The organism is Lactobacillus sp. ESL0259 (assembly GCF_003693045.1).
Lineage (GTDB): Bacteria > Bacillota > Bacilli > Lactobacillales > Lactobacillaceae > Lactobacillus > Lactobacillus melliventris.
This window is the reverse complement of sequence record NZ_REHP01000009.1, coordinates 57,672-288,357: the sequence shown is the minus strand read 5'-3', so window position 1 is coordinate 288,357 and position 230,686 is coordinate 57,672. Positions and strand designations below refer to the sequence as shown.

The window sequence follows — 230,686 nt, the reverse complement described above, 5'->3', positions numbered from 1 at the left end:
AATGGAAAATCTTTTCTTTTTCATAAAGCTATTTAAACATAGATTGTTTATTAAAAGCAAAAAATCGTTCAAATAAATGAACGATTTTTGGAAAATTAACTAATTCTTTAGTGAAAGTAGAAATTAGTGGTGAGTTGCGCCTGACAAAGCGTCAAGACTGTGATCTTCACCTTTAACTGCCATACCTTCAACGTCCATGCCTGGGCAGAAGACTTCATCTTCTGGAACGCCTCTTTCTTCGGCAAAAGCCTTAGTCAGAGTTTCCATATCCATCAAATGATATTTCTTGTCTGGATGTTTTGGATCAACAATTTGAATTTGCGCCATCATACCGGCATCTTCGTGTTCGATAATGTGGCAGTGATACATGAAGACACCAGTGTTTTGGAAGTAAACCTTTATGCGAACTGTTTCTTGAGGTGCTACTTCGATAGTGTCCTTGTAAACTCCTCTTTCGTTTGGATATGGTTCTTTACCGTTACGTGATACAACCAGGAAGTGAGCACCGTGAGTGTGGAATGGGTGCAACATGCCGTTAACTTTATCGTTAGTGTTAGTTACGTCCCAGTATTCAGCATTCATCAATTCCTGCTTCATATCAATTCTTTCCATTGAGAACAGCTTACCATTGATCATGTTGTGGTTATCCATAGTAACATGAGGCACTGGTGAGTTCGGGTTAACAACTGGATCATATGGTTTGAATAAAGTATCAGGAATTACGCTGTCATCTTTTTCATAACTGTGAATTCTGAATTCAACCAGCTTGAAGTCGTCAGTGTAAAGGTTGACAACATCGCCTTCTTTATAATTGCTGAAATCAACAACTACTTGTTGACGTTCACCTGGTCCAATTAAGACTTTAGTCAATTTAACTGGGTGCTCCAAGAATGAGTCGTCACCGGCGATTTGGGTCATTACCAAGTCATCACTAAAGTGCAGGCGCCATTCACGACGGTTAGAACCACCTAAGAAGAGCAAACGTACTTTTTGAGTAGTGACATCAACATATGGTCGAACAACACCATTGATGATTGGAGTGTCGCCAAAGATGCCCATTGCGTTGTAGTCTGCCTTGTAGTCAAATTGGTTGTCTTCGTGGAAAATACGGTCTTGCAAAATAATTGGGAACTCGTCCTTGCCGTAAGTCTTAGGAATTGGCAACTTAGCTTCGTTAGCATCAGTAATAACAACGCCCATAGCTAGTCCCATCCAAACTTGCATGGCAGTTGATGGACATGGATGAGCATGAAGCCAAGTCAAAGCTGCTGGTTGTTTAACTATGAAGTCAATGTGCTTTTCTTCACCTGGGTAAACTGGTGAGTGACAAGCACCATCGTTACCAGGACCTGAAAGTTCCATACCGTGCCAGTGGTAAGTAGTCAATTCTGGCAAGCTGTTCTTCAAAGTTACGTGAACATGTTGACCTCTGGTTAAAACCATGGTCTTACCCAGAACTGGGAAGTTGTAGCCCCATGTATGAGTCTTTTTCCCTGGCAAAAATTGGAAGTCGCCTTCTTGAGAATCGATTGTGTACCAAACATCGTTATTTTCTTGTTTATCAGGCTCTAATACTGGAGGAACAATCAAAGGCTGAGCTTCAACGCCTTCAGGAATATGAAGATCTTTATATCCCATTTGGTGGTTTTTATCAAAATCTTCAGAATTATAGAAATAATCTGTGTAAACTTTATCTGACATATTCGTCTACCTTTCAGTTAAAAAATTTAGTGAAAAATTTTTAGTTACATGTTAAATTTACTCTATGTGAAAACGCTTGTAAAGTAGATAAGTCTATGTTTTTTTGATAAATTTTTATAAAAGCGCTTTTGCAAAATTTCAAGGGCTAAAGCGTTATTTAATATTTACAAAAATAGTGCGTAGCTTTCGTTTTCTTTAAACTAAATAATTGCAAAAATATTATAAAATAACCCTGAGCAGAAAAAAATGTTTTTTAAAAATTATTTTTAAAAGAAATAAAATAAATTGTTTTTGAACCAAAATTTGAGTATCGTATAAAAGATGATAAAAATTGATAAATTAGATAAGGATTTTTAACTTGAAAATAAGCTTAACAGATTTCACTATTAAAATAGAAAAGCAAGATTATATTGAAGACTTAGAAACTACTAAATATGCTGATGTCAGTAAATCCAAAACCAAATTGCGTGAACAGGCAGCTAAATTGGTTAAGGAAACTAAAGCTGCCCTCAAGCATAACTCACTGAGTCATATTGCTCTTGAAATTACCGGTCAAAGACCCATAACTTTTGCATTAGAGACCAATATGATCAACTTGCCATATAGTAATTACAAGAAGAATGCCAATTTTTTCGAAGAGGGTAAAGAATATCCGGTTGCAGTATACTTTGAAACGCAGTCGGAATATTTGAATGCATCGGGATTTCGAATTGATCAAATCGCGACGGAAGCAGAAATTGAACAAAATGAAGCCGAAGTTGTTGCCAAATTAACAGATGCTATGCAGGAAAAAATAAAACAAGTACGTGAGTTCCAAAAGCCTGCTGCTTCTGCTAAAAAGAAGACCACTGTTAAAAAGCCTAAAACAAAAAAGTCACAAAAAGAAACAAAGTCTAAGAAATAAAATATCTGAGACTTAGTAGGTGAAAATTAATGCAAATTTGAACGTAACTATTCAAAAGGTGTTTTTTACCATATAATGGAAGAAGATGCAGGAGGTCCATTATGATTAGCTGGAATCTACTTGGAGTATTGTTATGGGTAGTAGTTATTCTTTATTTCGTTTTTGTTGTGCAAAACATTCGTAAGCGCCGCATCACAATGATTATTAAGAAGCACCGACAATTTAGCTGGCCCAATTTTTTGATAGATATCATTGAAGTAGCCGCTCTTTTAGTTGGGATTGTCTGGTTATTCGGCAAGACTATGCTAGATAACCCGGATCTTGATGATACGACTAAGATTAAGTCTCATATTACCTATGAACCGATTGTCATGAACCCGGGAGAAGGCAATTCAAGTTACGTTACAATTGATTCGAAAAAGAAAAGAATTAGTACCCAGACTTTCACTTATTACAGGCCGGGTAAAAAGATTAAAGTAGCCAGTGATTTCGCTACGGTGGCTTATGGTAAAAGTCCTCTGGATCTTAATGCGGCCAAAATTCCATACGACAAAAAGCAACTGCAGACAATGGACCGCAAATATCAGCGAGCTTACGTTGCTATTTACACCGCTAACTATAAAAAAGTCTGGCAAAATGGCATTGGCATGCATGCAGGACACAATGCTACTCGTTATTATCTAATCAGGATTCCGGATTCATCGTTTATCAGGGAGAAAGAAAAATAAAATAAATAAAGCGTTTGCATAATTGTAAAAGTGTGGTATGCTTTATCTGTATTGAAAATTTAAGTAGATTGTTACTATCAAATTAGGCGAGACTACTAGTATAACTGATGAATTTTTATTGTTCATCGGCTATTGCTAGTAGTCTCTTTTTTTCTGCAAAAAAGGAAGATGTTATGCGCCTTAAAAAAATTTTTAATAATAACAGCATTTTAGTTGATGTTGGGAAAGGACAGGAAGCTATTGTTTTCGGTAAGGGAGTGGGGTTTGAACAGGGCAAAAATAGACTAGTTGATACTAAAAAAATTCAGAAAATATTTTATTTAGACAATAAGAAGGATAAAGATTCGTTTAATTATCTTTTCCATAATATTCCTGCAGATATTATTGCAGCAGTTTTTGCAGTTATTGAAAATGCGCGAATTAATTATCATTTTCAGGTTTATGATTCGATTTATCTCACCTTAAGCGAACATGTCAATGGCGCCTACAAATTACTGTTAGCAGGAAAATATCGGGAAAATGAGATTCCGGATTTAAGTCAAAGATATCCAAAAGAATATCAAATTGCAAACGAAGCTCTGGGAATTATTAACCATAAATTAGGCGTTGAGTTCCCACCTTCAGAGGTCAAAAGTATAGCGCTTCATTTTATCAACAGCAAGATTCCTACAGGTATTGCCAAGCACGAGGGTAAATCAAAATATATTTTTAACACGTCTAAACTAATTAATGTCGTTCTTAATGTCCTGGATAACAATAACATTTATCAAAATGGCAAAAATCGGGACAGCTTTAGACGATTTCTAATTCACTTACAATATCTGGCCAAAAGGATCTGGCGGCCGCCAGAAAAAAATGAATCTATCGATAAAAAGATTGAACGTGACATGATCAAGGCCTATCCACGATCTTACAAAATAACTCAAGAAATTTTTCAGGCTCTTAATGCTGAATTTAATTTTTATCCGTCAGACGCAGAGAGGGTTTACTTTATCATTCACATTCATCAAATTTTAGGGCCAAAAGAAAAGGAGTAAAAAGATGGCAACTAAAGAAGAAATTTCAATGGCCGGCTTTGAAATAGTCGCTTATGCTGGCGATGCGAAGACTGCATTAATCACAGCGCTTGATGAAGCTAAAAAAGGCAATTATGACAAGGCCAGAAAGCTGGTTAAAAGTGCAGACAGCTCTTTAAACGATGCTCATAATGCACAAACAAAACTAATGAGTAAAGAGGCCAGTGGTGAAGAAATGGAAACCACGTTCATTATGTCTCACGGGCAGGATACTTTAATGACTACGATGCTGTTAAGGGATGAAGCTAAATATTTTATAGATTTGTATGAGAAGTATAATTCCGCTTTGAAGGAATTGAATGAACTAAAAAATAAGTAAATGAACAAGGAGTTTAAAAATGAATGCTGTAATTAAGCAAATTGAAAAAGCACAGCCATTCTTTCAAAAAGTCGCCGCTAATAAATATTTGCGGGCGGTCAGAGATGGCTTTATTGCTTTAATGCCGATAATTATCTTTTCCAGTATATTTTTACTGATAGCCAACGTGCCTTTGATTTGGCACTTTGCCTGGCCAACCAAAGTAGCTAATGCATTAAACATGTTTTACAACATGTCCATGGGAGTTTTAGCACTGATGGCTTCTTCATCAGTCGCTAAGGCATTAACCGATTCGTTTAATCTGGATTTACCAAAAACGGATCAGATTCCAACTGTAGGTGTGCAGTTTACCGCACAGGTTTCTTTTGTCTTGGTAGCTGTTGATACTTTGACTGATAAAATGAACAACCTGTATTTTGCAGTTGCAATGATTGGTACCAAAGGACTAATTTGTGCCTTTCTGGTAGCATTTATAGTTCCAAATGTATACTATCAATGTTTTAAACATAATATTACGATTAAATTGCCAGATGCTGTACCCCAAAATATTGCGGGAGCCTTTAAAAACATTATTCCTTTTGCAATTAGTACGTTTTTCTTCTGGATCTTTTCATTAGCTTTTAGAGCTGCGACTGGGACTAACCTAGCTGCCTGGATTATTCAAGTTTTATCACCTTTATTTACCGCAGCAGACGGTTATTTTGGTCTGGCAATAGTTTATGGTGCGATGGCTTTCTTCTGGTTTATCGGAATCCAGGGGCCATCAATCGTTGAGCCGGCGGTTACTGCTATCTATTTAAGCAATGTTGAATTAAACTTAGCAGCCTGGAAAGCTGGTAACATTGCAGGCGCCAACAGAATTCTGGCTCAAGGTACACAATACTTTGTTGCTACTTTAGGTGGTACTGGTGCTACTTTAGTAATTACATTAATGTTTGCTTTCATGTCTAAATCAAAAGAATTAAAAGCAGTAGGTCGTGCTGCATCAATTCCAGTTTTGTTCGGGGTTAATGAGCCAATTTTATTTGGTGCACCATTAATTTTGAACCCAGTCTTCTTTATTCCTTTCATTTTGACACCAATTGCCAATGTCTGGCTTTTTAAAATATTTGTTGATGTCTTCCACATGCCTGGCTTTATTTACAATTTGCCTTGGACTACACCAGGAACACTCGGCTTGATAATGGGTACCGGCTTTTCGATTGGGTCAATTATCTTAGCAATATTGCTTCTAGTAGTTGATGTTGTGATGTACTACCCGTTCTTTAAAGCATATGACATGCAAAAATGTGCTGAAGAAGCAGCAAAAGTAACTAATGGCACAAGCGAATCTACTAGTGCAACTGCTGCTAATACCAGTACCGAAACAGTAGCTTCTGTTTCTGAAAATAATACTGATGAAACTGCAAGTGAAAGCAAAATTCCACTGTCTAAAACAAAAGATGGTAAAAGTCTGAATGTTCTCGTACTTTGTGCAGGGGGCGGTACCAGTGGTATTTTAGCCAAAGCCTTAAACAAGTTAGCTGCTGAAAACAATTTACCTTTAGCAGTGGCTGCTACTTCATTTGGTGCTCACCACGACTTGCTTTCAGGAATGGACATCGTTATTTTGGCACCGCAAATGAATGCGATGAAAGATGAACTGAAAAAGGAATGTGATAAGAATAACGCTAAGATGATTACGACTACCGGGAAGCAATATATAGATATGACCCAGCATGCCGACAAGTGTCTGGACCTGATAATTGCTAACATTTCAGAATAAAGGAGAATAAAATGACTTTACTAAATAGAGTACAAAAATTACCTCGCGATTTCGTGTGGGGTGGTGCCACTGCCGCTTATCAAGTTGAAGGTAGCACTCAAGTTGATGGCAAGGGCAAAACAATGTGGGATGATTACCTTGAAAAACAGGGCAGATTTTCACCAAATCCTGCTAGTGACTTTTACAACCGGTATCCAGAAGACATTGGGCTTGCCAAGAAATATGGTTTAAATGCTGTGCGCGTTTCAATTGCTTGGACCAGAATTTTTCCTGAGGGTTACGGTCAAGTAAATCAAAAAGGCGTAGAATATTATCATAAATTATTCAAAGAATGTCTTGATAATGGCATTGAACCTTACGTTAGCCTGCATCATTTTGATAGTCCTAAAACTTTATTTGATAATGGTGACTGGTTAAATCGCAAGAATATTGATTATTTTGTTGACTATGCCAAGTTTTGCTTTAATGAATTTAAAGAGGTAAAAAACTGGTTTACAATTAATGAACTAATTTCTTTAGCATATTCACAATACATTGCCGGTACTTTTCCACCAAATCATCATTTTGATGTCACCAGTGCAATTCAGGCCGAACATAACGAGTTAGTGGCACATGCCAGAGTAGTTAATTTATATAAAGAGCTGGGTTTACCAGGTAGAATTGGCCTAATTCATGTTATTCAACCAGTATATCCAATATCAACCAGTACTGAAGATAAACATGCAGCTAAATTGCAAGATGCGTTTTTGAACAAGTTTTTGCTTGATGGGACGTTCTTAGGCTATTACTCAGACGATACCATGGCATCAATTAATGAAATACTGCGTTTAAATAACGCACATTTGGATATTCAAGACGGTGACCTCGATATTCTCGCTAAAGCTGCATCACAAAATGATATTTTTGGTTTAAACTATTATCAAAATCAGTTTATTAAAGCGTATCATGGCGAAAGCGAAAATCACTTTAACGGTACTGGTGACAAGGGTACTTCTTCCTTTAAGTTTAAAGGAGTAGGAGAAACTGTCAAAAAGCCAGGGGTACCGACAACTGACTGGGACTGGAATATTTTCCCACAGGGTCTCTATGACACATTAAAGCGTATCAGTCATGATTATCCTAACTGCAAGACAATTTATGTGACTGAAAATGGTTTAGGTTATAAGGATAAATTTGTCAGCCCAGATAAGATTATTGATGATACTCCCAGAATTGATTTCATTGATCAACATGTCGCTGCCCTTTTAAAAGCTCGCAGTGAAGGAGTAAATGTCCAAGGCTACTTTGTATGGTCTTTGCAAGATCAATTTTCTTGGGCAAATGGCTACAACAAACGTTATGGTCTGTTTTATGTAGATTTCAAAACGCAGAAGCGTTATGTTAAAAGGAGTGCCTTATGGTTTAAAGAATTAGCAGATACAATGAATAAAGAATAAAATTTAAGCAACTAACTTAGTTTAAACCCCGAAATTGGATAAATTGCGGGGTTTTCTAATGGGCAGAAAATTTTTAAAAAATAAAAGAACTAAGTATGATTGTGACAGTTAGTCCTTTATCTAAAATTAAAACTATGATAAATCTACATTTTACATTAATTGGAAATCTCTATTGTTTCCTTTTTACGAACCTGAACTAATAGATTTCCTTCAATGAAGGCGAGAATAAAGCTGGCTGTCAAAAAGTCAACCACATTACCGGAAGAAAAGGCAGCGAGCAGGATGAAACCACTGGCAACGATTAAGGAACTGACTAAATAAGTCCGTGCTGCTTTATATCTGAGCCACCTGTATGCACCGTAAATTAACACTGCCAAATATGTTCCGACATACAAAAGCATTCCCAGCCAGCCTAAGGAATATATTTGAGCGGTAAAGTCTCGTTCTAAATTAAAAATATTGTTTTCTCGGATGTAAGAAATACCAAAAAGCTTGTCTAGTTTGTTGTTATTGGTTTTGACTACTTGATTAAGCATAGCCTTTTCAATTTGGCGGTTTTCCATGCGCGACTGGCCCGGTTCGTTCATAATTTTGAGCCAAAATTCCGGGTCATATTGGTAAGGATAGCTTTTAAAGACAAATTTGGGATTAAGCGCATATTCTTGATAATTTTTCTTAATGAAGTAACGCAAAAACTCTTTTCTTTTTTTGCCATTAGGGTATTTTTGTAAACCAGCAGCTAATTCCTTTTTTTCGTCCGCTAAATCATGGTCAGACTGTTTAGCTAGATAAATTTCATAATTATAACGCTGAATTGCAGGGCCAAAGGGCAAAATCACTAGGGATCCTGCTTCTATTAAGACAGCAACTAAAAACGCTTTGCCGCCCTTTTTTACATCTTTAATCAGATATTTATGCAGGCCAAACAGGATGAGACCGATTATTATTCCGCCAATCAGACCGATAGCAGCAACTTTGGTGCCGATCTCAATCATTGCCAGAGCCTGCACCACATTTAATAAAATGGTATGCCAGTTAAATGAAGTGAAAAGATAGTAGAGCATAAGCGGCAACAACATAAAGAGGACGGCTGAAATCATGTTGGTAAAATTGAAGAAGCCTTTAGATGCCATGTGGGAATAACCGATATTGGGATTAAAGAACCATTCAAAAATGTTGGCACTGATAGTTCCTGTTTCGTATGATTTCAGAGAAATGACGAAAAGGTTAGAAAGTACAATAGTACCGGAAAAAAGTCCTGAAATACCTTCAATCACCATTTGTAATTGCCGGGATCCAAAATCTAATTCATCAGTCAAATAAAGTACTGTTAAGGGTAATATCATTCTAATTAAATAGAAGATTTCTCCACTAGGGGAATAACCATAATTGTTGGGACTCACGCTGGTAAAATGCTGCACGTGCATTAAATGTAGTGCTGAATAGATGACTAACAGCATAATATAAATTAGTAGCCATTTTTCCTGTGATAGTTTCCGCCAAGAATTTTGCGAGCTAAAGTAAAGGCCAACCAGGCTCGCCACTGCCAAAATACGGATAATTGTAGGCAGTGTAAATGGTAAAATATTAGCCAAAGTGCCATGATAGAACCAATATAAATCTAAAAACGGTTGTATTAGAATGAACCAAAATAAAATGGTTCTTGCTTTTTCTTTCACTTTTTTCTCCATATCATAAATATTTTCATGGTTTAATTTTAGGCAAAAATTAGGCAAAAAAAAAGAGCAGTGAACATTAATCACTGTTTCTTAATTAAAAAATAGTTATTATTCTTTGTTTGTGGCAGTAGTTGTTTTTTCTGTGGCAGATTTTTTGATCTTTTCTACTTTAACGTCACTTTTTGCTAAAGCCTGAATTTCCTTCATTTTCGTTTTAGAAACACTTTCTAAATTCTTAAAGTTGACCACTATTTTTTGATTGAGGTCACTAACAGCAGTTTTATCAGCTTTATCATAATCGATTATTTTTAACAGAACAGAGTTTTCATAAATTTTTTCTACTTTGCCCACAAATGGTTTGGTCAGTTCTTCTTCAGACTTGGCACTGAGAATGTCATCTGCTTTGACGTCAGTTTTTTTCATAATAAGTTTTACTTCCTCTCTTAGCCATGTTTCATTATAATAGAAAGATATTATTATAAAAGCGAATAGTTTTCAAGTAAAGGAAGCTCGGATTTTGCAAAAATTAATTTTAATTGCCGGCCCCAGTGGTGCTGGTAAAACTACTATTTCAGAATACTTGGCAAATACATTCGCCATTCCCAGGGTATTGACCCACACAACCCGGCCAATGAGACCGGAAGAAAGGTCAAAAGAATCGTATCATTTTGAAAGTGATGCCAGTTTTAAGAAACTGCATTTTTTTGAACATGTCAAATACGGTTCCTACCAGTATGGTTCAAGTAAAGAAGCTCTAGACCAGGCTTGGCAGGGCCATGATCTAGTGTCTTTGATTGTTGACATTAAGGGAGTGCAATCTTACCTAGCAAAGTTAAGAAAACAGGTCTATTTTTTATACGTTACTGCCAGTTCTAAAAAAATGCTGGCTGAACGTTTAATAAAGCGCGGAGACGATCCAAATAAGATTAAAGAACGGTTAACTGGCAATGAACTAAATGTTCTGCCGCCAACTCTACAAAAATACGCGCACATCTTGGTTAATGATGATTGGAATCAGACTAAACGTGAACTGAACGATATCGTTAAAGAACTGAGTAAGTAACTTGTCTGGGCAATTACTTTTGTAAAAATGGTTTCAAATTAAAATTCTTAACATTTTGTAGTTCGTTTGACACGAATGTGTAACATTAAATGAGTAAGATAGAAAATGTCGGAAGAAATAGATAAGTAGTTTTAACTCTGCTTGCTAAAATTAATAAATATATTTAGAAAAGAGTTTAATTTTGAAACACGGACACTCGAAAGGATTAATTAAGTTAATAATTGTTATTGCCCTCTTTTTCACTGGTGCAGCTAGCGTAACGGTAGTTAGTGCTGCTACTGCTGATGATGTTAGTGCTAGTAGTGTAACCAAGAAGCGCAAAGCTATAGCTAATTTAGCTAAAAAGCAAGTTGGCAAAGGCTATGTATATGGCGCTGCGGGTCCTTATTCTTTTGATTGTTCCGGTTTAGTACAATATGTTTACAAAACGGCTGGAAATAAAATTTTACCAAGAACTACTTATTCACAAGTTTTACAAGGTAAAAAGGTTTCACTAAAAAAATTAAAGAAAGGCGATTTACTTTTCTGGGGATCTTCAGCTGCTCCAAATCATGTCGGTATCTATGTGGGTGATAACCAGTTTGTACATGCTGCTACGCCAAGCCAGGGTGTTTTAAAGCAGTCAATTAGTGCTTGTTTTTATCCTTCCGCTGCTAAACGTATTTTAGATTAAGAACTCTTTTCTAATTTTCCTCAATTTTGCTAAATAATAAAATAAATTTGATTGTCCTTTTACTGCTAAACTTGTGAAAGGGCTTTTTTACGTACCGGTATTATTTCTGTAACCTTTTTGTAATACTATGCGTGTAAAATTGATTTTGTAATATAGAAGTAGAGCTTATTAATATAAATAGTTTGATGCGAATACGGGGGGATTTTGATTTTGAAGATTAAAAGTGATTTAGTTAAATTTACTACTGCTGCGGCGCTAACTGTCACTGGCTTAGGTGTTGCCAGTTTAACCAATAACAATTTGACAACTGCTAATGTTAAAGCTGCCACTGAAAAAGTAAAAATCAATTATGTTCCCGGTTATGGCATCAATATTTGGGATAATTACGAAAATCCTACTTTTACCGGTCAAAGGATAAAACACGGTAAAACGGTTAATGTTTTAAGCAGTGCCATCGATAAAAAAGGTAGAACCTGGTATCAAATTGGTGATGGCCAATGGATTCAAGCACGTTACACCGTCAAGCCAGGTGTAAAAGTAAAGTCAGTAAGACCGAAAAAAACTGTTAAACAAGCTGAAAAAGTTGTTAATTTGGCTAATGCAGAAGTGGGCAAAGCATATGCCTGGGGTGGTAATGGGCCTCAAGGTTTCGATTGCTCAGGCTTAGCCCAGTATGTATTCAGCGAAGCAACTGGCGTGAACTTGAGTCGTAGTACTTATTCACAAGTTAAACAAGGCAAACAAGTTTCGATACAAGACTTAAAGCCTGGTGATCTTCTGTTTTGGGGATCAGCTAATGCGCCATATCACGTTGGTATTTATGTTGGCAATAACCAGTATGTTCATGCTGCTTCTCCTTCACAAGGTGTTGTTAAGGATAGTTTGAGCTCATACTTCTATCCCTCAGTTGCAAAACGTGTTCTCGAATAGGAATATATTAAAAATTAAAACACTTAGAAAATTTTCTAAGTGTTTTTTAGTGCTATTTGATTAGTGTAACTTGATTAAAAATTTGAAGCGTTTAAAATGAAGTTAAATACTAGTTTTTGATCACATTATGCTACTGAAGGAGAAATGATTTGATGAAGCGTAATTTTTGGAAAATGGGTCTTGCTGCAGCATTGACGTTAACCGGTATTGGTGTTGCTTCACCACAAAAAACTGTAGATGCTGCTACATTTAAAACTCCAATTAAAAGAATACAAATTGATTGTCTGCCAAATAAGAATGTGAAAATATGGACTAATTATGAAGGCGGACAATTGATTAATTTCCGTGCAAAAAATAAAAGTAAATGGAATGTTGCCAAAACGGCTGTTGATCGCAAGGGCAAATTGTGGTACATGATTGGTGATAGCGAGTGGATTGAAGCACGTTACACGCAAGATTTAACGCAGGATTCTAATGCCCAAACTGTGCATGAGCAAGTTAACAGTGCAGTAACCAAAAGGAAGAACAAAAAGGCTAAAAGCAAAACTAAAAAAATAACAGTTGAACCGGATAAGCAGAAGACAGCTAAGCCAAAGGCGCAGGAGCAAAAGACAGTTGTACCTAAACTTAATAATGCGATCCAAACAAAGAGTGCCGCTAATGTAACCCCAATAACACGTTTGAGTAATAAAGTTTCTGCTGATAATGTTTCTAAACGTGCACAAGACGTGGTGAACTTAGCAGAGAGTCAAATTGGTAAAGGTTATGCCTGGGGTGGAAATGGTCCAGATAATTATGACTGCTCGGGACTGGTTCAGTATGTTTATAATCAAGTCGGTGGCGTGCAATTGCCTCGCGTAACGACTGACCAAGTAAAAGTTGGAGTAACTGTAACGATGGACCAGCTGCAGCCAGGCGATCTCTTATTTTGGGGTTCAGAAAATGCGCCTTATCATGTCGGAATTTACGTTGGCAATAATCAGTATGTTTGTGCTGCAACACCAGAACAAGGAGTAGTATTGCAGACAATCAGTTCATATTTTTATCCTTGTGTAGCCAAGCGCGTTATTCAATAATAAAATGGTAGTTTTGAGGCTAAGATGCTTTTAGTAAATAAAAAAGATTCTCACAATAATAAAATATGCGAGGATCTTTTTTTTAGTTAATATAATTAGCTAAGCGTGCTTGTTCTTGGGGTGAAAGACGCGCAACAACATGAATACCATCATTTTGATAGTTTTCTTTTAATACTTGAGCATTTTCATGCAAGTAAGCTAAAATCTTTCCCGCAGATAAGGGTAAAAGCAGATTAATTTGCTTATAACTGCTAAAAATATGCTTGGTTATTAAATCAGCAAGGGTTGCGATAGACTTGGTATCAATTGCAGAATATAGAATACCGCTACCTTCAATTTGCGGATAATTGCGCTCTGACTTGTCAGCTTTATTATAGGCAGTAATCATCGGCGTGTTTTTGACACCAATTTCAGCAAGCACGTTTTGTGTGGTGCGGATCATCTGTATCATATTGGGATCAGAAGCATCAACGACGTTAATTAATAAATCGGCATCTTTTACTTCCTGCAGCGTAGCTTTAAAAGATTCAATCAGGTTATGGGGCAATTTAGAAATAAAACCAACTGTATCTGACAGGATAAAGCTAAAATTATTATCTAAGTCGATACGACGAACATTTGTATCCAACGTCGCAAACAGCATGTTTTTAACAAAAACTTGTTTAGCACTATGCTTGGAAAATTCCGTTAACAGCCCATTCATAGTGGTTGATTTGCCAGCATTAGTGTAGCCGACTAGTGCTACTTTAGGGATATGATTTTGATTGCGCCTTTTGGCTTTAATTTCTTCTTGTTTACTAATAGTTTGTAATTCCTTTTTTATAATAGAAATTTGTTTACCAATTGTGCGCCGATTCAATTCCAGTTTCGTTTCACCAGCTCCACGGTTGGCAAAACCACCACCGGTAGAACCGCCATTACCGCGTTGTTGATCCAACGAGTTTTCTGAGGGATGCAGGCGGGGTAATTCATATTGTAATTGCGCCAGCTGCACTTGTAATTTTGCTTGCTTAGTCCGGGCACGGCTTGAAAATATTTCTAAGATTAATTCTGTGCGATCAACTACCCGCAGCTTAGTCAGTTTTTCTAAATTACGAATTTGTACAGGTGTTAGCTCATCATTAAGCACTAATACTTTTGCTTTTAGGCCCCGTGCCATATCTTTAATTTCATTTATTTTTCCCAGACCAAAATAAGTTCCAGCTATTATGTGTTCCTCATTTTGTCGCGCCTGTCCCACAACCTGCATGTTTGCGGCTTCTGTAAGATTGGCAAGTTCATTCATGTAATAATCAAAATTGGGGTCATTTAAATTAACTCCTGCAATAAATGCCTTTGTTTTATGGGGAGTATTTTCAATCATTTAATTCTCTTTCTGTATGTGAAGTTATTAATAGTGATCTTATAAATTAATATTTTTTAATCCTCATGATTCATACCTCTTTTGCTTTGCTATTAGTTTAATTTTAATACATCTATGTCTCTTTACCAAAAAGAAGATTAATTGTCCGCCAATTTTAGTGGCAAAAATAAAGCTTTTTAGGATAACTGCCCCAATTGATTTATGTCAGAGCCGGCTCTTTTACCTGCTAGGTTTTGCAAAAATTACTGCCAATAGTTTTTATTACTTGGCAGAGAGAAAAAAAGGAGTATAATTCAATCTGTTAAGGTACCTAACTAATTTTGTAAAAACGGAGATATTTGTAAAATGGCACAAAGAATAAGCTATCAAACTAATCAAAAGGTACAACAGAATCGCTGGTGGATTCTGGTTGCCGTGGGACTTTTCACGTTCATGTCAACTTTAGATGGCACAATTGTTAATATTGCTTTGCCAGTAATCAGTAAAGATTTGCGGATTCCAATGAGCCAGTCCGAATGGGTAGTTTCGCTGTACTTAATTGTAGTCTGCAGCTTTATTTTGTTTTTTGGCAAGTTAAGTGATATCTTGGGCAAGATTAAAATTTTTCGCTTAGGCGCAATCTTTTTTATTGCGGGGTCACTTTTATCAGGTTTTAGAATCAATCTATTGTTTTTGCTGGGCGCAAGGGCCTTGCAAGCAGTTGGTGCCGCTATGACTATGGCTACTAATAATGGTATTATCACAGAAATTTTTCCCACTACAGAAAGGGGAAAAGCGTTAGGAACTATTGGCTCCTTTGTTGCTCTGGGCTCAATCGCTGGACCCGGTTTAGGTGGATTAATATTAAGTCACCTGTCCTGGTCTTACATTTTTTGGCTTAATGTGCCGGTGGGAATCATTGCTGCATTAATTGGCGCCAAGTTTTTACCACAAGACATTACTTTTACCAACGCTCCTCTGGATAAAATGGGTTCGTTCAGCTTTGCTTTCGGCATGATTACTCTATTTGGTGGTGTTTTCTTAGGCCAGCAATTAGGTTTCAGTTCTTTACCGGTTTTATTAATGTTAATAATTGGTCTTGTAAGTTTTATTTGGTTTGTTTATGTGGAAAATCATGCTGCTAATCCATTGTTACAATTCAAATTGTTTAAAAATCCGGATTTTTCAGTTAGTCTGCTCTGTGCGTTATTAATTTTTATTACGAACTTTTTCTTCAATGTGGTCACACCTTTTTACTTGGAAAATGCGCGTCATTTACCTCCGAGTCTAACTGGCTACATCTTAATGATTTTGCCTGTAGTTCAGCTGGTTGCCGCACCGGTTGCAGGCTCTCTTTCTGACAAGATAGGTCCTAAATTAATCACATTTATAGGTTTGGTTTTACTGTTAATCAGCCAGGTGGGTTACACATTGTGCAACTTAAATTCACCAATTTGGCTGTTCATTATCAGCATCGCTTTAATGGGATTGGGAAGCGGCATTTTTAGTTCTCCTAATAATTCACTTGTCATGGGTTCTGTTGAACAAAAGGATTTAGGTGTTGCTGGCAGTATTAACTCTTTATCCCGTAATCTAGGTATGGTTATTGGTATTTCCAGTGCAACTACCGTATTATTTGCGGCAATGAGCAAAGCAAAAGGAGCTAGAGTCACCGCATATTTACCCAAGCAACCTGAAATTTTTATTTATGGTATGCATGTAGTTTTCATTATTTCAATGATAATTTGTCTAATTACTGTTATCTTAAGTGGCTGGAGACTATTCAAAAATAATAAATAATAACTTGTAAATAAGTGTCGAAAATAAAAATTTTCAACACTTTTTTGCTTTAAAAAATAATTTTTTAATAATTTTTTCTTCTTTTTACTTATTTGGGTATATTATTGTAGAGGGAAAGTGCAAAACGAGGAGGTTTAGGATGAACCATAAAGTTGTGACGTATCCAGCCATTTTTAAGCCACTGGAAAATGATATATATGTAATTAGTTTCCCTGATGTTAAAGGGGGAATAACCGAAGGGCAAGGTCTGCGTGAAGCAATGAAAATGGCTGCTGATACACTTGCGAGTCGTTTATACAATAAAGCGGTATTGCCGAAGGCTAGCAAAGCTAGTGATATTAAGTTGCCAGATGATGGTTCCTTTGTTGCACCGGTTTCTGCAGATTTAACTGAGGCGTCGCGCGATCGGATTAATTATGAAATTTGATTTACAAAAAAAGCACCCCAATTTCTTGGGATGCTCTTTTTATTAACTTGTTCCAAAAACTTTCTTTTAATTCTCGGGAACAAGTCTATTATAATATATCTAACAAAATTTTGCTAATACTTTTAGCTTGTTTTACTAAAAAGTGTTTGCAATAAGCTCTAATTAAATGTACAAAAGCATTTTAGATATTCGATACAAATTGACAATAACATTATTTGAGTGCTATTTTTGAGAAAGAAAAAAGTGTGGGAGTAAATTATGCAAACGATTGAAAGTTCTGTTTTGCGAATTTCTATTTCTGAAAAGGGTGCCAAGTTAGTTAACTTTATTGCCCAAAATAAGCAGACTGATTATTTTAAAGATGAGAATGAGCAAAAACAATTAGAGATTATTTTTAAGGGAGCAGGTCAAGGGGAAAACCTGGCTGACATCCTGCCATGGACAGTTGTAGATAAGGGAGATTCCAGAGTAAGCTTAGCGTTAATTGACGACAACTCAAGCTATAAAAACTTTCCTTACCATTTTGAGGCAATTCTGACATATGCTTTGGAGGGAAATAGAATTGATATTAAGTTTTATTTAAAAAACAATTCGCATAAAGATTTGCCATTTTCGTTACAATTCTTAATGCCTGTTTTCACAGGCTGGTCAATCACTACCAACGCAAATGAACTCGAGCTGAGTAGAGACGATACTACTTTGACTTTGGATTCTGCTCATTTCGCGTTAACAGCTGCTCATGAGCAAGTTAAAGCCAGTATCGACCAGGCCAGTCTTGCCAGTGATAGTGATGAAGAATTGACATTGACCTTAACATTGAGTTAAACAAATTAATGTTTTTAATAAGATAAAATTGACAAACCGTCGTCGGTTTTTTTTTTTGCTATAATATACTCATTGTAACTAGATTTTAGGTAAGTAAAAAGTTATGGATCACAACGAGAATCACCCGCATAAGAGTCGGGTCGAATTACACGCCAAGGACTACCACAGAAGAAAGCGAATTTTAGCTTGGGTGTTAAGCCTTGCAGTCCTGTTGACTGTGGCGGTTGGTGCATATTCCGCATATATTTATTTGCGCACGAAAGATGCAGTTGATAATGCCTACGATGACCAAAATAGTGTGCAGATCAAAAATGGCGAGTTTGATGGTAAGAAAAAATTTGCTGTATTGCTAATGGGCACTGATACCGGGGCACTTGATCGTAAAGAAAAAATAGGTAATACTGATACTATTATTATTGCCGTCGTTAATCCGCAGAAAAAGCGCTATTCATTGATGTCGGTACCAAGAGACACAATGGCTCAAATGATAGGAGCAGAAAAATTTCAAGTTAAAAAAATTAATGCTGCTTATCCTGTTGGTGGGGCTGCCATGTCCATGGCCAGTGTTTCTAAACTAGTTAATGTGCCTCTCAAATACTATGTTTTGGTAAATATGAAAGGTATTATGCGATTAATCCGCTATATCGGTGGCATTAATATCAAACCTACTTTGAGTTTTGAGTATGGTGGTTACATTTTTAAGAAAAATCAATTGACTCACATGGGTGGCGGTGGAGCTCTGGCATACTCACGTATGCGCTATGATGATCCGGAAGGTGATTATGGTCGTCAAAAACGCCAGCGGCAAGTGATAACTACTATCATCAAGAAGTCAGTATCAATCAATACTTTAGCCAGGCTAGATTCAGTATTGTCCGCAATTTCTAACAACATTAAAACTAATTTGCCCTTTGATGCTCTGCGTCAAATTGCGTTTAACTACCGTGATTCTACCAAGAATGTCAAAAATGATTATCTTCACGGACACAATGCGACAATTGACGGTGCATCTTATCAAGTACAATCAACTAAGGAACTGCAAAGAGTTTCAGATTACTTACGAACGGAATTAGGCTTGTCTATTGTACCAGTAGACAATAACGAAACCTACCAAAACAAACGTAACAAAATTCAAGGGTTTGATTTTAAAAATCCTGAAAATCAAGATTATCATATTTACGAGGATTATCAAGATCAAAGTTACCAGGAAGAAGGCGACAATTGGTAATGCGTTTGTGGTCAATCGCTATCGGATATGGATTCGGCTGTTTGCTGTCTGCGGTTTTTATTTGCCGCTTTGCTTTACACGAGGATCCCACAAAGGTGGGTTCGGGTAACCCAGGAACGGCTAATGTCGGAGCAGTGTTTGGGAAAAAATGGGGTATATTAACTTGTATTGGTGACTTGTTAAAAACGCTCAACTGTCTTCTTATCGTACACTATCTTTTCTCAGACAATATTGCTCTTTTGTATGCTGGCTTAGGCTTGGAGCTGGGGCACTGCTTTCCCTTTTGGAACCATTTTGACGGGGGAAAGGGCGTCACGGTAGCCGTGATAGTAGCGGCGCTGTATGATACTCCTGCTGCTGCGGTGACACTTCTAGTTTGTTTAATACTACTGATACTATTACAAAATTTGACGATTCCGCCGATAATTTTTATAATATTGTTCAGTTTGTATGAACTTTTTAAAGTTAAAGAAGCGGGAATCGTATTATTAATAATGACTCTGGTCATGACTTTCAAATTTAGATATGACCTACGTGACTTTTTTACTGGCAACGGGAAAAAGGTTGATGTTTTATACTCAATTAAGAAAAAATTGGGTCTATTGCATGATAGTCAGCAGCATCATTTTTAGTGAGGAATATAACTTAGGAATATGAATAAAAATAAGAAATCTTTAAAAGCTATTCAGATAATTTTCCTACTGGTGGCAACTCTGTTTATGCTAGTGCAAATGTTTAATTTGAAAGGATTTGCTGCCAGAGCGCACTTTTCATTTATTCACTTTATGCCTAACATGTTGCACAACGCAACTTTAATGATAGTGCCTATGGTATTTGGTGCTGTTTACAGCAAGAAAAAGCAAAGTGTTAGTGAAAGCTTTAAATATTGGCTGCTAGCCAGTGTTACTTTAATCGTTTACTACATTTTCTTTTTCTTTATAGTTCCAACCCGTTTTAATATGTGGCGCGTTTGGGGAATGCTGTTTCCCATCATTACCAGTACTTCAGTTTTGTTCTCCGGCCTGGTTTTTTGCTTACTAATCCAGCCACACCTGTATGACTTTTTGCACAAATTAACTGTTAAGCAAAATCTCTTAGTACTAAGTTTGCTGACATTATTAGGTTTTGCCCTCAGTGCCGGTAATTTATCTTTTCAATACTCGTTTTATGGCTTGTACTTAGTGCTTTTCTTTGCCTGGGGCATGTTTTTAGCCAATGTTCCCATCAATAATAAGTTGCTGACATTATCTTTAATCAGTGGTTTTTTGTCCTTCTTCATTGTAGTGATTGGCGTTTCCGGCTTTGACGCTGTTTACTGGTCTCAGATAATTTCCGGTAATGGTGGTGGCGACTGGAACAGGGAATTTTTAAATAATCCTACGTCACCATTTATGTTTTTACTGGTGGTTGCCGTCTTTTTATTGTTTAAGAAGTTAATCTTAACTTTTAACAAAAAGCAGATGCGCTACTTTATACCAGTAATCATGATCATGGATGCACCTATTTCACCCAGATTTATGAGAGCTTTTAGCTTTACAGGATCATCCATTATTGACAAGCTGATTTTGCTGCTAGTGATGACAATCATTGTGGTTGTCTGGTATCAATTGCTTGAGCGCTATTTGTTCCAAATAAATCCATTTGCTAAGATTATCAATTACTTAGATCATGAACCTAATCTGGCCAAAATTTGTGAAAAGGGTTGGGCAATATTTACCAACTTTGTTATTAAAAACAGGGTTAATCTGCTAACTTGGGCCTGGTTCTACATTTTAAGTTTTGGCTCTTTCCTAATTGAATCCGATAACTTACGAATTCAGATAAGCACGGCGGCAACGATTAATGCGATAGTTTATCTTCTTGGCACTAAGTTCTTTGCCATGATTCTAACCACCATTTTTCTAGATGCATTGTTCTCAGTATTTTATTTCGTAACAACGCGTTACTGGACTTCGAATATTCTGGTAAGTCTGATAGCTATCGGCTGGGCTATCGCAAATAAAATTAAGCTTTTACTCCGTGGTGAACCAATCTACCCCACTGAATTAAGTGAGATAGTCAACTGGAGAACCTTGATTCCAATGATTGGTAAAACAACTGTCATTGTAATTTTAATTGCATTGGTTGTAATAATCGCGCTGGATATTTTCTTAGAATTAAAGTGTCCAATCAAAAAGCGCGGATCATGGAAACGGCGTGGAATTTGGGCACTGTTAAGTCTGTTACTATTTGTTACGCCGCTGCGTTTTAACCATGATGGTGGTGTAATCTATCATATTAATCGCGGTTTTGACAACAGACAGAGATTCCGTAACCCAGAGCGTGATATTCAGGTTAATGGGCCTGTCCTTAATTTCTTGAATTACATTGACCTGCAAATTATGGATCAGCCTGAAGGTTATTCAGAAACAAGCATTAAGCAACTAAATACCAAGTATGAAAAAGTTGCTGTCAAAATTAATAAGAAACGTAAAAATGACCTGAAGAATCAAACCATTGTCTTTAATCTGAGTGAAAGCTTTGTTGATCCAAGCACCTTCCCTACGATTAGATTCGATCGTGATGTTCCAAATCCAGTTAAATTTATCCAGTCGATGAAGTCACGCTCAACCTACGGTAATATGTTGAGTGCTGGTTATGGTGGTGGTACTGCCAACATGGAATGGGAAACTTTAACTGGTTTGAATATGGGTATGTTCAAGTCTACTTTGACGCCTTACGTTCAGATTGTGCCAAATTATGACTTCTACCCAACAATAGGGATGAACTTTGATTATAAATCTGCAGTCCACCCATTTATCGGTACATACTACTCACGTCAGGAAGACTACCATAGATTTAAGTTTGATAAGTTTATCTATGTTGGTTCAAAATATAAAATTATTGACCAAAAGAAGCTAGGTAAGAGCGGTTATAACTCTGACTTCACTACCTACGCTAATGGACTAAAAGAAATCAATTCACGTAATGGCGGCCAGTTTATCAACCTGATATCAATTCAAAACCACATGCCATACAATAACTGGTACCCCAACAACGAATACATGGGTAAGATTTCGGGAGAGTTGTTCAAGTCTCCAGCAGTACGTGATCAAATGGCTACCTATGTCAAGGGTACGCAATATACTGACAAGGCAGTTGAGCAATTTATCAAGCAGATTGATAAAATTCAAAAGCCTATTACACTAGTCTTTTATGGCGATCACTATCCAAGCATTATTTCTCAAAACTATACTGCTAAGTATCCGGTACAAATGCATTCAACGCGCTACTTTATTTACTCAAACAAGTATGCTCGTCAACATGGTGCTAAGACTAGGTTGCCGCGTAGGGCTAATAACTTCGTCAGCTCGAGTGACTTTATTGCTATGATGCTGGAACAGACTGATTCGAAAGTTACCCCTTACCAAGCGCTGTTAACTGAAGTGCATAAGAAATTGCCGGCAATTACGATTAACTTTAAAGGCGATAAGGGCTTCGAATTAATTGGCCGGCAAGGACAAGTAATTGATCCAAAATATCTCACTAAAAAGCAACAAGAAATTTTAGCTGACTATGAAGCTATCCAATATGATATGACAGCAGGTAAAGCATATGGCTTAAAGATTAAAGGCTTCTATAAGTAATAAAATTGTGTTGACTTATTAAGAAAAAATGAGTATTATTCATTATAATAAATTTTAAGTAGCACCTTGATTCAGCGTTCAGAGAACTAGCGGTTAGTGTGAGCTAGACAGGTCAAGAGTAGCGAAATACTAGTTGGGTGGTTCCCGTAAAGACCATGGTTAAGGCACTTGTAATTTGAGTGTAAACGTGGGTGGTACCACGGCTGAAAAGGTAATTAGTCGTCCCTAGATTCCTAAACGAATCTGGGGACTTTTTTATTGGAGGAAAAAGATGGCAAACTTTGATATTTTAGAAGATTTAAAGTGGCGCGGAGCGATTAACCAGCAAACTGATGAAGCTGGACTGACTAAATATTTGCAAGAACACGATGATTTAGCTCTTTATTGTGGTACTGATCCCACGGGTGATTCATTACATATCGGGCATCTTATTCCTTTCATGATATTAAAAAGATTTCAATTGGCTGGTTATCATCCTGTGATTGTTATAGGTGGTGGTACGGGAACAATTGGTGATCCTTCTGGGCGTAAATCAGAGAGGGTTCTTCTTAGTGCAGAAAAATTGCATGAAAACGAGGTAGCTCTGACTAAACAAATGGAAAAGCTGTTTGGCACTGACAATTTTCAAATTGTTAATAACGCTGAATGGCTTGATAAATTAAGTTTAATTGAATTCTTGCGTGAATATGGCAAGCACTTCCAAGTTAATAACATGATTAATAAAGATGTAGTTGCCAGTCGTTTGGAAAATGGTATTTCCTTTACTGAATTCTCCTACCAAATTTTACAAGCCATTGATTTTTACCAGTTAAATAAAAATTATGGTGTCCAAATGCAAATTGGTGGCAGTGATCAGTGGGGCAATATCACCGCTGGCATTGATTTAATTCACAAGTTAATGGGACCAGACAGACAGGCATTTGGTTTAACAATTCCGTTAATGCTAAAAGCCGATGGCACCAAGTTTGGTAAATCAGCTGGTGGAGCTGTTTGGCTTGATCCTGAAAAAACCAGCCCTTACGAATTTTACCAGTTCTGGATTAATCAGGATGATCGTGATGTGGTTAAGTATTTGAAGTACTTTACATTCCTAAGTCATGAAGAAATTGATGATCTGGCTGAACAAGTAAAGACTGAACCATGGAAGAGGACAGCACAAAAGACACTTGCAAGGGAAGTAACCAAGTTTGTTCACGGCGAAGCAGGATTAAAAGAGGCAGAGATGATCACAGACGCTCTGTTTTCCGGCGATATTAAAAATCTGTCGGTTAAACAGATTGAGCAGGGACTTAAGAGTGCTCCTGCAGCCGTAGCACCTTCTCAGAGCCAAAATATCGTAGACTTCTTAGTTAATACTAAGATTGAATCTTCTAAACGTCAGGCACGAGAAGATGTTGTTAACGGAGCAATTTATGTTAATGGTGAGCGCGAGCAATCAGTTGACTTTGAGGTCGATCCTGCTAAAGCCTTTGACGGTAAATACGTTATTATTAGAAAAGGCAAAAGAAAATATACTTTAGTTACAATTAAAGATTAATCTAAAAGAGGCAGTTGCTATTTTCGCAACTGCCCTTTTTTAACTCTAATTAAAAGAGTATAATAAGAAAACATTATTTTTTCGGAAGGAGTGGTTGATATGCGTGCACGTGTAATTCTTTATAATTCTGAAAATGATGCGATTTTATTAATTCATAGATTAAAAAATGGTCGAGACTACTGGGTAATTCCGGGAGGTGGAGCTAAAGGGAATGAAACCCCAGTTGAAACCGCAATCAGAGAAATTAATGAAGAACTAAGTATTCAACTAAAACCAGCTGCCTTAAACCAGCTATTTGAATACAAAAGTCAAGAAGATGAACATTTCTTTTATGCTGAAATTTCCTTTATAGCTGCACCAGAAATTAGTGGAGAAGAAAAAGAACGCTCAAATAATGCAAATGTTTATCAGCCTGATTGGGTAGCTGTCAAAGACCTAACTCAGATTAATTTAATGCCTCCTAAAATTGCTTGTAAAATAATAAATCTGATTTGACTAATTTGACAAAAAAGTTATAGGATTTCATACTATTAATTTAGTAACGTATAACCATACTGCTAGGAGGGCAAAATGGCACAAAGAGAAATTTTAATAACAACTACAGAAAATATACCTAGTAAAAAATACGAAATTATCGGAGAAGTATTTGGTCTGACTACTCAGTCCAAAAATTTTGTTAAAAATTTTGGTGCAGGATTAAAATCAGTTGTTGGTGGTGAAATTCGCAGTTACACCAAAATGCTGGAAGATTCTCGCAATCAAGCTTTAGAAAGGCTGCGTCAAGCTGCAGAGGATAAGGGCGCAGATGCAATTGTGATGATGCGTTTTGACTCTCGTTCAATCAGTGGCGACATGCAGTCAGTGGTTGCCTACGGTACTGCTGTAAGATTTATTGCAGACAACGAATAGATATAGTATTATTTGAAGTATTCGCTTTATGGAAAGTGAATGCTTTTTTACTGAATTTAATTCGCCACTTTAGCTCAGAAGGTAGAGCACCGCCGTGGTAAGGAGGAGGTCCCCAGTTCAAATCTGGGAAGTGGCTTATGGATAAGGAAGGATGATTAATTTGGATTTAGCTAAAGTAACAGAATTTGTTAAAGAACAGCTGCAAGATGAAAAAACTGGTCATGATTTTTATCATGGCCAACGGGTAGCGCATTTGGCCAGCAAAATGTATTTGCAGGATAATCCTGCTGCACATAAAGACAGCCGTATGGTTGCTATTATCGAGGCGGCTGGATATTTGCATGATACTATTGATGAAAAGATTTGCGCAGATCCTGATCAGGTTCTTGCCAGTATTAAAAAATTGTTGCCACAAGCAGGGTTTACTGCTTTAGAAGTAAAAGATATTTTATTTACAATACAGCATATGTCCTTTTCAGCCAATATAGAGCATCATTATCAGCTGCCAGTTTCTGGAGAATATGTCCAAGATGCTGATCGCATTGAAAGCCTAGGTGCAATCGGTATTGCGCGGGCTTTTACTTATGGTGGTGCCCATGGCAATGTTATATATGACCCCAGAATCAAACCGCAAAAGCTGGTTAGTCATGATCAATATCGAAAACACACGGAAACAACAATTAACCATTTCTATGAAAAATTATTTCACTTAGTTGATTTAATGAATACAGCCGGAGGTAAAAAGGAAGCTCAAAAAAGAACCGAATTTATGCGTGACTATGTCAAAGAATTTATGTCTGAATGGAATGTTTAAGCTGCATGAGCTCCATGCAGCTTTTTATTTTGGTTTAAAACCGAATATTAAATGCTTTATAGCAAGTCTAATTGACTAGAAAATTTGATTTGGGGATTTTCCATTTTTAATAATGTCTTTTTGCGGTCGAGACCTCCGGCATAACCCGTTAAAGAGCCGTCACTGCCAATTACTCGGTGGCAGGGAATGATTAAGCTAATAGGATTGTGTCCAACAGCATTGCCAATTGCACGAGCCTTATTTACTTTATTCTTTTGCCCCTTTTGCATGCGGTTGGCCAATTCTTTATAAGTGACAAGCTCGCCGTAAGGCACCTTTTGCAGTTCCTTAAGTACTTTTTGCCTAAAGGCTGACACGTCAGGTTTCACGGGGACAGTATACGGGTCGGGGTTTTGCCCAGCAAAATAGTCAGTCAGCCATTTTTGGGCCAATTTAATCGGGTTACTGGGAAAGACTTTGACAAGACTCAAATCATAGCCGGCACCAAAATATTTTTGTCCGTTAAACCATAATCCTAAGAGGTGGTTATCATCGCTTAAAAGCGTTAATGTTCCTAATTTTGATTTAAAAAAAGCTTTATATAATTTCATTAGATTACCTTTATCATTGACGAACATTTTACCGTTTATTTTATTATACGTTAGTTTATGAACAAAGGTTGCTTAATGGCGCCAGATTAACTTAATTAACACCTATACGAAAATTTTAACTTTTTTATTTGTGGTATACAAAACATTATGAGTAAGGCTCAGTTTCGCTTTCATGAAAAAATAGGAATGCTATCAGATCAACACTTTATCTTGTAGCTTACTTTTGACAATACTACCAGATATGGTATGTTAGGTATTGTGATATTTACAGGAGGTACAATATGAGGTCAAAAATCAAAAAAATCTTTTCCATCAGTGCGATAGCGGTTGCTGCAGGGTTAGCGCTTACTGCTTGTTCAGGTAAAAAGCAGGGTGGCGCCAGCAATTCAAGTAGTAGTGCCAAGCACTCAATTGCGCTAATCACTGATACTGCGGGCGTTAATGATAATTCTTTTAACCAGTCTGCTTGGCAAGGCTTTAAGGAATATGGCAAAGATCATAATCTTAATCGCGGGCGCAATGGCTACCAGTATTTTCAATCAGGCAGTGCGGCGGATTTTGAGCCTAATTTTGATCAGGCAAGCAAAGCCGGCTATCAGACAATTTTTGGTATTGGCTATAGCTTAAAGGATGCGGTCAAGGCTGCTGCTAAAAAGAATCCTAAAAAGAACTACGTTATTGTCGATGAAGTAATAAAGGGGCAGAAGAATGTAGCTTCTGCCAACTTCAAGAGTGAGCAGGCTTCCTATTTGGCAGGTGTTGTTGCGGCAACAGAAACAAAGACGAATGTCATCGGCTTTATTGGCGGTGCCCATGGCAATATTATTGATTTATTTGATGCCGGTTTTACCAAGGGCGTTCATGACCAGGCGCAAAAATTGCATAAAAAAATTACACTCTTAAACCAATATGTAGGCGACTTTAAGAGTGCTGATAAAGAAAAGGCAATTGCACAGTCAATGTATGCTAAAAAAGCTGATATCATTTTCCACGCTTCTGGTTTAGCTGGCAACGGCTTGTTCCAAGAGGCTAAATCAATTAACCAGACAAGAACAGCTGCTAACAAAGTTTGGGCTATTGGCGTCGATTCCGACCAGTCTCATTTAGGTAACTACAAGTCTAAAGATGGTAAAAAGGATAATTTTGTTTTGACTTCAGTTATTACCGGTGTAAATGTAGCTACACGGGACATTTCTAATCGCGCTTATCACGGGAAATTCCCTGGCGGTCAACAACTGGTTTATGGTTTAAAAACTAACGGGGTTTCGATCAAACGCGGACAAATTAGTGCAAAAGCTTGGCAATATTCACGTCAAGCTCGTACAGAAATTATTAAGGGTAATATCAAAGTGCCAATTCATCCAAGTAAATAGTTCGCAATACGCCAACATTTTTACCTATAATCAACCACAAAAAAATATTTCTTGAATTAATGCGTATTTTATTATAATATTAACTATGAAAAGTTCGTATTTTGTGGAGGGTAAAATCAATGGGTAAGAAATTTACGAAATTTTTGTCATTAGGATTTTTAATGGCATCATTTACTTTAGTTTTGAATGCTTGCTCGGGAAAAAAGCAGGGAACAAGCAGTCAGAACAAAAAAGACAGTATTGCTTTAATTACTGATAGCAATGGTATTAATGACCAATCCTTCAACCAGGCTGCATGGGCCGGTTTTAAAGATTATGGTAAAGAACATCATTTCAAGCAAGGTAAAGGCTATCAGTATTTCCAATCTAGCAGTGCTACTGACTATACGCCTAACTTTAACCAAGCTGCTAAATCTGGTTACCAAACAATATTTGGTATTGGTTATATGTTAAAAGATTCGGTTAAAGCAGCTGCTAAAAAGAATCCTAAGAAAAATTTTGTAATCGTTGACGATGTGATTACTGGTCAAAAAAATGTGGCTTCAGTAACTTTTAAGAGTAATGAATCATCATATTTAGGTGGTGTGGCTGCTGCTTATTCTACTAAAACCAACAAAGTTGGTTTTATCGGAGGAGCAAAGTCAGCTATCATTGATACTTTTGAAGCTGGTTTCAAGCAAGGCGTAAAAGACGCTGCTAAAGCTCAGCATAAAAAGATCAATGTCAGCGTACAATATATCGGTAACTTTACTTCAAACGATAAAGCTAAATCAATTGCTCAGTCAATGTATGCTAATAAATGTGATGTAGTATTCCAGGCTGCAGGTTCAGCCGGTAGCGGAGTCTTCCAAGAAGCTAAAGCCCTAAATCAAACTAAACCTGAAAGTAACAAGGTTTGGGTGATTGGTGTAGATGTTGACCAGAAAAATCTTGGTAACTATAAAACGAAAGATGGTAAAAAGGCTAACTTTACTTTAACTTCAGTATTGAAGGGACTAAACGTTGCAACTAAATCCTTGGCTGACGATGCGGCTAAAGGAAAATTCCCAGGAGGAAAGCATCTTGTCTACTCCTTAAAAGGCAATGGTGTTTCAATTACTAAAGGCAACCTTACACCAAAGGCATGGCTGGCAGTTGAAAAGGCCAAACAACAAATAGTTGCCGGAAAAATTACTGTAGCGCAAAATTAAAGTAAATTATTGATTAAAACTCTTTGTGTATACTTATGCAAAGAGTTTTTTACGAAAAAGGAAATTTACATAAAATGGAAGATATGACGAACGTAATAGAAATGCGCCATATTGTTAAGGATTTTAATGGCTTTAAAGCCAATAACGATATTAATCTGACTTTGAAAAAAGGTGAGATTCTAGCGTTATTAGGGGAAAACGGTGCTGGTAAATCAACTCTCATGAGCATTCTATCAGGATTGATTCAGCCCACTTCAGGTTCAATCGAAGTTCGCGGAAAAAAGGTTAATATTAAAAATCCGACTATCGCCAAAGATCTAGGTATCGGTATGGTACACCAGCACTTTATGTTGATGGAATCCTTTACAGTTTTGGAAAATATTATTTTGGGCCATGAAACAACCAAGGGACCTAAACTAGATTTCAAAAAAGCTGAAAAGCAGATTATGGCCTTATCTGAGCGCTATAACTTAAATATTGACCCTCAGAAAAAAATCAGTGAGATTACAGTGGCGCAACAACAAAGAGTGGAAATTCTGAAAGTTTTGTATCGCGGGGCTGATATTATGATTTTTGATGAGCCTACTGCTGTTTTAACGCCACAAGAAATTACGGAATTTATTCAAATTTTGCGTGGACTGGCTAAAGAGGGTAAATCGATTATTTTAATCACGCACAAGCTGGAAGAAATTGAGAGAGCTGCTGATCGTGTCACCGTTATTCGTGCTGGCCAAAGTGTAGGAACTTTTGCCGTTGCTAACGTCGATAATAATCGTTTGGCGGAATTGATGGTTGGTCGTCATGTTAACATGACGCTTAATAAACCAGTGGCAAAAATTGGTAAAACGATGTTGCAGGTTGAAAATTTGCAAGTGAAAAATAAGCAAAACGTGGCTGTAATTAAAGGAATGTCTTTTAATTTGCATGCTGGCGAAATTTTGGGTGTTGCCGGTATTGATGGTAATGGTCAAGATGAACTTGTCAGGGCTTTAACCGGCTTGCAACATGTTCATGCCGGCAAAATTATAATTGACGGCGAAGACATGACTAATCGCAAGGTGCGGCAAATAACTGAAAAGGGTGTTTCATATATACCTGCTGACCGGCAAAAATATGGCTTAATTTTACCTTTTTCAGTTTCAGATAATTTAGCCCTGCAAACTTATTATCAAGAGCCATTTTCACGTCACAACGTCATGCACTACGATGTCATTCACGAACATGCTAGAAACTTGATTAAGCAATTTGATATCAGGACGACCAGTGAAAAAATGCCTGTGAGTGATTTATCTGGTGGTAATCAACAAAAAGTAATAATTGCCCGTGAACTAAGTCGCAACAGCAATTTGGTTATTGCTTTTCAGCCGACACGCGGACTTGATGTTGGTGCTATTGAATACATTCATAATCAGCTTTTAAACGAAAGAGCTCAAGGTAAAGCAATTTTGTTAATCTCGTATGAACTTGATGAAATTATGCAGTTGTCTGATCGGATTATTGTCCTTCATAATGGCAGTATTTCAGGTGAAGTCAGACCGGAAAACACGAGTGATGAGGAATTAGGATTGTTAATGACTGGCGTTAAGAAAGAAGGCAGCGCTCTTGCTTAAAGTAACACTAAAAACTAAGAAAATTTTAGTACCAATTATTTCAATTTTGGCAGGCTTTTTAGTTGGGGCAATCATCATGCTGGTCTGGAGTTACAACCCGTTTCAAGCATATGCTTCAATGTTTTCCAGCGCCTTAGGCAACATGAATGGTATAGGTGAAACTATTCGTGAAGCAACTCCCCTGATTTTCACTGCTATTGGATTTGCCATTGCTTCTACTGCTGGTTTTTTCAATATTGGTTTACCCGGTCAGGCGCAAGCAGGCTGGTTGTCATCCATCTGGGTGGTGCTTGCTAATCCCAATATGCCTAAAGTGTTTTTACTGCCACTGGCTGTAATTACCGGTATTATTGCCGGTGCACTTGTGGCCGGTGTTGCCGGCTGGCTGCGTGCTCAATTTGGCACTAACGAAGTAATTACAACTATTATGATTAACTACATTGTGCTTTATTCCTGTCAATATTTGATGCAGCAGGTAATGTCAGCGAAATTACGTATTGATACTGATACTACTAAAACAATTACTGCCAACGGCAGTTTAAAGATTAACTGGCTTAGTTCAATGTTTGGTGATTCACGGATTAATGCGGGAATTTTTATTGCTTTAGTCGCCGTCTTTTTGTATTGGTATTTAATGAGAAAGACTACCACCGGCTTTGAAATTCGTTCGGTTGGTACTAATGCTGCAGCTAGTCGCTATGCCGGAATGTCTGCTAAAAAGAATATTATGCTATCGATGCTCCTGTCTGGCGGTTTTGCCGGTTTAGGTGGAGTTGTGCAAGGCCTTGGTACTTATCAAAACTACTTTACCCAGACGACTAGTTTGGATATTGGCTGGGATGGCTTGTCTGTTGCCCTTCTTGGTGGCGGCACAGCTGTTGGTATTTTGCTAGCTTCATTATTGTTTTCGATATTAAAAATTGGTGGTCTAGGGATGCAGACCATTGCCGGTATTCCTTATGAGATCGTTTCGATAGTTATTGCTGCTATTATTTTCTTTGTTGCTATTCAATATGTTATTGGACTGCTATTTAAAACTAAAAAAGCCCAGGCAATTCAAAGAGACACCAAAACTGCTGATACGGATTCAGACAGTGCGGTGGCGGATTCTACTAAAACTCAAGGAGGACAAAATTAATGAATTTAGTTACGATTTTAGCGTTAATTGTATCATCAACTTTTGTCTATTCGGCTCCGTTGATTTTCACCGCTTTAGGTGGCGTTTATAGTGAAAACTCAGGTATTACCAATATTGGCTTGGAAGGAATAATGACTATCGGTGCCTTTTCTGCCATTGTGTTTAACCTGACTTTTGCTTCTACTTTTGGTAAAGCAACGCCATGGCTTGGCTTATTGATTGGTGGAATTGTGGGTCTGCTCTTTTCATTACTACATGCTGTTGCCACTATTAATTTTCATGCTGACCATATTATCAGTGGGACTGTACTTAACCTCATGGCACCGCCTTTAGGAGTATTTTTAGTTAAAGCTATTTATGATAAAGGGCAAACTGAAAACATTACTCAAAGCTTTGGTTATTTTAGTTTTCCCGGCTTAGCTGATATTCCTGTAATAGGGCCTATTTTCTTTCAAAATACATCAGCACCAGCATGGCTGGCAATAGTGGTGTCCGTAGTATTGTGGTGGATTTTGTATAAAACCCGCTTTGGCTTGCGCTTGCGCTCATGTGGTGAAAATCCGCAAGCAGCTGATACTCTGGGGATTAATGTTTATGGTATGCGCTATGCCGGCGTATTAATATCAGGCTTTTTAGGTGGAGTTGGCGGTGCAGTTTTTGCAGAGGCAATTTCTGGTAACTTTTCAGTTTCTACTATTGTGGGCCAAGGTTTTATGGCTTTGGCGGCCTTGATCTTTGGTAAATGGAATCCGTTAGGTGCAATGATGGCTTCGCTTTTCTTTGGTTTTGCTCAAAGTATTAGTATCATCGGCAATCAATTGCCGTTCTTCAGCCACATACCTGCTGTTTACATGCAGATTGCTCCTTATGTAATTACAATCATAGTTTTAGTTCTGTTCTTCGGAAAATCGGTTGCTCCAGCAGCTGATGGTCAAAATTATATTAAGTCAAAATAGGGAGTATTAATGAAAACAATTTATTTTAACCATGATGGTAATATTGATGATTTAGTAGCTTGCTTGCTGTTTTTGCAAGCCCCAGATATTAAATTAATTGGCGTTAGTGCAATTGATGCGGATGGCTATGTTGATCCGGCTGTTGAAGTATGTCGTAAACTGACAGACCGCTTTAACTTGCGCGGTGATCAATTGGAAATTGCCAAATCAAATTCTCGCGCTGTTAATCAGTTTCCGGAAGATTGGCGTAAAGCGGCATATTCTTTCAATTATCTGCCGTTATTGAATCGTTCTGGCAAAGTGATTACCAAGATGGCGGACAAGCCGGCTCATTTAGATATGGTTGAGAAAATTATGACATCAGAGCAGCCTGTAACTTTAGTTATGACAGGTCCTTTAACGGATTTAGCGCGCGCACTAGAAACTAATCCTCAAATTGCGGATAACATTGAAAAGCTGTATTGGATGGGTGGTTCCCTTGATGGTCATGGTAATGTTGTTCAGGTTAATGCTGACGGTACTCAAGAATGGAATGCTTTCTGGGATCCTTTTGCGCTTGAAACTGTTTTGAAATCAAGCATTCCCATGCAGGTTATTGGTCTTGAAAGCAGTGAAGAACTGCCTTTAACTGATGAGTTAAGAATGCACTGGGCCAGTTTAAGTGAACATCCAGCTATGGATTTAGTTGCACAAGGATATTGTCTTCTGGTTAATCCGCCAATACCAACTGCGCAATTATACTTCTGGGACGTTTTAACGGTCATTAGTGCCCTGTATCCCGCAGTTGTTTTGACGACTGAAAAACACAAGGTAAGAGTAATTACCCAAGGCTTGGCAGCAGGCCGTCTGGAAGATGATCCCGCTGGTCGTGAAATAACTTTAGTGACTAAAGCAGATAAAAATTTATTCTTTAAAAAGTTTGATGAATTATTATTGCGTAGTTAAGTAATACTTATATAGATAAAACCCTCGATTTTCGAGGGTTTTCTTATAATTAAAATTTATAGTGAACAATTATGAACAGCAAGAATTTAATTGCAAATTTAGGTGGAAAAGACAATATCGAATTAATTTCACATTGTATGACTAGGATTCGTATTAAAGTCAAAAATCCACAATCTGTCAATAGAAGGCAAATTGCAAGTGAAAAAAATGTGATTAAGGAACAGTTTGTTGGTCATGAATACCAGATTATAGTGAGCAATAACGTGAAAAAAGAATTTGCCAGTCTGCAAAAGCAGATGCATTCAGGTGGGAATGATTTTACAGCTATTGAGTGGAAAACCATACCAAGTCAAATTTTAGTTCCTATACTACCTTTATATACAACCGCAGCTATTTTTCAAGGTGTTTTAGTATTAATTAAATTGTGCAATTTAGTTTCCGCTGATAATTATCAATTTCTATTAAATTTAATACGACTTCCCGTATTTTGTTTACCAATAATTATTGGTTATAGCACCGCCAAAAGTATCAAATTGAACCCACTTGCTGGAATAGGCTTTGGTATAGAATTAATGGCAGTACATCATTATTTCAAAGCTTTTCCCAATTATGTCGGTTCTTTTATTCCTGTGATTTTGGTATGCCTGGCAAGCAAAATTATTTTTGTGTTTTTGGATAAAAAAATCAGGGGTAGCATAGGTACTACTTATAATTTTACATTGGGCTTTATCATTACCAGTGTAATAGGAATTTTATTTTTAGCACCAATTGGCCTATTTTTAGGCAAATTATTTTCAGATACTATCAAGTTAATTATGCTAAAAATGCCTGTCATTGCAGCGTTAGTAAGTTCTATACTTTATTTGTTTTTAGTTGTCAAGGGTCAGCATTGGTGGTTAACGTTACTTGCTCTGAACAACTTAGGAGCCTTAGGCTATTCTTGGCTTTTTGCTTTTACTTCAACTGCACAGTTTGGCCAATTGGGAGCAGTTTTGGGAATTGCAACAAAGCATAAAGAATTAAAAAGTAAAAAAGTGGAGAATACTGTGAAAAATTGCCTTTTTTGTATTATTGAACCCGCATTATATGGTTATACGACATTAAAGAAAAGCAGATATATTTCAAGTCTTGTTGGACTAGCTCTCAGCGCAATTTATTTAGCTATATCTAACGCTAAAATGTATGCTTTTCCAAGCAGCATCCTTTCCTTGGTTAATCCGGAACAGCCGACCTGGGATCCACTAATAACAGGTTTAATTTCGATTTTAATTGCTATCTTCGCCAGCTTCATTGCTGCTTTAGTTAGCGAACAGAATAACAGTTTACCTAAAATTAAAGTGACGGCCCCAATTGCGGGAACATACTTTGATATTGCACAATCTAAGGACCAGACATTTGCCAGTAAGGTACTGGGAGATGGAATAGCAATTACTCCCTTATCCTCGACTAATGCTGACATTTATGCTCCCGTAAATGGGAAAATCATTATGATCGCGCCCGACCAACATGCATTTGGTATGAAAACTACTGCAGGTGTTGAACTTTTGGTACATGTCGGAATTGACACGGTAAAATTAAAAAAAGCAGCTGTTAAACTAAATTTAAAAGTAGGACAATTAGTTGCAAGAGGAGACAAAGTCGGAAATGTAAACATCAATAATATTATCCAAGCTGGCTATAATCCAGAAACATTGCTGATTGCATTGAAAAATCCAGAATATTATTTTGATAAGAATAATTTATGCTTAGTTAAGAGGAAAAATGAAACCAGATAAGAAAAGAGTTTTAGGAATATTGCAGGGAGTATCACTAGGTGATGCTATGGGAATGCCAACAGAAGTATTGTCACAAGAACATATTCGCGAAAAATTTCCTAACGGTATTCATGAGTTGCTAAGCCCTGTAAGCGGCGGACCGTACAAGAGAGATTTACCGGCTGGTTCTATCACTGATGATACCGTTAATACATTATTGGTCTGTAAAATGTTAATTAAAAATAATGGCAAAATAGACAGCAGGCAATTTATTGAATCCTTAATAAGATGGACACAGGATTCCAATATGGCGCAGTATGTTGCGGGTCCATCAACTAAAAGTGCTATTAAAGCTATACAAAGCGGGTTACCGCTAGAAAAAGCGGGAATTACTGGTACTACTAACGGAGCAGCAATGAAAATTTCTCCGGTTGGTATTGTGTTTGATTATAAAAATGCTAGTGCACTGCTAAAGGCTGTTTCGGCTATTTGTATGCCTACCCATAACACGAGTATTGCCATTGCGGGAGCTAGTGCGATAGCAGCTATAGATAGTTATGTTGCAAGGGGTGGCACGAAGATCAGTACAATATGGCAAATTGCAACGGATTTTGCTCAAAAGGGCTCACTTTATGGCTTTAAATTTCCATCCGCTGATTTAGTTTTTCGCATTAATCAGGCAAAAGCAATTGTTCAGACTTCCAGAACAAGAACAGTATTGCTTTCACGGCTTTACCAAGAAGTTGGCAGTGGAATGGAAACGATAGAAACTATTCCCTGCGTTTTGGCCATAGTTGACTTTGCCAAGGCAGATGCTTGGAAAGCGGCACAATTAGCTGCAGAAATTGGCTGGGATACAGATACAATTGGCTCAATTGCCACTGGTATATGTGGTGGTATACGTCCTGACAGTATACCAATTTCCAAAATTGCTCAGATTGAGAAAGTAAATAAGATCGAGCTTAATTCTATATCCGAACAATTATTTAAGGCGGCAAAATAAAATAAAGTTTGTAGTATTTACTTGCTAACGCAAAACTTTTCCTATATTTAAATAAAAGTAGCCTTGAAAATCACAATAATTTCATGTATTCTTAAATTGAATCATACGTATAAATTTATGCGTATATCATTATATTATTCGTCTTTTAAGGAGGAAAAATTGAAACGAGGACTTAGGTATGATTTCGATTTACTGGCACTATTATTAATACCAGTTGGCGTAGCGTTAAATTTTGTCGGTTATCAGTTATCTGCGGCATTAAAACTGCCCGTTTGGATTGATCAGGTAGGAACATGTTTTGTGTCTATGATTGCAGGTCCGTGGGTGGGAATGGTAATGGCTTTATTAGGCAATATCATTAACGGTATGTTAATACCAACTGCGATTCCATTCGCCTTCGTAGCCATGACTAACGCATTATTTGTTGGTTATTTTTCACGGTTTAAGTTTTTTAGCAACATTTTTACGGCAGTTATTGCATGTGCAATTGTTAATGTTGCAACTGCAGTACCTTCAGCTATAGTAACAACTTTTGTGTTCGGTGGAGCAACAGGAGCTGGTAGTGATTTGCTTACAGCTGTATTTTTAGCAGCAGGCAAAGCTTTGCTTTGGTCAACAATTCAAGCAAACTTAGTTGGGGGTACTTTTAGTGTGGCCTTTAACTTCACTATTGCATGGCTTTTAGTAAGACGTTTACCCGATAGATTTTTAATAAAATTAAATTATGGTCGTCCGTACATTAAAAACAGAAAGGCTCTAATCTATGCTTAAATGGTTTAAATCACTATATCCTTCAACTAAGGCATTAATTGTTTTGCTTCTTATTTTACTTAGTATGATGAGCTCAAAGTGGCAGGTTCAATTGTGTTTAATAGCTGTAACAATGATTCTGGCATTATTTTCTGGTACATTAATCAGACTAATTAAATTGTTCTTTGAATCTTTAGCATTAATTGTGGTCTTTTTATTTGTACTGCAAGTGTTTTTCATCAGCTATCCTGACTCTCATCAAATTTGGTGGGTCATTAAGTTTTCACAAACAGGTCTTAATACTGCAATTATGTTGGCAAGCAGGATAATTGCTATTTCGTTACCAATTATCTGGTATTTTTTGGTTACTTCCAGCGATGTTATCATCCAAGCTCTGGATCAAACTAAGTTGCCTAAAAAAGCTATCTTTGTTTTAGCTTCAACTATTCAGGTTGTTCCCCAATTAATGTGGCAGTCAAATATCATTAGTGAGGCACAGCAAGCAAGAGGAGTAGAAACTACGGGTTCATTATGGCAAAGAATAAAGACATTTATACCAATGATGGGGCCTTTAGTTTTATCTTCTGTTGAGCAAAATGAAGAAAAAGTTTTAACGTTACAGGCACGTGGCTTTTCTAATCCAACTCCCCGGACAACTTTGCATCATATCTCTAAAAAGAAAATCGATTATTTATTAGACATAATACTCTGTTTAATCTTGGTTGTTTTTGTTATTTGGGGAGGTAAATTTCTATGAGCTTAATAGAACTGCAACATATCAATTATCGCTATCCGTTAACTTCAGACCTAACGATTAAAGATCTGTCATTAAAGGTTGAGCCAGGTGAAGTATTGGGTGTTATTGGTAGCAATGGTTCTGGTAAAACGACTGTGTGCAATATAATGCGTGGCTTTATTCCTGCTTTTTATAAAGGCGAACTTGAAGGAAAGGTTATCTTTGAAGACAAACCGCTGGATACTTCTAACCTGGGCAGACTGGCACAAAAAATTGGTTATGCTTTTCAAAATCCGTTTACACAAATAACTGGCGTTAAATATACAGTTTATGATGAAATAGGTTATGGACTGGAGAACTTGTCTGTTCCCAGAGAAGAAGCTAATGAAAAAGTTGAGCAGGTCATAAAATTATTAAACTTAGAAAAAATACGTAATCAGAATCCTTATGATTTATCTGGTGGTCAAAAACAAATGGTAGCTCTGGCTTCAGTTATTGTATTAGATCCAGAATTAATTATTTTAGATGAGCCTACTTCACAGCTGGATCCCAGCTCGACATTAGCTGTGTATAATATTGTCAAAAACTTGAAAAAGCAAGGTAAGACCATAATTATTGTTGATCATAAAGTTGATTTACTAGCACAAGTTTGTGATGAAATTGCAGTGATCCAAGACGGACAACTTGTGGTTAAAGGAGAAACACATCATGTTTTTAGTGATGAAAAAGTAGTAGCTGCAGGTGGACAGATTCCAGAAGTATCAGCTTTCTATTTAAAAAAATATCCCAAATCAAAACAAGTTCCTGTTACGGTTGATGAAGCATATGAAATGTTAAAGGAAGCTAGAGCATGAGTTACTTAAGTCTGCAAGATGTCAGTTATTCGTATGATAATAAAAATAATGCAGTTGAAAGTGTCAATTTAGAATTTGAACTAGGTGAGGCAGTAGCTATTATCGGACAAAATGGTGCTGGTAAAACTACTACTGTAAAAATGATGAACGGATTGATTAGACCTGATAAGGGTCGAGTTTTACTCGATGGCAAAGATACTAAAGGAATCAGTGTAGCTCAATTATCTCACCATGTTGGGTATGTGTTTCAAAATCCTGATGAGCAGATTTTTCAAGATTCAGTTGAAAAAGAAATTGCATTTTCGCTAAAAAAGCAAAAGCTGCCACAAACGGAAATAACTACCAGGGTAAAAGACGCTGCTAGACTGTGTCACTTGGATAATAAATTAAATGAACATCCATATAATTTACCTTATTCTCAAAGAAAATTTGTTACAATTGCGGCAATTATAGCTATGAACCCAGAAGTTATGGTCTTTGATGAACCAACCGCAGGGCAGGATCATAACTCAATTATACGTTTAAATAAAATTATCAAAAAACTAACAAGCATGCATAAGCTAGTGATTACAATTACACACGACATGAGCTTTGTAGTTAATAATTTTAAACGCGTGATAGTTTTTGCTCAGGCTCATAAGCAAAAAGAAGGTTCTCCTGCAGAAATTTTTAGTGATGAGTCTCTTTTACGTAAGAGTAAATTAGAACCGCCAGTAATTGGTCAACTGGCAAAAAAACTAGGGTTTAGCAACGTCTTAACAGTTACAGATCTACTAAGAGTGGTAAATTAATGGATATTTTATATGACTGCGATCCTGGTCAAGATGACGCGATGGCTTTATTAACTGCTTTAGGTAATCCTGATAAGGTAAAGGTTTTATGTGTTTCCACAGTTGGCGGCAATCAGAATATTAATTTGGTAACGCAAAATGCGGGCTACTTACTAGCCTTTTGTAAGCAACACATTCCGTTAGTTCAAGGACAAGCAGGGCCACTGCTTAATCAATTACACGTGCAGGCAAAAGCTCATGGCAGCACTGGTATGGATGGCTCAGATAGTTTAAATAAATATGCTTATCCGGTTGAAGATGACAATGCAATTTGTTTTATGGCAAATATGTTGAAAAAGCAGTCTCAAAAGGTGACTATTGTTGCTACGGGACCGCTCACAAACATCGCGTTATTAATTAAAACTTTTCCCGAAATTATACCTAAAATAGCTAAAATAGTTATTATGGGCGGAGGTATAGATCACGGCAACGTTACTGACTTAGCTGAATTCAATATTTGGACTGACCCTGAAGCGGCGCAAATTGTCTTTAGTTCATCTTTGGAAGTGATCATGGCGGGTTTAGATGTAACTGAAAAAATTACTATTACTAAAAAGGAAATAGCAAGTCTTCAATTTGGTGGTCCAGCATCTAAATTGGCAGGGAACCTGTTACATTTTTATCAAAAATCAGGTGAACAATTTGGTTTTACGGCTGCACCTGTACACGACCTAGTTGCAATGGAGTATGCAATTTGGCCAGAATTTTTTGAGGCCGTTCCAGCCAACATTAAAGTTAATACTAATCACGGAGATGCATATGGGCAAACGTATATTGCTAAGGGAAAAGACGAGAATAAAGCAGCCCATAATGTACTAATTAAAAAAATGACTAAAAAGCTATTTTTTGCTCTTTTGCAAAAAGGTTTGCAGTTTTTGGACCAAAAATTAGTCAATTGAAATTAAAAGCAGTCAATTTTATTACATAATTGTTTTTAAATAGACAAAAAGACGAAATTCTATTGTGAATTTCGTCTTTTTTATTAGGTATAAATTAATTTAAGCGAGTGAATCCCAAGCTGGCAAATCAGTAATTGGACCTTCTGCTATAGCTACTTGCTCTGGTGTCAGGTACTTCTTGTGGACAACAACTTCGTAAACATAATCTTTAAACCAGTCGTTGTTCATAACAAAGAATCCTTTGTCGCCATTCTTTTCGCCCCAGGAGTTTTCAACCTTCCATTGGCGAACATGTCCACCGTCTTCATCTACACCAACTAAAGTCATTGCGTGAGTAGAAGCGCCTGCACCAGTGCGCAAACGATCAGCCTTGGACATCTTAAGGTCTACGCCAAAGAGTTCGCTTAGTTGATACAAATCACTGTCAAGATAGCCCTTCTTACGGTCGCTTTGTTCACCAACATCATTCCCAAACCAAACTGCTTCGCCGTCTTTTAACTGGTTAACAGCTGCAGTTTCCAAGTATTCCATTGGCACGTTTAAGAATTTGATGCGGTATGACCCCTCAACGTTATCTTCAAAAGGTAGACCGTATAATTTATCATATTCATGGTCTGGAGCGTTAGACAGTACGACATAGTCATTAAAATCAACGTCATCCATGTATTTATGCAAAAATTCCAGTGGAGTTAAATCTTTATCCAGGTGATATTTCTTATCGTCATCACGATATTCCAAATCAAATTTCTTAGGTGGTTCACCGACTGCAATTGCGGTCATCTGGTAAACTTCACTTAAGAATTGCTTACGGGCTTTTTCGATCTCATCATCTTTACCGGCCTGTTTTAACTTACGCAAGACCAGAGCATCCTTCTTCAACTTATCACCCAAAGCTTTGGCAAAGCCGTTAGTATTATTGGTATTAAAACTTTCAGGCATTGCATAAGAAGGAACGACACCATATTTTTCAATTAAAGCGGCACCCATGTGGAATTGGCCACCATCTTCGCCTGCACCATCTAGGTGGGCTTTAACAGTACGTGAATCGAGTGGTTCGTCTGCTGTGTCTAAGATATTGTCATAAAAAATATTTGCCCGTTCAATTTTATCCCAGAAGAAGTTGTAGCTTTGTGAGAAAGTGAAATTCTTGCAGTGATATTTTTTACCAAAATTGTGGCGTAAGATGTTTAAAGTAGCAAATTCCCAGCAGCGACCTGATTGACGTTGATTAGTAACATTTTCTGTGTCAAGTTCAGTTGAAAATACACGGGTCAATTCACCTTGAACGCGTTCATTGTAAGCAGCTGTTAAAACACCACTTTTTTGAGCTGCTCGAGCAACAACTTGATTTTGTGGTTTTTCATTAAAGTTTGCGGCAAATTCTTCCAACTCTTGGACAGTTAATTTATGAGCCATAAAATAAATTCTCCTTTTTTAATCTATTTTTAAATTACTATATATTTTAAGCTAAAATAAAAGCGAGTTCAATAGCTGAACTCGCTTTAGAGAATTGTATTAGTAATTTATTTAAAACTTATGCAATGTGGTAATAAGTTAATCAATTTGGATTGAGTTATCATTTGCACCGGCTTGCTGCTTTGGCAAGGTAATAGTCAATACACCGTTATCGTATTTGGCGTGAATGTCACTTGCAACTACATTTGGTAATCTGAAGCTGCGTGAAATGTGACCTTCGCTTCTTTCACGGTGGATAATACTGTTATCCTTAGAAGACATATCCTTAAATGATTTTCTTGAGCCGGATACGCTCAAAATACCATTATTATAATTTAGGTGAATTTTGTCCTTGTCCATTCCAGGCATATCAACTTTGATCACATATTCTTTGTCGTTTTCAACAACATCTGATTGCATTAATTTTGCTACTTCGTTATCGTCAAAAAATTTTCTCGGAAGATCAAACCAATCGTTCATCGCATCAAATAGGTCATTGTGCCGATTCATCATATCATTTGCCATAGTAAAAAACTTCCTTTCGAAATTTATATATTTGTATCAGAAGACTTTCATTTCTTCCTTACAATTATTATTATAGTATGCAGATTAATAAAAAGGAAATAATTAGCACTATTATTTTTAGAGTGCTAAATAATTATAATTTATAGCTTTAAATTGGTATTTATAGCTTGTGGATAATATTTTTAAGAACATAATTAGGAGAGAATATTTTGGTTTATTATCAAAAAATGACGCCCAAGGGTTACCAAAAAATTAAAGATGAAATAGCCAGTTTAAAAAAGGATAGGCCCAGAAGAATTAAAATTTTACAGGAAGCCCGCTCTTTAGGCGACTTATCGGAAAATACCGAATATACGGAGGCCAAACGTGATTTAGGTCATCTTCAAAGTCGTCTGCGTTATCTGGAAAAGCAGTTGAAATATGCCGAAATTATTGAGAAGAAGGATGACGGCAAAGTAGATTTAGGCAAGACGGTCACATTAAAATTTGCTGACGACCCAGAAACTGAAACATACCAGGTTGTCGGCCGTATGGAAGCTGATATTGGAGCAGGAAAAGTTGCGTTTGACTCACCTCTGGGTCAAGCAATTATGAAAAAAGAAGCTGGTCAAACTGTAAGTGTTGCAGCACCTGCCGGTGAGTATCAAGTTACTATTGCAAAAATCGAATAAATTTTTGCTTGATTATTCGAACTTGTGTTTGTATAATTTATTTTAGCGAACGTAAGTTTGCAATAGGAAGTGAAAGCAATGTATGATTACCGTTATGAACCACACCGGTTAATTTTTATGATTGATAACAAATCATTCTTTGCTAGTTGTGAGGCACTTCAATTAGGTCTAAACCCAATGAAAGCTGTGTTGGCAGTAGTTTCGCATCAGCCGCATACAAATTACGGCTCGGGGCTAATTATGGCGGCTTCACCATTAGCGAAAAAGAAATATGGGTTGACTAACGTCATGCGGGTACGTGATTTACCCACCAAAAAAGAAGCGCCGGATTTGATTTTAGTAGAACCTCATATGAATTTATATATCAAGCGCAGCATGCAGGTATTGGCAATTTTTCAAAAGTATGCTGCTGATGAGGATATCCATGTTTATTCTATTGATGAAAGCATGATTGATATGACTAAGTCATGGCGTTTGTTTGGCAACGATCCGTATCTGGTAGCACGCAAAATTCAGGTAGAAATCAAATCAAAAATTGGACTTTACACTACTTGCGGAATAGGAGAAAATCCATTGCTAGCCAAATTAGCCATGGATATTTCTGCTAAACATCGTTGTTCAATGATTGATTATTGGCATTATATTGATGTACCTGATACTATTTGGCAAATTAAAGATCTGGAAGATGTTTGGGGGATTGGCAAAAGAATAGCTGTCCGTTTGCGTCGGTTACATATTAATAATATGTATGAATTGGCACATACTGATCCAGCAATCTTAAAAAAAGAATTTGGCGTGATTGGTGACCAGTTATTTGCAATCAGCTGGGGGGTGGATCGCAGCATTATTAGCGAAAAATATTTTCCCATAATGAAAAATTACGGCAATTCACAGATTTTAAACCGTGACTATACAGATCAGCGGGAGATTGAGATAGTCATACGTGAAATTGGCGAGCAGGTAGGTGCCAGAATACGGGCACACCGCTTGCAAGCTGGCTGCATTAGTTTATTTGTCGGCTTTTCCAGGTATGAACAAGATGGCAGGCGCAAGGGCTTTAATGTGCAGCAAAAAATTTGTCCGACCAATGATAATGACTTGTTAGTGCAAGAAGTACTGGCACTTTTTCGTAAAAATTGGCATGGCGAAACAGTCCGTGCTTTAGGGGTTAACTGCAGTCGTTTAGAGCCGGATACCTGCCAGCAATTGACCTTCTTTGTTCCAGCTTCTGAGCAGATAAAAAAACGGACTATAAATATAACTATTGATAGAATCAGAAAGAAATATGGCTTTACCAGTTTGGTCAAGGCATCGAGTTTGGCTAAAGGTGCAACAGCAATCAGGCGTAGCAGTTTAGTTGGCGGGCATAATGGCGGAAATGCATATGAATGATTTTGATAAAATTGTCACAGACTTTTTTAAAAACTATCAAGATCGCAAAATGAAAAAGTGGCAAGGCTTCTTTTTAAGCGATCATACAATGGCAATTAATAAAGATAAGCAAAAGCGCAGCGTGAAGCATCCCGCTAAACAAACTATGAGTATGGAAGAAATAAGCCTGCAACTCCTTAAGGCGTATGGTAATCACCGCATGGTTCACCTGCAAGTTAAGGTCATGAACAGCGATGATCAGCTGCCCGCAGATATTGTCGGTTTTGTCAGTGGCTATAGTGAAGATGGTATTATTGTTGCTGGTCAAAAAATTGCGCTAGAAGATATCAACAATATCAGTGTCGATTGAGAAAAATTTTCTTGATATTTTATATAGATTGCTTTTTTTGCTATAATATGAAATTTGTAAGGTACATAATAGTATAGAGGTAATTTTTGTGAATACACCAGCATCGAGGCAAGGCAACATTATACGCTATTTTGTTTATTTTATTAGCTATTTGATGGTTGTCGGCGTGATTAAGCTAGTTACTGCTAATTCACCGATTCATATTTGGGATTTAATCTTATTTGCAACTATCTCGCTGATGGTTTCATTGTTTTTTATTTATCGTTTTAATAGAGAACAGCGCTTTTTTGACCGTAGTTTTGGGGGCTCCTGGCTGAACAATTTTGGTTTAATAATTGGTTTGACTGCTGTGGTAACGGCATTACGTATTAGTGTTTCCTGGCTCCAATCCTACGGCAGATTAAAATTATATAATTTTCAAATTGCTTATTTACACCATGAAGCAAGTTTAACCTACTGGTTTTTACTAGCTGCAATAGGGATAGTTTTGCCAATACTGCAAGAATTTTTAATTACTGGATTTTTGTTTAATTATGCGTTTAGAAGTAACACTGTCTTAACAGCAATTCTGGGCATACTTACTTCTGGTATCTTGTTCAGCTTACTTAATTGGCAAAATTCACTGTTACTATTAGTAGTTAACGTTGTACTCGGTGGGCTTTTTGCCTGGTCTTACCTTTATACTCAAACTTTATGGATGCCAATTTATTTAGCGGTGCTAAATGGCATTATCTTAATAATTATGACTTAAAATAGAAGCTTAGCACATGAAATAATTCCCTAAATTTTGTCCGAAATTTGGGGAATTTTTTTGGTTTTAATTATCTGCGTAGAGTAAAAAGGCAATGACTTTTGAAGCCATTGCCTTTTAATTAAGCGGATAGCGTGAATCGAACCCGCATCTTCAGCTTGGGAAGCTAACATTTTACCATTAAACTATACCCGCATTACTCAAACAGTTTACCATGTTTCGCTTGCGAAACCAAGTTTTGTTTTTAATTTTTAAAAACTAGCTAGATAAAAAAACATATCTAAATCTAATAGTATTTTAGCGTGTTTTAGCTTTATTTGCGTAATAATAAGTGATAGAAAAATTTAAGAGTAATTACTTTCTATGGGGCATTTTGACAGAATCAAGCTCCAACTGATTGCGATCAACTAATGATGAGAAGTTTTGAAACAGCCATTGGCGCAATTCATCTGCTTGAATAACTAGGGGCATACGGTCATGAATTGGGGCATAAGACGCGTTAGGTTTAGTAGTAACCATTGAAAAATGATCTTTTTGATAGATTCCGGCTATTAATGTCAGTGCGGCATTCGCATTTTTAAAACTGAAGCGTTCGTGATAATGATGGTTATTTTCACCCAGATAGGTTTCATGACCGGATTCAAAAAATTGCTTGGCGATTATAATGCAGCGAGATTTGGCAAAAGAAGAATCCCACATTGATCTTTTTTCTTCAAAGAAGCGTTCAACCCGGGCATTAAAAACCACTTGTTTGTGGTCGAATGGACTGGGATAACCCCAGGATTTAGGCAGTAACTGTAATTGCTTATCCGAATATACTAGTACAGGAGCAATTCCTTGTGGGAAAATGTTCTGGTTTTGGGGTAAGTTACTTGCTGGTTCTACTAAAGGCAAGTTTAAGTCGTTTGCTAAGTATTTTTTAATTTCGGCTAAACTTGGCAGTTGAAATTGATTGCACATTTTTTCCTCCGTGTTTAATCATTGCTTGATTTTTGGTAGAATTATTATAAATTATTATATTAAAAAGATTTTAATTATTTAAGGAAGGAAAACTAAATTGAAAAAGAAAATTATCCTGACAGGTGATCGACCAACGGGAAAGTTGCATGTGGGTCATTACATTGGTTCATTAAAGAATAGGGTAAAATTGCAAAATTCGGGTGAATATCACCCATTTATCATGATTGCTGATACCCAGGCTTTAACTGATAATGCCCGTAATCCTGAAAAGATTCAAAAAAGTTTAATTCAAGTAGCACTGGACTATTTGGCAGTAGGGATAGATCCTGAAATTTCTACAGTTTTCGTTCAATCTCAAATACCTGCTTTGTTTGAATTAACAGCTTATTACATGGACTTAGTCACAGTCAGCCGCTTGGAGCGTAATCCGACTGTTAAAGCTGAGATCAAGCAAAAAGGTTTTAACGATTCCATTCCCGTGGGTTTCTTAAATTATCCAGTATCACAGGCAGCTGATATCACAGCCTTTAAGGCAACTTTGGTACCCGTTGGAGATGACCAGGAGCCCATGCTAGAACAAGCACGTGAAATTGTGCGGACCTTTAATCGTGTCTATAACTGCAATGTCTTAGTAGAACCTAAAGGCTACTTCCCGGAAAAAGGTGAGGGACGCTTGCCGGGTCTAGATGGTAATGCCAAAATGTCCAAATCCTTAAATAATGCTATTTATTTGTCTGATGACGCCAAGACCGTTGAACAAAAAGTAATGTCAATGTATACTGATCCCCAGCACATCCATGTTGAAGATCCAGGCAAAGTAGAGGGTAATACTGTCTTTACCTACCTTGACATTTTTGATCCTGACAAGAATAAGGTAGCGCAATTAAAGGCAGATTACCAAAAAGGCGGCTTGGGTGACGTTAAAATTAAGCGTTACTTAAATACGGTGTTGGAAAAAGAACTGGCTCCAATACGTGAGCGGCGCGCTCAATATGAACAGAATACATCTATTGTTTATGATATGCTGATTGAGGGCTCTAAAAAAGCAAACGAAGTAGCTGATCAAACCTTACAAGAGGTACGAGACGCAATCGGTTTGAATTATTTCAAGAGGTAAAAAAATGCGTAAGCGAATTCCCTGGAAACAGTACTTTATGATGCAGGCCTTAGTGATTGCCCAGCGTTCAACATGTGACCGGGCTTTGGTTGGTAGTGTTTTAGTAAAAAAGAATCGTATTATTGGAACCGGTTATAACGGTTCTGTTACGGGTCAGCCTCATTGCGATGATGTAGGTCATCAATTAGTTGACGGTCACTGCGTGCGGACAATTCATTCAGAAATGAATTCACTTATTCAGTGTGCACGTAACGGTGTTTCAACCGATGATACTGAAATTTATGTTACGCACTTTCCCTGTTATAATTGTGCTAAAGCTTTAGTGCAGGCTGGAGTTAAAAAAATCAATTATTATTTTGATTACAATGACAGTCCGCTGGCGATTAAACTTTTTAAAGACTGTGGGGTTCCTTATGAACAAATTAAAATCGATCGGCAATATGTGGAGCAATTGGCCCATAAACTGGAAGATGCTGAAAACTAAATTAGCGTTATTTACGGCTTTAGTCGGTATTTTTCTGACGCTGACGGGCTTTGCAAGTCCTAACATTAAAGATAATAGTAATTTGCTTGAACGTGAAACCAGTAAATTGATTTTAGCCAAAAATGACCGTTATTTTCAAACCAGTGAACAACCACAAATCATTGTCAAAACGGTGAACCGGGTCGACCACTTAACACCCGCCAAATTAAATAAATATAAACGGACAGTTTTTATCGTTGTAGGTACTAAAAACAAGAAGCGTAACGTGCAGATATATTCCAGTAAAGATCTTCACAGTGCGTTTTCTGCTGATGTCCGGACAAATATAATTCGGTCTCAATCTGACAAATTGCGTAGTAACAATAAAAAGAAATTTAATGAAGGATTACGCTTTGTTTTTAGGGCATGTGCCACTACCATTGATCAGCGTTACCAATATTCACTTGATAAATATGACTTGTCCAGTGATGAACGTGCGCAACTTTCCCACCCTCATAGGCTGGCTTTACCTATCGCTTTAGCCTTGGCACTAGTAATCAGCGGCTTAGTTTACTTTTTTAAAAATAATTTGAACATAAAAAGGTAAAAATGTTGACTTTATCATGTGTTATGTATTAAACTCACAGTGCAAATTAAATAAGAACAAATAAACTGTTAGGTGAGACTCCTACGTGAACAAATGCTATCGCCCGGAAACATCCAGAGATGCCAACGGGTCAAATAGTTTTCGTCGATATAAGGCGCAAACCAGATAGCTAGCAGCACAAGCTTACGTCACGTAGTGTTAAAACTGAACGATGAGTATAATATACCTGTTGAAAAGGGGACGCCAAGCGGTTAGCTAGGTGGCTCCTTTTTTAGTTTGTTTGAATTAGTTGTGTGATGAGGAGAGTGGGGAAAATGCTGAAAAAACCAAATGGTACTACCAGCAACAAAGACTTGGCGCTGGTAAAAGCAATAGCTAAAGAAAGCAGATCAGAGACTTTAGCGCGGCTGCATGCCAGCAGTGATGGTTTAACTAGCCAGCAAGCTGAAAAAAACCGGGAGGAATATGGTTCTAATACTATTGCCACAAATAGACATAATTCTAAGCTCCGCTTTTTAGCGGAAGCTTTCATCACGCCATTTACTTTGGTATTGCTGGTCTTAGCTACATTGTCTTTATTTACTGATTATATTTTTGTGCCAGCGGGAGAAAAGGACTTAACCACTGTAGCAATTATGGTCACGATGGTTTTGATTTCCGGAATAACCAGTTTTGTGCAAAACGTCAGGTCATCTAATGCTGTGGATTCCTTACTTAAGCTCGTTTCTGTTACGACAGATATTATTCGCGATGGTCAGGACCAGGAAATTGATACCAGTGAAGTGGTTGTAGGTGATGTAATTCGGTTGGCTGCAGGAGATATGGTACCGGCTGATATGCGCCTTTTAACCAGTAAGGATCTCTTTTGTTCTTCCAGTTCTTTAAATGGTGAATCAAATCCGGTAGAAAAAATTGCCACTGCCAAGCCAAAAATTGGGGCGGATCGTGATTATCTGGATTATCCTAATATTTTATACGAAGGTACAACAATCGTTTCCGGTTCTGGTTTAGGAATTGTGTTTGCGACTGGTGAAAGAACCATATTCGGTAAACTGGCTCATGATATTTCACATAATGATGTAAAAAACACGACCTTTGATGTTGGTATCAAAAATGTTTCCAGATTATTAATAATTATGACTGCCATCATCGCACCTTTAGTTTTCATTATCAATGGTATTACTAAGGGCGATTGGGTTAATGCTCTAATCTTTTCAATTGCTACCGCAGTCGGCCTAACACCTGAAATGCTGCCTGTAATTGTAACCACCAATCTGGTTAAAGGTTCAATTGAAATGTCCAAAAAAGGCACAATTGTTAAAAAGATGAATTCAATCCAAAACTTTGGTTCAGCTGATATTTTGTGTACTGATAAAACCGGTACCCTTACTCAGGACAAAGTGGTTCTGGAGCGTCATTATGATTTAAATTTACGGGAAAATCCGCGGATTTTAGAGTTAGGCTATCTTAATTCCAATTATCAAACGGGGATGAAAAACCTAATTGACAAAGCAATCATTGAAGCTGCTGGGGATGAACTGGATATCAGTGAAATTCAGCGTGATTACAATAAGATTGATGAAATTCCATTTGACTTTTCCAGAAGGCGCATGAGCGTGGTGGTGGAAAACGCTGATGAACAGCACGGCGAACACCTGTTAGTAACTAAAGGTGCTTCAGAAGAAATGATGGCTGTTGCTACCAAGCTTGAAGTTGACGGTCAGATTTTACCTTTAACACCTGAACGTAAGCAAAAAGTAATGGCTAAAGTAAATGACATGAATGATGATGGCTTGCGCGTGATCATGCTGGGATACAAACGTAATCCTGCACCTGTCGGTGAATTTTCAGTAAAAGATGAAAATGACCTTATTCTTTGCGGCTATCTTGCTTTCCTTGATCCCCCTAAAGAGAGTGCCAAAGACGCTTTAGCTCGTCTAAAGTATGATGGTATCAACGTTAAAATTTTAACAGGAGATAACGAGGCTGTTACCAGAACTGTTGGCTTACAAGTTGGTTTAAATGTTGATACAGTTTACTCAGGTGCAGATCTTGAAGGCAAGAAACCTGAAGAGTTGGCAAAAATGGTGGAAGAATGCAATATTTTTGTCAAATTATCACCGGAAGATAAAACCAAAATCATTAATCTGTTAAAGCAAAATGGTCATACTGTAGGTTATATGGGTGATGGTATCAACGATGCCCCAGCAATGAAGGCAGCTGATGTCTCAATTTCTGTTGATACTGCTGTGGATATCGCCAAGGAATCTGCTGATATTATTCTGCTGCATAAGGATTTGAATGTACTAGAAGAAGGCGTGAGAATCGGTCGAAAAGTATTTGGCAACACTATGAAATATATCAAGATTACACTTTCTTCCAACTTTGGTAACATTTTATCAATTATGGTAGCTTCTTCATTCTTACCATTCTTGCCAATGCTGCCACTGCAACTCTTGGTTTTAGATTTACTCTATGGCACTAGTTGTCTCTCTCTGCCATTTGATGACATGTCTGATAAGTTCTTAAAAGAACCCCGGACATGGTCAACCAAGAAGTTGCCTAAGTTTATGTTTTACTTTGGTCCAACTTCATCTGTCTTCGATATTCTGACATTTGCGTTATTATTCTTTGTTATTTGTCCACAATTGACAGGAGGAAATTACAGCGCTTTGGGAGCAACCCAAAAAGTTGCATTTGTCGCTCTTTTCCACACTGGCTGGTTTATTGAATCGCTGTGGACTCAGGAAATGGTTATTCACGCTTTGCGTGATCCGCGCTTGCCATTTATTAAGCAGCATGCTGCACCCGGAGTCACGCTAGCAACATTTGGTGCTGGGGTAATTGGAACCTTGATTCCATTTTCATTCTTGGCAACAAAACTGGGCTTCGGCAAGATGCCAATTGAATTTATGTGGGTAGTATTCGGTATACTTGTTCTATATATTTTATTGACTTCAGTTGTCAAGTATTTCTATTTAAAGAGCGAAAAATTTTTAATCTAAAAATAAGTACAGAATACTAAATATCTACTAAAAAAGAGAACTCCGTAAGGAATTCGCTTTTTTGTTAGTGTAGTATAATATAGTATAATTAAGCGAAAATTAAGGAGCAAATGAATATGGCTGATAAAAAAACTTTTTATATCACAACACCAATCTACTATCCATCCGGCCGATTGACTATCGGCAATGCTTATACCACAATCGCAGCTGATGTGATGGCGCGCTACAAGCGCAGCCAAGGCTACGACACCTTCTTTTTAACTGGTACTGATGAGCACGGATTAAAAATTGAGCAAAAAGCTGAAAAGCAAGGGGTTAAACCACAAGAATTTGTGGATAAAATGGTGGTTATTTATAAAAAGCTGTGGCAAAGCCTTGATATTTCATACGATAAATTTATTCGGACTACTGATAAAGAACACGTTAAAGGCGTTCAAAAGATTTTTGAGCAGTTGTTAAAACAAGGTGATATTTATCTGGGTGAATATACCGGCTGGTATTCTGTAGAAGATGAAGAGTATTTCACAGAATCACAACTGGCTGAAGTTTATAAAGACGATGATGGTAATGTAATCGGTGGTAAGGCGCCATCCGGTCATGAAGTTCAACTGGTGAAAGAACCATCATACTTTTTCAAGATGAGCAAATATGCAGACAGACTTTATCAGTACTACCAAGACCATCCTGATTTTATCCTGCCTCATTCTCGCGAAAAGGAAATGGTCAACAATTTCATAAAGCCTGGTCTGGAAGATTTATCAGTCACCAGAACGACTGTTTCCTGGGGTATTCCTGTTCCAAGTGATCCTAAACATGTTGTGTATGTTTGGATAGATGCTTTATCTAACTATATTACTGCATTGGGCTATGGCTCGGACGATGATTCTTTATTTAAAAAATACTGGCCAGCTGATATTCACTTGGTAGGTAAAGAAATTGTTCGTTTCCACACAATATACTGGCCGATTATGTTGATGGCTTTAGGTTTGCCATTACCTAAGCATGTGATTGGTCACGGCTGGGTTTTGATGAAAGACGGCAAAATGTCCAAGTCGAAGGGCAACGCAGTTTATCCTGAATCTATTATTAACCGTTATGGCGTGGATGCATTGCGTTACTACTTAATGCGTGCCTTGCCATTTGGCTCTGATGGCGTCTTTACGCCAGAAGATTTCGTTGAGCGCGTTAACTATGACTTGGCTAACGACCTAGGCAACCTGCTCAACAGAACTGTTTCTATGATCAATCAATATCAAAACGGCAAAGTTGAACCAGTTGCCCAAGAGCAGGATGACTTAGGTAAGGACTTGGCCCAAACGGCGGCAGACGTTATTGCCAGCTACAAAAAAGAAATGGATACTTTGCACTTTACCCAGGCAATTGAAGATATCTGGAAGTTTATTAATCGTGCTAATAAATATATTGATGAAACAATGCCTTGGAAATTAAATAAGGAGGGTAAAGCTGCAGATTTAGCGCGCGTAATGTCGAACTTGGCAGAGAGTTTACGTATCATTGCTTTGTTGATTGCTCCAATTATGACCAGGACTCCAGTAGAGATGTACAGACAATTAGGTCTTGACTGGCAGAATGATGAGCACAAGCAACTTGAATTTGGTGCATGCACCTGGGAAACTCAAGTCATTTCTGATCCTAAGCCGATTTTTCCAAGAGTTAAGCCTGAAGAAGAAATTAAATACATTAAAGACGAGATGGCTAAAGCTAAGCCGAAGAAGGCAAGCCGCAGCGAACAAGGTAAGGATAAAGAAATATCTATTGACGATTTTGCTAAGGTTAAAATCCAAGTTGGTAAAATTCTGTCTGTTGAGCCGGTTCAAGGTTCTAAGAAATTGCTTCAGTTCCAAATGGATTTTGGCAATGGCGATGAAAGACAGATTTTAAGTGGTATTAGGCAGTATTACCCTAATGCCAGTGAATTACTGGGCAAAAAGGTTTTGGCTGTCACTAATCTTAAGCCACGCAAGATGTTAGGTCATTTGAGTCAAGGTATGCTTTTGTCCAGTGAGAAAAATGGGGAAGTTAAGTTAGCCTTGGTGGGCGCTGAACATGAAATTGGGGCCCAACTAAGTTAATGGAATTAATTGATAACCATACTCATTTACAAGATGAACCGTTTCGGGGCAAAGAAGAGTTTTACCTTGATCGGGCGCAAAAATTAGGTGTGACCAAAATAATTTGTGCAGGACAGGATCCTGAATTTAACAAGCGCGCGATTGATTTAAGCCAGCGCTTTACTCAAGTCTCTGCGATGGTGGGTTATTGTCCTGATGTGGCCAAAGATTATAACCAAAAAGCAGAAGACTTGCTAATTGAACAACTGCAACTTCCTGGGGTAGTGGCCTTAGGTGAAGTTGGACTAGATTACTATTGGGATGAATCTCCGCATGACAAACAAAGAGAGGTTTTTGCCAGACAAATTGAACTGGCCCATGAATTGAAAAAACCGGTTGATATTCATACGAGGGATGCTTTTAGTGATTGCTATGAGATATTAAAAAGCAGTAACTTAGAGTACGGTGCAATTTTGCACAGCTTTAATGGCGATATTTCATGGCTAACTAAATTTTTGGATTTAAATGTATATTTTTCTTATTCTGGTGTTGTTTCCTTTACTAAGGCAACTGCAGTGCATGAAGTGGCCAGAAAAACTCCGTTAGAGCGATTGTTGGTGGAAACCGATGCTCCGTATTTAACTCCTAAGCCATATCGCGGCCGGCAAAATGAACCGGGCAATGTTTATTACGTAGCTCGCGCTATTGCGAAATTAAAGGATCTCCCGTTAGAAAAAGTTGCTCAAGCAACATATGCGAATACGATGAGGGTCTATGGTCTTAACTAAAAAACAATATAATGCCGTTGTTGTCGTTGAGGGAAAAGACGATACTATTCGTCTTAAACAATTTTTCCCCGGGATTGAAACTATCGAAACGAATGGCTCAGATGTGCCTGATACAGTACTTACTGAGTTGCAGGAACTAGCTCATAAAAGAGAAATTATTGTCCTGACAGATCCTGATTTAAACGGCGAGCGAATAAGACGTCTAGTTACTAAAGCAGTGCCGACCGCAAAGCAGGCTTTTATAACGCGTAAAGAGGGTGAGCCTCATAAAAAAGGTTCACTTGGCGTTGAGCATGCATCAAAAGAGGCTCTGGTAAAGGCACTAAGTGTTTTACATGAAAAGAAGTTGCCCAGCAGTGATTTGACCAGGAAGAAATATCAAGAACTAGGTTTAGCCAGTGGCCCTAATTCACGCAAATTGCGGGAACAAGTGGGAATAAAGCTGCGCGTTGGCTATGGCAATGGCAAGCATTTCTACCATCGTTTACAAACTTTTGGGATTTCACTTGCGGAGCTTAAACAGGCTGTTGAGGAGGTTAAAGATGAACACTGAGATTCCTATTGGCTCTCCAGTTAGAACTCAAGCAATTATCAATCGCTATTTTATGAAAGCTAAAAAAAGCTTGGGTCAAAATTTTTTAGTAGACCTGGATGTACTTCAAGGTATAGTTCGAGCTGCTGCGATTAAACTTGGTGATCAGGTCATTGAAATTGGGCCGGGAATTGGCTCTTTGACTGAACAGCTGCTCAATGCCGGAGCTAAAGTTTATGCTTATGAAGTTGATGAAAACCTCCCAGAAGTGCTGCATAATGAACTACCGGCTAAAATAAATGGTAAACCTTTGAATCAATGCTTTAAATTAAAAATGAAAGATATTTTAAAGGCTGATTTTGAAGCTGATCTGGTTGACTTTTTTGATTTAAATAAACCGATCAAGGTTGTTGCCAATTTACCTTATTACATTACAACTCCAATCATTTTCTTTCTTAATAATTCTCAACTGAAATTTACCAGTTTAACCTTAATGATGCAAAAGGAAGTCGCCGACCGTTTGCATGCCCAAGTTGGAACAAAGGAATATGGGCCTTTAACAATCGCGGTTCAAGCCGAAATGAGTGTGCAGCCTTATTTGACTGTCAAAAGTAGCTCATTTATACCCCAACCCAAAGTTGACTCAAGCGTCGTAGTTTTAAAACCTTTAGCGGCAGCGAATAAGCCTGATATAGCTAACCTTGAACACTTTAACCGGGTAGTTAAGATGTGTTTTGCCCAAAGACGTAAAACATTAAATAATAACTTAAAAGTTCTTCTCCCAGATGAAAAACAGCGCTTAGCTCTGATTAAATCTTTGGGTGTTGATTCACGCATTCGTCCAGAACAACTGACACTAGAGCAATTTATTAAAATTGCACATAGTGTGTCGGTTAAAAATTGACGAAAATATTCTGGGGTAGTTTTTAAAAAGAATTGAAAAAATAATAATAAAGTGGTATAATACAACTCAAAGGAGTTGTTTTCATTGCCAACATCTATTATGACCATTAAGAGTAAGCTGGATTCACATTTAGGTGATTCATTAACTGTAGTTGCAAGAGCTGGACGTAAGAAGGTAACTAAAAGACGTGGAATTTTGAAGAACACTTTTCCTGCAGTTTTTGTAGTTGATTTAGATCAAGATTCAAATAACTTTGAACATGTTTCTTATAGTTACACAGATTTATTAACCAAAAATATAACATTAAAATTTGATAACGCTGCGCAATAAGATTAAGGCGTCATCTTTAGATTACTTTTTGGCAATAACATTTGGTAAAATGTTAGTGCCTTTTTTTATGGTTGAGTGTATAGTAGTAACTGGCAAAAAGCAAACAATAGGAGGTAATTTCTATGAAACGTTCAGAGAGATTAGTTGATATGACTAAATATTTAATGGAACGACCACATGACTTAATTCCGCTGCCATTTTTTGCAAAGAGATATGGTGCAGCCAAATCTTCAATTTCTGAAGATTTGGCAATTTTGAAGCACACCTTAGCAAGTAATCAAGACGGAATTTTGGAAACAGTCGCTGGTGCGGCTGGGGGTGTGCGTTATATTCCTTTTTGGGGTAAAAAGCACGCCCAGAAATATTTAAATGAGCTGGCCAATCGCATTGAGGATCCTGACCGCATTTTAGCTGGAGGATTTGTTTATCTGTCTGATATTATTGGCAATCCACAAGACTTGGATAAAATCGGTAAATTAATTGCTACTAGGTATGCATATTCTAATATTGATATTGTGATGACTATCGAGACCAAGGGCATTGCTTTGGCTCAAGCAGTTGCACGCTATTTAAACGTACCCTTTATCATTGCTCGTAAACGCTCAAAGGTAACTGAGGGAGCAACAGTTTCTGTAAATTATATTTCTTCATCACTTGACCGTGTTTCTAAAATGGAATTACCAACAAGAGTGCTAAAAGAAAACTCAAATGTACTGCTGATAGATGATTATATGATGGCTGGCGGAACGCTGACGGGAATGCAACAACTAGTAAAAGAATTTAATGGCAACATTGCCGGTATTTGCGTTTTATGTGAAGCGGATTTTGACGATGTTAAACTAATTGAAGGTCATCTTTCTTTAGTAAAAATTAAAAAAATAGATGATAAGAGGAAAGTTATCATGGCAGAGCCGGGTTCTTTGATTGCTCATACTGATTTTGGCAGCTTTTAGTTTCTGCGACAATATACTAAAATATAAACAGTAATTTAAGAATATAAAAGAGGCTGAAAATCTATGAAAAAATTTGTAATTGTTCTAGCGGCTGGCAAAGGAACACGTATGAAGTCCAAATCATACAAAGTTTTGAACAAGATATGTGGGAAAACTATGGTTGAATATGTGGTCGAAGCTGCCCAGGCCACTGAACCGGATAAAATAGTTACAATTGTTGGCAATGGCGCTGAAGAAGTTAAAAAAGTCCTGGCCGGTAAGTCCGAATTTGTTTTGCAGAAAAAGCAACTTGGTACAGGGGATGCTGTTTTAACTGCAGCTGATGAATTGGCGAAAGAAAATGGTGCAACCCTAGTGATTACTGGCGATACCCCCTTATTTACAGGGGAAACCTTTCAAAAATTATTTGATTACCACCAAAGTAAGGGAAATGCAGCTACAGTTTTGACTGCTCAAGCTGCTAATCCTTTTGGTTATGGCCGCATTATAAGGGATGACCAGGGTAACGTCTTAAGGATTGTTGAGCAAAAAGATGGCACAGCAGAAGAATTGGAAACTAACGAAATTAATACTGGCGTTTTTTGTTTTGACAATCAGAAACTGTTTAGCGCATTAAAGCAGGTTAACAACCATAATGCTCAAGGAGAATACTATTTAACTGACGTCTTGGAAATCTTGCGCAATCAAGGTGAAAGAATTGGTGCATATAAAATGCCTGATTTCAGTGAAAGCCTTGGGGTCAATGATCGCTTAGCATTAGCACAGGCTACTAAAACTATGCAGAAGAGAATCAATGAAAAGCACATGGCTAATGGCGTTACTTTTATAGATCCAGAGACGGCATATGTAGATGTAAATGTTAAAATCGGTTGTGATACCCAAATTGAGGGTAACGTAGTTATCAAAGGTAATACCGAGATCGGCAATAATTGCGTAATTACCTCTGGTTCAAGAATTGTTGACTCAAAAATTGGCAATAATGTGACTGTGACTTCATCCACGATTGAGCAGGCCGAAATGGCTGATTTTTCAGATATTGGGCCAAACTCACACTTGCGGCCCCAGGCTATTATTAGAAAGGGTGCCCACATCGGTAATTTTGTTGAAATTAAATGTGCCGAGATTGGAGAAAACTCCAAAGTTGGTCATTTAACTTATATTGGCGATGCTACATTAGGTAAAGATGTTAACGTTGGTTGTGGTACTATCTTTGCTAATTATGATGGTGTGAAAAAAGATCACACTAACGTTGGTGATCATGCATTTATTGGTTCAGGTGCTACCTTAGTGGCACCGGTTAATATTGCTGATCATGCTTTTGTAGCAGCAGACTCAACAATTACTAAAGATGTAGCTAAATTTGATATGGCGATTGCGCGTGGCCGACAGGTAAATAAGCCTGATTACTGGCATAAATTGCCCTTGTCTAACGATTCTAATTGGCAATAAAAATCAAACAGAACTGAAAATTGACTTCAGCTCTGTTTGATTTTGCAGAATAACTAAAAATAGCTCCTGAGTTCTTTAAACTCAAGAGCTATTTTAGTAAGCTACATCTAATTATTTAAAATTAGTTTCTTTAACAAACTTATTTTTAGCAATGATAAAGTACTTTTCGTGGTTAATTTTGACAGGACTGCCATAAGTTTTAATTACTTGCTGTTTCCTTAAAACTTTTGTGCTAATTAGATTACCATGTTGGCTGTAAACATAAGCATTATGCCTCAATTTAAGCTTATTAGAATCAATATTGTTAGCGGCGATGAATAAACCATCATCCAGTTCGTAGTATTTCTTACCATTGATGAATCGCTGGTTAACCGTATTAACAATTGAACCGGCCAGTATAACGATCTTGTTAGCACGTTTACCGTTTTGATCATATAGATAGGAATTGTGCATAATAGTTTTTGCAGCTGCTGGTCTCGCCTTTTCCGTTACGAGTTCGTTGTTCGGCGCTGCACTAGCGGCTTTTTGCAAAGCAATATTTGCAGCCTTAACAAAGCGGTTTTGGGCAATAATGTAATATTTTTTGCCCCGAATTGTGACTGCATTGCCATAGGTTTTAATATTATTGCCTTTTCTTAATACACCAGCTTTCTTTATGCGATTGCCATGTTTATTGTAAACATAGGCATTATGTTTTAATTTCTGACTTGTAGGAATAACATTACCCAGAGCAATATAGTAAATTTTATTCTGATTGCCTTTATCGACTAAGACGTAATAGCTCTGCCCGTTAATTTCTTTGGTACCATATGAAGTAATGACTGAGCCGGCACCAAGAATAACTTTGTTAGCACGTTTGCCATTTTCATCGTAAAGGTAAGCGTTATGCATTAAAGTTAATTCTTCTCTGCTGCTTAAATCAAGTTTTGCCTCATTATCTTCTTTGCTGGTAGTATTAACTGGCATATTGTTAGCAGGGGTAGGAACGGAATGATTGCTAGAACTATGTTCATTTTCGTGATTAATATTATGAAGAATACGGTCTATGGTGGCAGAATCCGTAACATTAAGATACATTTGCTTAATAGCATCATCACGCAGTTTAGTAATTGTCTGACTGTCATTGACCTCAGGCTGATTGATGGCATCTTTTGCATTATTCATATCAGTAGAAATTTGGTTAATAATAGCTTTCTTTTCCTGCTCAGTGTATTTGCTTGATGACTGAATTTCACTTGTAGCTGCATTTTGTGCGTCTGCCAGAGCTTCAGCAGCTATTTCTTTTTCACCAATTAACTCTGTTGCGGCCAGCTTATCTGCGTTAATAGAATTATTGAGAGCATCTTTGGCACTTTCGTATGCTTGATCAATGCTGGTCGTATTTGCCTTATCCTTAAATCTGTCTTTGAGAAGTTTAACAGCGGAATCATAGGCAGCTGTTAATCTCTCTTTTAGTACAGTGCTGTTGCTATTTAAAATATCATCCAGTTCCTTACTATCAGCACCAATAATATTGTTTATTTGCTCGACAGCTTCTTTTCTGGCTTTTTCTACGCCAGCAGAATCTTGAGCCTGATCAATAGTGCCCGTTTGATCCGAGTTAGCTTTAGCCGCTTTTTGATCAATGTAATCTTTAATTGCCTGCTTTTCAGCACTAGTATAATCGCTGCCATCTTGATGCTTTAATTTATCAACTCGGTTTTTAGCATTGGCAGCAGTGTCAGCTACTGAGCCTTTAGCTATTTCTTTTGCAGCTGCAATCTTAGCTGCTGTAATATCTGCAATTGAGTCACCATTCACCTGTGAGTGCTCGTGATATGCTTTATCAACATTGGTGGTATCAGCATTTTTACCAAATTTTTCTTTTAGTTCAGCAACTGCTTTTTGATGTTCAGCAGCTAATTCATTGTTTGCTTCTGCTTTAAGCGAACTAATAGATTCCTCTTTAGCGGCATTACCAGCACTGCCAATATCGGATTTAACGGTTTCTGTGATTTTATCAATCTGGTCCTCTTTGCCCGATGTATCGCCTTTAGGAGCATTAACTGCATCAATTTGATCCTTGGCTTTCTGGCTATCATCTTTAATTTGCTCTTTCAGCCTGTTCTTTGTTTCAGCAGCTAATTTATCGTTACTGTCGATTTCTGCAGTTACTTTTGCAGCTTCTTCGTCAATGTCAGCCTTAGCCTGCTGCTTATGGATGATGGTCATAGCCTCATCATAAGCAGCGCTAGCAGTCTGGATATCAGTAGCATTATTAATAGCTTTAATTTGCTCGTCAATATGATCTAGCAATTCTGGTGACAGCTTATCTTTCAGTCTGTCTTTTAATTTACTGTATGCATCGTTAATGCCATCTACTCCTTCAGCGCCCTTAAGGGCATTATTTTGTTCATTATTAAACCATTCTGGTTCATTGCCAGTTTCAGGCTTAATTAACAGACGATCAATATTTTGCCCAATATCAGCTTCTTCTGGGATGTCGGGACTTGCAGCAGCACTTTCGATATCTTGGTAGCTCTGCTTGTATGCATCATCAACTGCTTTTTTGGCTGCTGCCTTTTGCTCGGCAGTTAATTGAGATTGTTCAATTACAGCATGAGCGTTGGTTTGTTTATCTTTCAGAATGCTTTCGGCTTTTGTCTTATGGCCAGCCAGGGCTGTCTGTTCTTTAATGCTGTTGATATTAGTAATAGCTTGTTTTCTATTACTATCTATTTGATCTTTAGCGCCGGCTTCAGATTGCGAAACAGAATTAATGTCAGTTTTTGCTTGTTCAACAAGTTTTTGAACTTGTTCCTTCTGCTTTTGCTGGTCTGCTGGGGACAAACCAGATTTTTCTATGGCATCATTTGCTTCTTTTTGTGCTTGTTCTACCTGAGAGATTGCATCTTGTTTCGCTTTAACTATTTCGGCTTTTTCTTGTGCAACTTGGAAAATGCGGTCGATTTCTTTCTCACCAAAATTAGCAGTTTCACCTTCTGGCACTATACCTTGTTCGGTATTTTCAACTTGTGTTTTAGCATCTTCGTAGTTGTTTTCAAGCTTAATACCGGCAATGTTAGCAATGGTTTTGTTAACGGCTTCTTCCAATTGCTTTTGAAGAGCGTCAATTTGATCTTGCTCTAGGTTGGTTGCAACATCTTCAATTTTCCCTTTACTCTTAACATAGTCCTTAAACTTATTAATTTGTTTATTCTTTTCTGCAGTCAGTTTGCTTGGCAATTTCGCCTGATCAATGTTTGTTTTGGCATCTTGTTCTAACTGGGATAGCTGTTCACTTGTCCCGCCATAAATTGAACTAATACCATCATTTAAGGCCTGGTCAATGTCTTTATAGCCACTAGCGGCATCGTTGCCGGCTAAACCTATACTATCAATGTCAGCTTTGGCTTCTGCGGCATGATCTTTCAAGTCCTTAACAATTTGTTTTTTACGATCAAAGTCTTCACCTAGTTTGTTAATTGTGGTGATGCCATCTTCTGCAGCTGATTGAATTTGCGTAATAGTGTTTTGCTTACTGCTCCTGGCGTTAATAATCTTTGCTGCTGCTTTTTTTTGTTCCTGATCTATTTGTGCTTTCATTTGGTCAGCAACAGTACTGTCTTCGACTTCAGCAGCTTTAGCTTTGGCGTTAGTGGCTGCAGCTTGTAAATCATTTAGAGCTTGGGCTAGAGCTTCTTCGTTAGCAATATCATTATTGACCTTGTTAAGAGCTATTTCACCATTACCTTTGGCAGCATTAATTTTATCCAGATGAGTGGCGGCAGAAATTTCGGCTTTAGCTGCACTTAAAGCGTCACTAATAGCCTTACTTAAGTCATCATATTGATTTTGATCAATTTTGTTATGCAAACGGTCATCGTTTAAGCGCTGGCTCAGCTTTTTAGCCTGCTCAACCAGTGAGTTGTAGGCGGCATTTTGTTCCTGCAGTAAAGCTGCGTTTTCTTTAGCATTCTGAACAATACCAGTAATGGCATTTTCAGCGCCTTGTTTGGCTTTCTCCACCTCGTCTGGACTTTGCGCCTGGTTAATATTTTGGATAGCTGTTTCTTTATTTGAATTGATTAAGTCAATTTGTTGCGCTTTCTCAGTATCACTTAGAGCCGACTGTTCGATCTTCTTGATATTATCTGCAGCAGTTTGAGCAATATCTGCTAAGTATTTATTAGCATTATTCTTAGACGCTTGTAATTGTGCGGCGCTTAAAGCCTTGTCAATGTTAATAATTCCAGTAGTCTTAGCTGCTGTAATATCGTCTGTTGTTTGCTGAGCGTTAATCTGACTAACGGCTTTATTTTTGGCAGCAGTTGCCTGACTCTTATATTGAGCTTTTTCTTCAGCGCTTAAGCCTGTGATTTGGTCAATTTGAGTTAAAATTCCCGGAGTATCAGGATTACCAGTTTTGCCATTGAGTTCTTCGGTAAGTGCATTAATCGCTTTATCTTTAGCATTTTGAATTTTGGCAGCATCATTAGAATCTGCTGTAGTCTTAATTCCTTTGATGTGATTAATGGTAGAATCTCTAATGCCTAAAACAGAGCCACTATCCTTTGCAGCAGCAATTTCTGCAGCAGCATTCTCAAGAATAGAATCAACACTGTCTTGATCCTTTTTATCTTTTAAGTTGTTTTTGATTTCGTCTGCGACATCTTTAATAGCTTTTCTGGCTTGTGCTTTGGTAATTGCTAAGTTACCACTTACTTCCGCTTTATTAATGGCATTAATGGTAGCAGTAGTGATTTTATTGATACCGTCTTTTGTTTTGCTATTTTGCGATTTGCTCTTGGCATCCGCAACAGCCTGATTAATATCAGAGATTGCCTGCTCATATTGGGAACTAGCGTCTGCTTTTTCTTCAGCGCTTAAAGAATTATAGGAGGTAGTTAATCTGCTAATTGCTTCTTGAGCAGATTGGTTAATAGCCTCTTCGCTTTGATGTTTAGCATTCTCCAAATCAGCTGTCATAGCTGTGGCTGCAACCTGACCAATAGCATCTTGACCATCATTTTTGGCTTTGTCTACGGCATCATTATTTTTTTGCAATTCAATATTTTGCTTAGCTTTAGCTCTTTCATCGTTGATTTTTGCAATGGTTTGAGTTTTATCCGCGTCAGACATCGCAGATTGATTAATGGTAGAAATTGCTTGATCAGCCTGCTTGTCGACTTCTTGCTTAGCATGATCAATATTGATATCAAGGCTTTGCGCATCCCTAATAACTGTGTTCATGTTATCAATGCCTTGCTGTTTTTCAGAATCGACTTGAGCAGCAGGAACATTCTTTACTTTAGCAACTGCATCATTATAATAATCGGTTAGCTGCTTAATTAATCCGTCTTTAGTAGTACTGTTAACATTCTGCAAGTTGGTAATTTGATTAGAAACATCGGTGTAGGCATTCAACAAATCTTTAAGGGCAGCGCTTCTACTTGATTGCAATACTACTTTAGCAAGAATTTTATTTAAAGCTTCTCGACCGGCATTAGTTGCAGTAGCAATTTCATCTTGGGAATGAGCATTTTGAATATCGGTTTTGGCTGAAGCTAAAGCAGAACTAATTTCGTCATAGTAATCACCTTTTTCTTTGCCGGAAAGGTTAGGATCTTTTTCGATACTTGTCCGAATTTTTTCTGCTAGAGCATTTAGGCCAGTGTCTTTGTTGGTTAAAGCGTCATCTTTTTGTTGCTCTAAGTATTTTGCTTCTTCACTGGCAATACTGCTAGCAACGCTGGCCATAGCAGCAATGCCGTTATCTCTATCTTTAGCCAGTTGTTCAGCAGTCGAGTCATTGTAAACTTTGCTGGTTGCCGTTTCGTAGAAGCTATTAATTTTGCCTGTTAAGGCGTCTCTTTGCTCGCTATTAATTTTATTATCGGTAAAAGCCTGATTAATAGTATCTAAGTCTTTTTTCTTCTCAGCTTGCAACGCTATATTTGCCTGAGATTTTGCGACTATTAATTGACTAGCCGCCAAATCCTCATTGATACTGGTTTTACCAGCTTGTCTAGCGGAATTAACACCATCATTGTCTTTAGCTGCATTAATTGCTGCTTTGGCATTAGCTAAGTCTTTATTAATAGTTTCTTGATAATGTTGTTTATCTTCTGGACTTAAAACGGTATCGTCAAAGTTGTCAATTGTACTTAAAGCGTTATTAGCTGCTTCTTCAACTTCCTTAATTGCATCTTGGCGCTGCTTATTTAAATTAGTAGAGCCGGTATTAGCAGCATTTTCTTGATAACCAGTAATATTTTTAATGGCTCTGTCTTCGTCTGTTGCAATTGCAGTTTCATCTTCATCTTGCGTGATTTTAGCAACACCAGCATCAGTTGCAGTATTGATTAATTCTTGATATTTAGTTTTTTCTGCATCACTCAGGTTTTTATTATTTGTAATCGCAGCGATGGCTTTGTTTTTAGCATCCTGAATAGCTGCAATGGCCTGATTACGTCGACCATTTAAGTTTTGCTCATCAAGTAAATTGTTTAATGCGGCAGTGCCTTCTTTAGTAGCTGTATTAGTATCAGCTATAGTTTCGGCATTATCAATGCGGCTATTATAGCCTTGACTTCCGGTAAGCAATTCACTGGCTTTATTGGCAGCATCGTCTCTATTCTTGGCCGTTAAATTAGGATTATTCTGAATTTTGTTAGTAACGTCTTGTTTAACTGTTTCCAGTTGCTTTTTAGCAGCATCCTTATAAGCACTTAAAACGTTCTGCTTACCGTCAGCAATATCTTGCTTGATGTCAGCAGCAGAGCTATGACTGTCAATATCTTTAATAGCATTGGTAACAGCCTCATCAATATTAGCTTCTTGCTCAACTCCTAAATTGCCTTTAGCTGTCTCTGCGTCCGCCTTAACTTGAGCTTTAGCATTTTCCTTAAAAGCATTTAAGATATTTTCTTTAGCTGTATTTTCTGCTTGGGCAATATTTTGGCTGCTAGCAGCATTATCTTCAATTTTATCAATTGCCGTTAGGGCATCTGTCATGGCGGTTTTGGCTTGGCCAACTTGACCAAGGACACTCTCGTAGCCCTTAGTATAGTCGGCAATTTCAGCTTTGGCAGTAGCTTTGTTGATTAAACTTTTAGCAGCAGCTTTTCTCTTATTGATAATTTCACCGTCATCAGTGCCATAAATAGATTTGGCAGTATCACCAGTAGTAGCTGTTGCAGCAGCAACTGCTTGGTCTATTTCATCAAGATATTGTTTTTGTTCAGCACCAGATAAACCAGATTTTTGAATCCGTTCTTTAGCTTGAGCAGCTGTCTCCTTAATATCTTTTGCTGCCTGGTCTTTTACTTTATTAGCATGTGTGCCATTAATCTTATCAATGCCATTGTTAAGATCATCTTTAGGATTATTGCTGTTAATAATATCTTTGATAGCTTGATTTAAAGCAGCTTGAATTTCAGGTCGATCATCACCATACTGCGCTATTTGCTTTTTAGCAGCATCTTCTAATGCATTAATTGCGTCGACGGTATCTTGCACACCTGGGAGTAGAGCTTTGGCTTCTTTTTGATGGTTATTAATAGCCGCTTCATCTTCGTCTTGATCAAGATCACCGTCAGGAGCAACAATTTCTTTTGGCCGCTTGAGCTTGTCTTTTATACCGTTAATTAACTCGTCTACCGGTGATTTAACATTCTCATCTTTAGCGGCTGCGTCAATGGCATTTTCGACTTTTGTAATTGCCTGGTTAATATTAGTTTTTATATTATCTCGGTAATCTTTTCCTGCTTGATTAATGGCATTAATACCGTCATTAACAACCTGATCGATGTTAGTGTTATTTGTGGCAGCAGCCTGTACTTTACTAATGGCTTGGTTTTTAGCAGCAGTGATAGATTGTTCTTGTGCAGGGAACTTTTTAACTTGCTCGTCGGCTTGCTGGTTTAATTTGTCAATTGCAGCCGCTTTAGCTTTTTCATATTCTCCTTGACTTTGGGCTGTTTGTATAGCCTTATTGACCAAGTCTAAAGCCGTCTTTTTCCTATTATTTATTTCACTGATTGCCGTCTTGGAAGATTGGACGCCATAAACTGATTTTTTAGAATCATAATTGCTATTTTTATTATTAGTAGCATACTTGGCAGCTTCATTCAATGCATCTGTCAGTGCTTTTTCCTGATCTGCAGTTAAATTTGCCGGCTTTTTAGTTTTAGCATCGTTAATAGCATCAGTAATTTCCTGAGCTGCTTCTTGCTGTATCTCGCTAAATGGTTTGATGCCGAGACTAACTGTAGTAGGGCGGTCGCCACTGGCAATGTCTAACGGACTATATTCAATGAAGTTTGCGTGAGGAGTTAGTTGAATTGTGGCGTCTTTAGCCATCCTGGTAGTAATTTCAGCAGGAATGGTAATGATAAAGGTGCCATCAGGAGCAACTTTAGCGGCAAATTTGGTTGGCAAAACTGCCAAATCATTTGCTTCACCGCGATAAGTATCAACTGTTTCAGCGTATGGATTAGCGATTGATGAATCAATGAGGGCCTGGCCATTTTTGTAAAAGCCACTATCTTTGAAACTGGCTAAAATATAAGCTTCAGTACCACCAGGTAAGATATTTTTAAAAAAGCTGTCGCTATCTGGGCCGTCTTTTGCAGGATTATAGTATGATACATGACCCTTGACCAGCTTGGAGCCATCGTCTTGATTAGTTACTGTCACATCTTCTGGGTCAATATCTAAGAAACCGCTTTGATTGGCTGGTGTAAATCTGATATTATTGTAGCCTGGGTTGCTTTTATTGGAAAAAGCTGCTTCCACGATAGCCTGAAAGAGTTGGTCATAGCTTTGATGATTGTAATTTTGCAGCAATTTCTGAAAGTTTTCAGGTGCTTTACTGAGAATGGCGCTAAACTGGGGACTATCTTTTTTTACTTTTTCTAAATCGAAGATCCTATTACCGTTTAATACTTCCAGTTTATTAACTGCGACAGTTTTAGCAGTTTTTTCGACTTGTAAAACATGAAATGGCGGCAAGACTAAATTGCTGCCAAGAGCAGAGCCATTTAAAAGTTCACCAAGGTTTAAGTACTGGCGAACATTTGTGACAGTGACTTTATTATCACCGATAATGCTGGTGCGGTCATTGTTATTCAGATGGGCATCTAACACAAGAGAAGTAGGGTTATTAACAATCAATTGCCCAGTATTGGCCACATCAACCAATTTTATTGCACCAGTACCGGCATCACCAACTAATTGAATTTCAAAGCCGCCGTTTTGCACATTAGCTTTACCATCAATTTGCACTAGCGAACCAGTATAATTACCCATGTTCTGTCCAGTAATCTTGAGAGCACCGCCAGAGTTAATGGCAAAATCGCCCCCAATATAAATCAGGTTTTGCTTATTTTTAGTTGAAATATTACCATTCGTGTTAACGGTAATTGCACCATTTTTGCTAATATTGACCTTTGAATTGGCGTTGTTTAAATAAATGGCTCTGGCCTGGCCATTATTTTGCTTGCCCGCATACTTAATTCCTTCACTTTGTCCGATATTAATGTTCACTTGACCATGAACCGTTACTTGTGCATCGTCACTAATAAAGATGGCACTGATTGGATTGCCGTGTTCACCGTTGTTAGCACCATTTGAGCCATCATACGTCTTAAGTGGGGTCAGGTTAACAACTGCTCCTTGTTCAACAGTAAGAGAATTGCCTTCTCCTCTCATTTCAATCAAGGTACCACCAAATGTTGAACCGTCAAAGTGGCAGCCGGCTTTAAAAGTAATGCTATTATTGCTGTTAGTAAATTCTAAAAGTTGCTGATTATTACCGTCAAACCAACCGCCAATATTGCTTGGAATTTTGACAGTTTCCGCGTGAATTTGACCTTCAAAAATAATGTCAGTATTGTTTTTGGTATAAGCTAATTGTGAACCATAAAAGATAATGTTTCTAAAAGTAATTTTAGCCGTTTGCCCTCTAGTCATATTATAGGTATCCGCGACACCATAGTAATCGGTACTTTTAAGTATTAAGTTTTCATAAGTAATATCTAAAGAAGAATTACCGGTAAGAGTAGGGTGGTTACTCTTGAAATCAAGGGTATATTTCGCATTACCTGCAGACTTAATTAATAATTTTCTGCCCGGAAAAGCCTGGCGATTATGACCGGTCTCTTTATCAGCAATAATATTATTGGTAATATCAATTTCACTTACATTACTATTGGTTAGGGCGCTAATAAAATCCTTCCAGTTACCAACGCTTACTTTTTTACCAGCGTCTTTTGCATCTTTTGCGGTGATCTTAGACTTTGCGGTGTCCTTATTTTTATCTGTTTTGCCAGTTTCCTGCTTAGCAGTATCGTCTGTATGGGGCTCTTCTTTGTCCGAGTTATCGCTGTTAGTTTCTGTTTTATCTTCATTGTCTGTATTAATATCATTGTTGTCTGCACTATTTACGCTGGAACCTTCTTTGTTTGGATCGTCATTATTGGCAGCAGTTTGATTAGTTTGAGCAGTGTCATTTTGTTTACTGTTACTATTATTCTCCCTCAAAAACGAACTCAAGCCAGAAAATGCGGTTAAATTTGCTTCCCCTTCTGGCTTGTTTGTTTTGTAAGTAGCAGTAGATGTAGCTCGTGTGGTATTTTTGTTGCTGTCTTGCGAAAAAGGATTTGCTTGAGAATAGGCATTATTCTCAGTTAGTTGAGGTGGAACAACTGTATCAGCCTTAACTGTTTTGCTGTTTAAGCCTAAAAAAGTAAAGCCAAGCAATACAGAAGTAGTACCAATACTCAATTTACGAATTGAGAAATGGTCTTGCTTAGCCTGCTTTGCCATTTTTTTCACCCGTTCATTGTAATTATTCTTTCCTAACATAGAAATTTCCTTTCTAATTTCCATTTACTATACATTTATCAATTTAGTAGATGATGATATAAATGTCAATTATTGCGTTTTTTAAAGTATTAGTTTATAAATAACAAATTCTATAAAAATAAAACAGTAAAAATTAAATAAAAATAACGCTAGCATTAAATTTTAGATAACAATAATTGGCTTTTATAGGCAAAAATTAGATGATGATATTAAAAAAACTGTTCAAAATAAGACAGCTAAAATTTATATATATATCTAAATAATATTGTTATATAATTTATTTGATTTGCTAAAATACGAAGAAAAAATACAGTTGCTGAAATACATAATTTGTTATGTTTTAAATTAGTTGCACCATTTTAAGTATTGAGAAAGTTCTATGATATCCTGAAGGGGAGGAGGCATTTATGATGTTTAAATGGATTTTAAAACAGCCTGATTCGAATATGCTAGTTCCTAAAGAAAAAGTGGCACAAACATACAGATGGCGGCAACTAGGAGTTTTACTAGCAACTTGTATTGGCTATATTGGGTACTACATCATTCGCCTTGTATTTACCACAGAACAAAATGATATTATGAAAGAATATCATTTCTCTACAGCTAATATTGGTCTCATTTTGTCTTGTTTTGGTATTGGCTACGGCATAGCCAAACTCTTTATGGGGGTATTGGCAGATAGGTGTGATTCCAACCGGTATTTAATGGTAGGACTGTTATTGTCTGCAATATTAAATATTTTTTTAGGTTCAACTCACAACCTTTATTTAATGATGTTGTTAATGTTTTTAATGGCAGTCACACAAGGAATGGGGGCTGCAGCTTGCCAAAAAATGATTCAGCTCTGGTGGGGACCAAGAATGAGAGGAACAATGTATTCCATTTGGTCTTCAGCACATAATGCCGGCTCATTTATTTGTGTGTCCATAGTGCAACTGGCAGTTTTTCTTTTTTCAGGTTCAATTCCAGCTGTCTTTTATACATCCTCAGCAGTTTCCTTTATCATTTGTATTTTAATTTTAGTTTTGGGTGCTGATAGACCTAAGGTGGTCGGGTTACCTGACATTTCTACTTATACAGGCGACAAAGTTATTCTGGAGAATGGGCAGGTTTCTACTGCGGATCAGACTGATTTGAGTGTGGGCCAAATTTTTGTTAAGTATATCTTGCAAAATAAATTAGTTTGGGCAGTTACTCTGACTTCAATGTCACTTTATCTGGTTCGCTACGGCATTCAGAGCTGGATCCCATCTTATTTAGTCCAGAATAAGGGCTTCGATCCTGCAGCTGCTAAATGGATTATCGGCATTTTTGAATTAGCATCAGTTCCGGGAGTAATTATTATTGGAGCGATTTCAGATGCTTTAAAAGGTCGCCGCGCATTAGTTTCAATCGCTTGCGTGATTGGGACGTTAATTTGCTTAACGCTATATTTTTTCAGTAATAATCATGCTCTGATAATTGCCGCTTTAATCATAATGGGTAATTTGATTTATGCTCCCTTGACACTTGTGGGACTAATGATTAATGAGGTTGTCCCGAAATATGCAGTAGGTGCGTCAACGGGTTTCATGGGCTTTTTCCAATACATTTTTGGTGAAACTCTGGCTACTGCTTTAATCGGGATACTAGTTGATAAATTTGGCTGGATCGCCAGCAACTCGGTTCTTTACGTTGCCTCATTTGCGGCATTAATTTTCTTAATTTATACCGCTATTAGTGAAAACAAGATGCGCCAAGAAGCAGAAAGTAATAATAATTAGATTAAAAGAATTTTGCAGACATTTTACATTGATGCAAGAGTGTTAAAAAAAGGTAAGTAATGCTTTAAGCTATTTGAATTAGCGATTTTTAAGTATACAATATTATGTACCGATATAATTTTAAATAACGAGGTTGGAAACAAATGAAAATTAGTCGAAAATTATTAATGGTATCTGCTGCTGCATTAATAGGTGTCAGTCCTGTGCTTAGTGCAAGTCAAGCTGTTGTGGTTCAAGCCGCTAACAAGACTACCGCTAAGAAAAAGACGACAAAGAAGAATACCATTAAGTTGAGTCATAATGCTTATGTTTATGACAAAAATGGTAAACGCTTGAAGACCTACATGGGTAGTGCTAAAAACACTAAAATTGCTAAAGGCATTACTCTATCATTTAGTAGTAAAGTAACTATTAATAAAAAGGATTATTACAGCATTGGTAATAATGCCTTCATTAAGGCTGCTAATGTTGGCTATGTTAATGGTAAAAAGGTCACTAAAAGTGCACCAGTAGCTACTGCAAAAATTAAGCATAATTCATATATCTATAATGCTAAAGGCAAAACAGACAAGAAGAAAATTAAGAAAGGCCAAACTGTTACCTTCGACCAGTTAATTTATATTGGTAAAAAGTTGTTTTACAGAATTAGTGGTCAAAGTGATCAGTTTATAAAAGCCGCAAATGTTGGTAAAACCAGTGGTGCTAAACTGAAGCCAGTAAATAAGAAACCTGGTAAGAATGAAAATGTACCAAGCGATAATCAAAACGAACCAACTGTAATTCTTCTTAATCACAATGCTTATGTCTACGATAGTAATGGTGAAACCACCAAGACTCTGATTAGGAGTGGTGAAAAGGTCACAGTTGATAAATTACAATATATAGGTAAAAAGCTTTATTATCATATTAATGACGCTAATTACCCAGGTAATGATCAATGGGTTAAAAAGAATAATGTGGGAATTGTTACTGGCAAGCAACTTGAGCCTGCAAATTCAAAGCCTGAAAGTGATAAAAATGTAACCACTGTTACTTTGGCTCGCACAGCTAATGTCTACAACAATAAAGGTGTTCTGCAATCAACTAAGACTTTTGCTAAAGGCCACACTGCACGTGTAACAGAATTGCGTTATATTTGGGTAGCTGCTGAAAACCAATCTGCACTGTTTTACAAGTTGCAAAGTGATAAGAATGGCTATCTGAGAGAATCAGATATTAGTAATGTTAATGGTGTTAAATTATCACCAGTCAACACTCCAGAAGCAGCTAAGAATGAAAATACTTTTGCTTCAGCAACCGATAAAAAAGCTTTGCAAGATGCTTTGAGTCAAGATACAACTGTTAAAGCCAGTGATGCTTATAAGCTTTCTGCTAAATCATTACGCGATGCTTATGACGCGGCTATATCCAGTGGAAGTCAGGTTAACACTGCTAAGTCAACTGTTACTCAAGTAAATGATGCTTTAAGTAAAATTAATACTGCTAAAGCAGCTTTAAATGGTAAAAAGATAATTGTTAGTGATTTAAAGAACTTGTCATTAACTGAAGCCAGTCAAATTGTTGATTTAGTTGCCAGCGTAAATGGTATAGACAAGAGTGCTGTACAATTTAGCAACAATAATACGATACTGACAATTATTAGTGCTAATGGTTTCCAAAAACCTGTAATTATCACTGATTACGTCACAACTAACAAATAAGTTGTAAATAAAAATCAGCTAAACTAAAAAGAACACAATTCGCTGAAAATGTGAACTGTGTTCTTTTTTAGTAAATTATATAAAGCTCTTTAACTTTAAGCTTATAATATTGATAGATTCTGAAAGTCAAAATGAAAACCGACAGGAGGGAAAATGATGCACACAACAGAGCAACTTTTCGCTGAGGAAAAGATTATTAGAGAATATTTTAATTCATGGCTAGAAAGCGATTTTAGTAGACTTGATAACTGGTTTAGCCAAGATGTCTATTACCGTGAATGTTATGGTGCTACTTATGAGGGATTAAATGAGCTAAAAGCCTATATCAATTCAAAGTCTAAAGAGCAGACAGTTTTAAAATGGGATATTTTGAGCATAGCTTATACTTCTTCTGACCAGTTTGTAGTTACTTGGTTTTTTGATGCTAAAGAAAAGCAAGAATATTGTTTTGACGGTGTTTCTCTAATAGCTTTTTCTGATAACAAGATAAAAAGTATAGTGGAATATTCAACCAAACATGAGACATACCGACCATACAAGGACAAGGTGTAACTAAGAATTTGTGAACATGATATATGAAGCTCATTGTTGGATACAATATAAATTTAATAATTTCTTTTTTAATTGCAAAAAGAAAAAAGTTAAAAATTTTTTGAAGAAAAATATGGTATATACCATTTATATTCAAAAGCTATAAATATATTGAAATAGAAGACTAATTTGGTTTAGACCAAAGCTCTAAACCTTACTGCCACAACATTTTTCACCGATTTATAGTAAAACGTTTTCATTTAATGTGCTATAATACAATTGTAGTGAAATATTAGTAGGAGGAAATATTATGAATGCTATAATTAATTGGCTAAATAAGCATCTAGTACCTGTTGCAGCCAAGATTGGTTCAATTCGCTGGCTTGTAGCTTTACGTGACGCCTTTATTTCGATAATGCCAATAATGTTAGCTGGTTCTGTTGCTAGTGTATTGAATGCCATTTTTAGAGACGTTCCCACCAACTTAGGCTGGATGGGTGTTGTTAACTCAATGCAATGGCTGATTAGTATCAATGCAATGGTCTGGACAGGATCAACTGCTATTTTGGGCTTGCTGTTTGCCTTTACCTTTGGTTATCAGATGTGTGTGCAGTATAAAGTTGAACCAATTGCGGGTGGTCTTCTTACACTAGGCACATTTATTATGAGCTTGCCTCAGAGCTTTTCAGTTGATTTGAAAAATGCTCTTACTAAAGGTGATATAAAGACCTTAACTGATGCTGGTACAGCTGTTGTCGGTAAAAATGTTAGTGCCTGGGGCTGGTTTAACTTTAACAAGTACTTTGGTGCTTACGGCTTCTTTACCATAATGATTATGGGTGCCATTTCAGTTGCAGTTTATATTGCTTTAGTTAAGAGACATATTACTATTAAGATGCCTGAAAGTGTGCCACCTGCAGTTTCTAATGCCTTTACTGGTATTATTCCAGCAACTGCTGGTTTGTTCGTTGTCGGTATTATTGATTATCTATTTAGTTTAAAGAACACTACGGTTATTGACCTAATTGCTCAAACAATTCAAGAGCCATTAATGAAGATGGGTCAAGGCTATGGTTCATTATTATTAATTGTATTCTTAGTACAACTGTTCTGGTTCTTTGGTATTCATGGTACCAATGTTCTTGCTCCAGTTACTGAAAGTATTTGGACAACAGCATTAATCGCTAACGTTAATGCCCACAAGATGCAAAAAGCTTTACCATATATGTGGACTAGAAGCGACTTCGACCTTTACGTTTGGATTGGTGGTGCAGGTTCAACACTGTTACTTATTCTGGCTGTTCTTGCCTTTTCAAAACGTGAAGATGAACGTGCTGTTGCTAAGGTTTCTCTTGTACCTGGAATCTTCAACATTAACGAGCCAATGATGTTTGGTATGCCAATTGTTTTGAACCCAATTTACATTATTCCATTCATTCTTGCTCCATTAGTTATGGTATCAATTGCCTATGGCGTTTTGAGTCTCGGCTGGGTAAGTCCGGTTGCAGTACAGACTACTTGGGCAATGCCGCCATTTCTTAACGCAATAATCGCTACGATTGACTGGCGTTCAGTTATCTTACAAATTGTTAATATGGTTGTTGGCTTCCTAATCTATGTACCATTCGTTATTGCATCTAATAACATGGATCCTGAAAAAGTTAATAAAGTTTAAGGAGCAATAATTTTATGAAACAGTTAGGTATTTCCCTTTATCCCGAACAAAGTACATTTGAGCAGGATAAAGAATATATGGATTTAGCTCACAAGTATGGCTACAGCAGAATTTTTTCTTCACTCTTGCAATTAAAGAGTGCCAGCGGTGAAGATTTACTTGCCAAGTTAAAAAAAGACGTTGCTTATGCAAATGATTTAGGGTTTAAAACCGTAGTTGATATTAATCCCGTTTTATTTAAAGAATTAAAAATTGACTATAATGATTTAGTCTTTTTCCATGACTTAGGCGTTTGGGGCTTAAGGTTAGATGAGGGCTTCAGCGGTATGGAAGAAGCCGCTATGACTCATAATCAATATGGGTTAAAAATAGAACTTAATATGAGTCGTGGTACTAATTATTTGGATAGTATTATGGCTTATGACCCTGAAGTTGATAATTTGATTGGTTGTCATAACTTTTATCCTCAAGAATACACGGGATTAAGTGAGAAAATTTTTAATGAATATTCACAAAAGTATCGTGACTATGGCTTACATACCGCTGCGTTTATTTCATCTAAAAATGCTCAATTCGGTCCGTGGCCTGTTCATGAAGGTTTACCAACAATGGAAAGCGATCGTCAAAGAGATATTTTTAGTCAAGTAACACATTTGCGCTTGAGTAAAAAAATTGATGATATTATTTTTGGCAATGCGTTTGCCAGCGAAGGTGAACTAGCTGCTGCTGCAAAAGCTTTTAACAGTCCGTTTCCTGCTCTTGGCATTGAATTCGAACAAGATATTTTGCCAATTGAGAAGACAATTTGTCTTAAAGAGCCACATTTGTATCGTGGTGATGCTTCTGAATTTTTATTGCGTGATACACAACCCCGTGTCGTTTATGCTAAAGAAGATATTCCTGCACATAATAACGATAAAGCCTCTTTTGAAAGAGGAGATATAGTTGTTGTTAATGATAAATATCCACGCTACAAGGGAGAATTACAAATTGTCTTAACTCCATTTGCAAATGATGGCAGACGTAATCTTGTTGGTCATATCTGTCCAGATGATTTGGACTTGTTGAAAGGCATTGCGCCTTGGAGTACATTTATATTACGAGAATCTAACTAAGTTAATTTAATTATTAAAGCCATGAGCAATTGCTCATGGCTTTTTATTGTGCAATTTTTTAAGAATAAAATAGTATAATTGTACATGTAAGTTATTTCAGATAAAGGAAGAGAATTAAAAATACCAGGTTGTGTTTTTAGATTTTTCTTAACTATGTTTTAAGAATGATAATTATAATTATCTGCTTCCAGTGTTGGAATTAAAACGGCTCGGTAGCGATCATATTTTTATCTGAGCTGAATCTATAATTCTGAACCTGATTAACTACTTTTAAAATTATCTTAAAAAGAAAGTAATTATCCTTCATGTAAAAGAGAGAATACTCGATTTATTTCAACATGTTTGACACCAACCTTTAAAACAAGTTAGAATCTCATCCAATGGGAACTACTACTTGCGACAATGAGCGTTATTTGTGCTATCAAGATGAATTGCAAATGTGATTTACCTGCCGATGAGAGAGTTAATGTTTTAAGGCACGTGCTAATGAGTGACTTATCTCTTTTGGATCAAATATGTAAAGGTCAAAACATTATTTTTAGATCTATGAATGAACAAAAATAGCAGATTTTTGTTTGTTTAAATTTCTATGTTTACTTTAAAACTTATGCAATTTCCAAGATAATCTAGTATTCGGGGCTTGAATGTCACCAACTAAAGTTGAATAATAATAAAGGAAGTAACTTTTTCAGACAACTTTTGGTAAAATAATAAGTTGTTAACAAATTTAATACGGAGGAAATTATGTCTTATAAAGACAATATGATGTTGTTTGCCCTTAATTCAAACGTTCCGCTGGCCCAAAAAATTGCGGAGCGTGTGGGGGTGCCCTTAAGTAAGTCTAGCGTTCAACGCTTTAGTGATGGCGAAATTCAAATAAACATTGATGAATCAGTGCGGGGCAAAGATGTATATTTGATTCAGTCAACCAGTGTGCCGGTCAACGATAACTTAATGGAGTTGCTAATCATGATTGACGCTGTGCGCCGTGCCAGTGCACAGACGATTAATATCGTAATTCCTTATTATGGTTATGCTCGTCAAGATCGTAAAACAAGACCCCGTGAGCCAATCACTGCTAAACTAGTAGCTGATATGTTGCAAGAAGCTGGCGCAACTAGAGTTTTATCTCTTGATCTTCACGCCCCACAAATTCAAGGATTCTTTGATATCCCAGTTGACAATTTAATGGGTGCACCTTTACTTGCTGATTACTTTTTAAGAAATAATTTGCAAAAAGATGCTGTGGTAGTTTCACCTGACCATGGTGGTGTAACTCGTGCCCGCAAGTTAGCCGAGTTTTTAAAGACTCCAATTGCAATTGTCGATAAACGACGTCCACGAGCCAATGTTTCAGAAGTAATGAATATTATTGGCAACGTGAAAGGTAAGCGTGCGATTATCATTGACGACATGATTGATACTGCAGGAACTATCACGCTTGCTGCTCAGGCTCTGATAGATGCTGGAGCTACCGAAGTTTATGCCAGTGCTACACATGCGGTTTTATCAGGACCCGCTATTCAAAGGTTAAACGATTCTCCGATTAAAAATTTGGTGCTAACTGACTCTATTAATCAACCAGTAGAAAAGAAATTGGAAAAAACTCTTCTAGTTTCGGTTGGCCCGCTTATTGGGGATGCAATTAAATGTATTCAAAAACACGAGCCTCTTAGTCCATTGTTTAATACTCGGTATGAAAAAGATAAACATTAATAGGTTAAAAAAGATAGAAGATCTGCTTGAAATAAGGCAGATCTTTTATTTTGACAGAATTACCACTTAGTTTACTTTATTAACCTCTTAGTAAAATTCAATTGCTTTTGAAATAAAATTAAAGTTTAATAAAAATATACAAAAGATGAAAGGATAAAGGGTAATGTCACTGAAAGAACTTTTGAAAACCAATATTCCCCGTAGTGTGTTTATTCTAATCGTTTTCTTAGGTTATGCCATTTGTGGAACACTAGGAACATATCTTTTTAAATATGCAATTAATGATCTAACAAAGGGGCATTGGGACAGATTTGTGTTTTGGCTGGTTGTTGATTTTGTCATATCAATCTTTTCCGTTTTGCTTTTACCAGTAGGAACTTTTCTGTTTAATAAACAAACTCAAGAATGCTTGCATAATATTCGGACAGAACTCATGCGCCATTATTATCAGTCAAATACTTATAAAGTTTCAAATATTCAAAACCAGTTGAACAACAATCTCAAAATTTTAACTGATGATTACGCCACTCCCTGGATACAGGTCTGGACTAATTTGTTAAGTATAATTATGGCAATAGGTACATTGCTTACACTTCACTGGTCATTAATTTTATTCGTTGCCATAGCAGCTGTCATTGTGCTGACATTACCAAAAGTAATGACTAAAAAGTTATCGAGCTCAACAGCTGAAGCGTCAAAGAAAAATGCCGAATTTTTAAATACAATTGAAAATTGGTTTTCTGGTTTGAGTGAATTGCGTCGTTATAGTGCAGGCGCTCGCTTGGACAGAGCACTTGGTCAAGATAGCAGAAAACTGGCAGCAGCCAATGTTAATAGAAGAAAAATCCAAGGAATTTCTATTAGTATTAATGGCTTGGGTAATGCTATTGGTCAAATTGGTGCAAGTTTATGGAGTGGGCTGCTATTTTTTGCACATATTATCACCTTAGGTGATTGGTTTATAGCGGGCAGCTTTGCTTCGACAATTTTTAATGGTCTCTGGTCAGTTATTAGCGCAATGACACAGATGAGATCTACCAAAAAATTGCGTCAGGAAATTGCTCAATTGACAAAGCCAATACCTGGGAAGAAGCAAGGCACTAAAGTTTATGGCGTTGAATGTCATAATTTGAAGGTACAATATCAAAATGGTGAAAGTATATCCTATCCTGATTTTACTATTAATAAAGGCGATAAAGTCTTACTTTCAGGTGATTCAGGTACAGGTAAATCGACTTTATTCAAAGTTTTATTGGGACAACTTAAGCCTGAAACAGGTGAGGTCTACTTTACTGCTAAAGATGGCACCAAAATATCACCTCAAAAAGCTCAACTGGGTTATGTAGCTCAGGATGCAACGCTTTTTCCTGATACTATTGCTAATAATATTACAATGTTTAACCGCAAATTGACTGGCAAACTAAAAGAAGTTACACAAAGAGTTCAGTTAGTGCCGGATTTAGCCAAGTTTCCAAAACAAATTAATACAACAGTTGATTTAGATCAAGGCAATTTATCAGGTGGGCAAAGACAAAAAGTGGTTTTGGCCAGAGTGGAAATTCATGAAGAACCATTTCTGTTACTTGATGAGGCAACTAGCGCAATTGACAGTAAAACTACCAATGAAATTATTGGTAACTTGCTCGATACTGATAAAACAGTTTTGATGATTGCACATAACTTTAGTCCTGAACTAAAAGGTATGTTTGATTATCAGATCCATTTAAAATCAAACAAAAAGCTGGGTAGTAAAAATGACAATTAAAGAATTTTACAAAACCAATCCTTTGCGTTTTATTGTTTTACTATTAATCAATATTAGTTTTTATGCTCTGCTAATTATTGGCACAGTATTCAGTATTATAGAAACTACTGCAATTCAACAGGGCAATTTTAAAATCTTTTTAATTACTATTTTATGTAGTTTTGTATGTGTAATGGCAGATTATTTAATGCAAGGTCTGACAAACTACCTTTTGTCTTGTCAGGAAGAACAATATAATATCGCCATCAGAGCGAAAACCGTTAATCACTTTTATAAAGATCAAAAAGATCACACAGTGGCACAAGTTCAAAATCGGCTAACAAATGATGTAGTCCAAAGTCAGCAAAATTATATTACTCCCTTTTTTAGTTTAATTGGCGGAGTAGTCATCATAGTTTCTGCTGTTATATTATTGATTTCATTGCATTGGAGTTTGCTTGTTACTATTGTAATAATGGTGGTAATTTCTTTACTTTTACCCAAGCTGTTAGAGAAACCCTTGCAAAAGTCAATGCTTCGAATTTCTCAAAGTAACCAAAAATATCTCGATTGTCTGGAAAAATGGCTTAATGGACTTGCAGAAATACAGCGTTATTTTAGTGGGGCAAAACTATTTAGGGTAACAGGTAGCGCAGCTAAAGAATTAGAAGATGCCAATGTTAAGCAAAATGGTGTCATGCAATTATTAACTGTTATCAACGGTTTAGTGTCTGTCGTTTTCTCACTGATTTTATTTTTATTAGCCGGATATTTGTTTCAGCAAAAATTAGTAGTGTTTGGCGTCATTACCGCAGTAGGTAATTGCTTAAGCTACTTGAAACAAGGAATTCAGTTTATAGTAACCTCTTATGGGCAAATGAAGGCAACGGCATCTCTAAATAAAGAAATTGCTAAAACCGCAAAACCAGTAAGAAAAACTCAAACTGAAAAAATTGTGACTCCAGCAGCGATTAGCACATCTAATCTTAGTTTGCAATTTCCTAACGGTGAGAGTTTGCTCTTTCCTGATGTTAATGTGAAACCCGGTGAAAAAATACTATTAACTGGAGACTCTGGAGCTGGTAAGTCAACGTTGTTTAAACTCGTCTTGGGACAGATTAAACCAAGTTCTGGACAAATCACTTTTAAAAACAAAAATGGTAATATAGTTAACCCCGACATGAGTAAAATTGGCTATATTCCGCAAGACCCTGTGCTTTTTCCGGTAACTATTGCTGATAACATGACTATGTTTTCCGATAAATTAAAAAGTGCACTGCCACAATTAGTTGAAAAAGTTCAACTTGCTGGCGATATTGCAAAATTTGATGATGGCTTAGAACAAAAAATCGATTTAAACAAATTGAATATTTCTGGTGGCCAAAGACAAAAGATTGTTCTAGTACGAGCTTTAGTCCATCAAAGTGAAATTTTTTTGATTGATGAAGGAACCAGTGCTATTGACCAGCAAGCGACAATGCAAATTTTGCGGGAAATCACATCGAGTTCTGCTACAGTAATCTTTATTGCACACAGCTTTAATGATCAGATGAAAGAAATGTTTGACAGAGAAATTCACTTAACGAAAACATAAAGCAATAAAAAGGAGGTAAGATATTATGACAATTAAGGACTTTTATAAGCAAAACCCTTTACGCTTCATGATACTAATTTTGATTACCGTTTTAGAGTGGACTTTACCAATTGTAACCACACAAATACTTATGCTTTTAACCACAGCAATTCAGCAACAGAAATTCCAACAGTTTTTAATTATAAATGTCATTTCATTTATGCCTTTCTTATTTCAATATTTAATACAAGGACTGCATGCGTTCCTTCTATCAAAACAACAAGAGGAATTTAATTTTCATATCAGAAAAAGATCTGTATCTCACTTTTATGCGGATCAAAAAGAGCATTCTGTTGCCCAGATTCAAAATCGATTAACAAATGACCTGAATCAGAGCCAAGAAAATTATTTTGCACCATTTTTTGGTCTAATTGGTGGTGTTATTAATTTAGTATCTGTAATTGTTCTGCTTATTTCATTACACTGGAGTTTACTTCTCACAATTATTTTGATGGTAGCTATTTCATTATTGTTACCAAAATTATTAGAAAAGCCACTACAAAATTCAATGACCAAGATTTCAAAGAGTAATAATCAATATCTCGATTGCTTAGAAAAGTGGCTTAATGGCCTTGAAGAACTACAACGTTATTTTGCCGGAGGAAAACTATTTAAAGTAACTAATGATGCAGCTAAAGAGCTAGAAGATGCTTATGTCAAGCAAAATGGGGTTACGCAATTACTAAGTATCATTAATGGATTGGTATCAGTTTCTTTTTCATTAATTTTATTCTTACTAACGGGTTATTTGTTCCAAGCTAAAATAGTAGCATTTGGTGCAATTACTGGAGTAGGCAATTGTAATTTCTACTTAAGGCAAAGTATTCAAATCATAGTTAGTCGTTATGGACAAATAAAGGGCTCCAAAACTTTAAATCAGGAGATTGCCCAAACGGCTGCGCCAGTTAAAAAAGAGCAAGCTGAAGAAGTAGCAACTCCAGCATCACTTAGTACTCATGATCTTAGTTTGCAATTTCCTAATGGTGAAAGTCTAATTTTTCCAGACATTAATATTAAGTCAGGTGAAAAAGTGCTTCTGACTGGTGATTCTGGAGCTGGGAAATCAACTTTGTTTAAACTCATTCTCGGACAAATCAAACCAACTTCAGGGCAGATTGTTTTTAAAGACAAGGATGGTGCTGTAGTTAACCCAGATATGAGTAAAATTGGCTATATTCCCCAAGATCCAGTGCTTTTTCCGGTGAGTGTTGCTGACAATATGACTATGTTTGTAGACAAATTAAAAAGCGCTTTACCGTCATTGGTTGAAAAAGTACAATTAGCGGGAGACATTGCCAAATTTGACGATGGACTAAATCAAAAGATTGACCTAAATAAGTTAAATATTTCAGGCGGACAAAGACAAAAAATTGTACTGGTACGGGCTTTAGTTCACCAAAGCGAAATTGTCTTAATAGATGAAGGAACCAGTGCCATTGATCAACAAGCAACAATGCAAATCTTGCATGAAGTTACTTCAACCCCTGCTACAGTAGTCTTCATTGCACACAGCTTTAATGATAAGATGAAAAAAATGTTTGACAGGGAAATTCACTTAGTTAAAAATGTTAAAGTAAAAGTTAAAGATTAAGAGAAGAAATTAATAAGTAGAAGACTAATTCAAAGCCAATTTTGAATTAGTTTTTTATTTTTAGCAAAATGAATGAAAGCGATTTAAAAAAAGTGTTGATTTATTTCTAAAAACTGGTACACTTAAAAGTGAAATCGGACTTACTAAATATCCAATTTTGTTTTATCTTGTTTTTTTACTTGGGAGGTAAATAATGGAAACAGAAAAAGTAGAACTAATCAATTTTAACCCAGAAGCCTATCTAAAAGACGGTGAAATGGTCTATTCCAAGAGGTCAGAAATTGAAGAGCTGGCTGATAAGCTAACCCAAGAAGGATATAAAAATATCTATCTGATGGGAATAGGCGGAACTGAGTTTGAATTGTACCAGTTTGCATATGCAGCCAATAGAATGTCAGATTTACCTGTTAAAGTGATTAATGCTGCGGACTTAAATGCAGTTCATCCACGTGATTTGACTAAAGATACAGTTGTTATTACTGCAAGTGACAGTGGTAATACCCCAGAGATTATTGAAGCTGCACAGTGGTTGATAAAAGATAATATTAGACTAATTGCGTTTACTAAAAAGAGCGGTGAATTAGGTGGAATGGCACCAACTGTAATTGAAGTAAATGGCTCAACCGGTTCTGGACAAAACTACTATATGGCAGAAGCGATGCTAATTTATAGTTTGCTTTATAAACATGGTGATTTTCCAGACTACCCTCAATTTGCTGATCAACTGAAAAATGTCTTTAAGGATTTGCTGGACATCAGAAAGAAGTTTGAACCAAAGGCTGATGAGATTGCTCATAAATGCTACAAAGCACCTTACACTATTTTCACAGGTTCAGGAGCTCTATGGGGTGAAACTGAATTATTCGCTGAGTGTCTGCTTGAAGAAATGCAATGGGTAAGAACACGCCCAATTACTAGTGCTAAATTCTTCCATGGCACTCTGGAACTGGTTGAAAAAGGTGTACCAGTTTTCATTGTCGAAGGTGAAGACGAATTCAGAAAGCAAGACGTTCGTGTACAACGTTTCTGTGAAAAGATTGGCGCTGAACATTATGTAATTGATACAAAAGAATATAGTTTAAGTGTTGATGATAAGTTTAGACATTTGGTTATTCCATGGATTGTTAACTCCCTATTAACAGACAGATTAACAAATCACTACCAAGTTTATACAAAGCATAATAAAAACTACAGAAGATATTATCGTCAATTCGAATATTAGTATGATAAAAAGACGGGATACTTGTGTATCCCGCTTTTTATTTAAATTTTTAGTTTGGAAGTGAATATGATGAAAATGCTGGATTATGTTAAAGCGTCACCACAAAAAGTCAAAGAAAACATTAATGATAAAGAAAGTTTAGTTACACCATTAGTAAAACTTTTTTGTGATCAAAATTTTGTAAGCGTTATCATAGTTGCGTCTGGATCATCTATGAATGCTGCAAAAATGGCACAACCATATATGGTTAAACGTTTAGGATGTCCTGTATCGGTAATAACTCCTGAATTGTTTGAACTGATAGAACCAATTAATTTTAACAAAACATTCGTATTCTTTATATCTCAAAGTGGGGCTTCTACCAATATTCTGCATGCGATGAATTACATGAAAAAGTTAAGCCACCAAACTATTTTATTGACAGGTAATGTTCATAGTCAGGCTGCTGGTAATGCTGATTACGTAATTGATTACGGTGTAGGCGTTGAAACGGTTGGTTATGTGACCATCGGTTTGTCAACCTTAATTCTTTATTTAGCCCTCTTTGCAAATGAAGTTGCTATTAAAGGTGATCGTGAACATAACTCTAATGATGAATTTATCCAATTAGCCGATGTTATGTCTAGCACAATAGACAAGGGAGTCGATTTTGTCAATGAGCACTTCCTGGAGCTTGCTGAAATGGGCCCAACTTTTATTTGTGGTAATAATATGAACCTGGGTGTTGCCAGGGAAGCTGCTCTTAAATTCCAAGAAACTTTGAAAATTCCTACGATGCACTATGAAGTTGAAGAATTTATGCATGGACCAGATATTCAACTAAGCCCAAAATATACGGTGTTTTTAATTGATAATCTGCAACACAGCTCACGAATTTCCAGTATTTATGAAAAACTAGCTGTAGTAACTTCAAGAAGATATTTGATCACGTTTGGCAGTGAACCAAAAGAGCAAAACGTTATTAATATTACCAAACCGTTGATTACAGATCTGTGTTCTCTGGCTGTAATACCATTTTTCCAAGTTATTGTTGCCTCAATGATGCCCGCACTGAGTACGGAAAAATCTCATCCGCTGGCAGCAAAATTTATGGACGCAATTACTACTAAAAATTATAGTCAAAACAACAAGGAGTAAAAAATGGTTCAAGTATTGATATGTACGCATGAAGAGATGGCAGTTGGTGTGAAAAAAACAGCGGAATTTATTATGGGCCCGCAAAAAAATTTACATGCTATAGCAGCTTATACTGATGAACATTTAGATTATCAAAAAATGATTGCTGAATTTTTAGCAAAACATTCTTCTGAACCTGTTGTTGTGCTAACAGATATCCTTGGCGGCAGCGTTAATACAACATTAGGGAAAATGCTAGATCAATACCAAAACCTGCATATCATCTCGGGAGTCAATTTACCAATGATAGTGCAACTGTTGTTGTCAAATGAAAAAACCTTGGATGGAACAATCCAAAAGACAATTGCAGAAGCAAAAAATGGTATTCAGTATGTAAATCAAACACTCACTAAACAAACGAGTAGTTTAAGTGATGATTTTTAAGGGGATGTTTTAAATGATTAAAATGATCAGGGTTGATTATCGTCTATTACACGGACAAGTCGCTGTGTCATGGACAGGAACTCTTGGAGCTGATGCACTTTTGCTAGTTAGTGACACCTTGAAAAATGATAAGTTAAGATTACAAATGCTTGCTTTGGCTAAACCCAGTGGTGTCAAGGTAGTAGTAAAAGACACACAAGGTGCAATTGATGTCATCAAGAGTGGCAAAACCGATCGCTACAGTTTATTCATTATTTGTGAAACTGTTGAAATAGCGGCCAAGTTAGCTCGTGAATTTAATATTAAATCAGTTAATTTGGGCAATATCTCATTTGGTGACGGCAAGCAAAAGATTAGCAAGAGTATCTATATTAATGAAGACGAAAAACGAACAATTAAAGAATTAATTGATGAAGGAGTTGATGTCTTTATCCAAATGGTACCTACAGAAAATAAGATTGAGGCCAAAAACGTAATTTAGAGCGGTAAAGGAGATGTTCTAAATGTTTTTAAAAACGCTATTAGTTTTTATTGTAGCTTTAATTGGCTATAGTGATGCATTTACTGGTACGAGTTTAATTCAGCGTCCATTAGTTATGGGGATGTTAACTGGACTCGTTTTAGGTAATTTAAAAGACGGTATTATTATGGGTGGTGCCATGGAACTGGCTATGGTAGGTTCAGTTTCAATTGGTGCTTATGTTCCACCTGACATGGTTTCTGGAACTATTTTAGGAACTGCTTTGGCAATCCAAGCTCATGCAAACTCAGCGGCTGCTTTAACATTAGGTATTCCAATTGCTACTATAGTATTGGCTTTAAATACCGCTATTGGTCAACCCATAAAGTTGATCTTTGTTCACAGAATTGATAAAAATGCACAGGATGCTGATACTAAAGCAATTGCTCGTAATATGATCATTGGCGGTTATGCAGGTAGCTTACCAGGCTTAGTTATTGTCCCAACAGCATTTTACTTTGGGCAGCATGCGGTTACTACTTTACTCAGCAATATGCCTGAATTTATCTCGACGGGAATGACTATTGCTTCAGGATTACTGCCAGCTTTAGGATTCGCCATGTTAGCACAAATGATAATGAACAAGAAAGTTGCTGTGTTCTTTTTCATTGGTTTCTTCATGGTTGCTTACGGCAACTTGTCAACAACAGGTGTAGCTTTATTTGCTGCTTTAATCATCATTGTAATGTACATCTTCGTTGAAAGAAAAGATGATAAGAAAGGTCAAGATACAGCTACTGAAACTGCAACGGAACAAGCAACAGAAGAAGAAGGAGATGGTTTCGATGAATTTTAAAATACAGCCTGAATATAAAGGTAAAATAACTAAAAAGGATCTACAAAAAGTATTTTGGCGCAGTATTCCGACAGAGCATTTGTGGAACTACGAAAGAATGATGAATGTTGGCTATACTTTTGCCATGATTCCAATCTTAAAGAAGCTTTATCCTAAAAAAGAAGATTTAGCGGCTGCATTAACCCGAAACCTTGAAGTTTATAACGTGACTCCTTATATTATTACTCTACCAGAAGGCATTGGAGCTGCTATGGAAGAGCAAAATGCTAGTGATCCAGATTTTGATACGCAATCAATTTCGGCCGTTAAACTCGCTATGATGGGTCCTTTATCAGGAGTTGGTGATGCTTTCTTCTGGGGAACTTTAAGAATACTAGCTACTGGTGTTGGTACTTCCTTAGCAATGCAGGGAAATATATTGGGACCGTTACTTTTCTTGATAATTTTTGATGTACCACATTTTATAATCAGATATGTCATGACTTTTTTAGGATACGGTCTTGGCTCAAACGTGATTGATAAACTAAAGAAGTCCGGTATTATGGATAAGGTTATGGAATATGCTTCAATCATGGGAATCATGGTTGTTGGTGGCATGACGATGAGCATGTCAAAAATTAACTTTATTACAAAAATAGGTTCCGGTAAGGGCGCCCAGACGATCCAGGGACTACTTGATGGTATTGCCCCGGGACTAGGTGTCTTAGCGCTATTTGGCGTTATGTACTGGATGCTTAAGAAGAAAATGAATCCATTGTTAATTATGTTGATTGTCTTAATCGTAAGTGTAGCTGGTGCATACTTTCATATTTTAGGTGTTTAGCTTTATATTTAATTTAAGAGTCAACAAAAAGAAATGAGATTTAAACTCATTTCTTTTATTTTGTCTTGATTAATAGAGAAGACAGAATGAGGTGAAAAAATGTTGAAAAAAAGACGAACTATTTCTTTAAAATGGCTACTTCTTGGTGTTTTAATTACTAATACTGCAATGAGTTTTATTTGGCCGTTAAATACAATCTATATACATGAAACATTACATAAAAGCTTGGTAGTTGCGGCATCTGTATTATTCTTAAATCAACTTGCAACCATGTTGGGTAGTTTGATTGGTGGTAAATTGTTTGATAGCTGGAGTCCTTATTACTCCATTTTACTAGGAATAATTTTAAATATATTTGCTTTAGGGGGACTTATCTTTTTTCATGCTTGGCCGGCCTATGCTTTATTGCTCATTTTGTCTGGTCTTGCAAATGGTATTTCTGTAACTTGTGAAAATTCTTTGGCGACTAAAGTCGGCAATCATCGTTCCAGTTATGTATTTAACCTCTTATACTTCGCCTCGAACTTTGGCTTAGTTTTTGGAACTCTTACAGTTGGATATATTATGCCTTTGGGAATTGCCTACGTATTTGCCATTGCAACCATAATTCAAGTATTGTTTTTAGTGGTAGCTGTTATCAATTACAATATTCAGTTTAACCAAACAATGGGTGACAGAAATCAAGCAATAAAAAAGGGAAAATTAACACCCAAGATTCTAGGTGCTCTTATCATGGTTTTAATTTGCTGGCTCATTTATGAACAATGGCAAAGCAATCTTTCCACTTTTATGGTTGAAAAAGGCTTTAAAGTTAAAAGTTATAGCTTTCTTTGGACATTCAATGCAATTTTAATTGTTTTATTTCAACCTGTTGTTACTCATTTTGATGAATTGTTATTAAATCACATTAGAGGTCGCCTAAATATGGGAATCTTATTGCTGCTATTGTCTTTTGCACTTTTATTATTACCTTTTAAAGACAAATATGGCCTCTACGTGACATCTATGTGTTTACTCACACTAGGAGAGATATTGCTTTTTCCAGGGGTTGCCAGCTTTGTAGACATTGAATCACCTAAAAATTTAACAGGTTATTATCAAGGCAGAGTTCAAATGTTTAGTGCTTTAGGCAAAGCAATAGGTCCCTTATTTGGAGCATTAATTATTGACAATACCAGTTATGAAATTCTTTTCCTCATTTGCGTTCTTATGGCTTTTTTATCATTGCTTATTTTTACATTGCCCGTTATTTCAGCTTCAAAGAAATTCTAAATTTACTCATTGAGTCTCAGGTGGTAATGAATTTTCCCTTCTTTTGCTTTAACATAGCTTTCTGTATATTCTATAATGTTTTGATCTTGGTCAATACTTGAGTAACAAGATTTAAAGACAAAGGTATTGGTACTGATCTGTAATAATTTTGCTTCTTTTGTCATTAAGGTCTCAAGTTGCTGATAAGTTTGGTAGTCTTTTAGGTTATGGCCCATACTGTTCATGTAATCATATAAACCAATATTATTAAAGTTGATTTGATAAAAGTTAGGAAAGTATTTTCCCGGAACGTAAGAATTTTCTAACGCAAAAGGTATTCCACTATGTAGCTTTAACCGTTGAACGCCATAAACAGGTTCATTTTCGTTAAGAGCTAATTTTTGCCTTAAAAATCTTGAATCAATATTAGTGAAAAATCTAATTTGCTTGTTGGAAATACTAATTCCGCTTGAAGATAAAGAATCTGTCATGGAGCCAGAACTTTCAAAAGAAATATTGAATCTTTGGTCTAAACCACTTACAACAAAAGTCCCTTTTCCCATCTTTCTTATTAATAATCCTTGCTCAACCAATAAGTTGACGGCACGTTTTGTGGTGGTTCTGCTTATTTTGTAGTGTTCTGCCAATTCACGCTCACTAGGTATTTTTTGCCCCGGTAAATATTCTTGAGCTTTAATTTTCTCGTATAAGAGGTGTTCAATTTGTTCGTATAAAGGAGCTTTATAAGAAATTTTATTCATTAAATGTACCAAGTTTTTCACTAATTACAGAGGAAGGCGAAATACTAATACTATGCCTTGAATCACTGTATTGTTCTATAAATAAACATGTTTGATTAGCTGAGTTTGTAAATATTGCGTCTACAGACAACAAAGGATCCTGCACTTTGACGTGAAGAGCTTTAGCAATTAGCTTATCAGCAAAACAGAAGTTTAAAGTAACATCTGCATCTTGCGCCGTTTGTAGTTTTTCCTTAATTTTATTGAAGATCATTTCTTCACTACTCATTGAAAAACTGTTGTCAATTGGTAAAAAGATTCGATAAACTACATAACCGTTTGATTCTTTTTCAACTGATCTGAGAGTTATTAGTAGAATTTTTGTTCCCAATAAAACTTTTAATTTTTCAGAAAGCTCCTTGTCAGTGTCGATAAATTTATATCTTAGTATTTCATATTTGGTGTCATGTTGAGAAATATTAAGGTAATCAAGTTTATTTGAAAAAGAATTAATCAAATTTAAAAGAGGCTCATGCTTACGGTAGTTAACAAAGTAACCAGCTGCCGGTTTGCGAGAGATCAATCCTTGCTTTTCCAGTCTTTTTAGCGCCATTCTAGCAGTTCCACGAGACACTGAATAATTTTTGGCTGTAGTACGTTCAGTCAATTTTTGCTCATATTTAATGAAGCCTTGTTCAATTTGGTATTGAATATCTTTAGCTATCAATTCTTCTTTCCTTATAGCCGACAAGATAGCCACTCCTTAGATAGATTAATTCGGAATTAATTGAAAACATTTAGTTATATTTAAAGTAATTTTATCAAATTTATTTTGATATAGATGTGACGTGTTGATAAATTATTAAAAAAATTACTTCTTTATAATGCAAAATTTATTATATCATGATTGAAAAAACTAGTGTGTCAATAAGTTAGCCAATGAACAACTTGTGTATTGTTAAAAAAGCCTTATTTCGTTTTAAAAGCGAGATAAGGCTTTTAATTGTTTGAGCCATTAAATCTATATGTATATAAGTCAGGGTTATAGTATGAAACAAATACTCCTAGAGGTACCCGCTTACCAGATATGGAAACTGTATCAACGTTAGCTAAAGTTTTTAAAAGAAAGTCAACACTCAAATGTAATAAGCTTTGTTGCTCTTTTGTTGCTCTAACTGCGTTAATTTCAGCATAGTTCTCAATTAGTGGTAACTTACATTTTTTCAAATATTGGTATAAAGACTTGTTCAAAAGAGCCAAATCAATATTTTGCATTATATCGAAATTTAAATATTCTTCATTAATAGCTATAGGCTGATTATTACCTGTTCTAAGTCTTTTTAAATAATGAAATTTACTGGGCATAATTGAGGAATTAGAAAAGCTGACATATGTAGGAATGGCCTTGGATTCTAGTAAATTATATGAAAGCAGCGTTGAGCCCGGTGTCATACGTTGGCGTTTGATAATATCACTGAAACTAACAGTTTCGTTTAGCGATCGCACAATGCTTTTTTCTTTTACAAATGTTCCCCGGCCAGCAATCCTGGTTACATAACCTTGCTTTTCCAAGTCTTTAAGAGCCTTGTTTACAGTCATCCTGCTAAAACCGTTTTGCTGACTAATTTTTACTTCCGGTGGCAATCTGTCGCCTGCTTTAAGAGAACCACTATTTATTTTTTTGATAAAAAAATCTTCAATTTTTAGATATTTTGCCTTCAATTTTTTGTCCTTCATATTGTGATAAAAATCATTTCTTTACTATATATTATAGTTAAATAGTCAGTTTTTAAGCAAATAACTTTTTCATTTAAAAAATGTATAGACAAACATAAATTACTTTTAATATAGGCTAATTTTAATTGTTTAAATACTTATAAAATATGGATTAAACTAACTAATAAGTAAAAAATAGCTTGATAAATTGTATATACAGTAATAAAATTAACTTAGTTTTAATGTTAGCGCTAATATTTTAATTTCATTTTCGAAAGAAGGGAAGCGCATATATGAGCCAATTTATTATTGCGACGCATAGCTATTTAGCAGATGGATATAAACACTCAATTAAATTTTTTAATACTGAAGTTAAAAATATCCATTTTATAAATGCCTATACAGAAGAAAAAAATAATTTTGTTGAAGAACTAGAAAAACTATTAAACGAATTTGAAGATGAACAAGTAATTATTTTAACTGATTTGCCTGGAGGTAGTGTTAACAAAGAATCCACAGGTTTGATAAAGAAGTATAACTGCAATGTTATTAGCGGTATTAATTTGTCTTTAGTTTTAGAACTTGTGTTAAGTTCCGATGAAGTCCTTACAGACGAAACAATACGTTCGGCAGTAGAACAGGCTCGTTCACAAATTGTATTTATGAATGATTTGTTAAAAGGGGATGATTTGTAATGATCAGTCTTTTAAGAGCAGATGATCGTTTAGTTCACGGATTGGTTGCAGTTTCATGGACCAACCAGTTACACCCAGATATTTTATTGGTTGCTAATGATCATGCTGCAAATGATGCAATGACAAAAATGACAATGAAGCTGGCTAAACCGGCTGGGGTAATTTTGGGAATTAAAGATTTGTCATCTGCTGCAAAAATATTAAATAATCCAAAGTATGCGCATAAAAAAATTTTTGTGGTAACTATTAATGTTAAAGACGCTTTAACACTGAAACAAAGCGTTAAGGGTATAAACAAGGTAAATGTGGGAACAGCTGGAATTCATTACAAGGATGGGGTATCTGTTTTACCACAAGTAAAAATGACCAAAGACGAGTTTAATTGTGCAAGTCAACTAAATAATTTAGGAGTAGAAGTATTTGCTCAAGTAAATCCCACAGCAGAAAGTCTCAACTTTGCAGGGATAGCGAAGGCTTTTTAATCAATAATAAAAAGGAGATAAGTTATGTTACAAGCATTCTTAGTAGCATTGGTTGGCGCTGGGGTGTTCATGGAAAGCCCACTTCTGGGACAGCACATGCTCGCCAGACCAATAATTATTTCACCATTAGTTGGTTTAGTAATGGGTGATTTGAAAACTGGTTTAATGTTGGGCGGAGAATTGGAACTCGTTTGGATGGGTTTAGTTGGTATAGGAACAACTACTCCTCCCGACGTAGTTGTAGGTTCTGCTTTAGCAACAGCACTTGCCATAAAAACTGGAGCAAGTTGGCAAACAACATTAACTCTTGCTATTCCAATAGCATTGGTTGCCCAAATGATCAGTCTAGTTGTCAATAGCTTTGATGCTATTTTTACCCATTATGCTGACAGACAAATAGAAAAGAAAAATTGGAAAGGTATTGCAATCGGTCAGTGGACGGCTTCGGTAGTAGTATTTTTCTCAAAATTCATTCCTATTATGATTGGCTATCTTGTTGGGGCACCAGTTATTAAGATTATTGTTCAAGCTATACCGACAGTCATTAAAGATGGTTTAGCACAGTCAGGCAATCTGCTACCAGCTTTAGGTATAGCAATGCTCATGCAATTAACCTACGATAAAAAATACGCCCCATTTCTTTTCTTGGGATTTGCTCTTGTAGCATTTCTAAAAGTATCAATGATAGGAGTAGCTGTTTTTGGCTTAATAATTGCTTATATTTATTACCAATTTAAGCCTAACGATCAAAGTGAGGAGGACTTGTTATAATGACAGACTCAGTCGCAAATAATAAAAGGAAGCAACTTACAAAAAAAGATTTACGGAGTGTTATGTGGCGTCATTATCAACTCTTAGGTGCCTTCAATTATGAGCGTCAAATGTCCCTTGGATATGCATGGGCTATGACTCCAGTTTTGAAAAGGCTATATGGTGATAATGATGAAGAATTGCAAAAGGGATTTAAGCGCCACCTCGAATTCTTTAACTGTGCAACATCAACATCGCCAATGATTTTAGGTATTAGTTGTGCAATGGAGGAGCAAAATGCTAATTCAGAAGATTTTGATGCTAGTTCAATCAACTCAGTAAAAACTGCTTTGATGGGCCCGCTAGCCGGAATTGGTGATTCAATGTTCTGGGGTACTTTAAGGGTCATTGGTGTTGGCGTTGGTGCACCTCTTGCAGTAAAAGGAAGTATCTTAGGGCCGATTCTTTACTTTTTAATTAATGTTATCCCAAGTGAATTACTTCGTTGGTTTGGCTTTAAATTAGCTTATGAAGGCGGTAATAAATTTTTAGCAGAAGCCAGTGAGAGTGGAACTTTACAAAAATTGACGGAAGCGGCAAAAATTCTTGGCTTAGTTGTAGTCGGGGCGATGATTGCTTCAATGGTGATTATTAAGGTGCCACTGATAATGAAGTTTGGAGGAACTAAAGTCAGTCTGCAAAAAACATTAGACTCCCTGATGCCTAATTTACTGCCATTATTATTAACTTTTGGCTGCTATGGATTATTACAGAAAAAGGTTAACGGCACTGTAATCTTGATAGGATTAATTATACTGGGAATTTTAGCAGTAGCAGTTGGTTTGCTTTAAAGGGATAAATTATGAAATCTGTACTAATGATTTTATTTCTTATTTTGGCCTTTTTATTTAGTTGGTTAGCGGAAGCAAAATCAAAAAAGAAACTTTTTACCAATCTTTTGGCATGCGAGAAGAAAGGCGATAGCAAAAATTATTTTAAGCTTCTTGAGGAGCCTGTTGCCAAGATCTGTTTATCTGCAAGTTCACGTTTATTATTGCAGTTAGACTTTTATTTAACCTATGGGGATGTGAATAAGGTAAAGAAACTTATTACGAAAATTACGAAAAAACCTGCAGACTTGTCAAAAGACCAAAATTTATTAATTAGGCTAATGCGCAGCTATATTCTTTTTTTAGATAAAAATGATAATCAAGAAGCTTTAAAACTTGAAGATTATTTAAGAAAAAATTGTAAGAAAACTCAGATACAAAAGGAAATTGAACAGCTACATCAGGTATATTTGGCACCAAATCAAAATTTATTAACTGAACTAAGTAAACAATTAAAGACAGCAGAAAAGCCACAGCAAAAGTTGATCATTTATGATCGTCTAACTAAAGTAAGTGAATCATTAGGATTAAAAAAAACAAGCAAAAGAATATTTAACGCAAATGCGTAAAATTGCACAAAAAACAATTAAAATGGAGGAGTTTTAAATGGCAAAATTAACAATGATGGGACATATTGAAGATACGGCAAGAGTTTTGCAGAGAGCAATTGATGAAAGAAAAGATTATGGTCAGGAATTTATTGATTTTTGGCAAAATAATGATTTTAAAAAAGTTATTTTTACAGGGTCTGGAACTTCTTACAATGCTATGCGCGTGATTCGTAATATGTTTGTCAAATTACTGAATATCGAAGGTGTAGCGATTGAGCCCACAGTTTTCACGTATTCTGAAAGTATTAATCCAAGCAGTTGCTTTAGAAATGATCAGGTTTTAGTGATAGGCCTTTCGCAACATGGAGATAGCATTTCTACATGTGATGCCTTAAAAAGAGCAAAGGATGAAGGATTTGCTACTGTAGGAATTTCTGAGGAACAAAACACTGCGATTACTAAAATTGCTGATCATTATGTCCATCTTGTATGTGAAGAAGAACAAATCGGGCCTGAAACACGTGGTTATACTGAAACCTTGCTGCAATTTTATCTGTTAGCTGTTGAAGCAGCACATCAAACTAAATTAATTGGTAAAGAAAAATATAACCAACTTATCAGTGATGCACAAAACTTGGTAAATGATTTTCCAACTGTAGTAAAAGAAAGTTCCGAATGGTATGAAAAGCAACAAGATGAGCTAGTTTCTATGAAAAAAGCTTCAATTGCAGGATATGGTTACAACTTTCCAACTGCTCTAGAGGGGAGGCTAAAGTTTTTTGAAACTTTTGGCAGGCCAACAACAGCGTATGAGCAAGAAGAACAACTTCACGGACCTATTCGTGCTTATGATGAAGATAATTTTATCTTCTTAATTGGAGGCAATAATGGCCCTGAATTCAAACGGATGATTGATATTGCAGGATATTATCGTCGTGCTTTCACAAAACATGTTTTTGTGATATCTTCTGCAAAGGCAACAGAAGACAAGAGAGATTTGAAATTCACTGTAAAAACTACAGACTTGCTTTCACCCATTTTTTATGTAGTACCATTTCAAGTTTTGTCAGCAAAACTTTCAGAGAAAGTGGGTATTGATACCAGTGTGAGTCCTGTAACCGACAGATCAATTTCTGGACATATGAACGGCTAAAACTTTATTTAGATATTATGTATCCAGAAAAAGCAAAATATTGAAACTACACCAAAGAAGGTAAACCACATTTAGTGATTTGCCTTCTTTTTGTCTTTGCTGCGAAAAAATAGTAATGAAATTTTTCACCTTTTTATTAAATTGGAAAAATAATTTTTGCAGATTTTTATTTTTTAGGCTTTCTGATATATCTTAACGCACCATTTTTAACGTAGCGCTGAAATTTTTGGTATAAAGGGTCAAAAATTTGGGGTTCATCACTATTTGACATCATGATTTTTGGGAAAAAGAAACGCTCATCACCTTGAAGTGTGCCATTTAGTGATCTTACAAGTGGGCTTAATTGTGACAATTCAATCAATTGTCCGTCATCCTGCATGATTTCAATTTGACTGTTGGCATTTTTGCCTGATGGCTTATAAGCATCGTATGGCTCGTCAAAAGCCGAATTGGTATCTGTATAATAGTTTGGATCAAAACCCGCTTGTTTAATCAAATCTTTCAGTTTGGGTAGTAAATTTTTGGTTTCCTGATCAATACAAATGCTGGCTAAGGGTTGTCTAAAAAGGTAACGTTTGGTTAGATCAGCTAGAATTGGGTCACTAATTTTAGTCCACATTGAAAAATTAGTTTCCATTACGCCATCATCTAGCTTCAAATAATCATCAAGCGTCCAGTCATTGGCTAAAAATTTGGCTAAACTTGGTGTTACTGGCAAATTACCCTGCTGGTAAATAATTTTTGCTCTTTCAAGTAAATGTTGTAAAATTACTTCCATTGAACGACCAACTCTATGAAAGTAAACTTGTTGATACATTTGATAACGGGAAACAATATAATCTTCAACAGCATGCATACCTGCCATTGTGAAGCAGATTCCCTCATTGTAGGGACGAATTTCCTGTAAAATTCTTGATAAATCGAATTTACCGTAGGTTACACCAGTAAAATAAGCGTCACGTTGCAAATAGTCCATTCTGTCAGCATCTGCCTGACTGGATATCATTTTTACCACCTGTGGATTAGGATAAGTTTTGGCAATAACGCTAGCTACAAGAGCTGGAAAATTGGGTGAAACAGATCTCAAAACCTGATTGATTTCGGTATTTGGATCAGTGATAATTTTTTGACCGATTTTTTCGTGATTTGTACCAAAAAGATGCTCGAAGGTATGTGAATAGGGGCCGTGACCAATATCATGCAGTAGTCCCGCACATTCAACAAGGAGTCTGTTGTTATCGTCCCAGAGACCATCACCTGAGCGTTGAGAAGGATATTTTTTGGCAAAAATATTACAAATTCTGCGTGTCAGTTCATAGACACCTAAATTATGTTCAAAGCGTGTATGAGTTGCACCAGGAAAAACATATGAGATTGGTCCGAGTTGCTTTATTCTCCGCATACGCTGAAATTCTTTGGTTTTTAAAATATCAAGTATTACCTGATCTTCAATATGGATGTATTCATGAACCGGATCTCTTAAAACTACTTCTTTTTTAAGTTTTTGGCTGTAGAAATTTGGCATATAGAATCCTCGAAAATTACTAGATTAGTCTTTAAAGGTTATTTGATACCTAAATTATAACAAACTTAAGCCTCTTAGTTTAATACAGTTGCCGTTAATATTATTTTTATTAAAATTAAATAATGAGTTTTGCCAGTTGTGGCAAAACTGTTCATAATTATAAAGGCACTAATATTATTAAATAGATGGGAGATCATATGAACTATATAGGCAACAAATTAAAAGCCTTACGTCAGGAATTAGGCTTAACTCAAACAGAAATGGCAGCTGGTGTAATTTCCGTTTCCTTTTATTCAAAGGTCGAGCGAGGCTTAAATGACATCGGTGTAAATGATTTTCTGGAAATTTTACACAAGCACAATGTTAAACCACAGAAATTTTTTAATGATTTTAAAGTCGAGAAAGACAATAGAAAATTAGTTTTATCGTTAATGAATAAATTTATTAAAGCTGCATACTCAGATAACGATAAAGTAATAAAAAAAATAATAAAGGAATTGCAACTGATCAAACCAAGAACAGCTTTTATTAAATTTTCTCTTTTACAGGCGAAACTAATTGATCAAACTAAAGATATAAATGCACTTAAAAAGCTGGATAAATCCCAAAAAAATAAAATAAAAAAAATAATTTTTCAAAAAGATACGGATGAAAATGAGTATCACCGTATTTCTTTAATTGGAAATATTATTCAAATATATAGTTTTGATGAGGCATCTTTTTTAGTAAATAGTATAATTAGACATTATCACAATGTTGATAAATTAGATAAAAAAATTATGATTGCACTAAGTGTGTTAATGATTAATTATATAGATTGGTGTTATAAGGAAAGAAAATATAGTCTATGTTCTGTGCCAATTAATTTTCTGAAAAGGTTACCTAATGACATTGAATTGGCTTTTGGTAAAATATTAGGCAGGTATTATGAAGATTTAATTACTAATAAAAAAGATGAAGCAAGTAATATTAGAGATATACTTAATAAATCTGGGTATGAGGCCAACGTTAAAAAAATGGTCAAATAATTTTTTCAAATATGAAAAAGCAAATTACAATATCTAATATAAGAGTTATTATATATTTATTTAAAAAATTAAAAACAATCTAGGGAGGAATACATTATGGATCTTTTAAGAAACGTAATTATTTATATAGCTGACATGTAAATTTAATATTCAGAATTGAACTTTATCAATTTGAATAGGGATCAATCGTCTTTAGAAATTAATTGACTTTTTCTAAAACGATTTAATTAAAGGCCAATAATATTATTTAATTTAACCATGTAGATTAATTAAGTACATAATTATTGGTCTTTTTTTAATAAAAAAGATAATTAAAACATAAATTTGAATAGTAACAACTATTTCAATAATAATTAGGACAAACAAGAAATAAACCAGTTTTTCAATCCAGACAGGGTTTCAAAAGTTTATTAACTTTCGGAGCCTTTTTATTTATTAAAATTTTTTACAAAAAATAATTTATTATTAAAAATTAATGGTAAAATGAAACAAAATTAGTTTTTAATTTTAAGATGATGTTCCTAAGGTAGAGTTTTATGAAAAATTTGTTTAAATACGTTAAACAAGAACCGGCAAAAGTAACTTTGGTAGTAATTCTCCAACTGATTTGCTCAGCTTTTCGGGTTCTTAATTCATTAATTAATGTTTTCATTTTAAATAGCTTAATTAAACTTGATTTTCAAGCATTTTTTAAATACATTTTGCTCAATATCTTATTGTTTTTGGTAATGACTGTATTCTTAATTAGTGAACAAGTATTGAGCGTAAAAACGGTGCAGTTTCTTAGCTTAAGGTTACGTCAGGATATTATTGAACACATAGAAGATTATTCGGTTTCCAGATTTGAAAAACATGATACTGGAGTTTACACATCATGGCTAACTAATGACATGAATTTAGTTGAAGAAAATGGTTTTACAAATTTATTCTCAATGGTACAAATTTTTGGTGATTCCATCTTTTCTCTAATTGCATTGATAAAATTTAATTGGACTTTTCTGCCTCTGGTAGCCATTTTGACCCTTTTTACTTTGGGATTACCTCAGCTTGTGTGAAAGAAAGTCGCCAGCAGCAACTTCACTACTAGTAAGGAAAATGAAAAAGTGGTTAATGTAATTAATGATTGCTTACAAGGGTTTGCTACTTATAATATTTTTACTGCAGAACAGCAAATAGAAAAGCGTATTACCGATGCTATAAAAAAATTAATTGGGGCGAAAGTACGACAAGCAAAGTATAGCTCATATAATGGCAGTATAGCTGGGGCCAGCAATGTTATCAGTCAAGTAGCTATTCAAGCTTGGACAGGTTTTCTGATTTTAGAAAAGCAGGTAACTATTGGGGTAATTAATTCATCTACTTCGCTTGCCTTTAATGTTTTTAATTCATTAGCGGTTATTGCACCGATATTGACTGAATTGCAGGCACTCAATCCGATTTTTAGCAAATATCAATTAGACGAACCACTTAAGTCTCATACTCAAGGCGGTAGTAAAATTGCTGACATTAATATTACAGCTAAAAATTTACAAATTGCTTATCATCCAGGTAAGCCAGTATTTAAAAAGTCACTCAACTTTACCATTCATGATGGTCAAAAAATTGCTGTTGATGGAGAATCAGGTAGTGGTAAGAGTACGCTATTAAAAATTTTAGCTGGTAGGTTGACCGATTACACAGGTGATCTTCAATTAGACCAAACTGAGATTAAAAACATTGATAATAATGCATTACGGTCTAACATTGTTTACATTGATCAAACAGCATATCTTTTCAATACTACTGTGCGCTATAATTTGGAACTTGGCCAGCATTTTACTGACGAAGAAATAAAATCTGCATTGGAAAAGGCTGATTTATGGGAATTTGTCAGCACTTTGCCGCAAAAATTAGATACCCCAGTTGGCGAAGGTGGCGCTAGTTTATCTGGTGGGCAAAAGCAACGTTTGGCTTTAGCTCGAGGATTATTACGTAACCGTAAGTTATTCTTATTGGATGAATCGACTAGCAGCTTAGATAAAGCAGGAGCTATCAAAGTTGAAAATGACTTTTTAAATCAACCTAAGATTACTGTTGTGTTTGTTAGTCATCAGTTACATGAAGAAAATAAAGATAAGTTTGACCAAATCATAACTGTTTAACTTATTAAAAGTAACTCTTTTGTAAATCTAACATAAAACGACTCGGAACCATTTAAAAACAAGCGATTATTTATTTTAAGCACTTAATATAAAACGATATCATTAACAAGCTAAGCTTTAGAGGAAAAATCATGTTAGAAAAAAGACCGTACTTACTTTCCCGATTAGTCAGTGGTTTAGGCAACTCACTTTTTGGTATGGTATTTATTTGGTGGATCCAAATACAATCTAAGAGTTCATCTGTTGTTGGTATTACCAATGCCATTTTTACAATAACTGCAGCCCTTTCTATTTTTTATGGGCCATTCATTGACAATCATTCTTTCAAAAAAACCAGTATTTATTCAATGGTGATCCAAGTAGTCCTACTTTTTATGTTAACAGCTGCAATGATTTACTTTAGTAAATATTACGCTTTTGCCATTATTATTGCCGGGCTTCTGTCCATTTGTGATGAGTTTTTTGGTCCTGCTGATCGGGCTATTTTAAAAGAATCTGTGTTAGACGAAAGCGAAATGACCAGTATCATTTCCCAGATTAATATTGTTGATCAGCTAGTCAATGTTGGTGGTACTGCACTTTCTGGCGCATTACTGGCCTTTTTGACAAGTGGAGATATTATTTTAGCTTGTTCATGCTTAAGCTTGCTGGGACTTTTATTACTAATTAGAGCTCTAAGAAATATTCCTGTTCATAATGTAGTTAAAGAAAAAGAGAATAAAGATGAAGGCTTAACAAAATATTGGCAAAAAATTCTCAACGGTTACCGCTACATAAAGGGAAACAGCTTTTTGTTTCATTATCTTTGGTCCAGCGTACTATATTCATTTGCACAACCTGCACTGATCTTGATTTTGCCTCGTATAGCCGCAAAGGCAGGCCAACCGGCACTTTATAGCACATTTTACATTTGTATACTGGTAGGAATAATTCTTGGTGCTGTCATAGGTGGCAAAATGAAAGCCAAAATTAAAACAATTGGTTGGGCCTGGATTATTAGCGCTATACCTATCATTATTATGCTCTTTTTCTTAAAGAATATGGTTATGCTTTGTATCCTGCTTTTCCTGTTTGGCCCTGCAACCAGTATTCATAATGTCCTTGAAGAATCTATTATTCAAACTTCGACCTCTGATAATTACTTAGGACGAGTTTTGACGACTATCAGGACGTTTGCCAATATTGGTGGACCGATTTCGTCAGTTGTTGCCGGAGTAATTCTTGATCATCTTGGTGAAAAATTTATTGTTGTTATTAGTACAAGCCTAATTATAATTGGTGGTATTAATATTTTGCTGTCAGCACCTAAAAAAACTAATTAGTGGTGTTAAAAAATAATTTGTTTTATAATATTTTCTGCTAAAATTAAGAAGGATGTTAAATTATATTAGCTAATCGTGATGGTTGGCTTTTTTATTACAAAGAATCAGATAGATGACTAAAGTAAAAATTGATTTTACTAGTAGAATAACTCAAGGAAAAGAAAGCGAAACTTTTACTAAAAAATGCCAAGGAGAACTAATTGAATCAGGTGAAACTACTAGAGTTTCATACTTGGAAGATGGCAAAGTACCGGTTAAAATACTGATTAGAGAAAATAATGTGATTATTAGGCGTGGCAGTGACCAGAATAATTACTCGCAGTTACATTTTATAGTTGGCGAACGTAAAGATTGTCGCTATGTGGCACAAGGCTATCAAATGGATCTGCAAAGTACAACTGAATTTATTAAATTTTTTTCTAAAAATAATAATTCCCGTGAACTTCAGATTGAATATAACCTTTACAGTGGTCTATACTTAATAGGTAATTATACCGTCACATTGATTTTTACATGAACGCCTAGTAAAATAAGAAAGACTGTTTAAAAGAGAGGAATACAATTGTGGGATTAAACGACTTTAAAGACAAAAATCGCAATGAATTATCAATGATTGAAGTTGCTCGCGCAATTTTAGAAGATAACAATAAGAGAATGGCTTTTGCAGATATTGTTAACGCTGTGCAAAAGTACTTAGGTGTGAGCGATGAAGAAATAAGGGAACGTTTGCCCCAATTCTATACTGACATGAACACCGATGGTGAATTTATTTCAATGGGTGAAAATGTGTGGGCTCTTCGTTCATGGTTCCCATATGAATCTGTAGATGAAGAGGTTAACCATCCTGAAGATGAGGATGAAGAAGATACTCGGACTCACCATAAGAAAGTTAATGCCTTTTTGGCAAGTGCTACTGGCAGCGATGATATTATTGATTACGACAATGATGATCCAGAAGATGAAGACTTGGATGCCACTGCTGATGATGAGCCTGATGACTTTGATGATGACGATGATTATGTCAATACTGATGATGACGATGACGAAGACTTACCAGATGGTATTGAAGGTCAGTTATCAGAATTAAACGATGATGACGACGAAGATGACAATGAATAATTTTCTTGACTTTGCGTCCTAAAATAGATAGTATTTTATTTGGGCACGTTATGTGCGTTTAAGCTCCCGTGAGGGAGCTTTTTTATTTTTTGATTATTCTTATTTTTTGCAAAGGAGTTTGGGCTAATGACAAAATATATCTTCGTTACTGGCGGTGTTGTTTCTTCATTGGGTAAGGGAATTACCGCTTCTAGCTTAGGTCGATTATTAAAAAACCGCGGTTTAAAGGTGACAATGCAAAAGTTTGATCCCTACATTAACATTGACCCCGGAACAATGAATCCTTATCAACACGGGGAAGTGTTTGTCACTGATGATGGTACTGAGGCGGACCTTGATTTAGGACACTATGAAAGAATTGTTGACGTACGTACCAGCAAATATTCCAATGTTACTACCGGTAAAATTTATAAAGAAGTACTGGAAAAAGAGCGGCGCGGGGACTATCACGGTGCTACTGTTCAGGTCATTCCCCATATTACAGACATGATTAAGCAAAAAATTATGCGTGCAGGTCTGACCACTGATTCAGACGTTGTTATTTCAGAAATTGGCGGTACTGTTGGCGATATTGAATCTACTCCTTTTATGGAAGCTATCAGACAGATGCGCCGTGAAGTAGGTGAAGAAAATGTAATGTACATTCATTGTACGTTAGTACCTTATTTACACGCGGCACAAGAAATGAAAACTAAGCCTACCCAACACTCTGTCGCTGAATTGCGCAGTATTGGTATTCAGCCTAATATGCTGGTTTTACGTGCTGAAATGCCAATTGATCAGGAGCATAAGGATAAAATTTCCAATTTCACTGATGTGCCAGTTGATCGTATTATTGAATCAATTAATGCACCATCACTTTTTGACTTGCCATTAGCTTTTCAAAAGCAGGGAATGGATCAAAAGGTCTGTGATTTTCTCCATATCAAGAGTCCTAAGGATGAAGCAGATATGGCTGAATGGCAAAGGCTTGATGAACGGGTTAAAAATTTACAACACACTACCACGATTACTCTTGTTGGTAAGTATGTTGAACTTGAGGATGCCTACATTTCTGTTACTGATGCGTTAAAGCATGCAGGTTACGCCTATAATACTGATGTTAAAATTAATAAGGTGCAGGCAGAAGATGTGACCGAAGATAACATTGCCGACTTTATGAAAGGCTCTGATGGTTTAATCGTTCCTGGTGGTTTTGGTTCACGCGGTTTTGAGGGAATGATTACCGCAATTAAGTATGCCCGTGAAAATGATATTCCGTTTTTAGGAGTTTGCCTGGGGATGCAAATGGCGACTGTCGAATTTGCGCGTGACGTTTTAGGATATAAGGATGCTAATACCACCGAAGCAGATCCTAAGACTAAGCATAATGTAATTGACATTATGGCTGATAAGCGTGACGAAGAAAATATTGGCGGAACCTTGCGTTTAGGTCTTTACCCAGCTACCTTGAAGAAGGGAACAAAGACTGCTGCTGCATATGATAATCAAGATGTCATTCAGGAGCGTCACCGTCACCGTTACGAGTTCAATAATGAATATCGTGAAGCATTTGAAAAAGCAGGAATGACTTTTGCCGGAGTATCACCAGATAACCACTTAGTTGAAATTATTGAATTAACTAAAAACAAATTCTTCATTGCTGCACAATATCACCCTGAATTTTTGAGTAGACCGCAAAGGCCGGAAGGATTGTATAAAGCATTTATAGGTGCTGCATGTGGTCTTCCTGAAGAAAAGCTTTAATTGGCAAAGTTGAATAATACAAAAACCAGATTTTTGGGTGAGGGAAGGCAAAGGTCTTCTCTTGTTTTTTCTGTTAAATTCCTATAACATTATTATGACTAAACGAAATAGAAAAGGATTTTTTCGCCAATGAAGCAAATGATAATTCATGGTGGAAAGCCCCTGCAGGGTGATGTCTGGATTGGTGGTGCCAAAAATTCAACGGTCGCATTAATTCCAGCATCTATATTGTCGCGTACACCAGTAACTTTGGAAGGTGTTCCAAAGATTGCAGATGTTGACAACTTAATGGATCTGCTCAGTGAAATGGATGTTGTGAGTGATTTTCACAATACAACATTGCGTATCAATCCAGAACACATTAAGATGAGCCCATTGCCAAGTGGTAAAATCAAGAGTTTGCGTGCATCTTATTATTTTATGGGTGCCCTTCTTGGTCGTTTTGGTAAGGCTGTTGTGGGCTTCCCAGGTGGAGATGATATTGGTCCCCGCCCCATTGACCAACATATTAAGGGATTTGAAGCCTTAGGCGCATGTGTAAAAAATGAGAATGATCAAATAAAAATTACTTCCCCTGCAGAAGGGCTCCATGGTGCTACTATTCATTTAGCAATGCCTTCTGTAGGCGCAACAATGAATATAATTATGGCATCAGTAACCGCTAAGGGACAAACTATTATTGATAATGCTGCTAAAGAGCCTGAAATAATTGACTTGGCTACGTTTTTAAATAATATGGGCGCAGTTATCAGGGGTGCCGGAACGGATTCGATTAGGATTGAAGGAGTTAAGCAGCTGCAAGCTAAAACGCCACACACTATAATTCCTGATCGAATTGAAGCAGGCACTTATATTTCTCTTGCCGGTTGCATTGGCAATGGCATCTGCATTCATAATATTATTGAGGAACACCTTGATTCCTATTTAGCCAAGGTGGAAGAAATGGGTGTAGTAATTGATGCAACTGAAGATTCCCTTTATGTTTATCCTGCTGGCGATTTAAAAATGACACAAATTCGCACGTCTTCTTATCCAGGATTTGCGACAGATTTGCAGCAGCCGGTGACTCCGCTTCTGCTTTCTGCCAAGTCCGGTGAAGGCGTGATTATTGACCAGATCTATCCTAAAAGAATCGGTCACATTGAGCAGTTGCGTAAAATGGGTGCGGACATTAAAGTGGAAGATAATATTATTTTGATTCATCCAACTGCTAAACTTCATGGTACGAATGTTTCAGCTGGTGAAATTCGTGCAGGAGCCTGCTTAATGATAGCTGGTTTGATGGCAGATGGCGAGACTGTAATTGACAATGCTGATAATATTCTCCGTGGTTATGATCGCGTGCAAGAAAAACTCCGGCTACTTGGTGCGGATGTAAAAATCCAGGATGCACCTAATGAATAATTTAATAGTAACTGAATAATAATTGAGTGGGCTAATCATAATGATTAGCCTTTTTGTTTATATTTTAAAATTATAAAAAGTACTTTATTGTTTCTTTTGTAATAAGAACGTAATATAATTACATTATTATTACTAAAAGATGAAATAATGAGGTATAAAAATGAAAAAGGACTTTCATAAATTTTCTAAAACTGTCATAGCTGCGGCTTTGCTAAGCCTTCCTGTTGGAGCAGTTTTTTCTGTAAACAATGTTGGAGCAAAAACTGTTACAAGCGCAGAAAAACTCTTTCACTATTCTAAAAAGACTTTGTCCAAAAAGTTTGCTAAGGCCGGTTATGTTTTTAAACTAACTGATGCCACAAAGGGAGCCTTATATAAGTCTACTGGTAAACCCTATAGTACTAAAGTCATTAAAAAGATTGTAAAGAACAATACACTTTTTAAAGTTAAAAAAGTTACGCCAATTCATAATGGCATGTTTGTGGATTTAGTTTCAAAAGATGGTAAATATAAGGGTTCTACTACATATCTAACTGGTATATATAACAAAAATACAGAAGATGAAAAGCTGAAACCTTTGGTGCAGGCAGAGCTGGATGTTATGACAGCTAGAGATAATAATAAGCCAACTGCAGAACTATTAGCTAAAGCTGAAACATTAGCTAATGAATTGACAGGACACGAAAAGAAAATCGCACTGACATCTATCAAAGAACTAAAAGAATTCGTTAAGTATGGGACTATGGGAGAAATACCAGTGCTATTAATTGGAAAGTATCCTGATTAATTAAAGGAATAGATCAAGTATAGAATTATGTGGTAATACAGCTACTACTGATTGAAAATTGTTCAAAGACTTATTATAGATAAGATAAATAATATAGTTTAAGTAAAATATAAAGCCTGAAGTATGATTGCTTCGGGCTTTTTTATTAAATAATTGTTTGTATGGCTTGCAGGAAGACGCACTTTTTATTTGAGAAAAAAATTTTTTATTCTGATTGAGAGTTATAATAAAAAAGTAACTAAAATGAAAGGTCAATTAAGGAGTTATAAATGCTATTAGGTTCAATAGAAGCTGGCGGTACCAAGTTTGTTTGTGCAGTCGGCAATGAAAATTATCAAATTAAAGATCAAACAACTTTTCCCACCACGACACCAGAAGAAACTTTGCAGAAAACAGTGGATTACTTTAAGCAATTTGCCGTTGATGCCATTGGAATTGCATCTTTTGGACCGATTGAGGTGCGGAAAACAGCGCCTAATTTTGGCTTTATCACTGATACACCCAAAAAGGGATGGAACAATACTGACTTTGTCGGATTTTTGACTAAAACAATTAAAGTCCCAGTTTTCTTTACTACTGATGTTAATGGTTCGGCTTTTGGGGAATACGTGATGTCACAGTTATCAAACGAAGATGTTGACTCTCTTGTTTACTATACAATTGGTACTGGAGTAGGTGGCGGAGCTATTATTAATGGTAAGTTGGTAGGCTCTTTAGGCCACCCTGAAATGGGTCACGTAAAAGTTAAACGTCATCCAGATGACTTGGATTTTGCAGGAATTTGTCCTTTTCATAAAGATTGCCTGGAAGGCTTAGTTTCAGGTCCTACTTTTGAAGCTCGCCTTAATAAATCCGGTAAAGATGTGCCGCTTTCAGATCCTGTTTGGGATATTATGAGTTACTACGTAGCTCAGGCTGCCTTGCAAGTCACCTTAATTTTACGTCCGGACAAAATTGTTTTTGGTGGCGGTGTTACTAGTGAAAAATTTCTAGAAAAAGTGCGGCGTGATTTTGCGACATTATTGCATAATTATGTCCACGTTCCACCATTAGAGCAATACATCACTATGCCGGAAATTAGTAATAATGGTTCTGCCACAGTTGGTGACTTTGCTTTGGCAAAACGGGTGTTGAGAGAATAATTTATAGAATAAAAATATGATCTGACCTCCAAATTTAGGAAAAATTTGGGGGTATTATTGTGGTTAAATTATCTATGCTGGATAAAATTTAAATCTATCATAATAGCATGATTATTAAACAACTCTATTGCAATCTTTCTACAATAAAAGCCACTGATATTTTATTAATATCAGTGGCTTTTAAAGTGTCTATTTTACTATAATTTCAGAATTTTAATCTAACAAGTCAAACTTAAGTGTTGCCAGGTTATGACCTTCATTGACCATGTTACCCAGCAGTTCAATAGTGTTGTTGTAAACTTGATCAGCCATCTTTTGGTTGGCCTCAGTTAATAAATCTTCAGCTTTTTTACCAGAAAGACCAGCTGCTTTTTTATCAGTTTCGTGTTGAATGAAGTGACATTGTGCCAATGATTTTTGCTCAAAGTCATTTTCTAGTTCACCGTAGACCTTAAAGTTAGTGTCACCCAATTGTGCTGTTAATTTGTTTAACCAGAAAATCTTGTTCAAATCGAACTTTGGCCCGGTTTGGAAACTGGCTGGGGTGTCATTAACGTTGGTATAAAATGGGACAAAGCTGTTAAAAGTATTTGGACCAAAGCAAAGCCATTGCACGCCAGCAATTTCTTCAGGCACGTCATTTCTAACTTGTAGGATATGAGTTTCGAAGTTGCGATTAAGGGCAATTGGACGGAAGGTCTTCTTTTGTTCAGGGGTACCTTGATCGCCATAAGGATCAAATGGTGTATCTTGATAGTGAGAACTCTCGATAAAACAAATATCTTCAATACTGATCTTACGGTTTGCGTGACAAATAAAAGGTTGGTCTTGATCACTTGGCTTGCCACCGAATTCTGGATCAAAGTAATTGTGAACAAACCAGGCACGAGGATTGTTGTAATGAGCATCTTTAATAGTTGAACTACCAAAGATATGACGCATATTGTAACTTTCACGGTCAGGATTTAAGTGGTATTCCTTAATCAAGTCTTCTAAGGTATCATCAGCTAAGAAGCCATCTTTACCAAAGTGGAATTCATCGATGTTCAAACGGTTAGGAGCAACAACGTAGGCGTCATCAGGGATGCGGCGTGCAATCCAGTGGTGGCCACCAATTGTTTCCAGATACCAAACTTCATCATGATCGGCAAAAGCCATACCATTCATTTCGTAAGTACCGTATTTTTCCAGCAAATAACCAATCCGCTTAACGCCATCAAGAGCACTGTGGATATAAGGCAAAGTCAAAGTAACAAAGTCTTCTTCACCAAGTCCCCCCTTAGTAACCAGTGGATCAATCCCTTGAATACGTGCGTTAGTGGTAATAGTTTCAGTAGCAGTCATTGCTACGTTTTCTGAGTTAATTCCGGCTGCACCCCAGATGCCGCTTTCGCCAGAAACATCAGGCGCACTGGTATAACGCAAAGGCTTTTCCGCTAAATCTGCATCATCAATCTTTTGGTGACTGATGACACTTTCATAATGTTTTGGTTGTTTTTCCGGTGTAATAAGTTCAAACCCTTCAGGAATTATTTCACGGCCACCGTCTTCACTTCTGGCAATCATAGCTGAGCCGTCAATGGTGGCATTTTTACCGACAAGAATAGTCGTACATTCTGCTTTTTTCATCTTATCTGTCCTTTCAAAATTACTTAACCTATATTGTATTAAAAAAGACGGGCTGTTTGCAAAAAAATGAGTAAACTTAAACCTAAATTATTATTACTTTTACGAAGTTGGGATTTTAACTAAATTCTAATTGATGATTGGCAAAAAATGTAAAAGATGCTTTACTAAAAATGTCAAATAAGTTTGACATGAGAGTGAACTAGTGAAAAGTAGAATTGCTCAATTGCGTAAAAAGCAGAGGTACTCACAGGCTCAATTCGCCGCAGCCGCTCATGTTACTCGGCAAACAATCAACTCCTTGATTATTGAAAATGATAAGTATGACCCATCATTAGGATTAGCTTTTCACTTGGCGCAGATATGAGGGGTAACGGTTGACGAATTATTCTTATATGAAGGCGAGAATTAAAATGATTAATACTAAAAAAACATAGTTTATGGTGCGTTTTCATACTGCTACCTTGATTGGCAAGAAAATCGGTAAACAACTTTTGTGCTAAGTCGCTTGGGCATTGCCCGCATTGGTGAAATGAGAGAACTAGACTAATGACTATAGAAAAAATTTTAGAAGAAAAACTGCAAGCTGACTTAACAAAGATTACGCACGAGTCACAGAACAGCACTTTTGTTGGTGATAGTGCAAAATTTGAGCAAAAAATTTTTGTCAAAGTCTTTGCACAAGCAGGAAAATTTTTAACTGAAAAAGCTGTTAACGAGCAACTAAATACTCGGGTATTAGACTCTTTTGTTGTCAAACAAATGCAACAATTTGTTTTGGTCATGAAAGATTTGGCGCCTTCTGATATTAAAGAAGAAATCACTCCTGATATAGCAATTAACTTGGGCATAGAATTGTCTCACTTCCATCAAAAAGTCAAACCTTTTTCTGGCATATACCTAAATAATCAACTATTCAATAAGGCAAAAGGCGACATTGATAACTTAAATAAACCCGAAATCAAAAACAAGCTGCTGAAATTGCTAGCGCTGTTTACAGCTAAAAGAGCAGATATTGAAAAAGATTTAGCAGTTCATGCAAATACTGTCTTACACGGGGATGTCGGCTTGCGCAATTATAAAATCGTTGCTGATCATCTTCGTTTAATTGACTTTGAACGAGCGCGCATGGGAGTAAATTATCAAGACTTCATTAAGCTTTTTTACCAGGACTTTGGTTTAAATAAAGAATTGATCGTTTCTTTTGTCAAAGGATATGAAAAGTGTGGTCAGAAAGTTGCAGTTGCTCCAGTGACACAGGTTTTTCTCATTTTTATCACTGCTATTGGAATTATGAAGTATACAGAAAAGATTGTGGATAAGCCATTTGAGAAAATTGGAGAGCAAATGCTTGCAACTTGCAGTTTATTTCTAAATACAGGGAGTTTGACTGAGCCCCTGAATAACATGAATGCTATTATACGATAAAAATAAAAAAGCATCTTCACGCAAGAAGATGCTTTTTTTGGGGTAAATAGAATTATCTCAAGGGTAAAGACAATTTCATTTACGTGATATTTGCAGTTTGAGTATTTTGTTTTCTTTTTCTATCACCTCCTTTAAGTAAAAAGTTTAGAATTGTTGCGGATAAGCTAGTAATGACGATGCCGTTGCTTAAAAATAATTGCACAGTAGCCGGTAGATTTTTGAAAAATTGGGGATAAATAGTAACACCGAGTCCCAGTCCAATTGAGATAGCAATAATTAAGACATTGTTATTGTCACTTAAATCAACTTTGGCCAGTGTCTTGATACCTTGAACTGCAATCATAGTGAACATTACGAGCATTGCACCGCCCAAAACTGGGGTAGGGATGATAGTTACCATTGCGCCAATTTTAGGCAACAATCCCATAGCCATTAGTAGACCACCGGCCCAGTAAATCGGACGCTTGGTTTTTATGCCTGATAGTTGTAAAAGCCCAACATTCTGGGAAAAAGTGGTATAAGGAAAAGCATTGAATAAACCACCAAAAATCTGGGCAATGCCTTCTGCGCGGTAACCTTTTTTCAAGTCTTCTTCAGTGACGTCATGGTGTAAGAGATCACCAATGGCGAAGAATACGCCGGTTGATTCGACCATCGAGACTAAAGCTATGATGATCATTGTCAGACTGGAAGACCATTCAAATTTTGGTACGCCAAAGTAAAAGAGTTGAGGTAGGTGGAACCAAGATGCTTCCATGACAGGAGTGAAGGAAACGAGTCCCATGCAAGCGGCAATAACAGTTCCGGCAACAAGACCGATTAAAACAGAAATTGACCTGATAAATCCTTTAGTCCAAATTTCTAATGCCAAGATTATAAACATGGTGCAAAAGGCTAGAAACAGGTTTTGACCACTGCCAAAACTTTTAGCAGCTGAATTGCCACCACCCATGTTTTGAATTGCGACCGGAACGAGGGTTAATCCAATAGTAGTAATTAACGTACCTGTTACCACATGAGGAAAGAACTTTTTGATTTTAGCAAAAACACCCGAGATTAAAACTACGAAAATACCGGCAACTATAATGGCACCATACATGTCGTTGATTGAGAATTTCTGCCCAATCATTTGCAAGGGGGCAACCGCCTGAATGGCGCAACCTAAAATAACTGGGAAGCCAATACCGAAATACTTATTACGCATTAATTGTAAAAGCGTAGCTAAGCCGCACATGAAAATATCAATTGAAACAAGGTAAGTCATTTGTGCAGGAGAAAATTTTAATGCATTACCAATTAACAAAGGAACCGCCACAGCACCGGAATACATTGCTAACAGGTGCTGCAAACCTAAAACAGCTGCTTTTTGCTGGCTAACTTCTTTTTCTGCCATTAGTTTTCTCCCACAAAATGTACTTGATTATTAGCTAAACTAGCGATTTCTGCCAATGCTTCGAGGCGATAGCCGTGTTCTTTAATCCAGTCGCTGCCGCCTTGGAAAGTTTTGGCGACTACGATACCAACACCAGCTACCTCAGCACCAGCCTGGTTAGCAATATTAATCATGCCTTTAACTGCTTCACCGTTTGCCAGGAAGTCATCAATAATTAACAAGTGATCCTCTTGGTCCAAAAATTTTTGTTCAACACAAATTTGATTAGTGACTTTCTTCGTGTAAGAATAAACATCTGCCCAATAAACCGCGTCATTAAGTGTTGCAGGTTTCTTCTTGCGGGCAAAGACCATTGGCACATGTAATTCATAGGCTGCCATTACTCCAGGGGCAATTCCGGAAGCTTCACAGGTCAACACCTTAGTGACACCACTATCCTTAAATAGCCGACTAAATTCTTCTCCGACTTTCTTCATTAGTTCGGGATCTACCTGATGATTTAAAAACGAGTTGATTTTTAAAACGTTACCGGGTAGAACTTCTCCGTCACTGCGAATCCGGTCTTCTAATAACTTCACTTTTTCCTCCTTCAAGACAAAAAGGGCTTTTCCTACCAAAACTATGGTAAAAAAAGCCCTTTAAACCAGTATTTTAACTACTTTAAATGCATATTATCCATAGTTCAGAATTTACGGTTCTGAGTAGAAACTGCCGACCACATTACGGCAATATATAGATTTTTATTTTGCTATTGCAAGCATTGTAACAGAGTCGCATAATATGTGCAAGATTAATTTTAAATGAAATTGCGAATTATATTCAGTAAATTGGCATAAATAATTCGTAAAATTTCTCATTAGAGCTAAAAAATTATTGACCACTGCTACATTTCTTAGTAAAGTTGATATAGTATGAATTTAGTGAGTAAAGGAGCTTGGATGTCGGTGAAAAAGAATATTAGTGATTTTGATGAAATTATTGTGCTGGATTTTGGTAGTCAATATAATCAACTAATCACACGCAGGCTGCGGGATTTTGGGATTTATTCCGAGTTGTTGCCCCATGATATTAGTATGGACCAAATAAGAAAGATTAACCCTAAGGGAATTATTTTTTCCGGGGGTCCTAACAGTATTTACGACCAAAATGCCTTGAAAGTAGATCCTGCAATTTTTAAATTGGGCATTCCTATCTTAGGTATTTGTTACGGGATGCAACTGATGACTTCTTATTTAAACGGTAAGGTCGAAAAAGCTGCTAATTCTGAATATGGTCGTGCCGACATCGAGGTTGAAGATACTAACTCCGTTTTATTTGCCGGATTGCCCAAAGATGAATACGTCTGGATGAGTCACGGTGATTTGGTCACTGGTGCACCCGCTGGCTTTGAAACGGTCGCTTCAAGTAAGAATTGCCCGATTGCCGCTATTGCTAACGATCAAGCTAAAATGTATGGTATTCAGTTCCACGCGGAAGTGCGCAATACGCAATATGGCCTTGATATCTTGCGTAATTTTGCCTTTAAAGTCTGCGGTGCTACGGCTGATTGGTCAATGACCGATTTTATTGATTTGCAAATTGCTGAAATTAGAAAAACTGTGGGGGATAAGAAAGTAATTTTAGGTCTATCTGGTGGGGTAGATTCCAGCGTCACCGCTACACTTCTACACAAAGCAATTGGCAATCAGCTGACAGCTATTTTTGTGGATCACGGTATGTTGCGCAAAAATGAAGGCGATGAAGTAATGGCTGCCTTGAACCGTGATTTAGGCGTTAACATTATTCGAGTAAACGCTCAAGAGCGCTTTTTAAATAAACTCAAAGGTGTCACCGACCCCGAGCAAAAGCGTAAAATCATTGGTAAAGAGTTTATTGAGGTGTTTGCGGACGAAGCAAAGAAAATTAAGGATGTGGACTTCTTAGCACAAGGCACCCTTTACACAGATGTGATTGAGAGCGGCACAAATACTGCCCAAACAATCAAATCGCATCATAACGTTGGAGGGTTACCTAAAGATTTACACTTTAAACTAATTGAACCTTTGCGCAAGTTATTTAAGGATGAAGTGCGTGAACTGGGTGAAAAATTAGGGATTCAGCATGATTTAGTTTGGCGGCAGCCATTCCCGGGACCTGGTCTTGGCATTCGCGTTATTGGCGAAGTAACCGAGGATAAACTCAAATTGGTGCGCGACAGTGATGCAATTTTGCGGGATGAAATTAAAAAAGCCGGTTTACAGGAAAAAGTTTGGCAATACTTTACCGTTTTACCCGGTATCAAATCCGTGGGCGTAATGGGTGACGGTCGCACCTACGACTATACTATTGGTATCCGTGCCGTTACATCAATTGATGGGATGACCGCTGACTTTGCTCGCTTGCCGTGGGATGTTTTACAAAAAATTTCAACGCGCATTGTCGACGAAGTGCCAAACATTAACCGCGTAGTCTATGATGTCACCAGTAAGCCACCATCAACGATTGAATGGGAGTAAGAATGTAGTATTGATTAGAGTGGAATGCTGATAAACATGCATTAACTGAAACTAGGGATTAATTGACATGGTAGCGTACCAAATTAAAGCTCCTAGTTATTGAAATAAGGGCTTTTTTTATTTTGGGAGATATTTTTCAATAAAATTAGTGCTCTGATATAATTAAGATTGTATAAGAGATGAAAGTTATGAAGCAATCGTTTTTAGATAATTTAATTAAAGAGAATGAATTTCCTATAATATTTATTGGTTCAGGTATTACTAGAAGATACTTTAAAGATGCTCCTACATGGGATAAGTTATTACATATTTTATGGAATGAAACAAATCCAACTGATAATTATTACTCTGCTTTTCATGATCTGAGTAAAAAAACTGAAGATTCTTTTTATATCTATACTAGTTTGGCTTCTAAGATAGAAAGTAGATATGATGATGCTTTTTATGACGGAAAAATAAAATTACCTGATCTTACATTAGAGCGAGCACATAAACAAGGCATTTCACCTTTTAGAACCAGAATTGCAGATATATTTTCAAAATTGCAACCTAAGGATGAAGTTAATGAAATAAATCTACTGAAGAAGATGCTAGTTAAAGCCAGGTTTATTGTAACTACTAATTATGATGAATTTTTGGAAAATGAATTAAATGGAAATGTGAATATAAAAGTCGGAAATAAAGGCTTGTTTTCTACAGGAGCCGAGTTTGGAGAATTATATAAAATTCATGGGTCTATAAGTGATCCTAACTCTATAGTAATAACTGAAGATGATTACAAAAAATTAAAAAGAACTTCCGCAATTATCAATGCAAAGATTTTAAGTAGATTAACGGTATCTCCAATTTTATTTTTGGGCTATTCTTTAACCGATAAAAATGTCAAATCATTATTAAAGGATTTATCAGACAATATGCCTTTTTCAATAAGGGAAGCTGCTGAAAGAATTGGAGTAGTTGAATATAATGAAGGGCATCAGGATATTGTTGAAACTACAATGGAAACTGATGGTGTTCATTATACGAATATTAGTACTGATAATTATTCGGAAGTTTATAAAAAAATAGCCAAAATCGATCAGGGTGTTTCTCCCATTGAAATTTCAAAGTATCAAGATATGATCAAGCAGATAATAGTTACTAGGGGGAAAAGCGGAGAATTGAAGCATGTTTTAACATCAGTCGGAGATCTAAATAACTTACCCGAAAAATTAAAAAGACAAGATATTGTTGTTGCTATGGGAGACAGTAAGTATATTTATAAAATACCTAACTACGTCGATTATGTAAAGGATTATTATTTACATCCTGGAAACATGCCCGAAGAAATTGCATTGCCATTTATTCTTAAATCACCACCACACAGCACATTGCCAATTTCAAAATATATCCATTCTAAGATGAAACTAGCTTCAAAAGAAAAAGATAAGATAAATGCTAGATTAAAAAGATTTAATTCTTTAGAAGAGCTTAAAAATGGAATTAGTATTTCAAGAAGTAATAATATTCAATTAGAAAAAGAATTTAAGGATACGGATAAAGCAATAGATTTTCTAAAAGGAAAAAATAATGCTGAAAAACTGAAAAGAGTAGCTTTTTTGATTAAGAAGATAGATAAAATTAAAAGAAATGAGTTAGAAGAACTTGTCATGTCATTATTGAGAGAAGAAGATGATTCTTTTTTGTTGAAGACTAATACTAGAAAATTTTTTATGGCATATAGTTTATTGACAGAAAAAATATTTAAACAATTACCTTAATTATTGCTTGAGATAAAAGATTTATAGTTGCTATAACTAAAATATTTTTGTTATGTAAGATTAGCAATTAATAGTTGTTGATATAATAGAATTATTTATAGAAGTTTTAGGAGATGTAAAAGATGACGGTGAAAATAATACCATTCCTAAAAAACGGTCAGAGCAATTTCTGGTGGGTGATTGGGTAACCTTAGACCCACAAATAGATTTTGATTTAATTAATGAGCGCCTTCCGCGTTATAGTACATTAGGTCGAATAACCGGTGAAGAATTTCATGCCCAAGAAAAAGATTCGGCAAGCAATATTGATCAGCTGTTTATCTGTTTTTCAATGAATAAGAATTTAAAGTCTTCACGTATCAACCGTTTTCTTTATGCTTTAAAAAAAGAAAATGAGTATCAAACATCAATAGTTTTAACAAAATCAGATCTTTTCCCAGAGAGCCTGAACCTTGCCCAACAAATTGCTGATAAATTAAAAATACCAGTTTTCTGTACTTCATGTATCACTGGAAATGGATTGGCTGAATTACGCTCAAGTATTTTACCAGGGCAAACTGTTTCTTTTTATGGTAATTCAGGAGTTGGAAAGTCAAGTTTGATTAACGCCATTGCTCAAAAAGAATTAATGTCCACAAAACGTATCAGTGCAAAGACTGATAAGGAAAGGCATACAACGACGAGTTCAAGATTAATCCCAATTGAACTTGGAGACTTTGTTTTAATTGATACACCTGGAATTAAAAGTATGGGCATTAGTGGTGGCAATCCGAAGCAAGTTTTTCCTGAGATTGCTGATCTCTCTGAGAAGTGTCGCTTTAATGATTGTAAGCATATAGATCAGCCTGACTGTGCCGTTAAAGAAACTGTTAACAATGGAACATTAGAACGAAAAGTTTATGATCAGTTCATAGCTTTGGAAAAAGAAAGTCAAGTAACTAAAGGGTACTTAGATCAAAAATTGGCAAAGAAATTAAATAAAAAGGCTGAGTTTAAAAAGGCAACCATTAACTACCATCATTATCGTAAACCGCCAATGTAAAATTTTAATCACTTTCACACTAATTCTTTTTAAAGAATTAGTTTTTATTTATAACCAGCTATTACCAGCTATTATATATTGACTGTTAACTTGACACCCTTGCTCATTCATCTTATTATTAGATAAATTTAATAAAATTGATTTAGCATAAAATGAAAGACGCAAGCATATGACATTAAAGGGACTGATTGGCTCTAATAAACAACGAGCAATTTTTATTATCTTACTTTATTTTATTTTTGCTGTTACCGGCTCACTTGACCAATATTTTTTTCAATTTGCAGTTAATGGATTAAGTGTCGGCAATTTGCCCGTTTACATTCGCTGGCAATTAATTGAATTTATCCCGGTAGTTTGTGGTGTATTTATTTTGCCTTTAGCGACTTACCTTTTTAACGCACAGATTCAGGAATATCTTGATCAATTAAGGGGGCAAATGGTAGATCATTTTTATACTGAAAACGATGCGACTGTGGCGCAAATGCAGAATTACCTGCAAAGCAATTTCGATACTTTAACCAGCGATTTTGCTCTGCCCTGGGTTAATGTTCTTAGCAATTTGTTCATCATTTTGCTTTCTGCGGGTGTCCTTTTTAGCTTAAATTGGTCTTTTGTTTTACTAACTGCATTTTTTGTTTTAATTGATTTAAGCTTACCCAAAATAATGGCGCGCATGACTTCAGAGGCAAGTAGAAAAGTAATGCAAAATACTAGCGCTTTTTTAACTGGTATCGGTGAATGGATCAATGGCTTAAATGAACTGCGGCGGTATCATGCTTGGACGATCTTAAATAAAGAAATGAGCAGCTACGCTGAGAAGTTGGAAAAGTCCAAAGTCAATCAAACCAACAAAAACTGTGCTTCCAATACAATTAATGGAATTGGTAATACTTTAGGGCAAATGTCGATTGCCTTTTTAGCTGGCATCCTATTTTTAACTGGTCAAATAAAAAGATTCATCTGCTCAAATTGCCCAAATTGAAATTAAAAATTTGGCGCTTAAATATCCTAATGGTCCAATAATTAAATATCCCGATTTTGTGATCAATAAGGGTGAAAAAGTTTTACTTTCAGGCGATAGCGGAACTGGCAAGTCAACACTGCTTCAAGCTCTTTTAGGTAAGATCAAGCCTTATCAAGGGCAAATTATTTTTAGAAATAATGCGGGGCAGATTTTTCAACCAAATTTAAACCGGATCAGTTACATTGCTCAAGATCCGCAATTGTTTCCAGGAACAATTGCGGAAAATATCGTGATGTTTCACCAGCAGTTGTTGGATCAAGTACCTAATTTAATTAATAAAGTGCAATTGCAGAGCGACATTGCGAGATTTCCCCAAGGAACTGATACCCAAGTTGATTTGGATAAAAATAATTTATCCGGTGGTCAAAGGCAAAAGATTATCCTTGCCAGATCAGAAATTTTCGCTGATGAAATTATTTTGCTGGACGAAGCGACAAGCGCCATTGATAGTCAAGCTACTAAGCAAATTATTACCGAGCTGATTAACACTGATAAGACCGTGATCATGATTGCCCATAATCTTAATTCTGAAGTTAAAAATATGTTTGATAAAACGATTCGGTTAGCAAGCCAGAAGGAGAACCACCATGACTTTTAAAAATTTCTTTCATACCAATCGAATTCGTTTCATATTCATTGTACTTTTTAGTTTCTTACAACCCTTTGTTTTAATCGGGGCATCTTACTTAAATATGTGGGAATTTACCGCCTTGCGCCAACATGACGGTCAAGCGTGGTTGTTAATCATTATTTTTACAACATTAGCTTATCTTTCGTCGTATGCTTTTGACTGGGGTTCTGAATATTTATTGACACGACAAGTTCAAGAATTTAATCACACTTTAAGAAGCAAAATAGTAAGCCACGTCTACCATGACCGTAAAAATTATCAAACTTCGCAAGTTAAAAATCGCCTGACTAATGATCTTAATACGGTTAACAATCAGTCCTTTAACTTAATTCCTGTCATTTGTAATTTTCTAGGCTATATTCTTTTCTCCGTAATTGCCCTGTTGACAATGCACTGGAGTTTGTTGCTGCTTATCTTAATTTCGGTAGCCGTTTCCCTGATTTTGCCTAAAATAATTGAAAAGCCGCTGCAAAGAGCTATGGAGAAAGTATCTCATCAAAATAGGCAGTATTTGGATCTGATTGAAAAATGGCTAAGCGGTATTGCTGAACTAGAGCGGTATCTTGCTGGCGATAAATTAACTAGCGTAATGCATAAGGGCGCGCAGGATTTAGAAAAAGCCAACCTCAAGCAGACACAGGAACAACAAGTTCTGTCCATTATTACCAATGGTGTTGCCCAAATTATGATCCTGATATTGTTCGTCTGGACGGGTATTTTAATTAAAAGCGGACTAGTCACGTTTGGTGCGATTGCGGTTATCGGTAATTTTAGTCATTATATTTCGCTGGCAATCGAATACTTGCCATTCTATTTTGGCTTAATTAAGGGCAGTAAAACTTTAAGAAATAAAGTTACAGCAGCAACTGTACCAGTAAAAACTGATGAGCAAAATTTGGCAACACCTTATGCTTTTAGTACAAATAATTTGGCAATTAGTTTTCCTAATGGTGAAACTTTGAATTTCCCTGATATCACTGTCAATTGTGGCGAAAAAATTTTATTAACAGGTGATAGCAGAACAGGCAAGTCAACTTTGTTTAAACTAATTTTAGGGATTTTGTCACCGAGTTCGGGGGAAATAGCATTTAAGAATCAAGAGGGAAAAGTGATCAAACCGGATTTAGCTAAAATCGGCTACATTGCACAAGATCCAGTTTTATTTCACAGCACCATTAAAAACAATATTACAATGTTCAATCCCAAATTAGACTTGCTGGCCGAACCTGCAGCTCTAGCAGTAGGTTTGGGCCCAGATATTGCCAAGTTTTCTAATGGCTTGAATACAGAAATAAACTTGCAAAAACTAAATGTTTCTGGCGGCCAAAGGCAAAAAATAATTCTTGTGCGCTCGCAAATACATGACAGTAAAATCTTACTGATTGATGAAGGCACAAGTGCAATTGATCAGGCAGGAACCAGAGCAATCCTGCAAGAACTCCTTAAAATGCCAGGCACTGTCATTTTTATCGCCCATAATTTTGATAAAAACCTGCAACTGCTGTTTGACCGCGAGATTCATCTAAGTAAATAGCAACAGTAAAAAGACGTTAATCAAATTTTTGATTAACACCTTTTTTATTGTTTCAGTGCAGCAACTGAATCACGCAATTTCATCTCAGGGTGATGTACCACTGAAGCAAACTTCTTACCATTTATTAAAGCTAAAATTCCTTTGCCTGCCTCTTGACCAACGGAAGTTCTCTGATAATTCATTGTGGTCAAACTAGGATTCAAGTAAGCAGATGAATCGTAGTTATCGAAACCAACTACAGAAATATCCTGGGGAATTTTGATTTTTAGCTTTTTCAATTTGTCAATGACTAAAACAGCTAATTCATCATGATAGCATGCTATTGCTGTTGGTGGTTCTGGACTATTTAAATACATATCAATTTTTTTACTAATGACAGAGAAAGAATCATGTGAGCTGTACATAATTAAATTACTACTTGCTAAATTAACATTATTTTCCTGATAAGCAGCGATAAAGCCCTTCATCCGTTCGACCCCTTGAAGATCGTCTGTTTGAAAGATACCTAAAATTCGGCGATGATTTTGCTGCAATAAATAAGTTGTCAATTCATTTTCTGACTCTCTATCCGAATTCACAATAGCAGGAAAATTAAATTCTGGATATTCTGCATTAATAAATAGCAAGGGTATTTTACTTTTTGCAATCCGGAGGTAAATATCCCTATTTTGACATGGCTTGGCACTTTCACTGGGTTCAACGATTAAACCGGCCACTTGCGAATCAAGCATTTTAATCAAACTTGACCGTTCAGTTTGAGGGTAATTATGCGTATTAGCTAAAAGCAGGGAATAGCCCTGCGGTTCAATTACTGAATCAATTTGAGCAATAATCTTGGGAAAAATGTAATCTGCAATGTGAGTACAAATTAATCCGATGGTTTTACTTTGCGGATTGGCTTGCCATTTTTTATTCCAATCCTGGATGTACATTCCGCTTCCTTGGACTTTGTAGATTAAATGCTCATTTTGCAATTCAGTTAAGGCTTTTCTAACAGCATAACGAGTGACCTTGAAGCGGCGCATTAACTCGTCTTCTGTGGGTAATTTTTGGTTAACTTCGTAATTACCAAAAGTTATTTCATTTTTAAGTGTTTCCACAACGTTTATGTAATCGCTTTTCATTGTGTAACCTCCTAAAATTCATTTGAATAAATTTTAACTAATATTGTTAAAATCCTTATTCTTTTGATTAAAATCATAACATAGTTCAATTTTAAAAGGTAACTTATATTTATTTTTTGCTGAAATATTGGCATTTTTATAAAAAATAAAGGTATAAGTGTAAACAATAAATTTCTGCTGAAAAAGCCCAATAAAAACAAATAAAAATTCTAAAATAGCTCAAATATAGAGAAAACAAGAGCGATGCAGGCTTAAAAAGTTTCAAAAACATTCGAATGAATTTTTAATCCTATTGAATTATTCAAATAAAAAATATATCATGAAAGTGCTTTCCGAAGAAAGCTAAGGATAGAATTCTACCGTGAGGAAAGAGGCGTTTAAATGAACATTACTAAAATTGTTCAACTCATTCAAAGGGGGCAAACAGCATTAGGGATTGAATTCGGTTCTACACAAATTAAGGCAGTTTTAATCAGCCCTGATTTTCAGCCGCTGGCTTCTGGCAGCTTTTCATGGGAAAACAGATTGCAAGATGGTATTTGGACCTATTCTGAAGAAGATATTTTAACTGGTTTAAGGCAAAGTTATGCCCAGTTAGCCGCTATGGTCAGCAGTAAATATCATGTCAAAATTGAAAGAATAGGAGCCATAGGTGTTAGTGCAATGATGCACGGCTATTTAGCTTTTGACGCTAATGACAAACTGCTGGTGCCATTCAGAACATGGCGTAACACTATTACGGAAGATGCAGCAGAAGAACTAACCAAGCTATTTAACTTTAATATTCCTTTACGTTGGAGTATCGCTCATTTATATCATGCGATACTGCAAAACGAGCATCATGTTAAAGATATTGCTTACATCACAACTTTAGCTGGTTATGTTCACTGGCAATTATCTGGTGAAAAAAATATTGGAGTTGGGGACGCTTCAGGAATGTTTCCAATTGATAGTGATGGTCAGTTTGACCAAACATGTCTTCTCAAATTTTCCAGTTTAGAAAAGGTGAAACAGTATCCGTGGCAAATCGAAGATATTTTACCTCAAGTTTTAAAAGCTGGTGAAGTTGCAGGCTATTTAACTGAAAAAGGTGCTGCTTTACTTGATCCAAGTGGCACTTTAAAAGCTGGTAGTGTTATGGCACCACCTGAAGGAGATGCTGGAACCGGCATGATTAGTACCAACAGCGTTAGACTGCGCACAGGAAACATCTCTGTTGGTACATCAGAATTTTCAATGGTTGTTTTAGATAAGCCTTTGCAAAAAGTACACAGGGATATTGATATTGTGACAACTCCCACAGGACTGCCAGTGGCAATGGTTCACATAAATAACTGTTCTTCAGATATTAATGCTTGGTCGCAAGTTTTTAGCGAATTTGCAGGTAGGTTAGGTAAAAATATCAGTGCAGACGAACTATTTAGCACTTTGTTTTTAGATACTACAAAGTCAGATCCTGATGCCGGTGGCATAGTTAACTATAGCTACTTTTCAGGTGAGCCGGTAACGAAGACAACAGAAGGAAGGCCGTTGCTAATTAGAACACCTAACAGCAAATTTACTTTAGCTAATTTTATGTTGGCAGAGCTTTATTCAGCTTTTGCACCACTCAAGATTGGAATGGATATTTTAACTAATGAGGAGAAAGTGACAACGGATGTCATGATTGCTCAAGGTGGACTATTTAAGACGCCTGTTGTGGCTCAACAAGTTTTATCTAATGTTTTGAATATGCCAATTTCCGTTATGACTAATGCTAGTGCTGGTGGTCCTTGGGGTATGGCAATTTTAGCCCAATATGTATCATCCGGTGCTCAAGAAAAGCTGGAGGACTATTTAGATGAGAAGGTTTTTGTTGACTCGGAGATAATGACACTGAGTCCTGAACAAAAAGGAGTTGCAGGTGCGGGCAAGTACATTGAGCGTTACCGTTCGGCTCTATCTTTGGAAAATTCAGCGTCTATTTTGAAAGATGAGGAACGTTAAATGCTGGAGCAATTAAAGGAAGAAGTTTACAAGGCTAATATGCAGTTGCCTCAATTAGGATTAGTTACTTTTACTTGGGGTAACGTTTCTGGAATTGATCGTGATCAAGGATTATTTGTCATTAAGCCCTCAGGAGTTGAATACCATAAGCTAAAACCTGAGGACATGGTGGTAGTTGATTTGTCAGGCAAAGTAGTCGAAGGAAAATTGAATCCATCAAGTGATACTCCCACGCACACATATTTATATAATCATTTTCCAAAGATTGGTGGGATTGTTCATACTCATTCACCTTGGGCAGTAGCTTTTGCGGCTGCCAAGATGGATATTCCAGCACTTAACACCACACACGCCGATACTTTTTACACAGATGTTCCAGCAGCTGACGCACTGACAAAAGAAGAAATTGCAGAAGATTACGAAGGCAATACTGGCAAAACTATCGTCCGTACGTTTGATGAGCGCCACTTAGATTATGAAGCTACACCAGGAGCCTTAGTTAGTCAACATGGTCCGTTTTGCTGGGGGCAAACACCAGCCCAGGCTGTTTATAATGCCAAAGTTTTAGAAGTTGTAGCTGCAGAAGACTATCATACGCTGCAATTGACTAGAGCAAACAGTCGGCTGCCCCAATACTTGTTAGACAAGCATTATTACCGTAAGCATGGCAAGGATGCATATTATGGTCAAAATAACGCGCAATCACAGACGCATGCAAAAAAAGATAAAAGATTTAAATAAGGAGAATTTTGAAAATGTTACAAGTACCAAAATATGAATTTTGGTTTGCAGTTGGTAGTCAACATCTTTATGGTGAAGAAACCTTGCGCAGTGTAGCTGAAGATGCGCAAAAAATTGCTGACGGTTTAAATGAAAAAGGCAATTTGCCTTACAAGGTTGTGTTTAAAAAGGTTTTAACTACAGCTGATGAAATTACCCATTTTATGAAAGAAGTCAATTACAGGGATGAAGTTGCCGGTGTAATCACATGGATGCATACATTTTCACCCGCTAAAAACTGGATTCGCGGTACAAAACTATTACAAAAACCGTTGTTACACTTTGCAACCCAATTTTTAAATTATATTCCTTATGACACAATTGACTTTGACTATATGAACTTGAATCAAAGTGCTCATGGTGATCGTGAATATGGCTATATTAATGCTCGCTTGCAAAAGCATAATAAGATTATCTATGGCTATTGGCAGGATCCAAAGATCGTGAAGCAAATTGCTGACTGGGAAAATGTTGCAGTTGCTTATGATGATTCGTTCAATTTAAAAGTTTGCCGCTTTGGTGACACGATGCGGAATGTAGCCGTTACTGAAGGCGATAAAGTTCAAGCTCAAATTCAATTAGGCTGGACTGTTGACTATTACGGTGTTGGCGACTTAGTTGCTGAAATGGCAAAAGTCAAAGAATCTGAAATCGATGACGAATTTGCTGATTTGAAAGCAAAATATATTTTAGTCCAAGGCGCTATGGATCCAGATGCTTACAATAAAACGGTGCGCTACCAGTTAAAACAATATATTGCAATGAAACGCTTCTTAGAACGTGGTGGTTATACCGCTGTTACCAGCAACTTCGAAGATTTACATGGGCTAAAGCAATTACAAGGTTTATCAGCTCAACTGTTAATGCGTGACGGCTATGGCTTTGCAGGTGAAGGTGACTGGAAGACAGCAGCTTTACTGAGAACTTTCAAGATCATGACTCATAATCAAAAGACTGCCTTCATGGAAGATTACACTCTTGATCTGCGTCCGGGTCATGAAGCAATTTTGGGTTCACACATGCTTGAAGTTGACCCGTCGATTGCCTCTGAAAAGCCACGGGTTGAAGTTCATCCATTGGATATTGGCGGTAAAGCTGATCCAGCAAGATTAGTCTTTTCTGGATCAGAAGGAGACGCTATTGATGTTACTTTAGCTGACTTTAGAAATAACTTTAAGCTTGTGACTTATGCAGTAGATGCTCACAAGGCTGAAAAAGAAACACCACACTTGCCTGTAGCTAAACAATTATGGACTCCAAAAGTTGGTTTAGAAAAAGGCGCTACAGAGTGGATCAAAGCTGGTGGAGGTCACCATACTGTCTTCTCCTTTGCAGCAACAGAAGATCAAGTCACTGACCTTGCAACAATGTATGGCATTGACTTATGCAGTATCAAATAAAATCAAATCGCTAACTAATAAATCCCAAACACATACGCTTAAGATTTCTTAGAAAAAATACACTATTTCAATAGTATAATTGAAGTAGTGTATTTTACTAATGCGATTAAGTTAACTGGAGAAAAAGATGGAAGACATTGAGGAAACATTTGAAAATTATCAAGGTAACGATGTTAAAAAAGTTACGTTAAAAAATGATCATGGTATAACAATTTCATGTTTATCGCTGGGAGCTACCTGGTACGAATTTTTAGTACCTGATGAAAACAAGCAACAAAAGAATTTATTGATGAACTTTGATCATTGTGTAGATTATTATTCTAACGGTTTATGTTGCTGCCAATCAATTGGACGTGTAGCTGGCAGAATTAAAAACGGCCAGTTCACTTTAGATGGCGCTAATGTGCAAGTTCCCACCAACGAAAATGGCAACACTCTGCATGGTGGTAATAAAGGCTTTCGCTTTTTAAACTGGCAAGTGCAAACCGCTAAAACTGCTAACAGTGCAAGTGCAATATTTACACACCAGATTAAAGAAGATCATGATGGATTTCCTGGCGATATGCTGGTTACCATTACCTATACTTTAGATAATGAAGATAAAGTAACAATCTCTTATAAAGCTGAAAATGGTACGCAAACAACACTGTTTAATCCTACTTGTCATGCTTACTTTAATTTAAGTGACCAGCCTAATTTAAGTACGCACGAAATTAAGATAAATAGTGAGGAACATTTACAACTTGCCCCTGAGTTAATTCCGACTGGAAAAATGCTGGCAAATGCCAATACTCCGTATGATTTTCATGATTTTAGCAATTTAGCTGCTGCACTAGAAGCCAATAAAGGTTTCGATGACGCGTTTGTTATTAATGGCACGGAAAATCAAATGAAATCTGTGGCTACTTTGAGAGAAAAAGAAAGTGGCCGTCAAATTACTATTTCAAGTGAAGGCAATTGTTTAGTGATGTATACCATGACGCAGGAGCAATCCGAAGTAAAATTTAAACGGGATAACGGTTCAATTGGGCAGCCAAGTGAAGCTGTCGCTCTAGAAGCGCAAATATTACCAGATGCAATTAATCACCGAGATTTTGGAGATATTGTTTTACCTGCTAATACTACCAAGGAACATCAAATCGTCTTTGCTTTTGAGCAGCATTAAGTTTCTAACAAATCATATGTGGAAGGCTACTAAATGTAGCCTTTTTTATATTTCATGATTTAATTTTGTCCTTTTGTGTTAAATATTTGCTTGCTTATCTATAAGTTTGCTACAAATTTCTATTTTATTAGTATGATGGCTCTAATTAGAAAAAGGAGATGCCAATTATGCTGATTGAAACAAAAGAACTGACGAAAAAATTTGGTAATAAGGTTGCTGTCAGCAAAGCTGATATTCAAATTAAAGAGGGCCAGCTTGTTGCTTATTTAGGAACAAACGGTGCGGGTAAATCTACCACTATTAATATGCTAACCGGATTGTTAAAGCCGACTTCAGGTGTCATTTCATATGCGGCAGATTTGAAAATAGGCTTAGTTTTTCAGAATAGCATTTTAGATAATGAGTTAAAAGTTAAAGATAATCTTTATTTAAGAGCAAAGATGTACCCCAATTTTTCTCAAAAGTGGCTTGAGCAATTAATTGACTTAATTGGCATCAAAAACTTTTTAAAGCAAAAGTTTGGCACTTTATCGGGTGGTCAAAAAAGAAGGGTAGACATAGCCCGGGCTCTTATTTGCAAACCAAATTTACTGTTTCTGGACGAACCAACTACTGGGCTTGATATTCAAACGAGAAATGCTATTTGGCAATTATTGACCAAACTGCAAGAGCAACAAGATCTAACAATTTTTTTGACAACGCATTATTTAGAAGAAGCTGAAAATGCTGATCAGATGTATATTTTGGAAAATGGTCGAATCCTAGCTAGTGGTTCTGCTGCAGAAATTAAGACTAAATTTGCTCCTAATAAATTAATACTCACTGTTGGCGATATTCAGACTTTGAACACTAATCAAAAAGTTATTCGGCTTAATCGTAAGCAAGTTGAAATTGATTCCTTATCAGCGCAAGAAATCATTGAATTATTAAAAAACAATCAGGAAAATATCGCTGACTTTACTTATTCTAAAGGAACTATCAATGATGCATTTTTGCAGATAACTGGGAAGGAGATACAATAAATGGTTGCTTTATTTCGCAGAAATTTAAAAATCTATTTTTCTAACATTACTGGTGTAATTATGTCATGCCTCGGTGCACTGATATCTTTCTTTATTTATATTGGCTTTTTGCAAAACAATCTAGAAAAAAGTTGGCAAAATTTACCACATGTTACTAAAATATTAGATTTGTGGATGATAGCCGGTATTGTTGCAGTTTCTGGTATTACTACGGCTTTTCAAGCTCTTGGCCAGCAAGTTACTGATCAAGAAACTCATGCTGTTGCCGATTTTCAACTGACGGGTTTATCACAATTCAAACAGAATCTTGCATATGTTTTGAGCGGGGTAGTAGTTAGCTTTCTTATGCAAATAATTACATTTATTGTGATGGCTGCGTATTTTGCACTGGTAGATAAAGTAAGAATTCCGCAAGAAGCATACCTACCTGGGCTTGTATTTATTTTCGTGGGTGCAATTGCAGCGACTTTACTCGATGAGATAATTGTGCTGTTCATGCATTCCAGTACTACTTTTAGCCGATTTTCTACTGTTTTAGGTGCCGCTGCCGGTTTCGCGGTTGCGACTTATTTACCATATGGTATATTGGTTTCTGGAGCACAAAATTTGGTAAAATTAGTACCAAGTAGTTATGAGGCAGCTGCTCTAAGAGGCTTTTTACTTAAACCGACATTAGCTACTCTCCCCACTAATGTAAAACGGCATTTAATTAATTATTTAGGGATACAGTTCAAAATTAATAGTAACAGGCTAAATAATATGCTTGTTTTGCTATTAATGATTGCAATACTAATTTTAGTGATTATTATGCTTTCGCTTATCACTGATAGAAGGCGCAATAAGTAAAGTGAAGATTGAATTTAAGACAGATTCTGCTTTAAACAAAGAAGACATTGAAGTTGAAATTAAGGCAGCTCAAAAAAGTGAAGTAGTTGATAATTTAATAGATTATTTGCATAAATTCGGCGAAAAGAAATATCATCTTTTACCAATTAAGGTAGAAGACCGCATAGTCACAATTAAACCTACTGAGATTATTAAAGTAGAAATCCAAACAACAGATATCACATTTTATACTACTAAAGACATAATAAAAACCACTGGTCGCTTATATCAGGTACTTGAAAAATTGGGTGATGGGTTTATTCAGGTTTCAAAACATGCCATTATCAATATTAATTTTCTGGAATCAATAGAAGTAGGCTTTGCAGGAAATATGATCGCACTTTTAAAAAATAATTTAAAAGCTGACGTTTCCAGATTATATTTGCCGGCATTAAAAAAAGAATTGGGGCTATAAAAATGAGAAAATTGAGTAATTTCATTAACTATTTCTTTACCGGTGTGGGCTTTGGTGCAGCTACTTATTTGATAATACTGACTTTTGCTTCTCCTAGTATTCCTACCCGTTTAGGTGTTATTTCTGTTTTTATTATTTCAGGGTTAATAGGAATTTTATCAATGATTTTTGCAATGGATGTACCAACTGCTATTGCCTTTAGTGTTCATATCATAGGCACATTTTTGCTGGTGTTATTAATGTGCTGGATAAATAAGTGGCCGATTAATTTTTGGTTGGTTGGTGTCTTTGTCTTAGTTTATATCGTTATTTGGCTGATCGTTATTCTGTCGCAAGTACACACGGTGAATAAAATCAATTCTAGAATTAAAAAAAGAAATGCGAAAAAATAAATAATTTTGAAATATATAAAAGCCAGAATCTTTAACTAATAAAATTTGTCTTTTCAATTATTTAAATATAGTTCTATTTTCTAAATTGATTTCACCAATCAGCATGCAGAATAACCAGTTTAAAATTAACACAATACATTGATTGTCAAGTAGACATTAGCACTTTTTCTACTTCAAAATCTTATTTTCTTCCTTTTTTAATTCTTCGAGTTCTTGGTAATATCTGTCTATAACATCATTCATTTTAATTTCTAAGTCGTTAAGTGGAGATTTTTCAAAATCGTAACTATTAAAAATTAAAGTGAAGTCATCAATTGTTGCTGCTAAACACTTACATGCAATATACCAATTATTTAGTTTTTTAGGTGGTAATGGCAGGTCCCCATCTTTAAAATATAGTTCTTTAATTTTTAGACCGATCAGATTTATATGTTTGCTTAAATCTTGTTTGGTGATGTTTTGATTTAAAAATTCGTTATAGGTTGAAATAAAATTTTGCGCTTGATCAATTAATTTATATGTTATTGTCCTTTGTTTTTTTAATAGTAAATATTCTTTTTCAGTATTTTTATTTTGAAAATCCTTCAAAATAAGGTAATTATCATTAAAAGCAAAACCAATATTATTAATTTCTTTTTCAATACCAAAGTTTATTTTTTGCAGTTCTTTGTTCTCAGCCTTATCTGTCCAAACTGTGCGGCAAAAGAAATTTGGAAACATCATGTCTTGTTCATCTCTGCCAAAAAAGCAGAAGACTACATTTGCCTTTTTGTTTTTCCACCTAACTTCAGAACTACTATTATTAAATATATCTAGGTATTTAACTTTGTCGACGATTTGATTAGTTAGATTTGCAATTTGTTTAAAGGAGGGAAAATTTTTAACTATTATTTGAACTTTAAGTCTTTTTAAAGAACCTGTACTACTAGGCTTAACAGAATAAATAATGTAGTCTTTTGTTTCTTCGCTATATTTTTTTGAATGGTAAGGAATGTAATTACTTACAGGAAATGTTATAGTACCTTTAATATTTGAATGGAATGAAGGGTTTTGGATTTTGGCTCTTTTGACCTGTTTATTCCACCAACTAAAATAAAAACGTACTAAATTCGTTATATCATTTAAAGATTTTCCCCCTTTTTTAATTATTGCTTTATCTTCTATTGCTTCGCAAAAGAACTTTGTAAATGCACTGATATTAGAATCATCATAGGCGTATGAACTTTGAGATGAACTTGAAGAAGAAATAATTGCATAACCTCTGTCTAGAAAGTCATTTATAGTTTCACTAATTTTAAGAGGTGCTACTTCTTTAACTTTTACATTACCAGAGTAGCAGGTATCAAGAATTATTAACTTGTTTTTAGAAGGAATAAAATCTAAATCGTTAAGGACCTCTTCAGTTTTTATTTCTTTATCAGTTAATAAAAGATAGTGATTTTTTCCGTCAATATTTCCTCCATGACCGGAAAAATAAAGAATAAAAGTGTCATTAGAATTAACGCAATTAGCAGTTTTAAAAAGTTTACCAATAAAAGATGATTTTGTAACAATCCCATCGTTTCCTAATATAGATATATTTTCTTTGTTTACAGCAAGTCCCTTCATTAATGATTCAGAGATAGCCTTAATGTCATTTTTACAAAATGGAAGATTTGAATTATCGTTGTAATAATATTCACTGACACCAACTATTAGTGCTTTTATGCTCATAAAATTTATACCGTATAATCTTTAATTTTTATCTTTAACTAGACTTATTTTAAATCAATGTTCAGTAATGTTACAATCAATTTTATTGGTAATATAACTTATATTGATTTAGCACTAAAAAGCCTTGGAATAGAAAAAAACTCCAAGGCTATATTTTTTAATCTCTATAAAAGTCTTTAATACAGTTTTTAATACTTGAATTAAGTACGATTTTTCTTTTGCACGTAAATATAAACGGGCCAGCCAGTGAGGGTCAATAAAATGCCAATAATTGCTAAAAGCGGTTGAGTTAAGGTTGTAGTGATAACAATAAATAACGCACCACAAATGGCTAATACAGGTGGAAGAGGATACCAAGGCGTTTTATATGGTCGTAAAAGATCTGGTTGTTTTTTACGTAAGATAAGGACCCCTAAAAATAATAAAATTGAAAAAATCCAGGAAACATAGACTAACATGTTGGTTAATGAGTCAAATGTACCGGAAAAAATCATAATGGTGGCAATTACGCATTCAAAAATCATGCTGTTGGTAGGCACGATAGTTTTAGAATTTAGTTTGCTGAAGAAGCTTGCGGCTGGCAGCTTCTTTTCTTTACCTAAAACGTAAGGCATTCTTGATCCCAAAAGAAGGTGTCCATTAATGGCACCAAACACGGATACCAATATTCCTGTAGCGACTAGAGTGCCACCTACACTGCCAAATAGTTTTTTAGCAGTAAGCAGAGCTGTTGTTTGGTTACCTACGACTTTAGACCAGGGGATAACTCTGACATAGCTCCAATTAAGAAGAGTGTAAAAGATTGTTACTCCGAAAAGTCCCCAGATGATCGCTTTGGCCAACGTTTTTGCCGGGTTTTTAATTTCACTGGCTAAATTACCGATACTTAGCCAGCCGTCATAGGCAAAAAGTACGGCCAAAAGAGCTTGCCCAAAAGCCATTGCACCTGAAGCAGAAGAAATGTGTGGTGCTGGAGCACCAGCTAATTGGTTAGGCCCTCTGTAAAACAAAGCAAAAATGATAATTGCCGCAATTGGGAGTAGTTTAATAACTAAAGTTATTTTTTGCACTTGACCGCTCAATTTAGAACCGATCCAATTTATCAATAGGATTGTCAACATGACAATTAGGGCAATTACCGTAGTAGACAAGCCCTTAAAATGTGGTATTTCTTTTAACTGAGTGGCAAACACGATTGAAAGTGCTGCAATATTTGCTGGATAATAGACGATTATCAAAGACCAGCCAAAAAGAAAGGCTATCTTAGGTCCGTAAATTTCTTCCAGATATCTGACAGGTCCACCATCTTTAGGATAAATTGACGCTAATTCAGCTATGCTTAGTCCTGCCATTAGTGTGATAAAACCGGCAAAAGGCCAAACGATGATACTAAGCCATGCATTATGAGTCAATGCGGAGACGTTAGCAATTTTAAAAAAAGCACCGCCACCAATCATAGTGCCCATGACAGTTGCTAGTGCGGCGAAAAAGTTAAGTTCTCTTTTCATATTTTTACCTTACTTATTTTAAGTTAAACTGTATTATATTCTTTCTCTAAGAAAATAAAAAGAACTGTTAACGCACTTAAGCAAAAATAAATAAAAATTAAATGAAAAAATTACAAAATTCAGGTTTTGTTGCAAGCAGATTTTGATATGATATGATTTGAGTTGAATCAGGCAAAAATTTTATTTTTGAGGAGCAGAAATGAATAAAGTTACAGTTATTGGCAGTATTAATTTGGATACCAACTTACGTGTCAAGCAAATGCCCAGACCCGGTGAAACAATTCATGCTACAGATCACTATTCAGCTGCGGGAGGTAAAGGTGCTAATCAAGCAGTAGCTGCAGCTAGAGCAGGATCTGAGGTAAGTTTTATTGGCGGAGTTGGCGCTGACGCACCAGGAAAAGAAATGCTGAACTTGCTTAAAAGCGAAAATATTGATACTAGTGGCATAATTACAGCCACTAAAGAATCTACTGGTCAAGCATTTATCACGGTTGATGACAGTGGTCAAAATTCGATTACTATTTATGCTGGAGCTAATTACGCTTTTGGAGCAAATGAGGTTTTACAAAACCAGAGTTTAATAAAAAATGCAGATTTTGTTATTGCACAGTTTGAAACACAGCTTGCAGCTACAATTAAGGGCTTTGAAATTGCTCATGAGGCAGGCGTCAGAACAATTTTAAATCCAGCTCCTGGAATGGCTCAAATTCCAGCAGAATTATTAAAACTGACTGACATCATTACGCCAAATGAAACAGAGGCTGAAACTATTACAGGCGTTAAAGTAACTGATGAAAAAGCCGCACAAAAGGCTGCTGCTAAATTGCACGAGCAAGGCGTGGGTACAGTTATCATTACTATTGGCGATAAGGGTGCATTTTATTCTTATCAAAGTAAAAATGAGCTCATTCCTGCTTTTAAAGTTAAAGCTGTCGATACTACAGCTGCAGGTGACACATTTATTGGGGCAATGGCAAGTGTGTTGCACCCAGATCTGTCCAATTTAAAAGAAGCCATTCTTTTTGCCAATAAAGCCTCGTCACTTACCGTTCAAAAGTACGGTGCCCAACCTTCAATTCCTTATAGAAAAGATATTAAATAAAAACCCAAAAGTATTTGTCTTTTAAAGATTAAGATTCAAAAATTTTTTCTTTAAATTGTAACTTTGAAAGCCCTATCTTTGTATAATAGAGGAGTAATTGAGTTTGGCTGACAATATGTCAGATATTTTAAGGGAGAGGTACTTAATTATGACAACAAAAATAGGTATTATTGGTGACGGTCACGTTGGTTGCACTGTTGCTCACGAGTTAATAATTTCAGGATTAGTCGATGACTTGGTAATGATCGACGTTAATGAAGGCAAAGTCAAAGCTGACGCAATTGATTTTGAGGATGCTATGGCTAATTTGCCAAATCATGCCAACATTATTGTTAATGACTATGACGCATTGAAAGATGCCGACATTGTCATTAGCACTTTAGGCAAAATATCTTTAGAAACACAAGGCGATCGTTTTCAGGAATTGGAATATAATAAAAAACAGCTGAGTCCGATTACAGAGTCTATTAAAAATAGCGGCTTCAACGGAATTTTGCTTGTTATTTCCAATCCGGTAGATGCAATTACCAGTCTTTATCAGCAACTAACAGGTTTACCAAAAGAACATGTAATAGGAACTGGAACTTTGCTTGATACAGCAAGAATGAAGAAAGTGGTTGCTAAAAAGTTTAACGTTGACCCTCGTTCTGTAAGTGGCTTTGCACTAGGTGAACATGGTAATTCGCAATTTACTGCCTGGTCAACTGTAAAAGTATTCGAAAAACCTATAACTGAACTGGCTAAGAATGAATCATGGCAACCAAGTGACCTTGAGGATGAAATTAGATTCGGTGGTCAAACTGTTTTTATGGGTAAGCATTACACTAACTATGGAGTTTCCGCTGCTGGCGTTAGAATTGTTCGTGCTGTTTTGACAGATTCTCGGACAGAATTGCCTGTTTCTAGTTACCAAGAGAAATACGGTACATATATGTCTTATCCAGCAATTGTTGGCCGCGAGGGAATTGTCCGCAAGATTGATTTACAATTAACTGCGGCAGAAGAAGAATTATTGCAAAAGTCTGCTGCAGCAATTAAGGAAAAATCACAGGCTTAAAAAAGGTACATTATAATTAAAACGCGCTTGACTAAGCGCGTTTTTTGTTAACAAAAATTGGAAAAATGAAAGTAATATTAAGCAAAGTAATTGACAAAAAGTAAGTAAACGCATAGCATTAGAGACACTTATAGTTGCTAACAAAAAGGAAGTGAAAATAAGAAGTAGGCAAGTCTGACTATAAAAGGGAAAATAACAGTGATTCCTAATAAAAGTAGTTGGAACTTAGTTTTTCACTTGTTGCGATGGTGTTAGCAATTATGGCATTTAAATCTGCGAATAAATCTGATTCGTAGATTTTTTGTTTTTCTGACTTCTTGATTCTCTAACTCTTAGATCAGGTCGTCTACTTAAAAGTGGGAGGTAAAAAATGAGTTGGCAGATAATTACACAGAGTTTGCCTATTTTTTTGAAAGCCTTTGAGTTGACCCTTTGGCTATCGTGTGTGGGAATTGTGTGCTCAATCCTCGTGGGTATTTTTTGCAGTTTAGTGCGGTATTTTAAAGTGCCCGTTTTGCATCAAATAGTCACAGCCTATGTGGAATTGGCACGAAATACACCTTTATTGATCCAATTATTTTTTCTGTATTATGCTTTTCCAGTCATTGGCTTAAAAATGTCGGCTCAAACTTGCGGGATTATCGGTCTGGTATTCTTGGGTGGAGCATACATGGCTGAAGGCTTTACAGGCGGTTTTGCCGGGGTCAGTCCAAGTCAAATTGATGATGGCAAAGCCCTAGGGATGAATAACTTGCAATTAGCACGTTATGTGGTCTTTCCACAAGGTTTTGCTTTGAGTATGCCAGCCTTAACGGCTAACGTGATTTTCTTAATCAAAGAGACATCAATTTTTTCGGTCATTGCAATTCCCGAGCTGACTAACACTGCTTTGGACTTGATCGGGCTGTATTACCGTTCCAATGAATATCTACTGGTGTTGGTTATAGCCTATGCCATTATTCTGATTCCGGTTATTTTACTTTTAAATTATTTAGAAAGGAAGGTTCGCTATGGCACATTCGGCGATTAATGTTTTGTTTACCGGTAATAACTTCAGTAGAATTTTGCAAGGCTTATGGACATCCGTTTGGATTGCTGGGGTTAGCTTAATAATTGGCTTAATCTTGGGTACGCTTTTAGGAATATTGCGGACTTTACCTAATGAAATAATGCGCTTCATTTTACGACTGTATCTGGAATTTTTTAGAATAGTTCCAACAATCGTATTACTCTTCTTGTTCTATTATATTTTGCCACGTTCCTTTCATATTAATTGGCCAGCCAGTTGGATGGCGGTTTTAGCATTTTCTTTATGGGTTGCAGCTGAATTTAGCGACATTGTTCGTGGCGCACTTGAATCAGTTCCACTTGTGCAAAAAGAATCGGGCTTGGCACTGGGCTTAAGCAGAATGCAACTCTTGCGCTATGTCTTATTACCTCAAGCTGTGCAATTGGAACTACCGGCAACTATTAATCTGGCAACAAGAGTAATCAAAACGACCTCTTTATTAATGATGATCAGCATCATGGACGTGATTGCTATTGGCCAACAGATTATTGAAGCTAACAATCAAAAATACCCGACAGCCGTTTTTTGGATTTATGGTCTGATTTTCTTCCTGTATTTCATAATAGATTATCCGTTATCAAAATGGTCTAAACGGTTAGCGGCAAAGCAGAATAGGTGAGGCAAATGACAAAAGAAGTTTTACGAGTTGAACATTTAAATAAGTTTTATGGCGATTGGCAGGCTTTGCATGATATTAGTTTCACCCTTCATCAAGGCGAAGTTTTGACATTATTAGGACCTTCCGGCTCTGGCAAAAGTACGCTAATCAGATGCTTAAATGGTTTAGAAGATTTCAAGAGTGGTGCAATTTATTTTAAGGGTGAGAAAATTGCAGCCACTGCCAAAAACTGGCAAGAGTTACGCCAAAAAATTGGCATGGTTTTTCAAAGTTATGATTTATTTCCCAATTTTACGGTTCTTGAAAATATTTTGTTAGCGCCAGTAAAGGTGCAAAAAAGAGCTGAAGATGAAGTTAAAAAAGAAGCTTTAAAGCTGCTAAAACGAGTTGGACTAGAAAAGTACGTTAATTCTTATCCCCGTGAATTGTCTGGTGGACAAAAGCAAAGAATTGCTATTGTTAGAGCGTTAGCCATGCATCCTGAAATAATGCTGTTTGATGAAGTTACAGCTTCTCTTGATCCCGAAATGGTTCGAGGAGTTTTACAAATTGTGACTGACTTATCCCAAGTCGATCATATGACGATGATTATTGTGACCCACGAAATGAATTTTGCGCGTCAAGTAGCAGATCAGGTTTTATTTCTTGAAAATGGCAAAATTTTAGAAAACACGCCGGGAAAAGAATTTTTTAAGCATCCCCAAACAGATAGGGCACGCGCTTTCTTAACAAGTATGGATTTTTAAGGAGAAAATAATGCAGAAAAATAAAAATAGAAATATTATCATCACCATTTTAATTGTCTTGATAATTGCAGTAGCAGCTTTTTTTGGCATTAAGTCAACCAATAATAAAAGTAGCAACGCTAATGACAGCAGCGTGAGCGCAATTAAAAAGCGGGGCACGTTACGAGTTGCCGTATTTGGCGATTTACCGCCATATGGTTGGGTTGATGACAATGGTAATCGCGTAGGCTACGACGTTCGTCTTGCTCGCCAAATGGCTAAGGATATGGGTGTTAAAGTTAAATTTATCCAAGTAAATGCCAATAATCGTGTTGATACCCTAAATTCGAATAAGGCCGATATTGTTTTAGCCAATTTTACTGAAACGCCAGAACGTAAACAAGTCGTTGATTTTGCAAAACCATACATGAAAGTATCCGTTGGGGTTATTTCACCTAAGAGTGCTTCGATTACAAGTGCCAAACAGTTAAAGGGCAAAAATTTAATTGTTAATAAGGGCACAACAGCAGAAAATTACTTCACAAAAAAAGGCGGAGTTGATTTACTGAAATTTGATTCCAAAACGCAGCAGTTCAACGCTTTTAAAAACAAACGTGCTGTCGCTTTAGCGGATGACAATTCATATCTCTATGCCTGGGTCAAAAAGAATCCTAATTATACAGTCGGAATTAAAAACATTGGTCCTAATCAATTTATTGCCCCCGCAGTTAAACAAGGGAATAAGTCACTTTTAAACTGGACTAATAAAGAAATCACTAGATTGGCAGACAAAAAGTTCTTCACAGATGACTATAATAAAGAACTCAAACCATATTTTGGCAAGGAAGTTAAACCAATCGACATTGTTTTAAATTAACTCTGCTGCTATAATAAATAAGTCTTGAATTTTACTATTAAAAATGTTAAGGTATTAAACGTTAATCGATTAATCTATGACTTGCAATAGGAGTCATGGCAAAGGAGTAATAAATATGAAACAAGGTATTCATCCAGATTACCAACAAGTAGTCTTTATGGATTCAGCAACTGGTGCTAAATTTGTTGCTGGCTCAACATTAAAGTCCAAAGAAACAGTGGATTATGAAGGTAAAACTTACCCATTGATTCGTGTTGAAATTACTTCGGATTCTCACCCATTCTATACTGGCAAGCAAAAGTTTGCTCAGGCCGATGGTCGAATCGAAAAGTTCAACAAGAAGTATGGCATGAACAACAAGTAATATCTTCAATCTGGTGGAAGGCAGTCCCATTGGGGCTGCTTTTTTATGTAAAGCCTAATTGTTATACTACATAAATAAGGAGTATAATTAACTGCTTCAGCAAAAACTCTTTTCGGCTAGGAGATAAAAAGATGAAAATGCAACTGGCAGAGATAGCCAAAGCAATAAATTCAAAGTGTGAAGGCAACGATCAGACCGTTATTACTTCTGTTGCCTTTGATTCTAGAAAAATTGCCGCTGGTGGATTATTTGTCCCACTAAAGGGCGAAAGAGACGGTCATGATTTTATCAGCAGCGCAATTAGTAACGGTGCAAGTGCTACATTATGGCAGAAGGGTCATCCCAATAAACCCGACAATATTGCAGTTTTAGAAGTGGACGATCCATTAAGCAGTATGCAGCAACTGGCCCAATATTATTTAAATAAAGTCAATCCTACTGTAGTTGCCATTACAGGTTCAAATGGTAAGACTACGACCAAAGATATGACAGCAGCAGTTTTAGCGAAAAGGTTTAATGTGCATAAAACTGCTGCTAACTTTAACAATGAAATTGGCGTACCCATGACAATTTTAGATATGAAACCAAATACCGAAATCTTGGTTTTGGAAATGGGTATGGATCATGCAGGGCAACTTCATCAACTATCTAAACTGACTCGCCCTGATGTCACGGTCATTACAATGATTGGTGAGGCTCATATTGAATTTTTAGGCTCTCGTGCTGGAATTGCTGATGCCAAGATGGAAATTACCGATTTCTTACGAGAAGATGGTGAGTTCATATATAACGGGGATGAACCGCTTTTACGTGAACGGGCAGCAAAAATACCACAAGCAAAAGTTACCTTTGGTTTTGCAAAAAATGATACAGTTTATGCAACAGGTTATCGCAGTTACAAGCATCATGCTACTTTTACGATTAATAATTCTGCTCATAAATTTACTATTCCTATGATTGGCAAACATAATGTTTCTAATGCACTTTCGGCTCTTTGTGTTGGCAGGCATTTTGGTGAAAGTGATGAAGAAATTGCCACAGCCTTAGAAAAGTTCACTCCGACAGCGGATAGAATGGAATGGGAAAAGGGCGATGTGGGAGAAGATATTATGAGCGACGTTTATAATTCCAATCCTACTGCTGTGCGTGCCGTGATAACCAGTTTTGGTCAGATCCAGGTTCCAGCTGGAAGTCGCAGGATCGCCGTTTTGGGTGATATGTTAGAATTAGGCCAAAGATCTGCCAAACTTCACGCTGGGCTGGCAGATTGTCTTGACCCGCAGGTAATTAATGAAGTTTATTTGTTTGGTACAGAAATGAAAAATCTGGCAAATGCACTTAAAGAAAAGTATAAACCAGAGAATTTGCATTATTATACCCCAGAACAAATGCAACACATGGTTTCAGATTTAAGAAATGATATTAAGCCGAATGACATTGTTGTTTTAAAGGGTTCGCATGGGATGCACCTGGAAAAAGTGGTAAAACGGCTTAGATAAGGAGAATTTAGTGAAATTTTCAGAATTAGGATTAAAAGATGAGCTTTTAAAAGCAATTAAGCGCTCAGGCTTTGAAGAGGCAACACCAATACAGGAACAAACAATTCCTCTGGCTTTAGCAGGCAGGGATGTAATTGGTCAAGCTCAGACGGGTACTGGTAAGACTGCGGCCTTTGCGCTGCCTATCTTGCAGAACTTAGATAAACATAATAAGGTAATTCAGGCTTTAATTATTGAACCTACTCGTGAATTGGCCATTCAAACTCAGGAAGAACTTTTCAGACTGGGTCGCGATGAGAATGCTCGCGTGCAAGTTGTTTACGGCGGCGCTGATATTGGACGGCAAATTCGTTCACTTAAAAATCATGTGCCTGCGATTTTAGTAGGTACACCGGGAAGATTACTTGACCACTTAAAGCGCAAGACAATTGATTTAGAAAATGTTAATACCATTGTTTTAGATGAGGCTGATGAAATGCTGGACATGGGTTTTATCCAAGACATTGAAAGTATTTTAGGCTATGTTAAAAACCGGAAACAGACACTATTGTTTAGTGCGACGATGCCTAAACCGATTTTGAACATTAGTGAAAAGTTCATGCATAATCCGGAAATTGTCCGGATTAAAACTAAAGAGTTAACTGCCGATTTAATTGACCAGTACTTTGTCCGGGCAAAAGATTCAGAAAAATTTGACATCATGTGTCGTTTGATTGATGTTGAAAGCCCAGACCTGGCGGTTGTCTTTGTTAGAACTAAACGGCGAGTTGACGAAGTTACCAGGGGTCTTCAGGCTCGCGGTTACAATGCAGCGGGAATTCACGGTGATTTGACCCAAGCTCGCAGAATTACTGTCTTAAAAAGGTTTCGTGCTGGTAAACTGGATATTTTAGTCGCCACAGACGTGGCTGCACGTGGCCTTGATATTTCAGGCGTTACTCACGTGTATAATTACGATATTCCGCAAGACCCCGACTCTTATGTTCACCGCATCGGTCGTACCGGTCGTGCTGGACAAAATGGTAGTTCAATCACTTTTGTTACGCCAAATGAAATTGGTTATATGCGTACAATAGAGCAATTAACCAAGAAAAAGATGACTCCTTTGCGTCCGCCATCTGATGATCAAGCTTTAAGGGGCCAACTTAAAGTGGCTAAATCTAAGATTGAAGACATCATGAAAGATGACCTATCTAAATATACTGATGATGCCAATGAATTATTAGAAAATTATTCAGCCGTTGATTTGGTATCTGCTTTTCTGAAGAATTTGTCAAAAGATTCTTCAAATGTTGAGGTCAAAATTAGTTCTGAAAAACCATTGCCGTATAAGGGTAATGGTCGTGGTGGCCGCGGTCGCTATAGTCATGGCAGAAATAGTCGTGGTGGCTATCGTGGTGATCGTAACCGCAGCCGTGGCAATTATCGTGGAGGCCATTCTCGCCGCTCCGGTAATGGCAGAAATTTTATTATTAAAAATAAAAAAGGTTAATGTTTTTACTAAAAAAGAGTTGTGACAGTTTACAACTCTTTTTTGCTAATATAATTTTATTATTATGAGGATAAGAAAATGATCGTTGGAGTTGGCATTGATGCTGTTGAAATTGAACGAGTTAAAAAAATAGTAGCCAAAGGGGATAATTTTGCCCGCAAAGTTTTGACCCCAAAAGAATTTGCCCAATACCAAAAACTAGCAGGCAGACGCAAAGTAGAATATTTAGGTGGCCGCTTTTCTATTAAGGAGTCGTTTGTTAAAGCACTAGGAACAGGCTTTGGCAAAGAAGTGGGTCTGCAAGATGTTGAAACTTTATGGGATAAAGTAGGTCATCCAGTCACAAGCTCGCCTAAATTTGCCGGCAAGATTTTTCCTAGTATTACTCATGATCGGCATGAGATAGTTACATTGATTGTTTTGGAGAAGTAAGAAATGGTACCTGGAATTCATAGACCTGCAGCTGTGTGTGTCGATTTAGCTGCAATAAGACAAAATATTCAAGAAGAAATTAAACATTTGGCACCGGGACAAAAATTGTTTGCCGTTGTTAAAGCAAATGCATATGGCCATGGTGCAGTAAGAGTAGCTCAAGAAGCGGTTAAGGCAGGTGCCAGCGGCTTTTGCGTTGCTATTTTAGATGAAGCTCTGGAATTAAGGCAAGCCGGAATTGTCCAGCCGATCTTGGTGTTGGGCGTTACGCCCGCAAAGTATGCCTCACTTGCAGCTGTGAATGGCGTCTCATTAACTGTGCCTGATTTAAAATGGCTCAGAAAAGCCGAATCTAACTTGATTCAAGACAAGCTGCAACTAAAAGTTCATTTGGCAATAGATTCCGGGATGGGACGCATTGGTTTTAGTGAAGATGATGAATTTATTGCCGCAAATGATTTTTTATTGAATAATTCCAATTTTGATGTTGAAGGGCTGTTTACGCACTTTGCCTCCGCAGACAGTAGTGATGATTCATATTTTCAAGGACAAGTCACGCGCTTTAACCACTTTAAAAAATTGTTGAAAATAAAACCCAAATGGATTCATGTAGACAACACTGCAGCCAGTGTTTTTGATAAAAAAGTTCATAGTGATCTGGTTCGTTTTGGTATTGGCATATATGGTCTGAATCCGTCTTCGAATCCTGCAAGCCCTGACTTAAAAACAGCAATTAAGTTAAAGCCGGCTATGTCTTTTGTCAGTGAACTGGTACAAGTTCATACTATTCATAAAGGTCAGGGAGTGGGCTATGGCTCAACTTACATTGCTGACGAGGATCAAATTATTGGTACAGTTCCAGTAGGTTATGCTGATGGTTTTATTCGCAAATTTCAGGGTTTTAAAATTAAAGTTGGTTCTGAATACTGTCCTATTGTCGGTCGCATTTGCATGGATCAGTTAATGGTGCAATTGCCATATGAAATGGCAGTAGGAACTAAAGTAGTTTTGATATCAAATGATCCGGTAGCGCCAAATTCTCTCAAAAAAGCTGCTGACTATGTTGACAGCATTCATTATGAAGTTGCTTGTTTACTAGATGATCGTTTGCCAAGAAAATATTATAATTGACAATAAATAAAAGCACATCGTCTCGATGTGCTTTTATAGTAGCAAAAATTAATTGCTTTCGTCTTGGTTAATGTAAACACCAGGATTTTCATCACTCATAAGGGTCATACCGGCCTGTAAGTCTTCAATTTCAGCGACAACATAACCTTTCTTTTCAAGACGTTTAACGATTTCTTTTAAAACGTCTTCGGTGAGCCCAGCAGGTAATGTAAATAAAATACGTCTTACAGCATTATCTGTTTTACCAGCAGTACGTGCGTCCAGGCTCATTACACCCGCTATTGCACAGTACTTACTGATAATTTTGCTCATTTTTGCTAAATTACCCCTTGAATTATCTGTTAAAACAGTGAGGACATACGACCCATTTTTAATATTCCAGGCATCTGATAACATATCGAGCAATCTTGAGTGCGTCAAAATACCATAGAATTTGTTCTCTTCGTCTAACACTGAAATGTAAGGCAAGTCCTTAATTGTGAAGAAAACTTTAAAGAAAGGCGAATTAACCTTGATAGTTTTAGTGGCATTTTTTAATAAGTAGGTAACTGGCAAATTCATATCCTTACCTTGAGATTTATGGCGGTAGATATGCATTTTATAAATATTACCACGGAAAATTGTGCCAGTGTCATCCAAGATTGGCACACATCGGAATCCAGAATCTTCCAAAGTTTTTAAAGCTTCTTCAAGCGTAGCGTGTTCGTTGACTGTGGTTAAATAATCTTTTTTAATAACCAAAGATTTGATTAGCATTAAACTGCCTCCGTTGTAAAAATAATCTAAACGATTATATCATATAAATGAAAAAATTAGATTAAATGAAAATTAAAAGAAAAACATTATTCAAATTGATTTTAGCACTTGCCGTACAAATTAAAAAGCCTAATTAATCAATGAAATCAAAGTGTAATAGTCTTTATGGAAATCAGACCGATTGATTGTGCTATCATTAATAAGACTATAAATAAGGGGAAGTTAAATGAAAATTATAGCAGGTCTAGGTAATCCAGGCAAAAAATATGATGGAACAAAACATAATACAGGCTTTATGGCTTTAGATCACTTTTTACAAAAAAACTCTTTAAATTTGGAGAGAGCAAAGTTTGAAGGTAAGTATACTAAACAAAAAATAGCGGGAATTGAGGTGATTTTACTTGAACCACAAACTTTTATGAATGATTCGGGCAGATCTGTAGCCCAATTTGCCCATTTCTTTAAAGTAGAGCCCCAGGACATTTTGATCGTTCATGATGATATGGACATGCCACTAGGTAAAATCCGTATTCGTGCAAATGGCAAATCCGGAGGTCATAATGGTATTAAGAGTATTATTCGTGATCTAGGCACCAATAATTTTAACAGACTGAAAATTGGCATTCGCCATCCAGCAAATGTAACAGAAGCTAGTGTGGTCTCCTGGGTTTTATCACCGTTTAATACTGAACAAAAACAGTTGATGGATGAAGCTTTTGATACAGCCAGTGAAGTCATAACTGACTTTATTGCTGGCAAAAGCACACAATATTTAATGAATAAATATAATTAAAATGCGTTTAACAAACATTATAGAAAAAGATCATGATCTGATAAATTTTATTGCTAATACTAGCAACACCAAAAATTCTTTGATCACCGGAGCCAATGCCGGTGCTTTTGATTTGCTTTTGTGCCAAATAGTTGAAACTTTGCAAAAGCCGTTGGTGGTATTGGAAGAAAATGAAAATAAGGCTCAAAAACTTTATAGTGAACTCAATGCAATTATGCCTGAAGACAGTGTGCAAATTTTTCCAGTAGATGCATCGATAGCGACTCAAACGGCAGTTACTTCGCCTGATGAATTAAGTAGTCGTATTCAGGCGCTTAACTTTTTGCTGAGTCAGAACCAGGGCATCGTAATTACTACTCCGCAGGGCTTACAGTATAAATTGTCTAAACCGCAAGAATACCAAGCAGCAAGACGGGAGTTTGAGCCCGAAAAAGAATTTGATTTAGCTGAACTGACTAATTGGTTTGTGCAGGTAGGCTTTCGCCGCGAAAATCTGGTAGCTAAACCTGGCGAATTTGCATTACGAGGAGATATTCTAGATGTTTACCCACTTGACCGCGAAAATCCTGTCAGAATTGAATTTTTTGGTGACGAAATTGACACTATTAAAGAATTTGATTTAGCCAGTCAACGAAGCCAAAAGCAGATTGATAAAATAGTCGTTACTGCTGCTCAAGATCGCGTTTTTGCCGCTGATAATTTTAAACGTGCTGCACAGAAGATAGCAAAAGCTATGGCAGATTCTCCTGCTGGTGAAAAGGAAGTTAAGGAACATTTTGCGGAGTCCTTAGACGAATTAAATAGCGGTTCATTACCTCAAAACTACACTTTTTTAACAGACTTTCTGATTGATAATCCTGATAATCTACTTGATTATTTAGCAAGTTCTGGCTTGGTTATGCTTGATGACTGGCCGTTAATTGAGCAGGCTGTTAAAACAGTAGATGAACAGAATGCCGGTTTTATTGCTGATGAACTAAAAACTGGAGCTATGATACCAGGACAAGAGCTGCACAGTGATTTTCATAAAAATTGGTCACAAGATAAACATAGTCACCTTTATTTTTCATTATTTCAACGCAGTATTGGTCGCGTTAAACTAGGGCAATTATTTGACTGGCAGACAAGAGAACCTGAACAGTTTTTCAGTCAGATGCCTCTTATCAAGTCTGAAATAGAATCATATCAGAAAAAACAACAAACGGTAATTTTGCAGGCAGATAATAATAAGAGGGCAAAACAAATTAGTCAGACGATGGCTGAGTTTGGCATGGATGTGGCAATTGTTAAGCCAGATGACCTAGTCGAGAAGCAAACGCAAATTGTGGTTGGCGAGTTTGCCAGCGGCTTTAATTTACCCAATAATAATCTGGTTTATTTAACTGAACGAGAACTTTTTAACAAAGTAACGCACCACAGTCGCCGTATTAAAACCATGGAAAATGCCCAAAGACTGCGCAGTTATACTGAATTGAAACCAGGCGACTATGTTGTTCACGTTAATCATGGAATTGGCCGCTTTGAAGGTATAAAAACTTTAGAAAATAATGGTGTCAAAAGAGACTATATTACTATTACCTACCAACATGGTGATCAATTATTTGTTCCCGCTGACCAGCTGAAATTAGTGCAAAAATATGTTGCTTCTGAAGGCAAAAGACCACATGTTAACAAGCTAGGTGGTAGTGAATGGGCAAAGACCAAGAGTAGAGTTCAATCTAAGGTCGAAGATATTGCCGATGAATTAATAGATTTGTATGCCAAAAGAGAAGCGGAAAAGGGCTTTGCTTTTTCAAAAGACGATGATTTGCAACGGCAGTTTGAAGATGCTTTTCCTTATGTCGAAACTCCGGACCAACTGCGTTCAATTAAGGAAATCAAACATGACATGGAACAAGAAAGGCCGATGGACAGGCTACTTGTGGGTGATGTTGGCTTTGGTAAAACTGAAGTAGCCTTAAGAGCAGCGTTTAAAGCGATTGAAGATAACAAGCAAGTTGCCTTTTTGGTACCTACAACAATTTTGGCACAGCAACATTATGAAACTATCCAAGACCGGTTTAAAAATTTCCCCGTCAATTATGCTGTTTTATCCCGTTTTCAAACTCCAGCTGAAGCCAAAAAAATTACTGAAGGTTTAAAGAATGGCAAGATTGATCTAGTGGTTGGAACGCATAGATTATTGTCAAAAGATGTTAAGTTCAAAGACTTAGGCTTACTCATTGTTGATGAAGAGCAAAGATTTGGCGTAAAGCACAAAGAGAGGCTTAAAGAACTGAAAACCAACATCGATGTTTTAACGCTGACTGCAACACCGATTCCTCGTACGCTGCACATGTCAATGATTGGTGTGAGGGATTTATCAGTTATGGAAACTCCGCCGTCCAATCGTTATCCGATTCAAACCTATGTAATGGAACAAATACCAAGCGTTGTTAAGCAAGCCTGTCTGCGGGAAATTCAGCGTGGAGGACAAGTTTTCTATTTACACAACCGTATTGGTGACATTGATGATGTTGTGCTGGAACTCGAAGCTCTCATGCCTACAGCCAGGATTGTCAGTGTTCATGGCCGTATGAGTAAAAACCAAATGGAAGATATTCTGTATCGTTTTTTAAATAGAGAATTTGATATCTTGGTTACAACTACCATCATTGAAACCGGAATAGACATGCCGAATGTCAATACCATGTTAATTGAAAATGCAGATCATTATGGCTTAAGTCAGCTTTACCAGTTGCGTGGCAGAATTGGTCGTAGCGCCCGCTTGGCATACGCTTATTTTTTATATCAGCCCAATAAGGTTCTGACAGAAATTGGAGAAAAAAGGTTGGATGCCATACGTGATTTTACCGAACTTGGATCAGGATTCAAAATTGCTATGCGTGATTTGTCAATTCGTGGAGCTGGCAATATGCTTGGAGCAGAGCAGCATGGCTTTATTGACAGTGTCGGATATGATCTGTATTCACAAATGCTTTCTGATGCAATTAAAAATCGGAAAAACAAAAAGAAAGTCAGAAAGAGCAACGCTGAAATTGATATGGGACTTGAAGCATATATTCCAGAAAAATATATTAGTGATCAAGAAGAAAAAATCGAATTTTATAAGAAAATTAAATCTGCCAGTCCTGCTGATATCGAGCAAATTAAAGATGAGTTAATTGATCGCTTTGGTAATTATCCTGAACCGGTCGAAAATTTACTGGCAATTTCACAGTTAAAGGCTGAAGCAGATTTAGCACAGGTCAGAAATATTACCAAAATTAATAACCAGCAGGTAAAAGTTGAATTTGGATTAGAAGCTTCAAAAGAATTACAGGGACCTAATATTTTTAAGGCTCTTGAACATGTTTCATTTAAAGCAAAAATCAATCTTTCTCCGGCTAACAGGCTGATTGTGTTGTTGGAACTTCCTGATAATTTGCATCAGAGACAATTGTTTACTAATTTAATTACTTTTATGACAGCTGCCAGTGATATTATTCAAAGATAGGAGAAAAAATGAGAATTGATAAATTTTTAAAAGTTTCCAGACTAGTTAAAAGGCGTCCGATAGCTAAAGAAATGGCTGATCAGGGTCGAATTAAGGTAAATGATCACGTGGTTAAATCCAGTTATGACGTTAAGATTGGCGATATTATCGAAGTAGGTTATGGTTCTAAACAGGTAAAAGCTAAGGTTTGTGCAATTAAAGAAACTACTAAAAAAGCAGAAGCCAGTGAATTATATGAATTAATAAATTAGTTTGGTCTTTAATGACATTTATAGGTGGTCTTGTTATAATTAAAATAGTATTTGTTTTTGGTAGTAGAGGTCAAAATTATGAACGGTCCACGTATATACAATTCAGTTAGTCCGGAGGAGCAACTGGCTCGTCTGAAGCGTAAACAAGAAAAAAGAGCAAAAGAAGTCCACCGTGTAAGACGTAATCGCATTGTTGCGTTTTTCGTTGCTATTTTTGCGTTTTTAGGAGTACAGATTGGCGTTACGCACTCTCAGACAGAACATATTAACAGTCAAGTGCGGACTTCTAAGAAGGAATTGAAGAAAATAAATAATCAAAAACAAGTTTTATTAGCTAAGCGCAATGACTTGAAGGATAGTGATTACGTGGCTAAACTGGTTCGTTCTAAATTTTTGTACTCTAAGCCAAACGAAACAATTTACAATTTACCTGAAGGAAAAAACAATAATTAATGAAATATCAAGTTGGACAGAGGGTTACAGGTATTATCAATAATATTAGTGACTTAGGCATCTTTGTCACTCTTTCGCACCATCAAACAGGACTAATTAATCATAGTGATTTTAACAATAATTGGTTGCGAGAAAGGAATAATTATCGTGTTGGAGAACAGATTCGCGTAGTTGTTCTTCATAATTATAAAGGCAAAATCGCCCTTTCGAGAATGAGGGTTAATGATCCGGATTTAATTGATCATACTAACCCTTTTTCTGATACCAAAATGGCAGATTTTACCAAGACTTTAACGCAAACTGTGATTGACGCCCAAAAAGAAATAAAAAAATTAGAACAAGATTTGGTCAGTTATGCGGATTGATGACTTTTTTAAGGTAAATCATTTGCCGCTGGCTGCTAAAACCCTTGTAGTTGCAGTTAGTGGTGGACCAGATTCATTAGCTTTATTAGATTTGTTATACCAAATAAAGGAGCAATACCGTTTTAGACTGCTGGCAGCTCATTTGGATCATCAACTTCGGCTTGACTCTTTTAAAGAAGAAAAAGTAATTTCTGCATATTGTCAAAATAAAAGTATCGAGTTAATTAATGAAAAATGGCCTAAATGTTTACAACCTATAGTTGGCGTTGAAGCTGCTGCCAGAAAATATCGTTATGATTTTTTAGTTAAAATAATGCGCAATTATCAGGGAGATTATTTACTAACGGCACATCATATGGATGACTTGCTTGAAAATATTCTACTTAAATTTATTCGCTCTGGTAATCCTAGTGAAATGAACAGCTTGAAGGCAATTAGCAAAATGCAGGGAATGACTTTGCTAAGGCCTCTTTTGAATGTCCAAAAAGCTGATTTATTAGAATATGATAAAAAGAACCACATACCATACGTAATCGATCAAACTAATAATGAAGATGATACTTTGCGCAACAAGTTGCGTCATCATGTAATTCCTTTATTAAAAAAAGAAAATAAGCAAATTGGTCAAAATGCTCTTAGATTTAGTAAAGAGGTTAGTTTGCTGACAGCAATCGCTGATGAAAGATTTGCTCAAGTTGACCAGCCTGAAAAATTTTTAAATGTAGCATACCGTCTAAAAACTAGTGCTCTCAAAGAGTTAAATAGTGAGCAGAAGCAGGCTTTTTGGCAACATTTTATATGGCAGACCTGGCAGGAGCGGGTCAATCAAAATTTGGCGAATTATACGTTACTTGTTTATCAAGGCTTTTTTTATCTTTTTAAACAGTTGCCAGCTAGGCCAGCAAATAAAGAAATTATTCTCGATCAAAAAATTTCATTTAATAAGCGTAAGTTTTTGCTTTCTTTAAAAGCAGACAAACCCTATAAATTGCTTGGAAGTTTTGGGGCAACTAATAAAAAGCAATTAACCACAGGGTCAATTTTACCCGGAACAAAGCTTTTATTAAAAGATGGCAGCCACGTAAAGAGTAAGAAAAAGTTTGCTCAAAGTGGTATTCCAAATATATTGCGGCCATATTGTTTGACTATTTATGACGGTGATAAAGTTGTTTTCATTGAACAGACTTATTCTAATCAACAAGTGAGTTCTGGTGAAAAATGCTTTTATTTATATGAAGATAATTGATAAAAATTTTTAAATTATTAGAGTACAGATGAAATTTGTGATAAACTTTTATTCGTATATCTCTAGAAACTTTGCGGAGGTTTTATATGAAAAATAACCGGAATCGGCTGTTTTCAAACGGTTTATTCTATATAGTTGTTTTCCTGCTTTTAATAGGAGGAATCAACTGGGCAATTGGCGGATCAAATAATTCTGGTAGCAGTGAGAATATTAGTTACTCTGAATTTGTAAGTGATTTGCGCAAGGGAAAAGTTAAAAACTTTAATGTTCAACCTGCAAATGGTGTTTATACTGTTTCAGGTAGCTATAAAGAAACACAAGAAAGTAAAAACCAGTCAGATAGTAATTTTGATTTTTTTAATGGCAATTCAGGATCAAAAGTAACACGGTTTTCCACTACGATGCTACAAAATGATTCCAGCGTATCCAACGTGCAAAGACTAGCTCAAAAGAGCGGTACTAAGATGACGACTCAGGGTGAGTCACAATCTGGAAACTGGATCTCGACTATTGTCATGCTTGTGCCGACCATTCTTTTCATAGTTATGCTTTGGATGATGGTCAGTCAAAGTGGCGGAGGCCGAGGCGGCAACGGCGGAATTATGAATTTTGGTCGTTCTCATGTTAAACCTGAGGATCCCAAGAAGAATAAAGTGCGCTTTTCTGATGTTGCCGGCGAAGAGGAAGAAAAGCAGGAACTGGTAGAAGTGGTTGAATTCTTAAAGAATCCGGCTAAATTTACCAAGTTAGGCGCTAAGATACCTTCAGGTGTTTTACTTGAGGGTCCTCCGGGTACTGGTAAGACATTGTTGGCTCGTGCCGTAGCGGGAGAAGCAAATGTTCCCTTCTTCTCAATTTCAGGTTCGGACTTTGTTGAAATGTTTGTCGGTGTTGGTGCCAGTCGTGTACGTGACTTGTTTACTAATGCCAAGAAAAACGCACCAAGTATTATTTTCATAGATGAAATTGATGCTATTGGACGCAGACGTGGTGGTAACGCCAGTGGCGGCGGCAACGATGAACGTGAACAGACTTTGAACCAATTACTGGTTGAAATGGACGGTTTTGAAGGTAACGAAGGCGTTATTGTTATTGCAGCTACTAACCGTTCTGACGTACTGGATCCAGCTCTTTTGCGCCCAGGTCGTTTCGACAGAAAAGTTTTAGTTGGTACACCTGATGTTAGAGGCCGTGAAGCAATTTTACGTGTTCACGCTAAGAATATGCCTTTGGCTGATGATGTTGATTTAAAGGAAATTGCTCGTCAAACACCAGGTTTTGTTGGTGCAGACCTAGCTAACTTACTTAATGAAGCTGCACTGCTTGCAGCCAGACGCAACGGTAATAATATTACTGCTGCAGATTTGGATGAAGCTGAAGACCGTGTCATTGCGGGTCCTGCTAAGAGAAACAGCTTGATTTCCCAAAAGGAAAGACGCAGAGTTGCCTTTCACGAGGCTGGTCACTCCATTTGTGGTTTAGTGCTTAGTGATTCAAGAACGGTGCGTAAAGTCACTATTGTGCCTCACGGCAGAACAGGTGGCTATAATTTGATGTTGCCTAAAGATGATCAGTTCCTGCTAACTAAGAAACAGTTAATGGAACAAATCGTTGGTCTGATGGGTGGTCGTGCTGGTGAAGAGGTTGTAGTTGGAGACCAGTCAACCGGTGCTTCTAACGACTTCGAACAAGCCACACAGATTGCCCACAGCATGGTGGTTAATTACGGAATGACCGACTCATTAGGAATGGTTGAACTTGAAAAAGAGGGCGAAACTAATCCTTATGGTTTTAAACCTTATAGTGAGGCAACTTCAGCTAAAATTGACGAGGCGGTTAAGAAATTACTTGATGAAGCCCACGCTAAAGCAGTTGAAATTGTTAAAAATAACCGTGAAAAACACCGCATTATAGCTGAAGCTTTACTTAAGTATGAAACTTTAGATGAAAAGCAGATTATGTCTCTGTACACAACTGGCAAGATGCCTGAAAAGACGGAGCAAGAATATCCAAGCGAATCCAAAGCATCAACTTATGAAGAAGCTAAGGCTGCTGCGGAAAAGAAAGAAAACCAATCGCAGAAGGAAAATATTGTAAATTCTGAAAAGGCGCAGGAAGAAAGAGATGTCTCTCTAGAGTCACCCGCCCAAAAGAATGAGGAAGCAGAAGAAAGTAATCCTGAGAATCCAGAAAAAGCTGAATTCCCCAAAGAGTCTGAGCTAGATTCAGAAGAAAAAACATCTGATTTTAATTCTTCTGAGTCAGAAAAGGATTCTGAGGATCAGCAAGATTCAAAGGATACTGATAATTCACATAGTGAAGATGATCATCCTCAAGAATAATAATTAATAGGGCCTACTTTAGGCTCTATTTTTTTAGGAGAATAAAATGAGTGATTATTTAATTAAAGCAATTGATAAGACTAAAAATTTACGTTTGTTAACGATTACTGCCAAGGATTTGGTTCAAGAAGCACAAACTCGGCATGATACCTGGTCAGCTTCTTCCGCTGTTCTTGGCCGTACTTTGCTTGCAGGTGTTTTACTCGCCGGTGCTGAACTCACAGACCAGGAGGAGTTGACGATCAGACTTTTAGGTAATGGTCCAGTAGGTCCAACGATAGTCACAGCCAAATCAGACTTAACTGTTAAGGGTTATGTTAAAAATCCCCATATTGCTTTACCACCAAAAGAAAATGGTCATATTGATGTTAAAAAAGCCGTCGGTGCAGGATGGCTTGAAGTTACTAAAGATTTGGGCTTAAAAGAGCCCTATACGGGTCAAGTACCTATTGTTTCTGGTGAGATTGCAGAAGATATTGCATATTATTTAACCAAATCTGAGCAGATTCCTTCGGCTGTTGGCTTGTCAGTTTTTGTTAATCCCAATAATACTATAGGTGAGGCAAGTGGATTTATGTTGCAGGCATTGCCGGGTGCTTCAGACAGTTTAATAACTAAGACTATTGCACGCATCAATAATTTGCCAACACTTTCTAGTGCTTTTTTAGCTGGTTTGACTCCTGAAAAATTGGCAGCTATGATTCTAGGCGATGACTGTAAGATTTTAGAAAAAGATGAAGTTGCCTTCAAGTGTGATTGTTCTAAAGAAAAATATGGCAAGATTTTAGCAACAATGAAGAAAAGTCAAATCGAAGCCATGATAAATGAAGATCACGGAGCGGAATTGACTTGTAGTTTTTGTGGCAATAAATACCACTATACAGAAGATGAATTAAAAGCAATTTTGACTAAAGTTAATTAATAAGTTATTGTCGTATTAGTGATAAATATGTTTTGATTTATTTGAGTTAGAATTTTGAAAAGGAAAGAAAATGGTTGGGCAATATTTACGACAGGTAGCTGACAGAATAGGAATATTAAAAATAGTATTTTTTGGTGTATTTCTTTTTGTCGCCTATGCCGTGTATTTTGCACAACCATATTTAATTACTGCATTATTTCAAGCCCATTTAAGTACAAATTTGCAAATATTGTTAGTCCTTGCTCTTGCAGTCTCATTGATGATGATGCCGTTAATAAACAGTTGTAATAATTCATTTATTCAGGCTGTAAGAAAATTTTCTAAACAAATTTTATGGGAGTCAATAGTTAATAAGCCTTTTAGCTACTTTTCTGATAAACCAGTGGGAAAGGTTCAAAGCTACATTAAAGATGTTTCATTTGCATGTCGAGAGTTGGAGCAATCCGGCCTGGAAGTAATAGTGCAAATGTCTGTCATGCTTATTATGTATACAATAATGTTAAGTCTACAAAATATCTTTGTCGGTATTTTGTATTTATTATTCTTTATTAGTTATATGTTGATTTCGGTGTGGATGGCCAGACGAAATAGGGATAATGTAGCTGCATCGCTTAAAAGTGCTTCTAAAGTCAACGAATATATCATTGATTATTACAGTAACATTGAAACGATTTTATCAACTAATTCCAAAGACTTTGAAGAACGGAATATGGATAAAATGTTGAATGATGAACAAAAGACTTTTATCAAGGTTCAAAGAATTACTAACGAGGCCTCTCTGTTCCAGCAATTTTTAATTGTGATTTTGGCTTGCATTATTACGGTTTTAGGGCAATGTTTAATTGGCACTAAAGAAAATCAAGCACTTTCTTTGATCCTAATTCTGCTATATTCTATTGTTAATTTGTCTGGCTTTGGCACCCAGTACTTAGCGATTGAAGAATTTTTAAACAGAATTCGTTCTGGCCTCTCGGAATTAGAGTACGGGAAAAAATCAACTGAGTATCCATCACATGTTCAATTTGATTCAAACAAAAAAGCAATAATCTTCAAACATCTCAGTTATTCTTACAAAAAGAAACAAGATGTTTTTAAAGATTTGAACTTAGAGTTTAAAAAAGGCAGAATAACTGCACTTGTAGGACCTAACGGCACTGGTAAAAGTACGTTACTTAAACTGTTAACTGGTTTTTATCAGCCACAAGCTGGTCAAATTATTTTGCCTTTTGCCAGTAAGCCACAACTTATGTACTTGCCGCAAAATGCACAATTATTCAACCGTTCAATATTGGATAACATTTGTTACCCTGATAATAAAGTTTCACCTGATATTTTGCTAAAACTGATTGAAGAAATCAATTTAACCACCTTGATTCATTCCGTTACCGATTTAACCAATAAAACACCAGGAGACTTTAAAAATAAAATATCTGGTGGTGAGAAACAAAAAATTTTGTTTCTAAGAGCAATTGTTGCAAAACCTCAGATTTTATTACTGGATGAATTTACCAGTAACTTAGACGAGAATACAATTACTATTGTTTACGATATGATTAAAAAATATTTACCAGGGACCACCATTATTAGTGTTGTTCATCGTTTTGAAGAATTGCAATATTATGACGAAGTGGTGCGACTAGAGCAGAATTATAGCTAAAAATCATGCCCGCTTTTTCTTCTTTTCTGGAGATTAAAAGTGCGGTTAGTATCAACTTTGCTATAATGAAAGAGTTGAATGAAAAGTAAAGGAGAAAATAAATGCTAAACGTATATATAGTTCGTCACGGCCAAACGGACACTAATAAAACTTTTGGTATAAATGGCTCAGGAACTAACTTACCATTAAATGAAACAGGCAGACAACAAGCCGAAAATCTACGCGACAGTTTTGACATTAACAAGATTGATTATGTATATTCCAGTCCTTTAAAAAGAGCGCGAGAAACAGCAGAAATTTTAAACCAGGGTAAACATGAGATTTTGATTGATGACCGTTTAACCGAAATGAATTATGGCAACTGGGATGGTAAAGATGTTCACGAAATAATTGCAAAGTATCCTCAAGTATTTGATGAACTGGGTTATTTCAAAGAAAATTACAGTGATTATTGCACCGGTGAAACCTACCAGCATTTGGCAGACAGACTAATGGATTTCTGGCATGACCTAATTAAAAATCATGAAAATGAGTCGGTTTTATTAGTGTTTCATGGCACTGCTTCTCGTTCTCTGGTCCAGAATGTTTTGCAGATACCTAAAATTGCTTTGGTTGGCGAAATTCAAAATGCTGGCGTAATCAATATTTCCGTTGATGAAGCTTCCCAAAAACCGTTTTTGCGTTATTATAATAGAGTTGCACCTGGAAAATTTTTTATCGAAAAGTAATTAAAGATTGATATAGATATCAAGGGTTAACTTTTTATTACGAAAAGTACCATGAATTTTGCTTATAGAATCCTTTTTGTTAAGATATTATGGTGTTTTGAAAGGGTGATTTAGTGGATAATAGTTGGAAAATTCGTGATATTACTATTCCCAATCGTGTTGTAGTGGCTCCAATGGCTGGAGTGTCAAATTCGGCTTTTAGAATGATTTGTAAGGAATTCGGCGCAGGCTTAGTTGTCTGTGAAATGATCTCGGATCATGGCATTATATATCGTAACAAAAAAACTATGTCTATGATGAAGGTTGATCCGCGTGAGCACCCCATGAGTATTCAAATTTTTGGTGGTACTGAAGATACTTTACTTGAAGCAGCACAATATATTGACCAACATACTGCTGCAGACATTATAGATATTAATATGGGCTGTCCGGTTCCTAAAGTAACCAAAACAGATGCGGGCTCCAAATGGCTGCTTGATTCTAATAAAATTTACCAGATGGTTCACAAAGTTGTTCAAAATGTGCAAAAGCCAGTTTCCGTCAAAATGCGTATTGGCTGGGATCGCAAACATATTTTTGCAGTAGAAAACGCCTTGGCAGCGCAGGAAGCTGGTGCCAGCATGATTGCTATGCATGGTAGAACTCGTAAGCAAATGTATATGGGTGAAGCTGACTGGGAAACATTGCACGATGTAGCACAAGTACTTGATATTCCTTTTGTGGCTAACGGTGATATAACGACGCCGGAATTAGCTAAAAAAGCTTTGGATGAGATTGGATCAACTGCAGTCATGATAGGTCGCGCAGCCTTGGGTAATCCCTGGATAGTTAAAAATATGGTGCACTATTTAGAAACCGGTGAGAAACTCAAACCGCAGACGGTCCGTGAAAAGGTTGCTACAGCTAAACACCAATTAAAAGGTTTAGTTGAATTAAAAGGGGAAAAAATTGCAGTGCCTGAATTTCGCCAGCAAGCAGCCTACTATTTAAAGGGAGTTCCCCGTTCTGCACGTACTCGTGCTAAAATAAATGAAGTTTGGACGGCACAAGAAGTTTATGATTTGCTTGACAATTTCGTTGATGATTATGAAAAAAGGCAAAAACAAAAGACTGTCAGAAGTGATGTTAATTAATAATGGAGGAAATGTAATTGGCTAAAAATGAAATGAATGACCAATTAATCGTTCGGCGCCAAAAGTTAGATGAATTAAGAGAGAATGGTATCGAACCTTTTGGAATGAGAAAGTTTGATCGGCAAGATTTAGCGCGGTCTTTGAATGAAAAATATTCTCAAGATGATAAAGATGAGCTAAACAAGGAATTGCCTAAGACTAAAATTGCTGGCAGAATGCTGGCTAAAAGGGGTAAAGGTAAAGTCGGTTTTGCGGATCTCTATGATCGGACAGGCAAAATACAGATTTATGTTCGTAAGGACATTGTCGGTGAAGACAATTATAAGATTTTTAAAAAGTCCGATATTGGCGACTTCTTGGGTATTGACGGCGAGGTTATGAAAACTGATACCGGTGAGTTAACGATTCGCGCAACTCATGTTACCTTTTTATCTAAGGCTTTACGTCCATTGCCAGAAAAATATCATGGTTTAAAAGACGTTGAACAAATATATCGTCAACGTTATCTCGATTTAATTACCAATCGCGAAAGTTATGAACGTTTTGTAAATAGAACAAAAATTATTCAAGCTATTCGTGACTATTTGAACAGCAAGGACTTCTTGGAAGTTGAAACTCCTGTTTTGCATAACATTCCAGGTGGTGCAGAAGCACGGCCATTTATCACTCATCATAATGCTTTAGATATTGATTTGTACATGAGAATAGCTTTGGAATTACCTTTAAAGCGTTTGATTGTCGGTGATATGGAAAGAGTATACGAAATTGGTCGGGTATTTAGAAATGAAGGCCTTGACACACACCATAACCCTGAGTTTACTGAACTTGAGACTTACTGTGCTTACTGGGATTTCCATGATGTCATGGATGAAGCAGAAGGCATCATTCGTGCTGCTGCTAAAGTCGTATCAAATGATGGCAAAATTACTTATCAGGGGACAAATATTGATTTGGGTAAGCCTTTCCGCCGCGTTCATATGGTAGATATGATTAAAGAAAAGACTGGCGTTGATTTCTGGCAAAAGATGAGTGTAGCAGAAGCAACCAAAATTGCTGAAGACCATGACATCAAGGTTGAAAGCTTCTGGAAGGTTGGTCATATCATTAACGCCTTCTTTGAAAAATATTGCGAAGAAACAATTGTTGACCCTACTTTTGTTTATGGTCATCCAGTTGAAATTTCACCATTGGCTAAGAAAAATGCTGATGATCCTCGGTTTACCGATCGTTTTGAAATTTACATCATGGGTGAAGAGTACGGTAACGCCTTTTCAGAACTAAACGATCCAGATGACCAACGTGAGCGTTTTGAAGCACAAATGGCAGAACGTGAAGCTGGAAACGATGAAGCAGATATGATCGATGAAGATTATCTGCGTGCTATGGAATACGGTATGCCGCCAACAGGTGGTTTGGGCATCGGAATTGATAGATTGGTGATGCTTTTGACAGATGCACCTGCAATTAGGGATGTTTTACTATTCCCAACAATGCGCCCTGAACGAATTGAAGATATTGAACGCGAAGTCGAAGAAGACATGAAGAAAAAGAGCAAATAATAATTAAGAAAGCATTTTAAAAATGAGCCCTAAAATAATATTACTTTTGGGACTCATTTTTATTTTGTTTACAGTTGGTATCCCATTTGTTCGTTATATTCGGAAATCTTTTTAAGTAGATTATCTTTAACAGACTGGTTTGAAAAATAAAAATACCAGTTTTGAAGTAATTTGAGCCAGGAACTTAATCGATACCAGCTGATACGATCATTTTCTGCGAGCTGCTGATAAATTTTTTCGTTATAGCAGTTAATAAACGAATTAAACTCAGCAGTCGGTATTTTACCGAAATGAACGCCTTCAAAACAGGCAAAAGCTAACCGTTGCTCCTCATCATCAATAAACGGTCCTTGCATATTTTGAAAGACCGTTCCAATTATGGCCCAAATATCAGCAGTATTATTTGTTGTAAAATCTGGATGACTTAAAGTAGAGCCTAAAAAGTCGCTACCATGAGCAACACTGTGAGCCCAACCTTTATCTTTAACATAACCGCGGAAATCTTTTTCTTCCTTTAAATAGGAAATACTCCAGTTAAAAAGAGTTTTTCGCTCAGTCGCATTTAAAATCGAATGCTTTTTATCGTCATCTAAAATTAGGGAACCCAGTAATGCACTGAATGTTCTGAGAAAAATTAAATCGTTTTGTGGCTGATCGATGCCCTTAAACAGATTTTTTGAATTGATAAAATTGGTAAAAATTTTTGCTTTCTGCTTTGAAGTAAATGAATTTTCAAAAAAGCCGCGAGCAAAAAGCGTATAAACAACATCATCACGAAGATGTGGGTCAAGGTTTCCGATATTTTGCAACATATAGTCGATTTGACTATCATCAAAAGTGATTTTACCAGAATCTAAATTAACAAGTTTTTCCAGTTCTTTTTGCAATTCTGTAGCCTCCTTTTTATCTGACAGTGATATGATTTCATATTTGTGCATAACAGAATACTACCTTTTACTAGCAATTATGTTTTAGAAACTCTCAAAAGGCAAGCTTTCCCGTTAAAATACTTATTTTACGGATTTATTTTACTAAAAAAGGTTGCAAAATGAGATTGGTTTGCTATAATAATATTTGTCTTGCGGAAGTAGTTCAGTGGTAGAACATCACCTTGCCATGGTGGGGGTCGCGGGTTCGAATCCCGTCTTCCGCTCTAGGAAAAAGACTCACCAAAAGTGGTGAGTTTTTTTAATAAACGGGAAATAGCTCAGCTTGGTAGAGCGCTACGTTCGGGACGTAGAGGTCGCAGGTTCGAATCCTGTTTTCCCGATAATATGCAGTTACATTCTCATGCTGGTAATTTATTTTTGCTAGTATGAGAATTTTTAGTTTTCTATAGTTATAACAGACCACTTTTATTCTTACACAGGTATTATGTTGAAAAATTATTTCTAATAAATAATAAAGAAGGATTGGGTCGCACGAAGTGCTTGTCTTTGATATAATGATTGCAAAGTTTTTGACATGACACTTATATTTAGCCTCAAACAGAATATTTTACAAATTGTCAAAAAGGTTTATAGTGTATACACGTCATTTTTTAAAGGTGGTGCAATGATGAAAAAATCTTATACAACCAGTGCAAATCAAGTATTAGAAATTGCACGTGAACAAGCACAGAATTTTCATCATCGTTTAATTGGTACTGAACACGTACTACTTGCGATGGTAATTGAATCTGATGGTGAAGCTGGCAAAAATTTGCGGGCTTGGGGTGCAACACCGAAAGCGATTCGTGAAGAAATTGAACGTTATACAGGTTATGGCTCAGCTGGCAAAACCAGTTACATGCAGATGTCACCACGCCTCAGCATGGTTTTGGCATATGCTGGCACTTTAGCTGAACGAGAAGGTTCTGCTAAAATTAAAACCTGCCATATTTTATTAGGAATGGTCCTCAATGAGCAGATATTGGCTTCTGTGATTTTGCGTAATTTAAACATTGATCTTGATGGTTTGCGTAATGACATCCTGCACAGTTTAGGTGAAGATGAACAAGATATGGATGAAAATGATCAAGAGGATAGCAGTTGGTCAAGCTTTAATGGCTCTGAAGAAAGCACCAGTAGAAATTCCAGCACACCAACTCTTGATCAGGTTTCAGTCAACCTCAACGAGAGGGCTGAAAATGGTGAAATAGATCCAGTCATTGGGCGTGATCGTGAAGTAGCACGAGTGATTGAAATTTTATCTCGGCGTAATAAAAATAATCCTGTGTTGATTGGTGAACCAGGTGTAGGCAAGACGGCAGTGGCAGAAGCCATTGCGAGCGCCATTGTTGCTAAAAAAGTACCGCACGATTTATTAAAGAAGCAAGTGGTCTCACTGGATTTAGGTGGACTTGTTGCTGGTACAAAATATCGTGGTGAATTTGAAGACCGGATGAAAAAAATCATCAAGGAAATTACTGAGAATGGCAATATTATTCTCTTTGTTGATGAAATGCACACTCTCATTGGAGCTGGAGGCGCCGAAGGCTCAATTGATGCTGCAAATATTTTAAAGCCATCTTTAGCTCGAGGCGATATCCAAATGATTGGGGCAACAACTTTTGATGAGTATCAAAAGTATGTCGAAAAGGACCAAGCTTTAGCTCGTCGGTTCCAAATCGTGAGGTTAAATGAACCTTCTCGTGCTGAAACCTTAGCAATTTTAAATGGCTTAAAACCAAAATACGAAAAATTTCATCATGTAAAAATATCTAATTCTGCTTTAGAAAATGCAATTGATCTTTCTAGCCGCTATATTTCTGAGCGTTATTTACCAGATAAGGCAATTGATTTAATTGATGAGGCAAGTGCTGCGGTTAAGATTAAGTCAGGTAAAGGTTCTAACAATCAGTTATTGCAACTTAATGATCAAATCGAGAAGGTCATTGGCGAGAAGAATCATGCTGCAGTTAACCAGAATTTTGCTAAAGCTGCACAACTCCAGGAAAGACAAAATAGTTTGCAAAGAAGACAAGATGAATTAACAACAAAGCTTGATGAATCAACTAGTAAGGGTGCTATAGTTCAGCCTGAAGATGTTGCTAAAGTAGTTTCTAATTGGACCGGTGTTCCCGTTACCCAAATGAATCGGGATGAAACTAAACACTTAGCCAATTTGGAAAAAGACTTACATAAGCGCATCATTGGTCAGGACAAAGCAGTTTCTGCTGTCAGCAGGGCGGTCAGGCGAAGTCGCAGCGGTATTAAAGATGAAAATCGACCAATTGGTTCATTCCTATTTTTAGGTCCGACAGGGGTCGGTAAAACTGAGCTAGCAAAAGCAATCGCTGCAGCAATTTTTGGCTCTGAGAACAACTTGATTAGAATTGACATGTCTGAATATATGGATCAAATAGCTAATAGTAAATTGATTGGTTCTGCTCCGGGCTATGTTGGCTATGATGAGGGCGGCCAGTTGACTGAACAGGTTCGCCGCCATCCATATTCAGTAGTACTATTGGATGAAGTTGAAAAAGCTCACCCTGATGTATTCAACTTGTTGCTACAGGTTTTGGAAGATGGCTTTTTAACCGATTCCAAGGGCCGTAAAGTAGACTTTAAAAATACTATTATTATCATGACTTCCAATTTGGGTTCCCGTTCATTATTTGAAACGCAGGCTTTAGGATTTAATGCTGATAACACTAGTCAAACCAAGCTGCGTCAAGATCGCGTTCGGCAAGCACTTAAAGAGTTCTTTAGACCTGAATTCTTAAACAGGATTGATGAAACTATTATTTTTGATGAGCTTAATCAAAAGCAATTACGTCAAATAGTTACGCTTTTAACTCGTAAATTGATTGACCGTTTGCATAAACAAGGGGTTCAACTGAAAATTTCCACAGCTGCTTTGGATAAGATTGCAAAAGATGGTTATAATCCTGAAATGGGGGCAAGACCACTGCGCCGCGCAATTCAGAAGGATATTGAAGATAAGATTGCTTCACTGCTGATTAAAGGTGACCTCAAGAATGGTGACATTCTTAAAGTTGGGTGCAGTCACAATCACTTAAAATTTGATGTTTTAAAACCAAAAGATAATAATTTAGTCGGCGCAAAGTGAATTAATTGACACACCAATTTTATTTTGTTATAGTAGTGCATGATTAAAAAGCTGATTTTCAGGATTTTGCTGATCTATTGTCCAGCAAAATAATAATAGACAAAAACGACAAAGGTTGTTTTTGTCTTTTTTATGCATAAATTTCCGGCTTTTTGAAATTGTAATCAAAATGTAATATTAGCTTTCTCTGACAGAAAGGGTGTTTTCTCCTTGTTAAATGGACACGTAGTGAATTTTGGCAAACATCGGACAAGGCGCAGTTTTTCCCGCATTAAAGAAGTGCTGGATCTGCCTAACTTGACAGATGTGCAAACCGAATCATACCAATGGTTTTTGGATGAGGGTATTAAAGACGTTTTTGATGATATTATGCCAATTAGTGACTTTTCAGGTAAGCTTTCCCTGGAATATTTGGGCTATAAACTGCAAAAACCAAAATATACCGTTGATGAAGCACGTGATCATGATGCAACTTATGCTGCACCAATGCACGTTACTTTAAAACTGACCAATCAAAAAACCGGTGAGATTAAGACTCAAGATGTTTTCTTTGGTGATTTACCATTAATGACTGAATCTGGCTCATTTATTATTAATGGTGCTGAAAGGGTCATCGTTTCTCAATTAGTTAGATCACCAAGTGTTTATTATTCTGGTGATTATGACAAGAATGGTCGGCAAATTTTTGGTACTACTGTGATACCAAACCGTGGTGCCTGGCTTGAGTATGAAACTGATGCTAAGAATGTTTCTTACGTTCGCGTTGATCGTACTCGTAAATTGCCACTAACTGTTTTAATCAGGGCACTGGGAATTAGTTCGGATGACGAGATTTTAGACCTATTTGGTCAGAGTGATACGCTACAATTCACTTTGGATAAAGATGTCCATAAGAATCCGGCTGATTCTCGTGTAGCTGAAGCGTTAAAAGATATTTATGAGCGCCTGCGTCCTGGTGAGCCCAAGACCACTGACTCTTCACGTTCACTTCTTTATGCACGCTTCTTTGACCCACGTCGCTATGACTTAGCACCCGTTGGTCGATATAAAGTTAATAAGAAGTTATCTTTAAAGAGTCGCTTGTATGGTCAAACTCTGGCAGAAACTTTGGCAGACCCTGATACAGGTGAAATTATCGTTAAAAAGGGTACAGTTGTGACCCATGAAGTGATGGATACTCTAGAAAAGTATCTTGATCGCGATGACTTTAAGATGGTTACTTATCAACCATCCAAAGAGGGCGTTTTACCTGATCCAATTAATGTTCAAGAGATAAAAGTTTACTCGAAGGTAAATCCTGAACGTGTTGTTAAATTAATTTCTAACGGTCATATTGATAAAAAAGTTAAGTATTTAACTCCAGCTGACGTGGTTGCTTCTATTAATTATTTCTTCTTGTTGCAAGATGAAATTGGTAACACTGATGATATTGATCACTTAGGTAACCGTCGTATTCGTCGTGTTGGTGAATTGTTGCAAAACCAGTTTAGAATTGGTTTGGCCCGGATGGAACGTGTTGTTAGAGAAAGAATGTCAATTCAAGACCCTTCAACTGTGACGCCGCAACAATTAATTAATATCAGGCCAATTGTGGCAAGTATTAAAGAGTTCTTTGGTTCATCACAACTGTCACAGTTTATGGACCAGCACAACCCGCTGGGTGAATTAACTCATAAGCGCCGTATGTCTGCTTTGGGGCCTGGTGGTTTAACACGTGATCGTGCTGGATACGAGGTGCGTGATGTTCACTATACTCAATATGGTCGTTTGTGCCCAATTGAGACTCCTGAAGGTCCTAACATTGGTTTGATTAACTCTCTTGCTACATACGCAGTTATTAATAAATATGGCTTTATCGAAACGCCATATCGTCGGGTTTCCTGGACCACACACAAGGTAACTAATAAAATTGATTACCTCACCGCTGATGTTGAGGATAACTACATTATCGCTGGTGCCAATACTCCGCTTAATCCGGATGGTTCATTTAAAGATGATCTTGTTTTAGCACGTCATAAGGAAGATAACGTCGAAGTTAGTCCAGATAAAATTGACTACATGGATGTTATTCCTAAACAAGTTGTTTCTGTTGCTTCAGCATGTATTCCGTTTTTGGAAAATGATGACTCTAACCGTGCTTTAATGGGCGCTAACCAGCAAAGACAAGCTGCACCTTTAATTAATCCACACAGCTGTCTTGTTGGTACTGGGATGGAATATCGTGCAGCACATGATTCCGGTGCAGCAGTTTTGGCTAAAGCCGCTGGTACAGTTGAATATGTCGATGCCAACACTATCAGAGTAAGACGTGCTGACAGTACACTGGATAAGTACACTCTGGAAAAATATCGTCGTTCAAACAACTCGAAATCATACAATCAGACTCCTAACGTTAAGTTAGGCGACAAAGTTGTAAAGGGTGAAGTAATTGCCAATGGACCAACAATGGATCATGGCGAATTGGCTTTGGGTCAAAACCCAGTTATCGCTTTTATGACTTGGAACATGTATAACTACGAAGATGCCATCATGCTTTCTGAACGTCTGGTAAAAGATGATGTTTATACTTCAATCAGTATTGAAGATTATGAATCAGAAGCCCGTGACACTAAGCTTGGCCCTGAAGAGATTACACGTGAATTGCCAAACGTTGGTGAGGATGCACTTAAGGATCTCGATGGTCAAGGAATTGTCCGTGTAGGTGCTGAAGTTCATGACGGAGACATTTTGGTAGGAAAAGTTACGCCTAAAGGTGTTACTGAACTATCAGCTGAAGAAAGACTGCTGCATGCCATTTTTGGTGAAAAAGCTCGTGAAGTGCGTGACACGTCATTACGTGTTCCTCACGGTGGTGGCGGTATTGTCCGTGATGTCAAAGTTTATACTAGAGAAAATGGTGATGAACTATCTCCTGGTGTTAATACTTTAGTCCGGGTCTACATTGCACAAAAGAGAAAGATCCAAGTCGGCGATAAAATGTCTGGTCGTCACGGTAACAAAGGTACTGTTGCCGCAGTAGTACCAGAAGAAGATATGCCATATTTACCAGATGGTACTCCAGTTGATATTTGTTTAAACCCAATGGGTGTTCCTTCACGTATGAATATTGGTCAGCTTTTGGAATTACACCTTGGCCGTGCTGCAGATAACTTGGGTATTCATGTTGCTACACCAGTATTTGATGGAGCAAGTGAAGACGATGTTTGGGATACTGTTCATAAGGCCGGTATTGATAAAGATGGTAAAACAGTTCTTTATGATGGCCGTACCGGTGAGCCTTTCCACAACCGGGTTTCTGTTGGTATCATGCACTATCTGAAGTTGACCCACATGGTTGACGACAAGATTCACGCACGTTCAATTGGGCCTTACTCATTAGTAACGCAACAACCTCTTGGTGGTAAAGCACAGTTTGGTGGACAGCGTTTTGGTGAAATGGAAGTTTGGGCTCTGGAAGCTTATGGTGCAGCATACACTTTGCAGGAAATTTTGACTTATAAATCAGATGATGTTGTTGGCCGTGTCAAAGCTTATGAAGCTATTGTCAAGGGTGAAAGAATTCCAAAACCAGGTGTTCCTGAATCATTCCGTGTCCTAGTTAAAGAATTGCAATCTTTAGGATTGGATATTCGTGTTCTTGACATGAATCATAAAGAAATTGAATTGCGTGATATGGATGATGATTCAAATGAGCATTTGAACATTGATACTCTTTCAAAGATGGCTGAAGAGCAACAAAAGAAGAAGTTGGCCGCAGAAACTGCAGATTCTGAAGATAATGAAGAAGCAGCAGAGGAATTGGATACCCCTGTAGATCAGTCTGACGATGATAATAAGATTTCTCAATAAGTAGGAGGTTAAACTTTTGATCGACGTAAATAAATTTGAAAGCATGCAAATTGGCCTTGCATCTCCGAATAAAATTCGCAGCTGGTCATACGGTGAAGTTAAAAAACCAGAAACTATTAATTACCGTACTTTAAAGCCGGAAAAAGATGGTTTGTTTGATGAACGAATTTTCGGACCGACTAAGGATTGGTCATGTGCATGTGGTAAATATAAAGGTGTGAGATACCGCGGGATCGTCTGTGATCGTTGTGGTGTTGAAGTTACCTCCTCTAAAGTTAGAAGAGAACGAATGGGTCATATTGAATTGGCCGCACCAGTTACTCATATTTGGTATTTTAAAGGGATTCCATCAAGAATGGGACTCATTTTGGATATTTCTCCGAGACTCCTTGAAGAAGTTATCTATTTTGCGGCTTATATTGTAATTGATCCTGGTGATACCGATCTAGAATTTAAACAACTTTTAACAGAGGCAGAATACCGGGAACAGAAAGAAAAATACGGTAATCGCTTTACGGCCAAAATGGGTGCTGAAGCAATTCGTGATTTGTTACGTAAAGTTGATTTAAATAAGGAAGTTACCGATTTAAAGAAAGAACTGGAAACTGCTACTGGTCAAAAACGTACACGTGCTATCAGAAGACTTGATATTCTGGATGCATTTAAAGATTCTGGTAATAAGCCAGAATGGATGGTTATTGATGCTGTCCCAGTTATACCACCAGACTTGCGCCCGATGGTTCAACTTGAAGGTGGACGGTTTGCGACCTCTGACCTAAATGATTTATACAGAAGAGTAATTAACCGTAACAATCGTTTAAAGAGACTGTTAGATCTAAATGCTCCTAATATTATTGTGCAAAACGAAAAACGGATGCTGCAAGAAGCAGTAGATGCGTTAATTGATAATGGCCGCCGTGGACGGTCTGTAGTAGGACCAGGTAACCGCCCGCTGAAATCTTTATCGCATATGCTTAAAGGTAAGCAGGGACGTTTCCGTCAGAACCTGCTTGGTAAACGTGTTGACTATTCCGGTCGTTCCGTTATTGATGTTTCACCAAAATTGAAATTCTATCAATGTGGTGTTCCGCGTCCGATGGCCTTGGAATTGTTTAAACCATTTGTCATGCATGAGCTTGTTAAGCGTAAGATTGCTACAAATATCAAGAGTGCTAAGCGGAAAATTGACCGCGAAGACGATGATGTCTGGGATGTACTTGAGGATGTTATTAAGGAAAGAACGGTATTGCTAAACCGTGCCCCTACTTTGCACCGTTTGAGTATTCAGGCCTTCGAACCAGTTTTGGTACCTGGAAAGTCCATTCGTCTGCACCCACTTGCTTGTGAGGCTTACAACGCTGACTTTGATGGTGACCAGATGGCGATTCACGTGCCTCTGTCAGATGAGGCTGTTGCTGAATCAAGAATGTTAATGCTGGCTGCTCACCATATTCTTGCTCCTAAGGATGGTAAACCAATTGTTACTCCATCACAGGATATCGTTTTGGGTAACTACTGGTTGACTCAGGCTGAAAAGGGTCGTGAAGGTGAAGGAATGATTTTCAATTCACCTGATGAAGCGACAGTTGCTTACACTAACGGTGACATTCATTACCACACTATTATCGGAATGTCTGCTGACTCAATGCCGAAGAAAGCATGGCCTAAAGGTTATGAACATGGCATTTTTGTTACTACATACGGCAGAATCATTTTCAATCAAATTTTCCCAGAAGATTATTTCTACGTTAATGAACCAACTGAAGAAAACTTGAATAATCCTCTTGCTGCCAAGTACTTCTTGGAGCCTGGCGAAGATATTCATGAGAAAATTGACAGCGTGGCAAATGACTTGATTTCTACACCATTTAAGAAGTCCTTCTTGTCTGATTCTATTGCTACAATTTACAAGTATTACAAGGTTCAAAGAACTTCAGAATATCTTGATGATTTGAAGACTTTAGGCTATACCAGTTCGACCACTTCTGGTATTACGATTGGTATGACCGACGTTCCCGAAATTCAGGATAAAGATGAAAAAGTTGCAAAAGCCCACAAACAAGTTGATGTGGTGTCTAAGCAGTTTAGACGCGGTTTAATTACCGAACAGGAACGTCATGATCGTGTAATTAGCATTTGGAATGATTGTAAGGATCAAGTCCAAGATGAAATTGCTCAGATTTATGACCCGCGTAATCCTATTACCATCATGGCTGACTCTGGTGCGCGTGGTAATATTTCAAACTTTACCCAACTTGCTGGTATGCGTGGCTTAATGGCTACTCCAAACGGTGGTTTGTTCGAAATTCCAGTTACTTCCAACTTTAAGGAAGGCTTGTCAGTTCTAGAACTGTTCATGTCAACTCACGGTGCACGTAAGGGTATGACGGATACTGCTTTAAAGACTGCACAATCTGGTTACTTAACTCGGCGGTTAGTCGATGTTGCGCAAGACGTTATTATCCGTGAAGATGATTGTGGTACCGATCGCGGTATTGATGTTCACGCAATCATGGAAGGTGACGAATTAATTGAGCCACTCTACGATCGCTTATTGGGACGCTTTACTGCCGAAACGGTTAAAGATCCTAGAACCGGTGCCACAATTATCGGTCGTAACGTTATGATGGATGAAAACTTGGCTCACCAAATTTGCGATGCAGGTGTGACTAACGTAAAGATTAGATCAATCTTAACTTGTGACACGCCACATGGTGTTTGCCGGAAATGTTATGGTATGAACTTAGCTACAGGTGAAGAAGTTGAAGTTGGTGAAGCAGTTGGTACTGTTGCCGCTCAATCAATTGGTGAACCTGGTACGCAGCTGACTTTGCGTACTTTCCACAATGGTGGTGTTGCCGGTGCTGAAGATATTACTCAAGGTCTTCCTCGTGTGCAAGAGTTGTTTGAAGCTCGTAACCCTAAGGGTCGTGCCATAATTTCTGAAGTTGATGGTGTAGTTGATTCAATTCAAGAGAATCCTGCTGAACATACTCGTGAAATTACTGTTAAAGGTAAGATCGATACCAGAAGCTACAGTGTTCCTTATACTGCGTCAGTAGCAGTTGCCGAGGGCGATGAAGTTCAACGTGGCGATAAGTTAACTCTTGGTTCAATTGATCCGAAAGAGTTGATTCAAGTTACAGATACTTTAACTACTGAAGAGTACATTCTGGTTGAAGTCCAAAAAGCATATAGAATGCAGGGTGTTGATATTTCTGACAAGCACGTCGAAGTATTAACCAGACAGATGTTACAAAAAGTTCGTGTGCTTGATCCTGGTGAGACCGACTTGTTGCCGGGCGAGATTATGGATATTGGTCAATTTAAAGATCGCAACACATCTGTGATTATTTCTGGTGGTATACCTGCAACTGCACAAAGTGTAATTCTGGGTATTACCAAAGCTGCCCTTGAAACTAACAGTTTCTTATCAGCTGCGTCATTCCAGGAAACAACTCGTGTCCTAACAGATGCTTCTATTCGTGGCAAGAATGATCCATTACTTGGATTAAAGGAAAATGTTATTATCGGTAAGATCATTCCAGCTGGTACTGGTCTTCCAATTTATCGTGATATGGAACCCGAGTCAGATGTAAAGAAACCTAAATCTGTTTACTCAATCGCAGACATTGAGAAGAAGATGAAGGAAGCCGATCAGGCTAGGGAATCATAAACTCAATTAATCAAAAAAACTGTTCCGTTAGAAATTCCTAACGGAGCAGTTTTTTGTTTGTTCAAATTTATTACTTTAAAATCCTACCAAATAGAATATATGATATTGTCCATAAAATAATGCCAACATTCAGAAGGAAGCCAAATATTTTTACTAAGTCTAGTATTGATTTAGTTGGGAACCAGCCACTGAATACTAAACAAGGATACACGGTAACCAGTATGATTAGAAAATGAACGACAGATTGTTTTTTTAATGACCAACTTTCGACATCATAAATAACAGAGGTTGCTGCAACTGCGGTTATTATTAGTCCCGTGATAAATGTCGATGTGACGCTATAATCATCGATATGTTGCAATTTCATAATTCCTGAAAATATACTCATAATGATAAACGGTATGGCGCCACGTATTACTGCAGATAAAATATAGTGCATCGTTTTTCCTCAATAAACTTTTGATTTTCTTATTTCAAAGATTTTATCATAGGCTAAATCGTAATAGAAGATACGGGTTTTAGTTAAATGAGTTTTATAGTTATAACCCAGCTAAAAAATTTTGTCATTTGTAATTTTATGAATGATTAGTGATAATTTTATTAAATAATGTTATAATCGGAAAAAGGCACAAGGGAGATGTTGATGGTGAAGGAAGACGATTTTTCTTTAAAACAACTGGTATTATTAGCATTATTAACTGCGATTAACGTTGTTGTCAGTCGTATTTTCATTATTCCTATGCCTTTGACTCACGGTAATATCAATTTATGTGATGCAATTATTTATTTAGTAGCATTATTATATGGGCCAGTTGCCGGTGGTATAGTTGGCGGACTTTCAGGATTTTTGCTTGACCTACTTGGCGGATACGGACAGTTTATGCTCTTTTCTCTTGTTGTCCACGGTTTAGAAGGTTTCTTTGTAGGATTAGTCTTTAGATACTGGAACTTAGGAAATCAAATAGTCAAGGGGGTAATTGCCGGAGTAGTAGGAGTATTTTTTATGGTAGCCGGGTATTTTGTTACTAACACAGTCCTTTATACATTTGCTGCAGGCCTTGCTAGTCTTTTTACCAATACCATTCAAGGAGTTGTTAGTGTGGTAATAGCCATCGTTTTGCTGCCGAGCTTGCAACATTTAATGGCAAGATACGGTTAGTATTTATTTGTAAATTATTTTAGATTCATAAAGTGCTGCATTCTCGGTTGTGGGATGCAACTTTTTTAGTTGCTCAAAAGCTGTATGATTAAACCAATATAAATGAAGGGAATAAATGCTACAGGTTCTTTTTTGCTTACTTCACCACCAATAAAAAAGCTAAGTAAAATAATTGAGGCAGTTAAAAAAGTTAAATTGGCAAATTTAGGGTCAAAACAAAAAGTTAAAACAAGATAGATTATTAAATCTCCCTTGCCAATTTTATGTTTTATTGTTTCATAAAGAAAAAGTAAAAAAATGGGACAAAACTCAACTAAATCTGTGATATTGATTTGCTCAAAAGTTTTAATTATACGCAAAGCTGAAATAAAAAGGGCTGGAGCAACGAACGCAATATCAAACTCTTTTGACTGATAATCACTGATAGCAGCTAGGAGTATGTTAAACAAGACAATCGCTGTGATTGCATCATGAGGATTGCTAAAATCGATCTTAAGGAAAGTAAACCCTCCTAAAAACTCTGTTACAAAATATTCAGCAGGAATCTGAATTTTGCAATAACGACAACGACCTTTGAGTAATAAATAAGAAATTAATGGTATCTCATCAAATATGTTTAGTTGCTGATTACAGTTAGTGCATTTTGAACGGCTAAAAATAAAGTCTTCTTTTCCAACTCTTTCGACAATAACGCAGGCATGAGAAGCCAGACAGGTTCCAATCAAAAAATTGCTAATTTTAAAAATCAAGTTCATTTCATTACCCCACTAGAACTAAATACGAAAAAACTGATATAAATTTTTTAGCTAATAAAAATAATTTGCATTTTTGATTCAAGCGAGTACAATAGTCATTGTGTATTTTGAAGATTTATCTGGGACCAAAAAAAGAAACTCCTGGATGTGTGAACAAAATAATTTTTTTAGGAGGAAAATTTAAATGCCAACCATTAACCAATTGGTAAGAAAAGGCCGTCACAACAAGACGACTAAATCAAAGTCACCTGCTTTAAGCTACGGCTACAACAGTATGAAGAAAGAGCTAGTAGCTAACCCAGCACCTCAAATGCGTGGAGTAGCTACTCGTGTCGGTACCATGACACCAAAGAAGCCAAACTCAGCTTTACGGAAATATGCTCGTGTTCGTCTTTCAAACTTGATCGAAGTAACTGCATACATTCCAGGTGAAGGCCATAATTTGCAAGAACACTCAGTTGTTTTAATTCGTGGTGGTCGTGTAAAGGACCTTCCTGGTGTTCGTTATCACATTATCCGCGGTGCGTTAGATACTGCGGGTGTTGATGGTAGAAAGCAAGGCCGTTCCAAGTACGGTGCCAAGAAAGATTAAGGAGGAGTAAATAATGCCTAGAAAAGGACATGTTGCTAAAAGAGATATTTTAGCGGATCCAGTATACAATTCAAAGCTCGTAACCAAGTTGATCAACCACTTAATGATTGATGGTAAGAGAGCTAAGGCATCTTCAATCCTTTATGATGCTTTTGACATTGTTAAAGAAAAGACTGGCAAGGAGCCACTCGATGTTTTTGAAGAAGCTATGAACAATATTATGCCAGTTTTGGAAGTTAGAGCACGCCGTATTGGTGGTTCAAACTACCAGATCCCAGTAGAAGTTCGTCCTGAAAGAAGAACTACTCTTGGTTTAAGATGGTTAGTTTCATATGCTCGTTTACGTAATGAACATACTATGGATGAACGCTTAGCTAATGAAATTATCGATGCTTCAAACAATACTGGCTCAGCTGTTAAAAAGCGTGAAGATGTTCACCGCATGGCTGAAGCCAACCGTGCATTTGCACACTATCGTTTCTAATTTTTTAGGGAAAGGAAAAAATCTATGGCTAATAAGCGTGAATTTCCATTAGAAAAAACACGTAACATTGGTATTATGGCCCACATTGATGCGGGTAAGACTACTACTACAGAGCGTATTCTTTATTACACTGGAAAAATCCATAAAATCGGCGAAACCCATGAGGGTGATTCCCAAATGGACTGGATGGATGAAGAAAAAGAACGTGGTATTACCATTACTTCAGCTGCTACTACAGCACAATGGCATGATTACAGAATTAACATTATTGATACCCCGGGACACGTTGACTTCACTATTGAGGTAGAGCGTTCACTTCGTGTACTTGATGGTGCTGTTACTGTTCTTGATGCCCAAGCCGGAGTTGAACCTCAGACTGAAAATGTTTGGCGTCAAGCTGAAACTTACGGTGTTCCTCGAATTGTTTTTGTAAACAAGATGGACAAGATTGGTGCAGATTTTGATAATTCTGTTAAGTCTTTACATGAACGTTTAAATGCCAATGCTCTGGCTGTTCAAATGCCAATTGGTTCTGCAGAGAGCTTTGAGGGTGTTATCGACTTACTCAACATGGTAGCTGATGTTTATGATGAAGATAAACTAGGTTCCAAGTGGGACACTATTCCTGTTCCTGATGAGTATAAAGAAGAAGCAGAAAAGCGTCGCGGTGAGTTAATTGAACAAGTAGCAGACGTTGATGATGACATCATGGAAAAGTATCTTAATGGTGACGAAATTTCCGTTGATGAATTAAAGGCTGCTATTCGTAAAGCTACATTGGATTTGAAGATTTTCCCAGTATTTGCAGGTTCAGCATTTAAGAACAAGGGTGTGCAAATGATGCTTGATGGTGTAGTTGACTACTTACCATCTCCATTAGATGTTAAGCCTTATGTTGCTCACGATCCAAAAACTGGTGAGGAAGTTGAACTAGTTGCTGGAGACGAAAAGCCATTCTCTGCTTTAGCATTTAAGATTGCTACTGACCCATTTGTTGGTCGTTTAACTTATATTCGTGTTTACACTGGTTCACTTGAATCAGGTTCATATGTTTTGAATGCTTCAAAGAATGGCCGTGAACGTGTTGGCCGTTTGTTGCAAATGCATGCCAACTCAAGAAGTGAGATTCCTGAAGTCTTCTCAGGTGATATTGCTGGTGCCATTGGGTTAAAGAACACTACTACTGGTGATTCCTTAACTGATCCTGACCACCCATTAATTTTGGAAAGTTTGGAAGTTCCAGATCCAGTTATTCAAGTTTCAATTGAGCCAGAATCTAAAGCTGACCGTGATAAGCTTGATGTTGCCTTGCAAAAATTGACTGAAGAGGATCCAACTTTTAGAGCAGAAACTAATGCAGAAACTGGTCAAACTTTGATCTCCGGAATGGGTGAATTGCACCTGCAAATCATGGTTGAACGTATGAAGCGTGAATTCCATGTTGAAGCTAAGATTGGTGAACCACAAGTTGCCTATCGTGAAACCTTTACTAAGCCTGCTAAAGCACAAGGTAAGTTTGTTCGTCAGTCTGGTGGTAAGGGTCAATACGGTGACGTTTGGATTGAATTTACTCCAAATGAAAGAGGAAAAGGTTACGAATTTGAAGACGCCATTGTTGGTGGTGTTGTTCCTCGCGAATTTATTCCAGCTGTTGATGCAGGTCTGCAAGAATCCATGAAAAATGGTATCTTAGCTGGTTACCCGTTGATTGATGTCAAGGCTAAACTTTATGATGGTAGTTACCACGAAGTCGACTCATCTGAAGCTGCTTTCAAGGTTGCTGCTTCATTGGCTTTGAGAAATGCGGCTCCTAAAGCTGGTGCTGTTATCCTTGAACCTATTATGAAGGTTCAAGTAATCACACCTGAAGATTACTTAGGTGACGTAATGGGTTCCATTACAGCTCGTCGTGGTACAATGGATAATATGCAAGACCGTGCTGGAGCTAAGGTGTTGAATTCAATGGTTCCACTTGCAGAAATGTTTGGTTATGCTACTACTTTGCGTTCTTCAACACAGGGTCGTGGTACGTTTACAATGGTCTTTGACCACTATTCACCAACTCCTAAATCTATCCAAGAAGAAATTATTAAAAAGCGTGGGGGTAACGCAGAATAATTTCTGATAGTTAATTGGGTATAATTTTAAAATTGATATAAGAGCTATTGGTAGATCCAGTAGCTCTTTTTTATGCGCAATGTAATTTGAATAATAAACTCTGTCTTTATAAACTAGATTTTGTCATGTCAACCTAACCTAGTTATTTTCACCAAATTGAGCAAAAACATTGCTATAAAATATTCCCTGTTGTATTTTAGTTGCTGCTAAAAAATATTACTTTATAAAAGTTAAAATTTTATAATTGCTGATATAAAGTCAAGAAAAATATCCTTTAAGCCTTGATATTCAAGCTTAAAACAGGTATACTATCTTTTGTGTGTCTAGGGCTTTTTCTGCCCTAAAAGCACATTTTGTTGTAAAGCGTTGATACAAAAGGTTGCGGCACACCAGGCTGCATTGCCACAGAGGTAGTGCCGGGAATTTTTGTGGAAGCTAGTCATCTTTTAAAGAAGACGTTGAGGAGGTAATTTAATGGCAAGTCAATCAATTCGTATCAGACTTAAGTCATACGAACATGGTATTCTCGATGAATCAGCTGCTAAAATTGTAGCTACTGCTAAGAGAACTGGAGCTGAAATTTCAGGTCCTGTTCCACTGCCAACAGAAAGGGTATTGTTTACTGTTTTACGTTCACCACATAAGAACAAAGATTCACGTGAACAATTTGAAATTCGTACGCATAAGCGTTTAATCGATATTTTAAATCCAACACCTAAGACTGTTGACTCTTTAATGAAGCTTGATTTACCAAGCGGTGTTGACATCGAAATTAAACTTTAATTTTTAAAAGAAAGAGGTGTAATCATGACCAAAGGAATCTTAGGAAGAAAAGTTGGTATGACCCAAATCTTCACTAAAGATGGTATCCTTGTGCCTGTAACTGTTGTTGAAGCAACTCCTAACGTTGTTATGCAAGTTAAGACAGTTGAATCTGACGGCTACGAAGCAATTCAATTAGGATACCAAGACAAGCGTGAAGTTTTGAGCAACAAACCAGAAAAAGGTCATGCTGCAAAAGCAAAGACTTCGCCTAAGCGCTTCATACGTGAAATCCGCGGAGTTGAGCTTAAGGACTACGAAGTCGGCTCAGAAGTTACTGTGGACACATTTAAGGAAGGTGACGTAGTTGACGTCACTGGTACTACAAGAGGTCATGGATACCAAGGTAACATTAAACGTTGGGGTCAATCACGTGGACCAGAAACTCACGGTTCAAGATATCACAGAATTCCTGGTTCAATGGGTTCCATCATCAACCGTGTTCCTAAGGGCAAACGCCTGCCAGGACACATGGGAATGAAGAAAGTTACCATTGAAAACTTAGTAATTGAAAAAGTTGTAGCAGATAAGAATGTATTATTAATCAAGGGTAATGTACCTGGTGCTAAGAATTCATTGCTTACTGTTAGATCTGCTGTAAAGACTAATAAATAGGAAGGAGGACTAGAATGGCTAATTTAAAAGTTATCGATCAAAAAGGCAAAGACGCTGGTGAAGTTACTTTAAATGATGATGTATTTGGTATTAAGCCAAATGAAAGCGTAGTTTTTGACGCAATTATCAGACAGAGAGCTGGCAGACGTCAAGGTACCTCAAAGGTCAAAAATAGATCCGCTGTTCGCGGCGGTGGTAAGAAGCCTTGGAAGCAAAAGGGTACTGGACGTGCTCGTCAAGGCTCTATCCGTTCCCCACAATGGCGTGGCGGTGGTGTAGTTTTCGGACCAACTCCACGTTCTTACGCATACTCAATGCCAAGAAAGCAACGGCGCTTGGCTATCAAGTCTGTTCTTTCCCAGAAATTGATTGATGAAGATTTAGTAGTTTTAGATCAACTGACAATGTCAGCTCCTAAGACCAAAGAATTCAAGTCAATCTTGGACGGCTTAAAAGTTGAAGGCAAAGTTTTAGTTGTTTCTGATGATAAGAATGTTCAATATTCAGCTAGAAACTTGCCAAACGTTAAGGTAATCACTGCTAATGGCTTGAATGTTGAAGATGTTGTTAATTATGACAAATTAGTTTTGACTAAAGAAGCTATTGAAAAGATTGAAAAGAATGTTGAGGGGGCTTCAGCGAAATGAGTGCACATGATATCATTTTAAGACCTGTCATTACTGAAAAGTCAACGAACTTAATGGATGATAAGAAGTACACTTTCAACGTGCTTTTAACTGCAACCAAGACTCAAGTTCGTGATGCTGTTGAAGAAATTTTTGATGTTAAGGTTAAAAAAGTTAATATCATGAATGTTCGTGGTAAGGATAAGCGTGTTGGCCGTTATTCAGGCAAAACCGCTCGTACCCGTAAGGCAATAGTTACCTTAACTGAAGATTCAAACGATATCAAAATTTTCAAAGACGATAGCAACAATAAAGAAGAAAATAAGTAATAGGAGGTCAGTCAATTGGCTATTAAAATTTATAAGCCAACCACAAATGGTCGCCGTAATATGACTACTTCTGACTTTGCTGAAATTACTAAGAGCAAACCAGAACGTACCCTACTTGAGTCACAATCACATACTGCAGGTCGTAACTCTTATGGTCATATTACAAGTAGACACCGTGGCGGTGGACATAAGCAAAAATACCGTATCATCGATTTTAAGCGTAATAAAGACAATGCTAAAGCTGTAGTTAAGGCTATCGAATACGATCCAAACAGAACTGCTAATATTGCACTTCTTCACTACACTGACGGTATTAAAGCTTATATCCTGGCACCAAAAGGTTTAACAGTCGGCGATGTGGTTGAATCTGGTGCTAACGCAGATATTAAACCAGGAAATGCTTTGCCTTTAAAGAACATTCCAACTGGTACTTCAATTCATAATATTGAATTAAGACCTGGCAAAGGTGGTCAGCTTGTTAGAAGTGCTGGAGCCAGCGCTCAAGTTTTGGGCAATGATGGTAAGTACACATTAGTTAAATTACAAAGTGGTGAGGTTCGCAAGATTTTATCAGTTTGTCGTGCAACTATCGGTGTCGTAGGTAATGAACAACATTCATTAATCCAATTAGGTAAAGCTGGACGTAGTCGCTGGTTGGGTAGACGCCCACAGTCTCGTGGTTCCGTAATGAACCCTAACGATCACCCACATGGTGGTGGTGAAGGTAAGGCTCCTGTAGGTCGTCCACAACCGATGACTCCATGGGGCAAGAAAGCTCGTGGTATTAAGACTAGAAATAGTAAGAGAGCCAGCGAGAAATTGATTGTTCGTCACCGTAAGGGTAGCAAATAATAGAAGGAGGGTAATTTAATGAGCCGTAGTATTAAAAAAGGGCCTTTTGCTGATGCATCTTTATTAAAGAAAGTTGATGCACAAGCAGACACAGATAAAAAACAGGTTATTAAAACTTGGTCACGTCGTTCAACTATTTTTCCTTCTTTTGTTGGTTTGACTATAGCTGTTTACGATGGTAGAAAGCATGTTCCAGTATACATTACTGAGGACATGGTTGGTCATAAGTTAGGTGAATTTGTTCCAACGAGAACTTTCCGCGGACACAAGACATCTGACGACAAGGCTACTTCAAAATAGAGAAAGGAGAAACACTTAAATGGCAGAACAAGTTAGTTCAGCTAGGGCAGAGGCAAGAACAGTTCGTATTGCGCCAAGAAAAGCACGTTTAGTCGTTGATTTGATTCGTGGCAAAGACGTGGCTGAAGCATTGGCAATCTTGCAATTTACGCCTAGAGCTGCTTCCCCAATCGTTGAAAAAGTTTTACGCTCAGCAATTGCAAATGCAGAACACAATTACGATCTTGAAAGTGCTAATCTTTATGTGTCTGAAGCATACGTAAACGAGGGAGCTACTTTAAAGAGATTTAGACCACGTGCCAAGGGTATGGCTTCTCCGATTAACAAGAGAACTAGTCATGTAGTTGTAGTAGTGTCAGAAAAGAACGATTAAGGGAGGTATATTAATGGGTCAGAAAATTAACCCAAATGGTTTTCGTCTCGGCGTGATACGTGACTGGGAATCTAAATGGTATGCTGACAGAGGATACAAAGAAACCTTAAATGAAGACCTGCGCATCAGAAAATTCATTGATAAGAAATTAAAGAATGCCTCTGTTTCTACTGTTGAAATTGAACGTGCAGCCAATAGAATCAACGTATCAATCAATACTTCTAAACCAGGTATGGTGATTGGTAAAGGTGGTTCTGAAGTTGAAGCATTGAGAAGAGAATTAAATGCTTTGACTAAAAAGCAGGTTCACGTTAATATTGTTGAAATTAAGAAGCCAGATCTTGATGCTAAATTGGTAGCTGAAAGTATTGCTAGTCAACTTGAAGCTCGTATTGCTTTTAGACGTGCTACGCGTCAAGCAACTCAAAGAACAATGCGTGCCGGTGCTAAAGGAATCAGAGTACAAACTTCTGGTCGTTTAAATGGTGCTGACATGGCAAGAAGAGAATGGCATACAGAAGGCCGTGTTCCATTACAAACTTTAAGAGCTGATATTGATTATGCTTGGGTAAATGCTTACACCACCTATGGTGAAATTGGCGTTCAAGTATGGATTAACCGGGGTGAAATCTTACCTTCTAAAAGTAAGAAGCCCGAAAAAGCTGCGAAGGGAGGAAACAAATAATGCCTCTAGTACCAAAAAGGGTAAAACACCGTCGTGAGTTTCGTGGTAAAATGCGTGGTGCCGCTAAGGGTGGTAAAACTATCGCTTTTGGTGAATATGGATTAGAAGCCCTTGAATCCCACTGGATTACTACTCAACAAATCGAAGCTGCTCGTGTTGCGATGACTCGTTATATGAAGCGTGGCGGTAAAGTTTGGATTAGAATTTTCCCTCAAAAGTCTTACACTGCTAAAGGTGTTGGTGTACGTATGGGTTCTGGTAAAGGTGCACCAGCAGGCTGGGTAGCTGTAGTCAAGAGAGAAAAGATCATGTTTGAAATTGGTGGCGTTAACGAAGCAACTGCTCGTGAAGCTTTGAGACTTGCTGCAACTAAGCTTCCAATTAAATGTAAGTTCGTGTCTAGAAGTTCGGAAGTAGGTGGCAATTCTAATGAAGGCTAAGGAAATCAGAGCATTAACCACTGATCAAATGTTAGACAAAGAAAAGCAATACAAAGAAGAACTCTTTAATTTGCGTTTTCAACAAGCAACGGGTCAATTAGAAAATACCGCTCGCCTAAGCAAAGTCCGTAAAAATATTGCTAGAATTAAAACAATTCTTAGTGAAAAAGCATTGGAAAAAGATTAGTGGAAGGGAGTTATTAACTTGAGCGAATCAATCGAAAGAAATCATCGTCACGTATATCAAGGCCAAGTAATTTCTGATAAGAATGACAAAACTATCACTGTAGTTGTTGATACTTATAAGAATCACCCTGTTTACAAGAAGCGTATCAGATATTCAAAGAAATACTACGCACAAGATGATAAAAATGAAGCTAAAGTTGGCGATACTGTTCGTATCATGGAAACTCGTCCATTATCTCGTACAAAGCGCTTTCGTTTAGTTAAAATTGTTAAAAAATCTGTTTAATTTTGCGGATTTAGTGAGGGGAGGATTATATAGTGATTCAAAATGAATCCCGTTTGAAGGTTGCTGATAACTCAGGTGCCAGAGAACTTTTAGTTATTAGAGTCTTAGGTGGATCAAGACGTAAGACTGGTAACATTGGTGATATTGTGGTAGCAACTGTTAAACAAGCAACACCAGGTGGCGTTGTCAAAAAAGGTGACGTTGTCAAGGCCGTCATTGTTAGAACAAAATCAGGCGCCCGTCGTGAAGATGGTTCATACATCAAGTTTGATGAAAATGCTGGAGTAGTTATCAATGCAGATAAGAGCCCACGCGGTACTCGTATCTTTGGGCCTGTTGCACGTGAGCTGCGTGAGCACGACTTTATGAAAATCGTCTCTCTTGCTCCTGAAGTCTTATAATAAGTGAGGTGCACTGATGTTTGTTAAAACTGGTGACAAAGTAAAAGTTATTGCCGGAAAAGACAAAGGTAAAGAAGGTATTGTTTTATCTGTTAACGTTAAAAAGAACCGTGTGGTTGTTAAAGGCGTTAATAAGATTAAGAAACACCAAAAGCCTTCACAGACTAATGCTAATGGTGGTGTAGTTGAATCAGAAGGTTCAATTCACGCATCAAACGTTAAGGTCATTGCAAAGTCTGAAGGCAAAGCAAATGATAATAAAGAAGAAACTAAGAAGTAGAAGGGAGGACACAAATGGCAAATTATTTAGCTCAAGAATATAAAGAAAAAATTGTTCCTGCATTGCAAGAAAAGTTCGATTACAGCTCAGTTATGCAAGTACCAAAGATTGAGAAAATCGTTTTGAACATGGGTGTTGGTGATGCTGTTTCCAACGCTAAAAACTTAGACGAAGCTGTTGAAGAATTAACTTTAATTTCAGGTCAAAAGCCTTTGGTAACAAAAGCCAAAAAGTCAATTGCTAACTTCCGCTTGCGTGAAGGTATGTCTATCGGTGCTAAGGTTACACTTAGAGGAGATAGAATGTATGACTTCTTGTATAAGTTAATCAGTGTTTCACTTCCTCGTGTTCGCGACTTCCGCGGTGTTTCAAGCCGTTCATTTGATGGTCGTGGTAACTACACTTTAGGTATTAAGGAACAATTAATTTTCCCAGAAATTGACTTTGATAAAGTTAATAGAACCAGGGGTTTAGATGTTGTTATCGTTACTACTGCCAATACAGATGAGGAAGCTAGAGAACTTCTAAGTCAATTTGGTATGCCGTTTGCAAAATAATGGAGGACATTAATGGCTAAGACATCACAAAAAATTAGAAATCATCGTCCTGCTAAATTTTCTTCACGTGAATACACTCGTTGCGAGAGATGTGGTCGCCCACGTTCTGTTTATCGTAAGTTTGGCTTATGCCGTATTTGCTTGAAAGATTTAGCTCACAAAGGTCAAATTCCAGGCCTTAAAAAGGCTAGTTGGTAATACGGATAGGAGGATAGCATAAATGGTCATGACAGATCCGATCGCAGATTACTTGACTAGAATTAGAAATGCCAATATGGCAAAGCACAGTTCAGTTGAAGTTCCTGCATCAAATATTAAAAAATCTATTTCAGAAATTTTGAAACGCGAAGGCTTCATCCGTGATTACGAAGTTACCGATGACAACAAGCAAGGTATGATTAAGATTTTCCTGAAATATGGTCCTGACGGAGAACGTGTCATTTCAGGCTTAAAGCGAATTTCTAAGCCAGGTCTTAGAACTTACGTAAGCGCTGAAAATTTACCTAAGGTACTTAATGGCTTAGGTATTGCCATCGTTTCTACTTCTGCTGGTGTAATTACCGACAAGGAAGCAAGACAAAAAGATGTTGGTGGCGAAGTTATCGCCTATGTATGGTAATTCTGACAGAAAGGAGAACAATCAATGAGCCGTATCGGTTTAAAAACAATTGAAGTCCCGGATAGTGTCACTGTTACCAAGAAGGGTGACAATATCACTGTTAAAGGACCTAAAGGTGAATTAACCAGATATTTCGATCCAAAAATCACTTTTAAACAAGAAGATGGTAAAATTAACTTTTCACGTTCTAGTGAAAGCGACAAAGCTCTTCATGGTACCGAGAGAGCTAATTTAGCCTCTATGGTTGAAGGTGTGGTTGATGGATATAAGAAAACTTTAAAGTTAATCGGTGTTGGTTACCGTGCAACAGCACAAGGTAATAAACTCACTTTAAATGTTGGTTATTCACACCCAGTTGTAATGACTGCACCAGAAGGTGTTTCAGTGAAAGCTACTTCAGCTACAGACATTGAAGTAGAAGGAATTTCTAAGCAAAATGTTGGACAATTTGCTGCTGAAATTCGCGATGTACGTCCACCAGAGCCTTACAAAGGTAAAGGTATTCGTTATACTGACGAATATGTACGTCGTAAGGAAGGTAAGACAGGTAAATAGAAAATAATTTTTGAGGTGAAATTGTGATTTCAAAACCAGATAAGAACAAATTGCGCTTAAAGCGTCACAAACGTATTCGTAGCAAAATTTCTGGTACTGCTGAGCGCCCACGCTTAAGCGTTTTCCGTTCAAACAAAAACATCTACGCTCAATTAATTGATGACGTAGCGGGTGTAACGCTAGCAAGTGCCTCAACTTTAGATGATGCTGTAGCTAAGGATCAGACTAAAGTAGAACAAGCTCAAGCTGTTGGCAAGAATATTGCTGAAGCAGCGAAAGCTAAAAACATTACTAGTGTAGTGTTTGACAGAAGTGGTTATTTATACCACGGCCGTATTTCAGCTTTGGCAGATGCCGCTCGTGAAAACGGATTAGAGTTCTAGGAAAGGAGATAAATACATGGCAAACCGCAACGATTCTCGCAATAATCGCAGAAATAAGGACGACATCGAAGATCAGTTAGTAGCAATTAATCGTGTCACCAAGGTTGTCAAGGGTGGTCAACGAATGAGATTTGCTGCCTTGGTAATCGTTGGCGACAAAAAAGGTCGTGTAGGCTTTGGTACTGGTAAAGCTCAAGAAGTTCCAGAAGCAATCCGTAAGGCCGTTGAAGCTGGTAAAAAGAACATGATCAAAGTTCCTAAGGTTGGCACTACTATTCCTCATGAAGTAATTGGTCATTATGGCTCAGGTAATATTATGATTAAACCTGCTCCAGCTGGTTCTGGTGTTGCTGCTGGTGGTGCCGTTCGTATCGTTATGGATATGGCTGGTATTGCTGATGTTACTTCCAAGTCACTTGGTTCTAATACTCCAATTAATGTTGTTCGTGCAACAATAGATGGTTTGAAGAAACTTAGAACAAGTGAAGACGTTGAAAAGCTTCGTCACGCTGAATTAGATTAGGGAGACAGGATAAATGACTGAATTAAAAGTTACTTTAATTAGAAGTGCTGCACACCGTCTGCCTAACCAAAGAAAAGTTGTGAAAGCTCTTGGTTTAGGTAGAATTAACAGTACAACTACTTTACCAGACAATGCTGCAACTCGTGGTGCATTGATGAAAATTGCCCACTTGATTTCAGTTGAAGAAATTAATAATTAGTTAATTGAGGAGGTGCCAAATTAATGAAGCTTCATGAATTACATGCTGCTGAAGGTTCACGCAATACTAGAAAACGTGTTGGTCGTGGTACTTCAAGTGGTTTTGGAAAAACTTCTGGCCGTGGCCAAAAGGGACAATTGTCTCGCCAAGGCGGTCATACCCGTTTAGGCTTTGAAGGTGGTCAAATGCCATTATTCAGAACTATGCCAAAGCGTGGATTTAAGAACGTTAACCGCAAAGAGTATGCAATCATTAACTTAGATGATTTAAACAAGTTTGAAGATGGTAACGAAGTTACAGTTGCTAGTCTTAAAGAAAAAGGTTTGGTAAAGAAAGAATTATCAGGCGTTAAGTTGCTTGCAAAAGGTGAGTTAAAAGTTAAGTTAAACGTAAAGATTAACAAAGTTTCCGCCGCTGCGAAGAAAGCAGTTGAAGATGCAGGCGGATCTGTTGAGGTGATCTAATGTTTTCGACCTTGAAGAACGCCTTTAAGGATAAAGAAATTAGAAATAAAATTTATTTCACACTCTTTATTCTTTTGATTTACCGAATTGGAGCTAATATCACTGTTCCAGGTGTCAACGCAAAAGCGATTACTCAAGTTGCACAAACTGGTTTGGTCCCAATGCTGGATACTGTTTCTGGTGGTGGACTTGATAACTATTCAATATTCTCTTTAGGTGTTTCACCTTACATTACTGCACAAATTGTTATTCAACTTTTACAAATGGACATAGTTCCAACGTTGGTAGAATGGGGTAAACAAGGAGAAGTAGGACGCCGTAAGACTAATAACGTAACCCGTGTGCTTGCATTGTTTGTGGCATTCATCCAAAGTATTGGTATCACGCTTGGTTTCAATGCTTTGACTGAGATGGGGTTAGTCAAGTCACAGACTTGGCAGTCCTACTTTGAGATTGCAATTGTAATGACTGCCGGAACAATGTTGCTAACCTGGTTAGGTGATGAAATCACTGATAAGGGTCTAGGCAATGGAGTTTCTGTTATTATTTTTGCAGGTATTATTGCTAGGCTACCGCGAGGACTGTGGCAGCTTTATAAAGAAGACGTTATTAACAACAGTGCGAGTGATCGTTGGCAAGGGATTTTGTTCTTCATCGCGATTATCATTGCAATACTTATCGTAACGCAAGTAGTTACATGGGTAGAACAGGCAGATCGCCGAATTCCAATACAATATACAAGAAGAGCAACTATTAGTGGCTCTGAAAGTTTTTTGCCATTGAAAGTTAATGTTTCTGGTGTTATTCCAGTTATTTTTGCTAGTTCTTTCATCATCACACCGGCAACAATTTTAATGGCTTTCCAAAAGTCTCAAGGCGACCAGCAGTGGTACAAGATAATGACTAATATCTTTAGTATGCAAACTACACCTGGGGTTATAATTTATACTGTTTTAATAATTCTGTTCACATTCTTCTATGCTTTTGTTCAGGTTAACCCTGAGAAGCTGGCTAAGAATTTGCAGAAGCAGGGCGCTTATATCCCAAGTGTTTGGCCGGGTAAAGATACACAAGATTATGTTTCTAAGGTATTGATAAGATTATCAACAGTAGGATCTGTATTTTTAGGACTTGTAGCTTTATTACCACAACTTGCTACTAATTTTTGGGATTTACCAAGTTCAATTGGATTAGGCGGTACCAGTCTTTTAATTGTTATTGGTGTCGTCTTGGAACTATCTCGTCAAATTAACGGATTGTTAATGAAGAGAGAATACGTTGGATTCATCAGATAGGGACGGATAAATGATTAATATATTTCTTTTAGGTTTGCCTGGTGCGGGCAAAGGTACGGTATCAGAACAAATTGTCGATAAATATCATCTAACTCATATTTCAACTGGGGATATGTTTAGAGAAGCAATGGCTAATGAGACTAAAGTTGGTCTTGAAGCTAAAAGTTACATTGATAAAGGTAATTTGGTACCGGACGAAGTTACTGCCAAATTAGTTGAAGAACGTATAGGTCAACCTGATATTAAAGAGGGTTACATCTTAGATGGTTTTCCACGGACTATTGTTCAGGCGGAACTTTTTGAAGATATTGCTAAACGTGTCAATAAACAATTAACAAACGTAATTTCACTTGAAGTTAAAGAAGAAACTTTAGTAAAACGTTTGTCAGCACGCTTTATGTGCAAAAATTGTGGTGCTACTTATAATAAGATTACAAAAATGCCCCAAGTTAAAGGGACTTGTGATCGTTGTGGCAGTCATGACTTTTATCAACGTGAAGATGACAAGCCTGAAGTAGTAAAAAATCGTTTAGAAGTAAATGAAAAGATGAATACACCGCTAAAGGACTTTTACCAGAAAAAAGGTTTGTTAACTGTTGTTGATGGTGAACAAACACCTGAAGAAGTTTTCAAAAATGTTGATGCGGTTTTAAGTAAAAAGCAATAATTTGTATATTTACTTTTCCGTGTTATAATTTCAAAGTATGACTGTTTAAATGCGGAGGAACGGCTTTGGCAAAAGATGATGTCATAGAAGTAAAAGGTAAGGTTGTTGATACCTTGCCTAATGCTATGTTTAAAGTTGAATTGGAAAATGGAGCAGTGATTTTAGCACATGTTTCCGGTAAGATTAGAATGCATTATATTCGAATTTTACCCGGAGACCGTGTTACAGTTGAACTTTCTCCTTATGATTTAACTAAAGGTAGAATAACTTATCGATTTATAAAGTAATAACGGAGGGAAACATGAAGGTTAGACCATCTGTTAAACCAATGTGTGAACATTGTAAGATAATTAAAAGAAATGGTCGTGTAATGGTTATTTGCTCTGCAAATCCAAAGCACAAGCAACGTCAAGGTTAGAAAAATAGGAGGTGCAATTTATGGCACGTATTGCTGGTGTTGACTTACCAAGAGATAAAAGAATAGTTGTTGCATTAACTTATATTTATGGTATTGGTGAACCAACAGCACAAAAGATTTGTGCGGATGCTGGTGTTTCTGAAGACATACGTTCAAAAGATTTGACTCCAGATGACCAAGAGAAGCTTCGTGCAGAAGTTGATAAATACCGTGTTGAAGGTGACTTACGTAGAGAAGTCAGCATGAACATTAAGCGGTTAATTGATATTGGTTCATATCGTGGTATTCGCCACCGTCGTGGACTTCCAGTTCGTGGTCAAAATACCAAGAATAATGCTCGTACACGTAAGGGTAGTAAAAAGAATAAATAAAAATTTTAAGGAGGTTTATTGATGCCTAAAACAGCACGTAAACGCCGTGTGAAGAAGCACGTTGAAAAAGGCGTTGCTCATATCCATTCTACGTTTAACAATACTTTAGTCATGATTACTGACGTTCAAGGCAATGCAATTGCTTGGTCTTCAGCTGGTGCATTAGGCTTTAAAGGTAGTCGTAAGTCTACACCATTTGCGGCACAAATGGCAGCCGAAGCAGCAGCTAAGAGCGCAATGGATCAAGGCATGAAACATGTTGAAGTTTCTGTTAAAGGTCCTGGTGCTGGCCGTGAATCTGCTATTAGATCGCTACAAGCGACTGGGCTTGAAATCACTGCAATTCGTGATGTTACCCCAGTTCCTCACAATGGTTCTAGACCACCAAAACGTCGTCGTGTTTAATTTTGTTCTTAATGAAGGACATTGCGTTTTGAAAGGGGCCTAGTAATGATTGAATTTGAAAAACCAAATATTACCGTTGTGGACCAAGAAAAGTCGTATGGTAAATTTGTTATTGAACCACTTGAACGAGGCTTTGGTACTACTTTAGGTAACTCATTACGTAGAGTTTTACTGACATCTATCCCAGGTACAGGACTTGTTTACGTTCAAATAGATGATGTCTTACACGAATTCTCAACCGTTCCAGGCGTAAGAGAAGATGTCGCTAAGATAATCCTGAACCTTAAGAAACTTGAATTAAAGTCTTTTTCAGATGAACAAAAAATTATTGAAATTGACGTAGAGGGTCCGGCTACTGTAACCGCCGATGATCTTAAAGCTGACGCTGATATTCAAATCCTGAATCCTGATCAATATATTTGTACTATTGCTGATGGTGGTCATTTGCATATGCAAATTGCTGTCCAAAATGGCCGTGGCTACGTTGCAGCAAGTGACAACAAGAGTGAGGATATGCCAATTGGGGTTATTCCGGTTGATTCTTTGTTTTCACCAATAAAGAAAGTTAATTACCAAGTTGAATCAACTCGTGTTGGTAAAAGAGACGATTTTGATAAGCTCACCTTAGAGATTTGGACAGATGGTTCAATCAAGCCTAACGATGCCCTCAGTTTCGCTGCTAAAATTTTAGTCGCACACTTTAAAGTGTTTGAAACTGCTGATGCAAATACTAAATTCAATGATGTGATGGTTGAAAAAGAGGACGATACGGCAGAAAAGAAGCTTGAAATGACAATTGAAGAGCTTGATCTTTCTGTTCGTTCATACAATTGTCTTAAACGTGCCGGAATTAATACACTGCAAGAACTGACTGATAAGACAGAAGCAGATATGATGCGTGTACGCAATTTAGGACGGAAATCGTTGGAAGAAGTTAAAAACAAGTTAGCTGACTTGGGACTATCACTTCGTCAAGAAGATTAATTTCGAAAAATAAAGGAGGTAAACTGATGGCATACCGTAAATTGGGACGAGACAGTGCACATAGAAAAGCAATGTTAAGAGAAATGACTACTCAATTGATCATGAATGAACGCATTACTACTACTGAAACACGTGCTAAAGAAGTTCGCAAGACTGCCGAAAAGATGATCACTTTAGGTAAGCGTGGAGATTTAGCCGCAAGAAGAAGAGCCGCTGCTTTTATTCGTGATGAAGTTGCAGATATTCATGAAGAAAAAGATGCAGTAGTTGTTAAATCAGCTTTACAGAAGCTTTTTAGCGATGTGGCACCTCGTTACAAAGACAGAAATGGTGGTTACACCAGAATTATGAAGCTTGCTACTGCCCGTAAAGGTGATGCAGCTCCAATGGTTATTCTAGAATTAGTTTAATTCGAATAATCTAAACTTAATAGCTATTAAGAATTATCCGTGAGAGTGAGAATAAGCGTTAAGATGATGACGAAAGTTTAGTCTAGCTTAGATAAAGTAATTTATCCCTCCTCATGGATGATTTTTTTTGCTTTAGATTTTAGTTAATAGACAGTGTGCAAATAAAACTTAATTGACTTTTACCTCATATTCAGTTTTAATACTTTAATTTAGTGAGGCAAAATGAATTACACTGCTGCAAACAAAGTAAAAATCACTTAATTAAAAGCTACTTTTTTTGATATTGCTAAAATTTATTAAAAAAAAGCCAGATAGTAATGATAAAAATAGAAAGATTGCAAACTTTGTTCAGAAATCATAATATTTTTGGTACAATTGAATCAGACTTTTTAGGACGGTGAGAGTATGACGACAACTGACAGTATTATCAAAATAAAAAATGTAAGCTTTACGTATCCAGAGTCAGAAACTCCCGCTATAGACAACATTAGTTTTGATATTAAACGGGGTTCATGGACATCAATTATTGGCCATAATGGCAGTGGCAAGTCGACAATTATCCGCCTGATTAATGGTTTACTGGTACCTGATGAAAAAGGAAAACCTGAAATTGAAGTGGACGGCTTAAAACTAAATGATGATACGGTTTGGGAAGTTCGAAACAAAGTTGGAATTGTCTTTCAAACTCCTGACAATCAATTTGTGGGAGCTACAGTGGCTGATGATGTCGCATTTGGCCTAGAGAATCGCGGTGTTTCGCACACTGAAATGGTAAAGATTGTTCCTGAAGCAATTAAGGCAGTGGGGATGAGCGAATACACCAATGCTGAACCAGCAAATCTTTCAGGAGGACAAAAACAAAGAGTAGCAATTGCTGGGATACTGGCTATTAAACCTAAAATTATTGTACTGGATGAAGCTACGTCAATGCTTGATCCTGAAGGTAGGGACCAAATATTATCAATAGTGCAAGCGATGAAGAATAAATATGACTTGACAGTAATTTCAATTACGCATGATATTGATGAAGCTAATATGGCTGATCAGGTCTTAGTAATGAATGATGGTAAATTAATTACTAAGGGCAGTACTAAAGATGTCTTTAGTCAAGTTGATCTGTTGAAAAAGTTGGGCTTGGATGTACCATTTTATGAGCAAGTCAAAGCAAAGTTACTGGCTGACTCTGTTGAAATACCAGCTAGTGTAGATTCAGAAAAAGAGTTGATCAATTATTTATGTCAATTAAATTCGAACATGTAAGTTACATCTATTCTCCAGAAACACCACTTGAAAAAAAAGGTTTAGACAATGTTTCTTTCGAGCTGCAAGAAGGTTCTTTTAATGCAATAATTGGTCATACTGGTAGTGGTAAATCGACACTTATGCAACATTTTAATGCTCTAATTAGACCTACATCTGGGAAAATAGAAATAGCTGGCACAACTATCACACCAGAAACTACCAATAAAAATTTAAAAGAATTGAGAAGACATGTTAGTCTGGTTTTTCAATTTCCAGAAGCACAACTATTTGAAAATACGGTAATAGATGATATTGCTTTTGGTCCTAAAAACTTTGGTTATGATAATGAAAAAGCTCTTGCAAGTGCCAAGTTTTGGTTAAAAAAAGTTGGCTTACCTGAAGAGATTGGTAAACGATCACCTTTTGAATTATCTGGCGGACAAATGAGAAGGGTAGCGATAGCCGGTGTTATGGCTTATGAGCCAGATATTCTCTGTTTAGATGAACCAGCCGCTGGTCTTGATCCTGAAGCACGTAAACAAATGATGGCACTTTTTTCTGAATATCAAAAAGAAGGGCATACTGTAATCTTAGTTACTCATAATATGGATGATGTAGCCAATTATGCTGAAAATGTTTTAGTCATGGAACACGGTAAAATGATTAAACAAGCTACACCAAGAGAAATTTTTAAAGATCGCAATTGGTTACAAGAGCATCATTTAGAAGAGCCTAAGCCTTCCTTGTTTGCCACAAAATTGCAAAACTATCATTTTGCAAAATTACCATTAACTATAGCTGACTTAGTAAAAGATATAGAAACCAATTTAAAGGGGTGAGAATGTGAGTAAAATCTTAATTGGCCGTTATGTAGCTGGTGACTCGATAATTTATCGTATGGATCCCAGAGGAAAATTACTGGCAACTATCATTTTTATTTTATTCGTATTTTTAGCCAATAATCCAGTTTCTTACCTAATTGTAACTATTTTTAGTATAGCTGCTGTAGCTGCCACTAAACTAAAACCTAAAGTCTTTTGGGATGGAGTTAAACCCCTAATTTGGTTAATTTTGTTCACGTCCTTTTTGCAATTGTTTTTCTCAGTTGGTGGAACTGTCTATTGGCAGTGGACAATTTTTGCATTGTCTAGTTATGGTATAACCAATGCTATTTATATTTTTATCCGCTTTACAGTGATCATCTTAATTTCTACAGTAATGACTGTTACTACTAAACCACTTGAAATTGCTGATGCTATTGAATGGCTATTGAAACCATTAAAAATAGTTCATGTTCCGGTCGATAAAATCGCTCTAATAATGTCAATAGCTTTACGATTTGTACCAACTTTATTTGATGAAACTTTAAAAATTATGAATGCCCAACGTTCACGAGGCGCAGATTTTAATAATGGCGGGTTAGTTACCAGGGCAAAGGCAATTACCCCTCTTCTGGTTCCGCTATTTATTAATTCGTTAGAAACAGCGATCGATTTATCAACTGCGATGGAATCACGTGGGTATCGTGGAGATCAAGTTAGGACAAAATTCAGAATCTTAAAATGGTCCAATGTTGATCTTATTAACTTGATTTATTTCATTTTGCTATTAGGGCTTTTATTAATATTTAGGACACATTAATGACAACAAGATATAAAATGACGGTTGCTTATGACGGACACCTTTTCCATGGCTTTCAGTATCAACCTCATCAAAGAACTGTGCAAGGAACGATTGAAGCTGCCTTATCTAAAATGACTAAGGGCAAGAATGTGGTTGTTGAGGGTTCAGGCCGTACTGATGCAGGAGTTCATGCATTGGGACAGGTAATTCATTTTGACTATCCTGATAAACCAATTCCACCAGAAAGAATGATTTGTGCGTTAAATTCGCTCATGCCGCTCGACATTGTTTTTAAAAAATGTGACATCGTAGATGAAAATTTTCATGTGCGGTATAGCGCTAAAGGTAAGTGGTATCGCTATCGCGTTAGTTTAGACAGATTTGTCGACCCCTTTAAGCGTCTCTATACGGGACATTATCCTTATCCAGTTGATGTGGAAAAAATGAAAAAGGCTTCTTTTGATTTACTGGGAACACATGATTTTACCAGCTTTGCAGCTAGTGGTGGCCAAATTAAGAACAAGGTTCGTACCATGTTTTATGTAAATATCCAAAAAGATAAGCAGAATAATGAAATTGTCTTTGATTTTATCTGCTCTGGTTTTCTTTACAATATGGTCCGTATTTTAGTAGCAATGTTATTAGAAATTGGTAGGGGTAAACGTCCTGTTAATGATATTCCCCGGGTAATAATGGCACAGGATCGTGAGCAGGTAAGAGAAACTGCTCAGGCAAGTGGGTTATTCTTATATCATGTTTTTTATGATGATATACCTAAAAAATATAGGCTCGACAGGGAATAATATTGACTTTTTAGTTGAAAAGAATTATTATATTAAAGTATGTTTGTCCACGATAGGCCCCGGAATCTTATTGTTTTCAAACAACGTATAAACGGAGGAAATTAAATTGCGTACTACACAATTAGCGAAACCTAATGAAATTGAACGTAAGTGGTATGTTATTGACGCAACAGATGTATCTTTAGGTCGTCTGTCAACTGCAGTAGCAACTATTTTAAGAGGTAAGAATAAGCCTCAATATACACCAAATGTTGACACTGGTGATAACGTCATTATAATTAATGCCGCTAAACTAAAGTTAACAGGTAAGAAAGCTACTGACAAGATTTACTACCATCACTCTGATTACCGTGGTGGCATAAAGGCCACTCCAGCCGGAGACTTGCTGGCTAATAATCCAGTTAGATTAGTTGAATTGTCAGTTAAGGGTATGCTTCCTAAAAACACTCTTGGTCATCAAGAGTTTATGAAGATGCATGTTTATGCTGGTGCTGACCATAAGCACGAAGCACAAAAGCCTGAAAAATTAGACATTAACAAATTAATCTAGGAGGTTAAATAATGGCACAACAAGTCGCATATGCAGGTACTGGTCGGCGCAAGAATTCTGTTGCTCGTGTTCGTTTAGTACCAGGTAGTGGTAAAATTACCGCTAATAATAAAGATATTGATCAATACATTCCTTTTCCTAATTTAGTTAAGGATTTGAAGCAACCTTTGACTTTGACTGAAACTGAAAATCAATATGATGTTAAGGTTAATGTCAATGGCGGAGGTTTCTCAGGTCAAGCTGGAGCTATTCGTTTAGGAATTGCTCGTGCTCTTCTCGAAGTAGATCCTGATTTTCGTGGTCCACTGAAGAAGGCCGGTTTCTTAACTCGTGATCCAAGAATGGTTGAACGTAAGAAACCAGGTCTTAAGAAGGCTCGTAAGGCTTCACAATTTAGTAAACGTTAATCAACACGATTATATCAAGGTTTCAAAACACTTCATGGTTCACACCATGGAGTGTTTTTTTGGTATTTTTTGGTATTTTTTAGCTAAATTAACACCACTCAGATGAAGTTAGTAGAAATTTATTGAAACAGTGTTTTTCAGAAAAGTATGGGAATACCTGATATTTAAAGCTTCTTGAAATTTAGTCAAATAAATGTTATTCAAACTAGGTCTTAAGAAAGCGCTAGTTATTTATTTTTAACGAATTACACCATTTATTATAAAAATTTAAGGCACCAACATAAGTTTGGTACCTTTTGTTTAGATTAGATAGGATTAAAGTAGAATTATGACAAAAACTGAATTAACCCGTTTTCGCATTAAAAAAGGAAAAGAAGCGAAGGCACAGGAATGGATGGACTTTTTAAATGAACATCATCAAGATACTGTAGCAACAATGGCGGGAGAAAGAATGTATATTGAGACTGTATTTAAAGAGGAGTGTGCGGATGGTTACACATACTTTTATTGGTATTCTATGCAAGGAGAAGGAGGAAATGCAGTCGAAGATTCGGATAGTTATATTGATCAAAAACACTTAGAATATTGGGACGAGTGTATAGATACTGCATATAGGCCAGTGGATATGAAAGTGATGGAAAAACTAGTAGCATCTAAAATCAAATGTATTATAGATGCTGATTAAATAAAAAATCTAATAAGGTGTAGTTATTTGAATAAAAGAAAGGCAAAAAACGTCAGATATTATCTGGCGTTTTTTAATGTTGCAATTATTTATTCATATCTTAAAGCAGTGATGGGATCTAATTTTGCTGCTCGTTTGGCAGGCAGTGTTCCTGCTAAAAAGGTAATTAGACAAATGATGCCAATAATTAGTATGCTACTAGTCCAGTTGAACTGAATTAAGGTAAAACCATCCAGCCCTTTTAAGAATGACTTAGCAGCAAAATTGTTTATGGCACTACCTAAGCCCATTGCCAGTAATAATCCCAATGAAGAGCCAAACAAACCAATTAAGATCGCTTCGCAGCTGAAGATGGAAAATACTTTACCTTTGCTAAGCCCTAATGCCTTCATAAGACCAATTTCTTTTGTACGATCTCTCACTGACATGTACAAGGTATTAATTACTCCAAAGCAGGCAGCTACTAATGCGATAGCTCCAAAAACAATTAAAACCCCAGTGACTGCGTTGAATGTTAGGAAAAGTTCATTGACTGCTTCCTTAAGAGTCATACCGGAATATCCTTTTTTAGTTAAATTATCTTCAACTTTCTTAATGCTGCTGGCACTCTTGTTAACAGGAGTAGCAATAACACTAACATACTTATCTTTTAATGCATGCGGAAGACCTTTTTGGTTGGCGGCAATTATTTTTTGCCCTAAGCCATTACTGTAAATGGCAAAACCTTTTGATACTATACTATCATTTCTGACTCCAACAACCGTAGCAGATATTTTGGTTTTTTTCCTGGTAACGGGTGATTTTGTCACTAAAGTAACTTTTTTACCGAGTGCATCTTGAGCATTTTTGAAACCATAAGATTTAACCATTGGTTTAGTGATTAAAATCTGGGCCTTTTTTCCGCTAGTTGCAACTTGGTGACCAACTTTCAGGTCGTAATTGATTCCTTCCGTTATTTGCGCAATTATAAGATATTTAGTTTTATTAGGGCCTTGGACATAGTCAACATCACAGTCCTTTAACGCTTTAAAATCTTTTAAGCCTTTAACAGATTTGATTTTTTTAACGTCGTTTTTGTCCATCATACCATCAGCGTTTTGGCTGCTCTTCTTGGTATTATATTTTTGAGGTTCATTCGTATCTTGACTGGAACTCCCAGGCAAAATAGACATTTGCTCAGTTTTACCAACATTGCCGACTTGCTTTTTCAAATAATCATTAACACCATTATTAATACCCATAGTAATGGCAATAGTTAGGGAACCAATGAAAACAGCAATAATGGTTAGGAATGTTCTTCCTTTATTGTGCCATAAGTTTGTAGCCGCCGAGTTAAGAATATCATGAAATTTCATTGCTGTGTTCCTCCTACCACTTGACCATCTTTAATCTGAATCTGACGTTCACACTTTTTGGCTAAATCCGGATCGTGGGTAACAATTATTAAAGTGATATTTTCTTCTTGATGTAATTTAAATAAAATATTTTCAATATTCTCGCTGGTAGCTGAATCCAAATTTCCTGTCGGCTCATCAGCAAAAATGATTTGGGGATCATTGACTAAAGCACGTGCAATACAGACCCGTTGCTTTTGTCCCCCTGATAGAGCACTGGCCTTATTTTTGACTTTACTTTCTAATCCAACTGCCTTGATTGCTGCTAGAGCTTTTGTACGGCGCTCTCTGCCTGTGACTCTAGCTATTTTTAGAGGGAGCATGACATTTTCCAATACGCTGTCTTGAGCGTTTAAGAAAAACTGTTGAAAAACAAAACCAAATGTTTGATTGCGCAGCTTATTTAATGCTTTATTCTTAATTTTACTTGTGGGTTTATTATTTAAAAAGACGCTGCCAGTAGTGGGGTGGTCAAGAAGTGCCAGGATGTGCATCAAGGTAGACTTACCCGAACCACTTTTGCCAATGATAGCCACCGAATCACCTTTGTTAATCTGTAAATTTATTCCACGTAAGGCATCAAACTTAGTTGCACCTTTGCCATAGGTGCGAGTTACACCACGAGTTTCAAGTAAACTCATAGATTTTCCTTCTTTCTTTGTATCGCTGTAATATATATATAATACACAATGACTAAAAAAAGGCAAATATTTTTTTAAAATAATTTCAGATTAGGCAAACCAGGGTTCCAGAACTTTTATCTCTGGTTTTTCAAAATCAATTTGTGTTAGCGCGCCGTATGGCAGAGCAGCACGGGGATAAGCATGTCCAATATTTACATTATATAAAATTGGTGTATTAAAGGTAGCAGTCTCTTCCAGTAAGACTTTTTTATACTCAGAAAAATATTTTTTATCCTGCGGTTTACCAACTAAAATAGCTCGCACATTGCCTAAAATACCCACTTCAGCCAATTTAGCTACTTCTTTACGATAAAATTCAGGAGCTGGTTTTTCTTCGCATGTTTCTATAAATAATATTTTATCTTGAGCTTCTTCCTCTGTAAGCATGAGATGATATTGACTGGCGATAGGCGGTTCGTCTTCATAACGATTAGGGACTAAGTCATTGTAAAGGCTATCAATACAACCACCCCATAGTCTTCCCCGAATTTTTCCGTGACCGCGTAGCACCTCATAACCAGTATCTTGGTGGTTTATCCTTTTTTTGCCAACTTGGCTGATTGAATAATCAGTTCTTTCTTCATACCAGGTTTCACTAGCAGGAATGATGGTTGCAGGTGAATTCTCAAAATAATGATTTAAACTTTTTTTGGTGTAAGGTAAAAGTTCGTTTTCTAGCTCTGCAAAATCAGTTAAAAAGCTTGGACCATAAAAAGTTTGCATTCCTAACCTGTAAAACATTAAATGATTATTCGTGGTATCAGAAAAACCACTAAACAACTTGGGATGCTCAAAAACAGCAGTTTTAAATTCCTGATCTGCCATTAAATAAGGCAGTGTCTTGTAGGTATCATCCCCACCAATTGCGGCAATGATTCCTTTGATATCTGGTTCTAAAAATGCTGCTTTTAAATCGGCAGCGCGTTTAGCAGGTGACTTTTGATGTATTTAATACCGCTGAGAGCATGGGGCATAAAAACAGGCTGTAAACCAAGTTGCTTCATGTGTTTAATTCCTTGTTTAAGTTCATGAGAAGCAAAATTCTCTCCCAGAGTACCAGCTGATAAACTGACTATTGCTATCTTATCTCCAACCTGTAAATGTTGTGGTTTCATTAACATAGATTGAACCTCCACTATTAAAAATAGTTATTAGTTTTTAATCATACTATAAAAACTTGACCTAGAAAACCTTAGTGAGTATTTAAAGAACAAGTAAGAAATTATGTTTGATAAGTTAGAGAATGTAAGAACAAAGGAAAAAATTCAGTGAAACTTTCAATAATTGCTTGAAAGCATTTTGATTAAGCTCTACAATATTATATATAATATAATAATGGAGGAAATAATTATGACGATAGTAATTTCAAATCGTCTTCTTGATGGAGTTGTCTTAGCTTTTATTAAAGAAAACAGTGGTTATAGTCGTGGAATAACAAACTGGGCTAAAGCAACTTTTGGTATTTCTGAGTCTGCCATCTATCCTGTCTTGAAAAGATTAAGGGAAAACAAATTCTTATTAGTTGGTACCAGGCTTTTTCAGGGAAGAAGCAGGAATTACTATCAAATTACTGCTTCAGGTAAAGCAGAATTAAAAACAATTAAAAAAGAGTGGTACAGTTTTAGCACTAAGATAAATCAAATTATGGGAGAAGAAAATGAATAAAGTTATTGATAATTATATTTTGCAGTTAAAGCAAAATCTTGTTAATTTGCCTAATTCTGATATGCAAGATGTTGTGGAATTTTATCAGGAGTTTTTACTTGACGGCAATTACCATAATGAATCAGAGATAATTGCTGAGTTAGGGACTCCCAAGCAATTAGCACGCAAAATTATGGCGGACTATTCAGTTTCAATACCTGAAAGAGAAGAGGCACACAAAACCAGCTCCAAGTCTAACTTAAAAACCATTTGGGTTATTTTATTGGGAGTTCTGGCTGCACCCATCGGCATACCATTAGCATTAGCAGCAGTAATAGTTATGGTAGCAGTATTGATTGCATTGGCCGCAATCTTTATTGCTTTAGCTATCATTATTACCTCTTTATTCATCGCTGGTGCTTTTATATTGATTAGATCGTTTGGACTGCTTTTTGGTGGCTACTGGGCTTCAGGCTTTTTCTATGTTGGAGGAGGTTTAGTTTTAACATGTATCAGCTTAATACTATTCCCAGTAATTATGAAGTTTATTCGCTTCCTAACTGCAGAATGTGCTGCTTTTTTTCAACACATTGGCCGGAAAATTTTCAAGCAGCGTTACTATAAAACCAATGTTTAGATGAGTGAGGAGGATTGGATTAATTATGAAAAAGTTTTATCGTATATGTGGATTGGCCATAACTGTTGGTCTTGTTATGATGCTCGTTGGCTGGTCTAATAACGGTGTAAGACCAATAATTGCTAATCATAACCACTTTACTTTGACCGCTATTGATGATTCTAAGCTCACACGTACATATACTTCAAACCACAAATTTAATAAAGTTTTTATTCAAACTGATTCCTCTGATGTTTTTCTTCATTCGGGCAAAAAATACCAAGTTAATGTTACTGGGGTTAATCCAGATGCAGTACAAGTCAAATTAGCAAATAACCGTTTGGATATCTATGAGCCCAGACCTATTGCAATCAATTGGCGTAAAATTGGTTCCAAAATTGACGTAACTGTCCCTCAAAATGTTCACTATACCGAATTTGATAACGACAGTGACCACGGAAACATCAGGTTAAAAGACCTGAAAGCTAATGCAAATTTTGTGAGTTGTATGGATGGTTATTTAGATATTGATAATATTGACGCGAAAAATACAAGTTTAATAACTGGTGGCAACCATAGATTAACAATCAATAACTCTGATCTGGGTAATGCAGAAGTTAAAATAGATGGAGGCTGGTGCAGACTTTCAAATTGTCGTTCAACAATGACTCTGGATGCTTCTAGCGCTAATATTACAATTAACAATTCACAACTTAGCAATAGAAATTCTTTTACTTTACAAAGTAGCAATTTAGTAATTAAAAATACGCCTAACCTAAGTTACCAGTTGACAGCAGATGGCAAAGCAATTAGGTATAAGGGTTCAAAGCCCTATGAAAACTTCATCAAAAAGAACTCCAAGAAAAATTTTCTTTTGGTTGATTCAACAGAAGGAACTATTACTATTAAGTAAAAATTATAGCAGGCTCTTTTATCATCAAACTAAGTCCTGAAAGTCAAGTAACTTTCAGGGCTATTTTTATAGTTAAACTTTTAGAAAAAACTTAGATTATAAAACAGTTTGTATTAAACAAACCTAGTTAAACAGGATTATGACTACATTAAATATGATTTTTCCAATTTAAATGGAAAATACTGGTACTTACAAATTAATTATTAAAAGATAATATATTTATTGAAAAGGTTTACAAATAAGAAAAGAAGTGAAGACATAAATGAAATTTTCTGCCGATGATGTTTTTTTAGATGTCAATGAAGCTAGCGTAGAAGACTTTTTACAATATGCGGCCAAAGCGGCATATGATGCAGGCTATACCAATGACATTGAAAAATTAGATCAAAGCTTTTTGGCAAGAGAGCAAGAATTTTCAACAGGACTTGAAGATGGCTTTGCAATTCCGCATGCTAAAACAACAGCGGTTAAAAAACCGGGTTTTCTTTATTTTAGATTAAGTCAGCCTTTAAACTGGAAGACATATGATAAAAAGCCAGTCACTGATGTTTTCGCATTGATGGTCCCACCCGAAAATGCAGGAGACAAACATTTGCAAATGCTGGCCAATTTATCAACGGCATTGTTGGAAAAAGATTTTAAAGAAAAATTACGCAGCCTTTCTTCTAAAGAAATGATTGCACAATTTATTAATGAAAAGATTGGAGAATAAAAAATGAATGTAGTAGGAGTTTCTGCTTGTCCAGCAGGCTTGGCCCATACCCCAATGGCAGCTAAGGCTTTAGAAAAAGCTGGTAAGGAATTAAATTGGAATGTCAAAATTGAGCAACAAGGAATGATGGGACCAGTTAACGCTATTTCCCAGAAAGAAGCAGATGCAGCTGATTTTGTCTTAATTGCTTCTGATCAAAAAATAACTAGTATGGACAGATTTAAGGGCAAGCCAGTTATTCGAGTAGATATTAACACTTGCATTAAGGCACCTAAAGCTGTTTTGAAGAAATGTGCTGCTGCAATTAAGAAGGAGAATTAGTATGAAAAGAATTTTGAAAGAGTGGGAAGGAGCAATCATGAGTGGGATCTCATACATGATCCCAACTGTTATCGGTGGTGCACTTGTTGTTGGTGTACCGCAATTGATTGGTATGTGCTTTGGCTATGGTAATTTATCTAAGTTTGCTAAAACCGGTGGCTTTTTCCATATTCTTTATCAAATAAACTCAGTAGGTTGGATTGGTATTGGCTTAGTTAACTTGGTAATTGGTGGCTATATTGCTTACGCTCTCGGTGACAAACCAGCTTTAGGTGCTGGTTTTATCGGTGGTCAGTTAGCTACTAATAATCAACTTGGCTTTATTGGAGCCATCGCTGCTGGACTCATTGCCGGCTATGTAGCACGTTGGTGCCGCAAGATTAAAGTTCCAGATAAATGGAATTCGGCAATTGAACTTATTGTCATGCCGCTTTTAACTGTTGGCTCAGTGGCGCTCTTTGTAGGTGTTATTTTAACGCCACCACTAGCTTGGATTAATAATGGCTTAACATCTTGGGTTAAGTATATGGTCGAACAAAAGACTAATGCTGTCTTATTAGCTGCCATTATGGGAGGCATGATCGGTGTTGACCTGGGTGGACCAGTTAATAAAGCAGCTTGGGGAGTAGGAAACTTCTTCTTTATAGAAGGCATTTATCAGCCATGTTTATATACCAACATTGCTATTTGCGCTATTCCAATGGGTTATGCGCTTATGAGTTTCATTTGGCCTAAGAAGCGATTTTCTGCCGAATTATTAGAAATGGGACATAACAACTTAATTATGGGAACTTTTGGTATTACTGAAGGTGCGATTCCATTCATGATGAAGGCCCCACAACTGATAATTGTTAATGTACTTGGTGGAGCTCTAGGTTCGGCCACAGGTGCATTTTTAGGAGTGAAATCCCATATTCCACCTTTAGGCGGTTTACCCGGAATTTTGACTGCAGATAATATTTTTGCTTATCTTGCTGGTATTTTTGTTTGTGCTTTATTTATAGCTATAGTTGCACCATTAATTGCTGACTTCACAGATAAAGATTCATCAGGCGAAGAATCAGTGAGTGACGATGATATCAAGCTAAATATTCAGTAGAAAATAAAAACTATAGTTTAAGAAAATATTCCTTTTAAGCTATAGTTTTTTATTTAGGAGACAGAATGATAAAAAAAGTTTTTGTGGTCCCGCATACTCACTGGGACAGAGAATGGTTTTTTACTTCAGAACGAGCTAAAGCATATTTAATTAAAGACTTAAAAGATGTAATTGATCATTTAGAAAAAAACGAAAAGTACGGTAGCTTTTTATTAGATGGTCAAACTTCTTTAATTGAAGATTATTTATCTTGGCGTCCGCAAGATATTGAGCGTGTAAAAAAATTAGTTAAAGAAAAGAAACTTTTCTTAGGACCATGGTATACCCAAACTGATCAGTTCATGGCATCTGGTGAAAGTATCATTAATAACCTCAGAATCGGGACAAGTGCCGCATCTGATTTAGGCGGATACATGAATGTAGCTTATGTACCGGACTCGTTTGGTCAAGAGTCAAGTTTGCCGCAAATATACTCTAGTTTTGGCATCAAAGATGCAGTTTTATATCGTGGCTTTTCAATGGCGGACACTAAAAAATCTGAATTTATTTGGCAGGGTGAAGATGGTTCCCGAATCAATGTGTTTCGCATGGCTTGTGGCTATTTTATCGGGGGCGTAATTGATGAAAATAAGTTATCAGCATTAATGAAAACTGAACCCTTCAAAACTGTAGTCCAACAAGCAACAACAAATAACATTTTATTTCCGAATGGTTCAGATATGGCTCCATTAAGACATGACTTGCCAGATTTAATTACAAAGTTAAATGATGCTAACGAGAAAGAATACCGATTTAAGGTAGCATCGTTGCCAGAATATATTGACGCAGTTAAAGAAGATAAACCTGACATGGCAGTGGTTAGAGGTGAACAGGATTGTGGCAGAGATATGCGTGTTCACAAGTCGATCTATTCTTCTCGAGCAGATATCAAAAAATTAAATACGGAATTACAAAATTATCTCACTAACATTGTGCAGCCTGTTTTGTCCATGGGCAGTTATTTTGGTCTAAATTATCCTTTTGCAGCAATAAAAAGCTTGTGGCAAAAAATGGGTAAAAATGCGGCACACGATTCAATGGGTAATTGTGTATCTGATAGAGTTAACAATGCGATAAAAATGCGGTATCTGGAAGTGAAAGATACTGCTGAAAGCTTAGTTGATTCTACTTTACGGTTCATTTCTACACATATTAAAAGTGAAAAGCATCCGATTACTTTGACAGTATTTAATACATTGCCCTTTGTAAGAGACGAAGTAATTAATAAGACTCTGTATATTCCAAGTCGCAATTTTAAGATTGTCGATTATGAAAACAATGAGATAGCATACGAAATTAATTCAATCAAAGATAACACTAATTTGATAAAGGGTGCCACTATCCAACTAAATCCGGGAGAAAATATTTATACTCCGAAAAAAGTTTACTGTATCAACTTGAATATTGATTTTGGTGAAATTCCGCCTTATGGTTATAAGCAATTTTACCTAATACCACTTGAGGACAAGGAAATAGAGTTAAATAAATTAGCAATAGCTGATTCGAAAATTGAAAATGAGTATTATCAAATTTCTGTTAACACAGATGGCAGTTTGAATATTTTAGATAAACTGAATAAAAAGCTTTATTCAAATCAAGCAATTCTAGAAGAAAACGGTGACGGGGGAGATTCATATAATTATTCACCTGCAAAAAAAGATTTAATAATCTATTCGACTAGTCAAAAACATCAGGTGCAGGTATCGCATGGCAAATTGCAAGATAAATTAATTATCTTGTTTAATTACATGGTTCCTAAAAATTTGGAAATGAGAAGTCAGGGAATAACCGACACTGAAATGCCTGTAAAAATGGTTGTTAAATTAACCAAGTCCGCTAAAATGATTAAGTTTAAAGTTCAAGTTGACAATACTAAGCCGTTGAGTCACAGGCTCTGCGTTGATTTTGCTAGTCAACTTGATACTAATTTTAGTATTGCAGATATTCAATTTGGCACAATCAAACGTCCTCTTGCAAAAGAGAAAGACTTAGCAGATTGGGCGCAAAATCAAGAAAAATGGCAAGAAAAACCAATTTCTATCAATACAATGCAAAGTTTTGTGTGTCTTTCAAATGCTAAAAGAAATATAGCTGTTATTCCTCAAACGGTCAGAGAATATGAGTGTACTAGTAAAAAAGATTCTGTTATAAGGCTAACTCTTTTCCGCACTTTTAGCATGCTAGGCAAAAGTGATTTATTATATCGTCCTGGTCGCGCCTCCGGGGATGAAACAGTCCCGACGACTAACGCGCAATTAAATCATAAATTGGAATTTAAATTTGCACTGACTACAGGACAATCCAGTTATGATCAGTCAAATTTAGCTAATGAAGTTAAAGACTACGAATCTCCTTTGCAAGTCTATGAATATGCAGAATTTTTAAACGGTAGGCTAACTTTTCCACTGAATCCGTGTAGACAGTTTTTAGAACCTGAATTTAGCTTATTTAAAACTGAAAACAAGTTGACAGTAAGTACAATTGAAAGATCAAGTTCTGGTCTAGGATATTGTTTACGACTCTATAACCCCAAATTTCACCAAGTGAGTGAACAAATTACGTTTGCTAAACAGCCAAAGATAGTTCAACTAGTTGATTTAAGGGAGCATATTTTACAAGATTTAAAAATTAAGAATAAGCAAGTAATTTTACCAAAAATTGGGCACGCTAAGTTTATGACAATTTATTTTGAGTTTTAGGAGATATTATGGTTAAAGCATATTTTGTTAATCACACCCATTGGGATCGTGAATGGTACTTTACTACGCAAGATGCACAGGTATTGAGCGATCAATTATTTACAGAAGTATTGAACGAACTTGAAGAACATCCGGAGGCTAATTTTACTCTTGATGGTCAGATGTCTATTGTAGATGAATACGTTGAGATTCATCCTGAAGCCAAAGGTAGAATTCATAAATTAGTTAATCGTGGACAACTCTTCATTGGACCTTGGTATACTCAAACAGACGCTCTTGTCCCTAACGCTGAATCTTTGTTGAGAAACTTGATTATCGGAATTTTAGAAGCCAGACAAAATTATGGTGAACCGATGCTATTAGGTTATTTACCAGATACCTTTGGTTTCAACGCAAATTTACCGATGATTTTAAATCAAGTGGGAATTCATGACTTTCTATCATGGCGCGGTACGAATTTTAAGAGACAAACTAAATCCGTCTATTTTAAATGGAAAGCGTTAGGTGGAAAAGCAGTATTTGCTGCCAATTTTCCTTTAGGTTATTTTACTGGGCAAATAGATCTAGAATCAAAGCGCAATTTAAAGGATTTTGTCAAAAATCGGCTGGATAAAGGAATAGATTTTGAAGCATTACACGGCAACAATTCTGAAGTCCTTGTACCCTCTGGCATAGATCAAATGAATATAATTCATGATCTTTCAAAGACAATTGCTCAAGTAAATCAGTATTCTAAACATGAAGTTGTAATTAGTTCATACCCCGAATTTATGCAAAAATTGCGGACAAAAAAATTACCTGAATTTCAAGGAGAACTGAGATATCCAACTTATTCCAGAGTTCATAGAACCATTTGCTCTGTCAGATCTAGAAATAAACGTAAAAACTTTAAACTTGAACAAGTTATAACTCGGCGTTTGGAACCTTTAATGGTAATCGCCCAATATGCAGGTATTCCAATTTCAAATGGCATAGTTGTTAAGTTATGGAAATTGTTGTTCAAAGTGCAACCACACGATACGATGGGTGGCAGTGTTACTGATAACGTGGCGTTAGATATCAATGAGCGCTACAAACAGGCTTTTGAAATAGCAGATGGTTTAGAAAATTACATTAAGAAAAGGTTGGCTCAACGGCTTTCATTATCAGATCATGACGTTTTGGTTTTTAATACTGATCCTTATAGCTTTAAGGGACGGAAAGTCGTAGAAATTATTTCCAGTTCTGCTAATGTTAAGTTTCCAACTCAAAATAAAGCAGTCATTGTGGACTGTAAAGAAGTCAAATCTAGACCTCATATTATGCAGTTAACTCCTAATGGTTATGAATTTAAAGATGAATCTGGCTATTTCAAATTAAAAGTTAGTTTATATATCGAAATGAAGGGATTAGGCTATCAGGTTATTCATTTTGAGAATAGTGAGAGCGTAGTGCCTAAGCTTAGGCTACAAAAGGGCGGTTCAATTGCAAATAAGGAAGCCACAGTTAATTATCTGGATGGCAAATTTAATTTAGTTACTAAAAATAAAACTTTTACGGATGTCATCAGTGTTTATGATCAAGCAAATGATGGTGACACATATGACTTTTCACCGCTAAGAAATGATCACGAAATGCGCCTTCCGTGGCAGGGAAAAATTAAGGTTGCTAAGGCAAAAGACATCGAGACACTACAATTAAGTGGTTTCTGGTCATTACCTTACGATTTAGAGGACAGAGCTAACAGTCAAAATGCGAAGCAAGTAGCGGTAAATTTCCAGCTTACTTTGACTATGGTTGCTAATTCTCCAGTGATATCAGCTAAGTTGATAGTGGATAATCAGGCTCTTTCTCACCGCTTAAGACTTAGATTGAAAACTGGTCTTGAAACAGATAATGTTCATGCACAAATCCAGGGTGGATTTAGAAAAACAACTAATGAAAAAATTGCTGATAACTGGAACGATGAATTTGTTGAAAAACCGGTGAATATTTATATTTTTGATCGTTGTGTCGGTTTAAATAATTCAAAGGTAGGATTGTACTTTTTAGGAGAAGGTCAAAAAGAATATGAAAAAAAGGATGATTCACTTTTTATTACTTTAATGGCTACAACCGGTCAGCTGGGGAAACCGAACTTATTATGGCGACCAGGTAGAGCTTCTGGTGACACTACATCCGTTGGCCATGTGATGATGTCTACTCCAATGGCACAAGAGTTAAGTGTTAATGAGTTTAATTTTGGTTTATATGTTCCAAGCGGAAGTCAATTAAGAGAAGAAAATCTGTCTCAAGTTATTTCTAGATGGTATTCTCCTGCAGTCAGTTACCAAATGCAGAAACATAATCTGTTCGTAAATAGGCTAGATAACAAATTGTGGGATGTAGAATTTGCACCAAATTTGCCTCAACTTAAGAAAACCGAAAATTGGCTGAATATTAATAGTGACATTGAAGTTTCTGCACTTTATTTGTCTTATACAATAAAAAAACATTTGGTACTGCGTCTGTCTAATATGACTAACATAGAAAAAGATGTTTCATATCTTAAAGATAAAGATTTTATTGAAGTTGATGGCTTAGAAAAAATTATTGCACAAGATTTTAAAATTGCGCCTTATGACATGATTACTTTAATAAAAAAGATCTAGGTTAAGCGCAAGTATTTACTGAAAGAAGTGCAAATGAAAATGAGGTGATAATTTGAAACTATCCTATAAACGATTAGGACAAATTCTTGAACTTTTATTAAATGATTCTGCCAATCGCTACGTTTCAACCTCCTTTTTAGCACAAAAGTGTAATGTAAGCACGAGGACTATCAGATCAGATATTCAAGCTTTAAATAAAGAATTAACTATTTTTAAGGTGACTATCAAAAATAAACGGAGTGCTGGTTTTTATTTAACAAATGTAGATGCAGAAACTAGAGCTAAGTTACTCAAAGTTGCTAAAAGTGATTTGCCGGTTACTAGGTCAGAGGAGCGTATTGCTGCAGTTGAGCAATATTTACTGGTAAATGATAGGGTAAAATTATCAGATTTAGTGGAAAAGTTTTTCATTAGTGATAATACCTTTTTTTCATACCTTGTAACTATTAAAAAAGAATTTAGTAAATTTAATCTTAAAGTAAATAAATCAAATGATGTTTATAGAGTAAAAGGTTCTGAAGCAGATAAACGAAACTTTATTATTGCAAAGTTAATTAATAAAAAATCAGATAATTATATCATTGACTTCACTGAAAAAGAAAGATCCATTTTAGCTAATGTCGATCTAGATAAGTTAAAAAAACTTATCCATGCGTTTTTAAGACATTATAGTTATCATATTTCTGACATTAACACTAAAAATATTATTTTGCATTTCGCATTAACTATTTCACGAATCAAATTAAACTTTCATTTGGAAGCAAGTACACATGCAAATATCAAAAAGGATGTGCTGCAAAATTTAAAAGAATTATTTGTAAAAATAGAAAGAGAATTTGCAATTAAACTAAATCAAAAAGAAAAAGATGATTTGGTATATCACTTTGCATTAAACTTTCCTGAATGTGTTATCTATACCAATAAGTCTAATGCTAAAGAAAGTATTGCAAAAGCGGTCACCTTTTTTTTGCAAAATATTAAGAGTGAATTTGCTATCAACCTTTTAAACGATCAGGAATTGCGGGTGAATTTAATTCAACATTTGACGAATTTAGTTAAGATTAAAAAAGTAAATGGTAAGCGTAAAAACCCATTATTAAATGTGATCTTGTCGACTTTTCCTTATGCCTATGAAATAACTGCCTATTCTGCTCCCATTTTGGAACACATGCTAGATCTTAAATTAGATGACGATGAGTTGTCTTTTATAACTCTTCATATTGGTGCTTCGATTGAAAGACAAGGCAATCGTTCTTCAAAGAAAAATGCGGCATTGATCTGTGGTTCTGGAGTATCAACTGCAGTTTTGGTAAGGGCAAAATTGGAAACACAGTTTGCCTCGTTTTTGAACATTACCGGTACTTATACTTATGATGAATACTTAGAAGGCAAAGCAAATAATAACGATTTTTTGATTTCAATGGTACCTATTAGCAATGCTGCCGTGCCAGTAATACAAATAGATTTAGCAAATTTTCACAATGATATTTTACAATTATCAGATTATTTAAAATCACTTAATAATCCATACCGGGCAATTGATAAATTGTTTGATGAAGATAATATTTATCTATTAAAAGCGAAATTGTCTAAAAATGAACTTTTAGATATGTTAATTAAAAAATTAGAGCAAAAAAAGATCGTCAATAAAGACTTCAAAGAAAAAGTATATGAAAGAGAAAAAATGTATTCAACAGCGATTGGTGGAAAAATTGCAATACCGCACTCTTTGGGCTATGCTACTAATAAATCTAAGGTTTGTTTTGCACGTCTTTCACAGCCGATTATATGGGATGAAAAAAATGAAGTAAAATACGTTTTTTTATTAGCAATTGCTCGACAGGACTATTTAAGTATTCAAAAATTATTTGATTTTATTGTCGATTTACAGACTAATTCTACATTTAGAGAAATTATTGATAAAAGTTCTACTCCTAACGATGTTAAAACAGCAATCAGTAAATTGATTCAAAATAGTTATTGAGATGATCTGATGTTAAATAATTAACTAAAAAAATTTATTCTTTTCAACATGCATTACTACATTTTTTTGACTTATTTTAAAGGATCGTAATACTCATTAGTTGATGTGAATACATAAGTAAAAAAATTTATATAATTAATGAAGGCACAAGATTTGGATTTCCAACTTGTGCTTTTTATTTGTATATTACTAAAATTTAAACCTGATTTAAAGTTAATTCGCCTTGATCATATCTATTTCTAATTATAGTACTAAGGGTAGTACCTAATTGAATTTATTGAATTTTTCAAAACCACAAAGCATCTTTAAGATATGTTAAAGTACCTTCAGTTAACCCATCATCAAGGAAATTGTTTTAAAGTACATGGTTTTTAACTACAAAAATACCCCCAAATTTGTCATAGACTTTGGGGGTTCATACCAATATTTATTGGTTTTTATTTATATATGAGTTTCAATTTTTAATCATTCAATATCGGCATGGTTCTGTATCATTTGTTCCTCTGTAATATTAAGTTCTTTCATTAATCTCAAAACGATGCTGTCAAATAGAAGTAGTGAAAACTGTTCAAACAAAGCTCCCATTGGTTGAATAGATTTATTGTGCTCAAATTTTGATTGGGCATTAATTTGCACAACTATTTCACAAAATTGCGCTAATGGACTATTGTTATCAACAGTAAAGAGAATTTCTTTTAAACCGTTATTTTTTGCTATCTTCGCCTGGGCTATTAGTTTCTCTGATTTTCCCGAAGCAGAATTAAATATTAATAAGTCATTTGAATGTGTATGAGGAGAAGAAATTTCTCCAACAACGCTAACTTCTAGTCCCAATTGCAGTAACCTGTTAGCAAAGGATTTTATCATTAAGCCTGAACGACCTGAACCTGAAAAATAGATATGATTACTATTTATTATTAATTGACAGATTCTATTTAAAGTTTTTTCATCTACTGGATCATCAACACTATTGATTTCTTCGCATATTTTTTTTAATTCAAATGCCATATATTTTCCTAATTCAATTTTTGATAAAGATATTCTTCTAACTCTTTATCTTTCTTATTTTTAACACTTTGTAGAAAATCTTTATTTTGAAATAGTTTCATAAGGGTACGCAACATGGTTAAATGTTCATCACCTTTTGCTAAAGCTAAATTAAAAATAAAACTACATTTCACATCTTTTGATTTATCATCCATGCGACCAAATTTTACTGGATGAGAAAATCGAACAAAGCTAACACTGCTTGTGTTGACAAAGTTTTGATTTCCATGTGGAATCGCAATGCCTAAATCAGAATTAACTTGTAATCCTGTAGGAAAATCTTTTTCCCTTTCAATGCAGGCCTTAGTAAATTCATTAGATATTAAGTTTTCAGCTAATAACGGTTTTCCAGCAATTTTGATAGCTTTTTGATAATCTGAAATAATATTATTGTTTGATTGTACAAAGATTTTCATTATTTGATCAGCTCGTCTTTTATTTCTTCCAAAACTGAATCCTCGTTTATACCCGTTAAAAGGGCAGTTCCTACAATTATTGGTGTTGTAACATTTGGCTTATCTAATTTAGTGGATGAAACGATTAAATCATAGCCATTGAAAACATCATCTGTGCAGTCCATCAAAGATTTTTTATCTAAATTCACGTCAGAAACGCTTTGGTCATTCAAATAATCTTGTAGTTCTGCCAACATAACAGAAGATGATGCAATTCCATTTCCACAAACTACTAACACTTTTTTCATGATATATCTCCTTAATTTCTATTTAGCTAAAGAATTTTGTCTACGTTCGTACTTTTTAAGCCAATAACCAAAAGCAACTATTATCAAGGCAATCACAACATATGACCACAAGCCAAGACGAGAAGCTTCAGCAAACAAACCTGTAAATGGATTAGCTGATGGATTTAATGATGAATACATAACACCATTTTTGGCACCACTGCCAAATTCTCTGAACACTTGGGTTGTTGGTTTGGCCATCCAAGAAGCTATATATAATCCTGGAGTAAACATTAAAATTGAAGTAATCCAAGTTCTAATAATGTTGCCATGAAAAATAGGAACCATACATGCAATAAAGAATACAAATTGGGATAAGTCACCCATCGGCATGACTTTATTGCCAGGAAGAAAGACTGCAATAATTTCGATGACTGGGATTAAAAGCAAGGCTGGTGCAATTACGTCAGGATTTCCTATTACTAGTGCAGTATCCATACCTACTGTAATATCACGGCCTTTGAAGGCTTTAGTCATTTTCTTTCGAACAGCATTTGATAAAGGCACAAGACCTTCCATCATGATTGAAGTCATTTTTGGTAACAAAAGCATAACGGCTGCTAGGTACATACCTAAATGTAAACTTTGAATTATTGTATCGCCAGGATTTGACCAGTTATAACCGGCAAACCCCAAGAGAACACCAATGATAAAACCTACAATAGTAGGATCACCAAACACGCCAAATTTTTTCTGAATTGTTTCTGCAGTGACATTCCATTTTCTAACTCCTGGAATATGATCAAAGATCCAATTCATAGGGTAGGCAAAAATCATATATGTATTTGCAACGGGGTGTGAAATAGAAACTCCTTCAGGTAGATTAAAGAATTTTTCATTCTGCTTAGCTCCTAAATCAGCCATAAATAATGCCCACATATGAAAAATACCAGCGGTAAGTAAACCATACCAGAAGTTGCCAGAGTAAGCATATACAATCGCGCCCATTGAGGCGTTTTGGTGTAGGTTGAAAACATCGACATTAATACAATCTGTCAACTTTAACAGTAATAGAATAATATTAATACCTACGCATAAAGGAATAATAACTGCTCCAACTTTTGAGCCGAACCCCATAACTGCTGTCGCTGCACCACCAACGTCAATTGCTTGCAATGATGAGCCAGTTCTTTTAGCTAAGCCAGTGATTGCTGGTTGCATTTTATCAAGCATGAAAGAAGTAACCATGGTCAAAGCTATAAAACCAATACCAACTTTCATGGCAGAAGAAATTGATTCTGCCCATGACCGACCTACAGCCTTCATCAACACTAAAAATATTAAAGGAATAAAAATAAAGTTACCAAGATTATTAATAAATTGAGTAATTATTTCCATTTTTAACTCCTATTCTTCTGTGAAGCCCATGTTCCAAGCTACATAATCAGGCTTTTTCAGATTACGGTCATCATCTTTTTTAGCTTCCAATAAGTTTGCTCTAGAATTTGGTCTGGAATTTTTAAAATCAAATGGTTCATCTAAGAAAGCATCAAGTACCATTTCCATGTAAGGTAAACCATTTACTCTCGCTCCCAAGCCTATGATTTGGACATTGTTGCTTAACCTTGCCCTTTTAGCAGAGTACGGATTAGTTACTGCTGTTGCTCTTATACCCCAGTGTTTATTAGCCTGCATAGTAAAACCAATTCCTGTGCCACATATATATACACCTAATCTGCACTCATCTTTTTGAATAACTTCTGCCATCTTATCAGCTAATTTAGCAAAAGTATTCTTGCCATCTTCAGGCTTTTTAACGGGATCCCAAACGACTCTGTAATTCTTTTCTTCCTCCAAATACTTCTTGATGGCTTCTTTCCGCTCGAAACCAATATCATCGCATGCTATTGCTATTTTTTTCATACAATTTCCTTTCTGTAAACGCTTAATGTTATTACAAAACCAATTATAAAATTTGTTTTAATTGGTGTCAACCGCAAAAATATACTTTTTTAGTAATTAAAAGCAATTAAAACCAATTTTTATAGCATAAAAGTAACAAAAATTATAATCTATGATATTCTTGAGTAAAAAGTTTAAAAGGTGAGTAAATAAATGAAATTAACGAATAAAAGAAGAAATGATATTTTAACTGAAATCATAAAGAAAGGTAGTGTTACAGTTCATCACCTTTCAAACGAATTTTCAGTTAGCTACGAGACTATCCGTAAAGATTTAACTTTCCTAGACCAAAAAGGTTACATTATTAAAGAACATGGTGGAGCGACAGCCTTAAATAGTCTAATTGAAAACTCGTTTACTGTGAGACAAGAAAAGCAAATTAAATTAAAAAAATTAATAGCAATTGCAGCATTCAAACTTATATTAGATAATTCGTCGATTATTCTTGGGTCAGGTAGCACAGTTTTAGAGTTGGCAAAATTATTAGTAGCTAAAAAGAATTTAAAAATTTATACTGATTCTTTTCCTGTAGCAACTGCGTTAGCAAATTCAGACAATGAACTTTATTTTTTTGGTGGAAAAATTAGAGCTAAATCATCCTCGGTTTATGGAGGGTGGACAAATGAAGCAATTAATAGTATAAAAGCTAATATGTGTTTTATAGGTTCAGATAATTTTGCTGGTCATAACGGTCCAACGACGCCTTCGTATTCTGATTATGGTGTTGATAAGCTTTTATTAGAGCATTCTAATAAAAAATATGTTCTAGCTGATTCTACTAAATTTGAAGGATCGAGTCTTTATCAAATAACAAATTGGGAAAATATAACTGCCTTAATAACTAATGTAATTTCGAAAGCTCAAGTAGATAGTTTGGCTTCTTTAACTAATATTATTCAAGCAAAAAATTCTTAAGTAAAAAAGATAATTAGCAATTAATAACATAAAAAATAACCAGTCACTTTTGCATTGACTGGTTATTTTAATAAACTGAGTTTTTAATCAACTACAATCATGCGGTAAAAATATTTGTACATAATCACTGTTAACTACTTATAAATGAAGTAAGAATTTTTGCTTTAGCTGCGTTGAAAAATAGTGGGTTGACTATTGGTCAGATTGTAAAAATAATTTGTAAATATTTTAAATAACAAAATTAATTATTTAGCAAAAAACTGAGCTTTTTCAGCCTTATAATGCTAACAGTATAAGCATTAAAGTAGCTTAAAAATAACAATTCATGTAAAATAATAATAAGCTTGTATAGGAAAGAGGATACTTAGTTTAGAAATTAAATTTTTAAGCTAAAGACAATTTATAAAAAACGTTGTTAATCAACAACTACTTTTTAAATACTAAATGAGCAGAAAACTTCGGATAGCTATCAGAGGCTTTCTGCTTTTTTAAAAGTAAATAACTCATTGTCTTTAATACATTAAATTGAATTGAGGCCTTTAAAGAGCCATATAGCTTCAGTAAATTAACTTATCTATACAAACAGCTTAACTGTAATTTATTTCATAAGCGAATAATGGAGGAGATAGCATGTCCCAAAAGTCAGAACTACTATTCACGAAAACCCCCAAGTCTGGTTTAACTGCTGCTGAAGTAGAACAAAAGCGTGGTGAATTCGGCACTAATGAGTTGCTCGAAAAACGCCCGGTTCCATTGTATAGAAAAATATGGCATCATCTTAAAGATATTTCATCTCTTGTGCTTTTATTAGCAATAATTCTAGCGACATATATGGCTGTTTTTCAAAACGGTGGCTGGACCAAGACAATTGTAATTAGCCTGATTTTAATAATTAATGTTGTAATCGGCTTATATCAAGAGGCTTCAGCTGAAAAATCTCTAGCTGCTTTAAAGGCAATGAGTTTGCCAACAGCTAATGGTCGGCGTGATGGGCACGATGTGACAATCGCTGCTGCAGAACTAGTGCCCGGAGATTTGATTTATCTTAACACTGGTGATCAGGTTCCAGCAGATGCTGTGATTTTAGATGAAACTAATTTAGCTGTTGATGAAGCAATTTTAACTGGTGAAAGTTTACCTGTTTCGAAAAAAAGCTTTCAATCAAAAACTAGTTTGACTAGTGATGAGCGCGTCTACTCCGGAACTTCAGTTGTTAGTGGCCGGGCATTTGTTCAAGTTAATGCAATTGGTATGGCAACTGAGCTTGGTGAAATTGCGGGTCTTTTAAATGAAACTCATAAACGGGAAACTCCTCTTCAAGGTAAGTTAGACAGTCTGTCAAAATGGATGACATTTTTTGCTGGCCTAGGTGGACTGATGATTTTTGCTTTAAGCATGGGACTGCAAAATAATAGTTTAACTGATAGTTTAATGATTGGACTATCTTTAGCAGTTGCGGCTGTACCTGAAACTTTACCAATTATTGTTACTATCAGTTTATCCCGCGGTGTTAAAAGAATGGCTGATCGTAATGCTATTATCAGACAGATTGGTGCCGTAGAAACAATTGGCAACGTTGACGTTATTGCGACTGATAAAACAGGTACTTTAACTCAAAATAAAATGACTATTACCAAGTATTGGACTCCAGAAACCGGCATTAAAAAAGCTGCTGATTTACCAGACGCTGGTCAAAATTTGTTAAAGATGTTAGGTTTAGCTAATAATGCTAAAATCATGGAAAAAGATGGTTCAGAAGAAGTTGTTGGTGATGCTACTGAAATTGCAATTGTGAACTGGTTACACGCGCAGGGAAGTTCTCGCCAGCTGTTAGAAGAAAAAGCCCCTCGGATAGCGGAGGATCCGTTTGATTCTGATAAAAAAATGATGTCCACTGTCCATCGACTTGATAATGGCAGTCAATTGGTAATTGTCAAAGGGGCTTGGGATAGATTACCCTTAGATGAAAAAGAACCAATTAAAGCGGGCCAAAAGGCTCATGATGATCTGGCTAGAGCAGCGCTAAGGGTGCTGGCAGTAGGATATAAAATAATTCCTGCTACTGCTGATCCAACCAATTGGAATGAAAATAACTCTAACTTGCAGCTTGCAGGTATGATTGGCTTAATTGACCCACCTCGGCCGGAAGCAAGAGCGGCTGTTCATAGGGCAAAACAAGCAGGTATCAAGACCATAATGATAACTGGCGACCATCTTGTGACTGCTAAAGCAATTGCTAAAGAAATTGGCATTTTGCAGTCAGGTCAAAAAGCAATTACAGGAATCGAATTACAGAAGATGTCAGACGCTGAATTAAAAAATTGTATTCAAGATATCAGTGTTTATGCTCGTGTTACTCCCAGTGATAAAATTCGGATAGTTCAAGCTTGGCAAGAACTTAATAAAACAGTTGCCATGACAGGTGACGGTGTGAACGATGCACCTGCTTTGAAGGCTGTGGATGTTGGCATTGCCATGGGTATCACAGGCACAGAAGTGGCAAAAGAATCTGCGGATATGGTTCTGACTGATGATAACTTTGCTACAATTATTAAAGCTGTAGCGGAGGGTAGAACAGTCTACCAAAATATTATTAAGGCGGTAGAGTTCTTAATTGGTGTTAATTTTGCTCAAATGTTCTTAATGGTTATTAGTACAATTTTGGGTTGGGGTGCACCACTATTAGCTGAACAATTATTAATTATCAACGTGCTTGCCGATGGGATACCAGGATTCTTTATTAGTAAAGAACCGGGTGAACCAAATATAATGGATCAAGATCCAATAGGTAATGAGGAGAGCCTTCTTGGACGCGGATTAATGCAAAGAATGATTGTTAGAGCGACAACTTTCACAGTTTTAACTCTGGGAGTTTACGCCTATGGTAAATTTGTTATTTCACCTAATGACGTGCAAGTGAGTATGACTTTAGTCTTTTTAGTTTTAGCCCTTGGCTCCATGATTGATATCTACGCTATTAAAGATTCTCAACCAATCACTGTGCAAACATTTAAATCCAATAAAATGCTTAATTGGGGACTGTTACTAAGTATGATTCTAGTTTTATCACTGACACTCTTACCTCGTTTGCGACAGTTTTTGCACTTGGCCTTGCTACCCATTCAGGGCTGGCTGGTCGTTTTGATTGGTAGTTTAATTCCTGTTTTTGTTTTGGAAATGAATAAACGTTTGACTAGCAACATTAAAATGGAAGTAGAAAAAAATAGTTGCTAAAGAATTGATTTCAAAATAAGTTTTGAAAGTTGTCTTACTTTTAAGGCTTATTTATTTGGCCAAAATTGATAATCATTTTGCTTTTTGATAGTTAAATAAATATTTATTATTGACATATAAATGTAATAAAATTACATTTTTGTTACAATTAATTAATATAGTTTGCTTTTTGAGCTTAGAAAATGAAACACAAGTATTTGAAAACAGTTTTATGTTCTGCAGTCACCCTGTTTTCTTTTACAGCGCTAGCTAACTCAACTGTAGTTAAAGCTGAGAATAATGATACTGCTAAGTCAGCAGCAGTTAATCGGGCAACAGACCCGGGTATGACCGTTACTTCTGCTAAACGGTTTTCTAAAGAAGGCTACGTATTTAAATTGGCTCGGAATGCTATTGTTTATCCCACAGTTAATGATGTTATCAATGATACTTCTAAACTAATTGGCAGAAGCTGGGTTAAGCAAATGGCAGATAAAAATATAAAATTTAAGATTATTGAATTTGGTACCAGTAGGGTTGAATTGGTTGCTCACATAGTTGATCAAAGTGGCAAAAATCAAGGTTGGGTTAACTTCTTTAACGGCGATCTTTATAACATAAATGTTAAGAAAAAAGCCTTACAGCCACTGATCAAAGCGAGTTAAAAGTCATGAATTTACAGTTTGAAGGCAAAAGGCCATCACTAATTCAAATTAAAATTGAGGCTAAAAGCTACACGGTCAAAATGAAAAAATTGCCAATAAATCAATAAAGGAAATAAAAGACTGGTTTGCTTATAAAGGTGATTTATCGTATACACAATATCCATCACTATTAGTTGGTAAATAGTTATTATTTATAAAAATGCGCGTAAAAGTATCAAACTTTTACACGCATTTTGTTTCAAATAGAACAATTAAAAAACAAAAAATTCAAATAAACCGGTAATAAATTTCAAGCTAAAGCTTTTTGTTTTTTGGTTTCCAAAACTTTAAAGTCGTGTTGAATAGGCTGAGTAATTTTAGTAGTAGTAGTGGAATCTAACACAAACTTAGTCATTGTTGGGCAGTCTTCGGGTTGAATATATAAACTTCTGTTGGAAACGTCATATCCGGCCCAGTAACCAGAATAATCACACTTGTCCTCACCTTCGTGAAGATGTTCTAGTCCCCGTGGAATCATGACGGATTTAAAAACATTATATAATTGTGGAATTCCTTGATCAGAATGAAATGGTGCTAGGAATTTAGAAATAAATGTTCCCCGAACAAAACGTGATGGTGCAGCGTAATCACCGGGTAATCCCAGTAGACCTGAACCACTTTCAATTTGTTTAATATCTAGTTGATCAGCAATTTGGTGATGGCCTAAGTTATGGTTAGTTAACTGCAAATAATTACGCAAATTATCAAGATGCCATGGATATTCCGGACTATTCGTCATCACACCAATGCCATCATAAATTTTGAAGGCACCATTGTTAACTGGTTCTAAGATTACGCTTTTACCGCTAAGATCACTAAAGGTATAATGCATTGGAATTGGGGTAGGGATGCCCGTGTCAGCATCTTCCCAATCAGGATAATTTGTCTTTTCCTGACCCAAATGTGTGAACGCTTCTTTAATTTCTGCGATGGAGCCAAAGCTACTTAAAACATAGGCGACGACTTCTTCACCAATTATTGGCTTTAATCCCCGCTTCTTAAGGTTTTCCACTGTATCCCACGAAGCCTCTTCCAAAAATTGTGCGTCGCCTACGATACCAGCACTATTAATACCATCGTTAAAGAAAAGTGAATCGTTAACATTAATACCCATAAACGGATATTTAGTCGTCCAACTTTGGTGCAAACCTTGTAATTTATAGTTTGCAGGAAAAGTGGTCATTTTGCTGTCTGCACTCGGTTTAAAGGGGTCGAAGGTAAAATCCATTGTCCGTCCCCAAAATACGTCCCCACTATCTGACTTGATTGCAATAGTTGTACACATGCTTAATACCTCCCAATTATTTGTTTTGCCTTTTTAAGGTTAATCTAAGTTTATCATATTTTTTAAATACCACTAAAAAATAGGGTGTTTAAATAATCTTGTATAAAGTTCAATTTTTCCTTTAGACAATTTGGTAATAAAAAAGCCCCAAAAGTTATCCAACTCTTGGGGCTCTGTACTAACCTCTCCTTTTTTCAGCAAAAAATTTACAAACTATCTTGAATATTGTCAGCTAAATAATTGTATAGCATGCCCGCCTTCAGATCCTTGGTGTCAATTCCCAGCGTTTCTGCAATTGCGTATGCAAAAGCCCAAGCGGTTGCCGGACCGCGACTAGTAATGACTTTATGTTCAACATCAGTTACAGTAATATCCTCCTTGAAATGTCCGCTTGGGGCATCTTTTTTAGTTTGTTCTTCAAAACCAGGGTAGCAAGTATAATCAGCATCAGCTATAACGCCGTAACGAGCCAGAGCAATGGGAGCAGCGCACATTGCCGCATCCCATTTGCCAGCGTTATGCCGTTTTATCATTAAATCTGCTAATTTCTTATTGTCACGCAGATTCTCTGCCCCTGTTGTGCCGCCGGGAAGGGCAACTAAATCATAGTCAAATAAACTATCATCGACAATTTTATCACAGGTAAGTTTGATATTGTGCGCACCATTGACAGTTGTACTAGTAAGCCCAACCATATCCGCTTGTACACCTAAACGGCGCAACACATCGATAACGCTTAAGCCTTCTACTTCTTCACAACCATCGGCAAAAACTACAGCTGCTTTATTCATTTGTTTTACCTCACAATCCTTTTTCTTTATTATAAACTAGCTCAATTCCAGGTAAAATAATAAATCACTTAATTTATTTAAATGTAAGGTGGGGTGAGGGCTAATAGGCATTTTTACTTTTTTAGGAGCAAGCCAGAGTGATTCCAAGTTGGCATTTTCGGCACCTTGTATTTCATCGGCTAAGTCAGTTCCTATTACCAAGCTGGTTGCGGGAGTCAACTTTTGTTCATGTATTATTGACAACAGAATTTTTTTATTAGGTAATTTTGTGTCAAAATCATCGCTAAAATAAACTGCGGAAAAATAATTTATTAGTTCTGTATCTTGCATGCGGGATGAGGCCACATCTTTTTTCTCTTTTGTCAGCAAAATCAAGTTAACTTTATTTTGCACTTCATCTAAAAAAGGCAAGACATCTTTATTTAACTGATCTTGTTTTTGCAGCTGGTTGTCAAAAGCCTGTTTCGCAGAAATCCAGTCATTTTTAAAGAATTCCTGCAAAGTTAATTTAATGCGTCCATCAAATCCTAGTAATTTAGTCTTTTCTTGTAATGAATTATATTGTATGCGTTCAGCTGGACCAAAATCTCTGCCTGCCAACTTCAATGTCTTCCTAAGTGCATTTTGTTCTGCAACTTTTTCGTTTAATAAGCTTCCCTCAAGAATAAAAATCAATGTTTCAAATTTTGCCAAGTGTATTTTTCCTTTCATTATCCAACTGTCTGCATTATAACGATTAGCTAAGCCAAATTAAAGCCAAATATTTATGAACAAGTTTTATTCATAATTTGTCTGAATTTTCAAACAGCCACTTAAATAGTTTTATTGTTTTTACTATAGTTCAAGAATTTTTAATTACTATGTTAAGAATTATTGTTTTTTGCGAAAAATGTGATACTATTTAGACAAATATCTAATTAGAAGTTTGTCTAAATAGAAAGGAAAAGAAACTGATGTGAGTTTTGAGGCTAGTTTTAAGGCCTTGTCAGATCCAGTGCGTCGCAAAATATTGCAGCTTTTAAAAAATGGACCTATGTCGGCAGGAGACATTGCTAATCATTTTAATATGACTAAAGCTACTATTTCGTACCACCTTAATATGCTGAAAAAGGCTGATTTAATTGAAGAAGAACACGAAAAAAACTTTATTTATTATTCGCTAAACACTTCTATTATAGAAGAAATTATGGGTTGGCTTGTTGATCTGAAAGGAGATCATGATGAAAAAAAATAGTATTCGTCAAACAGAATTAATCTCGCTTCTGCTAATCTTATTTCCAATTTTGACCGGAGCATTTTTATATAATCGTTTGCCGCAAAAAATGGCTACACACTTTGGGATGAATAACATGCCAAATGCTTTTAGCAATAAATTATGGGTCATTATTGGTCTGCCTTTTTTGGGAATTATCCTTCAAGTTATGGTATTACTTATCTTTCGCAATCAAAAAGAAACCAAAAATCTTGATTTTAAGATAGTTAATATTACCCTTTGGCTTGTTCCTATTATTACTAATATCGTAAATCTGTCACTTTATGCCTATGCACTGGGTCATAAAGTAAAAGGCTCCTTTGTGCTTAGTGCTTTTTTGGGACTGTTCTTTATTATTTTTGGTAATTATCTGCCTAAAGTTAGTCCCAATCATGTCGTTGGCATTAAATTACCATGGACTTTGAATAATACGGAAAATTGGCGTAAAACACACAGATTTGCCGGATGGATCTTTTTTATCAGCGGCATTGTTCTGCTTCTAACTTCTTATTGGGAAATGTATTGGTCGGTTATATCCATCACTATTATAGTTATTTTACTTCCAACTTGTTACTCATATCTGTTGAGTAAGAAAGGATATTAAGTAACTTGAGTTACTGAGAGATGAATTTAAAACAAAATATTTATTTTAGAGAAGAATTGGCTTTATTATCGACTAAAGTTAATTCTTTTTTTGTGTGTAAAAACTATAATATTTCAGTAATTATTAGTTAGAGACTAATTTGTTAAATCAAACTTCATTATTAAATAGACAATTGGTCAGAATTAAAATACCTGCTTAAATTATTTTTCAAGAGCATTATAATAGAAATTAACGTTAAAGAGGGAGCTTAATTTAATGGCAGCTATTTTTTCAGTAATTTTTATTTTAATAGGAGGCGTGGCCAGTGGATTATTGTCTTCAGTAGCTTCAATGGCTTCTCTTGCTTCATATCCAGTACTATTAGCGGTTGGAATCCCACCAGTTTATGCCAATGTCACAAATGATGCTGCCTTAATTTGGACTAGTATAGGATCTACGATTTCTTCGACGAAAGAACTCAAGGGCCATTGGCGCCAAGTGGCCTTTTATGCTATATTCACGGTTGTTGGCTCCTTAATTGGTTGTAAGTTATTGCTAGCCTTTCCTTCAAGTGTTTTTGAAAAAATTGTACCCATTTTTATTGCTGGTTCGGGTGTTTTGGTAATTGTTTCAGGTAAGCATCATAGTTTAGAGCCGCATAAAAGACCACTGTGGCAGGAAATTTTTTATATTGCTGCATTATTAGGGATGGGCATTTACACTGGGTATTTTGGAGCAGCTGGTGGAGTAATTGTGCTAGTTTTATTAACATATATAACTGATGAAAAGTTTATCGTCGTTAATGCAATTAAAAATGTGATCTGCGGTCTGGCAAATCTGGTAGCACTAATAGTCTTTATTTTTACCTCGCGAATATATTGGCTGCAAGCCATTCCTCTTGCTATCGGCATGTTCATTGGTGGTTATTTGGGGATGGACATTTTGCGCAAGGTTCCAGCCAAATATATCCGCATCTTTATTGCAACTTTAGCTTTTATTCAAGCTGGGTATTTCTTTTACAAAGCATATATGTTATAGTTTAAAACACGTTATAAAGGAAGGAGAATGCAAATTGGCAACAGAAATTTATTTTGTCCGCCACGGCGAAACAATGTTTAATCAGTTAAACAAGGTTCAAGGATGGTGTGATTCTCCCTTAACGGTTAAAGGAATTAATGATCTGAAGATTACTGCACGAGCTTTAAGTCAAGTTCGTTTTGACAATATGTATTCTTCTGATTTAAAACGTGCAATTGATACAGTTCACTTGATGAAAGATGCGAATCAAGTTTCGGAAATCGGTAAAATTAAAAAATTACCCGAATTTCGAGAAGTATTTTTTGGCTCCTTTGAAGGTGATGATATTGAGGACACATGGAGACAGGTTGCACTAGCAGCAGGTGTTGGACCACAGACAGATGTAACTAAAATTATCAATCAAGTTGGTATTTATGAGTTTCGCGAAGCAACCAAAAAGGCTGATCCACGTCATTTAGCTGAAAATAAAAAAGAACTGGATGAACGAATGGTAAGGGCGATTAATGTTCTTCATGAATTAACTAAAAATGAGAAGAGAGTTTTGTTAGTCTCCCATGGTGATTTTTTAAAAACCTTGGCGATTAAGTATTGGAACCAGAGTGACGGTCTTCACGATATTAATTTTCCCAATAATGGTAGTGTAACTCGGGGAATACTTCGTGAAGATGGCAATTTTGAAATTGTAGATTATAATGTAAATGCTGAAGATATGTAAAGTCCTGCTTAAAAGTAGGACTTTTTTCGCCCTTAAGCATTGAAAGGAAAATTATGAAGGATCACACTACAAAAAGATTTGCGTATGTAACTGGGTTGAATGTTGTTATTACGGTTGCTGAATTTATTGGCGGGTTTGTTTCGGGGTCTTTATCCTTATTATCAGACGCAGTTCATAATCTCAGTGATGTTGGTGCAATAATCATTTCATTCGTGGCTCACATTATCAGCAACAGGCGCAACAATAAGAATAAAACTTTTGGTTATGAGCGAGCTGAAACTTTGGCTGCCTTTACCAATGGAATTATCTTGATATTAATCAGTATCGTCCTATTTATTGAAGCGATTGAAAGATTTTGGACACCAACCAAAATTAGTGGTGGCGTTATGCTTATCGTTGCCATTATTGGACTTGTGTCAAATGTAATTTCAATGCTCGTGATGAATCAAGGTGGCGAAAAAAACTTAAATGTGCGCTCTACATTTATGCATATGCTGAGTGATGCTCTTTCAAGCGTAGCAGTGGTAATAGGTGCTATTTTTATTTACTACTGGCACATTAGCTGGATTGATCCGTTAATGACCTTACTGGTTTCAGTTTTTGTGTTTCATGAAGCTTGTGAAATAACTGGCAAAGCAGCAAATATCTTGATGGAATCCAATCCCGATATTGATTTGGAAGAAATTAATAGAATAGTTTTATCGTTTCCAGAAATAAAAAACATGCATCATGTACATCTGTGGCGTTATAGCGATCGTTATATCATGCTTGATGCGCACGTTAATGTTGATCCTGATTTGACTGCTAGAAAGTTTGAATTACTGACTCAAAAAATTAGCGCAAAATTGCAAAAATTAGGTATTAACCATATTAATTTTCAAGTTGAATGTGAACGCGGAAAAAATGATAAAATGATTGTAACTGATCGAGAGTAAGTAGGAGAAAGATAATTTTGAAAATCAGTATTTTTACTGCTGTTATCGTTTTGATAGTCGGCTTATATGATATTGCCTATGCTTATAACAGACGGTACCGCAATCATAATCGAGGAGTAACTCCTTTTATGATATTAGGCATCATTTTTACTATTAGTGGTTTGATTTTAATCATAATGCACTGGGTAAAGTAAAATGGTTAAGTTGGTATTGTTAAGACATGGTGAAAGTACAGCCAATAAGTCTAATGTATATACTGGCTGGAATGATGTTGGTTTAACTGTTAAAGGACGAAAACAAGCAGAATCCGCCGGCAAATTGATTAAGGAAATTACCGATTTTAAGCCTACTCATATCCATACTTCTGTTTTAACTCGGGCAATTGTGACAGCTAATATAGTGGCTGATATTTGTCATTTTTTATATTTACCTGTTACTAAGACTTGGCGTTTAAACGAAAGACATTATGGCAAATTACGTGGGATAAATAAAGACGAGTCACGCAAAATATTTGGTAAACAGCAAGTGTTAGAATGGCGACGTGGCTTTTACGCTGTTCCTCCTTTGGGTGAAAAAGTGACTTCTAGACGCTATGCCAGTTGTGACATTCACCTCTTGCCAAGAGCTGAAAGTCTTTATCAGACACAAAAGAGAGTGTTACCTTATTATCAAGACAATATTGCCAACAGGTTAAAAATGGGTGAGGATCAATTAGTCGTGGCTCATGGTTCAAGTTTGCGCGCACTAATTAAAAAATTGGAGAATATCAATGATCACGATATTATCAAGCTTGAGGTGCCAAATGCAGAGCCAATAATTTATACTTTTGATCAACATTTAAAAATTATTGATAAAAAGATTTTACGCAGCTTTTAGTTCAATAGTAAGGATTTCTGCAATTATATGTTAAAATTTAATACGATATCATTTAAATTTTACATTTTTAGTTTGGAGTAGAGGCATGCGTAAAATATTTTTATTACGAGGCGCACCCGGCTCTGGTAAATCTTCATTTATTTCTCGTCATCACTTACAGCCATATGCAATTAGTCGTGATCAGATCAGATTGTTATTGGCGAATCTAACCTATTATTATGAAGAAGAAACAGATTGCTTACATCAAGTTATTCCCCGTTATGCAAACGAGCAAACGGAAAAAGTGGTGGATTACCTCGTAGAAGAAAAAATGAAACGCGGCGAAACAGTTATTGTAGATAGTACGCATATTTTTACGGAAAACATCGAACATTATCAACCCTGGGTCGAGCGTTATCATTATGAGTTATTTGTCGTTGATTTAATGTATCATAAAACTTTGCGAAATTTATTGAATCGTAATGAAATTCGCAGACAGTATGATTGGGTTAAGCCTAATGTGATTAAGGAAATGTTTTTATCATATCAAGATAACTTTGATGTGCCTGAGTGGGCGCATGTGATAAGCCCTAATCAGTTAGGTAAAGCATTATCGCAAAAGGAAAGTAATTTGGATCATTTTGCTCACGTCATCGCAATTCCTGATAAAGTTACAGAAGAGAACTTTCCTCATGTGCATATTTCCAATTTTTATTTTTCTTTTAATGATTTATTTACAGAAAAGTATGGTACATATCGTAATGTAGTTACGATTGGCAAAACCAAGGATGAAGTTGTCAATCAGTTTCGCTTACCGTTTTTTGTATTCAAATTTCATCACAAACATTTTTTGATTTCTGCGTATCCGGTTAGAAATGAAATGCTTGATCCTATTAAAAAGGTTAAAAGTGTTTGGTCATATTCTACGGGACTAGCTAATCCGGCTGATTTTTTGGAGCAATTTCCCCAAAGCCGGCCACAGCATGTGCATCAATTCAATTTATGTAAATTACATTCGGATAGATTATTACATATTTGGTAATAGCCTTGAAAAGAGTTTCGACAAAACGAAACTCTTTTTTAATATTGAGAATTCCTTTTCAAGCCTTGCTGGTAAATTATAATGAAGTATAATTTAATTGTCAGTGTTTTGATAGCGCTTTTAAAAGGAAATGAAAACAAATGAAAATTAAAGAACTCAAGCAAGAATTTAGCAATATTTATCACCAAGAACCAACCGGCTGTTATTTTTCGCCTGGTAGAATTAACTTAATCGGTGAGCACACAGATTATAATGGTGGTCATGTGTTCCCCTGTGCAATATCTTTAGGAATTTATGGTGCAGCCAGTCCGCGGACTGATGAAAGATTTTGCTTTTATTCTGCAAATTTTGCCGATATGGGAGTAGTTGAAACCGATATGCACCAGCTGCAGTTTGCCAAAGAAGATTCATGGGCAAACTATGCAAAAGGAATGCTTCATTTTATGCTCGAAAATGGGGCCAAGATTGATCATGGACTTAATATCTATATTAATGGCAATATTCCGGATGGTGCAGGACTGTCTTCGTCTGCAGCCTTAGAAATGTTAATTGGCGTTTTATTGCAGGATCAATTTCAATTATCTTTTTCTAAGTTAGAAATCGTTAAACTGGGAGTTAAAACCGAAAATGACTTTATCGGTGTTAACTCTGGTATTATGGATCAATATGCAGTTGCCATGAGTAAAAAAGATCACGCCATTCTGCTGGATACTGAAAAGGTAGAGTCTGAGCTGGTACCCCTTGATTTGAAGGATAATGTCATTGTTATTATGAATACTAACAAAAAACGGACCTTAGCAGACTCAAAATATAATGAACGTAGAGCAGAATGTGAAAAGGGTCTGCACCTTTTGCAGGAGAAACTGTCAATTCAGTCGCTTGGTGAATTGGATAATTTAGCTTTTGATGAAAATAGTTATCTTTTGCCAACAGAAAACCTGCTGAAACGCTGCCGTCATGCAGTCTGGGAAAATGAACGCACATTAAACGCTGAAAAAGCACTGCAAAAGGGTGATTTAAATGAGTTTGGTCACCTAATGAATGCTTCACACGTCTCTTTAGAGTATGACTATGAAGTGACGGGTAAAGAACTTGATACATTGGTTCATACTGCTTGGAAGCAACCTGGAGTTTTGGGTGCAAGAATGACTGGTGCTGGTTTTGGTGGCTGTGCAATAGCTTTGGTTGCCAAGAACGAAGTTGAAGCTTTTGAAAAAAATGTCGCTGATATTTATCAAGAAGAAATTGGCTATTTACCTTCATTTTATATTGCAGAAACTGCTGATGGTACAAAAGTTTTATAATATTGGAAAGTTGAGATGGATAAAACGAATCTAATTGATAATTTTATTACGCAAGTTATTGCCCACAGCGATTTTACTGAACTTGATCGTATTTATTTGAGAAATAGAATTTTGGCCCTTGTTGGCGATGAGGCAAGAAAAGTAACAACCAATAAGGAAGGTCTACTGGATCTTAAAGACGAGTTGATTCAGGTTGCTCAAAATTCAGGGAAGTGCTCAGCCAGTAACTCTGCTAAGGATGTCCTAGACGCACAATTAATGAACCTGATTGTGCCTAGACCAAGCATTGTTAACCATAACTTTTGGAAAACATATGAACGCTCGCCTCAAAAAGCGATAGCTGATTTTTACCAAATGGGTAAAGATAGTGATTATATTAAAACTAGAGCTATTGCAAAAAATATTTATTTTACAGCCGCAAGTAAATACGGCGATCTAGAAATTACGATTAATCTTTCCAAACCGGAAAAAGATCCTAAAGAAATTGCAGCAGCCAAGAATGCTAAAGTAAAGTCATACCCAAAGTGTCAGTTGTGTATGGAGAATGAGGGCTACCTCGGTCATGTAAATTATCCAGCGCGCACCAATCACCGTATCATTCGCTTTCATTTAGGAGATGAAACCTGGGGTTTTCAATATTCTCCTTATGCATATTTTAATGAGCACTGCATTTTCTTAGCGCCAAAGCATGAACCAATGGTAATCAATGAACAAACTTTTGCTAATTTACTGGAAATTGTGGCTAAATTTCCGGGCTATTTTGTTGGTAGCAATGCGGATTTGCCAATCGTAGGCGGTTCGATTTTGGCGCACGAACATTATCAGGGTGGCAAGCATCGCTTTCCGATGGAAAAAGCACCAATTGATAAAAAACTTAATTTTAAGGAATTTGATGATGTCGAAGCAGGTATCGTCAAGTGGCCCATGTCTGTGATCCGTTTACGCGGTCTGAATAAAAATAGCTTAATCAAATTAGCAAATAAAATTTTAATAAACTGGAGAAAATATAGTGATGAAAAAGTAACAGTTCGGGCATTTACAGACAATACCCCTCACCATACTATTACCCCAATTGCTCGTTTACATGGACAAACTTATGAACTTGATTTAGTTCTCAGAGACAATCAGACTTCAGATAAATATCCTGATGGAATTTTCCATCCCCATGCTGATGTACAACACATTAAAAAGGAAAATATCGGCTTAATTGAAGTAATGGGATTAGCAATTTTTCCGCCACGATTGAAGTCTGAATTACTTGAGGTAAAAAAGTTTTTGCTTAACCAGCCTAACAGTATTGCACCCATGCATCTTGACTGGGCTAAGGAAATTAGCCGTAAGTATGAAATAACAAATACAAATGTGGATCAAATTTTGCAAAAAGAATTAGGTCTTGTTTTTGCTCGCGTTTTAGAAGACGCAGGAGTATTCAAACAAACTTTAGAGGGTAAAGTAGCTTTTATGCGTTTTGTTAAGAAAGTAGGTCTATGTTAGGTTTTTAATTTTATTTAAGTAATCATATGAATAAAGGCAACAATAAGAGCATTTTTTAATAGGGGAAAATTAGTTTTTTCTTAACTTTTTTGGCATACTATTTTAGTTTATAATTTATATTATATTTTATATAGTATTCAAAGATATATTTGTTAAGAGGACTTCTGCTAATGCTAAAACGAACCCAAAAATTTGTTCTTATTTTTCTAATT

218 protein-coding genes, 4 tRNA genes, 2 pseudogenes and 2 riboswitches (2 of these 226 only partly in view) are annotated in these 230,686 nt (G+C 36.4%); of the genes and pseudogenes, 188 read left to right on the top strand and 36 right to left on the bottom strand.

Features of this window, described 5'->3' with window-relative positions; genetic code table 11:
* A protein-coding gene (locus F5ESL0259_RS07330) for a C39 family peptidase (protein WP_122037997.1) crosses the window boundary here: on the bottom strand, nt 1–24 show its 5' end (the start). It extends 687 nt beyond the left edge of the window; only the first 24 of its 711 coding nucleotides appear in the window; its start codon is at nt 22–24; its stop codon lies off the left edge, out of view.
* Between the two features lie 99 nt (nt 25–123).
* Entirely contained in the window at nt 124–1,701 is a 1,578-nt protein-coding gene (locus tag F5ESL0259_RS07325; protein ID WP_122037996.1) for a multicopper oxidase family protein, read from the bottom strand.
* A 358-nt stretch (nt 1,702–2,059) separates the two neighbouring features.
* Here F5ESL0259_RS07325 and F5ESL0259_RS07320 point away from each other — a divergent pair, with 358 nt between their 5' ends.
* From F5ESL0259_RS07320 to lacG, 6 genes are all read left to right on the top strand, one after another.
* Nucleotides 2,060–2,605 (top strand): hypothetical protein, encoded by a 546-nt coding sequence (locus F5ESL0259_RS07320; RefSeq protein WP_122037995.1) that lies wholly within the window; start codon nt 2,060–2,062, stop codon nt 2,603–2,605.
* Nucleotides 2,606–2,706: 101 nt separating this feature from the next.
* A complete protein-coding gene (locus F5ESL0259_RS07315; RefSeq protein WP_110446566.1) occupies nt 2,707–3,333 on the top strand; it encodes an LVIS_2131 family protein in 627 nt (208 codons plus the stop codon).
* A 173-nt stretch (nt 3,334–3,506) separates the two neighbouring features.
* A complete protein-coding gene (locus tag F5ESL0259_RS07310) occupies nt 3,507–4,370 on the top strand; it encodes a PRD domain-containing protein (protein WP_158596018.1) in 864 nt (287 codons plus the stop codon).
* Between the two features lie 4 nt (nt 4,371–4,374).
* Nucleotides 4,375–4,728 (top strand): PTS lactose/cellobiose transporter subunit IIA, encoded by a 354-nt coding sequence (locus F5ESL0259_RS07305; protein WP_110446563.1) that lies wholly within the window; start codon nt 4,375–4,377, stop codon nt 4,726–4,728.
* Nucleotides 4,729–4,747: 19 nt separating this feature from the next.
* Nucleotides 4,748–6,493 carry a PTS lactose transporter subunit IIBC gene (locus F5ESL0259_RS07300; RefSeq protein ID WP_122037993.1) on the top strand — a complete coding sequence of 582 codons (1,746 nt, stop codon included), beginning with the start codon at nt 4,748–4,750 and terminating at the stop codon, nt 6,491–6,493.
* Between the two features lie 11 nt (nt 6,494–6,504).
* Nucleotides 6,505–7,929, top strand: coding sequence for a 6-phospho-beta-galactosidase (gene lacG / locus F5ESL0259_RS07295; RefSeq protein WP_122037992.1), 1,425 nt, complete (start codon nt 6,505–6,507; stop codon nt 7,927–7,929).
* A gap of 155 nt (nt 7,930–8,084) precedes the next feature.
* Here the strand turns inward: lacG and F5ESL0259_RS07290 are convergent, their stop codons facing one another.
* Nucleotides 8,085–9,608, bottom strand: coding sequence for an O-antigen ligase family protein (locus F5ESL0259_RS07290; protein WP_122037991.1), 1,524 nt, complete (start codon nt 9,606–9,608; stop codon nt 8,085–8,087).
* Nucleotides 9,609–9,716: 108 nt separating this feature from the next.
* On the bottom strand, nt 9,717–10,031 hold the full coding sequence (locus F5ESL0259_RS07285; RefSeq protein WP_122037990.1) for a DUF2187 domain-containing protein: 315 nt from the start codon (nt 10,029–10,031) through the stop codon (nt 9,717–9,719).
* A gap of 94 nt (nt 10,032–10,125) precedes the next feature.
* On the opposite strand from F5ESL0259_RS07285, the gene F5ESL0259_RS07280 reads away from it, so the two are divergent.
* The 4 genes from F5ESL0259_RS07280 to F5ESL0259_RS07265 all read left to right on the top strand — a co-directional run bounded on the left by F5ESL0259_RS07280 (nt 10,126) and on the right by F5ESL0259_RS07265 (nt 13,350).
* The gene (locus F5ESL0259_RS07280; protein ID WP_122037989.1) at nt 10,126–10,671 is read left to right on the top strand and encodes a guanylate kinase; all 546 of its coding nucleotides are present in this window, start codon (nt 10,126–10,128) and stop codon (nt 10,669–10,671) included.
* 181 nt (nt 10,672–10,852) lie between these two features.
* On the top strand, nt 10,853–11,344 hold the full coding sequence (locus tag F5ESL0259_RS07275; protein WP_122037988.1) for a C40 family peptidase: 492 nt from the start codon (nt 10,853–10,855) through the stop codon (nt 11,342–11,344).
* A 210-nt stretch (nt 11,345–11,554) separates the two neighbouring features.
* Nucleotides 11,555–12,274 (top strand): C40 family peptidase, encoded by a 720-nt coding sequence (locus F5ESL0259_RS07270; protein ID WP_122037987.1) that lies wholly within the window; start codon nt 11,555–11,557, stop codon nt 12,272–12,274.
* Nucleotides 12,275–12,426: 152 nt separating this feature from the next.
* Nucleotides 12,427–13,350 carry a C40 family peptidase gene (locus F5ESL0259_RS07265; RefSeq protein ID WP_122037986.1) on the top strand — a complete coding sequence of 308 codons (924 nt, stop codon included), beginning with the start codon at nt 12,427–12,429 and terminating at the stop codon, nt 13,348–13,350.
* Nucleotides 13,351–13,432: 82 nt separating this feature from the next.
* On the opposite strand, the gene hflX is transcribed toward F5ESL0259_RS07265, so the two are convergent.
* On the bottom strand, nt 13,433–14,713 hold the full coding sequence (hflX, locus tag F5ESL0259_RS07260; protein ID WP_122037985.1) for a GTPase HflX: 1,281 nt from the start codon (nt 14,711–14,713) through the stop codon (nt 13,433–13,435).
* A gap of 345 nt (nt 14,714–15,058) precedes the next feature.
* Here hflX and F5ESL0259_RS07255 point away from each other — a divergent pair, with 345 nt between their 5' ends.
* The 11 genes from F5ESL0259_RS07255 (at nt 15,059) to F5ESL0259_RS07205 (ending at nt 25,858) form a co-directional block, all read left to right on the top strand.
* Entirely contained in the window at nt 15,059–16,492 is a 1,434-nt protein-coding gene (locus F5ESL0259_RS07255; protein ID WP_122037984.1) for an MFS transporter, read from the top strand.
* Between the two features lie 139 nt (nt 16,493–16,631).
* On the top strand, nt 16,632–16,919 hold the full coding sequence (locus F5ESL0259_RS07250; protein ID WP_046325489.1) for a type II toxin-antitoxin system HicB family antitoxin: 288 nt from the start codon (nt 16,632–16,634) through the stop codon (nt 16,917–16,919).
* A gap of 258 nt (nt 16,920–17,177) precedes the next feature.
* Nucleotides 17,178–17,744, top strand: coding sequence for an aldose epimerase (locus F5ESL0259_RS07245; RefSeq protein WP_122037983.1), 567 nt, complete (start codon nt 17,178–17,180; stop codon nt 17,742–17,744).
* A 103-nt stretch (nt 17,745–17,847) separates the two neighbouring features.
* Nucleotides 17,848–18,972, top strand: a complete 1,125-nt coding sequence (locus tag F5ESL0259_RS07240; RefSeq protein WP_122037982.1) for an LCP family protein — start codon at nt 17,848–17,850, stop codon at nt 18,970–18,972.
* Nucleotides 18,972–19,604, top strand: coding sequence for a glycerol-3-phosphate acyltransferase (locus tag F5ESL0259_RS07235; protein ID WP_122037981.1), 633 nt, complete (start codon nt 18,972–18,974; stop codon nt 19,602–19,604). Before F5ESL0259_RS07240 ends, F5ESL0259_RS07235 begins: the two co-directional genes overlap by 1 nt.
* Before the next feature lie 21 nt (nt 19,605–19,625).
* A complete protein-coding gene (locus tag F5ESL0259_RS07230) occupies nt 19,626–22,598 on the top strand; it encodes an LTA synthase family protein (protein WP_122037980.1) in 2,973 nt (990 codons plus the stop codon).
* Between the two features lie 271 nt (nt 22,599–22,869).
* Nucleotides 22,870–24,135, top strand: a complete 1,266-nt coding sequence (tyrS, locus tag F5ESL0259_RS07225; RefSeq protein ID WP_122037979.1) for a tyrosine--tRNA ligase — start codon at nt 22,870–22,872, stop codon at nt 24,133–24,135.
* Nucleotides 24,136–24,234: 99 nt separating this feature from the next.
* On the top strand, nt 24,235–24,630 hold the full coding sequence (locus tag F5ESL0259_RS07220; protein ID WP_046325483.1) for an NUDIX domain-containing protein: 396 nt from the start codon (nt 24,235–24,237) through the stop codon (nt 24,628–24,630).
* A 75-nt stretch (nt 24,631–24,705) separates the two neighbouring features.
* Nucleotides 24,706–25,044, top strand: coding sequence for a heavy metal-binding domain-containing protein (locus F5ESL0259_RS07215; RefSeq protein WP_122037978.1), 339 nt, complete (start codon nt 24,706–24,708; stop codon nt 25,042–25,044).
* A gap of 63 nt (nt 25,045–25,107) precedes the next feature.
* Nucleotides 25,108–25,180, top strand: a tRNA-Thr gene (locus F5ESL0259_RS07210).
* A gap of 24 nt (nt 25,181–25,204) precedes the next feature.
* Nucleotides 25,205–25,858: an HD domain-containing protein gene (locus tag F5ESL0259_RS07205; protein ID WP_122038059.1), complete on the top strand. Its 654-nt coding sequence runs from the start codon at nt 25,205–25,207 to the stop codon at nt 25,856–25,858.
* 56 nt (nt 25,859–25,914) lie between these two features.
* On the opposite strand, the gene F5ESL0259_RS07200 is transcribed toward F5ESL0259_RS07205, so the two are convergent.
* Nucleotides 25,915–26,448: a methylated-DNA--[protein]-cysteine S-methyltransferase gene (locus F5ESL0259_RS07200; RefSeq protein WP_122037977.1), complete on the bottom strand. Its 534-nt coding sequence runs from the start codon at nt 26,446–26,448 to the stop codon at nt 25,915–25,917.
* A 281-nt stretch (nt 26,449–26,729) separates the two neighbouring features.
* Here F5ESL0259_RS07200 and F5ESL0259_RS07195 point away from each other — a divergent pair, with 281 nt between their 5' ends.
* The 13 genes from F5ESL0259_RS07195 (at nt 26,730) to F5ESL0259_RS07135 (ending at nt 40,486) form a co-directional block, all read left to right on the top strand.
* Nucleotides 26,730–27,821, top strand: coding sequence for a BMP family protein (locus F5ESL0259_RS07195; RefSeq protein WP_110446542.1), 1,092 nt, complete (start codon nt 26,730–26,732; stop codon nt 27,819–27,821).
* A gap of 119 nt (nt 27,822–27,940) precedes the next feature.
* Nucleotides 27,941–29,011 carry a BMP family protein gene (locus tag F5ESL0259_RS07190; protein ID WP_110446541.1) on the top strand — a complete coding sequence of 357 codons (1,071 nt, stop codon included), beginning with the start codon at nt 27,941–27,943 and terminating at the stop codon, nt 29,009–29,011.
* A gap of 74 nt (nt 29,012–29,085) precedes the next feature.
* Nucleotides 29,086–30,621: an ABC transporter ATP-binding protein gene (locus tag F5ESL0259_RS07185; RefSeq protein ID WP_122037976.1), complete on the top strand. Its 1,536-nt coding sequence runs from the start codon at nt 29,086–29,088 to the stop codon at nt 30,619–30,621.
* Nucleotides 30,614–31,759 (top strand): ABC transporter permease, encoded by a 1,146-nt coding sequence (locus tag F5ESL0259_RS07180; protein ID WP_046325477.1) that lies wholly within the window; start codon nt 30,614–30,616, stop codon nt 31,757–31,759. Before F5ESL0259_RS07185 ends, F5ESL0259_RS07180 begins: the two co-directional genes overlap by 8 nt.
* A complete protein-coding gene (locus tag F5ESL0259_RS07175; RefSeq protein ID WP_122037975.1) occupies nt 31,759–32,715 on the top strand; it encodes an ABC transporter permease in 957 nt (318 codons plus the stop codon). Before F5ESL0259_RS07180 ends, F5ESL0259_RS07175 begins: the two co-directional genes overlap by 1 nt.
* Nucleotides 32,716–32,724: 9 nt before the next feature.
* Nucleotides 32,725–33,660, top strand: coding sequence for a nucleoside hydrolase (locus F5ESL0259_RS07170; RefSeq protein ID WP_122037974.1), 936 nt, complete (start codon nt 32,725–32,727; stop codon nt 33,658–33,660).
* Between the two features lie 71 nt (nt 33,661–33,731).
* Nucleotides 33,732–35,435 (top strand): glucose PTS transporter subunit IIA, encoded by a 1,704-nt coding sequence (locus tag F5ESL0259_RS07165; RefSeq protein WP_122037973.1) that lies wholly within the window; start codon nt 33,732–33,734, stop codon nt 35,433–35,435.
* Nucleotides 35,422–36,417: an ADP-ribosylglycohydrolase family protein gene (locus F5ESL0259_RS07160; protein WP_122037972.1), complete on the top strand. Its 996-nt coding sequence runs from the start codon at nt 35,422–35,424 to the stop codon at nt 36,415–36,417. Before F5ESL0259_RS07165 ends, F5ESL0259_RS07160 begins: the two co-directional genes overlap by 14 nt.
* Nucleotides 36,418–36,576: 159 nt before the next feature.
* A complete protein-coding gene (locus F5ESL0259_RS07155; protein WP_122037971.1) occupies nt 36,577–37,188 on the top strand; it encodes an ECF transporter S component in 612 nt (203 codons plus the stop codon).
* Nucleotides 37,181–37,924 carry an energy-coupling factor transporter transmembrane component T gene (locus F5ESL0259_RS07150; protein ID WP_122037970.1) on the top strand — a complete coding sequence of 248 codons (744 nt, stop codon included), beginning with the start codon at nt 37,181–37,183 and terminating at the stop codon, nt 37,922–37,924. Before F5ESL0259_RS07155 ends, F5ESL0259_RS07150 begins: the two co-directional genes overlap by 8 nt.
* The gene (locus F5ESL0259_RS07145) at nt 37,921–38,757 is read left to right on the top strand and encodes an energy-coupling factor ABC transporter ATP-binding protein (RefSeq protein ID WP_046325470.1); all 837 of its coding nucleotides are present in this window, start codon (nt 37,921–37,923) and stop codon (nt 38,755–38,757) included. Before F5ESL0259_RS07150 ends, F5ESL0259_RS07145 begins: the two co-directional genes overlap by 4 nt.
* A complete protein-coding gene (locus tag F5ESL0259_RS07140; RefSeq protein WP_122037969.1) occupies nt 38,754–39,548 on the top strand; it encodes an energy-coupling factor ABC transporter ATP-binding protein in 795 nt (264 codons plus the stop codon). Before F5ESL0259_RS07145 ends, F5ESL0259_RS07140 begins: the two co-directional genes overlap by 4 nt.
* Nucleotides 39,548–40,486: a nucleoside hydrolase gene (locus tag F5ESL0259_RS07135; RefSeq protein ID WP_122037968.1), complete on the top strand. Its 939-nt coding sequence runs from the start codon at nt 39,548–39,550 to the stop codon at nt 40,484–40,486. Before F5ESL0259_RS07140 ends, F5ESL0259_RS07135 begins: the two co-directional genes overlap by 1 nt.
* Nucleotides 40,487–40,585: 99 nt before the next feature.
* Here F5ESL0259_RS07135 and F5ESL0259_RS07130 read toward each other — a convergent pair whose 3' ends face one another.
* Nucleotides 40,586–41,902: a C1 family peptidase gene (locus F5ESL0259_RS07130; protein ID WP_122037967.1), complete on the bottom strand. Its 1,317-nt coding sequence runs from the start codon at nt 41,900–41,902 to the stop codon at nt 40,586–40,588.
* Between the two features lie 138 nt (nt 41,903–42,040).
* Complete coding sequence (locus F5ESL0259_RS07125) at nt 42,041–42,466, bottom strand: Hsp20/alpha crystallin family protein (protein ID WP_122037966.1); 426 nt, start codon at nt 42,464–42,466, stop codon at nt 42,041–42,043.
* A 209-nt stretch (nt 42,467–42,675) separates the two neighbouring features.
* Between F5ESL0259_RS07125 and greA the strand changes: the two genes are divergently transcribed.
* From greA to F5ESL0259_RS07105, 4 genes are all read left to right on the top strand, one after another.
* A complete protein-coding gene (gene greA, locus F5ESL0259_RS07120) occupies nt 42,676–43,137 on the top strand; it encodes a transcription elongation factor GreA (RefSeq protein ID WP_122037965.1) in 462 nt (153 codons plus the stop codon).
* A 78-nt stretch (nt 43,138–43,215) separates the two neighbouring features.
* Nucleotides 43,216–44,529 carry a Y-family DNA polymerase gene (locus F5ESL0259_RS07115; RefSeq protein WP_122037964.1) on the top strand — a complete coding sequence of 438 codons (1,314 nt, stop codon included), beginning with the start codon at nt 43,216–43,218 and terminating at the stop codon, nt 44,527–44,529.
* On the top strand, nt 44,507–44,878 hold the full coding sequence (locus F5ESL0259_RS07110; protein WP_233558049.1) for a hypothetical protein: 372 nt from the start codon (nt 44,507–44,509) through the stop codon (nt 44,876–44,878). Before F5ESL0259_RS07115 ends, F5ESL0259_RS07110 begins: the two co-directional genes overlap by 23 nt.
* 88 nt (nt 44,879–44,966) lie before the next feature.
* A complete protein-coding gene (locus tag F5ESL0259_RS07105) occupies nt 44,967–45,629 on the top strand; it encodes a type II CAAX prenyl endopeptidase Rce1 family protein (RefSeq protein WP_122037962.1) in 663 nt (220 codons plus the stop codon).
* 124 nt (nt 45,630–45,753) lie between these two features.
* On the opposite strand, the gene F5ESL0259_RS07100 is transcribed toward F5ESL0259_RS07105, so the two are convergent.
* Nucleotides 45,754–45,824: transfer RNA gene (locus F5ESL0259_RS07100), tRNA-Gly, on the bottom strand.
* A 159-nt stretch (nt 45,825–45,983) separates the two neighbouring features.
* Nucleotides 45,984–46,589, bottom strand: coding sequence for an SOS response-associated peptidase family protein (locus F5ESL0259_RS07095; RefSeq protein ID WP_122037961.1), 606 nt, complete (start codon nt 46,587–46,589; stop codon nt 45,984–45,986).
* Between the two features lie 97 nt (nt 46,590–46,686).
* On the opposite strand from F5ESL0259_RS07095, the gene trpS reads away from it, so the two are divergent.
* The 11 genes from trpS (at nt 46,687) to glmU (ending at nt 58,809) form a co-directional block, all read left to right on the top strand.
* On the top strand, nt 46,687–47,706 hold the full coding sequence (gene trpS, locus F5ESL0259_RS07090; protein WP_122037960.1) for a tryptophan--tRNA ligase: 1,020 nt from the start codon (nt 46,687–46,689) through the stop codon (nt 47,704–47,706).
* A gap of 4 nt (nt 47,707–47,710) precedes the next feature.
* Nucleotides 47,711–48,190, top strand: a complete 480-nt coding sequence (locus F5ESL0259_RS07085; protein ID WP_045928576.1) for a deaminase — start codon at nt 47,711–47,713, stop codon at nt 48,188–48,190.
* Nucleotides 48,177–48,776, top strand: coding sequence for a TPM domain-containing protein (locus F5ESL0259_RS07080; RefSeq protein ID WP_122037959.1), 600 nt, complete (start codon nt 48,177–48,179; stop codon nt 48,774–48,776). The genes F5ESL0259_RS07085 and F5ESL0259_RS07080 overlap by 14 nt, the downstream gene beginning before the upstream one ends.
* 57 nt (nt 48,777–48,833) lie before the next feature.
* Nucleotides 48,834–49,000, top strand: a riboswitch (M-box (ykoK) riboswitch).
* Nucleotides 49,001–49,090: 90 nt separating this feature from the next.
* Nucleotides 49,091–51,781, top strand: a complete 2,691-nt coding sequence (gene mgtA / locus F5ESL0259_RS07075; protein WP_122037958.1) for a magnesium-translocating P-type ATPase — start codon at nt 49,091–49,093, stop codon at nt 51,779–51,781.
* Between the two features lie 116 nt (nt 51,782–51,897).
* Nucleotides 51,898–53,874: a methionine--tRNA ligase gene (metG, locus tag F5ESL0259_RS07070; RefSeq protein ID WP_122037957.1), complete on the top strand. Its 1,977-nt coding sequence runs from the start codon at nt 51,898–51,900 to the stop codon at nt 53,872–53,874.
* Nucleotides 53,874–54,641 carry a TatD family hydrolase gene (locus F5ESL0259_RS07065; protein ID WP_122037956.1) on the top strand — a complete coding sequence of 256 codons (768 nt, stop codon included), beginning with the start codon at nt 53,874–53,876 and terminating at the stop codon, nt 54,639–54,641. The genes metG and F5ESL0259_RS07065 overlap by 1 nt, the downstream gene beginning before the upstream one ends.
* On the top strand, nt 54,628–55,194 hold the full coding sequence (rnmV, locus tag F5ESL0259_RS07060) for a ribonuclease M5 (RefSeq protein ID WP_122037955.1): 567 nt from the start codon (nt 54,628–54,630) through the stop codon (nt 55,192–55,194). Before F5ESL0259_RS07065 ends, rnmV begins: the two co-directional genes overlap by 14 nt.
* Complete coding sequence (gene rsmA, locus F5ESL0259_RS07055) at nt 55,184–56,077, top strand: 16S rRNA (adenine(1518)-N(6)/adenine(1519)-N(6))-dimethyltransferase RsmA (protein ID WP_122037954.1); 894 nt, start codon at nt 55,184–55,186, stop codon at nt 56,075–56,077. The genes rnmV and rsmA overlap by 11 nt, the downstream gene beginning before the upstream one ends.
* Nucleotides 56,078–56,161: 84 nt before the next feature.
* Nucleotides 56,162–56,407, top strand: a complete 246-nt coding sequence (locus F5ESL0259_RS07050; RefSeq protein ID WP_110446514.1) for a Veg family protein — start codon at nt 56,162–56,164, stop codon at nt 56,405–56,407.
* 122 nt (nt 56,408–56,529) lie between these two features.
* Nucleotides 56,530–57,360 carry a pur operon repressor gene (purR, locus tag F5ESL0259_RS07045; protein WP_122037953.1) on the top strand — a complete coding sequence of 277 codons (831 nt, stop codon included), beginning with the start codon at nt 56,530–56,532 and terminating at the stop codon, nt 57,358–57,360.
* Between the two features lie 63 nt (nt 57,361–57,423).
* The gene (gene glmU / locus F5ESL0259_RS07040; protein WP_122037952.1) at nt 57,424–58,809 is read left to right on the top strand and encodes a bifunctional UDP-N-acetylglucosamine diphosphorylase/glucosamine-1-phosphate N-acetyltransferase GlmU; all 1,386 of its coding nucleotides are present in this window, start codon (nt 57,424–57,426) and stop codon (nt 58,807–58,809) included.
* Nucleotides 58,810–58,920: 111 nt separating this feature from the next.
* Here glmU and F5ESL0259_RS07035 read toward each other — a convergent pair whose 3' ends face one another.
* A complete protein-coding gene (locus F5ESL0259_RS07035) occupies nt 58,921–69,657 on the bottom strand; it encodes an SLAP domain-containing protein (protein WP_158596016.1) in 10,737 nt (3,578 codons plus the stop codon).
* A gap of 410 nt (nt 69,658–70,067) precedes the next feature.
* On the opposite strand from F5ESL0259_RS07035, the gene F5ESL0259_RS07030 reads away from it, so the two are divergent.
* From F5ESL0259_RS07030 to F5ESL0259_RS06950, 16 genes are all read left to right on the top strand, one after another.
* Nucleotides 70,068–71,420, top strand: a complete 1,353-nt coding sequence (locus F5ESL0259_RS07030) for an MFS transporter (protein ID WP_122037950.1) — start codon at nt 70,068–70,070, stop codon at nt 71,418–71,420.
* Nucleotides 71,421–71,563: 143 nt separating this feature from the next.
* Complete coding sequence (locus F5ESL0259_RS07025) at nt 71,564–73,120, top strand: SLAP domain-containing protein (protein ID WP_122037949.1); 1,557 nt, start codon at nt 71,564–71,566, stop codon at nt 73,118–73,120.
* 153 nt (nt 73,121–73,273) lie between these two features.
* Nucleotides 73,274–73,672, top strand: a complete 399-nt coding sequence (locus tag F5ESL0259_RS07020) for a nuclear transport factor 2 family protein (protein ID WP_233558048.1) — start codon at nt 73,274–73,276, stop codon at nt 73,670–73,672.
* 289 nt (nt 73,673–73,961) lie between these two features.
* A complete protein-coding gene (locus F5ESL0259_RS07015) occupies nt 73,962–75,326 on the top strand; it encodes a PTS sugar transporter subunit IIC (protein ID WP_046325441.1) in 1,365 nt (454 codons plus the stop codon).
* A gap of 14 nt (nt 75,327–75,340) precedes the next feature.
* On the top strand, nt 75,341–76,441 hold the full coding sequence (locus tag F5ESL0259_RS07010) for a DUF871 domain-containing protein (protein WP_122037947.1): 1,101 nt from the start codon (nt 75,341–75,343) through the stop codon (nt 76,439–76,441).
* Between the two features lie 744 nt (nt 76,442–77,185).
* The gene (locus tag F5ESL0259_RS07000) at nt 77,186–78,157 is read left to right on the top strand and encodes a ribose-phosphate diphosphokinase (protein WP_046325435.1); all 972 of its coding nucleotides are present in this window, start codon (nt 77,186–77,188) and stop codon (nt 78,155–78,157) included.
* A gap of 163 nt (nt 78,158–78,320) precedes the next feature.
* Nucleotides 78,321–79,922 (top strand): ABC transporter ATP-binding protein, encoded by a 1,602-nt coding sequence (locus F5ESL0259_RS06995; RefSeq protein ID WP_122037945.1) that lies wholly within the window; start codon nt 78,321–78,323, stop codon nt 79,920–79,922.
* Nucleotides 79,912–81,495 (top strand): ABC transporter ATP-binding protein, encoded by a 1,584-nt coding sequence (locus tag F5ESL0259_RS06990; RefSeq protein ID WP_122026425.1) that lies wholly within the window; start codon nt 79,912–79,914, stop codon nt 81,493–81,495. Before F5ESL0259_RS06995 ends, F5ESL0259_RS06990 begins: the two co-directional genes overlap by 11 nt.
* A 25-nt stretch (nt 81,496–81,520) precedes the next feature.
* A complete protein-coding gene (locus tag F5ESL0259_RS06985) occupies nt 81,521–83,125 on the top strand; it encodes an ABC transporter ATP-binding protein (protein WP_122037944.1) in 1,605 nt (534 codons plus the stop codon).
* A gap of 193 nt (nt 83,126–83,318) precedes the next feature.
* On the top strand, nt 83,319–84,347 hold the full coding sequence (locus tag F5ESL0259_RS06980; protein ID WP_122037943.1) for an SIS domain-containing protein: 1,029 nt from the start codon (nt 83,319–83,321) through the stop codon (nt 84,345–84,347).
* A gap of 66 nt (nt 84,348–84,413) precedes the next feature.
* Nucleotides 84,414–85,484: an SIS domain-containing protein gene (locus F5ESL0259_RS06975; RefSeq protein ID WP_122037942.1), complete on the top strand. Its 1,071-nt coding sequence runs from the start codon at nt 84,414–84,416 to the stop codon at nt 85,482–85,484.
* Nucleotides 85,485–85,487: 3 nt separating this feature from the next.
* Nucleotides 85,488–85,907, top strand: coding sequence for a PTS sugar transporter subunit IIA (locus tag F5ESL0259_RS06970; protein WP_122037941.1), 420 nt, complete (start codon nt 85,488–85,490; stop codon nt 85,905–85,907).
* A 13-nt stretch (nt 85,908–85,920) separates the two neighbouring features.
* Nucleotides 85,921–86,388, top strand: a complete 468-nt coding sequence (locus F5ESL0259_RS06965) for a PTS sugar transporter subunit IIB (protein WP_046325428.1) — start codon at nt 85,921–85,923, stop codon at nt 86,386–86,388.
* Between the two features lie 22 nt (nt 86,389–86,410).
* Nucleotides 86,411–87,223 (top strand): PTS sugar transporter subunit IIC, encoded by an 813-nt coding sequence (locus F5ESL0259_RS06960; protein WP_122037940.1) that lies wholly within the window; start codon nt 86,411–86,413, stop codon nt 87,221–87,223.
* Entirely contained in the window at nt 87,213–88,046 is an 834-nt protein-coding gene (locus F5ESL0259_RS06955; protein ID WP_122037939.1) for a PTS system mannose/fructose/sorbose family transporter subunit IID, read from the top strand. The genes F5ESL0259_RS06960 and F5ESL0259_RS06955 overlap by 11 nt, the downstream gene beginning before the upstream one ends.
* Nucleotides 88,047–88,145: 99 nt before the next feature.
* Nucleotides 88,146–89,318, top strand: coding sequence for an MFS transporter (locus F5ESL0259_RS06950; protein WP_122037938.1), 1,173 nt, complete (start codon nt 88,146–88,148; stop codon nt 89,316–89,318).
* A gap of 2 nt (nt 89,319–89,320) precedes the next feature.
* Here the strand turns inward: F5ESL0259_RS06950 and F5ESL0259_RS06945 are convergent, their stop codons facing one another.
* From F5ESL0259_RS06945 to F5ESL0259_RS06935, 3 genes are all read right to left on the bottom strand, one after another.
* Nucleotides 89,321–90,058, bottom strand: a complete 738-nt coding sequence (locus tag F5ESL0259_RS06945; RefSeq protein ID WP_122037937.1) for a GntR family transcriptional regulator — start codon at nt 90,056–90,058, stop codon at nt 89,321–89,323.
* A complete protein-coding gene (locus F5ESL0259_RS06940; RefSeq protein ID WP_158596014.1) occupies nt 90,051–90,788 on the bottom strand; it encodes a GntR family transcriptional regulator in 738 nt (245 codons plus the stop codon). The genes F5ESL0259_RS06945 and F5ESL0259_RS06940 overlap by 8 nt, the downstream gene beginning before the upstream one ends.
* A gap of 248 nt (nt 90,789–91,036) precedes the next feature.
* Nucleotides 91,037–91,759, bottom strand: coding sequence for a GntR family transcriptional regulator (locus F5ESL0259_RS06935; protein ID WP_158596012.1), 723 nt, complete (start codon nt 91,757–91,759; stop codon nt 91,037–91,039).
* A gap of 287 nt (nt 91,760–92,046) precedes the next feature.
* On the opposite strand from F5ESL0259_RS06935, the gene F5ESL0259_RS06930 reads away from it, so the two are divergent.
* From F5ESL0259_RS06930 to F5ESL0259_RS06905, 6 genes are read left to right on the top strand one after another with little or no spacing between them, the layout of a single operon-like run.
* Entirely contained in the window at nt 92,047–92,448 is a 402-nt protein-coding gene (locus F5ESL0259_RS06930; protein ID WP_122037934.1) for a PTS sugar transporter subunit IIA, read from the top strand.
* Nucleotides 92,448–92,930 carry a PTS sugar transporter subunit IIB gene (locus tag F5ESL0259_RS06925; RefSeq protein ID WP_122037933.1) on the top strand — a complete coding sequence of 161 codons (483 nt, stop codon included), beginning with the start codon at nt 92,448–92,450 and terminating at the stop codon, nt 92,928–92,930. Before F5ESL0259_RS06930 ends, F5ESL0259_RS06925 begins: the two co-directional genes overlap by 1 nt.
* A gap of 24 nt (nt 92,931–92,954) precedes the next feature.
* Entirely contained in the window at nt 92,955–93,701 is a 747-nt protein-coding gene (locus tag F5ESL0259_RS06920; RefSeq protein ID WP_122037932.1) for a PTS sugar transporter subunit IIC, read from the top strand.
* Nucleotides 93,701–94,531, top strand: coding sequence for a PTS system mannose/fructose/sorbose family transporter subunit IID (locus tag F5ESL0259_RS06915; RefSeq protein ID WP_122026412.1), 831 nt, complete (start codon nt 93,701–93,703; stop codon nt 94,529–94,531). The genes F5ESL0259_RS06920 and F5ESL0259_RS06915 overlap by 1 nt, the downstream gene beginning before the upstream one ends.
* A gap of 11 nt (nt 94,532–94,542) precedes the next feature.
* Nucleotides 94,543–95,139, top strand: a complete 597-nt coding sequence (locus F5ESL0259_RS06910) for a hypothetical protein (protein ID WP_122037931.1) — start codon at nt 94,543–94,545, stop codon at nt 95,137–95,139.
* A 37-nt stretch (nt 95,140–95,176) separates the two neighbouring features.
* Nucleotides 95,177–96,274: an SIS domain-containing protein gene (locus tag F5ESL0259_RS06905; RefSeq protein ID WP_122037930.1), complete on the top strand. Its 1,098-nt coding sequence runs from the start codon at nt 95,177–95,179 to the stop codon at nt 96,272–96,274.
* A 166-nt stretch (nt 96,275–96,440) separates the two neighbouring features.
* Here F5ESL0259_RS06905 and F5ESL0259_RS06900 read toward each other — a convergent pair whose 3' ends face one another.
* A complete protein-coding gene (locus tag F5ESL0259_RS06900) occupies nt 96,441–97,799 on the bottom strand; it encodes an HD domain-containing protein (protein WP_122037929.1) in 1,359 nt (452 codons plus the stop codon).
* A 197-nt stretch (nt 97,800–97,996) separates the two neighbouring features.
* Here F5ESL0259_RS06900 and F5ESL0259_RS06895 point away from each other — a divergent pair, with 197 nt between their 5' ends.
* The 10 genes and pseudogenes from F5ESL0259_RS06895 (at nt 97,997) to scrK (ending at nt 108,488) form a co-directional block, all read left to right on the top strand.
* Nucleotides 97,997–98,827, top strand: coding sequence for a helix-turn-helix domain-containing protein (locus tag F5ESL0259_RS06895; protein WP_158596010.1), 831 nt, complete (start codon nt 97,997–97,999; stop codon nt 98,825–98,827).
* A gap of 536 nt (nt 98,828–99,363) precedes the next feature.
* A pseudogene (locus F5ESL0259_RS09015) lies at nt 99,364–100,200 on the top strand (ABC transporter transmembrane domain-containing protein); the annotation flags it as partial.
* Between the two features lie 36 nt (nt 100,201–100,236).
* A complete protein-coding gene (locus F5ESL0259_RS09010) occupies nt 100,237–100,968 on the top strand; it encodes an ATP-binding cassette domain-containing protein (RefSeq protein WP_233558052.1) in 732 nt (243 codons plus the stop codon).
* A 131-nt stretch (nt 100,969–101,099) separates the two neighbouring features.
* Complete coding sequence (locus F5ESL0259_RS06885) at nt 101,100–102,290, top strand: MFS transporter (protein ID WP_122037927.1); 1,191 nt, start codon at nt 101,100–101,102, stop codon at nt 102,288–102,290.
* A 112-nt stretch (nt 102,291–102,402) separates the two neighbouring features.
* On the top strand, nt 102,403–102,807 hold the full coding sequence (locus F5ESL0259_RS06880) for a DUF1934 domain-containing protein (RefSeq protein ID WP_122037926.1): 405 nt from the start codon (nt 102,403–102,405) through the stop codon (nt 102,805–102,807).
* 47 nt (nt 102,808–102,854) lie between these two features.
* The gene (gene rpoE, locus F5ESL0259_RS06875; protein ID WP_046325417.1) at nt 102,855–103,409 is read left to right on the top strand and encodes a DNA-directed RNA polymerase subunit delta; all 555 of its coding nucleotides are present in this window, start codon (nt 102,855–102,857) and stop codon (nt 103,407–103,409) included.
* Between the two features lie 126 nt (nt 103,410–103,535).
* On the top strand, nt 103,536–105,155 hold the full coding sequence (locus F5ESL0259_RS06870) for a CTP synthase (RefSeq protein WP_122026405.1): 1,620 nt from the start codon (nt 103,536–103,538) through the stop codon (nt 105,153–105,155).
* A gap of 129 nt (nt 105,156–105,284) precedes the next feature.
* A complete protein-coding gene (locus tag F5ESL0259_RS06865) occupies nt 105,285–106,559 on the top strand; it encodes a UDP-N-acetylglucosamine 1-carboxyvinyltransferase (protein ID WP_122037925.1) in 1,275 nt (424 codons plus the stop codon).
* Between the two features lie 160 nt (nt 106,560–106,719).
* The gene (locus F5ESL0259_RS06860) at nt 106,720–107,346 is read left to right on the top strand and encodes a hypothetical protein (protein WP_122037924.1); all 627 of its coding nucleotides are present in this window, start codon (nt 106,720–106,722) and stop codon (nt 107,344–107,346) included.
* A 269-nt stretch (nt 107,347–107,615) separates the two neighbouring features.
* Nucleotides 107,616–108,488 (top strand): fructokinase ScrK, encoded by an 873-nt coding sequence (scrK, locus tag F5ESL0259_RS06855; protein WP_122037923.1) that lies wholly within the window; start codon nt 107,616–107,618, stop codon nt 108,486–108,488.
* A 213-nt stretch (nt 108,489–108,701) separates the two neighbouring features.
* On the opposite strand, the gene F5ESL0259_RS06850 is transcribed toward scrK, so the two are convergent.
* Nucleotides 108,702–110,117, bottom strand: coding sequence for a C69 family dipeptidase (locus tag F5ESL0259_RS06850; protein ID WP_122037922.1), 1,416 nt, complete (start codon nt 110,115–110,117; stop codon nt 108,702–108,704).
* A gap of 202 nt (nt 110,118–110,319) precedes the next feature.
* Here F5ESL0259_RS06850 and F5ESL0259_RS06845 point away from each other — a divergent pair, with 202 nt between their 5' ends.
* Together F5ESL0259_RS06845 and F5ESL0259_RS06840 are read left to right on the top strand one after the other, a co-directional pair.
* Nucleotides 110,320–110,481 carry a helix-turn-helix transcriptional regulator gene (locus F5ESL0259_RS06845; protein ID WP_122037921.1) on the top strand — a complete coding sequence of 54 codons (162 nt, stop codon included), beginning with the start codon at nt 110,320–110,322 and terminating at the stop codon, nt 110,479–110,481.
* 182 nt (nt 110,482–110,663) lie between these two features.
* Nucleotides 110,664–111,542 (top strand): phosphotransferase, encoded by an 879-nt coding sequence (locus F5ESL0259_RS06840; protein WP_199726694.1) that lies wholly within the window; start codon nt 110,664–110,666, stop codon nt 111,540–111,542.
* Between the two features lie 79 nt (nt 111,543–111,621).
* Here F5ESL0259_RS06840 and F5ESL0259_RS06835 read toward each other — a convergent pair whose 3' ends face one another.
* Both F5ESL0259_RS06835 and F5ESL0259_RS06830 read right to left on the bottom strand, forming a co-directional pair.
* Complete coding sequence (locus F5ESL0259_RS06835; protein WP_122037920.1) at nt 111,622–112,935, bottom strand: nucleobase:cation symporter-2 family protein; 1,314 nt, start codon at nt 112,933–112,935, stop codon at nt 111,622–111,624.
* Nucleotides 112,935–113,513, bottom strand: a complete 579-nt coding sequence (locus F5ESL0259_RS06830) for a xanthine phosphoribosyltransferase (RefSeq protein WP_122037919.1) — start codon at nt 113,511–113,513, stop codon at nt 112,935–112,937. Before F5ESL0259_RS06830 ends, F5ESL0259_RS06835 begins: the two co-directional genes overlap by 1 nt.
* A gap of 80 nt (nt 113,514–113,593) precedes the next feature.
* A riboswitch (purine riboswitch) is annotated at nt 113,594–113,691 on the bottom strand.
* Between the two features lie 188 nt (nt 113,692–113,879).
* On the opposite strand from F5ESL0259_RS06830, the gene guaA reads away from it, so the two are divergent.
* The 6 genes from guaA to F5ESL0259_RS06800 all read left to right on the top strand — a co-directional run bounded on the left by guaA (nt 113,880) and on the right by F5ESL0259_RS06800 (nt 121,421).
* Nucleotides 113,880–115,430 carry a glutamine-hydrolyzing GMP synthase gene (guaA, locus tag F5ESL0259_RS06825; RefSeq protein WP_122038058.1) on the top strand — a complete coding sequence of 517 codons (1,551 nt, stop codon included), beginning with the start codon at nt 113,880–113,882 and terminating at the stop codon, nt 115,428–115,430.
* 188 nt (nt 115,431–115,618) lie between these two features.
* The gene (locus tag F5ESL0259_RS06820) at nt 115,619–117,190 is read left to right on the top strand and encodes an SIR2 family protein (RefSeq protein ID WP_158596008.1); all 1,572 of its coding nucleotides are present in this window, start codon (nt 115,619–115,621) and stop codon (nt 117,188–117,190) included.
* Nucleotides 117,191–117,362: 172 nt separating this feature from the next.
* Nucleotides 117,363–118,232, top strand: a complete 870-nt coding sequence (gene rsgA / locus F5ESL0259_RS06815) for a ribosome small subunit-dependent GTPase A (protein ID WP_158596006.1) — start codon at nt 117,363–117,365, stop codon at nt 118,230–118,232.
* A gap of 169 nt (nt 118,233–118,401) precedes the next feature.
* Nucleotides 118,402–119,214, top strand: coding sequence for an ABC transporter ATP-binding protein (locus F5ESL0259_RS06810; protein WP_122037916.1), 813 nt, complete (start codon nt 118,402–118,404; stop codon nt 119,212–119,214).
* Nucleotides 119,215–119,224: 10 nt separating this feature from the next.
* Nucleotides 119,225–119,854: an ABC transporter ATP-binding protein gene (locus F5ESL0259_RS06805; protein WP_158596004.1), complete on the top strand. Its 630-nt coding sequence runs from the start codon at nt 119,225–119,227 to the stop codon at nt 119,852–119,854.
* A complete protein-coding gene (locus F5ESL0259_RS06800) occupies nt 119,844–121,421 on the top strand; it encodes an ABC transporter ATP-binding protein (protein WP_122037914.1) in 1,578 nt (525 codons plus the stop codon). Before F5ESL0259_RS06805 ends, F5ESL0259_RS06800 begins: the two co-directional genes overlap by 11 nt.
* Nucleotides 121,422–121,465: 44 nt before the next feature.
* On the opposite strand, the gene F5ESL0259_RS06795 is transcribed toward F5ESL0259_RS06800, so the two are convergent.
* Nucleotides 121,466–122,545, bottom strand: a complete 1,080-nt coding sequence (locus F5ESL0259_RS06795; protein WP_122037913.1) for a GntR family transcriptional regulator — start codon at nt 122,543–122,545, stop codon at nt 121,466–121,468.
* A gap of 381 nt (nt 122,546–122,926) precedes the next feature.
* Between F5ESL0259_RS06795 and F5ESL0259_RS06790 the strand changes: the two genes are divergently transcribed.
* The 8 genes from F5ESL0259_RS06790 to F5ESL0259_RS06755 all read left to right on the top strand — a co-directional run bounded on the left by F5ESL0259_RS06790 (nt 122,927) and on the right by F5ESL0259_RS06755 (nt 130,590).
* A complete protein-coding gene (locus F5ESL0259_RS06790; protein ID WP_122037912.1) occupies nt 122,927–124,531 on the top strand; it encodes a xylulokinase in 1,605 nt (534 codons plus the stop codon).
* Nucleotides 124,532–125,272, top strand: coding sequence for an L-ribulose-5-phosphate 4-epimerase (locus tag F5ESL0259_RS06785; protein ID WP_122037911.1), 741 nt, complete (start codon nt 124,532–124,534; stop codon nt 125,270–125,272). It begins immediately after the preceding gene.
* Nucleotides 125,273–125,286: 14 nt separating this feature from the next.
* Nucleotides 125,287–126,711, top strand: a complete 1,425-nt coding sequence (gene araA, locus F5ESL0259_RS06780) for an L-arabinose isomerase (RefSeq protein WP_122037910.1) — start codon at nt 125,287–125,289, stop codon at nt 126,709–126,711.
* 127 nt (nt 126,712–126,838) lie between these two features.
* Nucleotides 126,839–127,876: an aldose epimerase family protein gene (locus F5ESL0259_RS06775; RefSeq protein WP_122037909.1), complete on the top strand. Its 1,038-nt coding sequence runs from the start codon at nt 126,839–126,841 to the stop codon at nt 127,874–127,876.
* 167 nt (nt 127,877–128,043) lie between these two features.
* Complete coding sequence (locus F5ESL0259_RS06770) at nt 128,044–128,898, top strand: ABC transporter ATP-binding protein (protein ID WP_122037908.1); 855 nt, start codon at nt 128,044–128,046, stop codon at nt 128,896–128,898.
* Entirely contained in the window at nt 128,899–129,744 is an 846-nt protein-coding gene (locus F5ESL0259_RS06765; protein WP_046325396.1) for a hypothetical protein, read from the top strand. It begins immediately after the preceding gene.
* Nucleotide 129,745: 1 nt separating this feature from the next.
* Entirely contained in the window at nt 129,746–130,198 is a 453-nt protein-coding gene (locus F5ESL0259_RS06760; RefSeq protein WP_122037907.1) for a LytTR family DNA-binding domain-containing protein, read from the top strand.
* 2 nt (nt 130,199–130,200) lie between these two features.
* Complete coding sequence (locus F5ESL0259_RS06755; RefSeq protein WP_046325394.1) at nt 130,201–130,590, top strand: DUF3021 family protein; 390 nt, start codon at nt 130,201–130,203, stop codon at nt 130,588–130,590.
* Nucleotides 130,591–130,758: 168 nt separating this feature from the next.
* Here the strand turns inward: F5ESL0259_RS06755 and F5ESL0259_RS06750 are convergent, their stop codons facing one another.
* Both F5ESL0259_RS06750 and F5ESL0259_RS06745 read right to left on the bottom strand, forming a co-directional pair.
* On the bottom strand, nt 130,759–132,303 hold the full coding sequence (locus F5ESL0259_RS06750; RefSeq protein ID WP_046325393.1) for a caspase family protein: 1,545 nt from the start codon (nt 132,301–132,303) through the stop codon (nt 130,759–130,761).
* Nucleotides 132,304–132,503: 200 nt separating this feature from the next.
* Nucleotides 132,504–133,811, bottom strand: a complete 1,308-nt coding sequence (locus F5ESL0259_RS06745) for an APC family permease (RefSeq protein ID WP_046325392.1) — start codon at nt 133,809–133,811, stop codon at nt 132,504–132,506.
* 199 nt (nt 133,812–134,010) lie between these two features.
* Here F5ESL0259_RS06745 and rbsK point away from each other — a divergent pair, with 199 nt between their 5' ends.
* From rbsK to alr, 11 genes are all read left to right on the top strand, one after another.
* Nucleotides 134,011–134,916 (top strand): ribokinase, encoded by a 906-nt coding sequence (gene rbsK / locus F5ESL0259_RS06740; protein WP_110446456.1) that lies wholly within the window; start codon nt 134,011–134,013, stop codon nt 134,914–134,916.
* Nucleotides 134,917–135,064: 148 nt separating this feature from the next.
* Nucleotides 135,065–135,973 (top strand): L-lactate dehydrogenase, encoded by a 909-nt coding sequence (locus F5ESL0259_RS06735; protein ID WP_122037906.1) that lies wholly within the window; start codon nt 135,065–135,067, stop codon nt 135,971–135,973.
* 370 nt (nt 135,974–136,343) lie between these two features.
* A complete protein-coding gene (locus F5ESL0259_RS06730; protein WP_122037905.1) occupies nt 136,344–137,003 on the top strand; it encodes an amino acid ABC transporter permease in 660 nt (219 codons plus the stop codon).
* Nucleotides 136,984–137,661: an amino acid ABC transporter permease gene (locus F5ESL0259_RS06725; RefSeq protein ID WP_122037904.1), complete on the top strand. Its 678-nt coding sequence runs from the start codon at nt 136,984–136,986 to the stop codon at nt 137,659–137,661. The genes F5ESL0259_RS06730 and F5ESL0259_RS06725 overlap by 20 nt, the downstream gene beginning before the upstream one ends.
* Nucleotides 137,662–137,666: 5 nt before the next feature.
* The gene (locus tag F5ESL0259_RS06720; RefSeq protein ID WP_122037903.1) at nt 137,667–138,407 is read left to right on the top strand and encodes an amino acid ABC transporter ATP-binding protein; all 741 of its coding nucleotides are present in this window, start codon (nt 137,667–137,669) and stop codon (nt 138,405–138,407) included.
* 10 nt (nt 138,408–138,417) lie between these two features.
* On the top strand, nt 138,418–139,263 hold the full coding sequence (locus F5ESL0259_RS06715; RefSeq protein ID WP_122037902.1) for a transporter substrate-binding domain-containing protein: 846 nt from the start codon (nt 138,418–138,420) through the stop codon (nt 139,261–139,263).
* Nucleotides 139,264–139,378: 115 nt separating this feature from the next.
* On the top strand, nt 139,379–139,627 hold the full coding sequence (locus F5ESL0259_RS06710; protein ID WP_046325385.1) for a type B 50S ribosomal protein L31: 249 nt from the start codon (nt 139,379–139,381) through the stop codon (nt 139,625–139,627).
* 131 nt (nt 139,628–139,758) lie between these two features.
* Nucleotides 139,759–141,126: a UDP-N-acetylmuramoyl-tripeptide--D-alanyl-D-alanine ligase gene (gene murF / locus F5ESL0259_RS06705; RefSeq protein WP_122037901.1), complete on the top strand. Its 1,368-nt coding sequence runs from the start codon at nt 139,759–139,761 to the stop codon at nt 141,124–141,126.
* A gap of 10 nt (nt 141,127–141,136) precedes the next feature.
* Complete coding sequence (locus tag F5ESL0259_RS06700; RefSeq protein WP_122037900.1) at nt 141,137–142,618, top strand: DEAD/DEAH box helicase; 1,482 nt, start codon at nt 141,137–141,139, stop codon at nt 142,616–142,618.
* A 78-nt stretch (nt 142,619–142,696) separates the two neighbouring features.
* Nucleotides 142,697–143,050, top strand: a complete 354-nt coding sequence (gene acpS / locus F5ESL0259_RS06695; protein WP_110446449.1) for a holo-ACP synthase — start codon at nt 142,697–142,699, stop codon at nt 143,048–143,050.
* 3 nt (nt 143,051–143,053) lie between these two features.
* Nucleotides 143,054–144,181, top strand: coding sequence for an alanine racemase (alr, locus tag F5ESL0259_RS06690; protein ID WP_122037899.1), 1,128 nt, complete (start codon nt 143,054–143,056; stop codon nt 144,179–144,181).
* Nucleotides 144,182–144,229: 48 nt separating this feature from the next.
* Here alr and cbpA read toward each other — a convergent pair whose 3' ends face one another.
* On the bottom strand, nt 144,230–144,937 hold the full coding sequence (gene cbpA / locus F5ESL0259_RS06685; RefSeq protein ID WP_122037898.1) for a cyclic di-AMP binding protein CbpA: 708 nt from the start codon (nt 144,935–144,937) through the stop codon (nt 144,230–144,232).
* A 226-nt stretch (nt 144,938–145,163) separates the two neighbouring features.
* Here cbpA and pth point away from each other — a divergent pair, with 226 nt between their 5' ends.
* From pth to lysS, 12 genes are all read left to right on the top strand, one after another.
* A complete protein-coding gene (gene pth / locus F5ESL0259_RS06680; protein WP_122037897.1) occupies nt 145,164–145,730 on the top strand; it encodes an aminoacyl-tRNA hydrolase in 567 nt (188 codons plus the stop codon).
* A gap of 1 nt (nt 145,731) precedes the next feature.
* Entirely contained in the window at nt 145,732–149,226 is a 3,495-nt protein-coding gene (gene mfd / locus F5ESL0259_RS06675) for a transcription-repair coupling factor (RefSeq protein WP_122037896.1), read from the top strand.
* A gap of 8 nt (nt 149,227–149,234) precedes the next feature.
* Nucleotides 149,235–149,477: an RNA-binding S4 domain-containing protein gene (locus F5ESL0259_RS06670; protein ID WP_046325375.1), complete on the top strand. Its 243-nt coding sequence runs from the start codon at nt 149,235–149,237 to the stop codon at nt 149,475–149,477.
* A 75-nt stretch (nt 149,478–149,552) separates the two neighbouring features.
* A complete protein-coding gene (locus F5ESL0259_RS06665; protein WP_181413672.1) occupies nt 149,553–149,930 on the top strand; it encodes a septum formation initiator family protein in 378 nt (125 codons plus the stop codon).
* Entirely contained in the window at nt 149,930–150,295 is a 366-nt protein-coding gene (locus F5ESL0259_RS06660) for a S1 RNA-binding domain-containing protein (RefSeq protein ID WP_122037895.1), read from the top strand. Before F5ESL0259_RS06665 ends, F5ESL0259_RS06660 begins: the two co-directional genes overlap by 1 nt.
* A complete protein-coding gene (tilS, locus tag F5ESL0259_RS06655) occupies nt 150,285–151,541 on the top strand; it encodes a tRNA lysidine(34) synthetase TilS (protein WP_122037894.1) in 1,257 nt (418 codons plus the stop codon). The genes F5ESL0259_RS06660 and tilS overlap by 11 nt, the downstream gene beginning before the upstream one ends.
* An 86-nt stretch (nt 151,542–151,627) precedes the next feature.
* Nucleotides 151,628–153,883, top strand: coding sequence for an ATP-dependent zinc metalloprotease FtsH (gene ftsH, locus F5ESL0259_RS06650; RefSeq protein ID WP_110446441.1), 2,256 nt, complete (start codon nt 151,628–151,630; stop codon nt 153,881–153,883).
* 46 nt (nt 153,884–153,929) lie between these two features.
* A complete protein-coding gene (gene hslO, locus F5ESL0259_RS06645; RefSeq protein WP_110446440.1) occupies nt 153,930–154,805 on the top strand; it encodes an Hsp33 family molecular chaperone HslO in 876 nt (291 codons plus the stop codon).
* A gap of 70 nt (nt 154,806–154,875) precedes the next feature.
* Nucleotides 154,876–156,462, top strand: a complete 1,587-nt coding sequence (locus F5ESL0259_RS06640; RefSeq protein ID WP_122037893.1) for an ABC transporter ATP-binding protein — start codon at nt 154,876–154,878, stop codon at nt 156,460–156,462.
* A 101-nt stretch (nt 156,463–156,563) separates the two neighbouring features.
* Complete coding sequence (locus F5ESL0259_RS06635; protein ID WP_122037892.1) at nt 156,564–157,190, top strand: histidine phosphatase family protein; 627 nt, start codon at nt 156,564–156,566, stop codon at nt 157,188–157,190.
* Between the two features lie 113 nt (nt 157,191–157,303).
* Nucleotides 157,304–158,323, top strand: coding sequence for a tRNA dihydrouridine synthase DusB (gene dusB / locus F5ESL0259_RS06630; protein ID WP_122037891.1), 1,020 nt, complete (start codon nt 157,304–157,306; stop codon nt 158,321–158,323).
* 17 nt (nt 158,324–158,340) lie between these two features.
* Nucleotides 158,341–159,882, top strand: a complete 1,542-nt coding sequence (lysS, locus tag F5ESL0259_RS06625) for a lysine--tRNA ligase (RefSeq protein WP_122037890.1) — start codon at nt 158,341–158,343, stop codon at nt 159,880–159,882.
* Nucleotides 159,883–159,950: 68 nt separating this feature from the next.
* On the opposite strand, the gene F5ESL0259_RS06620 is transcribed toward lysS, so the two are convergent.
* A complete protein-coding gene (locus F5ESL0259_RS06620; protein WP_122037889.1) occupies nt 159,951–160,820 on the bottom strand; it encodes a DUF2785 domain-containing protein in 870 nt (289 codons plus the stop codon).
* Between the two features lie 143 nt (nt 160,821–160,963).
* Between F5ESL0259_RS06620 and F5ESL0259_RS06615 the strand changes: the two genes are divergently transcribed.
* The 5 genes from F5ESL0259_RS06615 (at nt 160,964) to rpoC (ending at nt 171,460) form a co-directional block, all read left to right on the top strand.
* Nucleotides 160,964–161,035 (top strand) — tRNA-Gly (locus F5ESL0259_RS06615).
* Between the two features lie 43 nt (nt 161,036–161,078).
* Nucleotides 161,079–161,152: transfer RNA gene (locus F5ESL0259_RS06610), tRNA-Pro, on the top strand.
* Between the two features lie 287 nt (nt 161,153–161,439).
* On the top strand, nt 161,440–163,935 hold the full coding sequence (locus F5ESL0259_RS06605) for an ATP-dependent Clp protease ATP-binding subunit (RefSeq protein ID WP_122037888.1): 2,496 nt from the start codon (nt 161,440–161,442) through the stop codon (nt 163,933–163,935).
* 210 nt (nt 163,936–164,145) lie between these two features.
* Complete coding sequence (gene rpoB / locus F5ESL0259_RS06600) at nt 164,146–167,784, top strand: DNA-directed RNA polymerase subunit beta (RefSeq protein WP_122026354.1); 3,639 nt, start codon at nt 164,146–164,148, stop codon at nt 167,782–167,784.
* Nucleotides 167,785–167,800: 16 nt separating this feature from the next.
* On the top strand, nt 167,801–171,460 hold the full coding sequence (rpoC, locus tag F5ESL0259_RS06595) for a DNA-directed RNA polymerase subunit beta' (RefSeq protein ID WP_122037887.1): 3,660 nt from the start codon (nt 167,801–167,803) through the stop codon (nt 171,458–171,460).
* 70 nt (nt 171,461–171,530) lie between these two features.
* Here the strand turns inward: rpoC and F5ESL0259_RS06590 are convergent, their stop codons facing one another.
* Nucleotides 171,531–171,899 (bottom strand): DUF3021 family protein, encoded by a 369-nt coding sequence (locus tag F5ESL0259_RS06590; protein ID WP_110446432.1) that lies wholly within the window; start codon nt 171,897–171,899, stop codon nt 171,531–171,533.
* Nucleotides 171,900–172,103: 204 nt separating this feature from the next.
* Here F5ESL0259_RS06590 and F5ESL0259_RS06585 point away from each other — a divergent pair, with 204 nt between their 5' ends.
* Nucleotides 172,104–172,619 carry an ECF transporter S component gene (locus tag F5ESL0259_RS06585; protein ID WP_110446431.1) on the top strand — a complete coding sequence of 172 codons (516 nt, stop codon included), beginning with the start codon at nt 172,104–172,106 and terminating at the stop codon, nt 172,617–172,619.
* A gap of 65 nt (nt 172,620–172,684) precedes the next feature.
* On the opposite strand, the gene F5ESL0259_RS06580 is transcribed toward F5ESL0259_RS06585, so the two are convergent.
* Complete coding sequence (locus F5ESL0259_RS06580; RefSeq protein WP_110446430.1) at nt 172,685–173,374, bottom strand: A24 family peptidase; 690 nt, start codon at nt 173,372–173,374, stop codon at nt 172,685–172,687.
* Between the two features lie 184 nt (nt 173,375–173,558).
* Here F5ESL0259_RS06580 and rpsL point away from each other — a divergent pair, with 184 nt between their 5' ends.
* From rpsL to F5ESL0259_RS06385, 39 genes are all read left to right on the top strand, one after another.
* A complete protein-coding gene (gene rpsL, locus F5ESL0259_RS06575; protein ID WP_110446429.1) occupies nt 173,559–173,966 on the top strand; it encodes a 30S ribosomal protein S12 in 408 nt (135 codons plus the stop codon).
* Nucleotides 173,967–173,979: 13 nt separating this feature from the next.
* A complete protein-coding gene (rpsG, locus tag F5ESL0259_RS06570; protein ID WP_034980476.1) occupies nt 173,980–174,450 on the top strand; it encodes a 30S ribosomal protein S7 in 471 nt (156 codons plus the stop codon).
* A gap of 24 nt (nt 174,451–174,474) precedes the next feature.
* Nucleotides 174,475–176,568 carry an elongation factor G gene (gene fusA / locus F5ESL0259_RS06565; protein WP_046325358.1) on the top strand — a complete coding sequence of 698 codons (2,094 nt, stop codon included), beginning with the start codon at nt 174,475–174,477 and terminating at the stop codon, nt 176,566–176,568.
* A 474-nt stretch (nt 176,569–177,042) separates the two neighbouring features.
* On the top strand, nt 177,043–177,351 hold the full coding sequence (rpsJ, locus tag F5ESL0259_RS06560; protein WP_045928455.1) for a 30S ribosomal protein S10: 309 nt from the start codon (nt 177,043–177,045) through the stop codon (nt 177,349–177,351).
* Between the two features lie 24 nt (nt 177,352–177,375).
* Nucleotides 177,376–178,005, top strand: a complete 630-nt coding sequence (gene rplC, locus F5ESL0259_RS06555; protein ID WP_046325357.1) for a 50S ribosomal protein L3 — start codon at nt 177,376–177,378, stop codon at nt 178,003–178,005.
* Between the two features lie 14 nt (nt 178,006–178,019).
* Nucleotides 178,020–178,652 carry a 50S ribosomal protein L4 gene (gene rplD / locus F5ESL0259_RS06550; protein WP_046325356.1) on the top strand — a complete coding sequence of 211 codons (633 nt, stop codon included), beginning with the start codon at nt 178,020–178,022 and terminating at the stop codon, nt 178,650–178,652.
* Nucleotides 178,649–178,960, top strand: coding sequence for a 50S ribosomal protein L23 (gene rplW, locus F5ESL0259_RS06545; protein ID WP_046325355.1), 312 nt, complete (start codon nt 178,649–178,651; stop codon nt 178,958–178,960). Before rplD ends, rplW begins: the two co-directional genes overlap by 4 nt.
* A gap of 15 nt (nt 178,961–178,975) precedes the next feature.
* The gene (gene rplB / locus F5ESL0259_RS06540) at nt 178,976–179,812 is read left to right on the top strand and encodes a 50S ribosomal protein L2 (protein ID WP_034980459.1); all 837 of its coding nucleotides are present in this window, start codon (nt 178,976–178,978) and stop codon (nt 179,810–179,812) included.
* A gap of 18 nt (nt 179,813–179,830) precedes the next feature.
* On the top strand, nt 179,831–180,112 hold the full coding sequence (rpsS, locus tag F5ESL0259_RS06535; RefSeq protein WP_038523755.1) for a 30S ribosomal protein S19: 282 nt from the start codon (nt 179,831–179,833) through the stop codon (nt 180,110–180,112).
* 19 nt (nt 180,113–180,131) lie between these two features.
* Nucleotides 180,132–180,485: a 50S ribosomal protein L22 gene (gene rplV / locus F5ESL0259_RS06530; RefSeq protein ID WP_034980453.1), complete on the top strand. Its 354-nt coding sequence runs from the start codon at nt 180,132–180,134 to the stop codon at nt 180,483–180,485.
* A gap of 13 nt (nt 180,486–180,498) precedes the next feature.
* Complete coding sequence (gene rpsC, locus F5ESL0259_RS06525) at nt 180,499–181,170, top strand: 30S ribosomal protein S3 (RefSeq protein WP_046325354.1); 672 nt, start codon at nt 180,499–180,501, stop codon at nt 181,168–181,170.
* Nucleotides 181,170–181,610, top strand: coding sequence for a 50S ribosomal protein L16 (gene rplP / locus F5ESL0259_RS06520; protein ID WP_046325353.1), 441 nt, complete (start codon nt 181,170–181,172; stop codon nt 181,608–181,610). The genes rpsC and rplP overlap by 1 nt, the downstream gene beginning before the upstream one ends.
* Nucleotides 181,600–181,797 (top strand): 50S ribosomal protein L29, encoded by a 198-nt coding sequence (rpmC, locus tag F5ESL0259_RS06515; RefSeq protein ID WP_046325352.1) that lies wholly within the window; start codon nt 181,600–181,602, stop codon nt 181,795–181,797. Before rplP ends, rpmC begins: the two co-directional genes overlap by 11 nt.
* A gap of 18 nt (nt 181,798–181,815) precedes the next feature.
* Nucleotides 181,816–182,082 (top strand): 30S ribosomal protein S17, encoded by a 267-nt coding sequence (rpsQ, locus tag F5ESL0259_RS06510; RefSeq protein ID WP_034980439.1) that lies wholly within the window; start codon nt 181,816–181,818, stop codon nt 182,080–182,082.
* 32 nt (nt 182,083–182,114) lie between these two features.
* Nucleotides 182,115–182,483 (top strand): 50S ribosomal protein L14, encoded by a 369-nt coding sequence (gene rplN, locus F5ESL0259_RS06505; RefSeq protein ID WP_034980437.1) that lies wholly within the window; start codon nt 182,115–182,117, stop codon nt 182,481–182,483.
* Between the two features lie 16 nt (nt 182,484–182,499).
* Complete coding sequence (gene rplX / locus F5ESL0259_RS06500) at nt 182,500–182,763, top strand: 50S ribosomal protein L24 (RefSeq protein ID WP_046325351.1); 264 nt, start codon at nt 182,500–182,502, stop codon at nt 182,761–182,763.
* 14 nt (nt 182,764–182,777) lie between these two features.
* The gene (gene rplE / locus F5ESL0259_RS06495; protein ID WP_046325350.1) at nt 182,778–183,320 is read left to right on the top strand and encodes a 50S ribosomal protein L5; all 543 of its coding nucleotides are present in this window, start codon (nt 182,778–182,780) and stop codon (nt 183,318–183,320) included.
* A gap of 12 nt (nt 183,321–183,332) precedes the next feature.
* Nucleotides 183,333–183,518, top strand: a complete 186-nt coding sequence (locus F5ESL0259_RS06490) for a type Z 30S ribosomal protein S14 (protein ID WP_034980430.1) — start codon at nt 183,333–183,335, stop codon at nt 183,516–183,518.
* Between the two features lie 22 nt (nt 183,519–183,540).
* Nucleotides 183,541–183,939 (top strand): 30S ribosomal protein S8, encoded by a 399-nt coding sequence (gene rpsH, locus F5ESL0259_RS06485; protein ID WP_122037886.1) that lies wholly within the window; start codon nt 183,541–183,543, stop codon nt 183,937–183,939.
* A gap of 24 nt (nt 183,940–183,963) precedes the next feature.
* The gene (gene rplF, locus F5ESL0259_RS06480) at nt 183,964–184,494 is read left to right on the top strand and encodes a 50S ribosomal protein L6 (protein WP_034980425.1); all 531 of its coding nucleotides are present in this window, start codon (nt 183,964–183,966) and stop codon (nt 184,492–184,494) included.
* A gap of 23 nt (nt 184,495–184,517) precedes the next feature.
* Nucleotides 184,518–184,877 carry a 50S ribosomal protein L18 gene (rplR, locus tag F5ESL0259_RS06475; RefSeq protein WP_046325348.1) on the top strand — a complete coding sequence of 120 codons (360 nt, stop codon included), beginning with the start codon at nt 184,518–184,520 and terminating at the stop codon, nt 184,875–184,877.
* A 16-nt stretch (nt 184,878–184,893) separates the two neighbouring features.
* Nucleotides 184,894–185,400 carry a 30S ribosomal protein S5 gene (gene rpsE / locus F5ESL0259_RS06470; RefSeq protein ID WP_046325347.1) on the top strand — a complete coding sequence of 169 codons (507 nt, stop codon included), beginning with the start codon at nt 184,894–184,896 and terminating at the stop codon, nt 185,398–185,400.
* A gap of 13 nt (nt 185,401–185,413) precedes the next feature.
* The gene (rpmD, locus tag F5ESL0259_RS06465; RefSeq protein ID WP_046325346.1) at nt 185,414–185,599 is read left to right on the top strand and encodes a 50S ribosomal protein L30; all 186 of its coding nucleotides are present in this window, start codon (nt 185,414–185,416) and stop codon (nt 185,597–185,599) included.
* 23 nt (nt 185,600–185,622) lie between these two features.
* Entirely contained in the window at nt 185,623–186,063 is a 441-nt protein-coding gene (gene rplO / locus F5ESL0259_RS06460) for a 50S ribosomal protein L15 (protein ID WP_046325345.1), read from the top strand.
* Entirely contained in the window at nt 186,063–187,358 is a 1,296-nt protein-coding gene (gene secY, locus F5ESL0259_RS06455; RefSeq protein WP_110446428.1) for a preprotein translocase subunit SecY, read from the top strand. The genes rplO and secY overlap by 1 nt, the downstream gene beginning before the upstream one ends.
* A 10-nt stretch (nt 187,359–187,368) precedes the next feature.
* Nucleotides 187,369–188,025 carry an adenylate kinase gene (locus F5ESL0259_RS06450; RefSeq protein WP_122037885.1) on the top strand — a complete coding sequence of 219 codons (657 nt, stop codon included), beginning with the start codon at nt 187,369–187,371 and terminating at the stop codon, nt 188,023–188,025.
* 65 nt (nt 188,026–188,090) lie between these two features.
* Nucleotides 188,091–188,312, top strand: a complete 222-nt coding sequence (infA, locus tag F5ESL0259_RS06445; RefSeq protein ID WP_034980408.1) for a translation initiation factor IF-1 — start codon at nt 188,091–188,093, stop codon at nt 188,310–188,312.
* A gap of 14 nt (nt 188,313–188,326) precedes the next feature.
* The gene (gene rpmJ / locus F5ESL0259_RS06440; RefSeq protein WP_006729432.1) at nt 188,327–188,443 is read left to right on the top strand and encodes a 50S ribosomal protein L36; all 117 of its coding nucleotides are present in this window, start codon (nt 188,327–188,329) and stop codon (nt 188,441–188,443) included.
* A gap of 20 nt (nt 188,444–188,463) precedes the next feature.
* On the top strand, nt 188,464–188,814 hold the full coding sequence (rpsM, locus tag F5ESL0259_RS06435) for a 30S ribosomal protein S13 (protein WP_034980405.1): 351 nt from the start codon (nt 188,464–188,466) through the stop codon (nt 188,812–188,814).
* A gap of 21 nt (nt 188,815–188,835) precedes the next feature.
* A complete protein-coding gene (rpsK, locus tag F5ESL0259_RS06430) occupies nt 188,836–189,219 on the top strand; it encodes a 30S ribosomal protein S11 (protein ID WP_034980403.1) in 384 nt (127 codons plus the stop codon).
* Between the two features lie 45 nt (nt 189,220–189,264).
* A complete protein-coding gene (locus tag F5ESL0259_RS06425) occupies nt 189,265–190,203 on the top strand; it encodes a DNA-directed RNA polymerase subunit alpha (protein ID WP_046325342.1) in 939 nt (312 codons plus the stop codon).
* A 26-nt stretch (nt 190,204–190,229) separates the two neighbouring features.
* The gene (gene rplQ, locus F5ESL0259_RS06420) at nt 190,230–190,613 is read left to right on the top strand and encodes a 50S ribosomal protein L17 (RefSeq protein ID WP_046325341.1); all 384 of its coding nucleotides are present in this window, start codon (nt 190,230–190,232) and stop codon (nt 190,611–190,613) included.
* A gap of 405 nt (nt 190,614–191,018) precedes the next feature.
* A complete protein-coding gene (locus tag F5ESL0259_RS06415) occupies nt 191,019–191,873 on the top strand; it encodes an energy-coupling factor transporter ATPase (RefSeq protein WP_122037884.1) in 855 nt (284 codons plus the stop codon).
* A complete protein-coding gene (locus F5ESL0259_RS06410; RefSeq protein ID WP_122037883.1) occupies nt 191,849–192,694 on the top strand; it encodes an energy-coupling factor transporter ATPase in 846 nt (281 codons plus the stop codon). Before F5ESL0259_RS06415 ends, F5ESL0259_RS06410 begins: the two co-directional genes overlap by 25 nt.
* A 4-nt stretch (nt 192,695–192,698) precedes the next feature.
* Nucleotides 192,699–193,496: an energy-coupling factor transporter transmembrane protein EcfT gene (locus F5ESL0259_RS06405; protein ID WP_122037882.1), complete on the top strand. Its 798-nt coding sequence runs from the start codon at nt 192,699–192,701 to the stop codon at nt 193,494–193,496.
* On the top strand, nt 193,496–194,281 hold the full coding sequence (truA, locus tag F5ESL0259_RS06400; protein ID WP_122037881.1) for a tRNA pseudouridine(38-40) synthase TruA: 786 nt from the start codon (nt 193,496–193,498) through the stop codon (nt 194,279–194,281). Before F5ESL0259_RS06405 ends, truA begins: the two co-directional genes overlap by 1 nt.
* Nucleotides 194,282–194,387: 106 nt before the next feature.
* Nucleotides 194,388–194,831: a 50S ribosomal protein L13 gene (rplM, locus tag F5ESL0259_RS06395; RefSeq protein WP_122037880.1), complete on the top strand. Its 444-nt coding sequence runs from the start codon at nt 194,388–194,390 to the stop codon at nt 194,829–194,831.
* A gap of 11 nt (nt 194,832–194,842) precedes the next feature.
* Entirely contained in the window at nt 194,843–195,238 is a 396-nt protein-coding gene (gene rpsI / locus F5ESL0259_RS06390; RefSeq protein WP_034980394.1) for a 30S ribosomal protein S9, read from the top strand.
* A gap of 328 nt (nt 195,239–195,566) precedes the next feature.
* Nucleotides 195,567–195,923 carry a DUF6176 family protein gene (locus F5ESL0259_RS06385; RefSeq protein ID WP_122037879.1) on the top strand — a complete coding sequence of 119 codons (357 nt, stop codon included), beginning with the start codon at nt 195,567–195,569 and terminating at the stop codon, nt 195,921–195,923.
* Between the two features lie 89 nt (nt 195,924–196,012).
* On the opposite strand, the gene F5ESL0259_RS06380 is transcribed toward F5ESL0259_RS06385, so the two are convergent.
* From F5ESL0259_RS06380 to F5ESL0259_RS06370, 3 genes and pseudogenes are all read right to left on the bottom strand, one after another.
* A complete protein-coding gene (locus tag F5ESL0259_RS06380; RefSeq protein ID WP_122037878.1) occupies nt 196,013–197,278 on the bottom strand; it encodes an ABC transporter permease in 1,266 nt (421 codons plus the stop codon).
* Nucleotides 197,275–197,958, bottom strand: coding sequence for an ABC transporter ATP-binding protein (locus F5ESL0259_RS06375; RefSeq protein ID WP_122037877.1), 684 nt, complete (start codon nt 197,956–197,958; stop codon nt 197,275–197,277). The genes F5ESL0259_RS06380 and F5ESL0259_RS06375 overlap by 4 nt, the downstream gene beginning before the upstream one ends.
* Before the next feature lie 90 nt (nt 197,959–198,048).
* Nucleotides 198,049–199,121 (bottom strand): annotated as a pseudogene (locus tag F5ESL0259_RS06370) (S66 peptidase family protein).
* A gap of 229 nt (nt 199,122–199,350) precedes the next feature.
* Between F5ESL0259_RS06370 and F5ESL0259_RS06365 the strand changes: the two are divergent.
* From F5ESL0259_RS06365 to F5ESL0259_RS06325, 9 genes are all read left to right on the top strand, one after another.
* Nucleotides 199,351–199,665, top strand: a complete 315-nt coding sequence (locus F5ESL0259_RS06365) for a PadR family transcriptional regulator (RefSeq protein ID WP_158596002.1) — start codon at nt 199,351–199,353, stop codon at nt 199,663–199,665.
* Entirely contained in the window at nt 199,658–200,281 is a 624-nt protein-coding gene (locus F5ESL0259_RS06360) for a DUF1700 domain-containing protein (protein WP_122037875.1), read from the top strand. Before F5ESL0259_RS06365 ends, F5ESL0259_RS06360 begins: the two co-directional genes overlap by 8 nt.
* Nucleotides 200,282–200,306: 25 nt before the next feature.
* Complete coding sequence (locus F5ESL0259_RS06355; RefSeq protein WP_122037874.1) at nt 200,307–201,173, top strand: DUF4097 family beta strand repeat-containing protein; 867 nt, start codon at nt 200,307–200,309, stop codon at nt 201,171–201,173.
* Between the two features lie 262 nt (nt 201,174–201,435).
* Nucleotides 201,436–201,885: a PTS sugar transporter subunit IIA gene (locus tag F5ESL0259_RS06350; protein WP_110446411.1), complete on the top strand. Its 450-nt coding sequence runs from the start codon at nt 201,436–201,438 to the stop codon at nt 201,883–201,885.
* A 3-nt stretch (nt 201,886–201,888) separates the two neighbouring features.
* A complete protein-coding gene (locus F5ESL0259_RS06345) occupies nt 201,889–202,206 on the top strand; it encodes a PTS fructose transporter subunit IIB (protein ID WP_046325322.1) in 318 nt (105 codons plus the stop codon).
* Nucleotide 202,207: 1 nt separating this feature from the next.
* A complete protein-coding gene (locus tag F5ESL0259_RS06340; RefSeq protein WP_122037873.1) occupies nt 202,208–203,305 on the top strand; it encodes a PTS fructose transporter subunit IIC in 1,098 nt (365 codons plus the stop codon).
* 65 nt (nt 203,306–203,370) lie between these two features.
* Entirely contained in the window at nt 203,371–206,043 is a 2,673-nt protein-coding gene (locus F5ESL0259_RS06335; protein ID WP_122037872.1) for a glycoside hydrolase family 38 C-terminal domain-containing protein, read from the top strand.
* A gap of 8 nt (nt 206,044–206,051) precedes the next feature.
* Complete coding sequence (locus F5ESL0259_RS06330; RefSeq protein ID WP_122037871.1) at nt 206,052–208,673, top strand: glycoside hydrolase family 38 C-terminal domain-containing protein; 2,622 nt, start codon at nt 206,052–206,054, stop codon at nt 208,671–208,673.
* A gap of 52 nt (nt 208,674–208,725) precedes the next feature.
* Complete coding sequence (locus F5ESL0259_RS06325; protein ID WP_122037870.1) at nt 208,726–210,657, top strand: PTS sugar transporter subunit IIA; 1,932 nt, start codon at nt 208,726–208,728, stop codon at nt 210,655–210,657.
* A 465-nt stretch (nt 210,658–211,122) separates the two neighbouring features.
* Here the strand turns inward: F5ESL0259_RS06325 and hxlB are convergent, their stop codons facing one another.
* Genes hxlB through F5ESL0259_RS06300 form a run of 5 tightly spaced genes read right to left on the bottom strand, consistent with a single transcriptional unit; the run spans nt 211,123 to nt 214,309 of the window.
* The gene (hxlB, locus tag F5ESL0259_RS06320; protein WP_122037869.1) at nt 211,123–211,665 is read right to left on the bottom strand and encodes a 6-phospho-3-hexuloisomerase; all 543 of its coding nucleotides are present in this window, start codon (nt 211,663–211,665) and stop codon (nt 211,123–211,125) included.
* A gap of 8 nt (nt 211,666–211,673) precedes the next feature.
* Complete coding sequence (locus tag F5ESL0259_RS06315; protein WP_122037868.1) at nt 211,674–212,120, bottom strand: PTS sugar transporter subunit IIA; 447 nt, start codon at nt 212,118–212,120, stop codon at nt 211,674–211,676.
* Entirely contained in the window at nt 212,120–212,407 is a 288-nt protein-coding gene (locus F5ESL0259_RS06310; protein WP_110446404.1) for a PTS galactitol transporter subunit IIB, read from the bottom strand. The genes F5ESL0259_RS06315 and F5ESL0259_RS06310 overlap by 1 nt, the downstream gene beginning before the upstream one ends.
* An 18-nt stretch (nt 212,408–212,425) precedes the next feature.
* Nucleotides 212,426–213,784, bottom strand: a complete 1,359-nt coding sequence (locus tag F5ESL0259_RS06305) for a PTS galactitol transporter subunit IIC (RefSeq protein ID WP_110446403.1) — start codon at nt 213,782–213,784, stop codon at nt 212,426–212,428.
* 9 nt (nt 213,785–213,793) lie between these two features.
* Nucleotides 213,794–214,309 (bottom strand): RpiB/LacA/LacB family sugar-phosphate isomerase, encoded by a 516-nt coding sequence (locus F5ESL0259_RS06300; protein WP_046325313.1) that lies wholly within the window; start codon nt 214,307–214,309, stop codon nt 213,794–213,796.
* Nucleotides 214,310–214,501: 192 nt separating this feature from the next.
* On the opposite strand from F5ESL0259_RS06300, the gene F5ESL0259_RS06295 reads away from it, so the two are divergent.
* From F5ESL0259_RS06295 to F5ESL0259_RS06285, 3 genes are all read left to right on the top strand, one after another.
* Nucleotides 214,502–215,263: a DeoR/GlpR family DNA-binding transcription regulator gene (locus F5ESL0259_RS06295; protein WP_110446402.1), complete on the top strand. Its 762-nt coding sequence runs from the start codon at nt 214,502–214,504 to the stop codon at nt 215,261–215,263.
* A 630-nt stretch (nt 215,264–215,893) separates the two neighbouring features.
* The gene (locus F5ESL0259_RS06290) at nt 215,894–218,497 is read left to right on the top strand and encodes a cation-translocating P-type ATPase (RefSeq protein WP_122037867.1); all 2,604 of its coding nucleotides are present in this window, start codon (nt 215,894–215,896) and stop codon (nt 218,495–218,497) included.
* Nucleotides 218,498–218,679: 182 nt separating this feature from the next.
* Nucleotides 218,680–219,141 carry a hypothetical protein gene (locus F5ESL0259_RS06285; protein WP_122037866.1) on the top strand — a complete coding sequence of 154 codons (462 nt, stop codon included), beginning with the start codon at nt 218,680–218,682 and terminating at the stop codon, nt 219,139–219,141.
* 289 nt (nt 219,142–219,430) lie between these two features.
* Here F5ESL0259_RS06285 and F5ESL0259_RS06280 read toward each other — a convergent pair whose 3' ends face one another.
* The 3 genes from F5ESL0259_RS06280 to F5ESL0259_RS06270 all read right to left on the bottom strand — a co-directional run bounded on the left by F5ESL0259_RS06280 (nt 219,431) and on the right by F5ESL0259_RS06270 (nt 221,949).
* Complete coding sequence (locus F5ESL0259_RS06280) at nt 219,431–220,465, bottom strand: linear amide C-N hydrolase (RefSeq protein ID WP_122037865.1); 1,035 nt, start codon at nt 220,463–220,465, stop codon at nt 219,431–219,433.
* A gap of 206 nt (nt 220,466–220,671) precedes the next feature.
* Complete coding sequence (locus tag F5ESL0259_RS06275) at nt 220,672–221,256, bottom strand: DJ-1 family glyoxalase III (protein ID WP_122037864.1); 585 nt, start codon at nt 221,254–221,256, stop codon at nt 220,672–220,674.
* A 36-nt stretch (nt 221,257–221,292) separates the two neighbouring features.
* Entirely contained in the window at nt 221,293–221,949 is a 657-nt protein-coding gene (locus F5ESL0259_RS06270; protein WP_122037863.1) for an HAD family hydrolase, read from the bottom strand.
* A 262-nt stretch (nt 221,950–222,211) separates the two neighbouring features.
* Between F5ESL0259_RS06270 and F5ESL0259_RS06265 the strand changes: the two genes are divergently transcribed.
* From F5ESL0259_RS06265 to F5ESL0259_RS06215, 11 genes are all read left to right on the top strand, one after another.
* Nucleotides 222,212–222,490, top strand: coding sequence for an autorepressor SdpR family transcription factor (locus F5ESL0259_RS06265; RefSeq protein ID WP_122037862.1), 279 nt, complete (start codon nt 222,212–222,214; stop codon nt 222,488–222,490).
* Nucleotides 222,474–223,112 carry an SdpI family protein gene (locus F5ESL0259_RS06260; RefSeq protein WP_122037861.1) on the top strand — a complete coding sequence of 213 codons (639 nt, stop codon included), beginning with the start codon at nt 222,474–222,476 and terminating at the stop codon, nt 223,110–223,112. The genes F5ESL0259_RS06265 and F5ESL0259_RS06260 overlap by 17 nt, the downstream gene beginning before the upstream one ends.
* A gap of 255 nt (nt 223,113–223,367) precedes the next feature.
* Nucleotides 223,368–224,129 (top strand): sulfite exporter TauE/SafE family protein, encoded by a 762-nt coding sequence (locus F5ESL0259_RS06255; RefSeq protein ID WP_122037860.1) that lies wholly within the window; start codon nt 223,368–223,370, stop codon nt 224,127–224,129.
* A gap of 34 nt (nt 224,130–224,163) precedes the next feature.
* Nucleotides 224,164–224,844: a histidine phosphatase family protein gene (locus F5ESL0259_RS06250; RefSeq protein WP_122037859.1), complete on the top strand. Its 681-nt coding sequence runs from the start codon at nt 224,164–224,166 to the stop codon at nt 224,842–224,844.
* Nucleotides 224,845–224,894: 50 nt separating this feature from the next.
* Nucleotides 224,895–225,779, top strand: coding sequence for a cation diffusion facilitator family transporter (locus F5ESL0259_RS06245; protein WP_122037858.1), 885 nt, complete (start codon nt 224,895–224,897; stop codon nt 225,777–225,779).
* Between the two features lie 14 nt (nt 225,780–225,793).
* Nucleotides 225,794–225,973 carry a hypothetical protein gene (locus tag F5ESL0259_RS06240; RefSeq protein WP_122037857.1) on the top strand — a complete coding sequence of 60 codons (180 nt, stop codon included), beginning with the start codon at nt 225,794–225,796 and terminating at the stop codon, nt 225,971–225,973.
* 1 nt (nt 225,974) lies between these two features.
* Entirely contained in the window at nt 225,975–226,655 is a 681-nt protein-coding gene (locus F5ESL0259_RS06235; RefSeq protein ID WP_122037856.1) for a 2,3-diphosphoglycerate-dependent phosphoglycerate mutase, read from the top strand.
* Nucleotides 226,656–226,740: 85 nt separating this feature from the next.
* The gene (locus F5ESL0259_RS06230) at nt 226,741–227,676 is read left to right on the top strand and encodes an AAA family ATPase (protein ID WP_122037855.1); all 936 of its coding nucleotides are present in this window, start codon (nt 226,741–226,743) and stop codon (nt 227,674–227,676) included.
* Between the two features lie 140 nt (nt 227,677–227,816).
* Nucleotides 227,817–228,980 carry a galactokinase gene (locus F5ESL0259_RS06225; RefSeq protein WP_122037854.1) on the top strand — a complete coding sequence of 388 codons (1,164 nt, stop codon included), beginning with the start codon at nt 227,817–227,819 and terminating at the stop codon, nt 228,978–228,980.
* A 15-nt stretch (nt 228,981–228,995) separates the two neighbouring features.
* Nucleotides 228,996–230,474 (top strand): UDP-glucose--hexose-1-phosphate uridylyltransferase, encoded by a 1,479-nt coding sequence (locus tag F5ESL0259_RS06220; RefSeq protein ID WP_122037853.1) that lies wholly within the window; start codon nt 228,996–228,998, stop codon nt 230,472–230,474.
* Nucleotides 230,475–230,644: 170 nt separating this feature from the next.
* On the top strand, nt 230,645–230,686 hold the 5' end (the start) of the coding sequence (locus F5ESL0259_RS06215; protein WP_122037852.1) for a hypothetical protein. The gene runs 783 nt beyond the window's last position; the window shows 42 of its 825 coding nt (coding positions 1–42); the start codon lies at nt 230,645–230,647; its stop codon lies off the right edge, out of view.

Bases quoted from the DNA above. Each gene is read 5' to 3' on its own strand.
- F5ESL0259_RS06385 (WP_122037879.1), top strand. From the start codon at position 195,567: ATGACAAAAACTGAATTAACCCGTTTTCGCATTAAAAAAGGAAAAGAA.
- F5ESL0259_RS06990 (WP_122026425.1), top strand. From the start codon at position 79,912: ATGACAATTAAAGAATTTTACAAAACCAATCCTTTGCGTTTTATTGTT.
- F5ESL0259_RS07220 (WP_046325483.1), top strand. From the start codon at position 24,235: ATGCGTGCACGTGTAATTCTTTATAATTCTGAAAATGATGCGATTTTA.
- F5ESL0259_RS06375 (WP_122037877.1), bottom strand. From the start codon at position 197,958: ATGAGTTTACTTGAAACTCGTGGTGTAACTCGCACCTATGGCAAAGGT.
- rplV (WP_034980453.1), top strand. From the start codon at position 180,132: ATGGCAGAACAAGTTAGTTCAGCTAGGGCAGAGGCAAGAACAGTTCGT.
- F5ESL0259_RS06745 (WP_046325392.1), bottom strand. From the start codon at position 133,811: ATGAAAAGAGAACTTAACTTTTTCGCCGCACTAGCAACTGTCATGGGC.
- rpmC (WP_046325352.1), top strand. From the start codon at position 181,600: ATGAAGGCTAAGGAAATCAGAGCATTAACCACTGATCAAATGTTAGAC.
- metG (WP_122037957.1), top strand. From the start codon at position 51,898: ATGGCTGATAAAAAAACTTTTTATATCACAACACCAATCTACTATCCA.
- F5ESL0259_RS07325 (WP_122037996.1), bottom strand. From the start codon at position 1,701: ATGTCAGATAAAGTTTACACAGATTATTTCTATAATTCTGAAGATTTT.
- F5ESL0259_RS06260 (WP_122037861.1), top strand. From the start codon at position 222,474: ATGATGAAAAAAAATAGTATTCGTCAAACAGAATTAATCTCGCTTCTG.
- F5ESL0259_RS06955 (WP_122037939.1), top strand. From the start codon at position 87,213: ATGAATTTTAAAATACAGCCTGAATATAAAGGTAAAATAACTAAAAAG.
- hslO (WP_110446440.1), top strand. From the start codon at position 153,930: ATGAGTGATTATTTAATTAAAGCAATTGATAAGACTAAAAATTTACGT.
- F5ESL0259_RS07160 (WP_122037972.1), top strand. From the start codon at position 35,422: ATGAAACCAGATAAGAAAAGAGTTTTAGGAATATTGCAGGGAGTATCA.
- F5ESL0259_RS07250 (WP_046325489.1), top strand. From the start codon at position 16,632: ATGAACCATAAAGTTGTGACGTATCCAGCCATTTTTAAGCCACTGGAA.
- F5ESL0259_RS06865 (WP_122037925.1), top strand. From the start codon at position 105,285: ATGAAGCAAATGATAATTCATGGTGGAAAGCCCCTGCAGGGTGATGTC.
- F5ESL0259_RS06730 (WP_122037905.1), top strand. From the start codon at position 136,344: ATGAGTTGGCAGATAATTACACAGAGTTTGCCTATTTTTTTGAAAGCC.
- rpsK (WP_034980403.1), top strand. From the start codon at position 188,836: ATGCCTAAAACAGCACGTAAACGCCGTGTGAAGAAGCACGTTGAAAAA.
- F5ESL0259_RS07175 (WP_122037975.1), top strand. From the start codon at position 31,759: ATGAATTTAGTTACGATTTTAGCGTTAATTGTATCATCAACTTTTGTC.
- F5ESL0259_RS06885 (WP_122037927.1), top strand. From the start codon at position 101,100: ATGTTAGAAAAAAGACCGTACTTACTTTCCCGATTAGTCAGTGGTTTA.
- rplC (WP_046325357.1), top strand. From the start codon at position 177,376: ATGACCAAAGGAATCTTAGGAAGAAAAGTTGGTATGACCCAAATCTTC.
- F5ESL0259_RS06585 (WP_110446431.1), top strand. From the start codon at position 172,104: ATGGTGAAGGAAGACGATTTTTCTTTAAAACAACTGGTATTATTAGCA.
- F5ESL0259_RS07305 (WP_110446563.1), top strand. From the start codon at position 4,375: ATGGCAACTAAAGAAGAAATTTCAATGGCCGGCTTTGAAATAGTCGCT.
- F5ESL0259_RS06305 (WP_110446403.1), bottom strand. From the start codon at position 213,784: ATGGAAATAATTACTCAATTTATTAATAATCTTGGTAACTTTATTTTT.
- fusA (WP_046325358.1), top strand. From the start codon at position 174,475: ATGGCTAATAAGCGTGAATTTCCATTAGAAAAAACACGTAACATTGGT.
- tyrS (WP_122037979.1), top strand. From the start codon at position 22,870: ATGGCAAACTTTGATATTTTAGAAGATTTAAAGTGGCGCGGAGCGATT.
- F5ESL0259_RS06880 (WP_122037926.1), top strand. From the start codon at position 102,403: ATGACTAAAGTAAAAATTGATTTTACTAGTAGAATAACTCAAGGAAAA.
- F5ESL0259_RS06850 (WP_122037922.1), bottom strand. From the start codon at position 110,117: ATGAAAAAAGCAGAATGTACGACTATTCTTGTCGGTAAAAATGCCACC.
- F5ESL0259_RS06950 (WP_122037938.1), top strand. From the start codon at position 88,146: ATGTTGAAAAAAAGACGAACTATTTCTTTAAAATGGCTACTTCTTGGT.
- F5ESL0259_RS07315 (WP_110446566.1), top strand. From the start codon at position 2,707: ATGATTAGCTGGAATCTACTTGGAGTATTGTTATGGGTAGTAGTTATT.
- F5ESL0259_RS06735 (WP_122037906.1), top strand. From the start codon at position 135,065: ATGACAACAAAAATAGGTATTATTGGTGACGGTCACGTTGGTTGCACT.
- F5ESL0259_RS07140 (WP_122037969.1), top strand. From the start codon at position 38,754: ATGAGTTACTTAAGTCTGCAAGATGTCAGTTATTCGTATGATAATAAA.
- F5ESL0259_RS06490 (WP_034980430.1), top strand. From the start codon at position 183,333: ATGGCTAAGACATCACAAAAAATTAGAAATCATCGTCCTGCTAAATTT.
- truA (WP_122037881.1), top strand. From the start codon at position 193,496: ATGACAACAAGATATAAAATGACGGTTGCTTATGACGGACACCTTTTC.
- F5ESL0259_RS06810 (WP_122037916.1), top strand. From the start codon at position 118,402: ATGACATTAAAGGGACTGATTGGCTCTAATAAACAACGAGCAATTTTT.
- rplX (WP_046325351.1), top strand. From the start codon at position 182,500: ATGTTTGTTAAAACTGGTGACAAAGTAAAAGTTATTGCCGGAAAAGAC.
- F5ESL0259_RS06965 (WP_046325428.1), top strand. From the start codon at position 85,921: ATGATTAAAATGATCAGGGTTGATTATCGTCTATTACACGGACAAGTC.
- F5ESL0259_RS06285 (WP_122037866.1), top strand. From the start codon at position 218,680: ATGAAACACAAGTATTTGAAAACAGTTTTATGTTCTGCAGTCACCCTG.
- F5ESL0259_RS06800 (WP_122037914.1), top strand. From the start codon at position 119,844: ATGACTTTTAAAAATTTCTTTCATACCAATCGAATTCGTTTCATATTC.
- F5ESL0259_RS06380 (WP_122037878.1), bottom strand. From the start codon at position 197,278: ATGAAATTTCATGATATTCTTAACTCGGCGGCTACAAACTTATGGCAC.
- F5ESL0259_RS07240 (WP_122037982.1), top strand. From the start codon at position 17,848: ATGGATCACAACGAGAATCACCCGCATAAGAGTCGGGTCGAATTACAC.
- mgtA (WP_122037958.1), top strand. From the start codon at position 49,091: ATGCTGAAAAAACCAAATGGTACTACCAGCAACAAAGACTTGGCGCTG.
- F5ESL0259_RS06725 (WP_122037904.1), top strand. From the start codon at position 136,984: ATGGCACATTCGGCGATTAATGTTTTGTTTACCGGTAATAACTTCAGT.
- F5ESL0259_RS06980 (WP_122037943.1), top strand. From the start codon at position 83,319: ATGGAAACAGAAAAAGTAGAACTAATCAATTTTAACCCAGAAGCCTAT.
- F5ESL0259_RS06340 (WP_122037873.1), top strand. From the start codon at position 202,208: ATGAAAAGAATTTTGAAAGAGTGGGAAGGAGCAATCATGAGTGGGATC.
- F5ESL0259_RS06915 (WP_122026412.1), top strand. From the start codon at position 93,701: ATGACAGACTCAGTCGCAAATAATAAAAGGAAGCAACTTACAAAAAAA.
- secY (WP_110446428.1), top strand. From the start codon at position 186,063: ATGTTTTCGACCTTGAAGAACGCCTTTAAGGATAAAGAAATTAGAAAT.
- rplP (WP_046325353.1), top strand. From the start codon at position 181,170: ATGCCTCTAGTACCAAAAAGGGTAAAACACCGTCGTGAGTTTCGTGGT.
- rpsG (WP_034980476.1), top strand. From the start codon at position 173,980: ATGCCTAGAAAAGGACATGTTGCTAAAAGAGATATTTTAGCGGATCCA.
- rpsE (WP_046325347.1), top strand. From the start codon at position 184,894: ATGGCAAACCGCAACGATTCTCGCAATAATCGCAGAAATAAGGACGAC.
- tilS (WP_122037894.1), top strand. From the start codon at position 150,285: ATGCGGATTGATGACTTTTTTAAGGTAAATCATTTGCCGCTGGCTGCT.
- F5ESL0259_RS06295 (WP_110446402.1), top strand. From the start codon at position 214,502: ATGAAATTAACGAATAAAAGAAGAAATGATATTTTAACTGAAATCATA.
- F5ESL0259_RS07310 (WP_158596018.1), top strand. From the start codon at position 3,507: ATGCGCCTTAAAAAAATTTTTAATAATAACAGCATTTTAGTTGATGTT.
- F5ESL0259_RS06425 (WP_046325342.1), top strand. From the start codon at position 189,265: ATGATTGAATTTGAAAAACCAAATATTACCGTTGTGGACCAAGAAAAG.
- F5ESL0259_RS07190 (WP_110446541.1), top strand. From the start codon at position 27,941: ATGGGTAAGAAATTTACGAAATTTTTGTCATTAGGATTTTTAATGGCA.
- F5ESL0259_RS06410 (WP_122037883.1), top strand. From the start codon at position 191,849: ATGTCAATTAAATTCGAACATGTAAGTTACATCTATTCTCCAGAAACA.
- F5ESL0259_RS06925 (WP_122037933.1), top strand. From the start codon at position 92,448: ATGATCAGTCTTTTAAGAGCAGATGATCGTTTAGTTCACGGATTGGTT.
- rplQ (WP_046325341.1), top strand. From the start codon at position 190,230: ATGGCATACCGTAAATTGGGACGAGACAGTGCACATAGAAAAGCAATG.
- F5ESL0259_RS06945 (WP_122037937.1), bottom strand. From the start codon at position 90,058: ATGAATAAAATTTCTTATAAAGCTCCTTTATACGAACAAATTGAACAC.
- rplF (WP_034980425.1), top strand. From the start codon at position 183,964: ATGAGCCGTATCGGTTTAAAAACAATTGAAGTCCCGGATAGTGTCACT.
- F5ESL0259_RS06895 (WP_158596010.1), top strand. From the start codon at position 97,997: ATGAACTATATAGGCAACAAATTAAAAGCCTTACGTCAGGAATTAGGC.
- F5ESL0259_RS07230 (WP_122037980.1), top strand. From the start codon at position 19,626: ATGAATAAAAATAAGAAATCTTTAAAAGCTATTCAGATAATTTTCCTA.
- F5ESL0259_RS07015 (WP_046325441.1), top strand. From the start codon at position 73,962: ATGAATGCTATAATTAATTGGCTAAATAAGCATCTAGTACCTGTTGCA.
- F5ESL0259_RS07135 (WP_122037968.1), top strand. From the start codon at position 39,548: ATGGATATTTTATATGACTGCGATCCTGGTCAAGATGACGCGATGGCT.
- alr (WP_122037899.1), top strand. From the start codon at position 143,054: ATGGTACCTGGAATTCATAGACCTGCAGCTGTGTGTGTCGATTTAGCT.
- F5ESL0259_RS07035 (WP_158596016.1), bottom strand. From the start codon at position 69,657: ATGTTAGGAAAGAATAATTACAATGAACGGGTGAAAAAAATGGCAAAG.
- F5ESL0259_RS06605 (WP_122037888.1), top strand. From the start codon at position 161,440: ATGAAAAAATCTTATACAACCAGTGCAAATCAAGTATTAGAAATTGCA.
- araA (WP_122037910.1), top strand. From the start codon at position 125,287: ATGTTACAAGTACCAAAATATGAATTTTGGTTTGCAGTTGGTAGTCAA.
- hxlB (WP_122037869.1), bottom strand. From the start codon at position 211,665: ATGGCATTTGAATTAAAAAAAATATGCGAAGAAATCAATAGTGTTGAT.
- scrK (WP_122037923.1), top strand. From the start codon at position 107,616: ATGCTATTAGGTTCAATAGAAGCTGGCGGTACCAAGTTTGTTTGTGCA.
- F5ESL0259_RS06315 (WP_122037868.1), bottom strand. From the start codon at position 212,120: ATGAAAATCTTTGTACAATCAAACAATAATATTATTTCAGATTATCAA.
- pth (WP_122037897.1), top strand. From the start codon at position 145,164: ATGAAAATTATAGCAGGTCTAGGTAATCCAGGCAAAAAATATGATGGA.
- rpsH (WP_122037886.1), top strand. From the start codon at position 183,541: ATGGTCATGACAGATCCGATCGCAGATTACTTGACTAGAATTAGAAAT.
- F5ESL0259_RS06775 (WP_122037909.1), top strand. From the start codon at position 126,839: ATGGAAGACATTGAGGAAACATTTGAAAATTATCAAGGTAACGATGTT.
- F5ESL0259_RS06870 (WP_122026405.1), top strand. From the start codon at position 103,536: ATGACAAAATATATCTTCGTTACTGGCGGTGTTGTTTCTTCATTGGGT.
- F5ESL0259_RS06335 (WP_122037872.1), top strand. From the start codon at position 203,371: ATGATAAAAAAAGTTTTTGTGGTCCCGCATACTCACTGGGACAGAGAA.
- F5ESL0259_RS06300 (WP_046325313.1), bottom strand. From the start codon at position 214,309: ATGAAAAAAATAGCAATAGCATGCGATGATATTGGTTTCGAGCGGAAA.
- F5ESL0259_RS07265 (WP_122037986.1), top strand. From the start codon at position 12,427: ATGAAGCGTAATTTTTGGAAAATGGGTCTTGCTGCAGCATTGACGTTA.
- F5ESL0259_RS06900 (WP_122037929.1), bottom strand. From the start codon at position 97,799: ATGCCAAATTTCTACAGCCAAAAACTTAAAAAAGAAGTAGTTTTAAGA.
- F5ESL0259_RS06985 (WP_122037944.1), top strand. From the start codon at position 81,521: ATGACAATTAAGGACTTTTATAAGCAAAACCCTTTACGCTTCATGATA.
- F5ESL0259_RS07150 (WP_122037970.1), top strand. From the start codon at position 37,181: ATGCTTAAATGGTTTAAATCACTATATCCTTCAACTAAGGCATTAATT.
- F5ESL0259_RS06755 (WP_046325394.1), top strand. From the start codon at position 130,201: ATGAGAAAATTGAGTAATTTCATTAACTATTTCTTTACCGGTGTGGGC.
- F5ESL0259_RS06785 (WP_122037911.1), top strand. From the start codon at position 124,532: ATGCTGGAGCAATTAAAGGAAGAAGTTTACAAGGCTAATATGCAGTTG.
- F5ESL0259_RS07095 (WP_122037961.1), bottom strand. From the start codon at position 46,589: ATGTGCAATCAATTTCAACTGCCAAGTTTAGCCGAAATTAAAAAATAC.
- F5ESL0259_RS06720 (WP_122037903.1), top strand. From the start codon at position 137,667: ATGACAAAAGAAGTTTTACGAGTTGAACATTTAAATAAGTTTTATGGC.
- cbpA (WP_122037898.1), bottom strand. From the start codon at position 144,937: ATGCTAATCAAATCTTTGGTTATTAAAAAAGATTATTTAACCACAGTC.
- F5ESL0259_RS07165 (WP_122037973.1), top strand. From the start codon at position 33,732: ATGAACAGCAAGAATTTAATTGCAAATTTAGGTGGAAAAGACAATATC.
- F5ESL0259_RS06790 (WP_122037912.1), top strand. From the start codon at position 122,927: ATGAACATTACTAAAATTGTTCAACTCATTCAAAGGGGGCAAACAGCA.
- mfd (WP_122037896.1), top strand. From the start codon at position 145,732: ATGCGTTTAACAAACATTATAGAAAAAGATCATGATCTGATAAATTTT.
- F5ESL0259_RS06355 (WP_122037874.1), top strand. From the start codon at position 200,307: ATGAAAAAGTTTTATCGTATATGTGGATTGGCCATAACTGTTGGTCTT.
- ftsH (WP_110446441.1), top strand. From the start codon at position 151,628: ATGAAAAATAACCGGAATCGGCTGTTTTCAAACGGTTTATTCTATATA.
- F5ESL0259_RS06235 (WP_122037856.1), top strand. From the start codon at position 225,975: ATGGTTAAGTTGGTATTGTTAAGACATGGTGAAAGTACAGCCAATAAG.
- rpsJ (WP_045928455.1), top strand. From the start codon at position 177,043: ATGGCAAGTCAATCAATTCGTATCAGACTTAAGTCATACGAACATGGT.
- F5ESL0259_RS06620 (WP_122037889.1), bottom strand. From the start codon at position 160,820: ATGCACAAATATGAAATCATATCACTGTCAGATAAAAAGGAGGCTACA.
- F5ESL0259_RS07110 (WP_233558049.1), top strand. From the start codon at position 44,507: ATGGCGGAAATGCATATGAATGATTTTGATAAAATTGTCACAGACTTT.
- F5ESL0259_RS06255 (WP_122037860.1), top strand. From the start codon at position 223,368: ATGGCAGCTATTTTTTCAGTAATTTTTATTTTAATAGGAGGCGTGGCC.
- F5ESL0259_RS06770 (WP_122037908.1), top strand. From the start codon at position 128,044: ATGCTGATTGAAACAAAAGAACTGACGAAAAAATTTGGTAATAAGGTT.
- rpsM (WP_034980405.1), top strand. From the start codon at position 188,464: ATGGCACGTATTGCTGGTGTTGACTTACCAAGAGATAAAAGAATAGTT.
- F5ESL0259_RS07020 (WP_233558048.1), top strand. From the start codon at position 73,274: ATGATGCACACAACAGAGCAACTTTTCGCTGAGGAAAAGATTATTAGA.
- F5ESL0259_RS06225 (WP_122037854.1), top strand. From the start codon at position 227,817: ATGAAAATTAAAGAACTCAAGCAAGAATTTAGCAATATTTATCACCAA.
- rpmJ (WP_006729432.1), top strand. From the start codon at position 188,327: ATGAAGGTTAGACCATCTGTTAAACCAATGTGTGAACATTGTAAGATA.
- F5ESL0259_RS06220 (WP_122037853.1), top strand. From the start codon at position 228,996: ATGGATAAAACGAATCTAATTGATAATTTTATTACGCAAGTTATTGCC.
- F5ESL0259_RS06670 (WP_046325375.1), top strand. From the start codon at position 149,235: ATGAGAATTGATAAATTTTTAAAAGTTTCCAGACTAGTTAAAAGGCGT.
- lacG (WP_122037992.1), top strand. From the start codon at position 6,505: ATGACTTTACTAAATAGAGTACAAAAATTACCTCGCGATTTCGTGTGG.
- rsmA (WP_122037954.1), top strand. From the start codon at position 55,184: ATGAACACTGAGATTCCTATTGGCTCTCCAGTTAGAACTCAAGCAATT.
- rpsI (WP_034980394.1), top strand. From the start codon at position 194,843: ATGGCACAACAAGTCGCATATGCAGGTACTGGTCGGCGCAAGAATTCT.
- rplD (WP_046325356.1), top strand. From the start codon at position 178,020: ATGGCTAATTTAAAAGTTATCGATCAAAAAGGCAAAGACGCTGGTGAA.
- F5ESL0259_RS06910 (WP_122037931.1), top strand. From the start codon at position 94,543: ATGAAATCTGTACTAATGATTTTATTTCTTATTTTGGCCTTTTTATTT.
- F5ESL0259_RS07255 (WP_122037984.1), top strand. From the start codon at position 15,059: ATGGCACAAAGAATAAGCTATCAAACTAATCAAAAGGTACAACAGAAT.
- F5ESL0259_RS06960 (WP_122037940.1), top strand. From the start codon at position 86,411: ATGTTTTTAAAAACGCTATTAGTTTTTATTGTAGCTTTAATTGGCTAT.
- F5ESL0259_RS06580 (WP_110446430.1), bottom strand. From the start codon at position 173,374: ATGAACTTGATTTTTAAAATTAGCAATTTTTTGATTGGAACCTGTCTG.
- F5ESL0259_RS07130 (WP_122037967.1), bottom strand. From the start codon at position 41,902: ATGGCTCATAAATTAACTGTCCAAGAGTTGGAAGAATTTGCCGCAAAC.
- rbsK (WP_110446456.1), top strand. From the start codon at position 134,011: ATGAATAAAGTTACAGTTATTGGCAGTATTAATTTGGATACCAACTTA.
- F5ESL0259_RS07125 (WP_122037966.1), bottom strand. From the start codon at position 42,466: ATGGCAAATGATATGATGAATCGGCACAATGACCTATTTGATGCGATG.
- F5ESL0259_RS07085 (WP_045928576.1), top strand. From the start codon at position 47,711: ATGCGTAAGCGAATTCCCTGGAAACAGTACTTTATGATGCAGGCCTTA.
- F5ESL0259_RS06905 (WP_122037930.1), top strand. From the start codon at position 95,177: ATGGCAAAATTAACAATGATGGGACATATTGAAGATACGGCAAGAGTT.
- F5ESL0259_RS07300 (WP_122037993.1), top strand. From the start codon at position 4,748: ATGAATGCTGTAATTAAGCAAATTGAAAAAGCACAGCCATTCTTTCAA.
- F5ESL0259_RS06765 (WP_046325396.1), top strand. From the start codon at position 128,899: ATGGTTGCTTTATTTCGCAGAAATTTAAAAATCTATTTTTCTAACATT.
- F5ESL0259_RS07200 (WP_122037977.1), bottom strand. From the start codon at position 26,448: ATGAAATTATATAAAGCTTTTTTTAAATCAAAATTAGGAACATTAACG.
- F5ESL0259_RS06345 (WP_046325322.1), top strand. From the start codon at position 201,889: ATGAATGTAGTAGGAGTTTCTGCTTGTCCAGCAGGCTTGGCCCATACC.
- F5ESL0259_RS06840 (WP_199726694.1), top strand. From the start codon at position 110,664: ATGACTATAGAAAAAATTTTAGAAGAAAAACTGCAAGCTGACTTAACA.
- F5ESL0259_RS06360 (WP_122037875.1), top strand. From the start codon at position 199,658: ATGAATAAAGTTATTGATAATTATATTTTGCAGTTAAAGCAAAATCTT.
- F5ESL0259_RS06860 (WP_122037924.1), top strand. From the start codon at position 106,720: ATGAAAAAGGACTTTCATAAATTTTCTAAAACTGTCATAGCTGCGGCT.
- F5ESL0259_RS07030 (WP_122037950.1), top strand. From the start codon at position 70,068: ATGTTTAAATGGATTTTAAAACAGCCTGATTCGAATATGCTAGTTCCT.
- F5ESL0259_RS06920 (WP_122037932.1), top strand. From the start codon at position 92,955: ATGTTACAAGCATTCTTAGTAGCATTGGTTGGCGCTGGGGTGTTCATG.
- F5ESL0259_RS06230 (WP_122037855.1), top strand. From the start codon at position 226,741: ATGCGTAAAATATTTTTATTACGAGGCGCACCCGGCTCTGGTAAATCT.
- purR (WP_122037953.1), top strand. From the start codon at position 56,530: ATGAAACGTTCAGAGAGATTAGTTGATATGACTAAATATTTAATGGAA.
- F5ESL0259_RS06975 (WP_122037942.1), top strand. From the start codon at position 84,414: ATGATGAAAATGCTGGATTATGTTAAAGCGTCACCACAAAAAGTCAAA.
- F5ESL0259_RS06750 (WP_046325393.1), bottom strand. From the start codon at position 132,303: ATGAGCATAAAAGCACTAATAGTTGGTGTCAGTGAATATTATTACAAC.
- F5ESL0259_RS06450 (WP_122037885.1), top strand. From the start codon at position 187,369: ATGATTAATATATTTCTTTTAGGTTTGCCTGGTGCGGGCAAAGGTACG.
- F5ESL0259_RS06820 (WP_158596008.1), top strand. From the start codon at position 115,619: ATGAAGCAATCGTTTTTAGATAATTTAATTAAAGAGAATGAATTTCCT.
- F5ESL0259_RS06930 (WP_122037934.1), top strand. From the start codon at position 92,047: ATGAGCCAATTTATTATTGCGACGCATAGCTATTTAGCAGATGGATAT.
- F5ESL0259_RS06350 (WP_110446411.1), top strand. From the start codon at position 201,436: ATGAAATTTTCTGCCGATGATGTTTTTTTAGATGTCAATGAAGCTAGC.
- F5ESL0259_RS06640 (WP_122037893.1), top strand. From the start codon at position 154,876: ATGGTTGGGCAATATTTACGACAGGTAGCTGACAGAATAGGAATATTA.
- F5ESL0259_RS06710 (WP_046325385.1), top strand. From the start codon at position 139,379: ATGAAACAAGGTATTCATCCAGATTACCAACAAGTAGTCTTTATGGAT.
- F5ESL0259_RS07000 (WP_046325435.1), top strand. From the start codon at position 77,186: ATGTCTTATAAAGACAATATGATGTTGTTTGCCCTTAATTCAAACGTT.
- rplW (WP_046325355.1), top strand. From the start codon at position 178,649: ATGAGTGCACATGATATCATTTTAAGACCTGTCATTACTGAAAAGTCA.
- rplO (WP_046325345.1), top strand. From the start codon at position 185,623: ATGAAGCTTCATGAATTACATGCTGCTGAAGGTTCACGCAATACTAGA.
- F5ESL0259_RS07245 (WP_122037983.1), top strand. From the start codon at position 17,178: ATGCAAACGATTGAAAGTTCTGTTTTGCGAATTTCTATTTCTGAAAAG.
- rnmV (WP_122037955.1), top strand. From the start codon at position 54,628: ATGGTCTTAACTAAAAAACAATATAATGCCGTTGTTGTCGTTGAGGGA.
- F5ESL0259_RS07215 (WP_122037978.1), top strand. From the start codon at position 24,706: ATGGCACAAAGAGAAATTTTAATAACAACTACAGAAAATATACCTAGT.
- F5ESL0259_RS07025 (WP_122037949.1), top strand. From the start codon at position 71,564: ATGAAAATTAGTCGAAAATTATTAATGGTATCTGCTGCTGCATTAATA.
- F5ESL0259_RS07195 (WP_110446542.1), top strand. From the start codon at position 26,730: ATGAGGTCAAAAATCAAAAAAATCTTTTCCATCAGTGCGATAGCGGTT.
- F5ESL0259_RS07065 (WP_122037956.1), top strand. From the start codon at position 53,874: ATGGAATTAATTGATAACCATACTCATTTACAAGATGAACCGTTTCGG.
- F5ESL0259_RS06280 (WP_122037865.1), bottom strand. From the start codon at position 220,465: ATGTGTACAACTATTGCAATCAAGTCAGATAGTGGGGACGTATTTTGG.
- F5ESL0259_RS06365 (WP_158596002.1), top strand. From the start codon at position 199,351: ATGACGATAGTAATTTCAAATCGTCTTCTTGATGGAGTTGTCTTAGCT.
- F5ESL0259_RS06590 (WP_110446432.1), bottom strand. From the start codon at position 171,899: ATGCACTATATTTTATCTGCAGTAATACGTGGCGCCATACCGTTTATC.
- F5ESL0259_RS07185 (WP_122037976.1), top strand. From the start codon at position 29,086: ATGGAAGATATGACGAACGTAATAGAAATGCGCCATATTGTTAAGGAT.
- F5ESL0259_RS07235 (WP_122037981.1), top strand. From the start codon at position 18,972: ATGCGTTTGTGGTCAATCGCTATCGGATATGGATTCGGCTGTTTGCTG.
- glmU (WP_122037952.1), top strand. From the start codon at position 57,424: ATGAAAAAATTTGTAATTGTTCTAGCGGCTGGCAAAGGAACACGTATG.
- F5ESL0259_RS07080 (WP_122037959.1), top strand. From the start codon at position 48,177: ATGCTGAAAACTAAATTAGCGTTATTTACGGCTTTAGTCGGTATTTTT.
- rpsL (WP_110446429.1), top strand. From the start codon at position 173,559: ATGCCAACCATTAACCAATTGGTAAGAAAAGGCCGTCACAACAAGACG.
- F5ESL0259_RS06660 (WP_122037895.1), top strand. From the start codon at position 149,930: ATGAAATATCAAGTTGGACAGAGGGTTACAGGTATTATCAATAATATT.
- F5ESL0259_RS06635 (WP_122037892.1), top strand. From the start codon at position 156,564: ATGCTAAACGTATATATAGTTCGTCACGGCCAAACGGACACTAATAAA.
- F5ESL0259_RS06415 (WP_122037884.1), top strand. From the start codon at position 191,019: ATGACGACAACTGACAGTATTATCAAAATAAAAAATGTAAGCTTTACG.
- F5ESL0259_RS07285 (WP_122037990.1), bottom strand. From the start codon at position 10,031: ATGAAAAAAACTGACGTCAAAGCAGATGACATTCTCAGTGCCAAGTCT.
- F5ESL0259_RS07170 (WP_122037974.1), top strand. From the start codon at position 32,725: ATGAAAACAATTTATTTTAACCATGATGGTAATATTGATGATTTAGTA.
- F5ESL0259_RS06330 (WP_122037871.1), top strand. From the start codon at position 206,052: ATGGTTAAAGCATATTTTGTTAATCACACCCATTGGGATCGTGAATGG.
- rpmD (WP_046325346.1), top strand. From the start codon at position 185,414: ATGACTGAATTAAAAGTTACTTTAATTAGAAGTGCTGCACACCGTCTG.
- F5ESL0259_RS06290 (WP_122037867.1), top strand. From the start codon at position 215,894: ATGTCCCAAAAGTCAGAACTACTATTCACGAAAACCCCCAAGTCTGGT.
- F5ESL0259_RS07145 (WP_046325470.1), top strand. From the start codon at position 37,921: ATGAGCTTAATAGAACTGCAACATATCAATTATCGCTATCCGTTAACT.
- rplE (WP_046325350.1), top strand. From the start codon at position 182,778: ATGGCAAATTATTTAGCTCAAGAATATAAAGAAAAAATTGTTCCTGCA.
- F5ESL0259_RS06795 (WP_122037913.1), bottom strand. From the start codon at position 122,545: ATGAAAAGCGATTACATAAACGTTGTGGAAACACTTAAAAATGAAATA.
- rpsC (WP_046325354.1), top strand. From the start codon at position 180,499: ATGGGTCAGAAAATTAACCCAAATGGTTTTCGTCTCGGCGTGATACGT.
- F5ESL0259_RS06970 (WP_122037941.1), top strand. From the start codon at position 85,488: ATGGTTCAAGTATTGATATGTACGCATGAAGAGATGGCAGTTGGTGTG.
- F5ESL0259_RS06995 (WP_122037945.1), top strand. From the start codon at position 78,321: ATGTCACTGAAAGAACTTTTGAAAACCAATATTCCCCGTAGTGTGTTT.
- rpsS (WP_038523755.1), top strand. From the start codon at position 179,831: ATGAGCCGTAGTATTAAAAAAGGGCCTTTTGCTGATGCATCTTTATTA.
- F5ESL0259_RS07010 (WP_122037947.1), top strand. From the start codon at position 75,341: ATGAAACAGTTAGGTATTTCCCTTTATCCCGAACAAAGTACATTTGAG.
- acpS (WP_110446449.1), top strand. From the start codon at position 142,697: ATGATCGTTGGAGTTGGCATTGATGCTGTTGAAATTGAACGAGTTAAA.
- F5ESL0259_RS06715 (WP_122037902.1), top strand. From the start codon at position 138,418: ATGCAGAAAAATAAAAATAGAAATATTATCATCACCATTTTAATTGTC.
- F5ESL0259_RS07115 (WP_122037964.1), top strand. From the start codon at position 43,216: ATGTATGATTACCGTTATGAACCACACCGGTTAATTTTTATGATTGAT.
- F5ESL0259_RS06275 (WP_122037864.1), bottom strand. From the start codon at position 221,256: ATGAATAAAGCAGCTGTAGTTTTTGCCGATGGTTGTGAAGAAGTAGAA.
- F5ESL0259_RS06310 (WP_110446404.1), bottom strand. From the start codon at position 212,407: ATGAAAAAAGTGTTAGTAGTTTGTGGAAATGGAATTGCATCATCTTCT.
- murF (WP_122037901.1), top strand. From the start codon at position 139,759: ATGAAAATGCAACTGGCAGAGATAGCCAAAGCAATAAATTCAAAGTGT.
- hflX (WP_122037985.1), bottom strand. From the start codon at position 14,713: ATGATTGAAAATACTCCCCATAAAACAAAGGCATTTATTGCAGGAGTT.
- F5ESL0259_RS06835 (WP_122037920.1), bottom strand. From the start codon at position 112,935: ATGGCAGAAAAAGAAGTTAGCCAGCAAAAAGCAGCTGTTTTAGGTTTG.